The sequence below is a fragment of the Nesterenkonia cremea genome, assembly GCF_014642675.1.
In the GTDB taxonomy this organism is placed as follows: Bacteria; Actinomycetota; Actinomycetes; order Actinomycetales; family Micrococcaceae; genus Nesterenkonia; species Nesterenkonia cremea.
Window position 1 is genome coordinate 1 of sequence record NZ_BMIS01000003.1, and the last position, 230,686, is coordinate 230,686.

Annotated in this window: 202 protein-coding genes, 3 tRNA genes and 3 pseudogenes (1 of these 208 cut by a window edge); 65 read left to right on the forward strand and 143 right to left on the reverse strand. The window is 67.0% G+C overall.

Annotated elements, in window-relative coordinates; all coding sequences use genetic code 11:
* The first annotated feature begins 250 nt into the window (after positions 1-250).
* Together IEW85_RS04205 and IEW85_RS04210 are read left to right on the forward strand one after the other, a co-directional pair.
* Positions 251-1,429 carry a DUF3320 domain-containing protein gene (locus IEW85_RS04205; RefSeq protein ID WP_188683015.1) on the forward strand — a complete coding sequence of 393 codons (1,179 nt, stop codon included), beginning with the start codon at positions 251-253 and terminating at the stop codon, positions 1,427-1,429.
* 91 nt (positions 1,430-1,520) lie between these two features.
* Positions 1,521-1,820, forward strand: coding sequence for a hypothetical protein (locus tag IEW85_RS04210; protein ID WP_188683017.1), 300 nt, complete (start codon positions 1,521-1,523; stop codon positions 1,818-1,820).
* Between the two features lie 25 nt (positions 1,821-1,845).
* Here IEW85_RS04210 and IEW85_RS04215 read toward each other — a convergent pair whose 3' ends face one another.
* Positions 1,846-2,904 carry a PPK2 family polyphosphate kinase gene (locus IEW85_RS04215; protein WP_188683019.1) on the reverse strand — a complete coding sequence of 353 codons (1,059 nt, stop codon included), beginning with the start codon at positions 2,902-2,904 and terminating at the stop codon, positions 1,846-1,848.
* A gap of 122 nt (positions 2,905-3,026) precedes the next feature.
* On the opposite strand from IEW85_RS04215, the gene IEW85_RS04220 reads away from it, so the two are divergent.
* Positions 3,027-3,626, forward strand: a complete 600-nt coding sequence (locus tag IEW85_RS04220; RefSeq protein WP_229658786.1) for a TspO/MBR family protein — start codon at positions 3,027-3,029, stop codon at positions 3,624-3,626.
* Between the two features lie 63 nt (positions 3,627-3,689).
* On the opposite strand, the gene IEW85_RS04225 is transcribed toward IEW85_RS04220, so the two are convergent.
* Together IEW85_RS04225 and IEW85_RS04230 are read right to left on the reverse strand one after the other, a co-directional pair.
* The gene (locus tag IEW85_RS04225; RefSeq protein WP_188683021.1) at positions 3,690-5,246 is read right to left on the reverse strand and encodes a TIGR01777 family oxidoreductase; all 1,557 of its coding nucleotides are present in this window, start codon (positions 5,244-5,246) and stop codon (positions 3,690-3,692) included.
* 96 nt (positions 5,247-5,342) lie between these two features.
* On the reverse strand, positions 5,343-5,978 hold the full coding sequence (locus IEW85_RS04230; RefSeq protein ID WP_229658787.1) for a trimeric intracellular cation channel family protein: 636 nt from the start codon (positions 5,976-5,978) through the stop codon (positions 5,343-5,345).
* 80 nt (positions 5,979-6,058) lie between these two features.
* Between IEW85_RS04230 and IEW85_RS04235 the strand changes: the two genes are divergently transcribed.
* Positions 6,059-7,633: an FAD-dependent oxidoreductase gene (locus IEW85_RS04235; protein ID WP_188683023.1), complete on the forward strand. Its 1,575-nt coding sequence runs from the start codon at positions 6,059-6,061 to the stop codon at positions 7,631-7,633.
* 123 nt (positions 7,634-7,756) lie between these two features.
* On the opposite strand, the gene IEW85_RS04240 is transcribed toward IEW85_RS04235, so the two are convergent.
* The 12 genes from IEW85_RS04240 to rimP form a co-directional block, all read right to left on the reverse strand.
* A complete protein-coding gene (locus IEW85_RS04240; protein WP_188683025.1) occupies positions 7,757-10,021 on the reverse strand; it encodes a polyribonucleotide nucleotidyltransferase in 2,265 nt (754 codons plus the stop codon).
* A 271-nt stretch (positions 10,022-10,292) separates the two neighbouring features.
* Positions 10,293-10,562 (reverse strand): 30S ribosomal protein S15, encoded by a 270-nt coding sequence (rpsO, locus tag IEW85_RS04245; RefSeq protein ID WP_188683028.1) that lies wholly within the window; start codon positions 10,560-10,562, stop codon positions 10,293-10,295.
* Positions 10,563-10,740: 178 nt separating this feature from the next.
* Positions 10,741-11,676: a class I SAM-dependent methyltransferase gene (locus IEW85_RS04250; RefSeq protein WP_188683030.1), complete on the reverse strand. Its 936-nt coding sequence runs from the start codon at positions 11,674-11,676 to the stop codon at positions 10,741-10,743.
* A gap of 11 nt (positions 11,677-11,687) precedes the next feature.
* The gene (locus tag IEW85_RS04255; protein ID WP_188683032.1) at positions 11,688-12,692 is read right to left on the reverse strand and encodes a bifunctional riboflavin kinase/FAD synthetase; all 1,005 of its coding nucleotides are present in this window, start codon (positions 12,690-12,692) and stop codon (positions 11,688-11,690) included.
* Between the two features lie 4 nt (positions 12,693-12,696).
* Complete coding sequence (locus IEW85_RS04260; protein ID WP_188683034.1) at positions 12,697-13,134, reverse strand: hypothetical protein; 438 nt, start codon at positions 13,132-13,134, stop codon at positions 12,697-12,699.
* On the reverse strand, positions 13,131-13,496 hold the full coding sequence (locus tag IEW85_RS04265) for a hypothetical protein (protein WP_188683036.1): 366 nt from the start codon (positions 13,494-13,496) through the stop codon (positions 13,131-13,133). Before IEW85_RS04265 ends, IEW85_RS04260 begins: the two co-directional genes overlap by 4 nt.
* Positions 13,497-13,548: 52 nt before the next feature.
* Complete coding sequence (gene truB, locus IEW85_RS04270) at positions 13,549-14,559, reverse strand: tRNA pseudouridine(55) synthase TruB (protein ID WP_188683038.1); 1,011 nt, start codon at positions 14,557-14,559, stop codon at positions 13,549-13,551.
* Between the two features lie 5 nt (positions 14,560-14,564).
* Positions 14,565-14,993, reverse strand: coding sequence for a 30S ribosome-binding factor RbfA (gene rbfA, locus IEW85_RS04275; RefSeq protein ID WP_188683040.1), 429 nt, complete (start codon positions 14,991-14,993; stop codon positions 14,565-14,567).
* Positions 14,994-15,092: 99 nt separating this feature from the next.
* Positions 15,093-17,951: a translation initiation factor IF-2 gene (infB, locus tag IEW85_RS04280; protein WP_188683042.1), complete on the reverse strand. Its 2,859-nt coding sequence runs from the start codon at positions 17,949-17,951 to the stop codon at positions 15,093-15,095.
* A 147-nt stretch (positions 17,952-18,098) separates the two neighbouring features.
* Positions 18,099-18,425, reverse strand: a complete 327-nt coding sequence (locus tag IEW85_RS04285) for a YlxR family protein (RefSeq protein WP_188683044.1) — start codon at positions 18,423-18,425, stop codon at positions 18,099-18,101.
* 28 nt (positions 18,426-18,453) lie between these two features.
* Positions 18,454-19,446 (reverse strand): transcription termination factor NusA, encoded by a 993-nt coding sequence (nusA, locus tag IEW85_RS04290; protein ID WP_188683046.1) that lies wholly within the window; start codon positions 19,444-19,446, stop codon positions 18,454-18,456.
* Between the two features lie 54 nt (positions 19,447-19,500).
* Positions 19,501-20,058, reverse strand: a complete 558-nt coding sequence (gene rimP / locus IEW85_RS04295) for a ribosome maturation factor RimP (RefSeq protein WP_188683048.1) — start codon at positions 20,056-20,058, stop codon at positions 19,501-19,503.
* Positions 20,059-20,123: 65 nt separating this feature from the next.
* Here rimP and IEW85_RS04300 point away from each other — a divergent pair, with 65 nt between their 5' ends.
* The 3 genes from IEW85_RS04300 to IEW85_RS04310 all read left to right on the forward strand — a co-directional run bounded on the left by IEW85_RS04300 (position 20,124) and on the right by IEW85_RS04310 (position 24,071).
* On the forward strand, positions 20,124-21,959 hold the full coding sequence (locus IEW85_RS04300) for a proline--tRNA ligase (RefSeq protein WP_188683050.1): 1,836 nt from the start codon (positions 20,124-20,126) through the stop codon (positions 21,957-21,959).
* Positions 21,956-22,747, forward strand: coding sequence for a TSUP family transporter (locus IEW85_RS04305; protein ID WP_188683052.1), 792 nt, complete (start codon positions 21,956-21,958; stop codon positions 22,745-22,747). The genes IEW85_RS04300 and IEW85_RS04305 overlap by 4 nt, the downstream gene beginning before the upstream one ends.
* A gap of 196 nt (positions 22,748-22,943) precedes the next feature.
* Positions 22,944-24,071: a hypothetical protein gene (locus tag IEW85_RS04310; protein WP_188683054.1), complete on the forward strand. Its 1,128-nt coding sequence runs from the start codon at positions 22,944-22,946 to the stop codon at positions 24,069-24,071.
* A 132-nt stretch (positions 24,072-24,203) separates the two neighbouring features.
* Here the strand turns inward: IEW85_RS04310 and IEW85_RS04315 are convergent, their stop codons facing one another.
* The 3 genes from IEW85_RS04315 to ispG are packed head-to-tail and all read right to left on the reverse strand — an operon-like array spanning position 24,204 to position 27,278.
* Positions 24,204-25,229, reverse strand: a complete 1,026-nt coding sequence (locus tag IEW85_RS04315; protein WP_188683056.1) for a hypothetical protein — start codon at positions 25,227-25,229, stop codon at positions 24,204-24,206.
* 2 nt (positions 25,230-25,231) lie between these two features.
* Complete coding sequence (locus IEW85_RS04320) at positions 25,232-26,089, reverse strand: GNAT family N-acetyltransferase (protein WP_188683058.1); 858 nt, start codon at positions 26,087-26,089, stop codon at positions 25,232-25,234.
* A 16-nt stretch (positions 26,090-26,105) separates the two neighbouring features.
* Entirely contained in the window at positions 26,106-27,278 is a 1,173-nt protein-coding gene (gene ispG / locus IEW85_RS04325) for a flavodoxin-dependent (E)-4-hydroxy-3-methylbut-2-enyl-diphosphate synthase (RefSeq protein WP_188683060.1), read from the reverse strand.
* Between the two features lie 152 nt (positions 27,279-27,430).
* On the opposite strand from ispG, the gene IEW85_RS04330 reads away from it, so the two are divergent.
* From IEW85_RS04330 to IEW85_RS04350, 5 genes are all read left to right on the forward strand, one after another.
* Positions 27,431-28,618 (forward strand): ROK family protein, encoded by a 1,188-nt coding sequence (locus IEW85_RS04330; RefSeq protein WP_188683062.1) that lies wholly within the window; start codon positions 27,431-27,433, stop codon positions 28,616-28,618.
* A gap of 35 nt (positions 28,619-28,653) precedes the next feature.
* The gene (locus tag IEW85_RS04335; RefSeq protein WP_188683064.1) at positions 28,654-29,898 is read left to right on the forward strand and encodes a Gfo/Idh/MocA family protein; all 1,245 of its coding nucleotides are present in this window, start codon (positions 28,654-28,656) and stop codon (positions 29,896-29,898) included.
* A gap of 144 nt (positions 29,899-30,042) precedes the next feature.
* Positions 30,043-30,852, forward strand: a complete 810-nt coding sequence (locus IEW85_RS04340; RefSeq protein WP_229658788.1) for a carbohydrate ABC transporter permease — start codon at positions 30,043-30,045, stop codon at positions 30,850-30,852.
* 17 nt (positions 30,853-30,869) lie between these two features.
* Positions 30,870-31,844: a carbohydrate ABC transporter permease gene (locus IEW85_RS04345; RefSeq protein ID WP_229658789.1), complete on the forward strand. Its 975-nt coding sequence runs from the start codon at positions 30,870-30,872 to the stop codon at positions 31,842-31,844.
* Between the two features lie 11 nt (positions 31,845-31,855).
* Positions 31,856-33,217: an ABC transporter substrate-binding protein gene (locus IEW85_RS04350; RefSeq protein ID WP_188683068.1), complete on the forward strand. Its 1,362-nt coding sequence runs from the start codon at positions 31,856-31,858 to the stop codon at positions 33,215-33,217.
* A 32-nt stretch (positions 33,218-33,249) separates the two neighbouring features.
* On the opposite strand, the gene IEW85_RS04355 is transcribed toward IEW85_RS04350, so the two are convergent.
* From IEW85_RS04355 to IEW85_RS04385, 7 genes are read right to left on the reverse strand one after another with little or no spacing between them, the layout of a single operon-like run.
* Positions 33,250-34,272 (reverse strand): sugar phosphate isomerase/epimerase family protein, encoded by a 1,023-nt coding sequence (locus IEW85_RS04355; RefSeq protein WP_188683070.1) that lies wholly within the window; start codon positions 34,270-34,272, stop codon positions 33,250-33,252.
* Positions 34,269-35,348, reverse strand: a complete 1,080-nt coding sequence (locus IEW85_RS04360; RefSeq protein WP_229658790.1) for a Gfo/Idh/MocA family protein — start codon at positions 35,346-35,348, stop codon at positions 34,269-34,271. The genes IEW85_RS04355 and IEW85_RS04360 overlap by 4 nt, the downstream gene beginning before the upstream one ends.
* Positions 35,349-35,359: 11 nt before the next feature.
* Positions 35,360-36,121 carry a ThuA domain-containing protein gene (locus tag IEW85_RS04365; protein WP_188683074.1) on the reverse strand — a complete coding sequence of 254 codons (762 nt, stop codon included), beginning with the start codon at positions 36,119-36,121 and terminating at the stop codon, positions 35,360-35,362.
* Entirely contained in the window at positions 36,114-37,247 is a 1,134-nt protein-coding gene (locus tag IEW85_RS04370; RefSeq protein ID WP_188683076.1) for a Gfo/Idh/MocA family protein, read from the reverse strand. The genes IEW85_RS04365 and IEW85_RS04370 overlap by 8 nt, the downstream gene beginning before the upstream one ends.
* A gap of 47 nt (positions 37,248-37,294) precedes the next feature.
* Positions 37,295-38,164, reverse strand: a complete 870-nt coding sequence (locus IEW85_RS04375) for a carbohydrate ABC transporter permease (protein ID WP_188683079.1) — start codon at positions 38,162-38,164, stop codon at positions 37,295-37,297.
* Positions 38,165-39,103: a carbohydrate ABC transporter permease gene (locus IEW85_RS04380; RefSeq protein ID WP_188683081.1), complete on the reverse strand. Its 939-nt coding sequence runs from the start codon at positions 39,101-39,103 to the stop codon at positions 38,165-38,167.
* Entirely contained in the window at positions 39,103-40,371 is a 1,269-nt protein-coding gene (locus tag IEW85_RS04385) for an ABC transporter substrate-binding protein (protein WP_188683083.1), read from the reverse strand. Before IEW85_RS04385 ends, IEW85_RS04380 begins: the two co-directional genes overlap by 1 nt.
* Positions 40,372-40,530: 159 nt before the next feature.
* Here IEW85_RS04385 and IEW85_RS04390 point away from each other — a divergent pair, with 159 nt between their 5' ends.
* Positions 40,531-41,733 (forward strand): ROK family transcriptional regulator, encoded by a 1,203-nt coding sequence (locus IEW85_RS04390; protein WP_188683085.1) that lies wholly within the window; start codon positions 40,531-40,533, stop codon positions 41,731-41,733.
* Positions 41,734-41,757: 24 nt separating this feature from the next.
* Here the strand turns inward: IEW85_RS04390 and IEW85_RS04395 are convergent, their stop codons facing one another.
* Both IEW85_RS04395 and dxr read right to left on the reverse strand, forming a co-directional pair.
* Positions 41,758-43,281, reverse strand: a complete 1,524-nt coding sequence (locus IEW85_RS04395; RefSeq protein ID WP_188683087.1) for a M50 family metallopeptidase — start codon at positions 43,279-43,281, stop codon at positions 41,758-41,760.
* The gene (dxr, locus tag IEW85_RS04400; protein WP_188683089.1) at positions 43,278-44,609 is read right to left on the reverse strand and encodes a 1-deoxy-D-xylulose-5-phosphate reductoisomerase; all 1,332 of its coding nucleotides are present in this window, start codon (positions 44,607-44,609) and stop codon (positions 43,278-43,280) included. The genes IEW85_RS04395 and dxr overlap by 4 nt, the downstream gene beginning before the upstream one ends.
* Positions 44,610-44,646: 37 nt before the next feature.
* On the opposite strand from dxr, the gene IEW85_RS04405 reads away from it, so the two are divergent.
* Positions 44,647-45,123, forward strand: coding sequence for a GNAT family N-acetyltransferase (locus tag IEW85_RS04405; RefSeq protein WP_188683091.1), 477 nt, complete (start codon positions 44,647-44,649; stop codon positions 45,121-45,123).
* Between the two features lie 131 nt (positions 45,124-45,254).
* Here IEW85_RS04405 and IEW85_RS04410 read toward each other — a convergent pair whose 3' ends face one another.
* From IEW85_RS04410 to IEW85_RS04425, 4 genes and pseudogenes are all read right to left on the reverse strand, one after another.
* Positions 45,255-46,739, reverse strand: coding sequence for a sodium/solute symporter (locus IEW85_RS04410; protein WP_188683093.1), 1,485 nt, complete (start codon positions 46,737-46,739; stop codon positions 45,255-45,257).
* A complete protein-coding gene (locus IEW85_RS04415) occupies positions 46,736-47,134 on the reverse strand; it encodes a hypothetical protein (protein WP_229658791.1) in 399 nt (132 codons plus the stop codon). The genes IEW85_RS04410 and IEW85_RS04415 overlap by 4 nt, the downstream gene beginning before the upstream one ends.
* 13 nt (positions 47,135-47,147) lie before the next feature.
* A complete protein-coding gene (locus IEW85_RS04420; RefSeq protein WP_188683097.1) occupies positions 47,148-47,933 on the reverse strand; it encodes a LytR/AlgR family response regulator transcription factor in 786 nt (261 codons plus the stop codon).
* Between the two features lie 4 nt (positions 47,934-47,937).
* Positions 47,938-48,585: pseudogene (locus IEW85_RS04425) on the reverse strand (sensor histidine kinase); the annotation flags it as partial.
* Positions 48,586-49,019: 434 nt separating this feature from the next.
* Here IEW85_RS04425 and IEW85_RS04430 point away from each other — a divergent pair.
* Positions 49,020-50,705, forward strand: coding sequence for an OFA family MFS transporter (locus IEW85_RS04430; protein WP_188683099.1), 1,686 nt, complete (start codon positions 49,020-49,022; stop codon positions 50,703-50,705).
* A gap of 121 nt (positions 50,706-50,826) precedes the next feature.
* Here the strand turns inward: IEW85_RS04430 and IEW85_RS04435 are convergent, their stop codons facing one another.
* The 6 genes from IEW85_RS04435 to rpsB form a co-directional block, all read right to left on the reverse strand.
* On the reverse strand, positions 50,827-51,384 hold the full coding sequence (locus tag IEW85_RS04435; RefSeq protein ID WP_188683101.1) for a DivIVA domain-containing protein: 558 nt from the start codon (positions 51,382-51,384) through the stop codon (positions 50,827-50,829).
* Between the two features lie 2 nt (positions 51,385-51,386).
* Complete coding sequence (locus IEW85_RS04440; protein ID WP_188683103.1) at positions 51,387-52,340, reverse strand: phosphatidate cytidylyltransferase; 954 nt, start codon at positions 52,338-52,340, stop codon at positions 51,387-51,389.
* 3 nt (positions 52,341-52,343) lie between these two features.
* The gene (frr, locus tag IEW85_RS04445) at positions 52,344-52,901 is read right to left on the reverse strand and encodes a ribosome recycling factor (RefSeq protein WP_188683106.1); all 558 of its coding nucleotides are present in this window, start codon (positions 52,899-52,901) and stop codon (positions 52,344-52,346) included.
* Between the two features lie 93 nt (positions 52,902-52,994).
* A complete protein-coding gene (pyrH, locus tag IEW85_RS04450; protein ID WP_188683108.1) occupies positions 52,995-53,717 on the reverse strand; it encodes a UMP kinase in 723 nt (240 codons plus the stop codon).
* A 135-nt stretch (positions 53,718-53,852) separates the two neighbouring features.
* On the reverse strand, positions 53,853-54,695 hold the full coding sequence (gene tsf / locus IEW85_RS04455) for a translation elongation factor Ts (RefSeq protein ID WP_188683110.1): 843 nt from the start codon (positions 54,693-54,695) through the stop codon (positions 53,853-53,855).
* A gap of 33 nt (positions 54,696-54,728) precedes the next feature.
* Positions 54,729-55,577, reverse strand: a complete 849-nt coding sequence (gene rpsB, locus IEW85_RS04460) for a 30S ribosomal protein S2 (RefSeq protein ID WP_188683112.1) — start codon at positions 55,575-55,577, stop codon at positions 54,729-54,731.
* Positions 55,578-56,065: 488 nt separating this feature from the next.
* Here rpsB and IEW85_RS04465 point away from each other — a divergent pair, with 488 nt between their 5' ends.
* Positions 56,066-56,710 (forward strand): M23 family metallopeptidase, encoded by a 645-nt coding sequence (locus IEW85_RS04465; protein ID WP_188683115.1) that lies wholly within the window; start codon positions 56,066-56,068, stop codon positions 56,708-56,710.
* A 75-nt stretch (positions 56,711-56,785) separates the two neighbouring features.
* Here the strand turns inward: IEW85_RS04465 and IEW85_RS04470 are convergent, their stop codons facing one another.
* Both IEW85_RS04470 and IEW85_RS04475 read right to left on the reverse strand, forming a co-directional pair.
* Positions 56,786-58,087 carry a type II toxin-antitoxin system HipA family toxin gene (locus tag IEW85_RS04470; RefSeq protein ID WP_188683117.1) on the reverse strand — a complete coding sequence of 434 codons (1,302 nt, stop codon included), beginning with the start codon at positions 58,085-58,087 and terminating at the stop codon, positions 56,786-56,788.
* A complete protein-coding gene (locus tag IEW85_RS04475) occupies positions 58,084-58,368 on the reverse strand; it encodes a helix-turn-helix domain-containing protein (RefSeq protein ID WP_188683119.1) in 285 nt (94 codons plus the stop codon). Before IEW85_RS04475 ends, IEW85_RS04470 begins: the two co-directional genes overlap by 4 nt.
* Before the next feature lie 215 nt (positions 58,369-58,583).
* Here IEW85_RS04475 and IEW85_RS04480 point away from each other — a divergent pair.
* Positions 58,584-58,925: pseudogene (locus tag IEW85_RS04480) on the forward strand (M23 family metallopeptidase); the annotation flags it as partial.
* Between the two features lie 140 nt (positions 58,926-59,065).
* Here IEW85_RS04480 and IEW85_RS04485 read toward each other — a convergent pair.
* From IEW85_RS04485 to IEW85_RS04495, 3 genes are all read right to left on the reverse strand, one after another.
* Positions 59,066-59,566: a GNAT family N-acetyltransferase gene (locus tag IEW85_RS04485; protein WP_188683121.1), complete on the reverse strand. Its 501-nt coding sequence runs from the start codon at positions 59,564-59,566 to the stop codon at positions 59,066-59,068.
* Between the two features lie 109 nt (positions 59,567-59,675).
* Positions 59,676-60,476 (reverse strand): glycerophosphodiester phosphodiesterase, encoded by an 801-nt coding sequence (locus IEW85_RS04490; RefSeq protein WP_188683122.1) that lies wholly within the window; start codon positions 60,474-60,476, stop codon positions 59,676-59,678.
* A gap of 264 nt (positions 60,477-60,740) precedes the next feature.
* Positions 60,741-61,859, reverse strand: a complete 1,119-nt coding sequence (locus IEW85_RS04495) for a glycosyltransferase family 4 protein (RefSeq protein ID WP_188683124.1) — start codon at positions 61,857-61,859, stop codon at positions 60,741-60,743.
* A 30-nt stretch (positions 61,860-61,889) separates the two neighbouring features.
* On the opposite strand from IEW85_RS04495, the gene IEW85_RS04500 reads away from it, so the two are divergent.
* From IEW85_RS04500 to IEW85_RS14545, 3 genes are read left to right on the forward strand one after another with little or no spacing between them, the layout of a single operon-like run.
* On the forward strand, positions 61,890-62,879 hold the full coding sequence (locus tag IEW85_RS04500) for a zinc-dependent alcohol dehydrogenase (protein WP_229658792.1): 990 nt from the start codon (positions 61,890-61,892) through the stop codon (positions 62,877-62,879).
* A gap of 38 nt (positions 62,880-62,917) precedes the next feature.
* Positions 62,918-63,313, forward strand: coding sequence for a 6-pyruvoyl trahydropterin synthase family protein (locus tag IEW85_RS04505; RefSeq protein WP_229658793.1), 396 nt, complete (start codon positions 62,918-62,920; stop codon positions 63,311-63,313).
* The gene (locus IEW85_RS14545) at positions 63,310-64,431 is read left to right on the forward strand and encodes a glycosyltransferase family 4 protein (protein ID WP_188683128.1); all 1,122 of its coding nucleotides are present in this window, start codon (positions 63,310-63,312) and stop codon (positions 64,429-64,431) included. The genes IEW85_RS04505 and IEW85_RS14545 overlap by 4 nt, the downstream gene beginning before the upstream one ends.
* Before the next feature lie 44 nt (positions 64,432-64,475).
* Here the strand turns inward: IEW85_RS14545 and IEW85_RS04515 are convergent.
* From IEW85_RS04515 to IEW85_RS04535, 5 genes are all read right to left on the reverse strand, one after another.
* A tRNA-Ile gene (locus IEW85_RS04515) sits at positions 64,476-64,552 on the reverse strand.
* Positions 64,553-64,660: 108 nt separating this feature from the next.
* On the reverse strand, positions 64,661-65,875 hold the full coding sequence (locus tag IEW85_RS04520; RefSeq protein ID WP_188683130.1) for a glycosyltransferase: 1,215 nt from the start codon (positions 65,873-65,875) through the stop codon (positions 64,661-64,663).
* Complete coding sequence (locus IEW85_RS04525) at positions 65,869-66,567, reverse strand: CDP-alcohol phosphatidyltransferase family protein (RefSeq protein WP_188683132.1); 699 nt, start codon at positions 66,565-66,567, stop codon at positions 65,869-65,871. The genes IEW85_RS04520 and IEW85_RS04525 overlap by 7 nt, the downstream gene beginning before the upstream one ends.
* A gap of 10 nt (positions 66,568-66,577) precedes the next feature.
* Positions 66,578-67,471 (reverse strand): phage holin family protein, encoded by an 894-nt coding sequence (locus IEW85_RS04530; RefSeq protein WP_188683134.1) that lies wholly within the window; start codon positions 67,469-67,471, stop codon positions 66,578-66,580.
* Between the two features lie 92 nt (positions 67,472-67,563).
* The gene (locus IEW85_RS04535) at positions 67,564-68,829 is read right to left on the reverse strand and encodes a YeeE/YedE family protein (protein ID WP_188683137.1); all 1,266 of its coding nucleotides are present in this window, start codon (positions 68,827-68,829) and stop codon (positions 67,564-67,566) included.
* Positions 68,830-69,044: 215 nt separating this feature from the next.
* Here IEW85_RS04535 and IEW85_RS04540 point away from each other — a divergent pair, with 215 nt between their 5' ends.
* Complete coding sequence (locus IEW85_RS04540) at positions 69,045-69,497, forward strand: TM2 domain-containing protein (protein ID WP_188683139.1); 453 nt, start codon at positions 69,045-69,047, stop codon at positions 69,495-69,497.
* 11 nt (positions 69,498-69,508) lie between these two features.
* Here IEW85_RS04540 and IEW85_RS04545 read toward each other — a convergent pair whose 3' ends face one another.
* The 6 genes from IEW85_RS04545 to dapE form a co-directional block, all read right to left on the reverse strand.
* Positions 69,509-70,375, reverse strand: coding sequence for a siderophore-interacting protein (locus IEW85_RS04545; protein WP_188683141.1), 867 nt, complete (start codon positions 70,373-70,375; stop codon positions 69,509-69,511).
* A 33-nt stretch (positions 70,376-70,408) separates the two neighbouring features.
* On the reverse strand, positions 70,409-71,284 hold the full coding sequence (purU, locus tag IEW85_RS04550; RefSeq protein ID WP_188683143.1) for a formyltetrahydrofolate deformylase: 876 nt from the start codon (positions 71,282-71,284) through the stop codon (positions 70,409-70,411).
* A 73-nt stretch (positions 71,285-71,357) separates the two neighbouring features.
* Positions 71,358-71,429: transfer RNA gene (locus IEW85_RS04555), tRNA-Asn, on the reverse strand.
* A 162-nt stretch (positions 71,430-71,591) separates the two neighbouring features.
* Entirely contained in the window at positions 71,592-72,056 is a 465-nt protein-coding gene (locus IEW85_RS04560; protein WP_188683145.1) for a GNAT family acetyltransferase, read from the reverse strand.
* Between the two features lie 9 nt (positions 72,057-72,065).
* Positions 72,066-72,773 carry an SDR family oxidoreductase gene (locus tag IEW85_RS04565; RefSeq protein ID WP_188683147.1) on the reverse strand — a complete coding sequence of 236 codons (708 nt, stop codon included), beginning with the start codon at positions 72,771-72,773 and terminating at the stop codon, positions 72,066-72,068.
* The gene (gene dapE / locus IEW85_RS04570; protein WP_188683149.1) at positions 72,770-73,918 is read right to left on the reverse strand and encodes a succinyl-diaminopimelate desuccinylase; all 1,149 of its coding nucleotides are present in this window, start codon (positions 73,916-73,918) and stop codon (positions 72,770-72,772) included. Before dapE ends, IEW85_RS04565 begins: the two co-directional genes overlap by 4 nt.
* A 52-nt stretch (positions 73,919-73,970) precedes the next feature.
* On the opposite strand from dapE, the gene dapD reads away from it, so the two are divergent.
* The gene (gene dapD / locus IEW85_RS04575; protein WP_373286542.1) at positions 73,971-74,930 is read left to right on the forward strand and encodes a 2,3,4,5-tetrahydropyridine-2,6-dicarboxylate N-succinyltransferase; all 960 of its coding nucleotides are present in this window, start codon (positions 73,971-73,973) and stop codon (positions 74,928-74,930) included.
* A gap of 11 nt (positions 74,931-74,941) precedes the next feature.
* A complete protein-coding gene (locus IEW85_RS04580) occupies positions 74,942-75,931 on the forward strand; it encodes a hypothetical protein (protein ID WP_229658794.1) in 990 nt (329 codons plus the stop codon).
* A 285-nt stretch (positions 75,932-76,216) separates the two neighbouring features.
* Here the strand turns inward: IEW85_RS04580 and IEW85_RS04585 are convergent, their stop codons facing one another.
* From IEW85_RS04585 to IEW85_RS04730, 30 genes are all read right to left on the reverse strand, one after another.
* Positions 76,217-77,497 carry a citrate synthase gene (locus IEW85_RS04585; RefSeq protein WP_188683155.1) on the reverse strand — a complete coding sequence of 427 codons (1,281 nt, stop codon included), beginning with the start codon at positions 77,495-77,497 and terminating at the stop codon, positions 76,217-76,219.
* Between the two features lie 108 nt (positions 77,498-77,605).
* Entirely contained in the window at positions 77,606-78,745 is a 1,140-nt protein-coding gene (dapC, locus tag IEW85_RS04590; protein WP_188683157.1) for a succinyldiaminopimelate transaminase, read from the reverse strand.
* A gap of 2 nt (positions 78,746-78,747) precedes the next feature.
* Complete coding sequence (gene fdxA / locus IEW85_RS04595) at positions 78,748-79,068, reverse strand: ferredoxin (protein WP_188683160.1); 321 nt, start codon at positions 79,066-79,068, stop codon at positions 78,748-78,750.
* A 41-nt stretch (positions 79,069-79,109) separates the two neighbouring features.
* Positions 79,110-79,574 (reverse strand): hypothetical protein, encoded by a 465-nt coding sequence (locus IEW85_RS04600; protein ID WP_188683162.1) that lies wholly within the window; start codon positions 79,572-79,574, stop codon positions 79,110-79,112.
* A complete protein-coding gene (typA, locus tag IEW85_RS04605; RefSeq protein ID WP_188683164.1) occupies positions 79,574-81,523 on the reverse strand; it encodes a translational GTPase TypA in 1,950 nt (649 codons plus the stop codon). Before typA ends, IEW85_RS04600 begins: the two co-directional genes overlap by 1 nt.
* 88 nt (positions 81,524-81,611) lie before the next feature.
* A complete protein-coding gene (locus tag IEW85_RS04610; protein ID WP_188683166.1) occupies positions 81,612-82,643 on the reverse strand; it encodes an ABC transporter ATP-binding protein in 1,032 nt (343 codons plus the stop codon).
* Positions 82,630-83,670 carry an ABC transporter ATP-binding protein gene (locus IEW85_RS04615; RefSeq protein ID WP_188683168.1) on the reverse strand — a complete coding sequence of 347 codons (1,041 nt, stop codon included), beginning with the start codon at positions 83,668-83,670 and terminating at the stop codon, positions 82,630-82,632. Before IEW85_RS04615 ends, IEW85_RS04610 begins: the two co-directional genes overlap by 14 nt.
* A 7-nt stretch (positions 83,671-83,677) precedes the next feature.
* Positions 83,678-84,610 carry an ABC transporter permease gene (locus tag IEW85_RS04620; RefSeq protein WP_188683170.1) on the reverse strand — a complete coding sequence of 311 codons (933 nt, stop codon included), beginning with the start codon at positions 84,608-84,610 and terminating at the stop codon, positions 83,678-83,680.
* A complete protein-coding gene (locus IEW85_RS04625; RefSeq protein WP_188683172.1) occupies positions 84,603-85,529 on the reverse strand; it encodes an ABC transporter permease in 927 nt (308 codons plus the stop codon). Before IEW85_RS04625 ends, IEW85_RS04620 begins: the two co-directional genes overlap by 8 nt.
* A 119-nt stretch (positions 85,530-85,648) precedes the next feature.
* Positions 85,649-87,220: a peptide ABC transporter substrate-binding protein gene (locus IEW85_RS04630; RefSeq protein ID WP_188683174.1), complete on the reverse strand. Its 1,572-nt coding sequence runs from the start codon at positions 87,218-87,220 to the stop codon at positions 85,649-85,651.
* Between the two features lie 62 nt (positions 87,221-87,282).
* Positions 87,283-88,878, reverse strand: a complete 1,596-nt coding sequence (locus IEW85_RS04635) for a peptide ABC transporter substrate-binding protein (RefSeq protein ID WP_188683175.1) — start codon at positions 88,876-88,878, stop codon at positions 87,283-87,285.
* 129 nt (positions 88,879-89,007) lie between these two features.
* A complete protein-coding gene (locus tag IEW85_RS04640) occupies positions 89,008-90,696 on the reverse strand; it encodes a peptide ABC transporter substrate-binding protein (RefSeq protein WP_188683177.1) in 1,689 nt (562 codons plus the stop codon).
* 499 nt (positions 90,697-91,195) lie between these two features.
* The gene (locus tag IEW85_RS04645) at positions 91,196-91,792 is read right to left on the reverse strand and encodes an ArsR/SmtB family transcription factor (protein ID WP_229658795.1); all 597 of its coding nucleotides are present in this window, start codon (positions 91,790-91,792) and stop codon (positions 91,196-91,198) included.
* Between the two features lie 25 nt (positions 91,793-91,817).
* Positions 91,818-93,962: a prolyl oligopeptidase family serine peptidase gene (locus IEW85_RS04650; RefSeq protein ID WP_188683181.1), complete on the reverse strand. Its 2,145-nt coding sequence runs from the start codon at positions 93,960-93,962 to the stop codon at positions 91,818-91,820.
* Positions 93,959-96,127, reverse strand: a complete 2,169-nt coding sequence (locus IEW85_RS04655) for a S9 family peptidase (RefSeq protein ID WP_229658796.1) — start codon at positions 96,125-96,127, stop codon at positions 93,959-93,961. Before IEW85_RS04655 ends, IEW85_RS04650 begins: the two co-directional genes overlap by 4 nt.
* A 219-nt stretch (positions 96,128-96,346) precedes the next feature.
* Entirely contained in the window at positions 96,347-98,245 is a 1,899-nt protein-coding gene (locus IEW85_RS04660) for an ABC transporter family substrate-binding protein (RefSeq protein ID WP_188683183.1), read from the reverse strand.
* A 122-nt stretch (positions 98,246-98,367) separates the two neighbouring features.
* On the reverse strand, positions 98,368-100,494 hold the full coding sequence (locus IEW85_RS04665; RefSeq protein ID WP_188683186.1) for a dipeptide ABC transporter ATP-binding protein: 2,127 nt from the start codon (positions 100,492-100,494) through the stop codon (positions 98,368-98,370).
* Positions 100,491-101,435 (reverse strand): ABC transporter permease, encoded by a 945-nt coding sequence (locus IEW85_RS04670; protein ID WP_188683188.1) that lies wholly within the window; start codon positions 101,433-101,435, stop codon positions 100,491-100,493. Before IEW85_RS04670 ends, IEW85_RS04665 begins: the two co-directional genes overlap by 4 nt.
* A gap of 5 nt (positions 101,436-101,440) precedes the next feature.
* Entirely contained in the window at positions 101,441-102,436 is a 996-nt protein-coding gene (locus IEW85_RS04675) for an ABC transporter permease (RefSeq protein ID WP_188683190.1), read from the reverse strand.
* Between the two features lie 439 nt (positions 102,437-102,875).
* On the reverse strand, positions 102,876-104,099 hold the full coding sequence (locus tag IEW85_RS04680; RefSeq protein WP_308420867.1) for an MFS transporter: 1,224 nt from the start codon (positions 104,097-104,099) through the stop codon (positions 102,876-102,878).
* A gap of 16 nt (positions 104,100-104,115) precedes the next feature.
* Entirely contained in the window at positions 104,116-105,345 is a 1,230-nt protein-coding gene (locus IEW85_RS04685; protein WP_229658797.1) for a YihY/virulence factor BrkB family protein, read from the reverse strand.
* Between the two features lie 121 nt (positions 105,346-105,466).
* Positions 105,467-105,778, reverse strand: coding sequence for a hypothetical protein (locus tag IEW85_RS04690; RefSeq protein WP_188683194.1), 312 nt, complete (start codon positions 105,776-105,778; stop codon positions 105,467-105,469).
* Between the two features lie 4 nt (positions 105,779-105,782).
* Positions 105,783-106,127 carry a monovalent cation/H(+) antiporter subunit G gene (mnhG, locus tag IEW85_RS04695; RefSeq protein ID WP_229658798.1) on the reverse strand — a complete coding sequence of 115 codons (345 nt, stop codon included), beginning with the start codon at positions 106,125-106,127 and terminating at the stop codon, positions 105,783-105,785.
* The gene (locus IEW85_RS04700; protein WP_188683196.1) at positions 106,127-106,393 is read right to left on the reverse strand and encodes an MrpF/PhaF family protein; all 267 of its coding nucleotides are present in this window, start codon (positions 106,391-106,393) and stop codon (positions 106,127-106,129) included. Before IEW85_RS04700 ends, mnhG begins: the two co-directional genes overlap by 1 nt.
* Positions 106,390-106,851, reverse strand: a complete 462-nt coding sequence (locus IEW85_RS04705) for a Na+/H+ antiporter subunit E (RefSeq protein WP_188683198.1) — start codon at positions 106,849-106,851, stop codon at positions 106,390-106,392. The genes IEW85_RS04700 and IEW85_RS04705 overlap by 4 nt, the downstream gene beginning before the upstream one ends.
* Complete coding sequence (locus IEW85_RS04710) at positions 106,848-108,488, reverse strand: monovalent cation/H+ antiporter subunit D family protein (protein WP_229658799.1); 1,641 nt, start codon at positions 108,486-108,488, stop codon at positions 106,848-106,850. The genes IEW85_RS04705 and IEW85_RS04710 overlap by 4 nt, the downstream gene beginning before the upstream one ends.
* A complete protein-coding gene (locus IEW85_RS04715; protein WP_188683200.1) occupies positions 108,485-108,970 on the reverse strand; it encodes a sodium:proton antiporter in 486 nt (161 codons plus the stop codon). Before IEW85_RS04715 ends, IEW85_RS04710 begins: the two co-directional genes overlap by 4 nt.
* Entirely contained in the window at positions 108,967-111,993 is a 3,027-nt protein-coding gene (locus IEW85_RS04720) for a DUF4040 family protein (protein WP_188683202.1), read from the reverse strand. The genes IEW85_RS04715 and IEW85_RS04720 overlap by 4 nt, the downstream gene beginning before the upstream one ends.
* Before the next feature lie 193 nt (positions 111,994-112,186).
* Positions 112,187-112,954 carry a superoxide dismutase family protein gene (locus IEW85_RS04725; protein ID WP_188683204.1) on the reverse strand — a complete coding sequence of 256 codons (768 nt, stop codon included), beginning with the start codon at positions 112,952-112,954 and terminating at the stop codon, positions 112,187-112,189.
* A gap of 25 nt (positions 112,955-112,979) precedes the next feature.
* A complete protein-coding gene (locus tag IEW85_RS04730; RefSeq protein ID WP_188683206.1) occupies positions 112,980-113,300 on the reverse strand; it encodes an acylphosphatase in 321 nt (106 codons plus the stop codon).
* 139 nt (positions 113,301-113,439) lie between these two features.
* Here IEW85_RS04730 and thpD point away from each other — a divergent pair, with 139 nt between their 5' ends.
* On the forward strand, positions 113,440-114,342 hold the full coding sequence (thpD, locus tag IEW85_RS04735; protein WP_188683208.1) for an ectoine hydroxylase: 903 nt from the start codon (positions 113,440-113,442) through the stop codon (positions 114,340-114,342).
* Between the two features lie 104 nt (positions 114,343-114,446).
* On the opposite strand, the gene IEW85_RS04740 is transcribed toward thpD, so the two are convergent.
* The 6 genes from IEW85_RS04740 to infC all read right to left on the reverse strand — a co-directional run bounded on the left by IEW85_RS04740 (position 114,447) and on the right by infC (position 117,693).
* Positions 114,447-114,770, reverse strand: a complete 324-nt coding sequence (locus IEW85_RS04740; protein WP_188683210.1) for an RNHCP domain-containing protein — start codon at positions 114,768-114,770, stop codon at positions 114,447-114,449.
* Entirely contained in the window at positions 114,767-115,705 is a 939-nt protein-coding gene (locus tag IEW85_RS04745; protein ID WP_229658800.1) for a TrmH family RNA methyltransferase, read from the reverse strand. Before IEW85_RS04745 ends, IEW85_RS04740 begins: the two co-directional genes overlap by 4 nt.
* Before the next feature lie 122 nt (positions 115,706-115,827).
* Complete coding sequence (locus IEW85_RS04750) at positions 115,828-116,031, reverse strand: hypothetical protein (RefSeq protein WP_188683214.1); 204 nt, start codon at positions 116,029-116,031, stop codon at positions 115,828-115,830.
* 90 nt (positions 116,032-116,121) lie between these two features.
* On the reverse strand, positions 116,122-116,508 hold the full coding sequence (rplT, locus tag IEW85_RS04755) for a 50S ribosomal protein L20 (RefSeq protein ID WP_188683216.1): 387 nt from the start codon (positions 116,506-116,508) through the stop codon (positions 116,122-116,124).
* A gap of 50 nt (positions 116,509-116,558) precedes the next feature.
* The gene (gene rpmI, locus IEW85_RS04760; RefSeq protein WP_188683218.1) at positions 116,559-116,753 is read right to left on the reverse strand and encodes a 50S ribosomal protein L35; all 195 of its coding nucleotides are present in this window, start codon (positions 116,751-116,753) and stop codon (positions 116,559-116,561) included.
* Between the two features lie 232 nt (positions 116,754-116,985).
* Positions 116,986-117,693, reverse strand: a complete 708-nt coding sequence (gene infC, locus IEW85_RS04765) for a translation initiation factor IF-3 (protein WP_188683475.1) — start codon at positions 117,691-117,693, stop codon at positions 116,986-116,988.
* An 85-nt stretch (positions 117,694-117,778) separates the two neighbouring features.
* Here infC and IEW85_RS04770 point away from each other — a divergent pair, with 85 nt between their 5' ends.
* Complete coding sequence (locus tag IEW85_RS04770) at positions 117,779-118,135, forward strand: DUF1844 domain-containing protein (protein WP_188683220.1); 357 nt, start codon at positions 117,779-117,781, stop codon at positions 118,133-118,135.
* Between the two features lie 118 nt (positions 118,136-118,253).
* On the opposite strand, the gene IEW85_RS04775 is transcribed toward IEW85_RS04770, so the two are convergent.
* Complete coding sequence (locus IEW85_RS04775) at positions 118,254-118,694, reverse strand: hypothetical protein (RefSeq protein ID WP_188683222.1); 441 nt, start codon at positions 118,692-118,694, stop codon at positions 118,254-118,256.
* Positions 118,695-118,789: 95 nt separating this feature from the next.
* On the opposite strand from IEW85_RS04775, the gene IEW85_RS14550 reads away from it, so the two are divergent.
* Complete coding sequence (locus IEW85_RS14550; protein WP_268234651.1) at positions 118,790-118,924, forward strand: hypothetical protein; 135 nt, start codon at positions 118,790-118,792, stop codon at positions 118,922-118,924.
* 24 nt (positions 118,925-118,948) lie between these two features.
* Here IEW85_RS14550 and IEW85_RS04780 read toward each other — a convergent pair whose 3' ends face one another.
* Positions 118,949-119,272: a sensor histidine kinase gene (locus tag IEW85_RS04780; protein WP_188683477.1), complete on the reverse strand. Its 324-nt coding sequence runs from the start codon at positions 119,270-119,272 to the stop codon at positions 118,949-118,951.
* Positions 119,273-119,283: 11 nt separating this feature from the next.
* Here IEW85_RS04780 and IEW85_RS04785 point away from each other — a divergent pair, with 11 nt between their 5' ends.
* Positions 119,284-119,484, forward strand: coding sequence for a phosphotransferase family protein (locus IEW85_RS04785; protein WP_188683224.1), 201 nt, complete (start codon positions 119,284-119,286; stop codon positions 119,482-119,484).
* A gap of 468 nt (positions 119,485-119,952) precedes the next feature.
* Complete coding sequence (locus tag IEW85_RS04790) at positions 119,953-120,201, forward strand: WhiB family transcriptional regulator (protein ID WP_036474112.1); 249 nt, start codon at positions 119,953-119,955, stop codon at positions 120,199-120,201.
* 142 nt (positions 120,202-120,343) lie between these two features.
* On the opposite strand, the gene IEW85_RS04795 is transcribed toward IEW85_RS04790, so the two are convergent.
* From IEW85_RS04795 to IEW85_RS04810, 4 genes are read right to left on the reverse strand one after another with little or no spacing between them, the layout of a single operon-like run.
* The gene (locus IEW85_RS04795) at positions 120,344-121,861 is read right to left on the reverse strand and encodes a sensor histidine kinase (RefSeq protein ID WP_188683227.1); all 1,518 of its coding nucleotides are present in this window, start codon (positions 121,859-121,861) and stop codon (positions 120,344-120,346) included.
* Between the two features lie 15 nt (positions 121,862-121,876).
* Entirely contained in the window at positions 121,877-126,784 is a 4,908-nt protein-coding gene (locus tag IEW85_RS04800; RefSeq protein WP_229658802.1) for an NAD-glutamate dehydrogenase, read from the reverse strand.
* Positions 126,785-126,810: 26 nt separating this feature from the next.
* Entirely contained in the window at positions 126,811-128,334 is a 1,524-nt protein-coding gene (locus IEW85_RS04805) for a CpaE/TadZ family protein (RefSeq protein ID WP_188683229.1), read from the reverse strand.
* A complete protein-coding gene (locus IEW85_RS04810; protein ID WP_188683231.1) occupies positions 128,331-129,110 on the reverse strand; it encodes a CpaB family protein in 780 nt (259 codons plus the stop codon). Before IEW85_RS04810 ends, IEW85_RS04805 begins: the two co-directional genes overlap by 4 nt.
* Before the next feature lie 182 nt (positions 129,111-129,292).
* Here IEW85_RS04810 and IEW85_RS04815 point away from each other — a divergent pair, with 182 nt between their 5' ends.
* Positions 129,293-129,532, forward strand: a complete 240-nt coding sequence (locus tag IEW85_RS04815) for a helix-turn-helix domain-containing protein (protein ID WP_188683233.1) — start codon at positions 129,293-129,295, stop codon at positions 129,530-129,532.
* A 34-nt stretch (positions 129,533-129,566) separates the two neighbouring features.
* Here the strand turns inward: IEW85_RS04815 and IEW85_RS04820 are convergent, their stop codons facing one another.
* Positions 129,567-130,112, reverse strand: coding sequence for a hypothetical protein (locus IEW85_RS04820; protein ID WP_188683235.1), 546 nt, complete (start codon positions 130,110-130,112; stop codon positions 129,567-129,569).
* A gap of 86 nt (positions 130,113-130,198) precedes the next feature.
* Here IEW85_RS04820 and IEW85_RS04825 point away from each other — a divergent pair, with 86 nt between their 5' ends.
* Positions 130,199-131,113: a LysM peptidoglycan-binding domain-containing protein gene (locus IEW85_RS04825; protein ID WP_188683237.1), complete on the forward strand. Its 915-nt coding sequence runs from the start codon at positions 130,199-130,201 to the stop codon at positions 131,111-131,113.
* Positions 131,114-131,155: 42 nt separating this feature from the next.
* On the forward strand, positions 131,156-131,662 hold the full coding sequence (locus IEW85_RS04830; RefSeq protein WP_188683239.1) for an Rv3235 family protein: 507 nt from the start codon (positions 131,156-131,158) through the stop codon (positions 131,660-131,662).
* A gap of 51 nt (positions 131,663-131,713) precedes the next feature.
* On the opposite strand, the pseudogene secA reads toward IEW85_RS04830, so the two are convergent.
* The 6 genes and pseudogenes from secA to mtrA form a co-directional block, all read right to left on the reverse strand.
* Positions 131,714-134,281: pseudogene (gene secA, locus IEW85_RS04835) on the reverse strand (preprotein translocase subunit SecA); the annotation flags it as partial.
* Positions 134,282-134,395: 114 nt separating this feature from the next.
* The gene (gene hpf / locus IEW85_RS04840) at positions 134,396-135,121 is read right to left on the reverse strand and encodes a ribosome hibernation-promoting factor, HPF/YfiA family (protein WP_229658803.1); all 726 of its coding nucleotides are present in this window, start codon (positions 135,119-135,121) and stop codon (positions 134,396-134,398) included.
* Between the two features lie 70 nt (positions 135,122-135,191).
* On the reverse strand, positions 135,192-136,118 hold the full coding sequence (locus IEW85_RS04845; protein WP_188683244.1) for a ComF family protein: 927 nt from the start codon (positions 136,116-136,118) through the stop codon (positions 135,192-135,194).
* A gap of 23 nt (positions 136,119-136,141) precedes the next feature.
* Positions 136,142-137,893, reverse strand: coding sequence for an LpqB family beta-propeller domain-containing protein (locus IEW85_RS04850; protein ID WP_188683246.1), 1,752 nt, complete (start codon positions 137,891-137,893; stop codon positions 136,142-136,144).
* A complete protein-coding gene (gene mtrB, locus IEW85_RS04855; protein WP_188683248.1) occupies positions 137,890-139,665 on the reverse strand; it encodes an MtrAB system histidine kinase MtrB in 1,776 nt (591 codons plus the stop codon). The genes IEW85_RS04850 and mtrB overlap by 4 nt, the downstream gene beginning before the upstream one ends.
* A 71-nt stretch (positions 139,666-139,736) precedes the next feature.
* Complete coding sequence (mtrA, locus tag IEW85_RS04860; protein ID WP_188683250.1) at positions 139,737-140,429, reverse strand: MtrAB system response regulator MtrA; 693 nt, start codon at positions 140,427-140,429, stop codon at positions 139,737-139,739.
* Positions 140,430-140,529: 100 nt separating this feature from the next.
* Here mtrA and IEW85_RS04865 point away from each other — a divergent pair, with 100 nt between their 5' ends.
* Genes IEW85_RS04865 through IEW85_RS04900 form a run of 8 tightly spaced genes read left to right on the forward strand, consistent with a single transcriptional unit; the run spans position 140,530 to position 148,898 of the window.
* Positions 140,530-141,861, forward strand: coding sequence for a DUF7847 domain-containing protein (locus IEW85_RS04865; RefSeq protein ID WP_188683252.1), 1,332 nt, complete (start codon positions 140,530-140,532; stop codon positions 141,859-141,861).
* A gap of 3 nt (positions 141,862-141,864) precedes the next feature.
* Positions 141,865-142,524: a DUF4129 domain-containing protein gene (locus IEW85_RS04870; protein WP_188683254.1), complete on the forward strand. Its 660-nt coding sequence runs from the start codon at positions 141,865-141,867 to the stop codon at positions 142,522-142,524.
* Positions 142,521-143,852 carry a DUF4350 domain-containing protein gene (locus IEW85_RS04875; protein WP_188683256.1) on the forward strand — a complete coding sequence of 444 codons (1,332 nt, stop codon included), beginning with the start codon at positions 142,521-142,523 and terminating at the stop codon, positions 143,850-143,852. The genes IEW85_RS04870 and IEW85_RS04875 overlap by 4 nt, the downstream gene beginning before the upstream one ends.
* Entirely contained in the window at positions 143,853-144,887 is a 1,035-nt protein-coding gene (locus tag IEW85_RS04880; protein WP_188683258.1) for an AAA family ATPase, read from the forward strand.
* A 10-nt stretch (positions 144,888-144,897) separates the two neighbouring features.
* Positions 144,898-146,217: a DUF58 domain-containing protein gene (locus IEW85_RS04885; RefSeq protein ID WP_188683260.1), complete on the forward strand. Its 1,320-nt coding sequence runs from the start codon at positions 144,898-144,900 to the stop codon at positions 146,215-146,217.
* Positions 146,218-146,264: 47 nt separating this feature from the next.
* Positions 146,265-147,389: a tRNA 2-thiouridine(34) synthase MnmA gene (mnmA, locus tag IEW85_RS04890; protein ID WP_188683262.1), complete on the forward strand. Its 1,125-nt coding sequence runs from the start codon at positions 146,265-146,267 to the stop codon at positions 147,387-147,389.
* A 40-nt stretch (positions 147,390-147,429) separates the two neighbouring features.
* Entirely contained in the window at positions 147,430-147,825 is a 396-nt protein-coding gene (locus tag IEW85_RS04895) for a chorismate mutase (RefSeq protein ID WP_188683264.1), read from the forward strand.
* Positions 147,822-148,898 carry a uroporphyrinogen decarboxylase/cobalamine-independent methonine synthase family protein gene (locus IEW85_RS04900; protein ID WP_188683267.1) on the forward strand — a complete coding sequence of 359 codons (1,077 nt, stop codon included), beginning with the start codon at positions 147,822-147,824 and terminating at the stop codon, positions 148,896-148,898. Before IEW85_RS04895 ends, IEW85_RS04900 begins: the two co-directional genes overlap by 4 nt.
* A 90-nt stretch (positions 148,899-148,988) precedes the next feature.
* Here the strand turns inward: IEW85_RS04900 and IEW85_RS04905 are convergent, their stop codons facing one another.
* Positions 148,989-149,711, reverse strand: coding sequence for a pentapeptide repeat-containing protein (locus tag IEW85_RS04905; RefSeq protein WP_188683269.1), 723 nt, complete (start codon positions 149,709-149,711; stop codon positions 148,989-148,991).
* A 185-nt stretch (positions 149,712-149,896) separates the two neighbouring features.
* Here IEW85_RS04905 and IEW85_RS04910 point away from each other — a divergent pair, with 185 nt between their 5' ends.
* From IEW85_RS04910 to IEW85_RS04925, 4 genes are all read left to right on the forward strand, one after another.
* Positions 149,897-150,577 carry a hypothetical protein gene (locus IEW85_RS04910; RefSeq protein ID WP_188683271.1) on the forward strand — a complete coding sequence of 227 codons (681 nt, stop codon included), beginning with the start codon at positions 149,897-149,899 and terminating at the stop codon, positions 150,575-150,577.
* Positions 150,570-151,169, forward strand: a complete 600-nt coding sequence (locus IEW85_RS04915) for an OmpA family protein (RefSeq protein WP_188683273.1) — start codon at positions 150,570-150,572, stop codon at positions 151,167-151,169. Before IEW85_RS04910 ends, IEW85_RS04915 begins: the two co-directional genes overlap by 8 nt.
* Before the next feature lie 119 nt (positions 151,170-151,288).
* The gene (locus tag IEW85_RS04920; protein WP_188683275.1) at positions 151,289-152,290 is read left to right on the forward strand and encodes an IS481 family transposase; all 1,002 of its coding nucleotides are present in this window, start codon (positions 151,289-151,291) and stop codon (positions 152,288-152,290) included.
* Between the two features lie 46 nt (positions 152,291-152,336).
* Positions 152,337-153,267, forward strand: a protein-coding gene (locus tag IEW85_RS04925; RefSeq protein WP_188683277.1) for an IS5 family transposase whose coding sequence is annotated in 2 segments (ribosomal slippage) — positions 152,337-152,687 and positions 152,689-153,267 — 930 coding nt in all. Because the reading frame shifts where the segments join, the coding sequence is not laid out codon by codon here.
* On the opposite strand, the gene IEW85_RS04930 is transcribed toward IEW85_RS04925, so the two are convergent.
* Positions 153,264-154,484, reverse strand: coding sequence for a cysteine desulfurase family protein (locus IEW85_RS04930; protein ID WP_188683279.1), 1,221 nt, complete (start codon positions 154,482-154,484; stop codon positions 153,264-153,266). The two genes, IEW85_RS04925 and IEW85_RS04930, sit on opposite strands and share 4 nt — an antisense overlap.
* 63 nt (positions 154,485-154,547) lie before the next feature.
* On the opposite strand from IEW85_RS04930, the gene IEW85_RS04935 reads away from it, so the two are divergent.
* From IEW85_RS04935 to IEW85_RS04945, 3 genes are all read left to right on the forward strand, one after another.
* Complete coding sequence (locus IEW85_RS04935) at positions 154,548-155,600, forward strand: DnaJ domain-containing protein (protein WP_188683282.1); 1,053 nt, start codon at positions 154,548-154,550, stop codon at positions 155,598-155,600.
* 40 nt (positions 155,601-155,640) lie between these two features.
* A complete protein-coding gene (locus tag IEW85_RS04940; protein ID WP_373286543.1) occupies positions 155,641-156,168 on the forward strand; it encodes a tRNA (cytidine(34)-2'-O)-methyltransferase in 528 nt (175 codons plus the stop codon).
* A 67-nt stretch (positions 156,169-156,235) separates the two neighbouring features.
* A complete protein-coding gene (locus IEW85_RS04945; RefSeq protein ID WP_188683284.1) occupies positions 156,236-157,963 on the forward strand; it encodes an anti-sigma factor domain-containing protein in 1,728 nt (575 codons plus the stop codon).
* A 131-nt stretch (positions 157,964-158,094) separates the two neighbouring features.
* Here the strand turns inward: IEW85_RS04945 and IEW85_RS04950 are convergent, their stop codons facing one another.
* The gene (locus IEW85_RS04950) at positions 158,095-158,850 is read right to left on the reverse strand and encodes a hypothetical protein (protein ID WP_188683286.1); all 756 of its coding nucleotides are present in this window, start codon (positions 158,848-158,850) and stop codon (positions 158,095-158,097) included.
* A gap of 356 nt (positions 158,851-159,206) precedes the next feature.
* A complete protein-coding gene (locus tag IEW85_RS04955; RefSeq protein WP_188683288.1) occupies positions 159,207-159,875 on the reverse strand; it encodes a DUF6318 family protein in 669 nt (222 codons plus the stop codon).
* Between the two features lie 263 nt (positions 159,876-160,138).
* Between IEW85_RS04955 and rraA the strand changes: the two genes are divergently transcribed.
* Positions 160,139-160,615: a ribonuclease E activity regulator RraA gene (rraA, locus tag IEW85_RS04960; RefSeq protein ID WP_188683290.1), complete on the forward strand. Its 477-nt coding sequence runs from the start codon at positions 160,139-160,141 to the stop codon at positions 160,613-160,615.
* On the opposite strand, the gene IEW85_RS04965 is transcribed toward rraA, so the two are convergent.
* From IEW85_RS04965 to IEW85_RS04975, 3 genes are all read right to left on the reverse strand, one after another.
* Positions 160,602-161,105, reverse strand: coding sequence for a hypothetical protein (locus IEW85_RS04965; RefSeq protein WP_188683292.1), 504 nt, complete (start codon positions 161,103-161,105; stop codon positions 160,602-160,604). The genes rraA and IEW85_RS04965 overlap by 14 nt on opposite strands.
* Before the next feature lie 85 nt (positions 161,106-161,190).
* On the reverse strand, positions 161,191-161,967 hold the full coding sequence (locus tag IEW85_RS04970; protein WP_188683294.1) for a PIG-L deacetylase family protein: 777 nt from the start codon (positions 161,965-161,967) through the stop codon (positions 161,191-161,193).
* A gap of 14 nt (positions 161,968-161,981) precedes the next feature.
* Positions 161,982-163,748 (reverse strand): trypsin-like peptidase domain-containing protein, encoded by a 1,767-nt coding sequence (locus IEW85_RS04975; protein ID WP_229658805.1) that lies wholly within the window; start codon positions 163,746-163,748, stop codon positions 161,982-161,984.
* 176 nt (positions 163,749-163,924) lie between these two features.
* Here IEW85_RS04975 and IEW85_RS04980 point away from each other — a divergent pair, with 176 nt between their 5' ends.
* The 4 genes from IEW85_RS04980 (at position 163,925) to pdxT (ending at position 168,007) form a co-directional block, all read left to right on the forward strand.
* Positions 163,925-165,463 carry a coiled-coil domain-containing protein gene (locus IEW85_RS04980; RefSeq protein ID WP_188683296.1) on the forward strand — a complete coding sequence of 513 codons (1,539 nt, stop codon included), beginning with the start codon at positions 163,925-163,927 and terminating at the stop codon, positions 165,461-165,463.
* 124 nt (positions 165,464-165,587) lie between these two features.
* On the forward strand, positions 165,588-166,403 hold the full coding sequence (locus IEW85_RS04985) for a PspA/IM30 family protein (protein ID WP_188683299.1): 816 nt from the start codon (positions 165,588-165,590) through the stop codon (positions 166,401-166,403).
* Between the two features lie 75 nt (positions 166,404-166,478).
* Positions 166,479-167,390, forward strand: a complete 912-nt coding sequence (gene pdxS / locus IEW85_RS04990) for a pyridoxal 5'-phosphate synthase lyase subunit PdxS (RefSeq protein WP_268234652.1) — start codon at positions 166,479-166,481, stop codon at positions 167,388-167,390.
* Positions 167,387-168,007 carry a pyridoxal 5'-phosphate synthase glutaminase subunit PdxT gene (pdxT, locus tag IEW85_RS04995; RefSeq protein ID WP_188683300.1) on the forward strand — a complete coding sequence of 207 codons (621 nt, stop codon included), beginning with the start codon at positions 167,387-167,389 and terminating at the stop codon, positions 168,005-168,007. The genes pdxS and pdxT overlap by 4 nt, the downstream gene beginning before the upstream one ends.
* Before the next feature lie 2 nt (positions 168,008-168,009).
* Here pdxT and IEW85_RS05000 read toward each other — a convergent pair whose 3' ends face one another.
* Complete coding sequence (locus tag IEW85_RS05000; RefSeq protein WP_188683302.1) at positions 168,010-168,609, reverse strand: hypothetical protein; 600 nt, start codon at positions 168,607-168,609, stop codon at positions 168,010-168,012.
* Between the two features lie 151 nt (positions 168,610-168,760).
* A complete protein-coding gene (locus tag IEW85_RS05005) occupies positions 168,761-169,852 on the reverse strand; it encodes a serine hydrolase domain-containing protein (RefSeq protein ID WP_188683305.1) in 1,092 nt (363 codons plus the stop codon).
* A gap of 94 nt (positions 169,853-169,946) precedes the next feature.
* Between IEW85_RS05005 and IEW85_RS05010 the strand changes: the two genes are divergently transcribed.
* Entirely contained in the window at positions 169,947-170,927 is a 981-nt protein-coding gene (locus IEW85_RS05010; protein WP_188683307.1) for a variant leucine-rich repeat-containing protein, read from the forward strand.
* Positions 170,928-171,054: 127 nt separating this feature from the next.
* Here the strand turns inward: IEW85_RS05010 and IEW85_RS05015 are convergent, their stop codons facing one another.
* Positions 171,055-172,047 carry a DMT family transporter gene (locus tag IEW85_RS05015; RefSeq protein ID WP_188683309.1) on the reverse strand — a complete coding sequence of 331 codons (993 nt, stop codon included), beginning with the start codon at positions 172,045-172,047 and terminating at the stop codon, positions 171,055-171,057.
* Between the two features lie 90 nt (positions 172,048-172,137).
* Between IEW85_RS05015 and IEW85_RS05020 the strand changes: the two genes are divergently transcribed.
* A complete protein-coding gene (locus IEW85_RS05020; RefSeq protein WP_188683311.1) occupies positions 172,138-173,070 on the forward strand; it encodes a LysR family transcriptional regulator in 933 nt (310 codons plus the stop codon).
* Between the two features lie 63 nt (positions 173,071-173,133).
* Here IEW85_RS05020 and IEW85_RS05025 read toward each other — a convergent pair whose 3' ends face one another.
* The 4 genes from IEW85_RS05025 to IEW85_RS05040 all read right to left on the reverse strand — a co-directional run bounded on the left by IEW85_RS05025 (position 173,134) and on the right by IEW85_RS05040 (position 178,887).
* The gene (locus tag IEW85_RS05025; protein ID WP_229658806.1) at positions 173,134-173,940 is read right to left on the reverse strand and encodes an alpha/beta hydrolase; all 807 of its coding nucleotides are present in this window, start codon (positions 173,938-173,940) and stop codon (positions 173,134-173,136) included.
* Between the two features lie 376 nt (positions 173,941-174,316).
* Positions 174,317-174,390: transfer RNA gene (locus tag IEW85_RS05030), tRNA-Met, on the reverse strand.
* Positions 174,391-174,495: 105 nt separating this feature from the next.
* Entirely contained in the window at positions 174,496-177,672 is a 3,177-nt protein-coding gene (locus IEW85_RS05035; RefSeq protein WP_188683313.1) for a UPF0182 family membrane protein, read from the reverse strand.
* Between the two features lie 96 nt (positions 177,673-177,768).
* On the reverse strand, positions 177,769-178,887 hold the full coding sequence (locus IEW85_RS05040) for a YlbL family protein (RefSeq protein ID WP_188683491.1): 1,119 nt from the start codon (positions 178,885-178,887) through the stop codon (positions 177,769-177,771).
* A gap of 249 nt (positions 178,888-179,136) precedes the next feature.
* On the opposite strand from IEW85_RS05040, the gene IEW85_RS05045 reads away from it, so the two are divergent.
* Positions 179,137-180,678, forward strand: a complete 1,542-nt coding sequence (locus IEW85_RS05045; protein ID WP_188683315.1) for a zinc-dependent metalloprotease — start codon at positions 179,137-179,139, stop codon at positions 180,676-180,678.
* Here IEW85_RS05045 and IEW85_RS05050 read toward each other — a convergent pair.
* The gene (locus IEW85_RS05050; RefSeq protein ID WP_188683317.1) at positions 180,645-181,481 is read right to left on the reverse strand and encodes a hypothetical protein; all 837 of its coding nucleotides are present in this window, start codon (positions 181,479-181,481) and stop codon (positions 180,645-180,647) included. The genes IEW85_RS05045 and IEW85_RS05050 overlap by 34 nt on opposite strands.
* 72 nt (positions 181,482-181,553) lie before the next feature.
* On the opposite strand from IEW85_RS05050, the gene IEW85_RS05055 reads away from it, so the two are divergent.
* Positions 181,554-182,099: a M48 metallopeptidase family protein gene (locus IEW85_RS05055; protein WP_229658807.1), complete on the forward strand. Its 546-nt coding sequence runs from the start codon at positions 181,554-181,556 to the stop codon at positions 182,097-182,099.
* A 28-nt stretch (positions 182,100-182,127) separates the two neighbouring features.
* Here IEW85_RS05055 and IEW85_RS05060 read toward each other — a convergent pair whose 3' ends face one another.
* Together IEW85_RS05060 and nudC are read right to left on the reverse strand one after the other, a co-directional pair.
* Positions 182,128-184,251 (reverse strand): ATP-dependent DNA helicase UvrD2, encoded by a 2,124-nt coding sequence (locus IEW85_RS05060; RefSeq protein WP_188683318.1) that lies wholly within the window; start codon positions 184,249-184,251, stop codon positions 182,128-182,130.
* A complete protein-coding gene (nudC, locus tag IEW85_RS05065) occupies positions 184,248-185,342 on the reverse strand; it encodes an NAD(+) diphosphatase (RefSeq protein ID WP_188683320.1) in 1,095 nt (364 codons plus the stop codon). The genes IEW85_RS05060 and nudC overlap by 4 nt, the downstream gene beginning before the upstream one ends.
* A gap of 109 nt (positions 185,343-185,451) precedes the next feature.
* Between nudC and IEW85_RS14305 the strand changes: the two genes are divergently transcribed.
* A complete protein-coding gene (locus tag IEW85_RS14305) occupies positions 185,452-187,071 on the forward strand; it encodes a phosphotransferase (RefSeq protein ID WP_229658808.1) in 1,620 nt (539 codons plus the stop codon).
* 158 nt (positions 187,072-187,229) lie between these two features.
* Positions 187,230-188,417 carry an MFS transporter gene (locus IEW85_RS05075; protein ID WP_188683322.1) on the forward strand — a complete coding sequence of 396 codons (1,188 nt, stop codon included), beginning with the start codon at positions 187,230-187,232 and terminating at the stop codon, positions 188,415-188,417.
* Positions 188,418-188,571: 154 nt separating this feature from the next.
* Here IEW85_RS05075 and IEW85_RS05080 read toward each other — a convergent pair whose 3' ends face one another.
* The 5 genes from IEW85_RS05080 to IEW85_RS05100 form a co-directional block, all read right to left on the reverse strand.
* Positions 188,572-189,297, reverse strand: coding sequence for a DUF6339 family protein (locus IEW85_RS05080; RefSeq protein WP_188683324.1), 726 nt, complete (start codon positions 189,295-189,297; stop codon positions 188,572-188,574).
* Positions 189,297-190,181 (reverse strand): hypothetical protein, encoded by an 885-nt coding sequence (locus IEW85_RS05085; RefSeq protein WP_188683326.1) that lies wholly within the window; start codon positions 190,179-190,181, stop codon positions 189,297-189,299. The genes IEW85_RS05080 and IEW85_RS05085 overlap by 1 nt, the downstream gene beginning before the upstream one ends.
* Positions 190,174-192,129, reverse strand: a complete 1,956-nt coding sequence (locus IEW85_RS05090) for a hypothetical protein (protein ID WP_229658809.1) — start codon at positions 192,127-192,129, stop codon at positions 190,174-190,176. The genes IEW85_RS05085 and IEW85_RS05090 overlap by 8 nt, the downstream gene beginning before the upstream one ends.
* Entirely contained in the window at positions 192,126-193,040 is a 915-nt protein-coding gene (locus IEW85_RS05095; RefSeq protein ID WP_188683330.1) for a PD-(D/E)XK motif protein, read from the reverse strand. The genes IEW85_RS05090 and IEW85_RS05095 overlap by 4 nt, the downstream gene beginning before the upstream one ends.
* A 101-nt stretch (positions 193,041-193,141) precedes the next feature.
* Entirely contained in the window at positions 193,142-195,829 is a 2,688-nt protein-coding gene (locus IEW85_RS05100; RefSeq protein WP_188683332.1) for a Z1 domain-containing protein, read from the reverse strand.
* A 175-nt stretch (positions 195,830-196,004) separates the two neighbouring features.
* Between IEW85_RS05100 and IEW85_RS05105 the strand changes: the two genes are divergently transcribed.
* Complete coding sequence (locus tag IEW85_RS05105; RefSeq protein WP_188683334.1) at positions 196,005-197,024, forward strand: restriction endonuclease PLD domain-containing protein; 1,020 nt, start codon at positions 196,005-196,007, stop codon at positions 197,022-197,024.
* Here the strand turns inward: IEW85_RS05105 and IEW85_RS05110 are convergent.
* The 5 genes from IEW85_RS05110 to IEW85_RS05130 form a co-directional block, all read right to left on the reverse strand.
* The gene (locus IEW85_RS05110; protein WP_188683336.1) at positions 197,008-197,436 is read right to left on the reverse strand and encodes a very short patch repair endonuclease; all 429 of its coding nucleotides are present in this window, start codon (positions 197,434-197,436) and stop codon (positions 197,008-197,010) included. The genes IEW85_RS05105 and IEW85_RS05110 overlap by 17 nt on opposite strands.
* Before the next feature lie 6 nt (positions 197,437-197,442).
* On the reverse strand, positions 197,443-199,098 hold the full coding sequence (locus tag IEW85_RS05115; RefSeq protein ID WP_229658811.1) for a restriction endonuclease FokI C-terminal domain-containing protein: 1,656 nt from the start codon (positions 199,096-199,098) through the stop codon (positions 197,443-197,445).
* Complete coding sequence (locus IEW85_RS05120; RefSeq protein ID WP_229658812.1) at positions 199,088-200,221, reverse strand: DNA cytosine methyltransferase; 1,134 nt, start codon at positions 200,219-200,221, stop codon at positions 199,088-199,090. The genes IEW85_RS05115 and IEW85_RS05120 overlap by 11 nt, the downstream gene beginning before the upstream one ends.
* A 177-nt stretch (positions 200,222-200,398) precedes the next feature.
* Entirely contained in the window at positions 200,399-204,133 is a 3,735-nt protein-coding gene (locus IEW85_RS05125) for an ATP-dependent helicase (protein ID WP_188683339.1), read from the reverse strand.
* Complete coding sequence (locus IEW85_RS05130; protein ID WP_188683341.1) at positions 204,130-207,807, reverse strand: PD-(D/E)XK nuclease family protein; 3,678 nt, start codon at positions 207,805-207,807, stop codon at positions 204,130-204,132. Before IEW85_RS05130 ends, IEW85_RS05125 begins: the two co-directional genes overlap by 4 nt.
* A gap of 119 nt (positions 207,808-207,926) precedes the next feature.
* Between IEW85_RS05130 and IEW85_RS05135 the strand changes: the two genes are divergently transcribed.
* Positions 207,927-208,649 carry a 3'-5' exonuclease gene (locus tag IEW85_RS05135; protein WP_188683343.1) on the forward strand — a complete coding sequence of 241 codons (723 nt, stop codon included), beginning with the start codon at positions 207,927-207,929 and terminating at the stop codon, positions 208,647-208,649.
* 24 nt (positions 208,650-208,673) lie between these two features.
* Complete coding sequence (locus IEW85_RS05140; protein ID WP_188683345.1) at positions 208,674-209,144, forward strand: hypothetical protein; 471 nt, start codon at positions 208,674-208,676, stop codon at positions 209,142-209,144.
* 141 nt (positions 209,145-209,285) lie between these two features.
* Here the strand turns inward: IEW85_RS05140 and hemL are convergent, their stop codons facing one another.
* The 8 genes from hemL to hemE form a co-directional block, all read right to left on the reverse strand.
* Positions 209,286-210,608, reverse strand: coding sequence for a glutamate-1-semialdehyde 2,1-aminomutase (gene hemL, locus IEW85_RS05145; RefSeq protein ID WP_188683347.1), 1,323 nt, complete (start codon positions 210,606-210,608; stop codon positions 209,286-209,288).
* Between the two features lie 123 nt (positions 210,609-210,731).
* Positions 210,732-211,706 carry a porphobilinogen synthase gene (hemB, locus tag IEW85_RS05150; protein ID WP_188683349.1) on the reverse strand — a complete coding sequence of 325 codons (975 nt, stop codon included), beginning with the start codon at positions 211,704-211,706 and terminating at the stop codon, positions 210,732-210,734.
* A 34-nt stretch (positions 211,707-211,740) separates the two neighbouring features.
* The gene (locus IEW85_RS05155; RefSeq protein ID WP_188683351.1) at positions 211,741-212,487 is read right to left on the reverse strand and encodes a uroporphyrinogen-III synthase; all 747 of its coding nucleotides are present in this window, start codon (positions 212,485-212,487) and stop codon (positions 211,741-211,743) included.
* A gap of 22 nt (positions 212,488-212,509) precedes the next feature.
* Positions 212,510-213,529, reverse strand: coding sequence for a hydroxymethylbilane synthase (hemC, locus tag IEW85_RS05160; protein WP_188683353.1), 1,020 nt, complete (start codon positions 213,527-213,529; stop codon positions 212,510-212,512).
* A gap of 114 nt (positions 213,530-213,643) precedes the next feature.
* The gene (locus IEW85_RS05165; RefSeq protein WP_188683355.1) at positions 213,644-214,759 is read right to left on the reverse strand and encodes a ferrochelatase; all 1,116 of its coding nucleotides are present in this window, start codon (positions 214,757-214,759) and stop codon (positions 213,644-213,646) included.
* Entirely contained in the window at positions 214,759-215,562 is an 804-nt protein-coding gene (gene hemQ / locus IEW85_RS05170) for a hydrogen peroxide-dependent heme synthase (protein ID WP_188683357.1), read from the reverse strand. The genes IEW85_RS05165 and hemQ overlap by 1 nt, the downstream gene beginning before the upstream one ends.
* Before the next feature lie 96 nt (positions 215,563-215,658).
* On the reverse strand, positions 215,659-217,116 hold the full coding sequence (locus IEW85_RS05175) for a protoporphyrinogen/coproporphyrinogen oxidase (protein ID WP_188683360.1): 1,458 nt from the start codon (positions 217,114-217,116) through the stop codon (positions 215,659-215,661).
* Positions 217,094-218,296 (reverse strand): uroporphyrinogen decarboxylase, encoded by a 1,203-nt coding sequence (hemE, locus tag IEW85_RS05180; protein ID WP_188683362.1) that lies wholly within the window; start codon positions 218,294-218,296, stop codon positions 217,094-217,096. The genes IEW85_RS05175 and hemE overlap by 23 nt, the downstream gene beginning before the upstream one ends.
* A gap of 136 nt (positions 218,297-218,432) precedes the next feature.
* On the opposite strand from hemE, the gene IEW85_RS05185 reads away from it, so the two are divergent.
* Positions 218,433-219,950 (forward strand): glutamyl-tRNA reductase, encoded by a 1,518-nt coding sequence (locus IEW85_RS05185; protein ID WP_229658813.1) that lies wholly within the window; start codon positions 218,433-218,435, stop codon positions 219,948-219,950.
* Between the two features lie 60 nt (positions 219,951-220,010).
* On the opposite strand, the gene IEW85_RS05190 is transcribed toward IEW85_RS05185, so the two are convergent.
* From IEW85_RS05190 to IEW85_RS05205, 4 genes are read right to left on the reverse strand one after another with little or no spacing between them, the layout of a single operon-like run.
* Positions 220,011-220,949: an ABC transporter substrate-binding protein gene (locus IEW85_RS05190; protein WP_188683364.1), complete on the reverse strand. Its 939-nt coding sequence runs from the start codon at positions 220,947-220,949 to the stop codon at positions 220,011-220,013.
* A 16-nt stretch (positions 220,950-220,965) separates the two neighbouring features.
* A complete protein-coding gene (locus tag IEW85_RS05195; RefSeq protein WP_188683366.1) occupies positions 220,966-221,631 on the reverse strand; it encodes an ABC transporter permease in 666 nt (221 codons plus the stop codon).
* Positions 221,628-222,266, reverse strand: coding sequence for an ABC transporter permease (locus IEW85_RS05200; protein ID WP_188683368.1), 639 nt, complete (start codon positions 222,264-222,266; stop codon positions 221,628-221,630). Before IEW85_RS05200 ends, IEW85_RS05195 begins: the two co-directional genes overlap by 4 nt.
* 2 nt (positions 222,267-222,268) lie before the next feature.
* Positions 222,269-223,150, reverse strand: coding sequence for an ABC transporter ATP-binding protein (locus IEW85_RS05205; RefSeq protein ID WP_188683370.1), 882 nt, complete (start codon positions 223,148-223,150; stop codon positions 222,269-222,271).
* 36 nt (positions 223,151-223,186) lie between these two features.
* Here IEW85_RS05205 and IEW85_RS05210 point away from each other — a divergent pair, with 36 nt between their 5' ends.
* The 3 genes from IEW85_RS05210 to IEW85_RS05220 all read left to right on the forward strand — a co-directional run bounded on the left by IEW85_RS05210 (position 223,187) and on the right by IEW85_RS05220 (position 227,363).
* The gene (locus IEW85_RS05210; protein WP_188683372.1) at positions 223,187-223,831 is read left to right on the forward strand and encodes a rhomboid family intramembrane serine protease; all 645 of its coding nucleotides are present in this window, start codon (positions 223,187-223,189) and stop codon (positions 223,829-223,831) included.
* 264 nt (positions 223,832-224,095) lie between these two features.
* Positions 224,096-225,532, forward strand: coding sequence for an RNA 5'-3' helicase PhoH2 (gene phoH2, locus IEW85_RS05215; RefSeq protein WP_188683497.1), 1,437 nt, complete (start codon positions 224,096-224,098; stop codon positions 225,530-225,532).
* Between the two features lie 58 nt (positions 225,533-225,590).
* Positions 225,591-227,363, forward strand: coding sequence for an OmpA family protein (locus tag IEW85_RS05220; RefSeq protein WP_188683374.1), 1,773 nt, complete (start codon positions 225,591-225,593; stop codon positions 227,361-227,363).
* Between the two features lie 123 nt (positions 227,364-227,486).
* Here the strand turns inward: IEW85_RS05220 and uppS are convergent, their stop codons facing one another.
* Entirely contained in the window at positions 227,487-228,305 is an 819-nt protein-coding gene (gene uppS, locus IEW85_RS05225; protein WP_188683377.1) for a polyprenyl diphosphate synthase, read from the reverse strand.
* A 300-nt stretch (positions 228,306-228,605) separates the two neighbouring features.
* On the opposite strand from uppS, the gene trhA reads away from it, so the two are divergent.
* Complete coding sequence (trhA, locus tag IEW85_RS05230) at positions 228,606-229,214, forward strand: PAQR family membrane homeostasis protein TrhA (RefSeq protein ID WP_229658827.1); 609 nt, start codon at positions 228,606-228,608, stop codon at positions 229,212-229,214.
* A 39-nt stretch (positions 229,215-229,253) separates the two neighbouring features.
* Here trhA and IEW85_RS05235 read toward each other — a convergent pair whose 3' ends face one another.
* A protein-coding gene (locus IEW85_RS05235) for a thioredoxin domain-containing protein (RefSeq protein ID WP_188683381.1) crosses the window boundary here: on the reverse strand, positions 229,254-230,686 show its 3' portion. Its footprint extends 841 nt past the window's final position; the window shows 1,433 of its 2,274 coding nt (coding positions 842-2,274); its start codon lies beyond the right edge, outside the window; its stop codon occupies positions 229,254-229,256.

Below are 230,686 nucleotides of genomic sequence, written 5' to 3' on the forward strand. Positions count from 1 at the left end.
AACACCACCCGGCTGCACGAGCACCTCGGTCAGCAGACACCTGCCGAGGTCGAAGACGCCTACTATGAACACCAGCGAGGGGAATCTCTTGCTACAGAACCCCGGAACTAAATCCAGGACGGTTCAGTAAGACGCAGTCCGTCTTTTGAAAACCCGGCAACTACATGTTCCGTCCCCATGTCAGAGCCTTGCCGTAAGGTGGGCGACGAATCACCTACGCACCTTGTCCTCGAGTTTCATCCGAGGTCCCATGAGCGTCTACTCCCAGGTCAGTGAAGGCATCCGTGTTCTGAGCCAGCGGCTCCCGGACCTCTTGCAGGCCCGCATCGAGGAGATCGCTCCCTCCGTGCCGTGGACCGCTGTCCTGAAGGAAGTGGACGCGAAGAAGGGCCGCGTTCGGCCACAGAGTGATGCCTACGCGGCCAATGACCTACAGGTGCAGCTGCGCATGCTCACAGAGCGCCTCGCCGGGCTCGGTTTTCCCTTTGACGACGAGTCCCGGATCGTCTCCACGCTGGCGGCCGAGCTGCGCGGAGTTCGGAACCTCTGGGCCCACACCCATGAGTTCAACGCCCTGGAGGGATTCCGCGCCTCCGACTCCAAGGTTCGTCTTCTGGAGCACTTCGGTGATCAGCACGGAGCGGTGAAGCTGGAGCGCCTGCGCAATAAGCTGCTGCCCAACCTGTTGGAAGAGCTTGACCTGGGCGACCGGTTGGAAGACCTCGGCCTGGCGCCGCGCACCGCGGCATCTTCTCTGAGCGCCCCGTCTGCCGAGACGCCGACTGAGGCGCCAGCGGATGACTCCCAGCGCCGGGTGGAAGCAGCGGCGACGCGCTCCACCGTCCAGCGGAATTACACCGAGACAGGCTCCACACAAGGGCTGCTCGGGCAGGACCGCGTGCCGTTCGAAGCATGGATCCCCGCCCAGCTGGGCACACCAGACATGCTGGAGAGCTTCAAGCGTAAGCAGACCCGTGAGCTGGTGCAGGCTGCCGCGGAGGAGGCTATCGATGCTGAAGGACCGGTCCATGAGGACCGTCTGGTGAAGTTCATCCTCACCGCATTCGGGCGTAAGCGCGCCAGCAGCACCCTGGAGCAGCAGATCAAACGTCAGCTTCAGAACCTGGTGAAGTCCAACGGATGCCACCGTGACCAGGACAGCTTCTATTGGCCCGCTCACACGCACCCGCAGGAGTGGATGGAGTTCCGTCCAAGCCCCGACACCCCGGCGCGGAAGTTCGAAGAGATCAGCGCCAAAGAGATGCGCAACGCGGCCCGTGAGATTCAGGAGTACACCGAAGAGGTTCTCTCTGAGACCGAGCTGAAGCGTGCGGTGGTCCGAGTGTTCGGCTTCAAGAAGATCATGCGCCGCTACGAGGCTCGGCTGAACCCCGCTGTCGCGGGGCTCTCCTCCCCTGCCATGCAGTGACCTCTCCGGGGCGCAGTAACCCTGTCACGGGTCCGTGTCCCCGCCTGGCCCTAACGTCATTCTGCTCGCACCCAAACACGAGGGGGAACCCATGCGGGGCATGCGGGGCAAGAACCAACCACCGGACCTGGACTTCGCTGCATCGCCCCAGCAGCTCCGCTACGACATCCAAGCGCGTAGAGCGATCAAGGAAGGCACGGTGATGCGCTTCCAGGCGCAGTACCAGCCTGAGGGCACCGTCTACACCTACGCCGCCGTCTTCGTCTGCGGCGTTTGGCACCTCACCGGACGCTCAAGCGGCACGCTGACGCACGACCAGATGCTTAGTAAGCTCACCAGCGACGCAGTGCTCAACGCCCATGTAGCCACGGCCTTCGAACAGGTGGCCTGAGGCGTAGGGGCGGGGCTTCCCTCCCCTACGCCTCCTTCAACCTCTTCCGTGCCTGATCTACGTCGTAGCTCGCCGCGGGCCAGTGCAGGTTCAGGTCAGCCAGAGCGGCGATGAGCAGCTCCTGGACCGCCAGACGTGAGTACCACTTACGGTCCGCGCCGATAACGTGCCAGGGCGCGTAGTCGGCGTCGGTGGCTTCCAGCAGGCCGTTGTAGATGGTCTGGTAGGTCCCGAACTCCTCGCGAGCGTCCACGTCCGAGGGGTCGAACTTCCAGTGCTTCTCCTCGCGGTCCAGCCGCGAGAGCAGCCGCTCCAGCTGCTCCTCCGGGGAGATGTGCAGCATCACCTTGATGATCACAAAGCCACGGCGGACCAGCTCGCGCTCGAAGATCTGCAAAGACTCCACCCGGTCAGCCAGCTTCTGCTCGCTCAGGCTGCCCTGCACCGTGGGAACCAACACATCCTCATAATGGGACCGATCGAAGACGCCCACATGCCCAGGCTGAGGCAGCCGGCGGATGATGCGCTGCAGGTAGTGCTCGCGGGCCTCCTCCCGGGTGGGCTTGCCGAAAGCGGCAACGTCCACACCCAGCGGGTCCATCGCACCCACCACAGACTTCACCATGCCGCCCTTGCCGGAGGCATCCATCCCCTGCAGCACCAGCAACAACCGCGGCCCACGCTCCAGCTTCTGCAGAGCTTCCTCCACCGCCGGGGAGAACAGCTCCTTGCGCCGCTGGGTCTCCGTAGGAGTGCGCCGCGGAGCCCGGGCAGTCAGCGCCTTATCGACGTCCCGCTGCTCCTGATCCGGAGCAGCCTGCACATGGGCCCACATCAGCTCCTGCAGATCGGCCAGCGTCTCCGCACGCTGGTCCAAGATCTTCTGACCATCGGCCTTCTTGCCCTCGAACCCGGCGCGGCGCCTGGTGGGAACCTCACCCAGATCCAACGGCTGATCGTACTGGCTGACCCGCCACAGACTGCGCGGGTCGGCGTCGAAGGGGTTGTTCTTATTCGCCTTGGGCCCCCGCACACCGGTGAGCGTCACATCCAGCGGGGCAGGCACGGAGTGTTCCTGAGACATCTGAAGGGCTCCTTCGCTCATAGGCTGCGCCGGATGTGTCCATGTTTATCAGACCAGCAGCCGGCCATCCCTCGGCACGGCGCTGACCAGGCGCTACGGTGGGGATCACCAAGGAGGTCGATATGCAGGAAGCCGACAGCACCAACCGCCCGACGACGGCCCCATCCACGACGACTCAGCCACCTACATCTCGGTCCGCAGCGCGCCGCTCCACCGCTTCCCAGCGTGACTCCCCGTGGGTGCAGGGCATCGTCCTGGCCCTCATGGTGGCCATCCCACTGACCATCAGCTTCCTGGGCAGCCAGGCCACCCAGCCGCACACCGACGGCTGGTACGAACAGGCCGACACAGCACCTTGGAACCCGCCGGACTGGCTGTTCGGGCCGGTGTGGACCGTCCTCTACATCGGGATGGGCCTCGCCGCCTGGCTGGTCTGGCGGGAACGCCACCGGGCCCGCGTGACCACGCCCCTGGTGCTCTACTTCGTCCAACTGGCCTTCAACGGCGTCTGGACGCCCCTGTTCTTCGCCGGCTATCCCAGCTGGGGCGGCGCCGCCCTCTGGGCAGCGCTGGGCGTGATCATCACACTGATCATCCTGGTGATCCTGACCGCACGCGCCTTCTGGCCCATCAGCCGGACAGCAGCAGTCATCCTGCTCCCCTACCTGGCGTGGATCCTCTACGCGTCCACGCTGAACGCCTACATCGCGGTGGCCAACTGAGCCGACCACCCCGCCGGGCCCCTGAGCCTCAGTGTGCCGCGGCCGGTGCCTGGCCTGCCCGGTTCACCTCCCGAGGACGTGGCGCAGCGCGGCTGCCAACGTGGTGTGGCGGAATCCGAAACCGCTGCTGCGGGCATGCTCGGCGCTGGCGCGCTGATCCGCCATAGCCAACTCTCTGGCACCCTGCCGGCCGAGCAGCAGTGCGGGGCCGAAGCCAGGCACGGGGATGGCCGAGGGCCGGTGCAGAACATCGCCCAGCGTCTTGGCGTACTCGCCGGCGGTCACCGGTTCAGGCGCCACCCCGTTGATCGGTCCCTCCACCGATGGCTCCAGGGCCGCGTGGACGATCAGCGATGCGATGTCATCGATGCTGATCCAGCTCTGCCACTGGTCACCACCGAGCGGGCCGCCCATCCCGACGGCGAACAGAGGCAGCATCTGCTGCAGAACCCCTCCGGCCGGCGACTGCACGATGCCGGTGCGGACCGTGGCCACGCGCACTCCGGCCCGGTGCGCCGGGGCTGTGGCCTGCTCCCATTCCCAGCAGACATCGGCCAGAAAGTCGGTGCCTGCGGGCAGGTCTTCTGTCAGCAGCTGTTGCTGATGAGTCCGGTCCGCCGGCCTGGCACCGTAGAACCCTACCGCTGACCCGCTGACCAGCACTCGCCCGCGGCTGTCCCGGGATTCAGCATGCGCCAGTGCCCGTGCGATGAGATCCGTGCCCTGGACCCGGGAGGCTCTCACCTTCTGCTTGTGCTTCTCGGTGAACCGTCCCGCCAGCGGATGACCGGCCAGATGGATGACGGCGTCCACGTCGGCGAACTCGTCAGGATCCAGCTCCTGCGCGGCCGGGTCCCACACGATGACGCGCTGGCCCTCCTGCGCGCCTGCAGAGGACTGCGCGCCTGCAGAGGACTGCGCGCCTGCAGAGGAGCGGCGGACCATCGGGCGGACCTCGATCCCAGCGCCACCCAGCAGCGCACATACCTGCCTGCCGACCAGCCCTGAGGCGCCGCTGACCGCCACCACGTGCACCGGCGGCACCGGCGGCGCACCGGCAGATGAGCCGGATGAGGCCAGTGTGCCGTGGCTCTGATGGAAGGCCAGCTCTGCCACGGTCTGGCGTGCACGGTAGTCGAAGATCCGGCGCAGCTCGGCCTCAAACCGCGAGGTCACCGCCGCTGAGACTGCTGACGGCGTCCGCCGCGGCAGCGGAAGCTCATAATGGACCTGCTCGGACAGCAGCGTCCCATCGCCCTCATCGGAGAACTGGCGTTCGTGGAACCACTGGGCGGCCGGCCCCGAGACCATATCGTCGGCGAAGCCCCGCCCGGGCGAGAAGTCCGTATGCCGGGCATGCCAGGTCAGTTGGGTGCGCAGCGGCAGCCTGAGCTGTGATCCGATGAGCCCCGAAAGCGCCGTCAGGCTGGTCCCCCAGATCCCTGGCAGGTTGATCCCCAGTGCGGACCGGGAATCCTCCTGAAGGCCGTCAGAGGGCTCCTGCTTCACCTCTCCGGCGAACGGCGGATGCAGCCGGACCAGCGCTCCGGGGCGGGAGTACCAGGCGAAGACATCCTCGCGGGAGAACGGGAGGTGGGATTGGTGCTCGAAGACCGGCATGAGAGACTCCTGATCCTTTCCCGGCAGGCCCACGGCCTTTCGGCCGCCTCGTCTCCTGAGTCTAGGTGACCGGCGGGCTCAGCGGAGAAGATCCTGCTAACGGACCGGTCCGGGCCGGAGCACGGCCAGAGGCACGCGCCAACGGAACTTCAGCGCCAGGAACCTGATCACGAATATTCCAGCCGCAATGCCCACCGCGGCGAAGGCGTTGAAGATGCCGAGCTCCAATGCTGTCGTGGTCGCGGCCGCGCCCAGGAAGGCTGGTGCCGCGTAGACGCCGTCGGGATTGAAGATCTGCGGGACCTCGTTGGCCACCACATCACGCAGCGCACCGCCACCCACCGCAGTGGTCACGCCCAACAGCACGCAGGCCACCGGGTTCAGCCCCGCCTCATAAGCGATGAAGGAACCCATCACGCAGAACAGGGACAGCCCCACCGCGTCGAAGGCCAGCAGGGTCCGGCGCAGCCTGTCCTCCCGGATCAGCCGCACGAAGACCACCAGCACGGCCAGCGCCACCGGGATCAGATACAGCGGGGCGCCGAACGCGGTGGGAACACCCTGGGCAAGCATCACGTCACGGATCACACCGCCGCCCAGACCGGCCAGGCTGGCCAACAGCAGGGACCCGACGATGTCGAAGCCCTTCTTCACCGCCAGCAGCGCCCCGGAGACCGCAAAGGCGAAGGTCCCCACCAGCTCCAGGGCGAGCACCATCGTCTCAACTGACACGAGTAAGACCCCTCACAGCTCACAGCAGATACACGGACGCTCTATTGTAAGAGGAGGCGCACCCGAGAGAAGGACCCGCTATGCGTTCCCTCTGGCTCGACACACACCCGATCACCCTGCCCACCTCAGCCCAGGCCCAGCCTGAGCACCTCTCCCCCGGCACCCACTACGACGCCGTCATCGCCGGCGCCGGCATCACGGGACTCACCACCGCGGTGCTGCTGGCCCGCGCCGGCAAGTCCGTAGCCGTCCTGGAAGCCCGCAGCATCGGCGCGGCGGCCACCGGCAACACCACGGCGAAGGTCTCCCTGCTGCAGGGCACAGTGCTCTCCGGCATCCGCCGCCACCAGGGCGATGACACGCTGCAGGCCTATGTGGACGGCAACCGCGAGGCCCAGGCCTGGCTGCTGCACTACCTGGACCACCGCGGCGTGGACTGTCAGCGCCGCACCGCCTACACCTACGCCACCACGGAAGAGGGCCGCTCCGCGCTGGAGGAGGAGCTGCAGGCCTGCCGAGCCGCCGGCGTCGAGGCTCAGTGGACGGAGGAGACGGAACTCCCCTTCCCCGTCACCGGGGCGCTGAAACTCGACAATCAGGCTCAGATCCACCCGATGGCGCTGCTGCAGGCCCTGGTCGACGAGCTCTACGAACGCGGCGGTGTGGTCCTGGAAGGCATCCGGGTCACCGGCGCCGCCGACACCGACCGCAGCGATGTCCCGCTCACTGTTGACACCACGGCAGGCACGCTGACTGCCGATCAGCTCATCCTCGCCACCGGGGCGCCCATCATGGACCGCGGCGGCCACTTCGCCAAGCTCACAGCCCACCGCTCCTATGCGCTGAGCTTCCGGCTTCCGGTGGAGTCCAGAGGACAGAGCCCGAAGGGCATGTATCTGAGCGCCGACTCCCCCAGCCGCACCACCCGTACCGTCCCGATGCCGGAGGGCACCGACGCCGGCGAGGAGCTGCTGATCGTCGGCGGCAGCGACCATGTGGTGGGCCGCGCCCAGTCCCAGGGCTATGCCTGCCACCAGGCAGCCATCGACGAACTGGAGGCCTGGACCCAGGAGCACTTCCCCCGCGCCGAACGCACCCACTCCTGGGCCGCCCAGGACTACTGCGCCGCCACCTCCGTGCCCTATATCGGCGCGCTGCCCCGCGGCGGCGGAGATATCTACGTGGCCACCGGGTTCAACAAATGGGGCATGACCAACGGCGTGGCCGCGGCCCTGGCCCTCGCCTCGGAGATCCTCCACCACGACCTCGGCAGCGGCGGCACCATGCACTGGGCCCAGACCCTGATGAACACCTCGCTCACAGGCCCCACACTGCTCACTGGGGTGAAGGACAACCTGCAGGTCGGGGCACATATGCTCAGCGACTGGACTCAGGCCGCGCTGCGCAGCCTGTCGGAGGAGGCTCCCGCCGAGGGTCAGGGCGTGGTGGGGCGCCGCGACGGCCGGCCCGTGGCCGTCTCCACCGTGGACGGGCAGACCTGCGAGCTCTCCGCGGTCTGCCCACATATGGGTGGGATCCTCACCTGGAACGACGCCGAACGTTCCTGGGACTGCCCGCTGCACGCCTCCCGCTTCAGCCACGACGGCACGCTGTTGGAAGGCCCGGCGGTGAAGGACCTGAAGCCACCGCGCTGAGGCTGAGCCGTTCAGCACACGCCGCAGCACAGCACCCAGCACTCCCGAGACAGAGAAGACCCCCGTCACCGTCGTACGGTGCGGGGGTCTTCTCTGTCTGAAGAGACTCAGCTCATCGCTGGATCACTCAGCGTCCTCAGCCACCACAGTGTTCACGGAGGTGGACTCCTCGGAGTCCTTCTCCTCGTCCACCACGGGTGCCAGGGAGAGCTTGCCGCGGTCGTCGATCTTGGTGATCTCCACCTGCAGCTTCTGACCCACACCGACCACGTCCTCGACGTCGTCCACGCGCTTGCCGTCGTTGAGCTTGCGCAGCTCGCTGATGTGCAGCAGGCCGTCCTTGCCTGGGGTCAGGGAGATGAACGCGCCGAAGCTGGTCAGCTTCACCACGGTGCCCAGATACCGCTCGCCCGCCTCGGGGACGGTCGGGTTGGCGATCGCGTTGATCGCCGAACGGGCTGCCTCAGCGGAATCGCCGTCGGTGGCGCCGATCAGCACGGTGCCGTCATCCTCGATGGAGATGTCGGTGCCGGTGTCCTCCTGGATCTGGTTGATCATCTTGCCCTTCGGGCCGATGACCTCACCGATCTTGTCCACCGGCACGGAGACCGAGATGATGCGCGGGGCGGTCATCGCCATCTCGTCCGGGCCGTCGATGGCCGCGGTCAGCACACCCAGGATGTGCAGACGAGCCTCACGGGCCTGCTTCAGCGCTGCCGAGAGCACGGAGGCGGGGATGCCGTCCAGCTTGGTGTCCAGCTGGATGGCGGTGACGAACTCCTCGGTGCCTGCGACCTTGAAGTCCATGTCGCCGAAGGCATCCTCGGCGCCCAGGATGTCGGTCAGGGCTGCGTAGCGGGTCTCGCCGTCGACCTCGTCGGAGACCAGGCCCATGGCGATGCCGGCCACCGGTGCCTTCAGCGGCACACCTGCGTTGAGCAGGGACAGCGTGGAGGCGCAGACCGAGCCCATGGAGGTGGAGCCGTTGGAGCCCAGAGCCTCGGAGACCTGACGGATCGCGTAGGGGAACTCCTCGCGGGAGGGCAGCACCGGGGTGATGGCGCGCTCTGCCAGAGCACCGTGGCCGATCTCGCGGCGCTTGGGCGAGCCCACGCGGCCGGTCTCACCCACGGAGTAGGGCGGGAAGTTGTAGTTGTGCATGTACCGCTTGGTGGTCTCCGGCGACAGGCTGTCGATGGTCTGCTCCATCTTCAGCATGTTCAGCGTGGTGATGCCCAGGATCTGGGTCTCGCCGCGCTCGAAGATCGCCGAGCCGTGCACGCGCGGGATGACCTCGACCTCTGCGGTGAGCTGGCGGATGTCCGCCAGGCCGCGGCCGTCGATGCGGACCTGATCGCGCAGGATGCGCTGGCGGATGACCTGCTTGGTCACCGAGCCCAGAGCCTTGGAGATCTCGCCCTCGCGGCCCTCGAACTCCTTGCCCTCGCCGGCCAGCTGCTCGAGCACCTCAGCCTTGAGGTCCTCATCGGCGTTCTGGCGCTCCTGCTTGTCGGCGATCTGGTAGATGCTGGAGAGCTTCTCCTCAGCAACGCCCTTCACAGCCTCCAGCACGTCGTCCTGGTAGTCCTGGAAGGTCGGAACCTCCACGGGCTCCTTGCCGGCGCGCTGGACCAGATCTGCCTGAGCCTCGCACAGGACCTTGATGAACGGCTTGGCGGCCTCCAGGCCCTCAGCCACGATGTCCTCGGTAGGAGCAGTGCGGCCCTGGGTCTTGATCAGGTTCCAGGAGCTGTCGGTGGCCTCTGCCTCAACCATCATGACGGCGATGTCATCGCCGGCCACGCGGCCTGCCACGACCATGTTGAAGACGGCGTTCTTCAGCTGGGAGTGCTTGGGGAAGGCCACCCACTGGGCCTCGCCCTGACCATCGTCGATCAGTGCCACACGCACGCCGCCGATCGGGCCGGAGAACGGCAGACCGGAGAGCTGGGTGGACAGCGAGGCACCGTTGATGGCGACCACGTCGTAGAGGTCATCGGGGTTGATGGCCATGATGGTCTCGACCACCTGGACCTCGTTGCGGATGCCCTTCTTGAAGGCCGGACGCAGCGGACGGTCGATCAGACGAGCGGCCAGCGTGGCGTCAGTGGTGGGGCGCCCCTCGCGGCGGAAGAAGCTGCCGGGGATGCGGCCTGCGGCGTACATACGCTCTTCGATGTCCACCGTCAGCGGGAAGAAGTCGAAGCCTTCGCGCGGGTGGCGGCCGACGGAGGTGGCCGAGAGCAGCGTGGTCTCCTCATCGAGGGTGACCACTGCGGAGCCGGCGGCCTGCTTGGCGAGGCGGCCGGTCTCGAAACGGATGGTGCGGGAGCCGAAACGACCGTTGTCGATCACGGCTTCTGCATAGTGAACCTCGGGACCCTGCATGGCAGGTGTCTCCTCTCTGTTGTTGAGTGTTGCAGTGCAGCACACGGCTGCAGGCACCACAGCTGAGAGGAAGATGTGTATGACGGCCTTCGATCGAAGCCCACGGGCGCGGGAACACTCACGCCTCCCGTAAGCCACTACCGAGGACCGGGCATACAGTCTCTCAGCGGGTGCTCCACCTAGTCTCGCACACAAAACGGGTGGCCCCTAAGCAGGGACCACCCGTTTCGGCTTGGTGATCAGCGTTTGACGCTGAAGCTCTTCGCTGGGATCAGCGACGCAGACCCAGACGCTTGATCAGCGTACGGTAGCGCTCGATGTCCTTGCGCTCAAGGTAGTTGAGCAGACGACGACGGCGACCCACCAGCAGCATCAGACCACGACGGGTGTGGTGATCCTGCTTGTGCTCCTTCAGGTGCTCGGTGAGGTCGGAGATCCGACGAGTCAGCACTGCAACCTGGACCTCGGGCGAACCGGTGTCGCCCTCCTTAGTTGCATGCTCCTTGATGATCTCCTGCTTGACAGCGGGATCCAAAGCCATGGAAAAGCTCCTTATTCGATGTGCCGCGACAAAGACCGAGCTTTGCCCTCAGCTGAGGGCCAGGGACCGGCGCCAGCCACCGCGGACTGCAGCATGGCGGAAGTCATCAGATGACAACCCCACTACTATACAGAGTTCTGCCCGGGTACACCAGGGCCCAGGCTCCGGTCAGCAGACCTCAGCCAGCGGGCCGCAGCTGAGCCGCATGCAAGGCTGTGATCATCGGCAGCTCCAACACATCCTCCTCGGCCAGCCCCCGCTCGCGCAGCAGGTAGTCCTCCAGGTTCCCCCGACGCCGGATGCGGTCCTCCTCCGAGGCCGAGAGCCAGGAGCTCAGTGTGGTGGCATAGCGGAAGATCTCCGCCACGCTCAGACTGCGGCTCCAGCGGTGCTCAGTGGTCTGCACCGGTCCGAAGAGCTCAGCATCCAGCGTGGGCCTCCACTGCGGCCGGTAGACATCCCCAGCCCGCATGATCCGGGTCAGCCGATGGACGGTCTCATCGCTGGTGTCCAGATAGTTCCAGATCAGCGCCAGCTGACCGCCGTCGATCAGCAGTCGGCGCACCTCCTGCTGAACCGCCCCGGCGTCGAACCAATGCCAGGCCTGAGCGGCGACGACGACGTCGGCACTCCCCCGCTCCAGCCCGGTCTCCTCCGCCGGAGCGCCGGTGATGCGCAGCCTGCTCTGCAGGGCTGTGTCTTCCTGCTGGTCCTGATGCTGCACCGACTGTGCCAGCACTTCGGTCATCGCCTGACTGGGCTCCACCGCATGGACCTGCGCCCCGCGACAGAGCAGCTGGCGGCTCAGGATGCCGGTGCCCGCACCCAGGTCCACGATCCGCGGCGCGGAAGACTGCGCCGCTGTGCTCCCCTGCTCAACACAACCCCGCGCAGCGCCCTCCCCCAGCGCGAGGATCTGCTGGACTGCTGCCGCGGGGTAGCGGGGGCGCAGCGCATCGTATTCCCAGGCCTCCTCCACCGACTGCTGGTCCGCAAAGGAGCTGCCGAGCTGCCGGCGTCGGGACTCACTGGTGATCAGCGGATCAGCATCACTGCGCCGCTTGGGACGGTTGCGGGCTTCACCGCCGCTGCGCGGACTGTGGGACTCAGTCACCGCGGAACCCCTCAGGCGGCGGTGCTGTCCGAGGCCGCAGAGGGCTGGGACACCTGTCCGGGCCAGGTCTGGGCCAGGACGTCGCGGGCATCGCAGACGTCCTGGGTCATCTGCTCCACCAGCTTCTCCACGCCCTCATAGGCGACCATGCCACGCAGCCGCTGGACGAACTCCACGCGGACGACCTGGCCGTAGAGGTCGAAGTCCTCGATCTTCTCCTCCGGGCGGTCGATCACATGGGATTCCACCACACGCTCGATGCCGTCGAAGGTGGGGTTGGAACCCACTGAGATCGCAGCCGGCCAGTATTTGCCGTGCTCATCCACGAACCATCCGGCGTAGACGCCGTCGGCGGGGATCATGCCCTCAGCATCGGAGCCGAGGTTGGCGGTGGGGAATCCGAGCTCGCGGCCGCGGGCGGCACCATGGACCACAGTGCCCAGCACCGAATGGGGCCGGCCGAGCACCTCGCAGGCGCTGGTGACATCGCCCTCGCGCAGGGCCTCACGCACCCAGGTGGAGGAGCAGCGGCGGTCGGTGGAGGCTGAATAGTCCTCCACCCCCACCACAGAGAAGCCGTAGCGCTGGCCCAGCTCCACCATGGTCTCGAAGGTTCCGGAGTTTCCCTGACCGAAGCGCACATCGTGACCGACCACCACCACAGCGGCGCGCAGGGCGTCCACCAGATAGGTCCTCACGAACTCCTCGGCGGTCAGCGCCGCCAGGTCCAGGGTGTAGTGGAGCATGAGCAGCCCCTCGAGGCCGTTGGCCTGAAGCCGGCGCATCTTCTCCGTGACGCCGGTCAGCATCTCGGGGCAGTCCTCCGGGCGGTGGACCTGCAGCGGATGCGGGTCGAAGGAGATCGCCACAGAGGCCGCGTCATGCTCGCAGGCGGCTGCGACCAGCTGGTTCAGAACATGCTGATGACCCAGGTGGACGCCGTCGAAGTTGCCGATGGTCACCGCCGTCGGACCGAGCGCGGCGGGGACCTCCTGCAGGCCATTCCAGATGTGCACGGATCTACTGTACAGTCCGGTGGCGCAGCAGCCAGAACAGCCCCACGAACGGCAGGATCAGCGGGATGTAGCCGTAGCCCTGACCGAAGTGGGACCACACGGTGGCCTCGTTGAACAGCTCCGGGTCCAGCACAGTCCAGAGCCCGATGCCGATCACTCCGGCCATCTCCACCAGCACAGCCACCAGGGCCACCAGCCAGGCGGTGTGCCCGCGGCGGGCCAGAGCCACAGTGGCCAGGATGTAGACCGCGGCGGCGAAGGCGCTCAGCAGATACGCCACCGGGGAATCCTCGAAGTGCACGACGATCTGGTACAGCGCCCGGGCGAAGGAGGAGATCGCGAAGATTCCATAGGCGGTGATGATCAGCATGCCGATCCCGCGGTTGCGCGGCGTAGGGCCGGCCACCTGCTGGCCGGCGTCGGGCTGGCTGAACCTGCTCATAGGGCGCTCCCCCACCAGATCTCTTCGAGCCGATAGACCATCACGAAGACCACCAGCCCCACAAAGCTCATCACCAGGTTGGACCAGCGGGTCTTATCGATCACCGCCCAGATGAACACGCCGATGGGCAGGATCAGGGCGGTCAGCACATACCCCCAGAACTCCCAGACCTCACCGACCACCGAGGCCCCGCCGGACTGGCGGACCGCGGCGTAGCCGGCATAGGCGAAGAGGTAGAGCTCGATGACGGCCAGGCTGATGATCGCCGAATCCGCGGGGTGGCGCCGCACAGCCGTCATCACCCAGCAGATGAGGGCGGATGCCGCACAGATCACGGTGCCGATGATGAACATCGCCGTCATAGGGACTCCTCTGCGGACATGCCTTCAGGCGCCGGGATCACGGCACCTGCGTTCACTGGGCGGCGAACACCAGCTCCGGCTTCGCCTGGAACATCTTAGCCTCTGCCGCATCCGGCGAGGACGAGGCGCCCTTCTTGGCGGGGACATCCGTGAGCAAGGCCACGAGCGCACCGTCCGGGCCGAAGGCCGCAGTCAGTCCCTCGCGGCGCCCCTTGGCATCGGCGATGGTCTCTCCGCTGGGCTGAACCACCTCGGCATCGGCCGAGGCGGTGATCCGCCGGCCGTGCCCCAGGTTGAAAGCCTCCTCCTCGGTGAGCTGCCGGGCCGGGAAGAGCTGTGCGGCGGCCTCAGCCAGACCGATGTAGCCGAAGTCCTCCCCCAGCTGCTCCAGAGTCAGCGTCTGATCGATGCTGTAGGGCCCGACGGCGGCGCGGCGCAGCGCGGTCAGATGACCGCCGGTCCCCAGGATCTCGCCGAGATCCCGGGCCAGGGCGCGCACATAGGTGCCCGAAGAGACCCGGACCTCCACGTCGACGTCCACCGTCTTGCCCTCGTCCAGGCGGCGGATGTCATGGACCTCGAAGCGCTCCACCGTCACCGGCCGGGCGTCCAGGGCCACCTCCTCGCCGGCGCGGGCGCGGTCATAGGAGCGCTTGCCGTCCACCTTGATAGCAGAGACGGTGCTGGGCACCTGCATGATCTCCCCGGTCAGCCGGGTCACGGCCTCATCGAGCTTCTCCGGGGTGACCGCATTGGCGAACCGGTTCTCCAGAACCTCGCCCTCGGCGTCGTCGGTGGTGGTGGTCTGACCCAGCCGCACCGTGGCGGTGTAGGTCTTGTCCACTCCGACGATGTGGGTCAGCAGCCGGGTGGCCCGGTTGATGCCCACCACCAGCACGCCGGTGGCCATAGGGTCCAGCGTGCCGGCGTGGCCGACCTTGCGGGTGCCGGCGAGCTTCCGGATCTTGCCGACGACGTCGTGGGAGGTCCAGCCGGCAGGCTTGTCCACCAGGACAAGACCTGAACCGACCTCGATCTCCTCAGGCCTCTGCTTCTTGCCCATGGAGACTACTGATCTCCCTGGGACCGGTAGGGGGAATCCTCGGAGACCGGCTCTGCGCCCTCGCGCAGCTTCCGGACCTTCTCGTCCTGTTCGCGGGCCTTGCGGAGGATGTCCTCCAGGTGCTCGGCCTGCTCCGGGATCTCATCCGGGACGAACTCCAGGGTGGGGGTCAGCCGGATGTTCAGCTGACGTCCCATCTCATGCCGCAGCACGCCCCGGTTGGCGTCCAGGACCTCCTCGGCACCGGCCTTGGCGTCCTCGTCGGAGGCCATGACCGTGTAGTAGACGGTGGCGTGCTGCAGGTCGTTGGTGACCCGGGAATCGGTCACTGTGATGAGCTCAGCACGCTCATCCTTGACCCGGCTGCGCAGGGCCTCCGCGATGATGACCTTGATGCGCTGGGCAAGCCGTGCCGCGCGTGCTGGATCAGCCATGATGCGCTCCTTCGTGTGTACGTTCGGTCTCAGCCTAGAACACGAGCGCCGGACCCCGCGTCTGCAGCGGGATCCGGCGTCGTGGTGAGAGTGTCCTGATCAGACGCGCGGGATCTCGCGCATCTCCCAGGTCTCGATGATGTCGCCTTCCTGGATGTCGTTGAAGGTACCCAGACCGATACCACACTCGAAGCCGTCGCGGACCTCGGTGGCGTCGTCCTTGTAGCGCTTCAGCGACTCGATGGCCAGCTTCTCGGAGACCACCTTGCCGTCGCGCACCAGACGGGCCTTGGCGTTGCGGCGGATGATGCCCGAGCGGACGATCGAACCGGCGATGTTGCCGAACTTGGAGGAGCGGAAGACCTCGCGGATCTCTGCCGATCCCAGCTCGACCTCCTCGTACTCCGGCTTGAGCATGCCCTTCAGCGCTGCCTCGATGTCATCGATGGCTGCGTAGATGACCGAGTAGAAGCGCATGTCCACGCCCTCACGGTCGGCCAGCTCGATGACGCGCTCGGCCGGGCGGACGTTGAAGCCGACGATGACGGCGTCGTCCACAGTAGCCAGGTTGACGTCGTTCTGGGTGATCGCGCCCACGCCGCGGTGGATGACCCGCAGCTGGACCTCGTCGCCCACATCGATGCCCATGAGCGCATCCTCCAGGGCCTCCACAGCACCGGAGACGTCGCCCTTGATGATGAGGTTGAGGGTGTCGATCTTGCCCTCGGCCACCACCTGGTCGAAGTTCTCCAGGGAGACGCGCTTGCGGCGCTTGGCCAGCATGGCGTTGCGCTCGACCGCCTCACGCTTCTCAGCGATCTGGCGTGCGGTGCGGTCCTCCTCGGTGGAGAGGAAGGAGTCGCCGGCGCGCGGCACATTGGACAGGCCCAGGACCTGGACCGGACGCGACGGTCCGGCCTCCGCGACTGCCTCGCCGTTCTCGTCGAACATCGCACGGACACGTCCGAATGCAGTGCCGACCACCATGTTGTCGCCGACCTTCAGCGTGCCGGACTGCACCAGGACGGTGGCCACAGGCCCGCGTCCCTTGTCCAGGTTGGCCTCGATGGCCACACCACGTGCTTCCTTGTCCGGGTTGGCCTGAAGCTCCAGAGCCGCGTCGGAGGTCAGCAGGACTGCCTCGAGCAGCTCCTCGATGTTGAGGTTCTGGCGTGCGGAGACGTCGACGAACATGACATCGCCGCCGTACTCCTCGGGCACCAGCTCGTACTCGGTGAGCTGACCGCGGATCTTGTCCGGGGAGGCCCCCTCCTTATCGATCTTGTTGACCGCGACCACCACCGGAACACCGGCGGCCTTGGCGTGGTTCAGCGCCTCCACCGTCTGCGGCATGACGCCGTCGTCGGCGGCGACCACCAGCACGGCGATGTCGGTGACCTTGGCACCACGGGCACGCATAGCGGTGAACGCCTCGTGACCCGGGGTGTCGATGAAGGTGAGCTTGCGCTCCTCGCCCTCGTGAGGGACATCCACCTGGTACGCACCGATGTGCTGGGTGATGCCGCCGTGCTCGCCCTCGGTGACCTTGGAGGAGCGGACGGCATCCAGCAGACGGGTCTTACCGTGGTCGACGTGACCCATCACGGTCACCACCGGAGCACGGGGCTCCAGGTCCTCGTCGGACTCGGCGGCGGCCTCGTTCTCCAAGTTGATGTCGAAGGACTCGAGCAGCTCCCGGTCCTCATCCTCCGGAGAGACGATCTGGACCTTATAGCCCAGCTCCTCGCCGAGCAGCTGGAAGGTCTCCTCGTCCAGGGACTGGTTGGCGGTGGCCATCTCGCCGAGCTTCATCAGCACGGTGACCAGCGCTGCCGGCTCCGCTCCGATCTTCTCGGCGAAGTCGGCCAGAGAGGAGCCGCGGCGCAGACGCAGAACGGTGTTGCCGTCGCCCTTGGGGACGCGGACGCCGCCGATCTCGCGGGTCTGACGCTGCTCCATCTCTGCGCGCTTGGCGCGCTTCGACTTACGGCTCTTGGAGCGGGACGGACCGCCGCGCCCGAAGGCACCTGCGGCACCGCCGCGACCACGGCCTCCGCGACCGCGCGGCGGACCGCCGCCCGGGGCACCGCCGCCGGGACCGCCACCGGGTCCACGGCCTCCGCCGGGACCACCGGGGGCCTGGCCGGGAACCATGGAGGGCTTGGGAGCGCCGCCGGGACGCGGGCCCGGCTTGGGGCCGCCGGGACGGGGAGCACCCTGGCCGCCCTGACCGCCGCGCTGACCACCAGCAGGTGCGCCCGGGCGGGGACCTCCCTGACCACCCTGGCCGCCGCGCGGACGCGGGCCGCCCTGACCGCCGCCGCGCTCAGTGCGCATGCCCTGCTGCGAGGCGAAGGGGTTGTTGCCCGGACGCGGCCCCGGCCGGGGACCGGGACGCGGAGCCGGACGCTCGGAGCTCATGCCCTGCGAGGAGGAGAACGGGTTGTTTCCCGGGCGGGGACCGCCAGGCTTCGGAGCCGAAGACTTCTTCTCACCGGACTCGCCGGAGACGTCAGTCTCAGGCTTCTGACCGGGCTTGGGTGCGGCGTCGCCGCTCTTCTGCGCATCCTCAGCCTTGGCGGAGGACTGACCGGCCGCGCCGCCACCGGGCTTCGGTGCAGGCTTGGGGCCGGGCTTGGCAGCCGGCTTGGGCTTCTCGGCGGCCGGAGCCTCCTCAGAGGCCTCTGCGGCAGGAGCCTTCTCGGCCTCCTGTGCGGGTGCAGCCTCAGCAGCCGGGGCCTCCTCCTTCTTCTTGGGAGCAGGCTTGGGTGCGGACTTCTTGTCACCGCCCTTCTCGGCGGCGTCGGGGTAGGCGGCACGCAGCTTCTTGGCTACGGGCGGCTCCACCGTGGAGGACGGGGACTTGACGAACTCCCCCATGTCCTGAAGTTTTGCAAGTGCTTCTTTGGAAGTGATACCGAGCTCTTTGGCGAGCTCGTGCACGCGGGCCTTGGCCACTTTTCTCCTGTTCTGGCCCGCACGATGCCCCGCCGATCATCAGCGGGGCTGATATCAGCGGTTCACCGGAGACGAGCCGTGTGACTGATTCTGATCCGTGACGGAGTTACACAGGTGTGTCATCACTGGGCACTCATCCGTCGATGCTCATCGGGTATCCATCTCTCTGATCCCGCTTTCATCTCGAACCGTTCGGCACGTCTCTCCCTCAACGGGAGATCCGTGTCCGCTGACAGTGCTGAGCTCCTCGAAGCTGAGGTGCCCGACGTCGACCTGACCTCGGAAGGCCCGGTTGAAGGCCCTCTTGGAGATCGCTGCCTCGAAGCAGCTGCGCCGCGGGTGGAGCCAGGCGCCGCGGCCGGGCTTCCGGCGTGCGGCGTCAAGAACCACCTGCGAACCCTCCAGGGCCAGCCTCAGGACGTCCTCCTGCTCACAGCGACGGCGGCAGCCGACGCATGTGCGCACAGGAACCATGACAGTCTACTCCTTCTGACCGGGGCCGTCACTCCGAGACCACGGGCGCGCCGTCCGAGGCGGCGTCGGAGAGGATGTCGATCCGCCAACCGGTCAGCTTGGCGGCCAGACGGGCGTTCTGCCCCTCCTTACCGATGGCCAGCGAGAGCTGGTAGTCCGGCACGACCACACGAGCCGAGCGGGCGTTCTCATCCAGGATCTCCACGCTGGAGACCTTGGAGGGCGAGAGCGCGTGGGCGATGAACTCCGCCGGGTCGTCACTGTGGTCGATGATGTCGATCTTCTCATCGTTCAGCTCGGTCATCACCGCACGCACACGCGAGCCCATGGAGCCGATGCAGGCGCCCTTGGCATTGATTCCGGCCTGGTGAGCCTTGACCGCGATCTTGGTGCGGTGCCCGGCCTCACGAGCGATGGAGGTGATCTCCACCGTGCCGTCGGCGATCTCCGGGACCTCGTGCTCGAAGAGCTTCTTCACCAGGCCCGGGTGGGAACGGGACAGGGTGATGGAGGGACCCTTCATGCCGCGGTGGACGTCCACCACATAGGCGCGCAGGCGGGCGCCGTGGGCGTACTCCTCCCCGGGAACGTGCTCCTGCGGGGGCAGCACAGCCTCAACGGTGCCCAGGTCCACCTGGATCATGTTGGGGTTGCGGCCCTGCTGGATGAGCCCGGAGACCAGTTCACCCTCGCGGCCGCGGAACTCACCGAGGACCTGGTCGTCCTCGGCGTCGCGGATGCGCTGCATGATGACCTGACGCGCCGTGGAGGCGGCCACACGGCCGAAGTTCTTGGGGGTGTCGTCGAACTCGCCGAGCACGGTCCCGTCCTCATCGAACTCCTTGGCCCAGATGGCCACGTGACCGCTGGACTGGTCGATCTCGGCACGGGCGTGCTGCAGGGCTCCGGGCGTCTTGTGATAGGCGAGGACGAGTGCCTGTTCGATGGCCGGCATCAGCCTTTCGAGAGGAATGTCACGTTCATTGACGAGCATCCGCAGGGCGCTCATATCGATATCCACTTGTGCCTCCGGTTCATACAGCAGCGTTGCGCACGATCAGCGAGCCGTCTGGGCTCAGTCGTCTTCCGTGTGTGAAAACTCTACCTGCACACGGGCAGTGGTGATGGAGGTCAGGTCCAGCTCCACCGGATCCTTGTACTTCACCGGCATGCCCTTCTTGGGTGCGGGCTTCTGCTCAGAGACGGTGATGCTCTGCTCCGAGGCACCCTCCAGACGGGCCACCAGCTGCCGGCCGTCTGCAGTGGTGATCTCAAGGAGACGGCCCACATTGCGGCGGAAATGACGCGGCAGGGTCAGCGGACGGGTGGCTCCGGGGGTGGAGACCTCCAGGTCGTACTCCGGGACGTCCTTCAGCGTGGCCCCGGCCTCGCCGTCGAGGATCTCGGAGACCTCCTCGGAGAGCTCGGCCAGAGTGTCCAGGTCCACCTGCTCGGAGCCCTCGGCGTAGTCCACCACCACGCGCAGGGCGGTGCGATGGCCGGCGGGTCTGAGCTCCAGCTCCTCCAGGAAGAGTCCCAGACGGTTCACCGCCGGCTCCACCAGCTCGGCCAGCTCTGCGGAACGGGCATCGGGAAAGCGGCGGTCATCAGCGGGGCGGGGTGATGCAGACATGACACCCATTGTGCCCCGTTAGACTGTGGTGGCAGTAATCATCCGTGATGGAAACGAGACTCACCGTGCCGATTCGCCTATCCCAGCTCTTCCTGCGCACTCTGCGCGACAACCCCGCCGACGCCGAGGTCGCCAGCCACCAGCTGCTGGTCCGCGCCGGCTACATCCGCCGCTCAGCCCCAGGCATCTACTCCTGGCTGCCGCTGGGCCTGAAGGTGCTGGCCAAGGTGGAGCAGATCGTCCGCGAAGAGATGGAGGCCATCGGCGCCCAGGAGGTGCACTTCCCCGCACTGCTGCCCAAGGAGCCCTATGAGGCCACCGGGCGCTGGGAGGACTACGGGGACAACATCTTCCGCGTGGCCGACCGCAGGATCCCCAAGGACGCGGCCGGCAAGCCCGAGGAGTTCAACTACCTGCTGGCTCCCACCCATGAGGAGGCCTTCACCCTGCTGGTGAAGGACCTCTACACCTCCTATAAGGATCTGCCGCTGAGCATCTACCAGATCCAGACCAAGTACCGGGATGAGGCCCGCCCCCGGGCCGGACTGCTGCGCGGCCGCGAGTTCATCATGAAGGACTCCTACTCCTTCTGCCTCTCCGAGGAGGACCAGCAGGCCGCCTACGGCGCCCACCGCGAGGCCTACATCCGCATCTTCGAGCGCATGGGCCTGCCGGTGGTCCCGGTCAACGCCGTCTCCGGCGCGATGGGCGGCTCCGCCTCCGAGGAGTTCCTCTTCCCCTGCGCCATCGGTGAGGACACCTTTGTGGAGTCCGACGGCGGCTACCGCGCCAACGTGGAGGCCGTCACCACTCCGGCACCCGAGCCCATCGACTTCAGCGGTCTGCCCGCCGCGGCGGTCCACCCCACTCCGGGCACCGACACCATCGAGACCCTGGTCGACGCCGCCAACCAGAACCACCCGCGCGAGGACCGTCCGTGGAACGCTGCGGACACGCTGAAGAACGTGGTGGTCGCCGTCGTGATGCCCGATGGTGAGCGCCGTGTGGCCGTCATCGGCGTCCCCGGTGACCGCGATGTCGACCTGAAGCGCGTGGAGGCGTCCATCGGTGATCACCTGGGTGCCGCCGGCGAGGTGGCCGTGGAAGCCGCTGTGGAGGCCGACCTCAGGAAGAACCCCGGCCTGGTGCGCGGCTACATCGGCCCCGGCCTGTCGCTGGAGGCGCCTGTGCTGGGCGAGGAGGGCACCACCGGCCTGACCTACCTGGTGGACCCGCGCGTGGTCTCCGGCAGCAGCTGGATCACCGGCGCCAACGAGCATGACAAGCACGTCTTCGGGCTGGTGGCCGGGCGCGACTTCGGCTGGGACGGCGTGATCGAGGCCGTGGCAGTGCGCGACGGCGATCCCTCCCCCGACGGCTCCGGCCCGCTGCACACCCGCCGCGGCATCGAGCTGGGCCACATCTTCCACCTCGGAAAGAAGTACGCCGAGGCGCTGGACCTGAAGGTCCTGGACGAGAACGGCAAGCTCAGCACGGTGACCATGGGGTCCTATGGCCTGGGCGTGACCCGCGTGCTGGCCGCCATCGCCGAGGACAACAACGATGACCGCGGCCTGATCTGGCCCGGCACCGTGGCTCCGGCCGATGTGCACCTGGTGGCCACCGGCAAGGGCGAGGAGATCTACGAGGCAGCCGGGACGCTGGCCGCAGACCTCGAGGCCCAGGGCCTGACCGTGATCTACGACGACCGTCCCAAGGTCTCCCCCGGCGTGAAGTTCGGCGATGCCGAGCTGGTGGGCGTGCCGACCATCGTGGTGGTGGGCCGAGGCCTCAAGGACGGCAAGGTGGAGGTCAAGGACCGCCGCTCGGGCGAAGCCCAGGAGGTTGCTCTGGATGCCGCCGTCTCCACTGTGGTGGAACGTGCGGCGAGCCTGAAGTGATCGCCGGGGAGGACATCACATGGGTGGTGATCCTCCTTCTGGTCCTCGCAGGCTTCGCGGCCGGATGGGTGGACGCCGTCGTCGGCGGCGGAGGCCTGCTGCAGCTGCCCGTGCTGCTGATGGTGCCCGGGATCAGCCCGGTCCAGGCGCTGGCCACCAATAAGCTCGGCAGCGTCTTCGGCACCACCGTCTCCGCGATCACCTACGTCCGGCGGGTCAGACCGTCGATGGGCACAGCCCTGCCCATGGCCTTCGCCGCGCTGCTGGCCAGCTACGGCGGGGCGGTGGTGGCAGCCTGGCTGCCCGAGCGGGTGATCCTGCCGCTGATCCTGGCCGCGCTGCTCGGCGTCGGGATCTTCGCCGCGCTGAAGCCGAGTGTGGGGCAGCTGGAGAAGCTGCGGCATATGGGCTTCGGGCACCTGGCCCGGGCCGTGGTGATCGGGGCGATCATCGGCTTCTACGACGGCGTGCTGGGCCCGGGAACCGGCACCTTTCTGATCATCGCCCTGGTGATGGTGCTGGGCTACAGCTTCCTGAACTCCTCTGCCCAGGCGAAGGTGGTCAACATGGCCACCAACCTGGGTGCGCTGCTGTACTTCGCACCCGCCGGCCACGTGCTGGTGTGGCTGGGCCTGATGCTCGGCGCGGCCAATATGGCCGGCGGGTACGTGGGCGCCCGGATGGCGATCTCCAAGGGCTCCCAGTTCATCCGCGTGGTGTTCCTGGTGGTGGTCTTCGTTCTGATCCTCAAGCTGGGCTACGACGTGGCCGTGGACCTCTTCGCCTGACCGGTTTCGCCGTCCCTCCCCGCCGTCCCTCCTCACCCTCGTTTTACCAAGGCATTTCCGGTTTACCTACCCATATACGTTGGGGTTATCTGAAAAGTGCTTGGTAAAACGAGGGTCGCGGAGGGCGTGGCCGAGGTTATCCACAGGAGGACGCATTGCCTCAGCGGGATCTGCACAGATCGGCAAGGGTGGATCTATGCCTTCACCACATCCGAAAGCCACGCTCCTGGTCGCACGGCCCGACGACGGCGGTTCGGCCAGTCCGCATGCACTCAGCGCGCGCGTGGACGCTGGAGAACTGCTGCGCATCCGTCCAGGGGTCTACCTGGAGCCCCTTGCTTGGATTCGCTCGCCTCCTTGGGAGCGGCCGCTCATCGCTGCCGCCGCCCAAGCCTTGGCAAGGCCGGAGACGATCTTCTGCCGCGAGACCGCGCTCAGCCTTCACGGCGTGAGCCTGTTGCATCCGGAAGACTTCGTGCACATCAGAGTCTCGTCCAACGCCAGCGCCGGACGCCGTGCACCACGGGCCATGACCGGCCGCACCTCCATGCGGCGGCTGCAGCAGCTATGCCACCTGCCCGACGGGACCACCCTCAACGCGGAACGCGCTCTGAGGAACGTCCCGACGCGCGCCTTTCAGTTTCCGCAGCGATATCGTGTCTCGCTCAAGAAGGGACTGGACCCTTCTGCGTCGCGGAATTACCGGGCCGCGCTGGTCGACGTCGAGCTTCCCGAGCTGCAGGAGGTCAGCGTCCCTGGACTTCGGCTGCGCGCCGAACCCGTGGAGCTGGCTACCATGGACACGGTGCACCGGCTCAGCTTCCCCTCCGCAATCAGTGTGCTGGACGGGTTGCGAGGAGGAAGGCACCGTGCGGGGACCGAGCTGGTCGAAGTCGGGTTGCTCGCCTGGGGCGAGGCTCTTCCCTCCCGACGAGCGCGGCTCCGCACCGACGTGGCCTGGAAGTTCTCTGATGGGCGATCGGCCAATCCGGGTGAGTCCTGGTCGCGCGTCCTCATTCATGATCTGGGCTTCGAGCCCCCAGACCTGCAGGTCAAACTGATCACGCCCGATGGCGCACTGTACTCAGATTTCGGGTGGGAGGCGGCCGGCGTCGTCGGGGAGTTCGACGGCAACCAGAAGTACCTGCAGGCCGAGCAGTACGGTCTGAGCCCCCAGCAGGCCGTGCTGCACGAGAAACGCCGGGAAGATGGCATCCGGCGGCTGGGCTACGACGTAGCCCGCTGGAACTGGCAGACCCTGCAGAACCCGTGGCAGCTGGAGTCGATCCTTCGTGAGAAGGGCGTCCCGCGCCGCGGGCTCTGACCGGCCCCATCGCTTCACCCGAGCCTCACCCTCGTTTTACCAAGGAGTTTTCGGTTTACCCACCCGTATACGCAGGGGTTATCTGAAAAGTGCTTGGTAAAACGAGGGTGCTCGACCGCGTAGGCGGAGTGTTCAGAGGTCCTCGAGGATGGCGTGAGCCTGTTCCTCCAGCTCCTCGACGGCGACCTCGGACTCCTCCTCGTCCAGCTCTCCCCCGGCCGACGCCGCCAGCAGGACCACCTGGGAGCCGTGGCGCATCAGGACTGCCACGCTCTGCTCGGTGGAGTCCTCGCCCTCCACTTCGCGATAGATGCCCAAAGCCTCCTCGGCCTCCGACTCCACCGCCACGGACTCCACGGAGGTGGAGGTCTCGGCCTCGGGCTCGTCATCCTCGCCGATGCCGCCGCGGGTCACCGTGTAGGAGCCGCAGTTCTCCAGGCCGCTGTCCTCGCCGGCCAAGTAGGCCTCGGAGGCGCGGGAGTCCTGGAAGGAGTAGATCGTGGCCTGACGTTCGGAGGGCAGGTCCACCTCGACCGGCTCGTCCTCCTCGTCATCCTCCCCCTCGTCCTCGCCGTCCTGCTGCGGCGCGTCATCCTGGGCGGCCTCGTCCTGGCCGGCGTCCTGCTCGCTCTCGTTCTCCAGCGGGAGTGTGACCGACGTGGAGCTGAAGCCGCCACCGGAGGCCGCGGTGTCGCCGCCCTCGTCCTGGGACCCCTCATCAGCCTGATCCTCAGAGTCACTCTCAGAGCCCTCGCCGGAATCCTCTCCCCCGCCGCTGTCGGCGTGGGCGATGAGCGCACCCTCCGGCACGGGTGAGGCTGACTGCATCACGTACTGCTTGCAGTCGGTGGGGTCCACGGCGAGCTTCTGCAGCTCGGTCTCGATGTCGCGCAGGTTGGGGTAATAATCGTCGGTGTCGCTGAGCCCGGCGCCGTCGAAGTGATCCTCCAGGATCTCGCGCATCTCCTCGTGGGAGAGCTGGTTTCCCCGCGGATCCGGGGCTTCGAGCTCATCGAAGCCCTCGTCGTCGAAGTCCCCGGCCTCGCCGGACCCCTGCTCCTGGGGCACCTCATCCTCACAGGCGGTCAGGGCGAGCAGCCCGGTCAGCGCCAGGACGGAGACGGTGCGAACACGGCGGGGGGAAGAGTTCTGCGGCATCACTAGAACAGTATGGTGGCGAAGGTGCCCTCAGGCTGGAAGCCCACGCGCTGGTAGGCCCGAACGGCAGCTGTGTTGTATCCGTTGACGTAGAGGCTCACCACCGGAGCCAGCTTCAGCCCGTAGTCCACCACGGCGGACATCCCCGACGCCGCCAGCCCGAGTCCGCGGTGCTCAGGGTGGACCCAGACCCCCTGGACCTGGACCACCTCGCGGGTGACAGCCCCGAACTCTGCTTTGAAGATGATGATGTCGTCCTCGCCCACGGCGATCAGCGAATAGCCGCCGGCGATGAGGCTGCGGATCCGCTGCTGATACTCCGAGGCACCCTGAGTATAGGGAGAGAATCCCAGCTCCTCGGTGAACATGGCCGCGCTGGCCTGCTCCACGGCGTCGAACTCCCCCAGCCGGGAGGGGCGGACCTCCGGCATAGGCTCGATGGCTGAGGGCACATCGATGGAGAGCAGCGGCTGATCGGCCCGGACCTCACGGACGTTGACCCAGCCGGCGGCGTCGTGGAGCTCCAGGACGGGCTCGGCGTCGCCGTAGACGGAGGAGACCCGACGCCGCAGGGCCCGCAGGGCGAGCCCATAGAGCTCGCCCTCGGCCGGGCCGGCGTGGACCGGTGTGATGTTGGAACCCACCCAGCAGGCTGAGGAGAGCTCCCCGGACTGCTCGGGATGGTCGACGCCCAGGAGCATCGCCCCGATACGGCCTTTCCCCGGTGCGGCCGTTCCGCGGGCGCGCACCGCCGCCAGCACGGAGACGTGGTGGGCGGGGTCGCGCTCCAGCAGGCGCAGCAGCGCGGGGGTGTCGGTCGGCTCGAGGACGCGCACCGCACCGGAGGTGGCGCGGTGCACGCGAGTGGCGACGGAGTCAGCTGACCGAGACCACAGGGGCGCCACCCGCAGCCTGAGCCTCTCCCTCGTCTCCGAGGTCCATCTCAGCGGCGAGGCGGTTGGCCTCGTCGATGAGCGTCTCGACGATCTGATCCTCGGGCACGGTCTTGATGACCTCGCCCTTGACGAAGATCTGGCCCTTACCGTTGCCGGAGGCCACGCCCAGGTCGGCGTCGCGAGCCTCGCCAGGTCCGTTGACCACACAGCCCATGACGGCCACGCGCAGCGGGACCTCCATGCCTTCCAGCCCGGCGGTGACCTCGTCGGCCAGGGAGTAGACGTCCACCTGGGCGCGGCCGCAGGATGGGCAGGAGACGATCTCGAGCTTGCGCGGGCGCAGGTTCAGCGACTCCAGGATCTGGTTGCCCACCTTGACCTCCTCGGCCGGCGGGGCCGAGAGGGACACGCGGATGGTGTCTCCGATGCCCTGAGACAGCAGCGCGCCGAAGGCGGTGGAGGACTTGATGGTGCCCTGGAAGGCGGGGCCGGCCTCGGTCACGCCCAGGTGCAGCGGCCAGTCGCCGCGCTCGGCGAGCAGCTGGTAGGCCTGGGTCATGATCACCGGGTCCGAGTGCTTCACAGAGATCTTGAAGTCGTGGAAGTCATGCTCCTCGAAGAGGCTGGCCTCCCACACGGCGGACTCCATGAGCGCCTCCGGTGTGGCCTTACCATGCTTGGCCATCAGACGCTTGTCCAGAGATCCGGCGTTCACGCCGATGCGCAGGGAGACGCCGGCATCCTTGGCGGCCTTGGAGATCTCACCAACTTTGTCATCGAACTGACGGATGTTGCCGGGGTTCACACGGACCGCGCCGCAGCCGGCCTCGATGGCGGCGAAGACATACTTCGGCTGGAAGTGGATGTCCGCGATGACCGGGATCTGCGACTTCTGCGCAATGATCGGCAGCGCCTGCGCGTCCTTATCCGTGGGGCAGGCCACGCGCACGATGTCACAGCCCGAGGCCGTCAGCTCAGCGATCTGCTGGAGCGTGCCGTTGATGTCATGGGTCTTGGTGGTGGTCATCGACTGGACAGAGATCGGGTGATCACTGCCGACTCCCACGTTGCCGACCTGGAAGCTGCGGGTCTTCCGACGAGGCGCCAGAACCGGCGGCGGGGCCGAGGGCATGCCGAGGTTGATGGAGGTCATGCGTTCCATCGTACCGGCTCAATTCAGCGCAGCGGATGAGTGAGCCCATGCGGACTGCCAGGGACACGCAGCCGGCCCCATGCCAGCCAATTCCACCGCCACCTCCATTCCTTTTTATTGACATAGGAAATTATCTACGTGATGCTGGTCACATGAATGACAAGGCAAGCATTGCCAGCCTGGGAACGCTGAGCAGCACCTCCCGTGCCGTTATTCGCGAGCTGCTCACATCAGGACCACTGCCCCGAGCGACGCTGGCCCGACGGCTGGGACTCTCGCCCGCGCGTCTGACGAAAGTCACCCGCCCCCTCCTCGATTCAGCGGTGATCTATGAGGATGCCACTGCCCCCAACAAGACCCCAGGGCGCCCTGGAACACCCTTAGCCGTCCACGCGCCCCGCTACGCATTCGCTGGCTTCAAGATCACCGGAGACACCCTCTACGGCACCAGAGTGGACGCCGAAGGGCGGGTCCAGCGCGCAAAGAGCGTCAGCTTGGAATCCACCGACTCAAGCCATGTCGTGGACTTGATAATTGATCTTGTTAAAGAATTAGGCGAGGAGCAGCCCCTACAGGCAATCGGGATCGGCAGTGCCGGGACGATGCGCCGCTACGATGATCGCGTCCGGCGAAATCAATATCTCGGCTGGGATGACGTACCCCTGGCGGAGATCCTGACCGCTAAAACCGGACTTCCCACTGTGATCAGCGGTGACATTCGAGCCCTCACCGTAGGGGTCCAATGGTCGGGCCCGGGCCAGGGTCACAGCGACTTCGCCGTGGTCACGATCGGCGTCGGCATCGGCCTGGGAATGGTCATCGACGATCAGGTCCATGCCGGGACCCACGGGACCGCGGGAATGATAGGCCACACCCGCGTCAGCGAAGCAGGGCCCCTCTGCGAACTCGGCCACAGGGGCTGCGCCTCCGCCTACCTGAACGCCGATTCCATCCTCGCGGCCATCTCTGTGCCACACGGCATCACCGACCTGGACCTCGACGGGGCATGTCGGCTCGCTGATCGTGGCGACCCAGTGGCTCAACGAGTCCTCTCCGATGCCGGCCGTGCCCTGGGAGTGCTCATCGCCCAGGTGGTCAATGTCTTGGGTCTGGACACTGTGATCCTCGCCGGTGACGGCTTAGTCATCCTCGAACACCTGAGCCAAGAGCTCAACTCTGCTCTACGTGATCACCTCGATCCCTGGGGCACAGTGCCACATCTTGAGACCTTCCACTCCGACTTCGATGAGTGGGCACGCGGTGCCGCAGTTCTCTCCTGCCAATGGCTGCTCGTCGACCCGCCGAAGCTTCTGGCACCCAGCATTACTCACCAGCAATGATCCCGCATCCCGACCCGATGAAAGGCAGTTCCCCTATGGCGTTCGATCTCCCCATCGCCCCAACCTCTCCCCTGGACCCCTCGGCGGGGAAGCTGAGCATCGGAGTCGTCGGTGCTGGCCAGTTCTCCAAGAGCTTCGCGACTCTCTGGGACCTGCATCCCAATGTCAGCAGGCTGCGGGTCACGGATCTGCACAGTGCGCGGGCCGAGGAACTTGCCGCGAACTATGCGGACGCCGTCGTGGACGAAGGCTTCGAGGCGATGCTCGCCTCGGATGTGGACGCAGTCGCGATATTCACCCAACGGTGGACCCATGCCCCACTGGTGATCGCAGCGCTGGAAGCCGGAAAGCATGTGTACTCGGCTGTTCCCATGGCCACAACGATCACCGAGATCGAAGACATCATCGCCGCGGTCGAGCGCACCGGACTGACCTACATGATGGGTGAGACCAGCTACTACAATCCGGCGACGGTCTATGTCAGAGAACGTATACGGAGCGGTGATCTCGGCCGGGTCTTCTACTCCGAGGGCGACTATGTGCATGACATGGACCTCGGCTTCTACGCCGCCTACCAATATAGCGGCGGCGAGACGTGGAGAGAGACGGCAAGCTATCCGCCCATGCTCTACCCGACCCACGCACTGGGCGGCGTGCTGGGAGCACTTCCGGCCCGCGCGGTGAGCGTGAGCTGCATCGGCATCGAGGACGACCGCAACGACGGCGTCTTCGATAAAGAGGTCAGCCAGTTCGGCAACAGCTTCTCCAACGCCAGCGCCCTGTTCGAACTCTCCGACGGCGGAGCGATGCGCACCAATGAGATGCGTCGCGTGGGATACCCCTCGCCTATCCGAGAATCCCGCTTCCGCTTCTTCGGAACCGAGGCCAGCTTCGAGCAGCTGGCTCATCAGAGCGTATGGAACGACAAAGCAGACTCCTATGACATCTCAGAGAAGTTCATACCGGTCCGGGGCCAGGTAGAAGAGGCTGAGGTGAAGAACGTGGACCCGGCTCTTCGTGAGGCATTCACGTCCGGAACAGCACCGGTGCATGACCGGAGCCGTCTGCCGGAAGAGTACAAGGGAGCTCCCAACGGCCATGAAGGATCCCATCACTTCCTGGCCGATGACTTCGTGCGAGCGGTGGTCGGCGGGGAGCAGCCCCCGGTCAATGCCTGGCGGGCGGCGATGTTCACAGCCCCCGGAATAGTCGCCCATCATTCTGCGAACGCCGGTGGAGAGCGGCTGGACATCCCAGACTTCGGCAGCCCCGCGCGCTGAGAACCGCCTCACCCATGAAGAGGCTGAAGGAGAGACACCATGAGTGTTCCCAAGACCATCCATCCTCTGCCCGTCAGCGGCCCGCGGCAGAAGGACGATACGAAGATCGCGCTGCTGTTCATCCTGCCCGCCTCCATCGGTCTGGTGATCTTCTACTTCTGGCCGCTGGTACGGGGTGTCTGGCTCAGTTTCACCTCGTGGGACATCCTCACGCCGGCACGTTTCGTCGGTCTGGCCAACTACCAGCAGATGCTGCAGGACCCGGTCTTCTGGAATGCCGTGCGCGTCACGCTTCTCTATGTGGTGATCAACATCGGCGTGCAGATCGTTGTCGCGCTCGTGCTGGCCGTGCTGATGCAGAGACTCAGCCGGTCGGTCATCCTGCGCTCAGTGGTTCTTGCCCCCTACATGGTCTCCAACGTGGTGGCGGCTCTGGTGTTTCTCTGGATCCTCGATTTCCAGCTCGGCATCGGCAATCAGCTGCTCGCATCGATGGGCCTGGACCGGATCGGCTTCTTCACCAATGAGGCGTGGGTCATCACGACCATCGCCTTGGTGAACGTGTGGCGGCATATGGGCTACACAGCGCTGCTGCTCTTCGCCGGCCTTCAGGCCATTCCCGACACGGTGTATGAGGCCGCCAGGGTCGACGGGGCTTCGGAGCTGAGGATGTTCTTCTCCATCACGCTGCCGCTGCTGCGCCCGATCCTGGGCCTGGTGCTGATCATCTCTGTCATCGGCTCCTTCCAGGTCTTCGACACTGTGGCAGTGACCACAAACGGGGGACCGGTCGATTCCAGCCGCGTGCTGCAACTCTATATCTACGACAACGCATTCGGGCAGTTCAATTTCGGATATGCCTCAGCTCTGAGCGTAGCCCTTCTGGTCATTCTCCTGGTGGTGACGTTCCTGCAGTACCGCGTCACACGTGCCGGGCAGACGGACCTGAACTGATCAGGGAAGGTGAGAACGTGTCTCGGACGACTGCAACGATCGACCCGGCCGAACTCAAGGCCGCCGGTACCGCGCGTCAGACGGATTCGTCGGCGCCCAACGCTGACAGACCACGTCGGCGTTTCAACTGGGGGAAGGTCTTCGCCTGGGCGGTGATGATCGCTCTGCTGATCATCACCGTGTTCCCCTTCTATTGGATGCTTCGCACATCTCTGACCAGCAACAGCGCCCTGTACGCGAACGATATGTCCCTGCTGCCGACGGATTTCGATCTGGGGGGATTCGCCCGCGTCTTCGGGCTGCAGTCCCCGGAGGAAGCCATCGCTCAGGGCGGCTCCGGGGCGTCCATCGACTTCTGGCGCTATCTGCTGAACTCAGTGGTCGTGGCGACCGCAATCACGGTATGCCAGGTGTTCTTCTCAGCGATGGCAGCCTATGCGTTCTCACGCTTGCACTGGAGGGGTAGGGACTTCGTCTTCAGCCTTTTCCTGCTGTCCCTGATGGTCCCGCTGATCTACACGCTGCTTCCGAACTTCCTCCTGATCCGGGACCTCGGCTTGATCGACACACTTCTGGGGATCATGCTGCCGAGCCTGTTCATGACTCCGTTCGCGATCTTCTTCCTGCGTCAATTCTTCATGAACGTCCCCACGGAGATCGAAGAGGCGGCGCTGATCGACGGTGCCGGCAAGATTCGGATCTTCTTCAGACTGATCATCCCGATGACGGTCGGCCCTATCACCACGGTCGCGATCCTCACCTACATGAATGCCTGGAACGACTACCTGTGGCCGCTGATGGTCTCCTACACCGACGATTCGCGGGTGTTGACAGTCGCTTTGGGGAATTTCACCGAACAGACACCGCAGACAGGACCAGACTGGGCGGGCCTGATGGCCGCGACACTCGTCGCCGCCCTGCCGATGCTCCTGCTCTTCCTGTTCTTCGCCCGGCGGATCGTGAACTCCATCGGCTTCAGCGGAATCAAGTGAAGGAGAAGAGAATGAAAGTCACTGCAACTGCTCTGCGCTCCAGAAGCCGCTGTTCCCTGGGAGCTGCAGCCGCCGCAGCCCTCGCCCTGAGCGCCTGCGGCATACAGGACAGCGAGGGCACCGTCGATCTGGACTATTGGCTGTGGGATGCCAACCAGCTCCTGCCGTACCAGGAATGCATCGACGCCTTCGAGCAGAAGAACCCCGACATCAACGTACGAATCAGCCAGTATGGCTTCGACGACTATTGGACCAAACTCACCGCAGGCTTCGTAGCCGGTACCGGCCCCGATGTCTTCACAGATCATCTGGCCCGATACGGCGAGTACGTCCAACGGGATCTGCTGTTGGATCTGGACACACAGGAAGCGACGAGCCGAATTCAGCCTGAGGAGTTCCAGGAGGGACTCGCCGACCTTTGGACCGGACCAGACGGCAACCGGTACGGAATGCCGAAGGACTTCGATGCGGTGGGCCTGTTCTACGACACGGGGACCATCGAGGAGGCAGGCCTGGATCCCGACGACCTCAAGGACCTCGACTGGAACCCCGAAGACGGCGGAACCTTCGAGGAGGTGATCGCCCGGCTCAGCGTAGACGCCAATGGGGTACGGGGAGACGAAGAAGGCTTCGACCCGGACAACGTCGCAGTCTACGGGCTGGCGTCCAACGGCTCCGGCGGGGCCGACGGACAGACGCAGTGGTCCTGGCTTGCCGGAGCCAATGGATGGGCCCATACGAATGCCGATGTCTGGGGCGACGAATACAACTTCGACGACCCCGCCCTGCACGAGACTTTGGACTGGTACTTCGGCCTGGTGGAGAAGGGATTCCTAGCACCCTATGAAGAGGTCGGGACGGATCCGAACCTGCAGCAGCAGCTAGGGTCCGGCCAAGCCGCACTGGCCGCCGATGGGTCGTGGATGGTCAACACCTTTGCCGGTTTGGAGGGTATCGATCTGGGGATCGCCCCGGTCCCTTCCGGCCCGGCAGGCCATCCCGTCTCGATGTACAACGGTCTGGCTGATTCGATCAGCGCACAGAGTGAGAACCCTGCAGAGGCCGCAGAGCTGGTCGCCTATCTCGCCTCCACCCAATGCCAGAATATCGTGGCAGACGCCATGATCGTCTTCCCGGCTCGTCCCGAGAGCACAGACCGGGCAGCTCAGGCCTTCGCCGAGCAGGGCATCGACGTCTCCCCCTTCACAGACCTGATCGAAGAGCAGAACACCCTGTACTTCCCGGTGACCGATCAGTTCGGATCGATCAACTCGTTCATGGAGCCGATCATGGATGAGATCTACATCGGCAACCGGGACCCCGAGACCCTCATCGATGCCAACGAACGGGTCAATTCCCTACTGGAGGACTGAGAGGCCGAGCCAGGGAGTGCTTGCTGCGTCCGCTACTGGTTCGAAAACGCAGCGTCGAAAGCCGCCTCCGGACGTTTCCACAGCAGCCGCCGGATCTCACCGACCGCCTCGGCCGCTCCGTGCAGCCTGTCCATGCCTGCGTCCTCCCACTCCACGCTGATCGGACCGGTGTAGCCGATGTGGCTCAGCGCGCGGAAGGCGTCCTCCCACGGGATGTCCCCGTGACCGGTGGAGACGAAGTCCCAGCGACGCCGCGGATCGCCCCAGGGCAGATGGGAGCCGAGGATGCCGGCGCGTCCGGTGGCCGGGCGCAGCCGCGTGTCCTTGCAGTCCACGTGGTAGATCCGCTCGGCGAAGTCGGTGATGAACCCGACGGTGTCGATCCCCTGCCAGAACATATGGCTGGGGTCCCAGTTCAGCCCGAAGGCCTCGCGGTGGCCGATGGCCTCCAACGTGCGCACAGTGGTCCAGTGGTCATAGGCGATCTCTGAAGGGTGGACCTCCAGGGCGAACTTCACGCCCTCCTCCTCGAAGACGTCCATGATGGGGTTCCATCGCGCTGCGAAGTCCTCGTAGCCGGCGTCGATGACCTCGCCGGGAACCGGCGGGAACATCGCTACGTACTGCCAGATCTTGGATCCGGTGAAGCCCACGACGACGTCGGCGCCGAGCCTCCGCGCCACCCGCGCAGAGCGTTTCATATCCTCTGCGGCACGCTGCCGGACACCTTCTGGGTCTCCGTCTCCCCAGACGTAGTCGCGCAGGATGGCCCGGTGCCGGAAGTCGATGGGGTCGTCGCAGACCGCCTGCCCACCGAGGTGGTGGGAGATGGCCCAGACCGTCAGCCCGTAGCGGTCCAGGATCTCGCGGCGGGACTCCAGATAGCCTTCCTCCTCTTCGGCCCGGCGCAGGTCCAGGTGGTCTCCGGAGGCGGCGATCTCCAGTCCGTCATAGCCCCATTCGGCGGCGCGGCGGGCCAGCTCCTCGAAGGGCATATCGGCCCACTGCCCGGTGAAGAGGGTCACCGGGTGGGAAGACTCTGCTGCTGAGGTCATGATGGTCTCCTTTCCACATCGATCCAGGTGCCGTCGGCGGCAGATGCCAGCACGGCGTCGATGATCTGGTTGGCGCGGGCGCCGTCGGTGAAGTCCGGAAGCCCTTCCGGTGAGGCACCTCCGATGACCGCGTAGGTGTCACGGACGAAGGCGGCGAAGGCATCGAGGTAGCCCATCGGATGCCCTGCCGGGACGGTGGAGAGCCGCTGAGCGTCGGCCGAGAGCTCGGTGGCGTCCCGAGCGATGACCCGGCTGGACTCTGCTCCCCCGAGCCACAGCTCATCGGGGTGCTCCTGGTCGAAGGCGAGGCTGGATTCTGTGCCGGCCAGCTCGAGGGTCAGGGCGTTCTTCCTCCCGGCGTTCACCTGCGAGACGGTCAGCGTGCCGACTGCTCCCGAATCCATCTCCACGATGACGGCCGCGGCGTCCTCGGTGAAGACCTCCCGGCCACCGCGCTCCGGATGGGCGATCGCGGTCTTGGCGCTGAGCCGCCGGACCCGCTCCCCCGCGACGAACTCCACCAGGTCCACCAGATGCGAGCCGATGTCGCCGAAGGCCCGCGAGCGCCCGCCCGACTCCGGGTCCACGCGCCAGTTGCCCGCCTCCGGGGAGAGCATCCAGTCCTGCAGGTAGCTTCCGCGCACCGTGAGCAGCCGGCCCAGGTTGCCGTCGGCGGCATAGCTGTGCGCCTGGCGGGCCATGGGATGGAAGCGATAGATGAAGGGGACGGCGGCCACCACACCGGCACGCTGGGCGAGCTCGGCCAGCTCCTGAGCCTCGGCTCCGTCCAGGGCGAGCGGCTTCTCGCAGACCACGTGGGTTCCGGCTTCCAGCACGGTGCGCACATGCTCGGCGTGCAGCCCGTTGGGCGAACAGATGTGGACGACGTCGGCGGTCTCAGCCAGCGCCGCCACGCTGTCAGCGGCGGCCACCCCCAGCTCGGCGGCGGCATCTGCCGTTCGCTCCGGTGAGGAGGAGACGACGCCGACCACTTCCGCTCCGGCCGCGCGGGCGGCACCGGTATGGGTGCGTCCCATGAACCCTCCGCCGACGATTCCGGTTCTCAGCACGTTCATCGATGCTCCTGTCATGTCGAAGTCTCAGTGGTCGAGAACCACCCGCGGCTTGAGTTCTCCACCGCAGGGATCTCACGCGTGGTCTCTGCGGGGGCCGCCCAGCGGACGCCGTTGGCCAGCACTCTGCGGATCTCCTCCTGGTGGTAGACCGGATACTCCTGGTCGCCGGGGCTGAAGTAGAAGATCTTGCCCCTGCCTCGGGAGTAGGTCACTCCTGAGCGGAAGACCTCTCCGCCGGAGAAGGAGCTGATGAAGATCAGGCAGTCCGGTGCCGGGATGTCGAAGAACTCTCCGTACATCTCCTGCTGCGGGATGATCAGCGGATGCGGCACACCCTCTGCGATCGGGTGGGTGGGGTCCACTGTCCAGACGAGCTCCTGTTCCCCCTCGTTGCGCCACTTCAGGGAGCAGGTGGTGCCCATCAGCTGGGTGAAGATCTTCGAGAAGTGCCCCGAGTGCAGGACGATCAGTCCCATCCCTGCCAGGACATGACGGTGGACCCGGTCCACCACCTCGTCCTCGACCTGGTCATGAGCGATGTGCCCCCACCAGAGCAGCACATCGGTCTGCCGCAGCCGCTCCTCGCTCAGCCCGTGCTCCGGATCGGCGAGGGTGGATGTGGTGATCGTGGCATCCGGCAGATGCTGCTGGAGTCCCTCGGCGATGGTGGCGTGCATACCCTGGGGGTACATCTGAGCCATCGAGGCCGGCTCGTTGCGGGCTTCGTGGACGCCTTCGTTCCAGATGTGGATGGTGAGACTGCGCTCAGACATGGTCGAGCCGGACCTCCCTCTGCTCCTCGGCGGAGCGGTAGCACGCGTCGATGATCTCGGCCCGGGCCAAGGCGACCGAACCGTCATGCTGTGGCCATTCCTCAGGTCCTGCCGCAATGGCATCGAGGAAGTCTGAGACCACACCCTGGTGGGCCGTTCCCGGCTGGGCGGTCAGCTCGTAGTCGGCGTCCTGCCCGTCCTTCTCGGTGAAGACCCGAAGCTGGCCCACTGGGGCGTCGGTGGCCCCGACGGCGCGCAGCTCTGCGCCGCCGTCGCTGCCGTAGACCATGAAGTCCAGCAGGTCCTTCTGTTCGCGGTAGGTGGCCCAGCTGGACTCGATCACCAGCGTTCCCCCATCCTCCAGCCGGATGAAGGCTGAGGCGAAGTCCTCCACCTCGAAGGGGTGCTCCGAGTTCATCGCGGAGTACCTGGCCATCCCGCCGCGTCCGCGCGGCCCCAGCTCGGCGTAGGTGGAGGCCGAGACCGCCACCGCTCTGGGCTCTCCCAAGAGATGGAGCGCCCAGTCCAGGACGTGGACTCCCAGGTCGGCCAGCGGGCCTCCGCCCGACATCTGCTTATTGGTGAACCAGCTGCCCAGCACCGGGATGCCGGAGCGCCGCAGCCAGGAGGCCTTGGCGTAGTAGGCCCGCCCGAGCTCGCCGGAGGTGATGACCTTCTTGAGCTCCTGGACATCGCCGCGGCGCCGGTGGTTGAAGGCCACGTCGAGGACCCTGCCCGCCGTGCGGGCGGCCTCCACCATCTGCCGGCCCTCCTGCGCGTCACGGGCGATGGGCTTCTCGGTCAGCACGTGCAGCCCTCGTCCGAGGGCGGCCACTGCGATCGGCGCGTGCAGGAAGGTGGGCACCGCGATGCTCACCGCATCGAGCTCCTCCAGCTCGAGCAGCTGCTCCCAGCGGGTGAACCGATTCTCGACGCCAAACTCCTCCCCGAGCTCCTCCAGGAGGTCCTCCTCCATCGCGGCGAGGGCGCAGATCTCCACCTCGGCACGATCTCGGTAGGCCTTCAGATGCTGCTGGCCTGCCCAGCCGAGTCCGATGACGCCGACCCTCAGGGGTGGCGTGGATTCCTGTGTCTTCCCGTTCGCTGATGCTCCTTCTGATGTCATGAGGCTGATGCTCCTTCCGTTGATGTCATGAGACGGTGGACCCCTGCTCAGCCTTTGAGGGATCCGGCGGTCAGCCCGGAGATGATCTTCTTTTGGAAGACCAGCACCACGATGACCAGTGGGATGGTGATGATGACCGAGGCGGCGCTGATGGCCCCCAACGGCTGGTCGTACTGGGAGGTGCCGCTGAAGAACGTGATCGCCACCGGGACGGTCCGCGCCTCGGGTGAGGTCGTCAGGGTCACCGGAAGCAGGAACTCGTTCCAGACCAGGATGAAGACGAGGATCGCAGTGGTCGCGATGCCCGGCGTCGCCAGCGGCAGGATGATCTTGTAGAAGGCCTGGAACGGGGAGGCCCCATCCACATAGGCCGATTCCTCCAGCTCTCTCGGGATCTCCTTGAAGAAGGAGGTCAGGATGTAGATCGCCATCGGCAGCGCGAAGGTGAGCTTCGGGATGATCAGGCCCGGCAGCGTGTCGTAGAGACCGAGGTCGCTCCAGAGCGAGAACATCGGCGCTGCGATCGCGATGGTGGGAAATGTGGTGACCGAGAGGATCAGCGCCAGGAGAAGCGTCTTGCGGCGCAGCCGCAGCCGAGCCAGCGCATAGGCGGCGAAGGAGGCGAAGACGATGGCGATCGTCGTCGCGCTCAGGGCCACGATCACGGAGTTCCGCAGCGAGAGCATGAAGTTGCTGTTCTGCAGAACGGTCACATAGTTGCTCAGAGTGGGTTCGCTGGGGAACAGCTCTCCTGAGCTCAGCCCGGCTCCGGTCTTCAGCGATGTGTTGATCAGCCAGTAGAACGGAACCAGTGAGAACAGGATGACCACGACCACCAGGACCCATCGGGCACCTGAAACGGTCCTGCGGCGCAGCATCTTGCCGCGCAGATCGGGTGCCGGTGCAGCAGCCGTCATCTACTTCTCCTTCGCTTCGTCGCGGAGGTTGCCCCCGGCGAACCGGATGTACATCAGAGCAAAGACCATGACTGTCAGGAAGGTCAGGATCGACAGTGCCGAGCCCTCCCCGATCAGCCTGTTCTCCCGGAGCTCCCGGTAGGCCAGCATCGACATCGTCTCGGTACCGTTGGCTCCTCGGGTCAGCACGAACGGCAGGTCGAAGATCCTCAGCGCATCCAGCGTGCGGAATATCGCGGCCAGGACCAGCGCCGGCTTGAGCAGCGGCAGCGTGATGTTGAAGAAGGTCTTGACCTTCGAGGCGCCGTCGATCTGCGCGGCCTCATAGACATCTGAGGGGATGACCTGCAACCCGGCCAGCACCAGCAGCGCCACGAACGGGGTGGTCTTCCAGACGTCGGCCAGGATGACCACTGCCATGGCGTATCCCGGTTCGCCGAGCCAGACCAGGTCGCCGCCGGGGAGTCCCAGGCCGTTGAGCACTGTGGTCACCAGTCCCAGGCTGGGCTCGAACATGGTGCGCCAGGTGATGGCGCTGACCACGGTGAGCACTGCATAGGGCACCAGCACCACTGTGCGCAGAAGGCCTCGGCCTCGGAACGCCTGATTCAGCAGCAGGGCCATGGCCGTGCCGAGGATCAGCTCCAGGGAGACTGAGATGACGGTGAAGGTCACGGTCTGCAGGAAGGCTGTCCACCATGCCTCGCCGGAGAGGATCTCGACGTAGTTCTGCAGCCCGACGAACCGCGAGAGGCCCGCCTGCATCAGGCTGTACTGGTTCATCGAGAGCCACAGCGCGTAGCCGATGGGGAAGGCTGCCACCAGCGCCATCAGCACCAGAGAGGGGCTGACCATCATCCATGCCAGCCTCCGCTCGGCGACGTCCCGGGCGAGCTCCTTGGGCCTGCGGCGGCTCTTTCGCTCCTGGACCTCCGTCATCAGAAGGCGTCCTGCGCGTCCTCGATCTGGCTGGCCATCTGCTCCACGGCAGACTCTACGTCGGTGTCTCCGGAGATCGCGTCGTAGACGTTGTCGTAGATGGCTCGTGAGACCTGCGGGTACATCGGCGTGGCAGGACGCGACGCCGCGTTCTCCACTGCTTCGCGCAGCTCGGGAGCGAAGGGCATGGCTTCCAGGACCTCGGGATCCTCATAGGTGGAGCCGCGCACCGGAGCCCGTGAATAGTCGGAGGCCATCGTCTGCTGCCACTCCTCCGAGGTGGCGAACTCGATCAGCGCCGCAGCCGCCTCGGGATTCTCGGAGTTGGAGGAGATCGCCAGGTTCCGTCCGCCCAGGATGCCCGTACCGGTCCCTTCCTCCTCCCAGCCGGGCAGCGGAGCGACGTCGAACTCTCCGGACTGGTCAGCCTCATTCAGCAGCGCGTAGGCGAAGGGCCAGTTCCGCTGGTATCCGCCGTCGCCGCCTTCGAAGGCCAAGCGCGAGTCGTCTTCGATCCAGGTCAGCGTGGAGCGCGGAACGGCGTCGGTCTCGAGTCCTTCACGCATGAACTCCAGCACCTCTCGGGTCTCCTCGGAATCGATCACGACTTCGCCGTCATCGTCGAGGACGTCCCCTCCGGCGCTGTGCAGCAGCTCCAGGAAGTTCACCGTCAGCCCCTCGTAGGGGGAGGCCTGATAGAGGTACTGCGTATCCTCACCCGCGGCGGCGTCCTCATAGAGCTGCTGCCAGGTCTCAGGCTCTGGAACCTCATCCGGCCGGTAGTAGATCAGGCTGGCATCTGTGTAGTGAGGAGTCCCCCAGTAGCTGCCGTCGTAGGAGGCCGACTCCACAGTGGATTCGAGGAGGTGGTCGCTGAGCGAATCCACCAGATCGGTCTGGTCCATCAGCCACCCCTGGGCGGCGAATTCGCTCACCCATGTCACGTCCATCTGAAAGAGGTCGCATTGGGTGGACTGACCCTCCATCCGCTGGACCATCTGGGTCCTGGCAGTGTCAGTGTCGTTGCCGAGGTCCACGTGCTCTGCCTCGACTCCCGGGTTCTCGTCCATGAAGGCCTCCAGCATGGCCTGGAAGTCTCCGCTGGTGTCGGTCTGAGCGCACATCGCGACGCTGCCTTCGACCTCACCCTCCGGGAGCTCCACCGACTCGGTATCACCGCCGGCGCCACCTCCGCCGCAGCCGGTGACGCCGAGCCCGAGCACCGACCCCGCAGCGACGAACTTCATCCAGTTCCTATGAGCAGACATCTGAGTCCCCTTCTGACAGACCTCAGTCGACGTGATGGACACCACTGGATCGTGGTGACACAGTTCACAGTAGAGCCACTTTTGTCGAAGGTCAACATAACTTCGGCAGTTTTTTCCATTAAATATGTTGAAGGGTTCCTGATGTGGTTGACTGGGAGCATGCCGACCGCGAACGACACCCTGCCTCGACGCGGCATCGCCGCCAGCGACATCTTTCAGCTCCTGCGCGGCGGAGAGCCCAAGAGCCGCAGCGAGTTGGCCTCGAGCACAGGGATGGCACGCTCGACGATCGCCGACCGATTGGAGGTCCTCACCGACCTGGGACTCATCGCTCCCATCGCCGACGGCCGCTCCACCGGAGGGCGGCCGGCAGTGCGTGTCGCCCTGGTCCCCGACTCGCGCCTGATCCTCGCCGCGGACCTCGGCGCCCGTCATGCCCGCGTGGCCGTGGCCAATCTGCTCAATGAGCCCCTGGCCAGCAGCGAGGCCTCCATCCGCATCTCAGGCGGCCCGGAGGAGACCCTGCAGACCGTCCTGAGCATGGCTGATGAGCTGCTGGCCGAAGTCGGCCGCAGCCGCGAAGATCTCATGGCGGTGGGACTCGGACTGCCGGGACCCGTCCATTTCGAGACCGGCCGGCCCTCACGGCCACCGATCATGCCCGGATGGGACAACTACGACGTCCCCGGATGGTTCCGCCGTCATATCAGCGTTCCCGTCTTGGTGGACAACGACGTCAACATCATGGCTCGGGGCGAATACAGCCAGCTCGACGACCACATCGAGCACTTCCTGTTCGTGAAGGTGGCCACCGGCATAGGCGCTGGGATCATCTCCGGGGGCACGCTGCAGCGCGGCGCCCAAGGCATCGCCGGCGATATCGGTCATATCCGGGTCACCAGCGGTGACGGCATCTTCTGCCACTGCGGAAACGAGGGCTGCCTGGAGGCTGTGGCCTCCGGCGCTGCTGTGGCCCGTCAGCTGCAGAGCAGCGGCTATGAGGGGGTCGAGTCCAGCCGCGACGTGGTCAGGCTGGTGGACTCCGGGGATCTGACGGCCATCCAAGCGGTCCGTCAGGCCGGCCGTGCCCTGGGTGAGGTGCTCTCGGCCAGCATCAACTTCCTGAACCCGCAGGTGATCTCAGCCGGCGGCATGATGGCCGCAGCCGGCGAGCACCTCTTGGCAGGGGTGCGCGAGGTCGTCTATCAGCGCGGCATGCCGCTGGCCACCCAGAACCTGGACATCTCGCCGGCCCGCATCTCCCGTGAGGCAGGCCTGCTGGGCGCAAGTCTGCTCGCGCTGGACCACGCACTCTCCCCTGAGGGGTTGAACGCACTGACCGCCCACCCAGCCTCCGGCTGAAGGGGGCGGATCGGCTCAGCTCCGCTAATCGAAGAGCCGTATCGGGTTCACGATGTCGGCGAGTATGAGCAGCACCCCCATCCCCAGCAGCAGCGCGGCGACCAGATAGGTCAGCGGCAGCAGCTTGGAGATGTCGAAGGGCCCCGGATCCGGACGGCCGAAGAGCTTGGCCAGACGCCGGCGCAGACCCTCGTAGAGCGCACCCGCCACATGACCACCGTCCAGCGGCAGCAGCGGGATCAAGTTGAACACCATCAGCGCGATGTTCACACCGGCCACCAGAGACATCAGTGTGGCGAACCGCGACTCCAGCGGGATCTGTTCCTGAGCCGAGAGTTCACCGGCCAGACGCCCGACGCCGACCACGGACAGCGGACCCTCCGGGTCTCGCTCCGCCGAGGTGAAGGTGGACTCGGCCACGTCATAGACCCGCCAGGGCAGCTGGACGACGATCTCGCCCACCACCTTGGTCTGCTCCCAGACGATGGGGCCTGCCTCGGTCACCGGCTGGCGCTGCAGCTCGCTGCCTGCGCCCATGCCGATGAAGCCCACCGGCTCGGTGACCAGACTGCCGTCGCCGTCGCGCTCGGCACGGCCCAGGCCGTCGGTGACCGGGCGGTCCACCAGCAGCGGGGTCAGCGTGGTGCTGTGGCGTTCGCCGTCGCGGATGTACTCCAGCTGGGTGCTCTGATCCGCCGACTCCTGGATCCGAGCGGTCAGCTCATCCCAGTCCTGGACCTCCTGGCCGCCGAAGGAGACGATCTCATCGCCGGGGCGCAGACCGGCCTCATAGGCGGGACCAGCGGGATCAGAGGCGGTGCACTCGTCCTGCCCGGCCTCCGAGTCCTCCACCGAGACCACACATTCGAAGACCTCGTTGACCTGGGTGGTCGGCTCCTCGGTGCCGTGGAGGCTGATGGTCCCAGCGGTGATCACCAGGGCGATCAGCCCGTTCATCAGCGGACCGCCCAGCATGACGATGATCCGCTTCCAGATGGGCAGCCGGTAGAACATCCGGTCCTCATCGCCGGGTTGCAGCTCCTCGGCGGCGACCTCACGGGCCTCGGAGGACATCTGCTGGAACAGCCCGGTGGACTGCGAGCGCACCAGCTTGGTGTCGGTGGGGTCCTCCCCTGCCCGATCTGCCGTATGCCGCGCCCGGCCTGCTCCTGAGGGCTGGGCTCCTGAGGACTGGGCTCCTGAAGCCTGTGCCTCCGGCTCGCCGTACTGGCTGTTGAGCTCGCGGAGGTACTCATCCTCCGGGCCGACGTCGTCCTCGACGATCTCCGGATTCTTCCGGTCTTCATCCGGCGGCGGGTACATGCCGATCATCGCCACATAGCCGCCCAGCGGAATGGCCTTGACGCCGTATTCGGTCTCGCCGCGGCGCTTGGACCAGATGGTCGGGCCGAAGCCCACCATGTACTGGGTGACGCGGACTTTGAAGAGCTTGGCGGGGACCAGGTGCCCCACCTCATGGAGGGCGATGGAGAGCAGGATCCCGAGGATGACGATCAGGACGCCCACTGTCATGAGCAGGGCGGTCATCGGCTCACCCCAGAGACGCCGCCGGCCTGCACAGCAGAACCGGCAGAACCAGCCCGAACAGAACCAGCCCCGATCAGTTCATCGGCCCGGCGTCGCGCCCAGGTCTCGGCTCCGATGACGTCCTCCAGACAGAGCTGCTCGGCCCGGTGGCCCTCATGCTCTCCCAGGACCTTCTCCACGGTCTCCACAATCTGGCCGAAGCCCAGCTGGCCTTCATGGAAGGCGTCCACCGCCTGCTCATTCGCGGCGTTGTAGACCGCCATATGGGTGGCCGAGGCCGCACAGGCCTGCTTGGCCAGCCGCACGGCAGGGAATCGCTCATGGTCCAGCGGCTCGAAGTCCCACTGCATGATCTGGGTCCAGTCGATGGGCTCATCCACCTTCTCCAGCCGGTCCGGCCAGGACAGTCCCAGGGCGATGGGCACCAGCATCCGCGGCGGCCCGGCCTGGGCCAGAGTGGAGCCGTCCTGGAACTCCACCAGCGAGTGGATGATCTGCTGCGGGTGGATGACCGTCTCGATGTCCTCCAGGGGGATGTCGAAGAGCAGGTGGGCCTCGATGACCTCCAGGGCCTTGTTGACCAGTGTGGCCGAGTTCGTGGTCACCACCCGGCCCATATCGAAGTTGGGGTGCTTCAACGCCTCCGCCGGAGTGACCGCGCTCAGCGATTCGGCCGGCCAGTCGCGGAAGGGCCCGCCTGAGGCGGTGACGATCAGTCGGCGGACCTCGCTGTCCCCGCTGAGCTCACCGTCACGCCCGACGGCGCACATCCCCTTCTCATGGCGGCCTGAGGTCAGCGCCTGGGCCAGCGCGGAATGCTCCGAGTCCACCGGCACGATCTGGCCGGGACGGGTCTGCGCGGCAGGGACCAGCGCTCCCCCGACCACCAGGGACTCCTTATTGGCCAGGGCCAGAGTGGCTCCGGTGCGCAGCGCGGCCAGCGTGGGGCGCAGTCCGATGGAGCCCGTCATGCCGTTGAGCACCACACCCTCGGAGGCGGGCGCGGAAGAGCTGAGCGCCTGGGCGGCGATCTGCTCGGCCGCCGTCGGGCCGGTGAGGATCTCCACCTCATGGGTGGCTCCGGCCTCGGCCAGCGCCTGGGACAGCGGCAGCTGATCGGGGTTCTCCGCAGTGCCGCCGTCGGTGGCGATGCCTGCGATCCTGGCCCCGGTGGCGGCCACCTGCTGCGCGAGCAGACGGGTGTTGGCGCCGGCGGCGAGCGCCACGACGTCGAAGCGTCCGGCGTTGCGGGAGATGACGTCCAGGGCCTGTGTGCCGATGGAGCCGGTGGAGCCGAGGATGGCCACTTCTCGGGTGTCTTCAGGCATGCGCCCCATTATCCATCAAACGGGTACCCTGGTCCTCATGACCATCACGCTCAGGGAAGTAGAGACCGCGGATCTGGACCAGTTCTTCCGGTTCCAGCAGGACGCCGACGCCGCCCATATGGCTGGGTTCGCGCCGACCAACCCCAAGGACCGCAGCATCTTCGACCTCCACTGGAGCGGACTGCTCAACCATGACAAGTCCCTGGTGCGCACCATCGACGTCGACGGTGTGCCGGCCGGTTCGATCGCAGCCTTCCACGCCACCGATCAGGACCCGGCCGAGATCATGTTCTGGACCGACAAGCAGTTCTGGGGCCAGGGTGTGACCACTCAGGCCTTCGACCAGTTCCTCCAGGAGTTCACCACCCGGCCCGTGCAGGCCCGCGTGGTGGAGGACAACCACGGATCGTTGAAGATCCTGGAGTCCCGCGGCTTCGAGGAGGTCGGCGAGGAGTCGGTCTTCTCCAACGCCCGCGCCGCCGTGGTCAAGGAGAAGGTCCTGCAGCTGGGCTGATCCCCACTGCCGCACAGACACCGGACGCCGAGAGCTTCCTGCACTGCCGTGAGATCTATGCCGCGGCAGGGATGAGAGCTCTCGGCGTCTTCGTATATGGGCGGGGTCCGGAGGACGCTCTGGACGGCAGCTCAGGAACGCTCGGGCAGATGCAGCCGCGCCAGCACGGAGGTGGTGTCCGCCGGCGGACGGCCCGAGCCGAAGCGGCTGACCAGCATGGCCGCGGCGAAGGCCAGCGGAACGCACCACAGCGCCGGATAGAGCACGACGACGGCGCCCGGGGCTCCCTCCCCCACGCGCAGCCCCACAGCCAGTGAGCACAGCGAGGCCGCAGCCCCGGTGACCATGCCCGCGAAGGCGCCCTGAGCTGTGATCCCGGACCACCAGATGCCCAACAGCAGCAGCGGCGCCATGGCCGAGGCGCTGAAGGTGAAGACCATCGCCACCGCGCCGGCCAGGGCCACATGGCTGGTGGCCGTGGAGATGGCCAGCGGCAGGGCCACCGCCAGCACCGCACCGATCCTGAAGCCGCGCACCGTCCCGCCGAAGAACTCCTGGGAGAGCACTCCGGAGACGGAGACCACCAGCCCGGAGGCCGTGGAGAGGAACGCGGCGAAGGCCCCGCCGGCCACCACGGCGGTCAGCAGGTCCCCCGCCGCTCCTTCGAAGACCGCCGAGGGCAGCTGCAGCACCGCCGTATCCGGAGAGTCCTGGACCCCCGGATCGGTCAGCACCGCCCGAGCGATCACCCCCAGCGCAACCGGCAGCACATAGAAGGCGGCCAACAGGCTCAGCAACAGGAATGTGGTGCGGCGGGCGGCGTCGCCGTCGGGGTTGGTGTAGAAGCGCACCAGGATATGGGGCAGCCCGATGGTCCCCAGCATCAGCGCCAGGATCAGCGAGACCGTCCGGTAGAAGTCTTCCGATCCCAGGCCGCTGCCCTCCCAGACCGCAGAGAAGTCCGGGGCCTGGGCCTGGGCCCCGCCGAAGACCCCCATACGCAGCAGGATGAAGACCAGCGGGATCAGCAGCGCGCTGAGCTTGATCCAGTACTGGACCGCTTGGGCGATGGTCACCGAGCGCATCCCGCCCGGCATGACCGTGGCCAGGACCACCAGGACCACCGCCGCGGGGCCGGCCCATTCGGGCAGCCCCGCCGTGGCGCTGAGCGCGAGGGAGGCACCGTGCAGCTGCGGGACGATGTAGAGCCAGCCGGTGAGCACCACCAGCATGACGGTGAGCATCCGCAGCCTGGGCGAGGCGAAGCGCAGCGTCACGAAGTCCGGCACTGTGTAGGCTCCCGAACGTCGCAGCGGCCCGGCGATGAACAGCAGCATGGTCAGGAACCCGGCCGTATAGCCCACCGGGAACCAGAGGCCGTAGGTGCCCTCGACCAGGATCAGCCCGGCCACACCGAGGAAGCTGGCTGCAGAGATGTACTCCCCCGCCACCGCGGAGGCGTTCATCCGCGGGGAGACCCTCCGGGAGGCCACATAGAAGTCACCTGTGCTGCGCGAGAGCCGGACGCCGTAGGTGCTCACCAGCACGGTGATCGCACTGACCAGCACCACGGCGGAGAGCACCGCCGAGGCCGAGAGCGTGCCGGGATCGGTCATCCTGATCCTCCGGCGTCCTGGGACTCCAGATAGGCACGGTCATAGGCCAGGATGCGGCGCAGATAGAACCAGCCGGCTCCGATGATCAGCGGATAGATCACCAGGCCCGGCACCAGCCAGGCCAGCGGTCCGCCGTCAGTGCTCAGCGCCAGCCCCAGATACACCAGCACCAGCAGGATGAAGAACCCGACGCCGATCCGCAGCGCCAGCCGCAGCTTCTGCGAGATCAGCCGCAGCACCGCTTCATCTCCCACCGAGGAGCGGGAGCCGCCGCGACGCACATAGCCGCGGCGCGGATCCAGCAGCGCCTCCTCGGCCGTGGGCGGGTTCTGCGGGCCGCGGACCCGGAGGCGTGGCGGGCCGCCGGCGTCGGGGGTCTCCGGGGCAGGGTTCATCGCGGCGACCTGTTCATCGGACTCCCCGGGTGGCGCGGACCCGGTGGGCATCCAGGCGCTCCCGCACATGAGGCATCAGCCGGCGGCTGACCGGCAGCTCGGTGTCCGGCATGAGGATGGTCATCCGGCCCTGACGGTTCACGATCCGCTTCACGTGGTGGAGGTTGACCACATGGGAGCGGTGGACTCGCACGAAGCCCTGCGGCTCCCACTGCTCCTCCAGATCGGCCAGCGGGATGCGCAGCAGATAGGAGCTCTCGGCGGTGTAGAGCCGGGCGTAGTCCCCCTGGGCCTGGACCCAGCGGATGGAGGAGACCTCCAGCAGCACTGTGGTGTCCCCCTGCAGCACCGAGACCCGGTGGGGCCCCTCGGACTGCTCCTGCTCGGCCGTGCTCAGGCTCTGGGCCGCACGGCGCAGCGCTTCGGAGAGGCGGCTCTGGCGCACCGGCTTGAGCAGGTAGTCGCGGGCTTGGAGCTCGAAGGCGTCCACTGCGGGTTCGGCATCGGCGGTGATGAACACGATCTGCGGGCCGGGCTCCTCGCCGGCCCGCTCCCCTGTCCGCCCCCTGGCCCGGGAGTGGAGCTCGCGGGCCAGTTCCATGCCGCTCTGCCCGGGCATGTGGATGTCCAGGAGGATGACGTCGATGGCCTCGGTGTCCAGCACATGCTTGGCCTGGGCAGCGTTGCCTGCGGTGTGGACGCGATGCACCTGGGACTCGCTGCTGAGCAGCCACTCCATCTGAGCGACGGCCGGCGGCTCGTCATCGACCACCAGCACCTCCAACGGACGGTTCGGCACGCGTTCAGCTCCTCTCCTGCTGGAATTTCGGCACCCGCATGGACACTCTCATACCGGCGCCGGGGGCGGTGTCGATGCGCAGGCCGTTCGCTCCCCCGTAGGCCTGACGCAGGCGAAGATCCACATTGCGCAGCCCGATGTGCGAGCTGCCCTCCGCCCCGGCCAGCACCCTCTCCAGATGTGCGGGGTCAGCTCCGGGGCCCTCATCCTCCACGCTGATCACCGCGTGGGTCCCCTCCTCCTGGGCGGCCAGGCGCACCTGTGCCAGCCCGGAGGCCGAGTCGGCGCCGTGGCGCACGGCGTTCTCCACCAGCGGCTGGACCGAGAGGAAGGGGATGCGGAGGCTGAGCACCTCCGGGGCGATCTCCAGGTTCACCTGAACCCGGTCCTCAAACCTCGCCTTCTCCAGAAGGACATAGCGCTCGACGGCGCTCAGCTCCTCCTCCAGCGTGGTGAAGTCACCCTCAGCGCGAAGGCTGTAGCGGGTGAAGTCTGCGAAGTCGATGACCAGCTCCCGAGCCCGGATCGGGTCGGCGGGGATGGTGGCGGCGATGGCATTGAGGCTGTTGTAGATGAAGTGCGGCGAAATCTGGGCCCGCAGGGTCCGCAGCTCCGCCTCCACCAGCTGCTGACGGGTCAGCTCCGCCAGCTCGCGGTAGTCGACGTCGTCGGGACTGTGCTGATCGTCGGAGCTGGGATGGTCGGGCGCCTGGCGCTGGGTGGGAGCCGGGGCCGGCGTCGGGGTCTCAACGGGGGCGCCGGAGCGGCCCCTGGCTGCGACGAAGAGGACAAGCGCCGTCAGTCCAGCGATGATCACCACCAAGATCGCTGTCGTCGCGCTCACCTCGTCCACAGAGTCAAGTGTAGGGATTGTGAGCCGGATCGCGTGCCCGGCCGGGCCGAACCATGCCGAAGGAACACCCAGCTCACGCCCAGCACACCGTCTGACTCACCGTCCGGCGCACCGTCTGTGCCGCTCGTCGTATCTGGCGCGCACCGGCGAAGTGACTCATGCCACTGTGGTCCGAGTCACAACGGAGTGGCCTCCATGTTCTGCACCCATACACCCTTCGAGAGAGGCAGCTGATGACTGGTACCACCACCACTGCTGCGGCACACGACGGGCAGCCGAAGGCATCGGCCGCGACCGCTGATCTGCGCGCGCCCTCCTACCACCACATCACGGCGCGCCCCGGCTTCAACCGCTGGCTGATCCCGCCGGCCGCACTGGCCCTGCATATGTGCATCGGCCAGGTCTACGGCACCTCCGTCTATCAGTCCCGGCTGGCCACCCACTTCGCCGATGACCCGCTGGTGGGCATCTTCGGCCAGATTCTCGGACCTATCTTCGGCGGCGACCACCCGGCTCAGACCGCAGTGGCCTTCTTCGCCTTCTCACTGTCCATCGTGCTGATGGGCCTCTCCGCCGCTCTCTTCGGCAAATGGGTGGACTTCCGCGGACCGCGGATGGCCATGCTGGCCTCCACAACCTTCTGGGTCTCCGGATTCCTGATCGGCTCCATGGGCATCTTCACCCAGCAGCTCTGGCTGGTGGGACTGGGCTATGGCGTGCTCGGCGGCATCGGCCTGGGCATCGGCTATATCGCGCCGGTCTCCACACTGATGAAGTGGTTCCCGGACCGCCCGGGCCTGGGCACCGGCATGGCCATCATGGGCTTCGGCGTGGGTGCGATGATCGCCGCCCCGTTCTCCACGATGATGCTGGGCGTCTTCGACCGGATGGGCGCCGGCGAGGGCGCCGCCGTCGGCTACCTCTTCCTGACCCTGGCCGTGATCTACGCGCCGATGATGCTCTTCGCAGCCTGGATCATCCGAGTCCCCGCGGCCGATTGGAAGCCCGAGGGCTACGACCCCACCACGAATAAGGCCGCCAAGATGGTCTCGGCGGGCAACGTCACCGCCAACAACGCACTGCGCACCCCGCAGTTCTGGCTGCTGTGGGTGGTTCTGTTCGTCAACGTGACCGCAGCGGTGGGCCTGCTCCCCCAGGCGGCGAACTTCGTCCAGGACTTCTTCCGCGACGGCAGCGGAGAGACCTTCGCCAGTCCGGAGGTCGCAGCAGTGGCGGCGGCCGGATTCGTCGGCTACCTCTCGCTGACCAATACGCTGGGCCGGTTCATCTGGGCCTCCACCTCGGACAAGATCGGGCGCAAGCCCATCTACATGATGTACCTGGGCCTGGGCTCGCTGCTCTACCTCTCGCTGGCCGTGTTCGGCGACAGCAATATGGCAGCGTTCATCGTGCTGGCCGGCATCATTCTGTCCTTCTACGGCGGCGGCTTCGCCACCATCCCGGCCTACCTGCGCGACCTCTTCGGCACGCTGCAGGTCGGCGCGATCCACGGCCGTCTGCTGACCGCCTGGTCCGCCGCCGGCATCGCCGGCCCGGCCATCGTGAACATCACCCTGGACTCCGCAGAGGGCTCACCGGGTGTGGACTTGACCGCGGCGGACTACCGTCCGGCGCTGCTGATCATGAGTGTGCTGCTGCTGGTCGGCTTCGTCACCAACCTGCTGGTGAGCCCGGTCAGCTCCATGTGGCATGAGGAGAACCGGGAGGCCGCTGAGCCGGCCGCCGAGGCCGCCACGCCGGTGAGCTCCCAACAGGCGGGGCCTGCAGCCGCGACGGAGCCGGCCCGCAACCCGGTGGTGCCGATCCCGGCGGCCTGGACGATCGTGGCCCTGCCGATGCTCTTCGGCCTGATCTACACCTTCAGCAACGCCGTGCAGCTCTTCGCCCCCGGCAGCTGAGCTGCAGGCACAGACGACGATGGCCCGCCTCTCCCCAAGGAGGGCGGGCCATCGTCGTATGGTCCGGTGAGCGGCGCTCCGGTGACCGGTGCGCCGAAGCGGCCCGGTCAGGGAGCGGTGCTCAGCCGACCGAGGCCATGATCTCGGTCATCTTGTCCAGGAAGGCGTCCACCTGAGCCTCGTCATAGCCGCTGGAACCGTGGGCGCCAGCAAAGGTGATCGTGCGGATCTCGTCCACACTCATGGGGTTCTCCCCGTCCAGGTACTGCTCGAGCTGCTTGCACAGCTCGTCCACCTGCTCCTTGCGGTAGCCCAGGGCTGAGGAGTGCGCGGGTTCGCGGAAGCGCTTGCCGTTCGGGCGCTCCAGGCGTCCGCGCAGGGGCTCGGCCCGCTCGGCGAGCAGCTCGTACCAGGCGTCCTCGCCGTGCTGCTCGATGTAGCGGTCCCGCTCGGCGCCGGCGAAGGCGTCCTCCAACCGGTCCAGGGCTGCGTCCACCTCTGCGGGGTCGTAGCCGCCGGAGCTCATGGAGAAGCTCGCATCACGGATCTCGGCGAGAGGCATGCCGTCGCCGGAGTCGTAGGCCACGCGGGCGCGGCCCATGAACTCGTCGACTTCTTCCCTGTTGTATCCCTGCTCCTGCGCGGGGAGCAGGGAGAACAGTGCGGTGTCGTTAGCCATATCTACAACCCTAAAGGAACTCCCCCGGATTCCGGGGTCAACGCCACGATGACAAAAAAGGCCGCCGGCATCGCGAAGACCAGTGAATCCAGCCGGTCCATGGCCCCACCGTGGCCGGGCAGGACATTGGACATGTCCTTCAGCCCCAGCTCACGCTTGACCATCGACTCGGAGAAGTCGCCGGCGGTCGCGGCGATCACCACGGCCACGCCGAGGGCCGCACCGATGATCAGCGGCTCCTCGAAGATCAGCCAGGAGGCCAGCATCCCGACGCCGACCGCGCCTGCCATAGACCCGGCGAAGCCCTCCCAAGACTTCTTGGGGCTGACCTTCGGCGCCATGGGGTGCTTGCCGAAGAGGATGCCGGCTATATAGCCGAAGGTGTCGTTGGCGACCACCAGCAGGACCACGATCACCAGTCGCCAGTTGCCCTCAGCGATGCCGAAGAGGCCCGACTCCGGCCCGGTCTCCAGCAGGAGCACGGCGAAGGAGATCAGAAAGGGCACCCAGCAGGCCACGAAGATCGAGGCCACGATGGAGGGGCCCGGATCGGTGACCCGGTAGATCGCGGCGAAGACCGCGATGGCCACGCAGGTGACCATCAGAGCCAGCGTCAGCGACTCCACCCCTCCGAAGTAGGCGGCCAGCGGCATGGCCGCAGCGCTCAGGAACAGGGGTATCTTGGGCAGACGCAGCCGCCGTCCCCCGGGACGCCTGGTCCGAGCGGCCTCATGGCTCTCCAGGGCTCGGGCGACTTCCCAGACCCCCACGCACAGCAGCACGATGGCCACCAGGATCAGCAGGAGGTCGAAGAAGATCAGCCCGAGCACCGCCGGAACGAGCAGGGCCAGTCCGGTCAGGATCGCCGCTGGGAGGTCGCGCCCCGCTTTGGGGGTGCGCTCCTTCTTCTCAGCGGTCGGCTGAGTATGCTCCGTCTGGGAGCCGCTGGCTGCCACGGATCAGACCTCGAGGAGCTCGGCTTCCTTGCGCTTGGTCATGTCGTCGATCTTCTCTACGTAGGTCTTGGTCAGCTGCTCGAGCTCGTCGGTGCCGCGCTTGCCCTCGTCCTCACCGACCTCGCCGTCCTTGACGGCCTTCTCGATGGTGTCCTTGGCCTTGCGGCGGGCGTTGCGGACGGAGACCTTGTGGTCCTCACCCTTGCCCTTGACCAGCTTCGCGTACTCCTTGCGGCGCTCCTCGGTCAGGTCCGGCATAGTGATGCGGATCTGCTTGCCGTCGTTGGAGGGGTTCGCGCCGATCTCCGAGTCGGACAGCGCCTTCTCGATGTCCCGCATGGCGGAGACGTCGTAGGGGGTGATCAGGATGGTCTTGGCATCCGGAGTGTTGAAGGAGGCCAGCTGCTGCAGCGGGGTCGGGGAACCGTAGTAGTCCACCAGGACCTTGGAGTACAGGGAGGGGTTCGCACGGCCGGTGCGCACCGTTCCGAAGTCTTCGGAGGTGGCCTCGATGGCGCGCTCCATCAGGTCTTTCGCCTCGGACAGGGTCTCGTCAATCACGTGGGTCTCCTTGGGAGCTTCGAAATGTCAGAACACAGTCTACTGGCCGTGCGGGGGCCAGCACTTCAGGTGCGTCGGCCGGCGTCGGGCCGCTCAGGGGGTGACCAGGGTGCCGATCTCCTCGCCGAGCAGGGCGCGGGTGATGTTGCCCTCCCCCTCCATGCCGAAGACGCGCATGGAGAGGCTGTTGTCGTTGCACATGGTCATGGCGGTCTGGTCCATGACGCGGATGTCCTTGCGCAGCGCGTCGGTATAGGTGAGGTGGTCCAGCTTTTCGGCTCTGGGGTCCGCCTTGGGATCTGCGGTGTAGACGCCGTCCACACCGGACTTGGCCATCAGAACCATATCGGCGCCGGTCTCCAGTGCGCGCTGAGCGCAGACAGTGTCGGTGGAGAAGTAGGGCATGCCGGCACCGGCGCCGAAGACGACCACGCGGTCCTTCTCCATGTGGCGCACTGCGCGCAGCGGGATATAGGACTCGGAGACCTGGCCCATGGTGATCGCACTCTGGACGCGGGTGGGCTGGCCGGACTGCTCGAGGAAGTCCTGCAGGGCCAGTGCGTTCATCACGGTGCCCAGCATGCCGATGTAGTCGGCGCGGGCGCGGTCCATACCGGCGCGGGAAAGCTCAGCACCGCGGAAGAAGTTGCCTCCGCCGACGACCACGCTCACCTCGACCTGGCCGCGGACGGCTGCGATCTGTTCGGCGATGCCGCGGACAGTGGCGGGGTCGACGCCGACATGGCCGCCTCCGAAGACCTCTCCGGAGAGCTTCAGCAGGACTCGACGGCGACGGGGGGCGGGTTCGACAGACATGGGCAGAGCTCCTCGAGACATCAGTGGTGGCATACGAAAAGGGGGTGACCACTTCGTAAAGTGGCCACCCCCTTTGTCGTCGTTCAGGCGTCAGGACTCAGTCTAGCGTCCTTCGGCCGAAGGTAGGTCCCTCGATCAGGAACCGACGCGGAAGCGTGCGAAGGCCTTTGCGGCGACGCCGGCGGCCTCGAGCACCTGCGCCACGGACTGCTTGGGGTCCTTGGCGAAGGGCTGGTCGACCAGCACGTGCTCCTTGAAGTAGGCGTTGGTGCGGCCCTCGACGATCTTGGGGATAGCCTGCTCCGGCTTGTTCTCGGCGCGGGCGGTCTCCTCTGCGATGCGGCGCTCGTTGGCCACGGTCTCCTCAGGGACCTCGTCGCGGACGAGGAAGGACGGAGCGATCGCTGCGGCGTGCACGGCGACGTCGTGGGCTGCGGTCTTCGCATCCTCGGAGTCACCGTCGACAGCGAACAGGACGCCGACCTGAGCCGGCAGGTCCTTGGAGGTCTTGTGCAGGTAGGCGTCCACGAAGGCGCCCTCGACCTTGGCCAGGCGCCGCACGACGATCTTCTCGCCGAGCACAGCACCGCCCTCCTCCGTCACGTAGTCGCTGACCGTCTTGCCCTCGATGTCTGCCTCGAGCAGAGCCTCGACGGAGTCGAGGTCGTTGGAGACAGCCACCTCGAGGACCTTCTCCGCCAGGCCGACGAACTTGTCGGACTTGGCGACGAAGTCGGTCTCTGCGTTGACCTCGAGCAGGTAGCCCTTGGTGCCGTCGACGACCTTGGCGAGCACGAGGCCCTCAGCGGCCGAACGGCCCTCACGCTTCGCAGCGCCCTTGAGGCCCTTGATGCGGATGGCCTCGATGGCCTTCTCGAAATCGCCGTCAGCCTCGTCCAGAGCCTTCTTGACGTCCATCATGCCGGCGCCGGTGCGCTCACGCAGGGCCTTGATGTCAGCGGCGGTGTAGTTCGCCATAGAAACGAGCTTCCTTTCCTGGGATTGAGTCGCTTACTTGGCTTCTTCAGCCGGAGCGTCGGTGGACTCTGCGGAGGCCTCAGCGGGCTCCTCAGTGGTGGTGGCCTGCTCGGTGGCGTGCTGCTCGAGCAGCTCGCGCTCCCACTCGGCCATGGGCTCAGCAGCCTGACCGGAACCGCCGCCGCGCTTCTCCTCGCGGGCGATGAGCCCGTCAGCCACAGCGTCGGCGACCACGCGGGTCAGCAGGTCGACGGAGCGGATGGCGTCGTCGTTGCCCGGGATCGGGTAGGTGACCTCGTCCGGGTCGCAGTTGGTGTCGAGGATGGCGATGACCGGGATGCCCAGCTTCTTGGCCTCGTCGACTGCCAGGTGCTCCTTCTTGGTGTCGACGACCCAGATGGCCGAAGGAGTCTTGTTGAGGTTGCGGATGCCGCCCAGGTTGGCCTGCAGCTTGTCCAGCTCGCGGCGGAGCAGCAGCAGCTCCTTCTTGGTGTGGCCCGAGCCTGCGACGTCGTCGAAGTCGATCTCCTCGAGCTCCTTCATGCGCTGGACGCGCTTGGAGACCGTGGCGAAGTTGGTCAGCATGCCGCCGAGCCAACGGTGGTTGACGTAGGGCTGACCGACGCGGGTGGCCTGCTCAGCGATGGCCTCCTGGGCCTGCTTCTTGGTGCCGACGAACAGAATGGTGCCGCCGTGGGCGACAGTCTGCTTGACGAAGTCGTAGGCGCGGTCGATGTAGGACAGCGACTGCTGGAGGTCGATGATGTAGATGCCGTTGCGCTCGGTGAAGATGTAGCGCTTCATCTTCGGGTTCCAGCGACGGGTCTGGTGGCCGAAGTGCACACCGCTGTCGAGCAGCTGGCGCATAGTGACGACTGGCATTGTCTGTTCCTTTCGGTGCCGAGCTTCGAACATGAGTGATCAGCCCATGCAGCATCGGCGTGGTGTATCGGTTGTTCATCTGTGGTCCGGTTCTCCCGGACTCCTGGCAGAGGAGGGATCTTCTCCCGGTCCCGCCGCACAGCTCCGCCCAACCATGATCGGGAGGAGGGAGTGCGGACCGATGGGGCCGGCCTTCAGCATCCTTCGAGGACGCTTCGAGCAGCCTCTGCGCGTAGTCAGTCGAATGCCTCGGCCTGTGCGAACTGAATTCCCATATGGGCAGGACGAAAGAGCGTCAGCTTCAACTGCTGGATTCAGTGTACCCGAAGACGGGGCGTTTCGCGGCCTCGGCGGAGGGGCTCCTCCGCGCTCACCGTGCCTGAAGATTCCTCCACAGAATAGGGCACCGGGGACGACGCCGCGCGCGGGAGTCCACAGAACGCGAGGGAGTTCTCAGATCGGCGCGGAGACAGGCCGAGGCTGGGGCCATGGGACCTGATACAGAGGATCTGCGACCCCCACTCTCGCTGCCGCGCCCACGCCGCGTGGCCCTGCTGCTCGGCCTGCTCTGTGCGCTGCTGAGCGTCTCCGGCTCTGCCGCACCCAGCGCCTGGGCGGAACCCGCGGCACCTGCGGGGGTGCCCGCGGGCGAAGCCGGGGTGAGTGCAGACGAAGTGTCCGTGGGCGAGGGAGAGGCCCTGGGCGACTGGAAGCTCCCGACACCGACCGGCACCCCGGATGTGCTCCGCCCTTTCTCCGCTCCCCCGGCACCCTGGGCGGCCGGGCACCGCGGAGCTGATCTGGGGACGGGGTCGGCCGGAGCCTCGATCCGCAGCCCGGCAGACGGGACGGTGAACTTCACCGGCGTGGTGGTGGACCGGGTGGTGCTCTCCATCGACCACGGCTCCGGCTATGTGAGCTCCTTCGAGCCGGTGAGCTCAGAGCTGGAGATCGGCGATCCGGTGGGCGCCGGTGAGGTGATCGGCCAGCTGGAGAGCTACGAGGACGGCAGCGGTCACTGCGATCAGCCCTGCCTGCACTGGGGCGTCCGGCACCACGGCGAATACATCAACCCCTTGCTCATGCTCGGCGACCTCGAACCCTCAGTCCTGCTGCCCCTGCGTGACCCGTGAGCGTTACGACTCAGGCCGCGGGATTCATGAGCCTGATCCATCAGGAGGGGATGGTTCCGCGGAGGGGACGGATACTTACGTGCCGACTGCAGGACTTGCTGCAGAGATCCCGTCGAAGTCCCGATATTGGTTCTGCGCAACCTCACACATCCAAGCAAGCTTGTCGAGCAGTCGCCGACCCAGCTCATCGGCTGCGGGCGCCTCGGCTCGGATCGCGTCACTGACCGCGTCAGGGAGAATCGTGGCCAGCTCATAGACCCGAGCGCAGAGCGCCTTCGCATCGAGACCAGTCTCAGCAGCGAAACGTTCCCAGTGGCGAGGTTCGATCTTTCCGAACTGTGACTCTTTGCCGATCCTCATCGCCGCGAATCTCAGCCCTGTTTGCGTCGATGAGTCGTAGGGATAACCGGAGGCGACGTCGTAGAGCGGTGCCAGCCTCACCTGATCGCCGGAGAGCATCACCCCGTAGTTCTTCGCATGAGCATCGGGGGCACCCAGGAGATAGTTCGCAATTAGGCCGTCCGTGAAGTGCTTGATATTGCGATCCCCACGATCTCCGGAGGTTTCGCGCAGCAGACGGACAATGTCAGCTGCCCGAGGCCCCCCGCTGGACTCGTACTTGTCTTTGGGAAAAACCGATAGCGCCTGACACATGTCCTCCTGATGGATGCGCACCAATCGCCCCTCAGGCGTCGTGCCGCGATCGTATCGCTTCACAATCAGAGCGGACTGGTCCTCGAACTCTCTGAAGTCCGTCTCAGCGACCGACAAGCCCGCTCTACGCAGAGCTGTCATCGAGATGTGCTCGTTGAGCGCCTGGTCGCGGAGGTCAGCTATGCCAGGCTTGATGATGTGGGTGGTAGGCTCAGCGCCGGTGACGCTGTAGAACCGGCCGTTCTCCTCGCGCACGGCAAACTTCGACTGTGCGCCGCCCAGGGACCAATGCTCTTGAGCGGCCACCCAGCTGGTGGCGACGCCGGGTTTGAACTCCCGCAGACGCTGACTGAGGTCGCGGTCTGACAGTTCGCGAAACTGGCCGCTGCCGGAGAGCACCTCATCACGACGACTAGGGTGGACGAACTGCACCGCCCCCGCACAGTCTTCTCCAATGTGGGTCAGCAGAGCGAATGGGTTAGCCCCAGATACGCCATACTTTGCCCCCATCGCTTCTCTGACGTCGACTCGATCCGGAAGAAGACCTTCGAGAAACGGTTTCACAGTCTTGTGGCCGTGGCTCTGGACAGCCGGCGGCATGGACAACGAGACCGGTGCTGGCGAGCTATCGCGCAGATACTGCAGCCGATGGGCCCCACTACGGGTTTCCACCAGATCGGCAACATACTCGCTGTAGAGCAAGACATTGAGGACCTTGGTCATGACTGCTGATCCATGATCCGCAACGCGTCAGCCGCGTCCTGATTCGCTTGTGACGTGGAGTCCTCACCTGATGACCCGAGACCGAAACTGATGTTCAGTGCGCGCAGGGTGTCAAAGAGTTTGGTTGCATCGGGGGCCTGGGCCTCGCCATTCTCGACCGCAATCAGCCATCGCCGTGAGACGTTGGCTTCTCGACTAAGCTCCAACTGAGTCAGTCCCGCCGACCGCCGGGCGTCGCGGATCGCGAGGCCGAGTTCCCGCACGTTGTTCAGCTTTCTCATGAAAGTAACCGTACTTGCACATTCATGAATGTGCAAGATAAGTAACATTCATGCAAGTGCACGATCGGTAACATCAACTCGTCATCACCACGGTCACCGTCACCCTTTGCTTCTGACACAGATTAGACCAGATCCCGGTTTGACCTGGACATCTACCGCACATGCCCATTAGTGCCCCATAGTGACGCTCCCCCTGGGCGGCCGGGCACCGCGGAGCTGATCTGGGGACGGGGTCGGCCGGAGCCTCGATCCGCAGCCCGGCAGACGGGACGGTGAGCTTCACCGGCGTGGTGGTGGACCGGGTGGTGCTCTCCATCGACCACGGCTCCGGCTATGTGAGCTCCTTCGAGCCGGTGAGCTCAGAGCTGGAGATCGGCGATGCGGTGGGCGCCGGTGAGGTGATCGCCCAGCTGGAGAGCTACGAGGACGGCAGCGGTCACTGCGATCAGCCCTGCCTGCACTGGGGCGTCCGGCACCACGGCGAATACATCAACCCGCTGCTGATGATCGGAGCTCTGGAGCCCTCCGTCCTGCTGCCGCTGAACGGAGGTGAGTGATCCTTGGATCAACAGAGGCTGATCGATGAAGACACCCGCCACGCTGTACGGAACGACAGTGGATGCTTCCCTCAGAGAAGCCTCCAGAGAACGAGAAGGCCTGCATGGGGAGTGTGGACGCCCACCCCAGGGCACTCCGCCTACGTGGCGGAGCCGATGCGCTTCTCCCAGAGGACCACTTCGTTGAGGTCGCCGACCTGGCGCCGACCGCAGCCCCGGAAGCCCAGAGACTCGTAATAGCTGAGCAGCTCACGATTTGAGGCCGCGCTGTCCAGACGGAGCCTGCTCTTCCCCTCCAGGACTGCCAGACGCCCCGCCCAGTCGAGCAGCTCGGCGCCATAGCCGCGACCGGCATGGCCCAGGTCCACCATGAGTCCATGTACGTAGACGGAAGACCCATCATCTGGTCCCCAGAAGTCCGGGTCGGACCATAGGATTCGAAGCCCAGCGATCACGGTTCGATGCTCATCGCGCAGAACATGCCACTCTCCACGCTCCACCTGGCGCTCGATGACGCTGGCCGAAACCTCCCCGGGGCGCCACTGCTCAATGCCCTTCTCAGCCATCCAGTCCTCGCGCTGACGCCTCAACGACCAGATGCCTTCGACATCGCGCAGCTCAGCCGGGATCGGTTCCAGCACGTCGCCACCTCCATGAGCAGGGCCATCCTCGTGTCAGCTCCAGCCTACGTGCCCCACAGAGAGAAGGCCCTGGGATCAGGCAATCCCAGGGCCACACTTGACCCCGTGATCAGCTCTGCGGCTGCGGCGGGTGGATCTGGCTGGCGTTCCACCAGATCAGGTCGATCGGATAGTCGGTGATGATCGCCTCCACACCGATCTCGGTGAGAGCCTCCCATTCTTCCTCATCGTTGACCGTCCAGACATAGGCCTGCAGTCCGGCCTCATTCGCCTGCTGGACCCACTCGGGGTTCTCCAACACATCAGCCACCGGAGGGTTGTAGCCGATGGCACCCAGCGCGTGGGCGGTCTCGATGGCATCCGGGGTGATGTTGCCCAGCACCATGCGCGGCACCTGCGGCAGCTCCTGCTGCAGGCTCTCCATAGTGGTCAGGTCGAAGCTCTGGACGATGATCTGGTCCTCCACCCCGTACTTCTGGATCAGAGCAGCGCTGGCGGCGACCTCCTGCGGACCCCAGTCGTCCTTGTACTCCAGCAGCATCTGCGCTCCGGTCTGTTGCATATAGGCCAGCACTTCCCTCAGGTGAGGCACTTCGGTGCCGACGTAGGCCGGGCCTAGCCAGGAGCCGGCGTCGAGGGTTCTGACATACTCGTAGTCCAGTTCACGGATGTCGCCGGTGCCGTCAGTGGTGCGCTCCACCGTCTCATCGTGCATGGCCACGATCTCGCCGTCGGCGGTGTGGTTGATGTCGATCTCGAAGTACTCGGCACCGCTGGCCACCGAGGAGGCGATGGCCGGCATCGTGTTCTCCGGGGCGATGCCGGAGCTGCCCCGATGACCGATCACAGCTGCCGGATCACCCGGCTGGTTGAAGCCGTACTCGTCGTCTGTCCCGGCAGTGGCTGTCATGTCCGTCTGCGATGCAGCCTGTGCCGGCTGGGTGAGTGCAGCGATGAACGCTGCTCCCACCACTGTTGCATACCCATGCTTCCTGAATCGGCGGATGATGCTCATGCGGCCCCTTTCGGAACGTCGTGTGCAGCTCGTGGCGAGGTGTTCGCCATGAGCTACTCCACCGAGCTCAGTTCAACCGCCGGGAACCTCTCCGTGACCAACACACGACGATGCCGTGTCCACTGGACAAACCCAGTCGCTGCTCCCTCACGGAACCTGTCAGGACCGCTCCACCACCAATCGCCGGGACAGCTCCAGAAGGCGCTGCGCCGAGCCCTCCCAGCTGAAGTCCGAAGCCCTGTCCCGCGCCACCTGCGAGGACGCCTCGAACACCTGCGGATCCTCCAGCCAGCGCACCGCCTGCGCGAAGGCCTCAGGGGCATCCATCCCTACCAGCTGAGCACCGCGTGCCGCAGAACCTCCCGCCGAAGCCGCCGATCCCGCGATCTCCCCGAAGATCGGCAGATCGCTGAGCACCACCGGAGTCCCATGGGACATGGCTTCCACCACCGGCAGGCCGAAGCCCTCCGCCCGGGAGAGCGTCACCAGGGCCGCACTCCGGCGCAGCAGCTCCCGGTAGTCCTCCTCCGCGATGCCGTCGTGGAAGGTCAGCTGGGCCGGCCGCTCGGCCAGCGCGCTCAGCTCCGCCCGGCGCCCCGGTTCAACGGGACTGCACAGATGCAGGGTATAGCCGGGCAGACGGTTTATCCCACGGATCAGACCCTCCACGTTCTTGTACTCCATGAAGGAGCCCATATAGACCAGCTCCTGGGCCGCCCCCTCCGCCGGATCCCGGGGCTGTTCCACCGGCTGAGCCGCATTGGAGATGATCTCCACGGGCCGCCGGGTCAGCCGGTGCTGAGCCATCAGGGTCCGGGTGGTCTCCGAGACGGTGGCCACGGCATCGGCCTGATTGAGCACCACGCGCTGGGGCAGATAGCTCAGGTGATAGAGCCGCCACCCCGCCCGCACCGGAGCAGGCAGGTTCCGGGGCGGGGTCCGGTGCTGGTAGTAGATCAGGTCGTGCAGGGTCAGCACCAACGGGTAACGCCGGCCCACGCTCCCCATGGTCTGCATGGGCGAGAAGACGACGTGGGGCCGGTGCGGGTTGATCTGCCGGGCCACCAGCGGCTCCAGCGCCGAGGTCGGTGAGCTGATCTGCAGATGCGGCAGGTCCGGCAGCAGGTTCAGCTGCTCCGGATCGCTGATCAGCATGGTCACCTCGACGCCGTCCCGCTCCCCTGCCGCGGCCACCGCCTCCACCAGGCTGGCGGTGTAGCGGGAGATGCCGTCATGGACGCGGGTTCGGGTGTACCGGCAGTCGAAGAAGAGTCGCACAGCCCCATTCTTTCAGGCACTATGAGCCCTATGGGTTCAGCGCGTGATGGATGGTCGAGGCAGTATTGGACTGACTCTCCCGGTCAGGGGCGCCTGCGCGAGGTTCCGCGCCCGGCTCCCGGGCCCGGCGAGGTCCTGGTGAAGACCACTGTCTCCGGGATCTCACGCGGCACCGAGACCCTGATCCACCGCGGCGGGGTCCCGCCGTCCATCACGCACCTCATGACCGCCCCGCTGCAGCTGGGCGAGCTGCCCTTCCCCGTCTCCCACGGCTATCTCAACGTGGGCACGGTGCTGGAGGGGCCCGAGGAGCTGTCCGGACGCCAGGTCTTCACCCTGGGCGGGCACCGCGACCACATCATCGCCGCACCCGAGGACTGTCACCCGCTCCCCGAGGGCTGCCCGCCCGAGCGCGCGCTGCTGGCCGGGGGCGCCGAAGTGGCACTCAACGGACTCTGGGAGGGCCAGGTGACAGTGGGTGACCGCGTCGCCGTCGTCGGGGCCGGAATGATCGGGCTGAGCACTGCCCTGCTGGCCGACCGATTCCCGCTGCAGCGCCTGCAGGTGGTGGAGACCTCCCCGCATCGCCGTGAGGCGGCCGCCGGGCTCGGGCTCGACGCTGTCTCACCTGATCAGGCCCAGCAGGACAACGACGTGGTCCTGCACAGCTCCGCCAGCTCCGCGGGGCTGCGCACCGCGCTGACCCTCACCGGCGACGACGGCGCCGTGGTGGAACAGTCCTGGTACGGCACCTCTGAGCAGCAGATCCCACTGGGCGCCGATTTCCACGCCCGGAGGCTGCGGCTCCTCTCCACCCAGGTGGGTGAGGTCCCCCTGCTGCGCCGGCACCGACGCAGCCGTGGCGATCGCCTGCGCACCGCCCTGGACCTGCTGGACCCGCGCTTCGACGCCCTGATCACCGGGCGCTCCCCGCTGGAGAAGTTGCCCCAGGTCATGGACGATCTGGCCGCCGGCGCGGACTGGACCCGGCAGACCATCTGCCATGTCATCGACCACTGAACCTGCCCGCTGAAACCCCACCTGCTGAAAGGACCCCGATGAGCACACGCATCTTCCGCCTGACCGTGGATGACCACATCATGATCGCCCACAGCCTGCAGAGCCCCTTCTTCGGCCCGGCCCAGGGACTGCACGGCGCCACGCTGAGCATCCACGCCACCTTCGAACGGGCGGGCCTGGACGAGCACGGCGTGGTCATGGACATCGGTGAGGCCACCGGCCTGCTGGACCAGGCGCTGGCTCCCCTGCGCTACGCCAACCTGGATGAGCGCCCCGAGTTCGAGGGCACCTACAGCACCACGGAGAAGGTCATCGAGCACATCGCCGAGACCCTGACCTCCCAGCTGCCCGAGGGGCACGGGCTCCGCGCCCTCGAGGTGGAGGCCGAGGAGCATCCCCGTGCCCGGGCCGAGGTGCGGGTGGAGCTGGTGTGACCACGCTGCTCTGGGTGGAGCCGGACCTGGGCACCATCAGCGGCGGCCTGCGTTATAACCAGCAGCTCCGCGCCGCGCTCAACACCTCCGGCGTGCAGAACCCGGTGCTCAGCCTGCCCGGCGATTGGAGCGCTCCCCTCACGGCCGACGGCCCCGGCCTGGTCGCCCAGGTCACCTCCGCCGCAGAAGAGCACGACGCCGGCGCTGTGGTCATCGATGGACTGATCGGCTCGGCCTGCCCTGAGCTCTTCACACCTGCTGAGCCCACCCGCATCCTGCTGGTCCACCTTTCGGCGGCCCTGGCTCAGGAACTGGAAGGTCAGCAGCTGGAGGGCGCAGCCTGTCCTGAGACCCCCGATCCTGAGGTCCTCCGGCGCGAGGAGCTGGCCGTGGAGTCTGCCGATCATGTGATCACGGCCAGCCGGTGGTCGGCCGAGCAGCTGCGCCGGCGCTACGGCCGAGAGGAGATCATCGTGGCGCTGCCAGGGATGGAGCTCAGACCAGAGACCCCAACAGGCCAGACCTCATCAGCTCAGAACCCAGCAGTCCAGAACCGGGAAGCCCAAACCCCCGCCCCGGCCGACCGGCCCATCCCCCAGCTGGCCTGCGTCTCGGCCTTCCTGCCGGTGAAGAACCACCGCCTGCTGGCCCCCGCGCTCGAACCGCTGCTCGACCTCCCCTGGGAGCTGACCCTGGCCGGACCGCACAGCCGCAGCGACTACGGGGGCGAGGTGATCGAGGAGCTGCGGCATCGCCTCCCCGGACGGGTGCGCAGCCTAGGAACGCTGAGTCCTGCGGAGGTCGCCCAGCTGTGGCAGGACACCGACCTGGTGCTGCTGCCCTCGGCAGTGGAGACCTACGGGATGGTGGTGGCCGAGGCCTGTGCGGCAGGAGTCCCCTCCTTCATCCCGTCAGGGACCGGAGCCGTGGAGGCCGCAGGAGAGGCCGGCGTCGTGCTGGATCCGCAGCGGCCGCAGGAGTGGACCGCAGCGCTGCGGCAGTGGCTGAGCAGCTCGGAGCAGCGTGCTGATCTGCGAGAGCGGGCCCGCCGGCGTCGGGACTCTCTGCCGAGCTGGGAGCAGGCGGCGCAGCAGTTCCGCGTCCTGCTGCCTGAATAAGCGTGTGCTGCCCTGATGAGCCGCCGCTGTGAAGACCACAGAAGTGGTCGGGGGTGCGGGACTTGAACCCGCGACCCAAGGATTATGAGTCCTCTGCTCTAACCAACTGAGCTAACCCCCGTGGACCGAGCCCGCCGCCGCAGCGGCAAGGTTCAGCGCCGTCCATCCTATCCGAGCCTGAGAGCCCCGATGCTCAGCACAGGACTGTCAGCACAGGACCGGCAGCGGCTCAGCTCTCGAAGGTCTCCTCGTCATACTGCCGAGTGTGCACCCAACCGGCTCCGCGGTAGAGGTCCTCGAAGGCGCTCATCGTCCGGAAGATGCTGTGCCGGGTGGCCTTCTTCAGGCTGTGCAGGCCCATCGCCATGCGGTCCTCCTCGCTCTGGGTGACCACCTGGGTGAGCTTCTGAGCCAGGTCAGCGGCATCGCCGGGGGCGAAGAGATAGCCGTTGCGGCCCTGGTCCACCAGATGCGGCAGCGCCAAGGCATCGGCCAGCACCACGGGCGTCTGGGCAGACATGGCCTCCAGGGAGACCAGAGACTGCAGCTCAGCGGTGCCGGGCTGGCAGAAGACATCGGCACGGATATAGGCCCGGCGCAGCTCGTCCTCGTCCACATAGCCGCGCAGATGCACCCGGTCCTGCAGGCCCAGGTCCTCGATCTGCTGGTTCAGTCGGTCGCGCTGCTCGCCGTCGCCGAGGATCTCCAGACCGATGTCCAGGGCAGGGTCGGTCTGGGCCACGGCGTCGATCAGCAGGTCCACATGCTTCTCCACCGCCAGGCGACCCACGAACAGCACGGTGGGGCGCTCGTGGCGCTCGATCTGCTCCTTCGGCCGCGGCTGGTAGTACTCCACGTCGATCCCGTTGGAGAGCGGCAGCACATGCTCGAAGCCGGCCTTCTCCTCCATGGTCCGGGCGGCCAGCGGCGTGGGCGTGGTGACCACGGACGCCTTGCCCATCAGCCGGGACATGTCCCGCCAGGAGTTCCGATGGACGATGTTCTTGAACCACTGCGGGAACGGCAGGAACGGGTCCAGGTTCTCCGGCATGAAATGGTTCGTGGCCACTGTCCGCAGCCGGCGCTCCTCCGCCATGAGGATGGCCGCCTTGCCGATCATGTAGTGGCACTGGACATGGACCACATCAGGCTTGATCTCATCCATCAGGCCTCCCATGGCCGGCTCCACCAGCCAGGGCAGGCACAGCCGGTAGTACTCGTGGGTGGGTGCCTTGAAGGAGCGGAACCGGTGGACGGTGGCCTCATCGGTGTGCTGGACGGTGTCCGGGCCGGGCTCATTGCGCGCCGCCGCCACATGGACCTCATGGCCCCGTGCGGTCATATGACGGGCCAGCCGCTGGCAGAACACTGCGGCACCGTTGACGTCGGGCGGATAGGTGTCGGCGGCGATGAGGATGCGGAGCTTCTGCTCGGAAGTCACCATGTACGCCTGTCATCCTCCATCTGGATCAGCTCACGCGGCGGGGGTTCGTCCTTCTGCGACCACTGGCCCCGGCTGCGCGGGGCGATCCCCTCACGGCGCAGCCGGCGGGCCTTGGCATGGGCCTGGACCAGGTAGTCCGCTGACGCCACGATGTGCATCAGACAGCCGGCCGCCAGGATCGCCTCTGCGATATAGACAAGAATGGTACCGCTCAGCCCCGGGGAGTGCGCCAATAGGATCAGCGGGGCGCCCACCAGCAGGCCTGCCGTGCGAAACTTCCCGATCAGCGAGACCGGCAGCTCCGGGGAGCCGCGGAACAGCAGCACGGCGTTGAGGAACAGGATCGCATCCGGGATCACCACGGCCAGCACCACCCAGGGCGGGGCGATGCCGAAGACCACCAGGGTCAGGGTGACGATCGTCAGCGAGAGCCTGTCGGTGAGCGGATCCAACCAGGTGCCCACCACGCTCATCTGGTCGAAGCGACGGGCGATGAACCCGTCCACCCAGTCGGTGGAGCCCAGCACGGCCAAGACCCAGAAGGCCGCAAGATAGCTCCCCTGGGCCACGAGCAGGACGAAGACCGGCACCAGGAGGAACCGGCAGACGGTCACCACATTGGGCACCGTCCAGAACGTATCGCGCACTGTGTACTCGAAGCCCTCCCGGGCTCCGGCACCGATGATCTTCACTCGGGTGAGTCTATTTCTTGGTGAGCTCGCGCAGGAAGACGGCGCCGGCGGCGGTGGAGGCACCCAGCACAGCCAGGGGCTTCCAGCGGGTGGAGACGAACTCGCCCACCTGGGAGTCGTCCTCGGCGGCCGAGGATCCGGCCGCGGAGGCGGCAGGCCTGGAGGAGGCAGACTTCGACGCCGAGGGAGCGGCGTCGTCCTTCGTGGAGGCTGAGCGCACCTTGCCGGTGAGGCCGGAGACGGCGTCGCGCGCCTCCTGCTTCAGGGAGTCCTTGTTGCTGCGGGCGCGGACCTGGTCCTGCAGGGAGCCGATGTGGTCGCGCCGCAGAGCGGTGCGGCGCAGCAGCTCGCGGTAGGTGGGCGGAGTGGGCTCGCCGCCGCCGGGCTGCTTCTTCTCCTCGGCCTTGGCGCGCTTGGCCTCCTCCTTCTGGCGGCGCTTCTCCGCGTCCTGGCGGTCCAGCTCCTTGGGGTCGAAGCTGCTGCCCTGCTTGGCCACGCCGAGGTCCAGACGGAAGCCACGGATGGCGTCCTCCGGCACGAAGGGCAGAGCCTTCTTCAGACGCAGGTAGCCCACCAGGGCGAAGAGCAGCGCGATGATCAGGAAGATGCCGGCCACGATGAGCGCAGCGGCCCAGAGCTCGAAGATGAGCGCAAAGGCCGCGACGGCGGCGATGATCAGCGCCACCACGAGGAAGGCTGCGAAGACCAGACCCACGACCATCAGGGCTGCGGCGATGCCGGCTGCGATGCCCTTAGTCTTCATCTGGCCGATGGCCAGCTGGATCTCGTCATTGATCTGCTTGGGGCCGAGCCTCAGGAGAACCTTGAGGACGTCGAACAACGAAGTCTTCGGAGTGTTGTCCTTGCTCGGCGCGGCATGCTGGGCCACAGGTCGTGCCTCCATCGTGACGGGAGCTGCTGGTCTGGGTGGTTCCAAACTACCACCACCAGCCTGTCGGAGGAGGCACGGGGTCCTCCTCCTGCGAGGTCAGCGCCTCAGCAGACCGAATCGGTGGGCTTGGGGTTGGCCAGGCCCAACCAGGAGCGGACCTTCAGACCGGCCCAGGTGCCGACCAGCGCCGCCGCGGCCCACAGCCAGCCGGAGACCGAGCCGGAGCCGATGCCGCCCAGGTAGGCGCCGATGTTGCAGCCCTCGGCCAGCCGTGCGCCGATGCCCATCAGGATGCCGCCGAAGAAGGCGATGCCGAAGTTCTTCCAGTCGACCTTCCGGGCGAAGGCCCAGGCGCCGCCGGCGGCCGCAGCGATGGCGGCACCGACCATGATGCCGATGTTGGTGAGCGAGTTCTGGTGGGACAGGATCGAGCCCTCAAACATGACGGCCCAGTTCTCCTGCTGCCAGAACTCCCAGGTCTCGGGCTGGAAGCCGAAGAGCTGCAGGAACTTCACGCCCCACAGGGCGAAGGCGTTGGTCACGCCCCAGATACCGCCGGAGACCCACATGACCGCGCCACCGAGCACTGCCAGGACCAGGGCGCCCACCCACATGGACCAGGAGCCGCGGATGGCACGGACCCAGCCGGTGGCACTCGGCGGAGCACCGGTCGGCGGCGGGTTGCGGCGGGCCTGCACAGCCCGGGAGATGGCCACGATCACCAGCAGCACCAGGATGGTGATGCTCCAGCCGCCCACATGGCCGACGTGGTCGGAGAGCAGCACCGGCTCCATGCCCGGCAGATCGGAGACCAGCGGGAAGAAGAACGGCGAGGTGTAGATGACCGATCCGGCGATGAAGCCGATCAGCGTTGGGATCACAGTGGAGTTGCCCGAGCCCACGGCGAACAGCGTGCCGGAGGCGCAGCCGCCGCCCAGCTGCATGCCGATGGCGAAGATGAAGGCTCCCAGGAACAGCCCGACGCCGATGGTGCCGGCATAGGGCGTGGGCTCGTTGCCGAAGCCTCCCCAGCCGGTGGTGAAGAGCAGCATGAAGATAGTGGCGGTGGTGCCCAGCAGCAGCGCGTGGTTGCGCAGCCCCTGACCGTTGCCCACGGCCACCAGCTGGCGCCAGGCGGAGGTGAAGCCGAAGCGCGAGTGGAACAGCGCGATGCCCAGCCCCAGGCCGAGCACGAAGAGCACACCGAAGTAGAGGCCCTGGTTCGCATCGGCCTGCAGCGTGTTGGAGAAGAAGATCCAGGTCAGCAGTCCGGCTGCGAGCAGCAGGAAGATGCCGATCTTGCCGCGCTGGGGCGGATCGGCAGGGTCCGGCGTCGGCGGTGCGACGCAGGTGGGTGCAGGCGTGAACATCGAAGAGTCGATTGTGGTGGGATTGGTCGCCATAACAGGTTCAGCTCCTCGTGGCGGGACACCGCGCGAAGAAGGCGGCCCAAAAATGGTAGAGGACCAAACTTCAGCGCGGCAGGCCGATGTCACACAGCGTCATGGACTGCCGCTGAGCAGGCTCGCAGCCGGGGTGCGGAGGGAGCTGGGCCGCGCTCAGGATCCGGGCGTAGCATGGGGGCGTGTCCGCGCACTTCGATCTCGACGACGACTTCTACGCCAACACCTTCACCGAGGAGGACCAGGCGGCCTTCGAGGCTGAGCCCGAGTCGCCGCGGAAGTTCCTCATCGCCTGGGCGTTGGCGCTCTTCCTGGGACCCATCGGTGCCCAGCGCTATTACCTGGGGCTGATCCCCACCGCCCTGACCAAGACGTTCCTCTTCGGCTGCGCGGCCGTCTTCGTGGTCCTGGACAACGTCAACGTGTCCCTGCTGTTCATGGGTGTGGTCACCGCATGGACCATCGTGGACCTGTTCCTGCTGCTCTCGGGCACCATGCGCGATCAGCACGAGATGCGCCTGACCGGCTTCCAGAAGTTCGCCGGCCCCTGCGCGGCGATCACGGTGATGGTCCTGGTGGGCTTTCTGATCACCGCGCTGGTGATGGGCACCAGCTCCGGGGTCACCGACGGCTGAGCTGGGCTGATTCAGGCGGGGTCGATCTGGCCGACCGGAGTCCGCTTCTCCGCCTGGAACTCATCCTCCACGCGTCCGTAGGCCCAGTAGGCCGAGAGTGACATCCCCTTGCGCGGCAGGCCGCGCTCATCCACCAGGGCGCGGCGGATCTGCTTCATCTGCTCGCGCTCTCCGTGGATGAAGACTTGGATGTCGTTCTCCTGCGGATCGGGCAGCTCAGCGGTGCGCAGGTGCTCTGCCAGCTGCGTGTTCTCCGGGGTGAACTCTCCCCCGCGGTGCAGCCAGACCACCTCGACGCCGACCGGTGGGTTCAGCGGGAGCTCCTCCGCGGAGTCGTGAACCTCGATCACCGCCAGGCCGCGGGCCTGGGGCTGCATGTTCTCCAGGGCGGCCGCGATGGCGGGCAGCGCGGACTCATCACCGGCGAGGAGGTGGAAGTCGGCGTCGCTGCGCGGTGCGTATCCAGCGCCGGGGCCGAAGAAGCTGATCTGATCGCCGGGCTCAGCGCGCTCGGCCCAGGGCCCGGCCATGCCCTCATCGCCGTGGGTCACGAAGTCCACCCAGATCTGGCGCTGCTCACGGTCCACGTGGCGGATGGTGTAGGTCCGGGTGACCGGCATCTGATCCACGGGCAGCTGCTCGCGCAGGGCGTCAAGGTCATAGGGACGCTGGAGGCCGAGTGCGGGATCAGCGAAGAGCAGCTTGATGTATTGATCGGTGCACGACGTGCGCTCGCCTGAGTTCTCGGCGTCGTGGTCGCGGAACTCCATGCCCTCGAAACCCTCGCCGCCGAGGACCAGTCGCACCATATGGGGACTGATCTGCTCGCGGCGGATCACGGTGAGCAGATGCTGGGTACGTGGCTTGCGCTGTGTCATCGCAGTCCACGGTACAGGAAGGTAAACCTTAGTCTAAAAAACGATAGTGGTGTTACCGTTCCTCAGAACGCGGTCCTCGCAGTGCCACTTCACCGCACGGGAAAGTACCGAGCGCTCCACATCGGCGCCGTAGCGGGTCAGCTGAGCGACCTCGTCGGCGTGGGAGACGCGGATGACGTCCTGCTCGATGATCGGACCCTCGTCCAGGTCCTCGGTGACGTAGTGGGCCGTGGCTCCGATCAGCTTCACTCCGCGGTCCTTGGCCTTCTGATATGGGCCGGCGCCGATGAAGGCGGGCAGGAAGCTGTGATGGATGTTGATGATCGGCACGCCCACCCTCTCCAGGAAGTCCTCGGAGATGATCTGCATGTAGCGAGCCAGGACCACGAAGTCCACGTTGCCCTGCAGCAGCTCCAGGTGCTGAGCCTCTGCGGCGGCCTTGTCCCCGTTGACCACCGGGACGTGGACGAAGGGGATGCCGAAGGTGCGCACATCCTCGGCCAGGCCCGGGTGGTTGGAGACCACCATGGCGATCTCCATGGGCAGCTCGCCGCGACGGTGGCGCCAGAGCAGATCCAGCAGGCAGTGGTCGGTCTTGGAGGCGAAGATCGCCACACGCTTGGGCTTATCGGCCTCGGTCAGCGACCACTCCATAGCGAAGCGCTGGGCCAGCCTCTCCTCCACGGCGGCCTCAACCTGCGGCTTGGCGGCCACGAGCCCGGGCAGGTGGAAGACGGTGCGCTGGAAGAAGCGTCCGCCCTCGACGCCGGTGGAGTACTGGTCCAGGCTGATGATGTTGCCGCCCAGCTCCGAGATCAGCTCGGACACGGCGGCGACGATCCCAGGCTGATCGGGGCAGCTGATGATCAGCCGAGCGATGTCCTGACCCTGCGTGGTGGATGAACTCATGGGAACGCCTCTCTATGTCCGCTATGTCATAGAAAAGACCCCCACCCCCAGAGGGGTGAGGGTCTCTCTCCTGCTCCCCCAGCTGGATTCGAACCAGCAACCCCTCGATTAACAGTCGAGTGCTCTGCCGTTGAGCTATGGAGGATTGCGACCAGAAAAGCTTAGCAGGAGATCCGCCGCAGGTAAAAATCCTACCGTCTCCCCTCCGGCTTCCCACTCTGGGGCGGATCAAGCCCGCCGCATGTGTCGGGCTCCTGGAAAACCGCCGCTGAGGAGCGCAGCTCCCGGGGATTCAACCCTTCTGGCGTCAGTCCCGGAGCCAGCGGCCCATGGTCATCACGTCCTGGGGTTCGTATCCCAGGCCGCGGTAGAACTCCTGGACGGCGTGGTTCTCCGCACGGACCATGAGCATGAGCTTGCGGACTCCGCGGCCCTCCAACCACTGCTCCGCGGCCCGGATGAGCTGGGCGCCGATGCCGCGGCCGCGCAGCGCCTCATCCACCGCTACGTAGTAGACCCAGCCGCGGTGGCCGTCCTCCCCCACCAGGGCGGTGCCCGCCACCGACGACGCCGACCCGCCCGGGTCCTCCACCCACAGCACAGTGGAGGCCGGACTGCGCAGCGCCTGCATGCAGTCGGCCACAGGATCATTCCAGGGACGGGTCAGCCCGGCGGTCTGCCAGAGCGCGGCTGCCTCTTCGGCCCGCTCCTCAGGCAGCGGATCCTGGATCTGCACAGTGATCTCCCTCAGGTACGCCTGTTGATCAGCCATCGGCGACCTTCAGGCGCTGACCGGACGGATGGCCAGCTCCTCCACCATGGAGGCCTCGGGCATATCAACGGCCACGCGCACTGTGGCCGCCACCGATGCAGGGGCGATGTAGCGGGCGCCGTCGTAGTCGGTGTTTCCCATGGACTCCTGCATGGCCACCTGCATATCGGTGTCCACACGGCCCGGGTGGATGCTGGTCACGCGGACGGTGCCGCGCTCCTCGGCGCGCAGGGCATCGGTGAAGGCACGCAGGGCGAACTTGCTGCCCGAGTACAGGGCCCCGCCGGCACGGGAGCTGTAGCCGGAGCCGGAATTGATGGTGATGACCTGACCACGGGCGGCCCGCAGAGCCGGAAGACTCAGACGGGTCAGCTCAGCCACGGCGAAGACGTTGAGCTCGAACATCTTCCGCCATTCGGCCAGCGGCGCTTCCGCCACTGGGCGCATCCAGGCCAGACCGGCCGAATGCACCACTACGTCGAGGGTCTCGACGCCGGCCTGCTTCCAGGCCACGGCAAGCGCCTCGGCGTCGGCCAGATCAGCCAGGAAGGGCTGCGCCGTACCGCCGGCGGCCTGGACCTCGGCGATGACGGAGTCCACTCGGGCGGCGTCGGTGCCGCCGATCAGCAGGTGATGGTCCTCGGCCAGGTCCAGCGCCACAGCGCGGCCGATGCCGCGGGATCCTCCGGTGACCAGTGCTGTCTTCGTCGTCGTCATGTGCCCACCCTAACCAGCCAGCGGTTCAGCGCGGTGTAACAGTCGCGGATCTGGGAGGCGGAGACGTGCTCGTCGTCGGTGTGGGCCAGCAGGGCGCTTCCGGCGGAGAAGTTCACAGCGGGCACCCCCAGTGCGGAGAACCGGGCCACATCGGTCCAGCCGTACTTCGGCATCGGGTCTCCGCCCACAGCGCGCAGGAAGTCCTGGGCGGCCGGGTGGTCCAGGCCCGGACGGGCACCCGGGGAGGTGTCGGTGATCTCGGTCTGCTCATCGGCCACGCCGGCGCTGCGCAGCACCTCGCGGACGTGCTCGTGGGCCTGCTCCTCGGTCTTGTCCGGGGCGAAGCGGTAGTTGATCTCCAGGACGCACTCATCCGGGATGACGTTGCCGGCGATGCCGCCGGTGATGGACACGGCGTTGAGCCCCTCGCGGTAGGCCAGCCCGTCCACATCCACGGTCTTGGGCTCGTAGGCCTCCAGGGCTGCCAGCACGGAGGCGGTGCGGTGGATGGCGTTCTGTCCCATCCAGGCTCGGCCCGAATGCGCGGCCGCTCCGGGGATGGTCACCCGCAGGCGGCAGGTGCCGTTGCAGCCGCCCTCCACCAGGCCGTCGGTGGGCTCCAGCAGGACTGCGAAGTCGGCCTCCAGCAGCTCCGGGGAGCTGCGCAGCACCCGGCCCAGGCCCGATTTGGAGGCCTCGACCTCCTCATGGTCGTAGAAGACCCAGGTGACATCGCGCTCCAGGCTCTCCCCCGCGGTGACCGCCTGGGCCACGTCGGCGGCCAGCTTCAGCTGCAGCGCCACACCGGCCTTCATATCGACTGCGCCGCGGCCGTAGAGGATGTCCTCGCCGTCCTGGACCTCCCACGTGGGCGGGACGGTGCCGCGGGAGCCCTCAGTGGTGGGCAGCGGAACGGTGTCCAGGTGACCGGCCAGCACGATCCGCTGATCGGCGCCGGTCTCGGTGCGGGCGATGACCGTATCGCCGTCGCGGTGGATGGTCAGGGGGCCGAGGGCACCGAGGGCGTGCTCGACGGCGTCGGCCAGTGCGGCCTCCTCGCCGGAGACGGAGCAGCAGGCGATCAGCTGCTCGGTCAGCAGCGCGGGATCGCCGGCCAGATCGAGCTGGGGAGCATCAGGTGACATGGCTCCAGCCTAACCGGCACGAGGCGCGGTCTCGCCTTATAGGATGGGGCCCATGAGTACTGAGAACGCATCCCGGATCGCCTCCGGCCACGGACTTGCCACTGTCACCACCGACGGAACCGTTCTGGACACCTGGTTCCCGGCCCCCGCACTCGCTCCGCTGAGCGAGAACACCGGCTCGGAGATCCTGGCCGATCTCGAGGGCGCCGTGAGCGAGGACGCCGGCCGCGGCGTGACCACCAAGGTGGTCTCCGCGGAGGCGAACCTGGATGAGGAGGCCGCCAGCACCGAGGACGTGTGGCTGCGCCTGCACCTGCTCTCCCACCGCCTGGTCCAGCCCCGGACCATCAACCTGGACGGCATCTTCGGCCACCTGACCAACGTGGTGTGGACCAACTTCGGCCCCTGCGCCGTCGAGAACTTCGAGACCACCCGCCTGAAGCTGCGCAGGCGCGGCCACGTCACCGTCTACAGCATCGACAAGTTCCCGCGTCTGGTGGACTACGTGACGCCGAAGGGCGTGCGCATCGGCGACGCCGACCGCGTCCGCCTGGGTGCCCACCTCGCCGAGGGCACCACCGTCATGCATGAGGGCTTCGTGAACTTCAACGCCGGCACCCTGGGCACCTCCATGGTGGAGGGCCGCATCTCGGCCGGTGTGGTCGTGGGCGACGGCACCGATGTGGGCGGCGGCGCCTCCATCATGGGCACCCTCTCCGGCGGCGGCAAGGAGAAGATCACCCTGGGCGAGCGCGTCCTGCTGGGCGCCAACGCCGGTGTGGGCATCTCCCTGGGCGATGACTGCCTGGTGGAGGCCGGCCTCTACGTCACCGCCGGCACCAAGGTCTCGGTGCTCAACGATGACCGGAGCGTGACCGCCGTGGTCAAGGCATCCCAGCTCTCCGGCGTTCCGGAGCTGCTGTTCGTCCGCGACTCCACCTCCGGTGCAGTCCTGGCGAAGCCCCGCAAGGGTCAGAAGGTGGAGCTCAACGAGGCTCTGCACAAGAACTGACCCACCCCTCTATGACGCCGAGGAGAGACGAACGCCCTGTGGTGGCGACCCGCGAGATGGCCCGGCGCAAGCGACGGCGTCGGGCCCTCGTGGCCCTCGGGGTAGGCGCCGCAGTGGTCGCCGGGACCGGCTACGGCGCCTGGCGCTTCATCGATGACAACGAGTACCTCCTCGAGGAGGGCTGCTCGGTCACCGTGGGCGGAGAGGACTTCAGCCTGACCCCGGAGCAGGCCCGCACCGCCGCCGAGCTGAGCGCCGCCGCGGCGGACCGCGGCCTGGACCCGGAGGCCGCGGTGGACGCCGTCGCGATCTCTATGCAGGAGAACGAGCTCACAGCCCGCGACCTCGACGCCGAGGAGCAGGCCGCCGCACAGGAGGCCGCAGACGCCGAGGCCGAGGAGGGCGAGGAGCCCACCGAACCGGACCCCGAATATTTCGCCCGCGGCGGTCCGCAATGGGACAACGGCGGCGAGCAGACCCACGGGACCCCCACCACCGTCCCGGAGTTCTTCTCTGCGCTGGAGGAGACCGAGGGCTGGAGCCCTGAGCTGGACATGGAGGAGACGGCCGAGCTTCTGGACCGCCCCCACAACGCCAGCTTCTACCCGCAGCACGAAGACCTGGCACGGGCCTTCGTCACCCCGCTGACCGGTCAGCAGCCGGTGGATATGAACTGCGAGATCGCCCAGCAGGACGCCCCCGACGCCGACCCCGAGGGCTACGCCGAGAACCTCACCGCCACCTTCCCCAACCTGCTGGGTGAGGATGCCGTGGAGGCCACCGAGGACGGCGTCGTGATCACCGTTCCGGAGTCCGATGAGGCGGAGCAGGATCTGGAGTGGATGCTCGCACACTGGTCCCTCGCCGTGGCCCGCGACTACGGAGTCCAGGACGTCGGCGCCGGCGCCTACACCTGGCAGCGCGACTCCGCCACCTGGGACCGCACCCCCACCGCCGAGGAAGGCACCGTCCATCTGGACTTCACGCGCGACGAGGACTGATCGTTTTCGTGCTGCCGCCCGCGTTCCGACGCCGAGGCGGTACTCTCGTCGGCGAAACCCCTCGCTCACACAGGGACCCTGGAGAGTGCCACCCCGGCCCCCTAGTGTGATCAGATGAGACCGTTATACGGCCCGACCTGCCCGGAATGACGCCACTATCTGATCACACCCCACCCGCGCACGACGCCGGTCGGCCCAGACACAGGAGAACCCCGCCTCACCCTGTGGTGAGGCGGGGTTCTCTGCAGCTCTGGGCGGCTGGGTCACCGGGGAGAGCGGATCAGCTCACGCCGGGTAGTCGCGCTGGCCCTCGCCGATGTAGATCTGGCGCGGGCGGCCGATCTTGGTGGCAGGGTCGTTGATCATCTCGCGCCACTGGGCGATCCAGCCGGGCAGACGGCCCAGGGCGAAGAGCGGGGTGAACATCTTCTCCGGGAAGCCCATGGCCTTGTAGATGAGGCCGGTGTAGAAGTCGACGTTCGGGTAGAGCTTGCGCTCGATGAAGTAGTCGTCCTCCAAGGCCTTCTGCTCCAGGCGCTGTGCGATCTCGAAGAGCTCGTCGTTGCCGCCGAGCTTGTTCAGGAGCTGATCGGCCAGACCCTTCACCACGCGGGCACGCGGGTCGTAGTTCTTGTAGACGCGGTGGCCGAAGCCCATCAGGCGGACGCCGTCCTCCCTGTTCTTGACCTTCTCCATGAAGGCCTCCGGAGTGACGTCGCCGCCCTGGATCTGGCGCAGCATCTTCAGCACGGCCTCGTTGGCGCCGCCGTGTGCCGGGCCGTAGAGGGCGTTGATGCCCGCCGAGATGGAGGCGAACATGTTCGCCTGGGAGGAGCCCACCAGGCGCACGGTGGAGGTGGAGCAGTTCTGCTCGTGATCGGCATGCAGGATCAGCAGCACGTCGAGCGCGCGGGCGACCTCGGGGTCGATCTCGTACTGCTCGGCGGGCACGCCGAAGCAGCCGCGCAGGAAGTTCTCCGTGATGGAGAGGTTGTTGTCCGGGTAGAGCATCGGCTGGCCCACGGACTTCTTGTAGGCGTAGGCAGCGATGGTCGGAACCTTGGCCAGCAGACGGTAAGTGGAGCGCTCGACCTGCTCGGCGTCGAAGGGATCCAGCGAGTCCGGGTAGTAAGTGGACAGCGCGGAGACCGCCGAAGAGAGCACCGGCATCGGGTGGGCGTCACGGGGGAAGCCGGAGAAGAAGTCCTTCAGCTCCTCGTGCAGCAGCGTGTGCCGGCGGGTGACGCTGTCGAAGTCGGCCAGCTGCTCCGCGGTGGGCAGGTCGCCGTGGATCAGCAGGTAGGAGACCTCCAGGAAGGTGGAGTTCTCCGCGAGCTGCTCGATCGGGTAGCCGCGGTAGCGCAGGATACCCTCGTCACCGTCGATGTAGGTGATCGCGGACTTGGCGTTGGCGGTGTTCATGAAGCCGGGGTCGTAGGTGACGGCACCGGTGGTCTTCAGCAGTGGTCCGATGGCGAGACCGTCGTTGCCTTCGACGGCATTCTCCACGGGGAGATCAAGATCGTGGTCCTGATAGTGCAGCTTCGCTGCTGTCTGCTCAGTCATGGGTCTCCTTATCAGACACACACAGATAGGGCTCGGGTGCGGGGCACTTTACTGAACAACCTACCTGTTACCTGTGCCATAGTGCTACTTGCATTACACAGCGGCGAATCAGCTGGTCAGGCGGCTGACAGCGGCCTCTATGCGCTCGTCAGTGGCCGTCAGTGCGACCCTGATATAGCCGTTGCCGTGCTCGCCGTAGAAGACGCCCGGACCGACCACGATCCCTCGCTCAGCCATGCGGGACACCAAGCTCCAGGTGTCGGCCGCAGTGGCCGCCGAGGGGTCGGTCTGGGCATCTCGGCACCACAGGTAGAGACCGGCCACGGAGTGCTCGATCTCCAGACCTGCCGCCTTCAGCGCGGGCACGAGCCTCTGCCGGCGCGCCCGGTAGAGCTCGCGCTGCTCCTCGACGTGCTGCTCATCGGTGAGCGCTACGCGCAGCGCCTCCTGGACCGGTGCGGGCATGATCATCCCGGCATGCTTGCGGGTGTTGACCAGACCGGCGATCAGCTCGGGGCAGCCGGCGGCGAAGGCCGCGCGATATCCGGCCAGGTTGGACTGCTTGGAGGCGGAGTAGACCGCCAGCAGCCCGCCGTGGTCCGGCGTCCCCTCCTCGGATCCGCTGACCCGCGGGTCCAGCACGGAGGGGACGTCCTCCACCTCCCAGGGAAGTTCGGCGTAGCACTCATCAGAAGCCACCACAGCACCGATCCGCCGGGCCAGCGCGACGACCTCGCGCATCCACTCGGCGCTGTCCACGCGTCCGGTGGGGTTGCCGGGAGAGTTCAGCCAGATCAGCTTCACCCGCTGCAGGATGTCCTCGTCGAGCCCCAGCGGATCCTCCACGGCCATATGCCCGGCTCCGGCGATCTGTGCGCCGATGTCGTAGGTCGGGTAGGCCACCAGCGGGCGCAGGACCAGGTCCCCCTCCCCCAGGCCGAGCAGCGTGGGCAGCCAGGCCACCAGCTCCTTGGAGCCGACAGTGGGCAGCACGGCTTCCGGATCCAGCCCGGGAACACCCCGACGCCGGGCGAACCAGTCCGCCACAGCCTCACGCAGCTCACGGCGTCCGTGGGTGGTGGGGTATCCGGGGGCGTCGGCGGCGGCGGCCAGGGCCTCGCGGACCACCGGCGGGGTGGGATCCACAGGAGTGCCGATGGAGAGGTTCACCGCACCGCCGTCGTGCTGTTCGGCCTGCTCCTTATACGGAGCCATGGCGTCCCAGGGGTAGTCAGGCAGAATGAGCACGCTCAGTGCTCCTGCGGCGGGAGGGCGGCGATGATCTCGTGATCCTTCTCGATCAGGCCGAGCTTGGCCGCACCGCCGGGGGAGCCGACGTCGTCGAAGAACTCGACGTTGGCCCGGTAGTACTCCGACCACTCCTCGGGAAGATCATCCTCATAATAGATGGCCTCCACGGGGCAGACGGGCTCACAGGCCCCGCAGTCCACGCATTCGTCCGGGTGGATGTAGAGCGACCGTTCACCCTCATAGATGCAGTCCACCGGGCACTCATCGATGCAGGCCTTATCCTTCAGGTCCACACAGGGCAGGGCGATGATGTAAGTCATGGACTCCTCTGTCTTTCGAGGGTTGGGGTGCGCGGTCCAGTCTACCGAGGTTGCGCGCTCTGCTGCACCGCATGTGATGCGACGTCGCGCACCAGAATCCACTTGATGAGGATCATCGCCAGCAGCGCGACGCCGGCGCTGCCCAACCACCACAGCGCTGAGGCCAGAGTGGGGCCGGGCAAGGCATCCATCGTCTCCGCGCTCATGGGCACCATCAGCTGGTCCGGGCCGGTCCACATATAGGCCAGGGTCACCACGGTGAAGGTGGTGATGCCCATGACCGTGGACTCTGCCAGGGAGCCGGTCTGCAGGCCGATCCACAGTTGGGCCATGAACGCGATCAGCAGCGCGAGCCCCGCTCCCCACAGGATCGGCGTGCCGTCTTCGACGGTGCCGATCATGATGATGTTCCCGTGCAGGGCGGTGCCGAGGATCCCCAGGATGATTCCTACGGAGAACGCCACACCCATGAGCGCCGGGCGGAAGCGGGGCTGCTGCTGAGACATCAGGACTGTGCTGCGTTCTTCCTCTTACGGGCTTCCTTCATGCGCTCGGAGGAGTCCAGGGTCACCTTGCGGATCCGGATGTTCTCCGGGGTGACCTCCACGCACTCATCCTCGTTGGCGAACTCGAGGGACTCCTCGAGCGTCAGGCGGGTGGGCGGGGTCAGGCCCTCGAAGGAGTCGGCAGAGGCTGCACGCATATTGGTGAGCTTCTTCTCCTTGGTGATGTTGACCTCCATGTCCTCGTTGCGCGAGTTCTCGCCCACGACCATGCCCTCGTAGACCTCCTCCTGGGGATCCACGAAGAAGGTTCCCTTGTCCTGGAGGTTCATCATGGCGAAGGGAGTGGCGGTGCCGGCGCGGTCGGCGACCAGCGAGCCGGAGTTCCGGTACTCGATGTCGCCCTTCCAGGGCTGGAAGCCGTCGGCGTAGCTGGAGGCGATGCCGGAGCCGCGGGTCTCGGTGAGGAACTTGGTCCGGAAGCCGATGAGACCGCGGGCAGGCACGGAGAACTCCATGCGGATCCAGCCGGAGCCGGTGTTGGCCATGGTGTTCATGGTGCCCTTGCGGCCGGCCATGAGCTGGGTGATCGCGCCCATGTACTCCTCGGGGGCGTCGATGGTCATGGCCTCCATGGGCTCATGCAGGGTGCCGTCGATCTCCCGGGTGACGACCTGCGGCTTGCCCACGGTCAGCTCGAAGCCTTCGCGGCGCATCTGCTCCACCAGAATGGCCAGGGCGAGCTCGCCACGGCCCTGGACCTCCCACATGTCGGGACGGTCGGTGGGCAGCACCTGGATGGAGACGTTGCCGATGAGCTCCTGGTCCAGGCGGTCCCTGACCTGCCGTGCGGTGACCTTGGCGCCCTTGACCCGGCCGGCCAGCGGCGAGGTGTTGATGCCGATGGTCATCGAGATGGCGGGGTCATCGACCACGATGTTCGGCAGCGGTTTGGGGTTGTCCAGATCGGTCAGGGTCTCACCGATCATGATGTCGCTGATGCCGGCCACTGCGACGATCTCACCGGGCCCGGCCGACTCGGCGGGCACACGCTCCAGGCCCTTGGTGGCCAGCAGTTCGGTGATCTTCACCGTCTTATGGGTGCCGTCCTTGCGGGCCCAGGCGACCTGCTGGTTCTTCTTCAGCGTGCCGTTGAAGATGCGCAGCAGCGCCAGACGGCCCAGGAAGGGTGAGGCGTCCAGGTTGGTCACGTGGGCCTGGAGGACCTCTTCGGCGTCGTAGGTGGGGGCCGGGACGTGCTTCAGGATGGTCTCGAAGAGCGGCTCCAGATCCTCATTCTCGGGCAGCCCGCCGTCGGCAGGCTGCTCGATGGAGGCGCGGCCGGCCTTGCCGGAGGCGTAGACCACTGGGACGTCCAGCACGGAGTCCAGGTCCAGGTCCGGGTTCTCCTCGGCCACATCGGAGGCCAGGCCCAGCAGCAGGTCCATCGTGTCGGAGACGACGCCGTCGATCCGTGCGTCAGGACGGTCGGTCTTGTTGACCACCAGGATCACCGGCAGGTTGGCGTTGAGCGCCTTGCGCAGCACGAAGCGGGTCTGCGGCAGCGGGCCTTCAGAGGCGTCGACCAGAAGCACGACGCCGTCCACCATCGACAGACCGCGCTCGACCTCACCGCCGAAGTCGGCGTGGCCGGGGGTGTCGATCACGTTGATCGTCACCTGCTCGGCGCCGGCCTGCTCCTGAGCGTGGGGGCCGGAGTAGAACACCGTGGTGTTCTTGGCCAGGATGGTGATGCCCTTCTCCTTCTCCAGCTCGCCGGAGTCCATCACCCGCTCTTCGTTCTCCCCATGGCCGCCGTAGGCCTTGGTCTGGGTCAGCATGGCGTCGACAAGGGTGGTCTTGCCGTGGTCGACGTGGGCGACGATGGCGACATTGCGCAGGTCCTGGCGCTCATCGGTGCCGGTCTGGGCCAGCGCAGCATCAGTGGTCATAGAAGAAGAAGCCTTCCGAAGATAGAGGTGAGCGGGCGCCCCTATGACAGGGACACCCGCTCAAGTGTACTGCTGTTCTGCAAATGCCTCAGCTGGCGACGACGTCCTCGTTGGTGTCGGCGTAGTGGCAGGCGGCCAATTGGCCGATCCCCGGGTGGAAGGTGAGCTCCGGCTCCTCGGCCTCACAGAGCTCAGTCGCCTTCCAGCAGCGGGTCCGGAACCGGCAGCCCGACGGCGGATCCGCCGGGTTGGGCGGATCCCCCTTCAACACGATCTGCTCGCGCTGTCCGCGCAGCGTCGGATCCGGCACCGGCACCGCGGAGAGCAGCGCCTGGGTGTAGGGGTGGGCCGGGCCGGAGTAGATCTCCTCGTCCAGGCCCAGCTCCGCCAGACGGCCCAGGTACATCACGCCCACGCGGTCGGAGATGTGGCGGACCACGGAGAGGTCGTGGGCGATGAAGATGTAGCTGAGGCCGAACTCCTTCTGCAGATCGTCCAGCAGGTTCATCACCTGGGCCTGCACCGAGACGTCCAGCGCGGAGACCGGCTCGTCCAGGATGATCACATCCGGGTTCAGCGCCAGACCACGGGCGATGCCGATGCGCTGACGCTGACCGCCGGAGAACTGGTGCGGGTACCGGTTGATGTGGTCTGGGTTCAGGCCCACGACCTCCAGCAGCTCCTTGACCCTGTTGCGAATCCCCTGGGCCGGCTTGGCCTCCGGGTGCACCTTGAAAGGCTCAGCGATGATGTCGCCCACCGACATGCGCGGGTTCAGCGAGGTGTAGGGGTCTTGGAAGATGATCTGGATCTTCCGGCGCAGCCGTCGCAGCTGCTCACCCCGCACGGCGAGGAAGTCCTCGCCGCGGAAGAAGATGGAGCCGGCGTCGGGCTGCTCCAGGCGCATCAGCAGCTTGGCCAGCGTGGACTTGCCGCAGCCGGACTCGCCCACGATTCCCAAGGTCTCTCCTCTGCGCAGCTGGAAGCTCACATCGTCCACAGCCTTCACCGCGCCGATCTGGCGCTGGAAGACGATCCCCTGGGTGATCGGGAAGTGCTTGACGAGGTTCTCGACCTCCAGCACGGTCTCTGCGTTCTCGAAGGGATCACGCGGGCTCATTCTGGGCCTCCTCGCTCATCGCATGGATCTTCTCCGCGTGGTGGCAGGCGGAGCGGTGCCCGGGGGCGATCTCGCGCAGCTCGGGCCGCTCCTCGCGGCACAGCTCGGTGGCGAATTCGCAGCGCGGGCTGAAGGGGCAGCCAGGGGGCAGGGCTGTCAGCGACGGCGGCAGCCCCGGGATCGCCTTGAGCTTCTCCCCCTCGGCGTCGATGCGCGGGATCGAGTCCAGCAGCCCCTTGGTGTAGGGGTGCGCCGTGCGCGCATAGATGGTGTAGACATCGGCGGACTCCATGACCCGGCCCGAGTACATCACCGCGATCTTATCGGCGACGTCGGCGACGACACCCAGGTCATGGGTGATCAGGATCAGTCCCATGCGAGACTCCATCTGCAACTCCTGCAGCAGGGACATCACCTGGGCCTGGACGGTCACGTCCAGAGCGGTGGTGGGCTCATCGGCGATGAGCACATCCGGATCCAGGGAGATGGCCATGGCGATCATGATGCGCTGGCGCATACCGCCGGAGAACTGGTGTGGGAAGTCCCACACCCGCTTCTCCGCGGCGGGGATGCCCACCTTCTGCATCATCTCCACGGCCCTCGCCCGGGCGTCCTTGCGGTTGAAGCCCAGGTGCACCCGGAACATCTCGGCGATCTGCCAGCCCACCGGCAGCACCGGGTTCAGCGAGGACAGCGCGTCTTGGAAGATCATCGAGATGTCCATGCCGCGCAGCTTCCGCCGCTGCTCCTCCGGCATCTGCAGCAGGTCCTCGCCGCGGTAGCGGATCTCTCCGCCGGCGATGTGACCCGGGGGCATGTCCAGGATGCCCATGATGGTCTGGGCGGTCACAGATTTGCCGGAGCCGGACTCACCCAGGATGGCCAGGGTCTCCCCCGAGTGCAGGGTGAAGTTCAGCCCGTTGATGGCCTGGGCGACGCCGGCCTTGGTGCGGAATTCGACCTGGAGGTCACGGACCTCCAGCAGCGGCGCGTCGTCGACGACGTCGTTCGGGATATCAGCAGTCATGAGCGCCTCACTTCTTCTTCGACTTGGGGTCGATGGCGTCACGGACGGCATCACCCATCGCCATGAACGCGAACACGGTCAGGCCCACGAAGATCATGGGGAAGACCACCAGGTAGGTGTGCTGCTGGATGTAGCCCTGCGCCTGGTTCAGCTGCAGGCCCCAGGAGATCGCAGGCAGCTCCAGGCCGACACCCAGGAAGGTCAGGGCGGCCTCGGCGGCGATCATGATGCCCACAAACAGACCTGAGTAGCCGAGCACCGGTCCCAGCGCATTGGGGAGAATGTGCCGGCGCATGATGGTCAGGTGGCCGGCACCCATCGCCCGGGCGGCCATCACGTATTCGGAGTTCACCACGGCCAGCACTGAGGAGCGCATCAGACGCATCTGCGTGGGCCAGGTGAAGATGATCAGCACCAGCGTCACTTCCCACACGCCGCGGGAATCGATGACGTTGAGGAAGACGATCGCACCCAGGATGTAGGGAACAGCGAAGATCATGTCGCCGGCACGGGAGATGACCGTGTCCACGATCTTGCCGAAGTAGCCGGCCAGCAGTCCCAGGATGATGCCGATGAACAGGGTGCCCAGCACCACCACCGCGCCGATGGCGATGGAGTTCCGCGCGCCGTAGATCACGCGGGCGAAGTAGTCGCAGCCCTGGATGTCGGTGCCGAACCAGTGCTCGGCCGAGGGACTCTGACGGCTGCGCACGAGCTGACAGTCGCGCGGGTCGGTACTGGTGAACAGCTGCGGGAACAGCGCCATGGTGATCATCACCACGAGCAGGATGCCGGAGATGATGAACCAGGGGTTCCGGCGCAGCGACCGCCAGGCGTCGGCCCACAGGCTGGCCTCGGCGTCCTTCGCCGCTTCCGGATGGGCTGGGGAGACCGTAGCGTCTCCCTGCTGGAGATTCTGGGAGGTGTTGAGCTCACTCATAGCGGATCCTTGGGTCAAGCAGGCCGTAGATGATGTCGACGATCAGATTGATCACCACGAAGAACAGGACGAAGAGCGTCACGATGCCGACGACCACCGTCCCCTCCTGCGCCTGGATGGAGCTGAACACCTGCTCCCCCAGTCCGGGGAGGTTGAAGATGGTCTCCACCAGGATGGTGCCGCTCATCATGGTGGCCAGATCGGCGCCCATGAAGGTGACCACGGGGATCATCGAATTGCGCATGCCGTGGCGGCCGATCACGCGGCTGCGGGTCAGACCCTTGGCAGTGGCGGTGCGGACATAGTCTGACTGCAGGGCATCGAGCAGCTCGCTGCGCAGCAGACGGGCGATCATCGCCATGGAGACCGCACCCAGTGCGATGGCCGGCAGGATGAAGCTGCGCAGACCCTGTCCGGTGCCGGAGATGGGGAACCAGCCCAGGTTCAGTCCGAAGGTCAGCTGCAGCAGGAAGGCGATGACCAGCACCGGCATGGCCACCACGACCACCGTGGAGACCTGGACCAGGCGGTCCAGGAAGCGGTCTCGGTTGATGGCGGCCAGCGCGCCGGCGATGACGCCGATGATGGCCTGGACCACAAAGGTCACTCCGGCAAGCTGCAGGGTCACGGGCAGGCGCTGGGTGATGATGTCCAGCACCGGACGGCCCTGGAAGGTGGTGCCGAAGTCGAGGGCGGTGAAGACGCCCCACATGTATTTGGCGTACTGGACGATGAACGGATCGTTCAGGTTGTACTGCTCGCGCAGCGACTCCTGGACCGCCTCACTCATGGCACGGTCACCGGCGAGAGCCCTGATCGGATCGCCGGGGATGGCGAAGACCAGGGCGTAGACGATGAGTGTCGAGATGAAGACGACCGGGATGAACTGGAGCAGACGCCGAATGATGTATCGGGTCATTGGAGTCTTGGTGTCCTTGTATGGGTGCGGTGTGGTGCGGGCAACATGATAGGCGGCGGACCTCGGTGAGCCGAAAGGGTCGGTGCGAGGCCCGCCGCCTCATGGTTCATGGAGCGGCCTCAGTCGAGGACTTCGATCCGCTCGAGCTGGGGCAGACCGCGCGGAGTGATCTCCACGCCGTCGATGTTCTCGGACCAGACGACGTTCTGGGACTCGAACCACAACGGGATGACGGGAAGCTCCTCCAGCAGGACCTCCTCCGCCTCCTGGTAGGCCTCCTCGGAGTCCTCCGCGTCGGCGGCGTTGGCCTGGGCGATCAGCTCATCGAACTCCTCGCTGGACCAGCCGGTGTTGTTCCGGGAGGCGGTGGAGGAGTACATGGGCTCCAGGGACTCCTGGGCGCTGGGGTAGGACAGGGTCCAGCCCAGTCGGTAGGGACCCTCGATGTCCTCCTCATCCAGCAGATCCAGGTACTGGGCGAACTCCATGGACTCGAAGTTCACCTCCTCGATCCCCAGGTTCTGATCCCACTGGTTGGTCACGGCCTCGACCCATTCGTCATGGCCGGCTCCCGAGTTGAAGTAGACGGTGAGCTCATCCGGTCCGCCGGCCTGCTCGTAGAGCTCAGCGGCGGCGTCGGGATCGTATTCGCAGAACTCGCAGGCGTCCTCGCGTCCCTCGGGCAGCACCGGCGGCAGGAAGGATCCCGCCGGGGTCAGCGTGCCTTCGAAGAGACCGTCGATGATCTCCTCACGGTCCACCGCCATGGACAGGGCCTGGCGGATCTGCGGGTCCTCGAACTCCTCCTGGTAGGTGGGGATGCCCAGGAAGGTCAGCGTGCCGGTCTCGAAGGACTCCTGCCGGTCGCCGAAGTCGTCCTCCAGCATGGAGATGTTCTCCGGCGGGGCGTTGTAGAGCAGGTCGAGGTTGCCTGCCTGGACCTCCTGGTAGGCGGTGGCCACATCGTTGTAGATCATGTGTTCGATGCGCTCAGCCTCTCCGGGGTTGTCCCCGGGGTAGTCCTCGTAGCGCTCGGTCAGGATCTCCTGGTCGTGCACCCACTCGCCGTCCATCTGGTACCGGCCGTTGCCGATCGGGGCCTGCTCGAAGGCCTCCATATCCTCGAAGGCCGCCTCCGGCAGCGGTGAGAAGCCCACCAGCGAGAGCATGTTCGGCAGCTGGCCGAAGGGCTCGGCCAGCTCGATCTCCAGCGTGTGGTCGTCGAGGGCGCGCACGCCCTCGAGCTCCTCGGCCTCCTCATCGGCGACCTCGTCATAGCCCAGGAAGAACTCATAGTACTCCGCGTTGTTCTGAGCGTTGTCCGGGTCCACAGTCCAGTTGAAGGTGTCCACGAAGTGCTGGGAGGTCAGCTCCTCCCCGTTGTGAAAGGTCCAGTCCTCCCCCAGCTCGAAGGTCCAGGTGACGTTGTCCTCGGACTCCCAGGACTCGGCCACCGCCGGGATCGCCTCATTGGTCTCGTAGTCGATCTCGGTCAGACCGGTGAACAGGGTCTCGAGGACGCCGGCGCCGCAGACCTCTGCCGAGTTGCCCGGGGTCAGGTACTGGGGCTCGCACTGGTAGGTGCTCAGCGTGCCGGCGTCGCCGTCGCCGTCGGGCTCGCCGAGGGCACAGCTGCTGAGCACCAGCGCCGCCGTCAGCGAACCTCCCGCCAGGGCGGTTCTCTTGGTCACGGGCCGCATAGTCGCCTCATCTCGGTTGCGTACTGTCTTCTGCGGTTCGGTGCGGTGCAGGCTCACTCAGCGGTCACCACGACATCCTCGACACGGACAAAGGTGCTCAGGTCCATATCCACGTTCTCCACGCGGTCCGAGTGGACGATGAAGTAGTCCTGGAACCAGAGCGGGATGACCGGCATATCCTCCAGGAGGATGTTCTCGGCGTTCTGGTAGAGCTCATCGGAGTCCTCCAGATCGGCGAAGTTGGCCTCCTGGATGGCCGCGTCGAACTCCTCGGAGCTGTAGTCCGAGTAGTTGGAGTGGGCATCGGTGCTGTAGAGGGGCTCCATCGCGTACTGCGGGCTGGGGTAGGCCAGCAGCCATCCCAGGCGGTAGGGGCCGGTCACGCCCTCAGACTCGTGGAGCTCCAGATAGTGGGCGAACTCCATGGACTCATAGGTGATGTCCTCGATGGGCAGGTGCTGCTGCCACATGTTGCCGATGGCCTCGACGTATTCGTCGTGCCCGGTTCCGGTGTCGGTGTACATGGTCACCGTGGACGGGCCGCCGGCCTCCTCGTAGAGCTCAGCGGCGGCCTCCGGATCGAATTCGCAGAACTCGCAGGCGCCTTCGCGTCCCTGCGGCAGGATGCCGGGAAGGACACCCGACGCCGGGGTCTGGGATCCGTCGAAGAGGCTGTCGTTGATCTCATCGCGGTCGATGGCCATCGACATCGCCCGGCGGACATCCACGTCCTGGTACTCCTCCTGGTACAGCGGGAAGCCCATGTAGATGAAGCGGGAGGTCTCGTTCTGGCTCCAGTTCTCGCCGAAGTCGTCCTCCACCTGGGCGATGCGGTTGGGCGGGACCTCCGGCATGATGTCCAACTCGCCGGAGAGGACGTCCATATAGGCGGTGTCCACATCGGAGTAGGAGACCCACTCGATGCGCTGCGGAGCCCCGGGCTCCTCGCCGCCCCATTCCTCGTAGCGCTCCAGGTCGATGCCGTCGTCCCGGCGCCATTCGCCGTCCATCTGGTACCGGCCGTTGCCGATCGGCGCGGCCTCATAGGCGTCGATGTCTTCGAAGGCCTCCGAGGGCATCGGATAGAAGGAGGTGTAGGTCAGGACCAGGGGCAGCTGGCCGAAGGGCTCGGTGAGCTCGAACTCCAGGGTGTGGTCGTCGAGGGCGCGCACACCCTCCATCTCCTCAGCCTCACCCTGAGAGACATCCTCGTAGCCGAGGAACTTGTCGTGGAAGTTGGCACCGGCCATGGCGTTGTCCGGGTCCACCACCCAGTTGAAGGTGTCCACGAAGTCCTGGGCGGTGACCGGGTCACCGTTGTGGAAGGTGTAGTCCTCGGAGAGTTCGAAGGTCCAGGTGATCTGGTCCTCAGTGTCCCAGGACTCGGCCACACCGGGGATGGCCTCGTAGGTCTCGTTGTCCACCAAGGTCAGGCCGGTGAAGAGCTGCTCCTGCACGCGGGAGCCACAGTTCTCAGTGGTGTTGCCGGGGATCATGTACTGCGGCTCGCAGTTGTAGACAGAGATGGTCCCGCCGTCCTCGGGTGCTTCGCCTGATTCGCCGTCGGCACCGCCGGCGCAGGCCGAGAGCACCAGTGCTGAGGTCATTCCTGCTCCGATGAAGACAGACCTCTTCTTGGGCAGTGTCATAGAGACTCCTTGATGAGGGCAGGCGCAGCAGCACGCAGCGCCTGCGGAGAAAGAAGTGGGAGGAGATATGACAGGGGCACGGCCCCCGCCGTCGAAAAGGCGGGACGGGCCGTGCCCCTGTCAGTGATGTCAGTCCTCGAGGACCACGAGCTGCTCAGCTCGCAGGAAGGTCCTCGGGTCCACGTAGATCGACTCGTTGTGGATGTTCTCACTGTGCACGGAGACGTCGATCCGGAACCACAGCGGCATGATCGGCATGTCCTCCAGGAGGACCTCCTCGGCCTCGATGTAGAGGTCGTCGGCCTCCTCCGGGTCTGCCGCGTTGGCCTCGGCGATCAGCTCGTCGAACTCCTCGCTGGAGTAGTCCGCGTAGTTCGAGGACTGACCGGTGGTGTAGACCGGCTCCATCGCGTACTGCGGGCTCGGGTAGGAGAGCACCCAGCCCATGCGGTAGGGACCGCTGATCTCCTGATTGTCGTGGAGCTCCAGGTACTGGGCGAACTCCAGGGACTCGAAGGTCACGTCCTCGATGCCGAGCGTCTCCTGCCACATGTTGCTGACAGCCTCGACCCAATCGTCGTGGCCGCCGTCGGAGTTGAAGTAGACGGTCAGCTCGTCGGGACCGCCGGCGGCCTCGTAGAGCTCAGCGGCCTCCTCCGGGTTGTGCTGGCAGTACTCGCAGGTGCCCTCGTGGTCCTCGATCAGCATCGGCGGGATGACGCTCTCGGCAGGCTGACGGGCGCCGTCGAAGATCGTCTCGGTGATGGCCTCGCGGTCCACCGCCATGGAGAGCGCCTGACGCACATCCGGATCCTCGAACTCCTCCTGGTACAGCGGGAAGCCGATGTACTCGGAGGAGGAGGTCTCGAAGCCGGTGAAGTGATCGGCGAAGTCGTCCTCCACAGTCGGCAGACGGTTCGGCGGGATCTGATCCAGCACGTCGAGCTCACCGGACTGGACATCCATATAGGCGGTGTCCGGGTCCGAATACATGCGCCATTCGATGCGCTCCGGGATGCCCGGCTCCTCGCCCGGCCAGTCCTCGTAGCGCTCCATGGCGATCTCGACGTCATGCTCCCACTCGCCGTCCATCTGGTAGCGGCCGTTGCCGATCGGGGCCTGCTCGAAGGCGTCAGGATCCTCGAAGGCCTCATCCGGCAGCGGGTAGAAGCCGGTGTAGGAGAGCATCAGCGGCAGGGCCGAGAAAGGCTCGTTGAGCTCGATCTCCAGCGTGTGGTCATCGAGGGCGCGCACACCCTCGAGCTCCTCGGCATCGCCGTCGACGACGTCCTGGTAGCCGAGGATGACGTCGTAGAAGTCCGCGTTCTGCTGAGCGTTGTCCGGGTCCACCACCCAGTTGAAGGTGTCCACGAAGGTCTCGGCGGTGACCGGGTCACCGTTGTGGAAGGTCCAGTCCTCGCCCAGCTCGAAGGTCCAGGTGACCTGGTCGTCGCTGTCCCAGGACTCCGCCACACCGGGGCCGGCCTCGAAGGTCTCGTAGTCCACCACAGTCAGACCGGTGAACAGCTGCTCGAGAACCTTGGAGCCTCCGACCTCGGAGGAGTTGCCCGGCATCAGATACTGCGGCTCCGTGTTGAAGATGCTGACAGTGCCGCCGCCCTCCACTGCCTGCTCTGCCACGTCATCAGCCACGCCCGAGGGGTCGGCGCCACCCTGGATCAGGTGGCTCTCGGAGATGGCTCCCCCGCCCTCAGCTCCGTTGCCGTTGCCTCCGCCGTCTCCGCAGGCGGTCAGGCCGATCGCGCCCACAGCTGTGATCGCCACAGCTGTTGAGCGCCATGTCTTCTTCTCAGCCATATGAGATTTCTCCTCAGAAAGGTGCAAGTGTGGCGCTCGGATTGCCCTGTACCACCGCCGATCCGACGGTGAGTTTCAGCGCGCCTCCAGGCGCCGCAAGATGTGCGAACCATCCTAAGGCTCCGAACTTGAAACGAATGCTTCAGAAACTGCTGGGGGCAGAATCGTTACCAATGCGTGACGTACATCACGAACATGCTCAACAATCCCCCATTGCCGAAAAACTCAATGCGCACGAAACACGACGCCGATCCCTGAGCCGCCGGGAGCAGGTCACCACCGAGCCGGGCTCAGGCCCCACTGCGAGCACCGACCCCATGCTGACCTGGAATCCTGTCCGCCGCCCTAGTCAGCGGCTGTCATAGACATGAAACATGCCTGAAACAAATGATCAGCACCAGTGCGATCAACCAGGTGAAGAGACTTCTCAGGATGCGAGAGAAATAGTCCCTATGTGACGCAGTATTACGTGCTCTGAGCCTGTGAGCGGCGTCCCAGCTCAGGATTCCACGGGTTCCGGAGGCTCCTCGATGGCCGAGACGAAGTAATGGATCCGGCGCGTGGCCTCATCCGGAGGCAGCTTGCCGGAGGTCAGAGCGAACTCGTCGAGCAGCCCGTGCAGCCGTTGCATGAACTCCTCAGCCTGCTCATCGCGCAGGTCCAGCTGGCTGGAGGTGATCACCGGATACAGGGCCTCATCATGCAGATCCGCAGAGCGCGCCCGACGCCGGCGGACCTCCTCGCCCACGCGTTTGCGCAGACCCTCGATATGGGAGGTGACCGAGGGGCTCTCGGACTGACTGCCGGCGTCGAACCCAATGATGCGCAGCGTGAAGGCCACCGCCTGCCAGTACTTATTGCGGCCGTCGCCCTCCTGCTCCACCCGCCGGATGTAGCCGTACTTCTCCAGGGCACGCAGGTGATAGCTCATCGCCGAGGGGGAGATCTCGCAGCGGGCGGCCAGCTCAGTGGCCGTATAGGCCCGGTGGCTTCCATAGAGCTCGTCCAGGGCCTTCTGGCGCGCCTGATGTGCCATCGCACGGATGGCCTGGACATCATCGATGACGACGAACTTGGGCAGTTGATCCACCGGCACGACCGGATGGACCTTCTTCTTCGATTCAGCTGCCAGGGCTCTGCTCCCCTCCGAGTGATCCTGCGGCCGCCGGCGACCCTGCTGCGGCCCGCGTCCCCTCGCCGAGCCTCTCCCGCAGGAAGGTGTACATCAGGGAGGTCATCGTGGCCTTCTGCTCCGGGTTCGCCGCTCCCCCGTGGCCGCCCTCGGTGTTCTCCCAATAGGTGACATCCGCGCCGAGCTCCTCCAGGGCCGCGGCCATCTTGCGGGCATGACCGGGGTGGACCCGGTCGTCCCGGGTGGAGGTGGTCAGCAGCACCGGCGGGTAGTCGGCGTCGGGATCCAGCAGATGATACGGGGAGAAAGTGCGGATGAACTCCCAGTCAGAGGTCTCCGGATCCCCGTACTCAGCGCGCCAAGAGGCTCCGGCCAGCAGCTGGGCGAAGCGCCGCATATCCAGCAGCGGCACCTGGATGACCACCGCTCCGAAGAGCTGCGGGTACTGAGTGAGCATATTGCCGGTGAGCAGCCCGCCGTTGGAGCCGCCCTGGCAGGCCAGCTGCTCAGCGGTGGTCACCCCGCGGGCCACCAGATCGCGCGCGACGGCGGAGAAGTCCTCATAGGCACGGTGACGGTTCTGCTTGAGCGCGGTCTGGTGCCAGCCCGGGCCGTACTCCCCTCCTCCGCGGATGTTTGCCACGGCGTAGACATTGCCCTGCTCCAGCCAGGAGGTGCCGGCGATGTGGTTGTACAGCGGGGTCCAGGAGACTTGGAAGCCGCCGTAGCCGTTGAGCAGCGTGGGCCGCGGCGGCCCGGCCGGATCCTCCAGGATCTCCTGCGGACCCACCAGGAAATAGGGCACCTGGGTGCCGTCCTGGCTGCGTGCGAAGTGCTGCTGGACGCTCAGCCCGGCGGCATCGAAGAGGGCAGGCTCCTGCTTGAGCTGCTCAATCTCCTCGCTCTCCCCAGAGAGCACCGGAGCCAGATCCGCCAGATGCAGCGTGCGCGGGGAGAGCCAGTCCTCACAGGTCACCCAGAGCTCATCACTCTCCTCTGCGTCGACGGCGGCCACCTTCAGACTTCCGGTCAGCCCGGTGAGCACCGCAGAACTGCGCCACTGCCCGTCCTGACGCCAGAACGCCTCCACCCGCTCGAGAACATGCTCCATGACGGTCAGCACGATCATGTTCTGCGTGGCGGTGACCGAAGTCAGCGAGGAGGTCTCTGTGGGGCGGAAGAGCACGCTGAGCTCACCCGTGCCGGCCAGCTCCTCCTCCACCGATCCGACCACCAGGCTGCCCGCGGCGATCTGAAGTCCCCGGTGGGTGAAGTCGGTGCGCGGGTTCAGCAGGACCAGATCCCGGTGGAAGGTGACCCGGACGTCGTCGGGAACCTGCACCTCGGCCCATTCCTCCTGGTGGAGCACATAGGTCTCCGAGGAGAAGAAGCCCAGGGCGCGCACCGCCACATGCCGCTCGAAGCCGGGGGTGTCCGAATACCCCACCCCCACGCTGAGGTCGTCCTCCTCCACGGAGATGACCTGCTCGGCCTGCTCCATCGGGGTGCCGCGCCGCCAGCGGAAGGCGCTGCGCGGATAACCCGAGGTGGTCGCATTGCCCTCAAGGCTGTGGGAGAGATAGACGGTGTCCTCATCGATCCAACTCAGCGTGCCCTTGGACTCCGGGCGGTGGAATCCGCCCTCGGACTCGGGCACGAAGGAACCGGTGAGAAGGTCGAACTCACGGGTGACATCAGCATCTGAGCCGCCCGGAGACAGGTCGATCAGCGCATGGCGCCAGGGCTGTCCCTCCTGCTGGGGGCGCAACAGCTGGGCCCCGTGCCAGACCCAGGTGACACCCTCCTGTGCGGAGAGCTCATCGAGGTCCAACAGGACCTCCCATTCCGGCTCTGGGCTGCGGTAGGACTCCAGCGTGGTCCGGCGCCAGATCCCTTGGGGGTGCTGGTCATCGGTCCAGAAGTTGTAGAGGTGCTCCCCGCGCCGGACCACCTGCGGGATGCGGCCCTCGGCGTCGAGGTTCTCCCGCAGCCGGTCCTTCAGCGTGTGGAACTCCGGGATGAAGAGCCTCTGCTCGGCCCGGGCATTGCGCTCATGGACCCATGCCAGAGCGGACTCGCCGGTGACCTCCTCCAGCCACAGATGGGGATCTTCAGATGAGGTGGATGCGCTCATGCGTGGTTCTCCTGCCCACTCTTCTTCAGCCCGCTCGTCTTCTGTCCGCTCTTCTTCTGCTCAGCATCCGGCTCCTCCTGAAGCGGCTTCAGCCCCAGGGAGGCTGGAAGCTGCTCGGAGGCGGTCTGCGGGTCCGCACCCAGGACGTGTTCGGCCAGGAAGGCTTCGATCACCTGGTACCAGACCACGCTCTGGTGAGGCTTGAGGATCCAATGGTTCTCATCGGGGAAGTACAGGAACCGATGCGGGCTGGACCCGTCCTCCCCCATGGGGAGTCCGGAATCGGCCAGCAGCTCGTACCAGAGCCGCAGCCCCTCGCCGATCGGCACCCGGTAGTCCTCATCCCCGTGGATCACCAGCATAGGCGTGGTGATGTCTCCGACCCAGTGATGCGGGGAGTGCTGCTCCTCCATGGCCGTATCGATCTGGCGGCGCCAGAAGGGCGACATATCAGTGGTGGGCCCAAACTGGTCCAGGGCCCACAGGCTGGCATGGGTGACGATCGCTTTGAAGCGGTCAGTGTGCCCGGCCACCCAGTTGGCCATATAGCCGCCGAAGGATCCGCCCATGGCCGCCGTGCGGGTCTGATCGATGTCCTCCCGGGCCTCGGCGGCATCAGTGATGGCCATCAGATCGGTGAAGGGCTTGTCACCCCAGGAGTTCCAGCCGCGGCGGATGAAGTCCTGGCCGTAGCCGGTGGACAGCGCCGGATCCGGCAGCAGCACCGCATAGCCCTGGGCCACCAGGCGCCACGGCACCCACCGCCAGGACCACGCGTTCCAGGAGTTCAGCGGGCCGCCGTGGATCCACAGCAGCAGCGGAGCGGGGCTCTGCGCCGAGGCTCCCTCGGGCAGGGCCAGCCAGGACCGGATGCGCACGCCGTCCTCGGCCTGGGTCTCGATCTCGGTGAGGCTGCCCGGCACCTGCGGACGGGCCGTGGGATTGCGCAGCAGCGTGGTCTGCCCGCTGCTCAGGTCGATGCGCACGATCTCGCTCGGATAGGCGTAGCTGGAGCGCACACCATAGGCGGTGGCGCCGTCGGGGGCCGCGATGACCTCGGAGAAGGTGGAGTCCTCACCGGTGACCCGCTCGGCCTGCCCCGTGGCCAGGGTGATCCTCCAGACCGGTCCGCGGCCGTCATCGTCGCCCAGGGCCAGCATGGCTGAGGAGTCCGGCAGCCAGCTGGCCGGGCTGAGCCATCGGTCCGCGCCCTCGGCCAGCGGAGTCATCTCCAGGGATTCCAGGTCCAGCAGCTGAAGCACCGGACGCATCGGCTCAGCCGGCACCGGACGCTGAGAGACGGAGATGATCGCGTACTGACCATCCGGGCTGATCGGCCCCGGAGAGAAGTCCTTCTGCGGGTCATCGGCGATGATGCGGCGCTCGCCGGTGGCGGTGTCCACCTGGGCGACGGCGCTGCGCCGCTCGGCCCGGGCCTCCAAGATGGTCTCGCCCATCAGGGCTGTGGTTCCGTCGGGGCTGAGGTGGACCTCTCCGGTGTAGCGGCTGCCGATCCCTGCGCAGATGTTGCGCAGCCTGTGGGCTGTGCTGTTCTGCGCGGCATTCTCCTGCTCGGCGCTGCCCTGTTCCAGCGCGAAGAGGTGCGGCTGGGCTGGGCCCAGGTCATGGTCCCAGTGCCGGATGGGATAGGAGCTGTGCAGGATCGCCTTCACTGAAGTCTCCTGCCGGTGGCGGTGCAGCCGCGCGTGCTGCTCCTCATCGGCGGCTCCGGGCAGCAGCGGCGCGCTGATCAGGACAGTCTCGGCAGACCGGGCACAGGTGATGCCGCCGATCCCGCCCGGACGGCGCAGGATGGGCTCTGCCTCCCCGACGCCGGCGGGCAGCCTCCAGAGTCCGGCCTCCTTGGAGTCATTGTCCTCGACGGCGTCCGGATCCGGGCGGCTGGAGGTGAAGTACAGATGGCCGCTGTGGGCGAAGGCCGGGGCCTGCTCCCCTGTGGTGCTGCGCGTCAGCCGCCGGGGTTCACGCTGACCGGCGGGATCCACCTCCCAGAGGGCGCTGACGTATCCGGTGGCCTTCTCATCCAGGGTGGTCACCGTGGTCACCAGGCGGGTCCCATCCGGGCTCAGCGTCAGGCCGGAGAGCCGGTCATGGGCGACCATGCGGTCCAGGTCGAAGTCCTGCAGTGCGGGTGATTCAGCCACGTCGGTGCGTCCTCTTCTCTCTCTGGGGTCAAGTCTGTGCGGGCGCGCAGCCCAGGAAGGACTGCGGCCTCCCCGCCCTCTCGGTACGGGAGAGCGGAGAGGCCGCAGCGTCACTGGAGGGACGACGCCGGCGCATCCGGTCAGCAGGGCGCTGCGCGCCGGCGTCGGGATCTCAGAGTCTCAGCTCTGAGGGTCGGTGCAGAGGGTCAGCCCGGAGGGTCACTCCTCGGTGTCGTCCTCCTCAGTGCCCTCTTCGGCCTCATCTTCCTCCTCGGTCTCGTCCTCGGCCTCGTCCAGCGGGACGCCTTCCTCATCGACCTCGTCCGGATCGGTCTCCTCGAGCTCGTCCTCGTCCACGCCCGAGTCAGAGCCGTCGTGGCCAGCGTCCTCGAGCCAGCCGACCGTGGTCCAGTCAGTGGTCTCGAAGAGGGCCGGGCCGTAGTTGGCCAGTCCCTCGCGGAAGGCGAAGATCTCCGGGCCGTTGGCGGTGGCCAGGTAGTGGAAGTAGGTGGAGATGGCCTCCTCCTCGATGGCCACTGCCTCGGCGAAGCGCTCCTCGTCATCCTCAGTGGCGAAGTTCTCCTCGATGCGCTGGTCCAGCTCATCGTCGCTCAGGCCGGTGAGGTTGCCCTCCTGGCTGGAGTAGAACTGATTGGTGCCGCTGGTCGGGTCAGCACCGGCCTTGCCATAGCACATGTTGACCATGCCGAAGTCGCGGTTGCCCACCACTTCGCCGAACTGTGCCGAGCCCTGGTTGTCGATGTCCAGGTTGATACCGGCCTCAGCAGCCATGGTCTGAGCCGCTTGGGCCTGCGCCTCGCCGATAGGGTCATCGCCGAAGGTGTTGAAGACCACGCGCAGCTCCTCGCCGTCCTGGCTGCGGTAGTCATCGCCGTCGTTCTCGTAGGTCCAGCCGGCCTCCTCGAGCACCTCACCGGCACCCTCGGGATCGTTGTCCTCCACCGGGTAGACATCCTCATACTCATCCTGGAAGGGCATGAGCAGCCAGCCGCTGGGGGTGTCCTCCTCCCAGTTCACACCCTCGAACTGGACATCGGCGATCTGCTCGCGGTCCAGCGTGCGGAAGATCGCCTCACGCACGGCCACATCGCTCAGGTTCCCGGAGTCCCCGTTGAGCAGGAATCCGCAGGTGGCCATGCGCTGTCCGCGGCGGATGTCATAGCCCTCTTCCGACCAGTCGGTGAGCTCCTCATAGCGAGGCGCGGTGTTGATGCCGACTGAGTCGATCTCACCGTTCTGGAAGGCCGGAATGCTGGCGTTGGTCTCGTACTGGGCGAAGTTGAGGCGTTCCAGGACCGGCTCATCGCCCCACCAGTCCTCATTGGGGACCAGGGAAGCCACATTCGCGGACATATCCAGAGTGTCCACGGTGAAGGGACCGGCACGGTATTCGGGACGCAGATCGTTGACGTAGCCCTCGTTGAAGTCCTCCGCAGTGTCCACCTCCGGGTGGACCAGTGTGCCGTCGCCGCGGCTTCCGCTGTTGAAGATGGTCTGCCAGGGCTGGTACGGCTCCTCCATCGTGATGGTGAAGGACCACTCGTCCTCGCCCATCTCGATGCTCTCGATCTGGTCATAGGCCGTGGTGGCCACCAGGTCGAAGCCCTCTTCGGAGCCGGAGCGGATGTTCACCGTGTGCTCATAGGTGTAGAAATCGATGGGAGTGCCGTCGTTCCAGGTGGCCTCCGGGTTGAGCTCATAGTGCATGGTCTGGGTGCCGTCTTCGAGGATCTCCTGCTCAGCAGAGAGTACGAAGTCCTCGTTGAGGACAAACTCGCCCTCGGGGTCCAGACGCCAGGCGCCGGTGGTGTCGATGGCGCTGACGATGCTGCGCACGGCCTCGCTGTTGCCGGCGTTGGTCATGCCGTTGAAGTTCGGGCCCATATTGGTGACCGGCAGGGTCAGCTGACCACCCTCCTGCAGGTCCTCCACCGAGGCCTCGTTGATGTCATAGACCTCGTCCAGGTCACCGCTGAGCGCGCCCCCTTCGGGGCCGGACCCGCCTCCGTCGCCGTTGCCGCAGGCGGACAGCGCCAGTGTTCCCACGGCCACCACAGCCAGAGCGAGCGTTCCGCGCCGATTCCTCCGATATGCCATGTCAATCTCCTCTGTGCGAGTGCGGAAGCCCATCCTCCGCGCCGGGCGCCCGACGCCGGCCGGCAGCTCGGTCCGGGCGCTTGGTTCCGGTGGGGGCAGGCCGGCCCGCACCGGTGATCTGATCAGTTCATCTCTCTGAGGTCCCGCGGATAGTGGCAGGCGACACCGTGGTCGCCGGCGTCGGGCTCACTGAGGATCAGCGGCTCCAGCGCCGGCTGGACGCTCTCACAGACCGACTGCTGGCCCTCGGGCAGCAGACGGTAGAGCGGGCAGCGGGGCCGGAAGCTGCAGCCCTCGGGGACGGCTGTGGGTGAGGGCAGGTCGCCCTCCAGCAGAATGTGTTTGCGGCCGGCCTCCACCTCCGGATCCGGGACCGGGATCGCTGAGAGCAGCGCCTGGGTGTAGGGATGACGGGGACGCTCATAGATCTCCTCCACCTCACCGATCTCCACGAAGCGGCCCAGGTACATCACGGCGATCCGGTCTGAGATGTGCCGGACCACAGAGAGGTCGTGGGCCACCATCAGATAGGAGAGCCCCAGATCGGACTTCAGCCGCTGCAGCAGGTTGATGACACCGGCCTGGATGGAGACGTCCAGAGCGGAGACCGGCTCGTCCAGGACCAACAGCTTGGGGTCCAGTGCCAGGGCACGGGCGATGCCGATGCGCTGGCGCTGACCTCCGGAGAAGGCGTTGGGGAACCGGTCCACGTGATCGGGCTGCAGACCCACTGTCTGCAGCAGCTCGAAGACCCGTGCCCGGATGTCCTCGGACTTCCAGCCCTGGGCCTCCATCGGCTCGGCCAGCAGCTCGTAGACGGTCTGGCGGGGGGACAGCGCACCGGTGGGGTCTTGGAAGACCATCTGCAGATCGGCGCGCATCTCCAAGGGAGCGCGGTGCTTCTTCCGGGAGCCGGTGATGGTCCGGCCGTTGAGGACCAGATCGGTGCCCTCGGCCGGGTCCAGCTCCATGATCTCCAGCAGCGTGGTGGACTTGCCGGAGCCCGACTCCCCCACGATGGAGAAGCATTCGGCCTCCCGCAGGTCGAAGGAGACGCCGTCCACTGCGCGCACAGTGCCCAGATGGCGTTTGAACAGCCGGGAGCGCAGCTCGAAGTGACGAGTGATGTTCTCCGCGCGCAGGACCTCCGGGCGCTGCTGGCGCGGAGTGAGCTCCATGGCTGAGGGTGCGAGCTTCTCGACGCCGTAGATCTCCCGGGCATCGGCATGGCGGGCCACATCCAGGCGGATGCAGGCGGCGGCATGACCGCGGGAGATCTGCTGCATCCCTGGTTCGGCCTGCTCACAGGCCTCTGTGGCCAAGGGGCAGCGTGCGGCGAAGGGGCAGCCGGCATAGGGCTGGGTTGGGTTGGGCGGACGGCCCGGAATGGTGGCCAGGGCGTGCTCGGCTGAGACGTCCAGGCGCGGCACGGCGGCCAGCAGTCCCATGGTGTAAGGCATGGACGGGTTGCTGAAGACCTGCTGGGTGCTGCCGCGCTCCACCGGCTTGCCGGCGTACATGACCACCAGCTCATCGGCCAGGCCGGCGACCACGCCGAGGTCATGGGTGATCATGATGATCGCGGCCCCGGTCTCCTCCTGAGCGAGCTTCAGCAGCTCCAGGACCTGGGCCTGGACGGTGACGTCCAATGCGGTGGTGGGCTCGTCGCAGATGATGACCCGCGGGTTGTTGGCCATGGCCATCGCGATCATCACGCGCTGGCGCATACCTCCGGAGAACTCATGGGGGAAGTTCTTCAGCCGCTCCTCCGCGGCGGGGATCCCTACCTTCTGGAGAAGCTCCACGGCCCGCTCCTCGCGCTGGGCCTTGGTCATCTTAGGGTTGTGGTTGCCGATGGCATCGGTGATCTGCTGACCCACGGAGAGCACCGGGGTCAGGGAGGACAGCGGGTCCTGGAAGATCATGGAGATGGTGTTGCCGCGGTGGCGGCTCATCGCCTCATCGCTGAGCCCCAGGATGGGCTGGCCGTCCAGCAGGATCTCGCCCTCCACACGGGCGGTGTCCGGGAGCAGGCCCATGATGGCCATAGAGGTCACCGATTTGCCGGAGCCGGACTCGCCCACGATGCCCAGCACCTGGCCGGGGTGGAGGTCGAAGTCCATACCGCGCACGGCGTGGACGGAGCCGGCCTCGCTGGGGAATCGGACGTGCAGGTCGCGGACCGAGAGGATCGGGGCGCCGCCGCCGATCGGTGCCGGCTCCGGGGTGGTCACAGTGGTCTCACTCATGTGGTGGCCTTGCCTCCCGCTTTGGATTCGGGGTCGAGCGCGTCGCGCAGCCCGTCGTTGATGAGCATCAGGGAGATGACGATGAATCCGAACACCGCCACCGGGGCCCAGAACATCCAGGGCTGGCTGAACACATAGGTCCGGGACTGTTCGATCAGCAGACCCAGGGAGGTCTCCGGGACGGTCACGCCGATGCCCAGGTAGGACAGGGAGATCTCCGCGAGGATGGCACCCCAGATGGCCGTGGTGGCGTTGATGATGGCGATCGAGGACAGATTCGGCGCCAGGTGCCGCCACACGATCTTCAGCGGGTGGACCCCCATGAAGCGGGAGGCCTTGATGAAGTCGCGGTTCACATAGGACAGGGCCATGCCGCGGATCAGACGGGCGGAGGCCATCCAGCCGAACATGACCATGATGAAGGCCAGGGTGACCGGTCCGCCGTCGCGCCCGGTCATCACGATGCCGATCAGCACGATCTGCGGGAACATGATCAGCGCTTCCAGGGTCCACATGCCCAGGCGCTCCACCCAGCCGCCGAAGTAGGCCATGGCGCAGCCCATGACCAGGGAGATCACCGGGGTCAGGATGCCCACGATCAGGCCGATCATCAGCGAGGTGCGTGTGGCCTGGGCCAGCAGCGCCACCATGTCCACACCGGCCGAGTTGGTGCCCAGCCAGTGCTCTGAGCTGGGGCCCGCGCCCAGATTGACGAAGTCCTGCTCCTGATAGTGCCAGGGCGTGAGGTGGTGGCCGAAGAGCGCGAAGGCCCCGAGCAGCACCAGCAGGAAGACGCCGAAGACGGCGGGCTTGCGGCGCATGAAGCGCTTGAGGATCAGACGCTTCTTGCCCATGGGCCGGATCTCGCCCGAGGGCTCTCCCCCACCGGTCTCATTGGCCGCCTGAGTGTGCTGTGCGGCGTTCAGCGGATTGATGGCCATCGGTCTCACAGCCTCACTCGCGGGTCGATGATGGAGGTGAAGATATCGGCGATCAGGGCGCCGATGGCGAAGACGATGCAGCCGTAGAAGGTCACGGCCACCGTGGCGTTGACGTCATGCTGGTGCAGCGCCCGGATGGTGTAGGCGCCGATGCCGTCCCAGTTGAAGATGATCTCGGCGAAGAAGGTGCCGGTCAGCAGGGCTGGGATGCTGAAGGCGATGGACTGGGCGGTGGGGACGAAGGAGACCCGCAGTGCGTGTTTGCGGATGGCCTGCTTGCGCGTCAGTCCGGTGGCCCGGGCGGTGCGGACGAAGTCGGCGTTGACGTAGTCCAGCAGGTACTGCCGCTGGGAGATCTGCATGGCGGCCCAGCCGAAGATGGTCATCGCCAGAGTGGGCACTGCGTAGTGGGCCAGCATGTCCACGAACTGGTTCCAGGTCCCTTCCACGCCGATGCTGCGGAAGCCGGTGACGTAGAAGATCTGCTCCCCGGCCTGTTCGTTGACCCAGATGGCTCCGCGCTGGACCAGCAGGAAGGCCACCGGGGTGGGGACGATCATGGTGAAGTAGGAGTACCAGGTGGTGGTGCGGTCGCCCCAGCGGTACTGGCGGGATGCGGCGTAGACGCCCAGGGCGATGCCGATGACGGTGCTGAGGATCATCGCGGCCAGGGTCAGGCGCACTGAGATCCAGACGCGGTCTCCGAAGGCGTCGTTCACCGTGGCGCCGTTGGGGCTGTAGCCCCAGTGGCCTTCTGTGATCACGCCGGACAGCCAGACCCCGTAGCGCTGGAACATGTTCTGATCCGGGTCCAGCTCGTAGCGCCGCAGGGTCTCCTCGACGTTCTCCCGGTTGACCTCAGGGTCCAGCGAGCCGCCGGTCAGGTCCATCAGCTGGGTGACGGGATTGAAGAAGCTCACGGCCATCAGATAGGCGATGGTCGTGACGGCGAACGTCATGATGCTGTAGCGCACAAAGCGCAGCGCGATGAACTTCAGCATCGTCCAGACGCCTGTTCCAGCTCGCTGACCTCAGGTGCAGGCATGGCGCTTCCCCTCTACTGTCACGCTTCACATCAGATACGACCCTGAGGCCGCGGTGCGGAGTGGAACCACTGTACGAAAACTCGAGGCCTCCGCGATGAGGCGTGGATCACTCGGTGACCAGGAAGAAGCGGGCCCAGTGGCCCAGAGAGCGAACCGCACCGGAAAGTCAAGGCAGCCCCGTCAACGCAGCTGAAACATCTGCCCGAGAGCCTCAACTATTCAAGACTTCTTTCACAATTCAGCGTGATCACGGCGATCTGAGAGGTAGGTCACATCACCTGGTGCGAACATTTTTCGGAGCATGCGGCCCGCACGCGAAACATTTTCGAAACGCAGGCCGAAGGCCGAGTGGACCCGCAGGCCAATCTCAACGCGAGCCGAATATGACGCGATGTTACGCCTGGCGAGGAGAAACTGCCTTCTGCGGACTTCGCCCGAAGACTGCACTGAACACGGCAGCCAGCACGGTGCCGGCGCCTGCCACCACCAGAGTCCCAGCTGGCCCCAGAGCCGCCAGCGCCAGCCCAGCGCCTGCCGTGCCCAGCACTCCAGCCGTCTGGTTGACCGTCCCCATCGTCGAGAGGGAGCGCCCACGCACCTCCGAAGGAACTGCGTCCACCACGATCAGGCGGATGGCCGCTACTTGGATCGCATTGGCCACTCCCGCAACGGCGAACCCGATGCCGGCCGCAACAGACGAATGGACCAGTCCGGGCACCATGAGCCCGACGCCCATCAGAAAGGTCGCAATCAGGAGCCACCGGTACGCCACATCACCGGTCAGCCGACCGGCCCAGTGGGCCCCGAGGAGCCGCCCCAGGACGAAGGCCTGGGCCAGGACCGCCACTCCGATCGGGCTGAGATCCAGCGTCTCGACTCCATAGATGGCCTGAGCCGCAGAGAAGAACGAGGTGAAGACGATCGCCGCTGCCAGGCCCGTCAGAGCGACCCGTGCAACCCTGTTCCGGAAGAGCAGCGCGGGAGCTTCCTTCACTCGGTGCCACCAGGTAGACGCAGCCCCCGCAGCCTCCCACTGCACCTGCGGGTAGAACATCGCGGTCAGGGCAAGAACCCCGACGGCGGCCGCTTCTGCCACAAACACCCATGACAGGCTCAGGTACTCCAGAGCCACCCCACCCAGAACTGGACCGATGAAGCCGCCCAGCAGACGAGCCGTGTCCAGACGAGCGAACGCTCTGGCAGCAGTCTCAGAGTTGGTCTCCCGTGGTGCCCGGTCAGCAAGGAGCAGCATTCCGGCGGAGTCGAGAGCAGAGATCGACGCCGTGAAGACGAGTACACACAGGATCACAGCGAGCTCGGGGAACACGGCCGCGCACAGCAGAGCAACCACCTGAGCCGCGCCAGAAGCGACCACGATCGGGCGTGGCCCGAGGCGGTCCAAAAGAGGGGCGGCGAAGGGAGCCAAGGCGATCTGTGGAATCGATACGCAGAGGAGAACCGCAGGCACCGCCCAGTCGCGAGACTCCCCCTGCGCCACCGCCACCAGCACGGCCAGCATCGTGGCGCTGGAGCAGACAGTGGCGATCAGATAGGTGAAAGGGAGGCCCAGCTGGACAGACCTGCGCCGGCCCGTCTGCTGTTCGATCTCCCCTTCGATCGCTGGTCCCGCGCTCTCAGCGGCGCCAGACGTCGTCGGGGTTGGAGGTCTCCCCCTGGGTCAGGCGAAGCGCCTGAGCTTGGGCGACCAGCTCCTCGTACTTCTTGTTCTTCTTATCGGCACCCTTGGTCTCCCGCGGCGGGAGCAGGATGGTGCGCTCAGCCTCGATGCCGGCCTGCAGCTGGCGACCACGCTCCAGCTCGGCGTCGAACTCTGCGCCGAAGAGCAGGACCATATTCATGATGTAGATCCAGAACAGGAAGATGATCACGCTGGCCAGCGAGCCGTAGGTGGCGTCGTAGTTGGCGAAGTGCATGACGTAGAAGGCCACACCGCCGGTGGCTGCGATCATCACCAGGATGGCGATCAGCGCGCCGCCGGAGATCCACTTGGCACCGGGCTGACGGATGTTCGGGGTGCAGTAGTAGAGCAGCGCGATGCCGATGGCGGCGATGACGATCAGCACGACCGGCGTGGCCCAGTTCCAGATGGTCACGGCCGTCTCGCCCAGGCCGATCACATTGCCGATGGAGGCCGCGATCGGACCGGAGATCACCAGCACCAGAGCGGCGGAGGCCACCAGGGCGATCAGTGCGACGGTCACCGCGTAGAGCAGCGGCCGCAGCTGGATGAAGGAGCGCCCCTCCTCCACTTCGAAGATCCGGTTGATGGCCCGGGAGAAGGCGTTCACAAAGTTCGACGCCGTCCACATGGCCAGCAGAATGCCGATGGCCAGTCCGATGCCGGCACCGTCGGCCGTAGTGATGTTGCCGACCACCAACTCGACGGTGTCCATGACATCGGGATCGCCCTCAGTCATATCCGCCACCATATTCACGAAGAACTGGGTGGTCCGCTCTGCCTCCCCCACCAGGGAGAGCAACGAGACCAGGGCGATCAGCGCCGGGAAGACCGAGAGCACCGCGTAGTAGGTCAGGCCGGCGGCCAGATCGCTGCACTGGTCTCGACCGAACTCTGAGAGCGCACGTTTGAAGCTGTACTTCCACGTGGCGCCGGTGAGCTTCAGCGGCGAGGAGGGCTTGGACTCGTCGCGCTCCTCGCCTCCGTCCTCGGCATACTCCTCTCGCTGCCGGGCCTTGACCATATAGGGCTGGTCGGCAGCGGCTGAGACTGTCCCGGGCCGGGAGGCGTCCTCATAGGTCGCCGCCTCATCGAAGATGTCGTGCTCCTCGACGTCGTGCTCACGGGCGCTGTAGGGCTTCAGACCGTCGGCTTCAGAGCTCATGAGCACCAGCCTAAACGGACGGGCCCCTCCTGACGTAGACCTAACAGCAGATCAGACCGTCACGGACGCTCTCTCTGAAGAGGACGGCGTCGTGATCTGAGAAAGATCTGACGCGGTGCATCTACTCCATGTAGAGGCCGTTGCGACCGATCACCAGGCGCTCCGCCTCTGCGGGAGCCGTATGGACAGCCTCCATCACATGCACGCTGAACAGGTTGAAGACGACCACCTCAGGCGGTTGGTTCCACTCACTCGCATCACCGATATCGATGGAGTCGATATATTCCGTGATAGCCGCGAAGGACCCGTCCACTTGAAAGGAACGTTCGACGGCCTCGCCCTGTACCGAGAGAGCAAGCAGATCCCCCACAGCATTGAGCACAAACCCTGAAGGCAGGTGCTCGTTGATGGTCTCGAGGAGGTGCGCCGCCATCAGATCAGCCGCGCTTGGTCAGCGCCAGCTCATCGGTATGGGTGATCTCCGCCGGCTTGTAGTTGTTAAGGTAGCCGGAGCGGGCGATGGCCATCGAACCCACTGCCGAGGTCAGCAGCTGGGCGATGATGGCGATCAGCGCCTTGATCAGGTTGGCCGTGGAGAAGTCCATCAGCAGGGCCCCGAAGACGATCGAGGCCACGCCCAGTCCGGCCGAGGTGCCCACCGCCGAGGCACGCAGGTACAGATCGGGCAGCCGGAAGAGGCCGATCGCTGAGACGATGATCGTGAAGATCCCCAGGAAGATGAAGATCAGACCTGCTCCGTGCAGGATGTTCTCGATGTCCATCAGCGACGACCTCCCGATCCCAGACGTGCCATAGAGATGGCGGCCATGAAGCCCAGCAGCGTGGCGATGAGGATGATGTCGAACAGGGCCTCGATCTCTGTACGCAGCCCGATCAGCGCCAGGAACCCGATGGTGGCGAAGAAGATCAGATCAGCCGCCACCGCACGGTCCGAGGTGCGCGGGCCCAGGTAGGCGCGCACACCGGCGATGATCATGCCGATCGCCAGCAGGATCAGAGCGATCTCAAGAGTCCATTCAGAGATCATCGGGCCTCACCTCCTTCGCTCTCAGCCTCCGTGATGCCGGGGGCATCCCACTCGTGGAGGTCGCCCTCCTCTACGTCCTCGGGCTGCACCACTGGACGCTCAGTGGGGCGGGACAGGACGCCAGGGTTCCGGCGCATGGCCTTGAGCAGACGGTCCTCCATCTCCTGGATCTCCGCCACCAGGGCCTCCCGGTCCTCCACAAACATGCCGTGGACGTAGAGGATCCCGTGCTCCTTGGACAGGGTCAGGGTCAGTGTGCCCGGAGTCAGGGTGATCAGCGTGGAGATCAGCGTCCACTCGCTGTCCGACTTCGAGGCCGCGGGCACGGCGATGATCGCCGGGTTCATCTTCATCCGCTTCCGCGGGCGCAGCACATCAGCCGTGACGTGCAGGTTGGCCAGGAGGAACTCCTTGGCGTACCAGAACAGGAAACTGATGATCCTGAAGGGCCAGATCATGCTCCGCTCACCGCCTCAACGTAGAACTCCGGGTTCAGCAGACCCTCTGCGGCTGTGGCCGAGAGGCTCATCAGGACCTCGGCACCCAGGCCGAAGAAGATCGTCACCGCCGCCAGCAGCGCACCCGGGATGATCAGCTTGGCGGGCACCTTGACCGCCTGCTCCCCGGAGAGCACCGCCATCGTGGTCGACGTCGGCGGCCCCACGGTCAGCGTGGGGGTCTCCGCCTGTGCCTCCACACGCAGGTAGCGCTTGCCGTGCATACGCTCCTGGTAGGTCAGCGCCCTCTCCTGCAGGTCCTTGGGCTCCTCGCCCATGAACACGCCGGTCCAGATCTTCAGCATGGACAGCAGGGTGAACACCGAGACGATGACCGCCACGGCCGCCACCCAGTAGTGGGTCTCCTCCAGGGTGGCCTGGATGATGCTGAACTTGGCCACGAAGCCGGAGAACGGCGGCAGACCGGCCAGCGAGAGCGCTGCGGCCATGAAGGTGATCGCGATCAGCGGCTCACGCTTGAGCATGCCGCCGAGCTTCTCGATCTCCCCGGTGCCGTAGGTCTCCTCGATGGCTCCGGTGGAGAGGAACAGCGAGGCCTTCACGATCATGTGGTGCAGCAGGTAGAAGATCGCTGCGGTCAGACCCAGCGTGGTGAACAGTCCGACGCCGATCAGGATGTAGCCGATCTGGCTGATCATGTGGAAGACCAGGATGGAGCGGGTGGTCTTCTCACCGATCGCGCCGAGCACACCGATCAGCATGGTCGCGCTGGTCACCAGCAGAGCCACCCAGAGGAAACGCTCATCACCGTCGAAGAGCAGCGAGTAGATGCGGTAGATCGCGTAGATGGCCACCTTGGTGTGGATGCCCGAGAACAGCGCGGTCACCGCGGGGCTGGTCATCGGGTAGGTACGGGTCAGCCAGCCGTGGACCGGCACGACGGCAGCCTTGATGGAGATGGCGGTCAGCACGACGCCGCCCGCGATGGCCACGGCCGGATCCTCAAGCGCCGCACCGTGCAGCTCGGCCAGATTGACCGTGCCCGCGGTGGCGTAGACCAGGGCGATGCCCACCAGCAGCAGTGTCGAAGCCATCAGGTTCACCGAGACATAGATGCGCGCGCCGTGAGCCCCGAGCTTGGCGCCCATCATGGCGATCAGCCCGTAGGAGGGCAGCAGCATGACCTCGATGAACACGAAGAGGTTGAAGATGTCCCCGGTCATCAGGGCGCCGGCCACACCGGCCATCAGCACCAGGACGAACGGGTGGAAGAACCGGGCGCGGGCCTCATGGGTGGCCATGGCGAACATCACCGAGGCGATGCCGAGGATCGAGATGATCATCAGCACCAGCGCCGAGAGCGCATCCACCACGAACGGGATCGCGATCTCGAAGGTCTCGCCTTCGGAGCCGACGTCCACCGGGGTCCAGCCGCCCACGCGGTGGGCCAGGACGGTGCCGTCGCGGGTGGCGATCACCAGCAGGATGGAGAAGACGAAGATCGCCGACAGAGTGCCCATGCTGATGATGTGGCGAGCCAGCTTGTTCTTCCGCACTGCGGCCCCGGCCGCGCCGAGAAGCAGCGGCATGCCGACCAGCAGCGGCAGCAGCGGAGGGAGGATCTCTGCGAGGTTCACTTGGTCTCTCCCGTCTCGTCATCGCCGGATTCCACGGCGATCTCACCGGATTCGGTGCTCACGCCCTTCACCGCGACGTCCTCGGTGTCGCCTGTATCGGAGATTCCGGCGTCGGCGGGCGGTCCCACCGGACGCGGACGGCGCTCTCCGTAGAGCACCTTGGCCGGGGACTCCTCATCGTTCTCGGTGTCGTCGTCGGTGGTGGTGGTGATCGCCAGGGTCACCATGTACATGGTGATCGCGAAGGCGATGACGATCGCGGTCAGCACGAAGGCCTGCGGCAGCGGGTCGGCCTGCTCCTCGAAGGGTGCCCCGTCGATATAGGGCACCGCCCGGTAGGCGGGGTTGCCTGCGGCGAAGAACATGAGGTTGGCCGCATGCGAGGCCAGGATGAAGCCCAGCACGATGCGGACCATGCCGCGCTGCATGAAGAGATAGACGGCGGCTGCGGTCAGCAGCCCCACAGCGATGGCGATGCTCATCGGCTGTCCACCCCCTCTCCAGTGCTCTGGTCGTCTCTGCCGGCGTTCCCCACTTCGACTTCGAGGGGAAGATCCCCCGGGTCCACCGCATAGTCGGGTTCCACAGTGGAGACCTCCCCGGTCTTCTGACCCATGGCCCGGCGGTGTGCCCGCAGCAGCTCTGCGGGGTAGCGCTGGGCCTGACCGAGCCGGTCCAGAGCCACCAGCACTGCGCCGATCACGGCCAGGTAGATGCCCAGGTCGAAGATCAGGGCGGTGGTCAGGGTGAAGCCGGACTCGGTGCCCCACGGCAGCGGCAGGCCCTCGAAGAGGACGATGGGCCGCAGGTAGGAGCCCTCCACGAAGCCAGCCAGGCCGATGGCAGCGGAGATGATGATGCCGCCGATGATGATCATCGCGTAGTCGAAGCGCAGCTTCACCGAGGAGTCGGAGGGCGCCACCAAGTAGCGCAGGGCGAAGAAGCCGCCCAGCACCAGGGCCGCGATGAAGCCGCCGCCGGACTCGTAGTGACCGCGCATCAGCAGGATCAGCGAGAGCAGCATGATGAACGGCGCCATCCAGTTGAAGACGCTGCGCATCGCCGTGGTGTTGTCCTTGGCGTGGTCCAGCGGGGTGCCCACCCAGCTCTTGGAGGCCGGGGTCACGTTGTCCGAGGTGGAGAACGCGGAGTTCAGCACTGCCAGGATCGCGAAGCCGGCCACGCCCAGCACGGTCAGCTCGCCGAAGGTGTCCAGGGCACGGAAGTCCACCAGGATGGAGTTCACCGTGTTGATGGCTCCGGCCTCGTCATAGGTGTGGGTCAGGAAGGCCTCGCCCACCGGGGCGCGGTCGCCGTCGCCTTCGGTCCAGCGGCCGCTGCGGCCGGTCAGCGCGAAGGCGGCCACGAAGGCCATCACGCCGAAGCCGATGGCCACCACGGCGGCCACCGCTGTGCGGGAGCGCTTCACCGGGTGGAACTTCTTGGGCAGCTTGCGCATGACCAGCACCAGGACCACCACGGTGAGGATCTCCACCAGCAGCTGGGTCATACCCACATCGATCGCGCCCAGCAGGAAGTACCAGGCGGCCACCATGAAGCCGGCGCCGCCGACCAGCACGACGGCGGCCGTGCGGGACGTGGAGACCACCGTGCCGATCAGGAAGATCGCCATCAGCGAGATCAGCACCCAGTCGATCATCTGGGTGTGTCCCTCGGTGAAGTCACCGATCTGCGGGGCCGCCATGATGCCGGCGATGAAGATGCCCACCAGGAAGATGCCCGGTGCGGTCAGGTGCAGACCGTGCATATCGGTGCGGGTGCTGTCACCGACCTTGCGTCCGAAGGCGATGGAGCCGGTACGCATCTTCTCCGCCACGGCCACACCGGTCCAGGGCAGGATGGTGCGCGGGATCAGGTTGTCCATCTGGGCCCGGGAGAGCACCACGATCAGGCCGATCACTATGATGACCGCTGAGAGCATCAAGTCGGTGCTGATGCCGCCCCAGAGGTAGAAGTAGGGCTCGTAGTCCGAGGTGGAGGCCGACTGGGTGGCCCGGGTGATCAGTCCGTCGAAGACGAACGGGATGAAGCCCAGGATCGCGCCGGCCACCGCCGGCAGCAGTGCGGGCAGGTAGAAGGCCGGGGCCGCCTCGTGGGCGGCGTCCTCGGCGATGGGCTGGTGGGCGCCGTCGTCGTAGCCGGCGTCCTTCTTCCCCACACCGCGGTAGCTGCCGAAGGCACCCAGCACGATGCGGCCGCAGTAGGCGAAGGTCCCGACGGCGGCGAGCACGGCCAGCAGGGTCAGCGTCCAGGTCAGACCGGGGCCGAAGATGCCCTCCTCTTCCGCGGAGAGGAAGCCCTTGAGCAGGTTCTCCTTGGAGACGAAGCCGAACAGCGGCGGGATGCCTGCCATGGACAGCGAGGCGATCACGGTGATGAAGAAGGAGACCGGCATGGTCTTGCGCAGACCATTGAGCTCACGGATGTCGCGGGTGTGCGACTCGTGCTCGATGATGCCGACCATCATGAACAGGCTGGACTTGAACAGCGCGTGGGCCACCACGTGGATGATCGCCGCGGCGATGGCCACCGGGGTGCCGATGCCGATGGTGGCCACCAGGAACCCCAGCTGGGAGACCGTGGAGTAGGCCATGATCTCTTTGATGTCATGGCGCTGCAGGGCGAAGAGCGCACCGATCAGTGCGGTGATCAGGCCGCCGCCGATCAGGATGACCTGCCAGATCATCACGCCCTCGAAGACCGGGGCGAAGCGCAGCAGCAGGTAGATGCCGGCCTTCACCATGGCCGCGGCGTGCAGGTAGGCAGAGACCGGAGCCGGGGCCACCATGGCGTCGGGAAGCCAGAGGTGGAAGGGGAACTGCGCCGACTTGGTGAAGGCGGCGAAGGCGATGAGCACCGCGACCACGGCGGTGAAGGTGCCGTTCTCCTGCCAGATCTCGTGCTGCAGAGCGGCCGAGAGCTGAGTGGTCCCGGTGTTCACGATGATCATCAGCACCGCGGTCAGCAGACCCAGGCCGCCGGCCATGGTGATCAGCAGCGTCCGCTGCGCCGGGGCCGGAGCCTTGGCTCCGGACCGGTTGATCAGGAAGAAGGAGCAGAGAGTGGTGAACTCCCAGAAGACGAAGAGCAGGATGAGGTCATCGGCCATCACCATGCCGGACATTGCGAAGACGAAGAGCAGCATCCAGACGTAGTAGTCGGAGGTCTTCTTCTTGGGGCTGAAGTAGCGGGCTGAGTAGGCCAGCACCAGGGCGCCGATGAACAGCACAAGCAGCAGGAAGACCATGCCCAGGCCGTCCAGGCGCAGGCCGATGTTCACATCGACTGCGGTGGGGATCCAGGGCAGCGACTCCTCATAGACCCGGCCGTCGATGATCGGGCCGATCCACGGCAGGGTCATCAGACCCAGAGCGGTCAGGGAGACTGCTGCGACCCATCCGGTGTCGCGGCCGAGCACCTGATGGAAGGAGGCGGCGACGGGTACCAGGATGAGGGTGAGGAAGAGCAGCACCATCAAGGTCATCGGTGAACGGTTCCTCCATCAGGTGCGGCGTGGGTGGACGGGCGGAATCCTCCAGGGCGCTGCAAGCACACGAAGGTTCCGCTGAAGAGCATCCTATGCTCCTGCCGACCAGACTTCCCGGCACACCGAAAATCGACTATATCGATCGCGATGACGGCCCGGCAATTCGTGCTCAGGCCCTCCCGCGGTCGTCTCAGGGGGCCTCGAGCACGCCGCAGGCGGCCCGAGCACCGGAGTCACCTGTGGTGAGCGTCTCATAATCGGGGCCCTCCGGGGCGTAGCGCTCCGGGATGTTCGCCGCGTTGTCGGCCTCAGTGTGGACGATCACTGCTGAGCCGTCCTCATCCAGGAGCAGGTCCTCGTCCAGACGGTCACTGAGGACCGTCAGAGTGCCGGTGCGCTCCTCGGTGACCAGCAGGTTGGGCAGGTTGCCCGCATGGTCCGGGTGGTAGACCTCAGCCTGCTCCTCCGGCTCCACATCCGGCGGCAGCTCCGGATCCTCCTCCAGCTCCTCCGGGGCCTCCTCACCCTCAGCGACGCCGGAGTCCTCCTCCGGATCGCCCGCCAGGTGGTCGCCGGCAGAGAAGAAGTCTCCGACCTGGCCGTACTCATTGGCCGACTGGATCTCGCAGACGCCGGTCTCGTGAATGCTGATGCCACGGAAGCCGGGCTCCATATCGACGATCTCGGCGTGGACTTCCACCACGCCCTCGCCGGCTTCAGAGATGGTGAGGGTGCCGACCTCGGTGCCGACCGCATCGGTCATCTGCGCCTCAGCGATGATCGGGCCGGCGGCCGAACCGCCGCCGTCCTCCTGCTCGCCGGCGGTCTCGGCGTCGTTCTGCTCAGCGGCGTCCTGAGTGGGCTGCTGGGTCTCGGCGTCGTCCCCGCAGGCTGCCAGAGCCAGCATCAGAACGGCGGTCCCGGTCAGCAGGGTGCGGCCTCGCGAAGGGTGAATCATAGGGGAAGCATACCGGCGCTGGAGCTCATCGTCTGATCTCGAAACCGGCCTGGGGCAGGGTCTGCAGCTCCTGTTCGGAAGCCTCGCGGGTCTCCACCGAACTGACCTGGGCCGCAGCCGGGCCGTCCTCGGTCCAGCGGAGCAGGGAGTCCACGGCCGGTCCCTCTCCGGCCACCAGCAGCTCCACGGCGCTGTCGTCGGTGTTGCGGACCCATCCGATCAGGCCCAGCTCATCGGCCTCATCCTTGGCCGAGGCGCGGTAGGCGACTCCCTGGACCCGTCCGGTGATGCGGGCGAATGTTCCTGTGCTGATGCCGGGGCGGCCGGCGTCGCTGATCTCTGCCATGGGGCCAGTGAATCACCCTTGCAGAGAATCCTGCACCTGTTAGTGTCCTGATGGGCGGCCTTCGGGCTGCCGTCACATCACAGAATTTTTGAGATACAGAACTGACCAAGGTCGACAACAGAACAGGAGGGTCGACAGAGTGACGACTACTATTCAGGCTGCTGTGGAGGATCTCTACCCCACTCGCCAGAACAACTCCCAGGTCATCCCCCGCCGCGATCCGGTGGTGCAGGGAACCGCAGACCAGGGCCCCTTCGACGCAGGCACCCTGCGCAGCTTCGATGAGAAGGGCTACCTGAGCATCGATCAGCTCATCACCACAGAGGAGCTGCAGCTCTTCAAGGACGAGCTCAAGCGACTGGCCGAGGACCCTGCGGTGAAGCAGGACGAGCGGACAGTGGTCGAGGCGAAGTCCGATGAGGTGCGCTCGATCTTCGACATCCACCGCAGCAACGAGATCTTCTCCAAGATCGCCAACGATCCGCGTGTGGTGGACCGCGCCCGGCAGATCCTAGGCTCGGACGTCTACATCCACCAGAGCCGCATCAACTACAAGCCCGGGTTCGTCGGCAAGGACTTCACCTGGCACTCGGACTTCGAGACCTGGCACGCCGAGGACGGCATGCCGGCTCCCCGGGCGGTGTCCATCTCCATCTCGCTGACCGACAACTACTCCTTCAACGGTCCGCTGATGATCATGCCGGGCTCCCATAAGCACTACATCAGTGCTGTGGGCGAGACCCCGGAGGACAACCACCAGAAGTCGCTGGTCATGCAGGGCGCCGGTGTGCCGGAGCCGGAGACGCTGACCGAGTTCGCCGACCGGTTCGGCATCGACGTGCTGGAAGGCCCGGCAGGCGGTGCTGTCATGTTCGACAGCAACTGCATGCACGCTTCCAACGGCAATGTGACCCCGTACCCCCGGTCCAATGTCTTCATCGTCTACAACTCGGTGGAGAACACTCCGGTGGAGCCCTTCGCGGCTCCCTCCCCGCGCCCGGACTTCCTGGGCAGCCGGGACTTCACACCGGCCGGACGCTGATCTGAGCGTCTGTTCCCCGCTGCGGCGGTCCGTCCTGCAAGGAGCGGGCCGCCGCAGTCGTGTGGGGGTGGTGGCTCAGTGGGAGGTGGCCACGGTGGGTGTCGTCAGAAACTGGGGCGCTGCAGCGCGATGACCGCATCCATATCGTCATCCGGTGCCAGACGGTTCCGGTCCTGGGCGCCGCAGGCGGTGCAGCGATGGAGGAGGATGTAGCCCTTCTTCCCGGAATAGTCGACGCCGACCGGTTCCATCTCAGCCTCACAGTCGGCGGCCCGGTCCCCCGGAATGACGTCGACGTGGCGGGACCACAGGCAGCGCGGGCAGTGATTCCGGTAGCTGCCTGCGCTGTGCCTGGGGATGGTCTGCCCGCAGTGGACACAGTCGAATCCGGTGTTCTCCTGCTGGCGGGTGGTGGGTGAGTAGCTCACTGCTCTGCGTGCTGGGCAGTTCCGGAGTTCTGCGCTGCGCCGGAGTTCTGCGCAGTGGCCGAGTGGTAGAGGCAGACGGCGGCGGCGGTGGCCACGTTGAGCGACTCCGCACGGCCGTAGAGCGGGATCGTGACCCGCTGATCAGCAGCCGCCTTCTCTTCCTCAGAGAGACCGTGCGCCTCATTGCCGAAGAGCCAGACGGTCGGGTTCTGCGGCTGCTCCAGAGCCGGGAGTGCGGCCTCTCCTCCCCCATCGGCGGCGAGGATCTGTGCGCCCTGGCCGCGGGCGGCGTCGAGGAACGGGTCCAGATCGGCGCCGGGGCGGATGGGCAGGTGGAAGTGCGAGCCGGCGGCGGAGCGGACCACCTTGGGCGCCCAGGGGTCCGAGCTGCCCGGGGTGAGCACCACGGCGTCGGCCCCTGCGGCGTCGGCGGCGCGGATGATGGTGCCGGTGTTGCCGGGATCCTGGACTCCGAGCAGGGCCGCGCCCAGGCGCAGCTGTGGGAGCTCCTCGGCCTGCTGCGGGATGGTGCAGACAGCAATGATGCCCTGGGAGGTCTCGGCGTCGCCCATGGCCCGGAGCACCTCCGGAGTGGCCTCGCGCAGAAAGATCCGTGCCTCTCGGGGCAGGTCCTGCTCCGGGTCGAAGAGCACACCGCGGACCCGGTCCAGCAGCGCCTCCACCTCGGTGTGGCGGCTGAGCGCGGAGGGATCGAAGTAGAGGGCGTCCAGACGGGGCAGGCCCTGGGTCTCCTCCTTCTCCCCGCGGGGCTCCTCCTCCCAGCGGCGCAGCCACAGGGCCAACGCCTCGCGCACCGGCTGGGGGCCTTCGGCCAGGAAGAGCCCCTGCTTGCGGCGTCCGGCCCGGGAGGCGAGGGAGGCGACCTTCTTGACCCGGTCAGCGGTCGGATTGCTCAGCACATGTTCGTCAGTCACAGGGACCATTCTCCCTCATGCGCGGATCCCCATCAGTTGTGCGGGCACTTTGAGACGTTCTCAGGCAATGTGCCTGTCCCAGAGCACCTGGAAGTGCCCACACAGAGTGGGGCTGGTACGCCTCAGACGATCAGCAGGAAGATGAGCAGGGGAAGGCCGGCGGTGATGGCAGTGGCGATGATCCCACGGCGCCTCACCTGAGCAGTGGTTCCTCCACCGCCGACGCCGATGAGGAGCCTCGGAACAGCCGTCCAGGCGATCGCTATGCCGCGGTAGATCCAGACGCCGGCCGGGGCCGGAGTCGAGGTGTTCTGCTGTTCAGCCATCGGGAGACACCCTATAGATACGACGACGGCGCCCGCTCCCTTCACAGGGAGCGGGCGCCGTCAGAAGCACCTCCTGCTAGAGGCTGCGGATCACGCGGCGGCCTTGGGGGCGTTCACGTCCTCCGGCAGACCCTTGCGAGCGGTCTCCACCAGTGCCTTGAAGGCAGCTGCGTCGGAGACGGCCAGCTCGGCCAGCATGCGACGGTCGACCTCGACGCCAGCGCCCTTGAGGCCCTGGATGAAGCGGTTGTAGGTCATGCCGTTGGCGCGTGCGGCAGCGTTGATGCGCTGGATCCACAGGCGACGGAAGTCGCCCTTGCGCTTCTTCCGGTGCTGGTAGTTGTAGGTGTAGCTGTGGAGCAGCTGCTCCTTAGCCTTGCGGTACAGGCGGGAGCGCTGTCCGCGGTAGCCGGAGGCCCGGTCGAGGACCTTGCGGCGCTTCTTGTGGGCGTTGACCGCCCTCTTCACTCGTGCCATCTGTTATCTCCTGTGAGTCTTGAAGTCTTCGCGGTGTTCCGTGCTGGTGCTCAAAGGCCCAGCATGCGCTTGATGCGCTTCTCGTCGGCCTTGGTGACGATGCGGTCACCGGCCAGACGGCGGGTCAGGCGGGAAGACTTGTGCTCCAGGTAGTGGCGGCGGTTGGCCTGCTGGCGCTTGATCTTGCCGGAACCGGTGATCTTGAAGCGCTTCTTGGCCCCGCTGTGGGTCTTCATCTTCGGCATAGTGCCGTTCTCCTTACATCGTACGGACCTGCAGCACCTGGGAACCGGCACCCCTCCAGGAGGGAGGCCGGCGGTGCAGAGGTGGATCGCTCACCAGGCACGAAGCCCGGCAGGATCCCTTTTCATAGGTCTGCGACGCACCCGCGCAGGGCACGTCGCAGCAAACCCAGCAGACAAGTCTACCAGGTCGTTCACCGAGCGCTCCCGGCGGAGTCTCCTCCGCCGGAGCCGCTCAGAGGTTCTTGAGCTCGTCCGGAAGGTAATCCGCCATCGAGTTGGACAGCGGCTTCACGTCCTTCTTGTCCGTGGAGACCTTCTCCTGACGCTCCTGCGTCTTCCGAGCGCGGCCCTCACGCTTGGCCTTGGCACGAGCCTTGTTCTCCTCGTTGTCCATGGCCTCATCGTCGGGAGCCTCGTTGCGAGCCTGAGCCTTGGTCTTCAGCGGCCCGACCACCATCACCATGTGACGGCCGTCCTGGCGCGGGTTGGACTCGACCTGGCCGAGGTCCTCCACGTCCTGAGCGAAGCGCTGGAGCAGGCGGACGCCCATCTCGGGGCGCTGCTGCTCACGGCCGCGGAACTGGATCATGGCCTTGACCTTGTCACCGGCCTCCAGGAAGCGGCGAGCGTGGCCGACCTTGGTCTCATAGTCATGGTCGTCGATCTTCAGGCGGAAGCGGACTTCCTTGAGCTGGGTGCTCGTCTGATTCTTCCGCGACTCGCGGGCCTTCACCGCAGCCTCGTACTTCCACTTGCCGAAGTCCATCAGCTTGCAGACCGGCGGTTTCGCATTCGGGGCTACCTCGACCAGGTCGAGATCAGCCTCCGAGGCGAGCCTCAGAGCATCTTCGATTCTGACGATGCCGACCTGTTCCCCCTGCGGGCCGACGAGGCGGACCTCCGGTACACGGATCCGGTTGTTGATGCGTGGTTCGCTGATCTGTCTAACTCCTGTGTGTGGACTGTTGTGAAGTGAATGTGCGCACGTTTAGCGTGCGCTCAAAGTCTGTGACAAGCTTACCAGCATGCAGAACGAAGATCTCCCCCAGGCGGCCGATCAGAGCGCGCGTGACATCGCTGAGGTGCCCGCCGTCGAACTGATCAACACTGTCGCCGTCCACCTGATGAGCGCGGCGGCGGTGAAGACCGGCCTGGCCGATGACGAGCGCGCCGATGAGCTCAAGGATCTGGACGAGGCCCGCAAGCTGATCACCGCACTGGCCGGACTGATCACCGCTTCCGCGCCGGAGGTGGGATCCACCCATGCCGCTCCCCTGCGCGACGGGCTGCGCTCCCTCCAGCTGGCCTTCCGAGAGGAGTCGCTGGTCCCAGACGAGCCCGGCAAGGGCCCCGGCGAAAAATGGACCGGTCCGGTCAACTGACCCTCGGTCAGCTGAACTCCGGCCTCCTGATGCCGGTCAGCTGAGAGTCGGTCGGATCACCGCTGATCCGCGCCACGGATTCAGCCTCACAGACGAAGACGAACCGGCTGGGCAGATCTCATCTGTCCAGCCATTCCTGTGTGGGGCGCACGAAGAGCAGCAGCAGCGCCGTGGCCGCCGGCACCAGCAGGGTCAGCCCCACGGCCCAGGCTCCTTCGGAGAGGAAGCTGAAGGAGATCACCACCACCATGAACTCCAGCACCATCGCCGGAGTCCTCGCTCCGCCTGCTCCCATGAAGATCCGGAAGCCCAGGATCATCAGCACCGCGCCGAGCAGCGCGTAGAGCACCACCAGCGCCACGATGCCGACCGTGTCCAGCAGCGCCTCCTCCGAGGTCAGCGCCGCCCCCACGGTGTACCAGAGCACAGCCACGCCCTGGACGAAGAGGATCAGGAAGACGAGCCAGACCGGGACCGGCCGCGGGCGGGCCTGGGTGAACGGGCGGGGCTTCTGCGGACCGTGGAAGTCCGGCTGCAGGTTCTCAGAGTCGCGGGCCATAGATGTCATTCTCCCTTAACACCAGCGCCGCCCCACATGTCGTACGCTGAGCCACACCAGCACTCATCCGAGGCCGACACGAGGAATCTCTGAGATTGGACACGACCGGGAGACTCTGCTGGGGCACCGCAGTTCTGAGCGTCTCCGCGCTCTTCCTCAACGCCTGCGGCGATGACGACGCCGACGACACGGCCGCTGAGGAGACCGAGTCCCCCAGCGTGGACACCTGATCAGTCAGCCGCGACGACGCCGGGTCAGCTGCGCGGCAGCTGCAGGGTGAAGGTGGACCCCTTCCCCAGCTCCGAGTCACAGCGGACCTCTCCCCCGTGCGCCTGGGCGATGGCCGCGACGATCGGGAGCCCCAGCCCCGCACCGGCCTTGGAGGAGTCCACCCTCCCGAAGCGCTCGAAGATCCTCTCCCGGTCTGCTTCCCCGATACCGGGCCCCTCCTCTCGGACCGACAGCTCGACGCCGTCCTCCACGACCCGCGATCCCACTGTGATCACCGCACCCGGCGCTGAGAACTTCACCGCATTCGCCGCCAGCTGCAGCGTGGCCTGCGTGACCCGCTGGCGCAGAGCCTGATCAGGTGCAGCGGCTGGTCCGACACATCAGGGACCGACTGCTGAGCACGCCGGGTCCTGTGGTTCCCACCCACGGGGACTTCCATCGGGACAATATCTTCGCTGAGGTACTCCCCGATGCTGAGGGCCGCCCCGCCCTCTCCCCCGCTGCTCTGATCGACTTGGACTCCGTGGGGCCGGGCTACCGAGCCGATGATCTGGCCTGACTGATCGCTCATCTGCTCACACTGCCCACCCTGGACCCGCAGGGCTATGCCTGCGTATCACAGGTCACCGATGCGGTCTGAACACAGGCTGTGCTCCGTCCGGACTGCTCAGACCTGGGAGCTCGGGTGGCTGGGGATTGCTTTCTCCGCTTCCCTCCGCTCACACTGGAGTGCGGCGCTCCACCTGGCTGGAACTGACCGAAATGCACGTCGAAGAATGTGACTAACACCACGCGGTTCTCGCAGTTTTTCTTAGTTGTGGACTCTTGTTTGCATGTCGTTAACATGTCAGCCTTGATTACGAAGAAATTCGCGGACGGCCTCTTACTCCTGAAGTCAGGCCGTCACGAGTTGCACCGCCCAAGCTCTGAGTGACCCTGATGAGCATGCCTCCCTCCGGGTTGAGGACAGCATCACAGCTCAGAACCCGAGTCGCGCCCATCCGGCGCACAAGGAGTAGTGATCGCCATGGATTGGCGCAGTCGAGCAGCATGCCTGGACAAGGACCCCGAACTCTTCTTCCCCGTCGGCAACACCGGCCCCGCTCTGCTTCAGATCGAAGAGGCCAAAAGCGTCTGCCGCCGCTGCCCGGTGATGGACACCTGCCTGCAGTGGGCTCTGGAGACCGGCCAGGACTCCGGCGTCTGGGGCGGCATGAGCGAAGACGAGCGGCGCGCCCTCAAGCGCCGCGCAGCCCGCGCGCGCCGCGCATCCTGAACGACCGAGCAGGTTTCCTTGCACAGCGGCAGCTGCGCGAAGGCGGCGAGGAAGCGGAGCAGGGGACGCTGAAGCGTCGTGCGGCTCGCGCCCGCCGCACCAGCTGGACCGCAGCACAGGCACGCCAGCCCTGTCTCCCTGATCAGGGAGCGATGATGGGGGCCCGGAGGATGACCCGGGTCCCCATTTTCGTGTCCTCTGCCGGCATCCATTCGATGGAACCCGAGAGCTCACCTCGCACCAGGGTCTGGACGATCTGAAGCCCCAGCCCGGGCTCCCACTGATCCTCAGGCAGCCCGACGCCGTCGTCGAGGAGCTCCAGATCCAGGCGCTGGCGTCCGGCGGCGTCGGTATGGCGGTGCACCGACATGGTCACCGTCAGCACGCTGCGCGACTGCTCCCCCTCGCCGAAGCCGTGTTCGACGGCATTGGCCACGATCTCGGTGATGACCAGGGCCAGCGGGGTCACCATATCCGGGGGCAGCTGTCCGAAGCTGCCGTCCAGCTGGGTGAGCACCTGACGGTCCGACTGCGCCATCTCCGCGGCCAGGCGGAGCTGTCGGCGCATGAGCTCGTCCACGTCCACGCTCTCCTCCAGCCCTTGGGAGAGGGAGTCGTGGACCATCGCGATGGTCTCCACCCGGCGCATGGCCCGCTCCAGGCCGTGGCGTCCCTCCGAGGAGTCCATCCGGCGGGACTGCATGCGCAGCAGGGCCGAGACCGTCTGGAGATTGTTCTTCACCCGGTGATGGATCTCCTTGATGGTCGCGTCCTTGGACATCAGCTGCTTATCCCGGCGGCGCAGCTCAGTGACGTCGCGGCAGAGCACCAGCGCGGCGAACCTCTCCCCACCCCGGTAGAGCGGGATGGAGCGCAGAGTCACCGTCGCGCCGTGAGCCTCCAGCTCGGCGCGCATGGCGCGCTTGCCCGTGAGCATCAGCGGCTGAGACTCATCAACTGCGACGCCGGTGGCCCGCTGCAGCTCGGCTCCGATGCTGGCCAGCGAACGCCCCTCCAGCGCGTCAGAGACGCCCAGCCGCAGCAGCGCGGAGACCGCATTGGGGCTGGCGAAGGTGATCTCACCCCCGCTGTCCAGGCGCAGCAGACCGTCACCCACACGCGGAGCCCCACTGTAACCGGTGAACTCCTGGGCGGTGTCCGGCCAACGCCCGGCAGAGACCATGGCCAACAGCTCATCGGCACAGCGCCGATAGGTCAGCTCCAGCCGGGAGGGCGTGCGCAGAGCAGCCACGGAGAAGTGCAGGGTGATGACCGCCAGGGTCCGTCCGGCGCGCACCAGCGGAACCGCCTGGACCCGCATCCTCGCCGGCGAGGGTTGGCCCTGGTCCGAGGAGTTGGTGACCACCTGGGAGGACCAGGCCCGCTCCACCATCGGCTTCAGATCGGCACGGATCCGATCCCCGACCACGTCGCGATGGATCAGCGTCTGGGTGGTGGAGGGACGCGCCTGCCCCAGGGCGATGAAGGAGCGCTCCTCCGCGGAGACGAAGCCCTCCTCCGTGCTGGGGAACCACAGGACCAGGTCTGAGAAGGCCAGATCTGAGAGCAGCTGCCAGTCCCCCACCAGGGCGTGGACCCATTCGACGTCCCGCTCGGAGATGTGGCGGTGGCCCGCCAGGGGCTCTTCATAGATTGCCATCAGATTCCTTCGCCCCTAGGAGCCGACCAGTCCGCGAAGGTGGCGCAGCAGCACCGTCAGCGAGGCGATGTTGTCGGCGTCGAGCTCATCCACCTCAGCCATGAGGCGCTCGGCGCGGTCCAGCTTGGCGTGGCTGGCCTGCTTCCACTCCTCCAGACGCTCGCCCGGGTCGCCGGCCGCGGTGGTGCGCAGCACCGACTCGGTGATCTCCCGGATGGCGTAGTAGAGCTCATCGCGCTGGGCTCCGCGGGCCAGGGCCTGCCACTTGTCCAGGCGTGAGAGCCGGGTGATGCGGTCCAGCAGGCTGTCCACCTGGAACTCGGCGTAGACGGCGTAGTAGATGCCGGCCACCTCCTCGGCCGGGCAGTCGTGCTCCCGGGCCAGGGAGGCGATGTCCAGCAGAGAGAAGGCCTCGAAGAGCTCCGAGACCCAGGCGGCCAGCTGGTCGTCCATACCGGCGGCCAGCGCCTCCTCCCGCTTGGTCTCCACACGGGTCCTGTCGGCGCCGCGCAGATGCTCGGCCAGGCTGCCGTAGAGGGAGGAGATATGGGCGGAGAAGGTCTCAACGTCCTGGCGGACGGTGGTGCCGCGGGCCGAATCGGTGGAGGCCGCCGTATGGCTGACCACCCAGCGGACCGCTCGGTCGAGCAGGCGTCGCATGTCCAGGTAGATCAGCGCCCACCGGTTCCGCGGGAAGGAGACCGGCAGAGCCCGCATGGCGGCGTCGAACTCATCGAGGCGGAAGAGCTCGCGGACCACCACGAAGGCGCGGACCACCTGCTCCTCAGTGGCGAAGGTCTCCTCCATGGCGCGGAAGACGAACGCCGCCCCACCCATGTTGATGACGTCGTTGGCCACCACATTCGAGATGATCTCGCGCTGCAGCGGGTGCCGGGGCAGCTGCTCCGCGAAGCGGTCGGTGAGCTGACCCGGGAAGTAGTCCTCCAGCGTGGTGGTGAACCAGTCGTCGTCGGGAAGGGCCGAGTCCACCAGGGCCGCTTTGAGCTGGATCTTGGCGTAGGCGGTGAGCACCGCCAGCTCCGGGGCGGTCAGCGTCTGCTCGCCGGCCTCGTTGCGCCGCTCCAGCTCCACCTCCGTGGGCAGCACCTCGAGCTCGCGGTCCAGTCCGGCGGCCTCCTCCAGCCAGCGCATCAGGCGCTTGAAGCTCGGCGACCATTCGCCCAGCCGCTGCCGCTCGGTCAGCAGCAGCACGTTCTGATCCTTATTGGTCTGCAGCACGTGCTGGGCGACGTCCTCGGTCATGGACTTCAGCAGCTCGGCACGCTCCTCGGCCTGCAGATGTCCCGAGGAGATCAGCTGATCCAGCAGGATCTTGATGTTGACCTCATGGTCTGAGGAGTCGACGCCGGCGGAGTTGTCGATGGCATCGGTGTTCAACAGCACGCCCTGCTGAGCCGCCTCGATGCGGCCGGCCTGGGTGAGGCCCAGGTTGCCGCCCTCGCCCACCACCTTGGCGCGCAGCTCGCGGCCGTCCACGCGGATGGCGTTGTTGGCGCGGTCTCCGACCTCTTCATGGGACTCCGCGGAGGCCTTCACGTAGGTGCCGATGCCGCCGTTGTAGAACAGGTCCACCGGCGAGCGCAGCAGCGCGTTGAGCAGCTGCGGCGGGGACATGGCCTCCACACCGGCGGGCAGGTCGAAGCGCTCCCGCATCTGCGGGGTGATCTCGATGCTCTTGGCGGTGCGGGAGAAGATTCCACCGCCTTCAGAGATCAGCTCGGTGTTGTAGGCGTCCCAGCCGGAGTGGGAGGCGGTGAAGAGGCGCTGCCGCTCCGCGAAGGAGGCTGCGGCGTCGGGGTCGGGATCGATGAAGATGTGCAGGTGGTTGAACGCCGCGACCACGCGGATGTGCTCGGAGAGCAGCATGCCGTTGCCGAAGACGTCTCCGCCCATATCGCCCACGGCCACCACGGTGAACTCTTCGCTCTGGGTGTCGGTGCCCAGCTCGGCGAAGTGGGACTTCACCGACTCCCAGGCGCCGCGGGCGGTGATGCCCATGGCCTTATGGTCATAGCCCACGGAACCGCCGGAGGCGAAGGCGTCACCCAACCAGTGCCCGTACTCCTGACTGATGGCATTGGCGGTGTCGGAGAAGGTGGCGGTGCCCTTATCGGCGGCGACCACCAGATAGGCGTCGTCACCGTCGTGGCGGACCACACCCTGGGGCGGGATGATCTGGATCTTCCCCTCCTGCTCCACCTGGTTGTCGGTGATGTCCAACAGGCCGCGGATGAAGATCTGGTAGGCCGCGCGTCCGGCCTCGAACCAGGCTCCCCGGCCCTGGGCGGGATCCGGCAGCTGCTTGGCGTAGAAGCCGCCCTTGGCGCCGGAGGGAACGATCACGGAGTTCTTGACCATCTGCGCTTTGACCAGACCGAGGACCTCAGTGCGGAAGTCCTCCTGACGGTCGGACCAGCGCAGGCCGCCGCGGGCCACCTTGTCGAAGCGCAGGTGCACGCCCTCGACCTGCGGCGAGTAGACCCACACCTCGTGGGCCGGGCGCGGCTGGGGTGCGGCGTCGATGGTGGCGGGGGTGAGCTTCAGCGAGATCCATTCGTGGCCCTGGTAGGCGTTGGTGCGCTGGGTGGATTCGATGAGGTTCAGGAAGGTGGAGAGCACCCGGTCGGCGTCGAGGGTGGGCACGTCCTCCAGCGCGGTCTTCACCGCGGCGCGGGCCTGCTCCATGGCGGCGGCCCGGTCCTGGCCCTCCTCCAGCTCGGGGTTCGGATCGAACCGGACTCGGAAGGAGGAGATCAGGGCACGGGTCACCTCGGGGTTCTGCAGCAGCGCCTCGGCCAGGAAGTCGAAGGAGTGGGAGATCCCCAGCTGGCGCATGTAGTGGGCGTAGGCGCGCAACACGATGACGTCGTGGATGCCCAGGCCCAGGCGCAGCACCAGGCGGGAGAAGATGTCCGACTCCGCCGTCCCGGCGAGCACGGCCGTGTAGGCCTCACGGAAGAGGTCGATGGTGGTGTGCGGATCCACGCCCTCCGGATAGCAGAGCCCCAGATCGTAGAGGTGGAAGGTGGCCCCGTCGGAGCAAGAGAGCACATAGGAGCGCTCGTCCAGGATGGAGAGCCCGAAGTCGTCGAGCACCGGCAGGGTCTCGCTGAGCGTCTTGGGCTCGGTGAGGTAGAGCTTGACCCGCATATGGGCGGCGTCACCGGACTGCTGCGGCGGGTAGAACTGCATACGCGGCACCGGGGAGCCGGTGGGTGTGCGCTGCTGGTCCGCATAGCTCTCCAGGGTCTCGAACTGGGCGATGTCCCCGAGCGCGTCCTGGATCTCGTAGAGCACCCGGTAGTCGTCCGGGAAGGCCTCTCCCCAGCGATCGGCGATGCGCTGGGCGGCGTCGGCGGAGTAGCGCTCCTCGGCCTCCTGGGCGATGCCCTCGGACCAGGACCGGATGGCCCGCTCCAGGCGGCGCTGCAGCTCATCCTCAGAGATCGCCATGACCTCGCTGTGCTCACCCTGGCGCAGCCGGATCCGGAAGAACACGCGGGCCAGGACGGACTCGGTGAGCCGGACGTTGAAGTCGATGGAGTCGGCGTCGATGAAGCGCATCAGCTCCTGCTCCACCCGGCGCCGGACCGCTGTGTTGTAGCGATCCCTGGGCAGATAGACCAGCGCGGTCATGAACCGTCCGTAGAGGTCCTTGCGCAGGAAGAGCTTGATCCGCCGACGCTCCTGCAGCTGCAGGATCTGCCAGGAGATCTCCTCGATCTCCTCGATGGACATCTGCAGCAGCTCGTTGCGCGGATAGGTCTCCAGGATCTGCAGCAGGTCGGATCCCGAGTGGGAGTCTGCGGGAAATCCGGAGCGCTCCAGCAGCTGCTTGGCGCGGTGGCGCAGCAGCGGGATGTTGACGATGGACTGGGTGTAGGCGCTCTGGCTGAACAGCCCCACGAACCGGCGTTCCCCGCGCACGGAGCCGTCGGGGCCATAGGTCTTCACCGCCACATAGTCCATATAGGTCCGCCGCCGGACCGTGGAGCGGGAGTTGGCCTTGGTGATGACCAGCCCGTTGCGCTCCTCGGGGCTGCCTCCGGGTGCCGCGGCGAGGGTCTCTGCGGCGCGCTCCAGGGCACCCTGGCCGCTGCGTTCGGCCAGCACGCCCAGACCGGTGCCGGGAACCGGCTCCCAGCTGCCGTCGGACTCGACCTGTGTGGAGAGTTCGTACTCGCGGTAGCCCAGGAACAGGAAGTTGCCGTCAGCCATCCAGTCCAGCAGGTCGGCGGCCTCATCGGAGTCGGCCAGGTCCTCGGCCTCGCGGAGCAGTCCCGCCGCACCGCGGGACCGGGCGGCCATGCGCTCCTGGTCCCGGTTGCTGCTCTTGACATCCTCGAGCACCTGGTAGAGCCCGTCCACCAGCTGCTGGGAGGCCTCCTCGTCCACGACCTGGTCCAGCTCCACAGCGATCCAGGACTCCAGAGCGGTGCGGTTCTCATCGGCGAGCAGGGCGGAGATGTCCGGCAGCGTCTGGGTGTCGCCGGAGGAGAGCCCACGTTCCGGGGCGGGGACGGACTTCACCGCCAGCAGCGAGCGAGAATCCCGGCTGCGGCTGGTCAGCAGCACCGGGTGGACCACCAGAGACATAGCGTGGCCGTTGCGGGTGACCTCGGCGGTGACCGAGTCCACCAGATAGGGCATGTCATCGGTGACCACCAGCACGATGCTGCGCCGGCCCACAGTCACGACGGCGGCCCGCGGCTCAGAGGTGGTGCGGGAGGCGGCCAGCTCCACATGGGCGCGGACGCGTTCGATCTGCTCCTGGGCGCTGACGGACCAGAGGTCCTCCCGGGAGACGTGCGAGTAGTACGCCTCTGTCAGATCCTCCAGGCTGTCTTCTTCGGCAGTCCATAGAGTCTTTTCACCGGGCATGTGCGCCTGCTCTTTCCGCATCGGATCCTGCTGCTTCTTCTGCCCTCTCAGCCTAACGCGGATTCTCGCTTGCGCAGGCTCAGACGCCGCCTTCGTCTGGTGCGCACATCGACGCCGGCCACTGCCGCGATCCGACGCCTGATCTCAGAGTCAGGAGCGGCCTCGGCCAGGGTCTGGCCCTTCAGCAGCGCGGCATCACAGGCCTCGGCGTCCCAGGGCAGGAAGACCGGCTCCCCACCCCCGGGGCCGAAGCGCTGCCAGGTGCTGCGCAGCTGCTCCTGGGGCGAGCGCCCGACGACGCCTCGGCGCAGCTTGGTGATCACAACTTCGGCAGCCGGAGCCTCCGGGACGTCATGGCGGATGTCCTCCAGGGATTTGACCAGCCGCGGGAACCCGACCGGGTCGCAGGCGCCCAGGGCCAGCACCCGGTCCGCCTCCTGCAGGGCGCAGACGGTGGCCGCATGCCGCTGGGGCGCGGCGGTGTCATAGGTCAGCTCCTCGTCCTGTTCCAAGGAGGCGGAGACGTCCACGATCACATAGGGGTAGTCGTTCCGGGCCAGCTGGAGCACTTCACGCAGGGCGCGGCTGCGCAGCTCCGGCCAGCGGCTGGCGCGGGGCAGGCCGGTCAGCAGGTGCACGCGGCTGCCGCGGATCTCGGCCACTGTGCTGGCCCGTCGCAGCCGCGCGGCGTCCAGACGTCCGAGGTCTGCCTGGCGGCAGGCCTGGGCCAGTCCCGCCGACTCCTCGAGCAGGCCCAGATGGGTGACCACTCCGGAGGCGGTGGTGTCGGCGTCGATGAGCAGCACCCGGTGGCCCGCTCCGGCCAGCTCGGCCGCCATATTCACCGCCACTGTGGTGCGGCCGGGACTGCCGTGAGCGCCCCAGACCACAGTGATGCCTTCCTGCGGGGTGAGGGCCGCACCGGCTTCCTCGGGGTCTTCTGCAGTCTCTCCGTCGGGACACTCGGTGAGGTTCTCTGCGAGGTCCTCCGAAGCGGGGCCGGCGTCGGGGATCTCCCCGGTACCTGCGAGGTCATCCACCCACAGGGCCTCAGCGGCCTCCCCGCTGAGCAGGTCCGGGCTCTCGTGGGCCGCAGTGTCCTCGGCGCCATCGTGCTCTGCCGGGAACCCGCCCGGCGTGGGCTCGCTGCTGCGGCTGTAGGCCGCGATGACCTCGGCGAAGCTGCGCGATCCGGTCTCCGGAGAGTCCTGCTCGGGCGGGGTGGGCGGAGCGGGGGCGCCCATGAGCGTCTCAGCCAGCCGAGTGACCTCCACCTCGTCGGCGTGGACGGCGATCCCGAGGCCCGCCAGGCGCTGACGCTCCTCGGCCAGATCAGAGATGGCCACCACGCGCAGTCCGGCCGTGCGGAGCCGTTCGATCAGGGAAGCGGTCAGGGCTGTGGTGCTGCCGATGATCAGGGCGGCGTCGGCGCGCATGCTCTCGGCGGCCGCCGTCAGCTCAGCGAGGTCGGCGCAGCGCCGGTCCACGGTGACAGGGCCCTGCAACCCTTCCAAGGCAGCGATGTGGTCGGTCTCGATCGTGCCGGTGGTGATGACGGAGCAGCGCCTCATGCCTCCTCCTGGCCCTCGGGCCCGTCCTCTTCAGGCGCAGCGCCCTCCTGCCCCGAGTCCTCAGACTCAGGCTCCTCTTCCGGTGCGGCCTCCTCCGGCGCACCCTCGGGCACATCTCCCTCGGGCTCAGCGCCGGTGGAGATGATCGATAGGGTCCCGGCCGAGCTGCGTGCCTCCAGCACCGCGGGCATGTCCTCAGGGTCGATCAGCAGCTCCACGGTGATGACCGTGGCCGAGCCGAAGGTGGAGGAGGATTCGCTGACCGCCGAGACCTCGGCGGCCACCACGAGCTGATCGGCCCGGGAATCATCGGCCTCCTCGGCCACAGTCCCCTGGCTCACCGCCCAGAGGTCCACGGCGCGTCCGGGCTCCACCGACTGGGCCAGCGCGTGGTCCACCTCCAGCGTGACGGCTTGGCGGCCCTGGGGATCTGCCGAGTCCACGGCGCGCCGCGGGATGAGCTCTCCCTCATCCACCACGGAGACGAACTGCAGGTCCGCTTTCGGCGCTTCCTCCGCGCTGAGGTAGTGATCGGAGACCTCATCGATGCGCACGTCGACGATCCGCAGGTCCTCCTCGCTCATCTGCTCCCCCACGGCGAAGGCGCGGTCGGCGGCGTAGACGGGGACGGTGCGATCCTGCGAGGAGACCAAGGCGGTCACCCCCGCTACGGAGAGCAGCACGATGAGCACTCCGACCAGCAGCCGCGGATCCTTCCACCCGGGCCGGCGCAGGCGCTCGGCGGCTTCCTGGTCATCAGCGGTGGGCAGGCTCATCTGTGGACTCCATTCCCCATGCCCCTCATCAGGCACAGTCCTCTTCCGGCGTCAGCGGCGAGAAGCTCAGTGCCCCTGAGTCTGACCTCAGAGTAACCACGAAGTGCAAACGAAAACAAATGGCACTAAAATGAGGCCGTCATAGCCGATCACATCCGCGACGCCCCTTCGGAGGTCCACCCGTGCGACGCTTCCTCACCCTGCCTGATGTCTGCGAAGCCCTGAACATCACGATGTCCCAGACGCGCGCCCTCATCAAGAGCGGAGAGCTGGAGGGGATCCAGATCGGCGGACGCGGCCAGTGGCGCGTGGAGGAGGCCAAGCTGGACGAGTTCATCGAACGCCAGTACGCCATCCAGCGCGAGGCCCGCGCTCAGAGCTCCTCGAGCTCCTCCGAACAGAAGTCCTCCTCCAGCAGCTGAGCACCCGAGCAGCCTGCCCCAGCACCGCTGTGCCTCAGGCACTGCTGATCATCACCGCTGCGGCCAGCGACACGGTCACCGCCTCCTGCGCCCCACGCCGGCGCGGCAGCTCACCACGGGGCGCCGGAAGCACCTCCAGAGCGTCCCGGCCCACCTCCATCAGCAGGCCTTCCACCAGCACACCCTCTGCGCCGAGGATCACGATCTGCGCCCGATCCCTGAGCAGCTGACGCAACGGGGCGGTGATCCCGAGCCGGCGCCGCACATGGCTGGCCTCCGCCTGACCCTGACGAGCGAGCCCTACCGCTGACTGCACTGCCGCCGCGGGGATCAGCACCTCGCGCGGGCCCTCCGCACCGGAGATCCAGTCCTCCCCGACGGCGCCCACCCTCAGATCGACGCGCCGCCCACCAGCCACCTGCAGCTGCACCTGCGTGCCGCGGCTGGCGCGCAGGCGATCGACGAACCGCAGCGCGGACCTCTCCAGCCTGACGGCCTCGGCGATCTCAGCCTCCAGCTCCGCCTCCGCCTCTGCGACGAAGGCGGCTTCCAGATCATCGAAGAGGGATTCCCAACGCATCCATTCATCCTAGCCCTGCCGTGTTCCACGAAGAGGAACTGAAGAAACTCTTGCCGAACCATTCATCATCAAATAGCATCAAACGCATGCTTCAGGAACTCAGTCGCCGGAAACAGGACATCGGACTCTCTGCGCTCACACTGAGCGCGGGTCCGCTGCTCATCCTGTGCGGCCGAGCCTTGACCCCGTCCGCCGCCGATCCGCTCTCCGGAGTCGGGGCCATCGGCGCCATGGCCGCCCAGAGCTTCACGAGCCTGCGGCGCGGCAGCCTCCAGCAGCTGGAGCAGATGATGGGGCTCGCCGCAGTGGGCTTGGGCCTGCTGATCACGCTGCTGGCCCTGGCCTCTGCCCTGCTGGCGGTCGGAGCAGTCCTCGCCCACCGGCTGGGAGCGCTGCGGGCTGAGCATCTGCTGACAAAGCTCTCCCCCGGCTTCATGCGCCGCACGCTGGTCCTCACGCTGAGCGCACATCTGGCCATCGGCGGAGCAGCCGCGGCTTCCGCCGCAGCCCAAGCAGACAGCGGATCGGGAGCACAGCCGGAGCTTCAGTCCGCCCAGAGCATCAGTATGAGCGAAGCCACGACGACGGCGACGCCACTCTTCTCCCCTGCAGAGGCCGCAGCTGCTGCCGCCGTACCCACCGACACTGCATCCACCGACACTGCACCTGCTGACCCAGCGCCGCCCAGTCCTATGTTCACCACTGCCGAGATGGAGGTCTCGATGACACCACTGTTCACCCCTACTGCACCTGCCGCACCGGCCGAGCGCCATCAGGGCGCGGAGCAGCGCAGCAGCTCTGCCGAGGAGGGCCAGATCACCGTGCGCCCCGGGGACACACTCTGGGGTCTGGTGGCCGCTGATCTGGGGCCCGGCGCCACCGAGTGGGAGATCGCCCAGGACTGGCCCCAGTGGTACGAGCACAATGCCGAAGCCATCGGCGAGGATCCGGGGGCCCTTGCCCCGGGCATGGTCCTGGAGAAGCCGCCGGCAGTGCGCTGAGCCCACCGGCTCGGTCCTGCCCCACCTGATGAGGAGAGACCCATGACAGTCACCACACCAGCACCGCTGGTCCGCAGCAGAACCACGTTCCGCCTCCAGCGTGAGGAGGAGCTGACCAGCGACCTGCGCAGCAGCACTCCCACAGAGGTCATCGCCGTCAGCAGCGCGGAGGGAGACGGTCAGCGTCCCTCAGCCCTGGCCACCTCGGCCGAGGAGGAGCGGCAGATCAATGCCATCTCTCGGATCATCTGCCAGGCCACCATGGAGGCTCTGGCGGGACTGCGCCCGGTGGTCCAGCTGAAGCGCTGGCTGGAGGCAGAGGTATACGCCAAGGTCAGGCAGCGGGTGGAGCTCACCCACGACGTCCAGCAGCTGGCGCCCAAGGCCCCACGGCCGCTGGCCTTCCACCAGCTGCGCACCGAGAAGGTCGCCCAGGGCGTCTGGGAATGCGCCGTGGTCTTCGGAGATGAGCACCGTGTGCGCGCCTGCGCGCTGCGCCTGGAGGCGCACCGGCGCAGGTGGCGCGTCGTGGCTCTGGAGCTGGGCTGAGCCGGAGCCCGAACTGCCCCGGGCTCAGGCCGAGGTGCTCGTGGTCTCCTGCTTGGGGCTCTTGGAGATCGCCAGACGCCCGTCCTTCACGCCGGGGAGGTTCGGGGCCTCGCCGCCCTCAGGAGCGGCCTGGACCTCAGCGTTGAAGAGGTAGCGCACCGAGTCCTCGCGGATGCCATCGGCCATCGTCTGGAAGAGCTCGTAGCCCTCACGCTGGTACTCCACCAGCGGATCGCGCTGCGCCATGGAGCGCAGACCGATGCCGGACTTCAGGTAGTCCATCTCGTAAAGGTGCTCCTGCCACTTCTCATCGATCACCGAGAGGAGGACACGGCGCTCGAGCTGACGGATGTTGTCCGAACCGATCTCCTCCTTCTTCTCGTAGGCGATCTTGGCATCAGAGATGATCTCGCGCTTGAGCAGCTTCACGGTCAGTTGGTCCACGCCGCCGGCCTCTTCGATGAGGTCCTCGATGCTCAGCGAGATCGGGTAGAGCGACTCCAGCTCCTCCCAGAGACCCTCGAGATCCCAATCCTCCGAGGAAGGGGCGTTGGTCTTCTCGCTGATCATCAGGCTCACAGCATCCTCGATGAAGTGCTGGACCTTCTCGTGGACGTCGGTGCCCTCCAGGATGCGACGACGGTCGGAGTAGATCGCCTCGCGCTGACGGTTCATGACGTCGTCGTACTTCAGGACGTTCTTGCGGATCTCGGTGTTCTGCCCCTCGCGCTGCTGCTGAGCGTTGGCGATGGCCCCGGAGACGAACTTATGCTCCACCGGGATCTCGTCGTCCATGGCCTTGGAGTTCATAATCCGGGCCGCGGCGGCCTGGTTGAACAGGCGCATCAGGTCATCGGTCAGTGAGATGTAGAAGCGGGACTCACCCGGATCACCCTGACGGCCGGAGCGGCCGCGGAGCTGGTTGTCGATGCGGCGGGACTGGTGGCGCTCGGTGCCGAGCACGTAGAGGCCGCCGACCTCGCGGACCTCATCGCCCTCCTCCTTGGCCTCTTCCTTGGCCTTGGCGTAGACGTCATCCCACTTGGCCTCGTACTCCTCGGCATCCTTCTCAGGATCCAGGCCGAGCTTCTCCATCTCACGGACGGCGTTGAACTCGGCATTGCCGCCGAGCATGATGTCAGTGCCTCGACCGGCCATATTGGTGGCCACGGTGACTGCGCCCTTACGACCGGCCTGGGCGACGATGGCCGCCTCACGCTCGTGGTTCTTCGCGTTGAGGACCTCGTGCTTCACACCGGCCTTGGCCAGCAGCTTGGAGAGGTACTCGGACTTCTCCACCGACTCGGTGCCGACCAGCACCGGCTGGTCCTTCTTATGACGCGTGACGATGTCCTTCAGGACGGCGTCGAACTTCACGACCTCATTCTTGTACACCAGGTCGTTGAGGTCCTCCCGCTGACGCGGACGGTTCGACGGGATAGGGACCACCTGGAGCTTATAGGTGGACATGAACTCGGCGGCCTCGGTCTCAGCCGTACCGGTCATGCCGGAGATCTTGTCGTAGCCGCGGAAGTAGTTCTGCAGGGTGACCGTGGCTCGGGTCTGGTTCTCCGCCTTGATGCGCACGTTCTCCTTGGCCTCGATGGCCTGGTGCAGACCCTCGTTGTACCGGCGCCCCTTCAGGATGCGGCCGGTGTGCTCATCCACGATGTGCACCTCTCCCTTGACCACCACGTAGTCCTTGTCCCGGACGTAGAGCTCCTTGGCCCGGATGGCGTTGTTCAGGTACTGGATCAGCGTGGTGTTCTGAGTCTCGTAGAGGTTCTCGATGCCCAGGTAGTCCTCGACCTTGTCGATGCCGGACTCGGTCACGCCCACTGTGCGCTTCTTCTCGTCCACCTCGTAGTCCTCGTCCAGGGTCAGACGGGTCACCAGAGTGGCGAAGTCGTTGTACCAGCGGGAGATGTCACCGGTGGCCTGACCGGAGATGATCAGCGGGGTGCGGGCCTCATCGATGAGGATGGAGTCGATCTCATCGATGATCGCGTAGTGGTGCTCCCGCTGGACCAGATCGTCCAGGGACTGCGCCATGTTGTCGCGCAGGAAGTCGAAGCCGAACTCGTTGTTCGTGCCGTAGGTGATGTCGGCGTCGTAGGCCTTCTTCCGCTCGGCAGGCCGCATGCCGTTGGTGATGACACCGGTCTCCATGCCCAGGAAGCGGAAGACACGGCCCATCAGCTCTGCCTGGTACTTGGCCAGGTAGTCATTGACGGTCACGATGTGCACGCCCTTGCCGGAGAGCGCGTTGAGGTAGGCCGGGGCCGTGGCCACCAGGGTCTTGCCCTCACCGGTGCCCATCTCAGCGATCTTGCCCAGGTGCAGCGCCGCACCGCCCATGAGCTGGACCTCGAAGTGGCGCATGCCCAGCGTGCGGTCGGCGGCCTCGCGCACAGCGGCGAAGGCCTCGGGCAGCAGGGAGTTCAGCGACTCCCCATCCTCGAGGCGCTCCTTATAGCGATCGGTCTCAGCGCGGAGCTCGTCGTCGCTGAGCTCCTTGAACTCATCCTCGAGCAGGTTGACCGCGTCGGCGTAGCCGCGCAGAGTCTTGAGGATCTTCTTATCCCCGGTCTTGAGGATCCGTTCGAGCAGAGTGGGCACAGCCTGTTCTCCATCAGAGGTTCTTCAGTACGTCATCGTCAGTCTACGCTTCGGGCTGGGAAGGAGCTAAACACTCCTTCCCAGCCCGAAACCTTCAGCACAGGGGATCACGGATCATGCGACGCGCAGCGAGCCCGCCGAGACCCCGTTCTCCGAGCGGTAGTCACGCTCCTCGGTCACCGGATCGGAGACCTGCTTCTCCGTGTCCAGGGAGATGACGCCGTAAGTCCAGCCGCGACGGCGGTAGACCGCCGAGGGCAACCCGGTCTCGGAGTCGATGTAGAGGTAGAAGTCGTGGCCGATCAGCTCCATGGCGTCCACGGCGGCGTCGACGCTCATCGGCTCGGCGGCGAAGACCTTGCGGCGGATGCGGATCGGGACGACGTCTTCGTCCTCCCAGCCGACCGGCGGCTCATCATGGGCCTCGGCGGCGTCGAGCACCTGCTCGTAGAGCGGACGATCTGTGGCCACCGGCTCCAGCCCGGCCATGGCGTGGGCGACGTCCGCAACCCCGTTGCGGGAGGCATGAGCCCGCGACTTCTTCTTGTCACGGGCTCGTCGCAATCGTTCGGTCAGCTTGTTCATCGCCATTTCGAAGGCGGCGAACTTCTCCTCCGCCTGAGCCTCCGAACGGATGACCTTTCCGCGTCCGATCACCGTGAGCTCGACGGCGAGTGCGGTCTCTGCGCGGCGGTGGGAGCTCTCCCCGGTGACCTTCACCTCAAGCCGGTGTCCCTTATCGGCGAGCTGTTCGATCTTGTCGAGCTTCTCCTCGACGTGCTCCTTGAAACCCTCAGGGATCGTGATGTTCCGGCCGGTGTAGCTGACCTGCATGGACATGGTTCCTCCTCGTATCGGTCTGATTCAACCGTGTTGGCAACCATGGGACCTCCAGCTGAAGACCCATACCTCACTCTAAGCCAGAACCTTCCGAAGCGTCACCACCTCGACGCACTTCTGCGGCAGCCATCACGGCCGCCCCGCGGACCTCCGCCCCGGCCTCGGTCAGCACCTCGTAGAGGGCGTGGACGGTCGATCCGGTGGTCAGCACGTCATCCACCAGAAGAACCTGACGCCCGGGCAACTCCTGACGGCCCCGCGCGGTCACCCGAAAAGCTCCGGAGAGACGACGACGCCGATCATCCAGACCGCGCCCCTTCTGCCGTCCTGCCCCGGGCAGCACCCCGACGGCGGCGGCCTGCGGCCGCTGGACCACCAGCCCGGCGGCGATCTCCGCACCGCCCACCGCAGAAGCCTTGTCCGACGCAGAGGCGCTGCCCAGCGCGGAGGCCCCGGCCAGCCGGCCCAGCAGGTGGCGCACCGGGTCGTGGCTCCGCCGGGTGCGGGCCCTCAGCGAGAGCGGCGGAACCACTATCAAGGGAGGCTCGCTCAGCGGAGACTCAGCCGGCATGCTCTCCTCCCCCGCGCCCGTTCCGCAGAGCTGCCTCAGAGCAGGCTCCACGGCCCGGCCCAGCGCCGGAGCCAGCACACGGTCCAGCAGAATCCGCTCGTGATCCTTGAAGCCGAGCATCACTCGGGACAGCAGAGTCCCGTAGGTGCCGGCGGCGATGACCGGCAGCACCCGGAGGTCCTCCTCGGTGCCTCCCACCACGGGCAGCGCCGGGGCATCGGCCTCGGCTCGGTAGGGGTCCCGGGTCAGCAGTCGGACGTCATAGGCGCATTCCTCACAGAGGTCGGTCTCCTCGGCCCCGCAGCCCACGCACCAGGAGGGGCTGAGCAGCCCGGCCGCTGCAGCAACGGCCTCCCGGGCACGGACGCCGGTCCAGGAGAACCAAGCACGGTCCAGATGGTCCCGCCAGGAGGCTCCGCGCACCATCTGCCCTCAGTCCTGACCAGGGATCAGCCCGGATAGGCCATGTCGGTGGACTCCAGCGCCTGGATCTGCCACTGATCACCGATGGGCAGCTGTTGAGCGTCCTGAGCCTCAGCCCAGACCTGGCTCTGCCCCTCACCGGCGGCCACGTTCTCCAGCCCCAGGATGGGTCCGTGGAGCTCCTCTCGGGTTCCGGAGAAGCGAACCAGCTCGATCTGCATGGCCGTGGGCTCCTCGGCGTCCTCGTCATAGTTGCCCCAGACCACCAGCGCGCCGTCGCCCCAGCGAACCTCGTCGATCTCGGGGATGGACTCCATGCGCATCGGCTGGCCCAGCCCCTGCGGGGTCCCGGCCGAATCACGGATCACACCGGCCACGTAGAGGGTGCGCTCACCGCCGTCCTCGACCACCATCGCCGCGCGTGCCCCGTCCTGGGCGATGCGCAGCGACCGGATGGAGCGGCCCTCCAGCCAGTCGGCGCTGATCTCGGCGCTGAGCGTCTCCAGCGACTCGTCATAGGCCTCGGCATGGATGGTGGCCTCGTCCTCGGCGTTGTCCGCCGTCCAGGTCCAGCCGTAGTTGTCCATCGAGGGCCGGGTGAGCTCCTCACCGGAGAGGACCTGATCCGGCTCGCGGCCGGGCCTGATGTGGTACAGCTCCTCGGCGTCGCCGTCGAGCACCGCCATGGAGTCCGGATCCGTGTTGGCCACAGCCGGCTCCCGGGGTTCGATGTCCGAGAGGTCCGGCAGATCAGGCAGCGTCATATCGCTGGTCCCCTGGGCGCGGATCAGCTCATCACCGCGCAGGCCGATGAGCGTGTCCCGGACCTCCACGTCGTCGCCGGCGGTGATCTCGAGGTCATCGAGCTCCTCATCCGGCTCCTCCAGCTCGCGCTGGTCCACGGTGATCTGGATGTCGTTGACACTGTTGAGCCCACCCAGGGCGAGGGAGAGCTGATGCTCCATGAGCTGCTGCTCCTCGGGCGAGGCGCTGCTGACCGGACCGGAGGCGAAGTCCACGACGGCGGTCCGCCCCTCCACCGGCACGGAGGAGAGCTGCAGCTCGGTGCCGTCGGGGAAGGCGGAGGTCACAGCCGGCTCCAGGTAGGGCGCCGGGCCGTCCAGCAGGGCCTCCACGATGGCGGCGGGCATGCGTCCGGGCATGTTGACGAACCAACGCTCATCCGGGACGGCATAGTTCTGTGCCGAGTTGTAGAAGTAGAGCGTATGGGGCTGGTAGACCTGCTGGAACTCCGGGACCGCGAGGAATTTGCCCTCCGGCGCATCCGAGATCCGCCACTCGCCTTCGTACTGCTCCACGGTGAAGTCCACCGCCTCGGAGGTGTTGGGAGGAACCATGGTGCGGATGCCGTCAGCGTCGATCACCGACTCCACCGGGAACTGCACCGAATAGGACTCCTCACCCTCGGGCAGGATCTCCGGAGTCGAGGAGTAGACCACAGTCCGCTCCCCCGGCGACCAGTCGCGGGCCGCCGCCGGGGTCAGGTATTCGCGGGCCACGGCGTAGTCGTCCTGGGGCCCGACGCCGGCCTGGAGGAAGTCATCGATGAGCTGGCCCGGATCGCTGCCCGGAACCGGCCCCTGAGCCTCCAGCAGATACGAGCTGCCGTCCCCAGTATCCGGGTCCGAGGTGCCCACCGGGCCGTCGGTGGGGATCATCGGGGCGCAGCCGCTGACGAACAGTGCGGCGGCGGTGCCCACGCCCAGCAGGGAGCGGCGAGCCGCCCCGCGGCGTCGTGATGTTGTCCTGCAGCTCATTCCTCACCCTCCTTCGGCTGGTAGAGCGACTGTTCGCTGACCCGGTCGTGGCTCTCCTCCCGCTCCACGGTCTTCTCCGGGGGCAGCGGCGAGGAGATGACCATGCGGTCCTCCGCGGAGTAGGTGGGCGGCAGGGCCAGCGGCGCCGCCCGGTAGGGAGCATCCTGCCTGCGCGGGAGCACCAGACGGAAGCAGGCGCCCTGCCCCTTCTGGCCCCAGGCGTCCAGCGAGCCCTGGTGCAGTCGGGTGTCCTCGGTGGCGATCGCCAGGCCCAGTCCGGAGCCGCCGGTGGTGCGGGCTCGGGCCGGATCCGCGCGCCAGAAGCGGTCGAAGACATGGGCCACCTCGTGCGGGGACATGCCGATGCCGTGGTCGCGCACGCCCACACCCACGGCGGTGGGGCTGGAGGCGATGACCAGGTCCACCGGGCGCCCCTCGGCGTGCTCGATGGCGTTGTTGACCAGGTTGCGCAGGATCCGGTCGATGCGTCTCGGGTCGATCTCGGCCACAAACCCGTCTCCCTGGACCACCAGGGAGAGGGTGACATCGTTGGACTCGGCCAGCGGCTGGGCGGTGCGCAGCACCTCCTCGGCCAGGCCGCGCACGTCCACCTGAGTGAGCGAGAGTTCGGCCGCGCCGGCGTCGAACCGTGACATCTCCAGCAGGTCGGCCAGCAGCGCCTCGAAGCGCTCCACCTGGTGGTGCAGCAGCTCTGCGGTGCGCTGATTGACCGGGTCGAAGTCATCGCGGGCCTCATGCAGCATCGTCGAGGCCATGCGCACTGTGGTCAGCGGAGTTCGCAGCTCGTGGGAGACGTCGGAGACGAACCGCTGCTGCATCTTCGACAGATTGGCCAGCTGAGTGATCTGGTCCTGCAGGTTGGAGGCCATCCGGTTGAAGGAGATGCCCAGGCGGGCGATCTCATCCTCGCCGCGGACCACCAGGCGTTGGTCCAGCTGACCGGAGGCGATGCGCTCGGAGACCTCGGCGGCCTGAGAGATCGGCGAGACCACCGAACGGGTCACCCAGGCCGCGATGGCCATGTTCAGCAGCAGCACGGCGACGGCGGCCAGAAAGAGGATCCGCAGGACGAAGTTCAGCGTCTCCTGCACCGGGGAGAAGTCATAGACGAAGTAGACCGCATAGGCATGGCCCGGGGGCAGCTGGACCTGCGTGCCGAAGGCCACGCCCGGGACCACCTGGCCGCCCTCGCGCTCGATGCCCACCGACTGCCAGTACTGTCCGGAACCCTCGGCCACTGTGTCCACAAGATCCTGGGAGATCACCTCATCGGGGTTGTCCAGAGAGGTGCGCGGGTTGGCGTAGAGATTCTCCTCATCGGTCAGCGGGGTGAAGACGAAGTCGCGCTGGACCTGGGCTACGGAGCCCTCCATGCCCTCCATCGTGTCCCGGACCAACGTCTCGGTGCTGGTGCGGTCGGTGGTGGAGGCTCCTGCGAAGGCGTTGCGGATGGAGTCGAGGTCCTGAGTGGCTTCGATCTCGACCTGGTCGAACCGCTCCTGGAACAGTCCGGTGGTGATCTGCTGAGTCAGGAAGGCGGCCACAAGCAGGGTGCCCACTGTGGTGAGCGCACCGGTGAAAGCCACCGCCCGGAACAGCAGGGAGCGGGACCAGACCCGCGGGATGCGGCTGAGTCCGCGGGCCATGCGCGCCAGCAGATCCGGCTCGGGGCGCTGTCCTTCCCCTGTTCCTGGCTCGCGGCCCGCCTCAGCGGTGGGCTCTTCCTCGCCCGGCAGAGGTGCTCGCACCATGGGGATGCTTCCCGTGGTGGTGGCCACCGCCCGCGAGCTGGCGGAGGCTGCACTTTCAGTCTCAGAGATGGCTAGCCCTGCCCTCCGGCCTTGTAGCCGACGCCGCGCACCGTCTGGACGATCTCCGGGTGCTCCGGGTCCTTCTCCACCTTGGAGCGCAGGCGCTGGACATGGACGTTGACCAGGCGCGTATCGGCCTGGTGGCGGTATCCCCAGACCTCTTCGAGCAGCATCTCGCGGTTCCAGACCTGCCACGGCTTCTTGGCCAGTGCGGTGAGCAGGTCGAACTCCAGCGGGGTCAGCGGAATCTTGGCGTCGCCGCGACGGACTTCGTGCCCGGAGACATCGATGGTCAGATCGCCGATCTGCAGCTTCTCGTTCTCCGGACGCCCTCCCGTGCCGTCGGAGGGGCGCAGGCGAGCGCGCACACGGGCTACCAGCTCAGCGGGCTTGAAGGGCTTGGGCACATAGTCATCCGCCCCGGCCTCCAGGCCACGGACCACATCTGCGGTGTCCGACTTGGCGGTGAGCATGATGATGGGGGTGTCGGCCTCATCGCGCATCTCTCGGCAGACCTCGATGCCGTCCTTGCCAGGCAGCATGAGGTCGAGCAGGACCACATCCGGCTTGGCCGAGCGGAAAGCCTCCAGGGCGGCGTCGCCGGTCGCGCAGAACGTCGGTTCGAAACCGTCGTTGCGCAGCACGATGCCGATCATCTCGGAGAGCGCCTCGTCATCGTCGACGACCAGAATCTGGGCTTTCATCAACTCTCCTGTTCCTCCACGGGTGCGGGCCCTCCACAGAATATATGAGAGTTGTAGAGTTGCACGGGAACGGGAGCACAGCAACAGCGATGGAGGACCTATGTCAGCGGCAGGTCAGCCCTACCACCTCGGCGGCGATCCGGGGGAAGCAGCAGCGGCTCCGGGATCGGTCTATCCGATCCGACGGCTGCATCTCAATGACGTCTTCGGGGCCGGCTTCCGCATGCTGCGCCACTCCCCGGCCACCATGCTGGGCATCCCGCTGGCCGCTGCGCTGACCAGTTCCCTGCTGAGCCTCCTCTCCATGCTGCTGCCCGGCGGCGGCACGATGGGCCGGATGATCATGGATCCTCTGGCCATGGAGAATGATCCAGAGCTGATGATGGACAGCTTCGCGGGCGGCGAGTTCCTCATCTTCGCGCTGATCGGTGCCCTGCTGGGCCAGGCCCTCATGGTGATCGCAGGCGGCTCCATCGTGCTGCCCACACTGCGCGCCGCCTATGGCTTCCGCACCGGCTTCGGCCAGGCTCTGCGCCTGCGGGCGCGCCGCTTCCTGCCGTTGCTGGCCTACTACCTGGTGGTCGGCGTCGCCCTCTTCGCAGTCCTGCTCGCAGTGATCGCCGGCTTCGGATTCTTCTTCGCCGTCGTGGCCCCGGAGGCTGCGTGGGTCGGAGGGATCCTGGCACTGCTGAGCCTGCCGGTCTTCCTCTTCCTGCTGCTCTGGCTGACCGTGGCGCTGCTCTACGCCCCCATGGCCATCATGGTGGAGGATAAGGGTCCCTTCGCCGCGATCGGACGCTCCTTCCGCTTGAACAAGGGTATGTGGTGGCCACATATCGGCACCGTCCTGCTGCTGGCTCTGATGCTCATGGGCCTGATGATGATCATCACGATCCCCTCGATGCTGCTGATGGGCGTCGGCGGCAGCTTCACCATGGACCCGGACGATCCGGCAGGATCGTTCTCCGGTGTCATGCTGATCACCATGATCGTCTCCACCATCCTGGACGGGATCATGATGGGCCTGATGATGGCTCTGTGGGTGGGCATCACCACCGCGATGTACCTGAACGCCCGCATCCGCCAGGAGGCGGTCGACGTCGCCTTGCTCAGCGCAGCCCCACACTCCCCCGACGACGGCCGCATCATCCCGTCCTCGGTGGAGCACCTCGGGCATCTCCAGCCCACACCGGGCCAGCCAGGCCCGTACCACCCGAATCCGTACCAGCAGCCCGGCGGCTACCAGCAGGGTCCGTACGGCCAACCGCCGCAGGGACAGCCGCCCTACGGCCAGGATCCCTACGGACAGGATCCGCATGAGCAGAGCCCCTACGGTCAGAATCCCTATGGCCAGACCCCGTACGGTCAGCCGCCCTATGGGCGGCCCGGCGGCCAGGACGGCGGCAACGACGACTTCGGCCGCCCGAGGTGATGGATGGACTCGCCTCCTCTGGACCCCGACCGCGATGAGGCTCGGGAGCTCCTGGAAGAGGAGCTCACCGATGACCAGTATCAGCGCGCCTTCACCGGCCCGCTGCGGGATGCCCTGGACGACCTCTGGGCGTGGCTCACGGAGGGCGCCCTGAGCGTGGGCGGCCTGGAGATCCCCTACGGCCCTGTGGTGCTGGTGGTCCTGATCGCCGTGGCCATCCTGCTGTGCATCCTGTTGGTGAGGCCGCGCCTGCAGCGCTCCGGACGCCCCACCGATGAGCTGCTCAACGCGGAGACCGGCCTCAGCGCCGATGATCTGCGGGCCCGCGCCGGTGAGCACCTGGGCGCGGAGCGGTTCGCCGACGCCTTCCGGGACCTCTTCCGTGCGGTGGTCCGCTCGGCTGAGGAGCGTGCTCTGCTCGCCGAGCAGGCCGGCCGCACCGCCTCTGAGGCGGCCCGCGATGTGGCCGCGCTCTTCCCTGGCCAGGCTGATCAGCTGCACCGCTGCGGAGAGCTGTTCAACCTCTCCCACTACGGCGGCCGTCCCCTCTCCGCTCAGGACGTGGAGAGGCTGCGCGCTCTGGAGGAGACTCTGCGCCAGACCGAACCCAGCCCCGGCCAGGGCGCGCCCTTCGGGGCACCCCGTCTGGTGGTGCCCGAATGACCGCATCCCAGGCCACCGATCAGAATCCCGCCCAGGGCCTGGCCGCGCCCCATGCTCCGGTGGAGGACCGCCCGGCTCCGGCCGAGGCCGCCCCGCAGCGCAGGAACACGGTCAGCAGCACGTTCAGCGCCCTGCTGAGGACGCTGAAGCGCTGGCAGCTGTGGCTTCTCCTGCTGGTCTTCGGTGCGATCGTGGCCGTGACCCTCCAGCTGCTCGATACCGAAGACAACCAGCGCTACGGACTGCAGAACACTGATCTGGACGGCTATGCCGCCCTGGCGAATGTCCTGGAGGACCACGGGGTGGGTCTGCACCGGACCTACTCCGGCGCAGCGGCGGCCGACCAGCTGGAGGAGACTCCGGAGGCCGCCGTCGTCGTGATGGGCGGGACCATGCACCTGCCCAGCGATGACACCGTCCGCGAGCTGGGCGAGCATGCTGAGGACCAGCCGGTGATCTGGATCAGCCCCGACGCCGCCATGCTCTCTCAGCTGGGCGACAGCCAGGCGCAGAACTTCCCCATCAGCGAGGACCCGCAGGCCATGACCAGCGAGGAGACGCTGCTTGAGGCCGGTGAGCACTGCGAGATCGAGGCCGCGCTGACCGCGGAGACCATGGAGACCACCGGTGAGTTCTACCAGACCGGGCTCAGCGAGGGCGGGGAATGCTTCTCGCTGAACCCGCAGCACCCCGACGCCGGCTCGGCTCTGGTGCCCACACCGCAGGGCACCCTCTTCGGCGCCCCGGATGCCTTCACCAACCGGGAGATCGTGGATCAGGGCCATGCCGCTCTGGCCCTGCAGCTGCTGGGCCAGAGCGAGGACCTCATCTGGTACACGCCCTCGAGCGCAGACGCCGCAGGTGATGACCAGTGGCTCAACCCCACCGATCTGATGCCCGGATGGGTCATCCCGCTGATGATCTGGCTGATGATCTGCGGCGTGCTGCTGATGCTCGTCCAGGGCCGGCGGCACGGCCCGGTCATCGCCGAGCCCCTGCCGGTGGAGGTCCTCGCCTCCGAGGCCGCGGAGGGGCGCGGACGGATGTATCAGAACGCCAATGCGGTCCATGCCTCGGCGCGGGCGCTGCGCTCGGCGGCCCTGCTGCGCCTGGCCCGGACGCTGCGGCTGGGGAACTCCCCAGCGGAGCCGGTGATCGTGGAGGCTGCGGCCCGGCACACCGGCCGTTCGGTGGAGCAGACCCGGCAGCTTCTGGACGTCTCCCTCATCAACAGCAACACAGACCTTGTACGATTCGGGCAGCAGCTCGCCGACTTCGAGGATGAGCTCCTGAAGCGGCTCGGCCATGCGCCCAGGGAAAGGAACTGAATGACCGCCGAACCCCCTCAGCCAGCACCTGAGTCCACGCCTGACCACCCTGCCCCGCCACAGCAGAGCTTCGAGATCACCGATACCGCCGCACTGCGCGACACCTTCCACCGCGTCCGCCAGGAGGTCTCCAAGGCGGTGGTCGGCCAGGACGGCGCGGTCACAGGCGTGCTGATCGGTCTGCTGACCCGCGGCCATGTGCTGCTGGAGGGTGTGCCCGGTGTGGCCAAGACCCTGCTGGTGCGCAGCATCTCCGCGGCCCTGAGCCTGGATGCCAAGCGCGTCCAGTTCACCCCGGACCTGATGCCCGGTGATGTGACCGGCTCGCTGGTCTATGACGCCTCCACCGGAGACTTCGCCTTCCGCGAGGGGCCGCTGTTCACCAACCTGATGCTGGCCGATGAGATCAACCGCACTCCCCCGAAGACCCAGGCCTCGCTGCTGGAGGCCATGGAGGAGCGCCAGGTCAGCGTGGACGGCGTCGGGCGTCAGCTGCCCGATCCCTTCCTGGTGGCGGCCACCCAGAACCCCACGGAGTATGAGGGCACCTATCCCCTGCCGGAGGCGCAGCTGGACCGCTTCCTGCTGAAGGTCAATCTGGCGCTGCCCGAGCGCGGTGAGGAGATCGAGGTCATCCGTCGCCATGCCGCCGGGTTCAACCCCTCCTCCCTGACCGAGGCCGGCATCCGGCCCATCGCCGGTGCCGAGCATGTCCTCGCCGCCCGCAAGGCCGTCTGGCAGACCACGGTGGCCCCGGAGGTCATCGCTTACATCGTGGACATCGCCCGGGCCACTCGTCAGGCACCGAGCTTCCAGCTGGGCGTCTCCCCGCGCGGTGCCACCGCCCTGATGAACTCCGCCAAGGCCTGGGCCTGGCTCTGCGGGCGGGACTTCGTGACCCCCGACGACGTCAAGGCGCTGTCCCTGCCTGCGCTGCGCCACCGCGTCTCCCTCTCCCCCGAGGCCGCGATGGACGGAGTCAGCGTGGACGACCTGCTCCAGGGCATCCTGACCACCGTCCCGGTGCCCCGCTGATCCCGGCCCCATGGTCCTGACCCGGAGGCTGCTGTACACGGCGCTGGCGCTGAGCGCCGTCGTCGTGGTGGTGCCGCGCACCGCCACGATCTTGCTGTGCCTGCTGGTGCTGGCTCTGCTGGTGCTGGCCGACATCCTGCTGGCCGGATCCCCGCGCGCCGTGCGCGTGGAGCGGATCCCCACCGATGCTGTGCGGCTGGAACATCCCGCCCAGGCGGTCAGCGTGCTGCACAACACTGGGGCGCGACGGCTGCGCGGCTCGGCCAAGGACGGCTGGCAGCCCACCGCCGGCGCCCGCAGCCCCATCCACCCGCTGAGCATCGACGGCGGCTCCCAGCAGCGGATCAGCACAGCGCTGAACCCGCGGCGCCGCGGCCAGCTGCGCAGCCTGCATGTGGCCATCCGCTCCTTGGGTCCGCTGGGCATGGCCGGACGGCAGGTCACCCACGAGGTCCCGCACAGCCTGCGCGTACTGCCGCCCTTCCGATCCCGGAAGCATCTGCCCTCGAAGCTGCAGCGGCTGCGCGAGCTGGACGGACAGACCGCCGTGCAGCTGCGCGGGGCCGGCACCGAATTCGACTCGCTGCGCGACTACGTCCGCGGCGATGACATCCGCTCCATCGACTGGCGGGCCACCGCCCGCAAGCGCGGAACCGCGGGGCACACCGGCCATGGTGCCGATCTGGTGGTCCGCACCTGGCGGCCCGAGCGCGACCGTCGTGTGGTGCTCTGCCTGGACTCCTCCCGCACCTCGGCCGCCCGGGTGGAGGACGAGCCCCGGCTGGACACCGGGATGGAGGCGGCCCTGCTGCTGGGTGTGCTGGCCGACGGCGCCGGGGACCGCGTGGACTTCTTCGGCTTCGACCGGAGCATCGGCCCGCGAGTCCGCTCCACCTCCGGTGCGCTGCTGAACCAGATGGTCACCGCCATGTCCGACATCCAGCCTGAGCTGGTGGAGGCTGACTACTCGCGGCTGCCCTCCCATGTGAAGTCGCTGACCTCCCAGCGCTCGCTGGTGGTGGTCCTGACCTCCCTGGACTCGGGCGCCCTGGAGGAGGGTCTGCTCCCGGTGCTGCCCGCGCTGACCGAGAAGCACCTGGTGCTGGTGGCCTCTGTGCGGGACCCGGACCTGGACCGACGTGCCGCAGCCCGCGGAACCGTGGAGGAGACCTACCGGGCCGCCGCCGCAGAGCGTTCACTGATCGAACGCGAGGCGATGAAGACCCAGCTGGGCTCGCTCGGCGTCGAGGTGGTGGATGCGGCTCCGCATGAACTGCCTCCTCAGCTGGCTGACGCCTATATCCGGCTCAAGGCCACCGGTCGGCTCTAGCTCACACAGCCGTGATATCGCCTGCCCGGCTGTGAGAACCTGGATGTATGAAGGTTCTTGCAGCGATGTCCGGCGGCGTGGATTCTGCCGTCGCAGCAGCCCGCGCCGTGGACGCCGGCCACGAGGTGGTGGGCGTGCACCTGGCGCTCTCGCGCATGCCCGGAACGCTGCGGACCGGGTCGCGCGGATGCTGCACCATCGAGGACTCCTCGGACGCCTGGCGCGCCTGCGAGAAGCTGGGCATCCCCTTCTACGTGTGGGACTTCTCGGAACGGTTCAAAGCCGATGTGGTCGATGACTTCATCGCCGAGTACCAGGCGGGACGCACCCCGAATCCCTGCATGCGCTGCAACGAGAAGATCAAGTTCGAGGCCCTGCTGGACAAGGCCATCGCACTGGGCTTCGACGCTGTGGCCACCGGGCACTACGCCACGATCCTCACCGACGCCGACGGCAACCGTGAGCTGCACCGTGCGGCCACCTGGACCAAGGACCAGTCCTATGTCCTGGGCGTGCTCAACGAGCAGCAGCTGGCCCACTGCTACTTTCCGCTGGGCGACACCCCTTCGAAGGACCTGGTGCGTGCCGAGGCCGAGGAGCGCGGGCTCTCCGTGGCCAAGAAGCCCGACTCCCACGACATCTGCTTCATCCCCGACGGGGACACCCGCGGCTGGCTGGCCGAGCAGATCGAGATGACCAACGGCCCCATCCTGGACCAAGACGGCGAACAGATCGGTGAGCATGAGGGGTCCGAGGCCTACACCGTGGGTCAGCGCCGCGGGCTGAAGCTGGGGCGTCCGGCCCCGGACGGCAAGCCGCGCTTCGTCCTGGAGATCCGCCCCAAGGAGAACACTGTGGTGGCCGGGCCCCGGGAGCTGCTGGACATCGACCGGATCACCGGCATCCGCGTCTCCTGGGCGGGGCTTCCCGTGGCAGAGGCGAGCACCGGTGATTGGTTCGACATCGACCTGCAGATCCGCGCCCACGCGGATCCCGTCCCGGCACGCGCCCGCGTGGAGCAGGAGGAGGACGGCCAGCGTCTGGTGGTGGAGCTGGAGGAGCCGCTGAAGGGCGTGGCTCCAGGCCAGACCGCAGTGATGTATCAGGGCACCCGCGTGCTGGGTCAGGCCACCATCGACACCGCCCGTTCCAAGAACTACCAGCCCGCCTGAGAAAGCGGAATCGGCGGCGATGAGTCGGTAGGCTGGAGTCATGAGCTCGAGCGAAGAACGTGCCGGCGATGCCGCCTCATATGTGGAGCCCGCGGTGCTCGAGGAGCTGCTGTCCATGCGCTCCTCGATCGACAACATCGATGCCACGCTGGTCTATCTGCTGGCTGAGCGGTTCAAGGCCACTCAGCGGGTCGGCGTGCTCAAGGCCACCCACCAGCTGCCGCCGGCCGACCCGGCGCGGGAGAAGAACCAGATCGCTCGACTGAAGCGCCTGGCCGAGGACGCCCAGCTGGACCCGGAGTTCGCGGAGAAGTTCCTGAACTTCATCATCGAAGAGGTCATCCGCCACCACCAGGCGATCTCCGCCTCTGCCCAGACCTCCGTCGCGGAGACTTCCGTACAGAACCCCGCACAGAACCCCGACGCCGGCCGATGAGCCTGCGTGCCGCCGCAGCCGGGACCTTCCCCGGCACCGATCTCCGCCGTGCCGCCGAGCTGCTCACCGCCGAGACTCCGTCCCCTCATCTGGCTGCGCTGCCGGAGCTTCCTCAGCGAGGACACCATGCCACGCTGCTCGGCCGTGCCACCGCGCAGCTCTCGGAGCTCTTTGGGGAGCTGACCTCCTACGGGTGGCGGCTGACCCAGCGCCCGGGTGCTGATCACCTGCGCGCCGCGCAGCTGCTGCGGGCCGATGTGGACACGCTGGCCGATGTGCGCGGCGAACGGGCTGAGACCTACGGCGAGGAGCCCTCTCCGCTGAAGCTGGAGGTGCTGGGCCCGGTCAGCCTGGCCGCCCAGCTGGCTCTGCCCTCCGGCGAGAAGGTGCTGGTGGATCACGGGGCCCGCCGCGACCTGGCCGAATCGTTGGCCGCAGGCATGGCCTCCCATGTGGAACATGTGCGCCGGGCGTGCGCTTCGCAGACGCTGAGTGTGGTGCTCTCTGAGACCCGCTACGGCCGTGTTCGGCGCGGCGAAGTCCCCACGGTCAGCGGCTACCGGACCATCCGCTCACTGCCCCGGGACGAGACCCGGGTGATGATCGGCGTCGTGGTGGAGGCGCTGCGCGCCGCCGGTGCCGATGAGGTCATCCTGGACCTGGGCGAAACTCCACAGGCTGAGCATGTGGAGGACTTCCGCGGTCGTGAGGCCTCCCGGGTGGAGGGCCTCGGACTCCCGGTCACCACGCTGGGCGGTGCGGCCTGGGAACAGGTGGCCGAGCTGACCGAGTCCGGCACCCAGTGGCTGGCCGGGATGCTGCAGCCTCATGAGACCGGGCGGGAGACGCTGCCGCAGGTCAGCTCCCTGGCGGCCCGGCTCACCGAGCCCTGGCAGGCCCTGGGCATGCCGGCGTCGTCGCTGGACTCCTTCCTGCTGACCACCTTCTGCGGAACCGACCGCGAGCGCCCTGGTGCGCCCGGGACTGCGGGTCTCGATGAGACCTCAACGCTGCGGACGCTGACCCGCGTGCTCGGCACCGCCGAGGCTCTGACCGAGCAGATCAACAGCTGATCGGGCCTCACGTCGATTTCTCTACCCAGTTCGCGACATTTCAGCCGTCCCAGGCGGGGTGAGATGTCGCCAGGTGGGGAGAGATCCTGCTCAGTCGCTGATTTCCAGGCCGAGGTGGTCGGCCAGCGCCGGGGCCAGCTCCATCAGCTGCTGGGAGCTCACCACTGCCCCGCGCAGACCCTCCACCCCAACGATCCGGCCGATCTCAGCCCCCGTCAGATCCAGGTGCTGGGCGCGCAGCCCGGTCAGCACCAGAGCCTCGACCCGGGTGCTGCGAAGGGCCACGCGCTGGACACTCCCCTGGGTCAGGTCCAGCTCGCCGAGGGTGCAGCCCTCGATCAGCACATCCCGCAGCTCGGCCCCGCGCAGGTTGATCAGATCGAGCTTTCCGGAGGAGATCTTCACCCCCGAGAGCACGGAGTCGTAGAGCTCCGCGACGCCGATGCGGCTGTCTTCGAGCAGCACGTCCCGCCAGCCGGAGCGGGGTGCCTGAAGATGTGGGATGTTCAGCCGGCTCAGCCGCGACTCCGCCACGGTGAGCCCGGAGAGATCACCCTCGGTCAGTGAGGCGTCTTCCCAGACGCATTCCACCAGGGAGGCACCGCGGAAGTTGCTGGCGGCGCCACCGATCAGACCCCCGCTGGCCAGGTCCTCGGGCGGCAGATCCTCAGTCAGCCGGCGTCCCTCAGCCGCGGCATGCTCCCGGAACTCTTCCGCACTGATCTCACGCAGCCTCTGCGGCTCGCGCAGGTCCAGCTGCGGTTCCCGTGCCGCAGCTTTCTCCCGACGCCGCCCGCCCCTTTGCTGTGCCATAGGCACTGAACCTACCGGCAGTTCACCTCCGATGCAAAACTTTGCAATGTTTGCAGTTGTTACCGCCATGTGGTTATCCTGAAAGCACCTACTGCGGGAGACGAGGAGCTGGCCCGTGGCGTCACATTTCACGAGAGGGAATCATGCGAAGCGGAACACGAGCAACTGCAGCCACTCTGGGCATCATGGCCGTTCTGGGCCTCAACGCCTGTGCACTGACCGAGGGTGATGAGGAGGAGGTCGAGCAGGCCTCCACGGTGGAGCCCGACGCCGAGACCGCGGCCCAGGAGGACAGCGCGGATGAGGACGCCCCCGCAGCAGGCACCGGCGAGGACACCACTCCGGACCCGGATGAGGCCATCCAGACCGTCACCTATGACATGACCGGTCCCACCGAGGGCGAGATGACGATGGCTCTGCATGGCCTGGAAGTGAGCGATGAGGGCATGCTCGTCACGGTCACCTTCGCCCCGGAGTATGAACAGGACGGCGATCCAGCACATTTCGTCCGAGACATGCACGACCCTGAGTACGAGAACATCACTGAGTACCTTCTGCCTGTGGTCAGCGACCGCGCGAATCTGAAGGCCTACCACGTTCCCCGCGAACAGCAGATGAACTATGGAGGGGGCTGGTTCCCGAGCGCCGCCCAGGCCTGGGCCTCCAGCGTGAACGTCAACGTCCACTCCGGTGACACTCTGACGATGTGGGCCTATGTCCCCACCCCGGAGGATGACATCGACACAGTGGATGTGGCGGTGACACCGGGGGCTCCGGAGTTCCGCGATGTCGAGATCGAGTGGGACGACCACTCCCCTGCTGATCACGGCGGCGAGGACGAGGCTGCGGAGGACGACGATGAGTGAGCGGCAGATCAACCGCACCGCCCGCCTATGGGCAGCCCTGGCACTGGCAGGGGGCATACTGCTGAGCACCACCGTGCCGGCCGCCGCTGATGAGGAGGAGCTGCCCGACAGCCCTCCGGAGCAGCCGGATGGCGCCCCCTCTATCGATGAGTTCGTCAACGCGCCGGACGCCGATGACTTCACCAAGCGTTATGACGGCGCGGACTTCATCGATGAGCTCGGCGCCCCCAGCGAGGAGGAGGACGTGATCGTCCTGGAGACCGACATCCTCTTCTCCGCCATGGAGTGGGAGATCCCGGCCGGGGCCGGCAGCACCATCGCCGGCCTCGTGGAGGAAGTCCCCGAGGACGCCACCGTCCAGGTCCACGGCCATACCGATTCCAATCCGGTGCCGGAGGAGTACGACTTCGACAACCAGGCGCTCTCCGAGAATCGCGCGGAGGCCGCGGCCGAGGTCCTCGACAAGGAGCGCCCCGACCTCACCCTCGAGGTCGAAGGCTTCGGCGACACCGATCCCGCGGTCACAGAGGACCCCGAGGATCCCAGCACCTACGCCGCCAACCGGCGCGTGGAGATCCGCTACGGCGACTGAGGCGCTGGAGACGAGACCTAGCTGTAGTTCCTCGACACGTTGTGAACGGTCCGTGAGTTGAGCGGAGACCTCCGGTATCGGTGTGTGTACCACCAGCACACCTAGAACCGGAGGTCTCCATGACTCACCGTAACGCCCCAATGACACCCGAGGGCAGAGCCCGGATGGTCACTCTCGTCCTCGATCATGGCTGGCCACAGCGCCGGGTCGCTGAACGATTCCAGGTCTCACCTGCCACCGTTTCTCGATGGGTCCGTCGAGCACGAGACCACCAAGGGCTCGAGGACCGCTCCAGCCGGCCACGCCGCTGCTCACGTCAGCTCTGCCAAGGACAGGAACGCCGGATCATCGCGCTGCGCTTCACCCGCCAGTGGGGACCCCACCGCATCAGCGCCCGACTGGGCATCCCTCGATCAACCGTCGGCCGGGTCCTGGAGCGGTACCGGATGCCGAAACTGGCGTGGATCGATCAGGCCACCGGACTGCCAGTCCGCCGCCCATCGGCGAACCGGTATGAAGCCTCAACCCCCGGAGAGCTTGTCCATGTCGATATCAAGAAGCTGGGCCGAATCCCCGACGGAGGAGGATGGCGGGCCCACGGCCGCGGTTCAGTCCAGGATCTTATGGCCCACCGCGCCACGGACGCAGCAGCCCGAGCCGGGGCGCCAGCTTCTCGTGGCTACCGGTATCTGCACCACGCAGTCGATGATCACTCCAGAGTGGCCTACTCGGAGATCCTCGATGATGAGCGAAAACACACCGCCGCCGGGTTCTGGGCCCGGGCGGAGGCGTTCTTCGCCGACATCGGAGTCCAGGTCAGCGCTGTGATGACTGACAACGGGGCCTGCTACCGGTCAGCAGCGTTCAAAGCCGCTCTGGGCGAAGAGATCAAGCACCAAAGGACACGCCCCCGCCGGCCACAGACCAATGGGAAGGTGGAGCGGTTCAATCGAACGTTGATGAGCGAATGGGCCTACGCCCGCTCCTACATCAGTGAATCCTCCCGTGCAGCTTCGTACGAGAATTTCCTGCACTACTACAATCACCACAGAACCCACACCGCGCTCGGAGGCGCTGTTCCCTCAGCTCGCGTTCACAACCTCACAGGGAACTACACCTAGGGCAGGTCTGACAAATATGTAGCGCCCGTCCTGCGAGACTGAGCAGATGTCGAGGTTCCAGCTGCTCTCCGATGCCCAGTGGTCGATGATTGCCGACATGCTGCCCCGCCCCACGGGCCGCAAGGGCAGGCCCTTCGCTGATGCGCGGACCATGGTCGAGGCGATCATCTACCGGTATCGGACCGGCATCGCCTGGCGCGATCTGCCCGAGGTCTTCGGTCCCTGGCAGACGGTCTGGACCTGGCACCGGCGCATGGCCGCCGAGGGCACCTGGGATCGGGTGCTGGAGCGGCTGACCGCGGCAGCCGACGAGGCCGGACAGATCGACTGGACGGTCTCGGTGGATTCGACGATCGCTCGTGCCCATCAGCACGCGACCAACATCAGCCGCCACACAGGGGGCTGGATCGAATTACACGAATCCGCAGACCCAACCCCAGACCCAGCCCCAGAACCAGCCGGTTCCAGAACCGCCTGATCATGCCCTGGGCCGCTCGCGCGGCGGGCTCTCGACGAAGATCCACCAGCTCGTCGACGGCCGCGGACTGCCGCTGGTGGTGCTGCTGAGTCCCGGTCAGGCCGGCGACTCGCCGATGCTTCTCCCACTGCTGCAACAGCTGAAGGTCGGCCGCCGCCTCGGGCGGCCGCGGACCCGGCCGGATGGACTCTGCGGGGACAAGGCCTACTCCTCGCGGGCGATCCGCAAGCACCTACGCGCCAGGGGCATCATGGCCCATATCCCCGAGCCCGAGGATCAGAAGGGCCATCGCCTCCGGCGCGGATCAGCTGGCGGCCGGCCACCGAACTTCGACCCGGGCGCCTATCGCGGCCGCAATGTCGTCGAACGCCGCTACTGCCACATCAAGCAGTGGCGCGGGATCGCGACTCGCTATGACAAGCACGCGTTGACCTACCGGGCCGCGGTGGTACTCAACGCGGTGATCGCGTGGACCGCACATTTGTCAGACATGCCCTAGCGCCTGGAGTTGCGGCCGGCGTCGCGGGCTTGGGCTATGATCCCAGGCAGCGCGCCGGCCAGCTTCACCACATCCTCCTCCGTGGTGGTGTGACCCAGGGAGAAGCGCTGGGCCCCGCGGGCCTCCTCCTCAGAGAGCCCCATGGCCAGCAGCACGTGGGAAGCCCGGGGGACTCCGGCAGTGCAGGCGGATCCGGTGGCCGTGTCGAAGCCGGCCATATCCAACATGAACAGCAGAGAGTCACCCTCCGCGCCGTCCACGGTGATGTGCAGATTATTGGGCAGCCGATCGGCCGGCCTGATCCGCGGATCCGGCCCACGCAAGGTGACACCCTCGACGCCGTCCACCGCCTCCAGCAGGCGATCCCGCAGAAGGGCCAGGCGTGCGGCCTCAGCCTCCACCCCGGCCACTGTCTCCTCGGCCACAGCCGCGAAGGCGCAGATCCCCGCTGCATCCAGGGTTCCGGAGCGGAAGTCCCGCTCCTGTCCGCCGCCGTGCTGGACGGGGGTCAGCACCACTTCCCGGCGAACCAGCAACGCTCCGATCCCCACCGGAGCGCCGATCTTATGTCCGCTGACCGCCATCGTGGAGGCCCCGGAGGCGGAGAAGCTCACCGGGCCGGCCTCGGCGGCCAACGAGCCGAAGGCCTGGACGGCGTCGGTGTGGAAGGGGATGCCTTTCTCACGGCACAGCTCAGCCATCTCGGCCACCGGCTGCACGGCGCCGGTCTCGTTATTGGCCCACATGGCGGTGACCAGGGCGATGCTCTCCGGCTCCTCGGCCAGAAGCCGCTGCAGCTGCTCGGAGAAGCCGGCCAGATCCACCACACCTTCAGCGTCCACCGGGATCATCACCAGCTCTGCCTGCTCCTGGGCCTCCAGCCATTCGGCGGTGTCCAGCACGGCGTGATGCTCGATGCCCGGCAGCAGGATCCGCCGGCGTCGGGGGTCTCCGTCCTTGCCCAAGCGACGCTGCCACCACATGCCCTTGATCGCCAGGTTGTCCGCCTCGGTCCCGCCGGAGGTGAAGATGACCTCCGAGGGGTGGGCGCCCACGGCCTCGGCCAGCTGGGCCCGTGCGGAGTCCACGGCCAGCCGCGCCCGCCGGCCCGACCCGTGCAGCGAGGAGGGGTTGCTCAGCTGCGGCATCTGCTCAGTGAGGACGCGCAGGGCGGTGGGCTTCACCGGGGTGGTCGCGGCATGGTCGAAATATGTCATCGTGACCTCGATTTTACTCCCGGCCGGCACCCCCGGAACCGCCGCGCGGTATCGTACCCTGCGATGACCAACCCAACCGGCAGCTCCTCCTCGGACTTCTACAGCGTGCTGGGCGTGGAGCCCGACGCCGACCAGAAGACCATCCGCGCCGCCTACCGCCGCCGCGCGCGGCAGGCCCACCCCGATCAGGGCGGATCGGCCGAGGAGTTCCACCGGGTCCAGGAGGCTTGGGAGACGCTCGGCTCCGAGGAGTCCCGCGCCGCCTATGACCGGGCCCGCGGCGGCACGGCCGGCGGTGCGCCCACTGCCGAGGAGGACTTCGGGCTCAACGGCGGCACCTATGCCCGGGGCCGTACCTGGACCGCCTCCTCCTCCGGGACCGCCGACTCACCCGGTGGACGCCGCGGCGCAGCGCGGAGACCCTCCGGTGCCGCACTGAAGCCGCCGGTCTATGAGCCTGAGCTCTCCACGCCCGAGCCGCTTTCCCTGCCGCTGACCAGCCAGCGGGTCCACGGAGAGTTCGCCTCCCGCGGGCTCTTCGGCGGTGGGAAGACCCAGCGCCGGCACAGCCGCAGCATCGACCTGCTGACCAAGCACGTGCTCGATGAGCTGCCGGCGGCCCGGCTGTTCAACGATGTCCACCTGGAGCCGACCTCTGCGGACCGGAAGGGCCGGCGTCGGGCGCCCCGCGGCGGGGAGCGCGCGGAGCATGTGCTGGTCTGCGGCGATGCGCTGGTGGTGCTCGGCGTCCAGGAGGTGGCGGCCTCGGCGGCCTCCTGGGACGGGCGGACGCTGCGGGCCGCCGGACGGGCTGTGACCCTGCCGAATCTGGCCGCACAGGCCCGCCGACTGCGCGAGACGCTGACCCAGCGGCTGGCGGCTGAGTACGGACGCGAACCGGTGCTGAGCACCGGGCACCAGATGATGCTGCTCTCCACCGACAGCAGTCTGCTCAGCCCCGTGGTGGAGGGATCCGCAGGTTCGCCTCCGCTGGCCGCCGGACGGGCAGTGCGCCGGGTGCTGGCCGATCTGGGCGTCTCCGAACGGGCCAACGTGGTGGACCGCCGCCTGCTGGCCGCGCTGCGGGATCAGCTGGCCACCCCCGACGCCGGCTGAGCTCGGCCGGCCCAGCGGCGGGCCGCACCCAGCCTCTACACTGTTCTGCGTGTCTGCAGACGAATCCTCCCCCGCACGCCTGCGCGTGCTCGTGGACCAGCCGGAGATCCCCGGCAACACCGGCAACCTGATCCGCTTAGCCGCAGTGACCGGCGTCGAGCTGCACCTGGCCGAACCGCTGGGCTTCGACTTCGCCGATGCCAAGCTGCGCCGCGCCGGACTGGACTATCACGATCTGGCAGTCATGACCGTCCATCCCAGCCTGGAGGCGGCCTATGAGGCGCTCGGGTTCGACGAAGAGGTGCCTCAGGAGCAGCGCCCGCGGGTCTTCGCCTTCACCGGAGAGGGCACCACCGGGCATACCCAGATCAGCTATCAGCCCGGCGATGTGATGCTCTTCGGGCGCGAATCGGTAGGGCTGGATGAGCTTGTGAAGGCCGATCCGCGCATCACAGCGAAGGTGCGGATCCCCATGATGCCCTCGCGCCGATCGCTGAATCTGGCGAATTCGGTGTCCATCGCGGTCTACGAGGCCTGGCGGCAGAACGGCTTCTCCGGAGCCGCCTGAGCTTCATCACTGCCACAAGAGTGTTGATCAAGAGGGTGTCCAGCTCAGATCGCTAGACTCGCAAAGCATGGAGACCCCTTCCCCGAGCCGCCGCGATGACCAACCGGACGAGTTCCCGAAGACTGATGCCGAGGAGCCGCAGGACAGCAGCCCCGTGCACGAGGGCGAGGCTGAGGACTCCGACGGCGCCGATGCCGAGGACTACGGTGAGGAAGACTATGCAGAGGAGGGTCCCGCCGAGGAGCGGTCCGAGCCTCTGACGCTGAGCGAGCTGCTCACCGGGACCGCCCGCGGCGACGAGTCCTCCTTCGCCGCCTTCTACGAGGCCACCTCCGATGTGGTCTACGGGCTGGCGCTGCTGATGCACGAACACCCCGACGGCGCCTACTACTCCACGCTGGCGGTCTACCAGCACCTGTGGGACCAGGCAGATGAGCGTGCCCGGGACCTGCGGCTGCAGTCGGCCACCTCCCAGTCGCTGACTGAGGAGCACCTGAACTCCCCGGAGGATGAGGAGACCGCCTACCGGCCCAGCGAGTATGAGCTGGTCCTGGAATGGTTGGTCCCCCTGGCCCACCGCATCATGGTGGAGCGCTTCCGTGAGGGTCTGGCCGAGCCGATCAGCCTCTCTGCCGTGCCGGAACCCCAGGGCGGCGGCGTAGCCGGCCTGCCCGAGGAGATCCTGGACGACCTCACCACGCTCTCCGATGCCCAGACCCAGGCGGTGGCGCTGAGCTACCTGGCCGGCGGGACCCATCAGCAGATCGCCGACGCTGTGGACTCAGCTCTGCCCACGGTGAAGTCGCGTCTGCGCGACAGCATGACCCGGCTGCACGCCCAGCGCGACTCCCGTGAGACGGAGGCCGACCCGATCCTGCGGGCCGCGGTCACCAAGAAGGACGTGGAGCGCAGCGGCGCGGTGAACCGGAACTTCACCAACCAGGTCTCCGCGGATCTGGAGAAGGGCCTGCTGGTGGAGCTGGCCGAGCTCTACGCGCTGGATGCCATCGATGACCGTGAGCGGGCGCTGCTCGATGAGACGGCGCTGACCGCCGATGAGGACACTTCGCAGCAGTGGGACACCCGCGTGCTGGCCGCGCGGCGCACGCTCTCCGAGATCTTCTCCGCCCACCCGGTGGTGCCTCCGGGACAGCTGCTGGACGAGATCCTCTATGACCTGCGCGACCGCGAGCGCGAGGTCGGGATGAGCATGGTGGAGGAGTTCTCCAGCCACACCGAGGAGACCACCAAGCGCGATCCGATCATGACACGCTGGATGATCGTCACCGGCCTGGTGGTCGTGATCCTGCTGGCCATCCTGCTGATCTGGCGCTTCACCGCCGGTCAGGACGTGGAGGCCATCGCCGACGGCGCCGACGACTCCCGCACAGTGGATGACATCGAGCTGGCCGAGGGCGGCAGCGGCTACGCCGTGATCTCCGAGGCGGAAGACGTGGCCTACCTCGACTTCGAGGACGTCGCCACGCTGGACGGCCACACCTACCAGGTCTGGCTGCTCTCCGCGGACCGCCCGCCGAGCTCGCTGGGCAACTTCTCTTCCTCCGAGCTGGAGGAAGAGATCGTCTCGTTGCGCAACATCTCCAGCTACACCCACGTCCAGATCACCGCGGAGGAGATCCGCGGCGAGGAGCGCCCGCTGGGTGACGTGATGGCGGAGTTCCCGCTGCACGAGGACGGCCCGGAGGAGCCTGAGGGGACCGTGGACGACGGTTCTGAGGGTGAAGCTGAGGGCGAGGACGCTCAGGGGCCGGACACCGCTGAGGAAGGTGCCTGAGGCAGGTTCCTCTCCCCGCTCCCCTGCCGGAGTGAGCTGTGTGGGCACTTCCAGGCGTTCTGGGGCCGTTCCGCACGCTCAGAGCACCTGGAAGTGCCCACACAAGTCCGGCTCAGGGTGACGGCCGGGGATCAGCCGATCCAGTCGCCGTTCTCGTCGTACTGGTCCTCAAAGATGGCCGGGGGCTCGTCCCCCGGTTCCAGCTCCACGGGGCCGTTGCAGCCCCAGGCGTCCTGGGTCTCACATTCGCCGCCCACGCTGCGTGAGGACATCTGCCAGATGTCTGCGTTGCCCGGGCTTGAGCTGATGACGGCTTCACCGGGGATGCCGATCCATTCGCCGCCGTCCACCCGGTATTCGCCGATGAAGGTGGTCCCGATGGTGACCTCGAAGGTTCCGCTGGCCGTGTAGACGTGGCTGGTGGCCGTGGCGGTGTCTGTCTTGTCCACGGCGTAGCCGGCGGAGTCGTAGTCCGGCAGGGCGCTGCCCGGGTCGAAGGAGGTGACGGTGGTGCCGTCGCCGTAGTCGAAGTGAAATTCGATGGGGATCGCCCGGATGTCCACCTGGTACCCCAGCATCGCCTCGGTGAGGACCTGGGTCTCGGACTCGGCGAAGACATTGGTGTGGCTGTCCAGGAATCCGAAGCCCTGGAAATCCGGCTCGAAGCCGACGGTGGAGGCCTCGATGGGCAGCTCAGCGAAGTCAGCCTCGGTGACCACGGGCAGCGGCTCAGGCTCATCCTCCTCGGCAGGTTCGCCCGGCTGCGGCTCAGCAGCAGGCTCATCCGGTGCTGCGGGCGGCGCATCATCAGGACAGCTGCGGTTAGTGATGGGGGAATCTTCGCCTTCGCAGATCTCCTGCATCACCTCGAGGCACTCTGAGCCCATGACCGCACCATCGTCGGTACACATCCGCATGCCGGGCGGTGGCGCGTAGATGTCCTCCGGTCGAACCTCAGAGCCGTTGCCTCCACCGCCGGTGCTGCCACCGGCCTGCTCTTCACCACCACTGGTTCCAGAACCACTCCCCTGTCCCGGATCGCCCGAGGGAGGCTGCGGAGGGTTCTCCCCGTAATGAACCTCGCGTTCAATCTCTACCGTGACCCCGTCCGATTCGAGGTCAGCCAGGAAATCGTCTGGAGGGCCGTCTTCCGCATGCGCGAGGGGAAGCATCGACGTGCTCATGACCATTGCAAGAAGGGCGGAAAAACTACCGACCCTCAGGGCATGCTGGGATACCGCGTTCATAGCTGCTCCTCGTCGCCATCATCCCCGGCAAACAACAGGTCAGCTACGAGCCACCTGCCGTCGACGTAAGCAAGGGCGACGGTCCATGGCCGTTCCTCGAGAGCCTCAACTTCACCGACCAATTCGCCATCCCAGTAACCGGCATAAGCACCCTGATTCAGCGTGAACAGTCCGGAAGCCACGTCGTCCCCATCCAACGTCAGGAAAGCTTGGTGAACCACGTCCTCTTCCTGGACATACCAGCCGTTCTCGTAAGCTTCCTCGACGCGCTCCACCTGCTGGGCGCAGAGAGCGCAGTTCGCGGTGGAGGCGGCCTCCAACGGCGCTGTGTCTCCGGTGTTGCGGGCGTATTGACGGGTCTCGAACCAGTACTGCAGGGCCGCTTCCACACCCTCTTCGGTCTGCTCCGAGGCTTCCTCGGGAACCTCCGGTTCAGGCCAGTTCTCCGCCGGCCCTTCAGAAGACGCCGGAAGCGGTTCCGGCTCCTCAGCCTCACCGGCGGCACCCTCACCGCCGGCGTCGGCGTCGCCGTCGGCGTTCTCCTCACCGACCGGTGCGTCTGTGCCCTCGGCGGCACCACTCTCCTCAGCAGTGCCGGCCTCGGCGTCATCACCACAGCCGGTCAGCCCAGCCACCAGCACACCGGCTGCCATCGCGCCCGTCACACAGCGGAGCCTGAGATCCATACCCATCACATCGTCATCCGTTCACTCACCGAGGCACCGCTGCCATGACAGCCCCTCGCTCTGGTCGCGTACTGTCTGGGAGTCTACGCACAAACCGCTCCGCCCCATACGGACTGTGGAGAGGCTTCACAGCGGAGGTTGAAAAACCACTCTTCCCACGTCACAGACTCCCGAACAGCAAGAGAACATGCTGTAATCGACAGAGGCCACGCCATGACGTCGATCACACACCAGGAGTGCATATGAGCGATTCAGATTTCTCCACCTGCGATCTCTTCGACGCGGATGAGCAGCTGCAGTCCCTCTCTCTGCAGCTTCAGAATCTGGGCGGGAAGAAGAAGTTCACCGGCCCCATCCGCACGATCCGGTGCCACCGGGACAACGGGCTGGTGAAGTCGACGCTCAACACCCCCGGCGCGGGCCATGTGCTCGTCGTCGACGGCGAAGGTTCCCTGGAGTCCGCTCTGATGGGCGACATGATCGCTGAGGCCGCCATCGCCAACGACTGGGCCGGCGTCGTGATCAACGGGGCCATCCGTGACCGCGCCGCCCTGGCTCAGCTGAACCTGGGCGTGAAGGCACTGGGGTCGAACCCGCGGAAGTCGGCCAAGGCCGGCCACGGAGTCTTCGACATCGACATCGAGTTCGGCGGCGTGAACTTCCGCCCCGGCGCCACCCTCTGGAGCGACGAGGACGGCATCCTCGTCACGAACTCCTAGAGCTGTCCTCGCTCACCGGCTCCGGATCAGGCGTGGGCTCACCCTGGAGCTCCGGATCGGCAGGCGCAGTCTCAGCCTCGGAGGCCTCTGCCTCCCGGCGCTGCATCTCCCGGACGATATAGGCCACGCGAAGCTCTTGCAGACAGATGCCCCAGATCAGCAGCGAGATCGCAGGCCGGGAGGGTTCGTAGTCTCCGAACGCGGCGCTCAGCACCCCGAGGCCGAACAGCGCCCACAGCCCATAGGAGACCCACTTGGTCACAGCGAGGTCCAATGACGACGGGCCGCCCATGGCCTTCTCGATCGGCGTCCCGCGGTAATAGGCGATCGCGAAGACCGGCGCCACCGGGGCCATCAGCAGGGCCACTGCGACGGAGAACCATCCCCAGTCGAGCACGCTGCAGGCGTGCCAGGCCATGAGCAGCGCGCTCATCGCGCCGAAGACGCCCCAGACAGCGGGCCAGAACCGCCAGCCGCTCTGTGAGACCATCGAGTCCGCTCCCCTTCAGAGTCGGCTACATGCTCCCCAAGACCCTAGAACATGCAACCCCGAAAAAGGCCGAGAACCGCCCGCCTCAGAAGCCTGAGATCGTATCCGCGGCGTTCACATGGACCAGGTGGAACTCCTCGGCCGAGCACTCAGAGGCGCCCGCGCGCTCCCCCGCCTGGACCATCTTCTCCACCACGTAGCGCTCCATTCCGCCCGGATCCGGATGCTGGCTGAAGTGCCGGCGCAGCGCCTCCAGCTTCTTCTCCTCATAGCCGGTGACGTCCACGCGCAGCTGGATCCGCTCCAGCGGCGCAGCCATGAGCATCAGCGACTTGATCTTGAACGCCTCCAGGCCCTCCTCCTCGAGCAGCTCGGGGAAGGCGAAGGGATTCTCCACCGCCGGATAGCTGGCCCGCACCACCGCCTCGCCGCAGGCCAGATGGTCTGGATGCGACTTCTGCAGCCGGTCCCAGGCCCGCTCCGGATGGCAGGAGATGACCACATCGGGGCGCACCTGGCGCATCACCCGCACGATCTTCTTCTGCAGCTCAAGAGTGGGCTCGACGAAGCCGTCGCGCTCGTCCAGGAAGATGACTTCGCGGATCCCCAGGATCTCGGCGGCGTCGAGCTGCTCCTGACGACGCCGGGCGGCCATCTCTTCGGCGTCGCGGCCCAGCTCGAAGCCCCCAGCATCACCGGCGGTCAGCAGGCAGAGGGTGACCTCCACGCCCCGTTCCGACAGCGCGGCCACTGTGGCCGCCGCCGCGAAGTCCAGATCATCCGGGTGGGCGGCGAAGGCCAGCAGCCTCTCCATGCCCAGGCCGTCGATCAGCTCCTGCGGGCTCTTCAGCTGTGCGTCCATGCTCTCCGTATCTCTCACATGCCGTCCAGGGTGACCTCGACCTCGTGGGCCTGGTCATCCCGGATATAGGTCACCGTGACGGTATCGCCTGCCGCGTACTCGCGCACGATCGCGGTCAGCGAGCTGGCGTTGGTCACCGGGCGGTCATCCACATGGGTGATCCGATCACCGCTCTGCAGCCCGGACTCGCCGGCGGGCGAACCGTCCGGGATGTTGTCGATCACCGCACCGTTGGTGAAGCCCTGGTGGAACATGGCGTCCTCGGGCTCCAGGCCCTCAGCGCTGGAGTCCAGCACCTGCACGCCCAGCAGGCCGTGGGAGACCTCGCCGTTGTCGATGAGCTCCTCGGCCACACGCTGGGCGTAGTCGATGGGGATGGCGAAGCCCACGCCGATGGAGCCGGCGTCGGTCTGGCCCATCTGGCCGCCGCCTCCACCGCCGGCCGAGGCGATGGCCACATTCACGCCGACGATGTTGCCCTGGCCGTCCACCAGCGCGCCGCCGGAGTTGCCCTGGTTGATGGCGGCGTCGGTCTGGATGACGTTGAGGTGGATATAGCCCTGGGTGGGCGCCTGGTCCTGATCTGGGAAGAAGAACTCGAAGCCTTCGGGATCCTCCTCGCCCTCCTCAGGCTCTTCCGGGGCCTCCTCGGCCTCTTCGTCGCCGGCATCGGCGGAGGCCACCGAGATGGTCCGGTTCAGCGTGGAGATGATGCCGTCGGTCACGGTTCCCTCCAGGCCCAACGGGGCGCCGATGGCGATGGCCTGATCACCTACGTTCAGGTCCCCGGAGCTGCCCATCTCAGCCGGGGTGACACCACTGGTGTCATCCAGCTGGACCACGGCCAGATCGCTGAGCGGATCGGTGCCGACGACCTCAGCAGAGGTCACCGAGCCGTCATGGGTCTGAACAGAGATCTCCGGGCTGTTGGTCTGCCCGCCCAGAGTCACCACATGGGTGTTGGTCAGCACATGGCCCTGATCATCCAGCACGATGCCGGATCCGGAGCCCGCGCCCTGCTGGCCGGTCACCGCCAGGGTCACCACAGAGGGCGAGGCCTTCGCCGCGGCCGCAGTCACCTCCGTGGCGCTCTCCGGATTGTTGATCTCGATGCCGCCGCCGGGGGCCGCCGAGCCGTCGCCGGAGAGCGCACCCCAGCCCACGGCCACGCCGCCGCCCACCAGGGCGGCCACCAGCATGCCGGCGGTGAAGCCCCCGACGCCGATGCTCCGCTTGGGAGTCTCCTGCTGCGGCGTGACATAGGACGGGTGGACGTCCTGAGCCGGCTGGCCCGGATAGGTGGGCGGAGCCGGAGGACCGGGGGGATAGAAGTAGTGGCCGGCGGGCTGGGCCTGCGAGGCCGGGTAGGCGCCGGACTGGTCGGTGGCAGGCTGCTCAGCGCCGGGCTGCTCGCCATACGGGGAGAAGACCGGCAGAGCGCTGGTCTCCTCGGCAGAGCTGTGGGGCGCTCCCGGGCCAGCCGGGCCCGCTGAGGGCTCGCCTGGATGGGGCTCAGCGGGATGAGCGTGGGCGGAACTGATGGTGGGGCCGGCCTCGAAGCGCTCTTCTGCCTCCTCCGCGTCGACTTCCGGGGCCTCGGTATGGGGGACGTCGGCGTCGGGGGTCTCCGCCTGGGACTGCTCGTCCTGCTCCTGCGGAATCCGCTGGGTGGGCTCCTCGCCGGGCAGGCCGGTGTTCTCACCGGGCAGCGCGTCCTGAGGCTGTCCCTGAAGAGGCTCGCGGGGTGCGTCCTCGCGGGGTTCGTTGCGGTCTGAAGTCATAGCAACACCTGAATTCGGCAGTTCGTTCGAGAAGTCGGCAGAGCCATTGTGCCCATGCTCCCTGTGACAACGTCGACAGGCTCCCGGATAGTTCCTGGACGTGTCCTCGGAAGCTCAACGCGGGGCTCCCCGCCTGTCCATGGACTGTGTCAGACCCTGCTTATAGACTCAAAACCATGCTGCATGAGGCCTTCCCCAGCTCCCTGATCACCAGTCTTCCGATGCCGGTGGGAGCGATGCTGGTGGGCCCCCTGCTCATCGGAGCCGCCGTGCTGGCCATCATCGGGGTGGGTGCCGTCTGGCTCTCCGGGGGCAAGAAGCAGCAGCAGATCATCGGCCAGCCCGGCCAGCATCAGATGTCCGGCGGACCGCAGGAGCAGCCCGACCGCACGGACACCGCTCCCCTGGAGACGCTGCGCCAGGAGGCCGGCGCCATGCTCATCGCAGCCGACGACGCCGTCCGCTCCTCCGAGCAGGAGGTGCTCTTCGCCCAGGCCTCCTACGGTGAGGACCAGGTGACGGTCTTCCAGCAGGACATCGCCCAGGCCCACGAGTACCTCACCGAGTCCTTCCGCCTGCAGCACCGATTGGACCGCGAGCCGCCTGAGCAGGAGCAGGAGGCTCGTGAGCTGGTGAAGCGGATCTTCACCAACTGCGAGAAGATCAACGAGACCCTTGAGTCCCACCGCAAGGAGTTCGAGGGGATGCGGAACCTGGAGCGGGATCCGCGCCCGGCCATCGAGCAGCTCGACCAGCAGCTGAACGACCTCTCCACCCGTCGCCAGCGCGTGGAGTCCCACCTGCCCACTCTGGAACAGAAATACAGCGAGGATGCGCTGAGCCAGTTCCGCGACAACCTCTCCCAGTCCGCCCAGGCGCTGCAGCAGGCCGGTGAGGCCCGCGATGCCGCCGCCAAGGCCGCCGAAGCCGACAGCACCAGCGACGCCGTCATCTCCATCCACCACGGCGAGGAGACCGCCGGAGACGCAGCGGACCTGATCAGTTCCATGGAGCAGCACGGCGAGCGCCTGGAGCAGGCGCGGCGGAATCTGGATGTGGGCATCGCCCAGACCGAGCAGGACATCGCTCAGGCCAAGGCCACCCGCGACGCCGGCCAGGCCCCCGAGCTGGCCGGGCCGATCGCCGCCGCGGAGACCGCCGTGGCCCGGGTCCGGCAGGAGCTGTCCTCCGGAGAGCGGATCGACCCGCTGGAGCTGCTGCAGTCGCTGGAGCTGGCCCACCGGGAGCTGGACGAGCCGCTGAACTCGGTCCGCGACCTGCAGGCCAAGGACCGCCGGGCCCGCGAGACCCTGGACGCGGAGCTGCTGACCGCCCGCAACCAGGTCCAGTCCTCGGTGGACTACCTGCGCTCCCGCCGGCACTTCACCAGCAACACTGCCCGCACCCGCCTGGCCGAGGCCGAGCGCTGCCTCTCTGAAGCCCAGAGCTTCGCTGACAGCCAGCCCTCCCGCGCCCTGGAGATGGCCACCCAGGCAAAGACCCTGGCGGTCCAGGCCGCCCAGATCGCCCAGCGCGAGGCCGCCGAGGCCAATATGAGTGCCATGGGCGGCGGCATCGCCGGCCGGGACCCCATGGGCGGCGGACACGGAGGCGGCTATGGGGGTGGTTACGGCGGAGGCTTCGGCGGGCCCCGGATGGGCTACGGCCGCGGCGGCTTCCGGATGGGGCCGCGCCGGCGTCGGGGACTGTTCTGAGGATCTGGGGACTCAGCGTCCCGGGGCCACTGGACGCATCAGCCCGAAGAGGAAAGAATCGAACTGTGAGCCGTGAGTCCCGCGCGGACCGCGGCGCAGTAGCCCACGAGGAAAGGTGATCACTGTGTCCAAGCAGTCCATTTTCGGCAGAATGTCCCAGCTCATCCGCGCCAATGTGAACGCGATGCTGGACCGCGCCGAAGACCCGGAGAAGATGCTGGACCAGATGGTCCGGGACTTCACCAACAACATCGCTGAGGCCGAGGAGGCCGTCGCCCAGACCATCGGCAACCTGCGCATGATGGAGGACGATTACAAGGAGGACCTGGAGACCGCCCAGTCCTGGGGCCAGAAGGCGCTGGCCGCCTCCCGCAAAGCAGACGAGTTCCGTCAGGCTGAGGATGCTGAGAACGCAGCCAAGTTCGACAACCTCGCCAAGGTGGCGATCCAGCGTCAGATGGAGTCGGAGTCCTCGGCCAAGACTTCTGAGCCCACCATCCAGTCCCAGCGCGAGATCGTGGAGAAGCTGAAGTCCGGCCTGGAGCAGATGAAGTCCAAGCGCCAGCAGCTGGTCTCCAAGCGTGATGAGCTGGTGGCTCGTTCCCGCGCCGCCCACGCGCAATCCCAGGTGCACGACGCCGTGAAATCCATCGACGTCATGGACCCGACCTCCGAGGTGGGTCGCTTCGAGGAGAAGATCCGCCGCGAGGAGGCCCGCGTGCGCGGCCAGAACGAGCTGGCCGCCTCCTCCCTGGATGCCCAGTTCGAGTCCCTGGAAGACCTGGGCGAGCAGGCCGAGGTGGACGCCCGGCTGGCCGCTCTGAAGGGCCCTTCCGAGCAGCGCCCGGCCATCGGCTCCGGCGAGTCCGGAACCGGTGTCAGCGCCGAGGACATCGCAGCCGACCTTGAGGCTCTCGAGTCTCAGCATGACAAGGGCTGAACCCACGCAGAGAAGCTTCTGCAACAATGGGGTGCGGATTGTTCGCACCCCATTGTTCTGCCTGAGGAGATCTCTGTGACCGACACCGCCCCCGCCGCCGAAGCAAGCACTGCTGAGAAGGGTACCGTCAACAAAGGACTCGCTCAGATGCTCAAGGGCGGCGTCATCATGGACGTAGTGACCCCCGAGCAGGCCAAGATCGCTGAGGAGGCCGGCGCCGTCGCCGTGATGGCCCTGGAGCGCGTCCCCGCCGACATCCGCGCCACCGGAGGCGTGGCCCGCATGTCCGACCCGGACCTGATCTCCGGGATCATCGAGACCGTCTCCATCCCTGTGATGGCCAAGGCACGGATCGGCCACTTCGTGGAGGCCCAGGTGCTGGAGCACCTGAAGGTGGACTACATCGACGAGTCCGAGGTGCTCTCCCCCGCCGACTACATCCACCACATCGATAAGTCGAAGTTCTCGGTGCCCTTCGTCTGCGGCGCCACCAACCTGGGTGAGGCCCTGCGCCGCATCACCGAGGGCGCCTCCATGATCCGTTCCAAAGGCGAGGCCGGAACCGGCGACGTCTCCGAGGCGATGAAGCACATCCGCACCATCAACGCGGAGATCGCACAGCTCACCTCCCTGGCCGACGATGAGCTCTTCGTCCGCGCCAAGGAGCTGCAGGCCCCCTACGATCTGGTCAAGCAGGTGGCCCGCGACGGCCGCCTGCCCGTGGTGCTCTTCGTGGCCGGCGGCGTGGCCACCCCGGCCGATGCCGCCATGATGATGCAGATGGGCGCCGACGGCGTGTTCGTGGGCTCAGGCATCTTCAAGTCCGGCAATCCGGCCGCCCGCGCCGAGGCCATCGTCAAGGCCACCACCTACTACGACGATCCGGCCGTCCTCGCTGAGGTCTCCAAGGGCCTGGGCGACGCCATGGTCGGTCTCAACGTCTCCGACCTGCCCGCCCCGCACCGTCTGGCCGAGCGCGGCTGGTGAGCGCACCACACGTCGGTGTGCTGGCGCTGCAGGGCGCTGTGGCCGAGCATGTCCGCGCCCTGCAGAGCTCCGAGGCCGAGGTGCGCACCGTCCGCCGCCCCGCTGAGCTGGAGGGCCTGGACGGCCTGGTGGTCCCCGGCGGGGAGTCCACCACGATGGCCCGCCTGGCAGCATCGGTGGGGCTCATGGAGGCCATCCGGGAGCAGCACGACGCCGGCATGGCCGTCTTCGGCACCTGCGCGGGCCTCATCCTGCTGGCTGAGTCGGTGGCCGATGCCGAGGCCTTGGAGGACTTCGAGCGCATAGGCGGCCTGGAGGTGCGCGTACGCCGCAACGGCTACGGCAGCCAACTGGACTCCTTCACCGAGGACCTCAGCGTGACCGACCTGCCCGGTGACGACGCTCCGCTCTCCGCGGTGTTCATCCGCGCACCACTGATCGAGGAGGTCGGCGAGGGCGTGGAGGTCCTGGCGGTCTCATCAGCAGGTACCGAGGCCGGCGAGCGCCGCCCCGTGGCCGTGCGCCAGGGCCTGCTGCTGGGCGCCAGCTTCCATCCGGAGCTGACCGAGGACACGCGTCTGCATCAGCTCTTCGTGGAGATGGCCGCCGGAGCCTGAGCTCAGTCCTGCTCCACGTTGACCTGGAGGGTCACGCAGTCGATCTCCTCGCCGCCGGTCTCCTCATAGAGGCAGAAGGTGGATTCGAAGAAGTCATCCTCCTCGCCCTGGCCGGCGTCCACAACCTCATCCGGGTCGGTGTCCTGCACAGCGGCCTCCGGTGAGACCAGCACGGCTTCACGCTCCACCTGGAGCGGCTCCTCCGCGGAGATGTCGGTGGTCCAGGACTGGGTGAGCGAGTCCTCATGCTCCTCACCCTCCGGCTCGGTGGACCGGGGCTCCAGGCCCTCGGGCAGAGTATGGACCACGTGGGCGTCCTCCAGCGCCTCGCCGCCTTCGGCCTCGAGGGTGAAGCTGTAGACCGGGTCCCCGTCCTCAGTGGTCTCCACCTGATTCGCCCCGAATGCGTAGGCCCGCTGATCCTCGGAGGCTTCCTGGTCGGAACCCTCCTGACCGGCATCCTGGCCGACCCCGTCCTGCGGCGCCTCCTGCTGGGCAGCGTCCTCGGGATTCTCCTCCGCCCCCTCGCCCTCAGCACATGCGGTCAGCGCCAACAGCCCGACGGCGGTCCATGCGGTCCAAAACTTCCGTTGCGTGGCCATCTCATCTCCTCGGCTGTGCACTCCGTGTACGTCCAGCCTAGGGAAAGTCACCTCACCCCCGACACATATGACGGTGGCGAGAACGGCGCTCAAGGCGCGACATGCTCTGCGCTGAGCGCGCGGCTGGGGTCAGTGCAGCGAAGCCGGGACGTCAGTCTGCGGCGTCGAGGATGTCCTGGAGCAGATCCATGCCCAGCTCGCTGTTCTCCACGCCATAGTTGGAGAACAGCAGCACGGCTGTCTCGGTATCCGGGTCCAGGGCCACCAGGCTGGCGTAGCCGTTGGAGATGCCGTTGTGCCAGGCGTAGCCCTCGGGCTTCAGATGCCAGCCCAGGCCCATATCCGGGTTGATGTCTGAGCGCTCCACCGACTCAGCACCGGGCGCGGTGCCCTCGAATATCGCCTCGATCATCAGCATGTAGTCCTCCGGGGTCGCTCGGGAGGAGGAAGCCGGACTGAAGGCCTCCGAGCCGAAGTCCTCCACCTCTCCGCTGCTGTCGTAGCCCTGGATCAGGTCCTCGTCAGAGGGATGGCCCTCGGCGTCGGAGGTGGTGGTCTCATCCATGCCCAGCGGCTCGGTGAGCCGCTCCTGCAGCAGCTCCTCATAGGTCATTCCGGCCGACTCCGCCAGGGCGTGGCCCAGCAGCGCGATGCCCAGATTCGAGTAGATGTAGCGTCCGGAATCCCCCACGCCCTGCTCGGCGGCCAGACTGATCAGCTCCTCCGTGCTGACCTCATAGGGGTTCTCCCCGGCCTGGCGCGCCTGATGGTCCTGCTGAGCGAACCCGTCGGCGTCGGGAACCAGCGGCAGCCCCGAAGTGTGGGTGGCCAGCTCCTCCAGGGTGATCTCCCCGGCCTCGGTGCCCTCCAGATCCGCCAGGTGCTCGGCCAACGCGTCCTCCAACCCCACCTCGCCGCGGTCCACAGCGTCGGCCAACAGCATGCCGGTCATGGGCTTGGAGAGCGAGGCCAGCTCGAAGAGGGTGTGCTCATCTGCCCCGTCGGTGGTGGCGGTGTGAACCTCGCCCTCCTGCAGGACCATCACCACAGCCTCTTCCGCCAGCACATCTTCCTGCTCGACGAGGAACTCCTCCAGCGACTCCTGGCTGACCGGCTCCTCCATGACATCGGGCCCAGGATCCTGTGCGCAGGAGCTCAGCAGCAGGACACCGATCAGTCCAGTGCCGATCAGTCGGATTCCGCTCAGTGCAGATTCGGCAGGGCGGAGGACGGGCCGGCGCATAGTGTGGACACCCCTTGTCTCTGGTGGAGAACCGAAAGCTCTCATGAAGCCTATCGTTCTGCGAGTCCCAGGCCGATAGTGCATCATGGTCTCCATGACGGACCCGGCATCACGAGCGGCAGACCCTGCGACCAGTCATGAGGAGCTCTACGAGCTCGCCAGCGATCACCCGGAGCTGCGGCCGCTGATCGCCGAGAATCCGAACACCTACCCGGACCTGGTGGACTGGCTGGCCAGCCTGGGAGACCCAGAGATCGATGCCGGCCTGCGACGCCGCGGGGACGCCACTCAGGCCATGCCCGCCTCAGGTGCCGCCAACGCCACCCAGGCGATGCCTCAGCTGCATGCCGACACAGGCACCTTCGAGCACCAGGTCCCGCCCCAGGAGGAGACTCCTGAGGAGGGGGCCGCCTACTATCCCGCAGCACCGGCCTACCCTGCGGCCGCAGCCTATCCCCCGCAGGCCCAGCAGCAGCCGGCTCAGCCCTGGCCCGGCTATGCCGAGCCGGAGCGGGCCTCCCGCAGCCGCAGCGGCGCCGGATGCTGCCTGCTCATCGTGATGGGCATCCTGCTGGTGGGCGCAGTGGTGGCCGCGCTGTTCCTGCTGCCGTTCCAACTCTTCGGCGATGACGAGGGGGAGCCGCAGCAGGACGGCGTGGAGCAGGGCCCCCAGGACGCCCCTGAGCAGGAACAGGACCCTGAGGAGGCGGCTCCCGAAGAGGAAGACGCCCGCCCGGCTCCTGAGGGTGCCGTGGAGATGGACACCTTCTCCGCCCCCTCGGAGAACATCGGCTGCGAGATCAGCGGCGACTCGCTCTCCTGCACCATCCAGGAGTACGAGTTCGACGCTCCCGAGGACTGCGACGGCCCGGTCACGCTGACGATCAACGCAGAGGGCGAGACTCAGACCTCCTGCGACGGCTCGGTGAGCTCCCAGACCAGCCACCTGGACTATGGAGAGACCGCCGCCAGCGGCGACTTCGCCTGCAGCTCCTCGCAGGCCGGCTTCGAGTGCTGGAACACCCAGACCGGCAACGGCTTCTTCATGGCCCGGGAGAGCTACGAGCTCGACTGAGCCGCCAGACTGGTTCGCCGCAGGCTCGGGCTCAGGGCACGTGCACGGCTGGCCGATCCCAGCAGCCACCATGCCGCCGTGAGCGCAGCTGTGGGACTCCTCCGGCCCTGCCGGGGACCCTGAAGACCTATCCCTGGAGCACTGTGCTGAGAGCCCCCAGCCCCACCACCACGGACGCGCAGAGCAGACCTGCCCAGCCGCGCGGGCTGGGCCTCTCACGCAGCAACGCCACCGCCAACAGGATCGGCACCGCTGGGTACACTGCGACGACGGCCGAGGTGGTCGCCAATCCGATGCCGGCCGCACTGAGGTGGAAGAGCATCATGCCGGCTGCGCTGAACCCGCCGGCGAGCACCACCAACGCACCGGCACCGCCGCGCGGGACCAGACGGGGCAGGCGCGCCGCACCAGAACCGTCCCTGCGCAGCAGGAACACCAGCAGCATGACCACCAGAGAGACCACCGCCCAGGCAGACAGCCCCTGCGTGAAGCTCTCCCCTGGGATCTGAGCCACGCTGACCAACTCCACGGCGTAGCCGAGACCGGCGGCCAGCGGCAGCAGCGCCGCTCCGAGGCTGGAGCCTGACTTCTTCTGTGACCACAAAGGCCTCGGTGCACTGTCCGATGCGCCAGCGTCCTGCTCGTGCACCACGGGAGTGGATCCGGTGACCACAGGCAGCGGAGATGTCACCACCGCCACACCCTCTTGACGCTTCTGCGAGACCAACAGCCAGACGGTGAGCATCGAGAGGCCCACCAGTGCCAGCCGCAGCGACGTGACCTGTTCCCCCAGCAGCGCCATGGCCACGAGGGCCGGTGTGACCGTGGTGGTCACGGTGGATGCCCCCACAGCCAGGGTGAAGGTCGCCCGCGAGAGCGCCGCGTAGAGACACAGCGATCCCACGACGCCACCCAAGGCCGCTCCACCGCCCCACAGCAGGGCGGCAGGATCCCACCCATCGACAGGACGCGCGAGCAGAAGCGTCAAGGCCACAGCGACGACACCGAACTGGGTCCAATAGGCCACTGCCACCGGTCCCTGCCGCCTGCTGGCCGTGCCGCTCATATAGTGTCCGGCGCCGAACATAGCGGCGGCCAGGACTGCACAGAGAATTTCCACGCGGACCACCATGACCGAGCGCGTCCGTTCCCGTCCACGGCGTTCTTACACTGCATTCCGTTGCTGGACCAGCAATGGTTGACTGGAGCCATGACAGCTCGACTCATCGACGATGCGCTCCCCCTGCTGGAAGCGGTGTCCGAATACGGCGGCGTCAATGCTGCGGCCGAAGTCCTGGGGCGCAACTCCTCCGGCGTCTCTCGGCAGCTGCAGCGGCTCTCAACAGATCTGGGGGCTCCCCTGCTGAGGCGTCGTGGGAGGCAGGTGGAGCTCACGGACGCCGCCCAGGCCCTGGTCCGGGAAGCGCCTCACCTGCATGCGGCCGAGGAAAGGGCTCGCAGCGCGCTCTCCGATGCCGCGGATCCGCAGATCGGACAGGTACGGATTGCCGCCCATGTCTTCGCCGTCTCAGCAATCGTGGTCCCGGCGCTGCCGATCTGGCAGAGACAGCACCCGAGCAGCAGCTGGCTTCTTCGAGAGACCGAGCCCTCCAACGCCCAGAAGCTGTTGACCTCCCGAGAGGCGGATCTGGTCGTCATGCCCGCCGGGCAGCATACTCCGCCGACCGATCATCCGAGATTCACCGTGCGCCGCCTGGTGGTCGAGCCCGTGGACCTGATCATCTCCGAACATCATCCCTTAGCTTCCGAACACGGAGAGATCGACCTGCTGGAGGTCGCCGATGAGAGCTGGATCCTGGGGTCCCCGGGGCAGGGGTCGAGGCAGGAGGTTCTGGAGCACTGCTCCAAGGCTGGCTTCTCACCCTCGGAGAGGCATCACGCTCAGGACTGGACGGCAGTCTCCTCGCTGGTGGCCGCGGGGCTCGGCGTCTCCTTCATGCCCCGGATGGCCCCGACTCATGCCGGCGTCGTCCGGGTGCCGCTCTCTGGGCCGATCGCCCCGGTGCGCACCGTCCTGATGGTGATGCGCCGCGGTTCAGAAGACTGGTCTCTGCTGGCAGACACATCAGAGGTCCTCACCGCGACGGCGAGGGATAAGATCCAGGGCCCACTCGGCCAGTGATGAGCAGGCAAGATCGCTTTCAGAGCGGCAACGCGTCCTGACGGTGGATGGACGTGGGAGACCTCAGTCGATGGTGTCTGCCAGCCGGGCGGCGGCCTCCGCCACCTCGGGCCCGAACATCACTGGGTCATTGTGCCGGGCTCCGGAGATCTCCAGCTCCTCCACCAGATTCTGCCCGACGGCATCCGCGACCTCCCTGCTCTGAGAGGCCGGCACCACCTCGTCATAGTCTCCGTAGATCACGGTGGTGGGCACCTCACTCCCGGACACGTGTTCCAGGACCGGGAAGTCGTCACGAAGCATCCTCTGCACAGGCAAAAGCGGGTAGTGCTCCTGTCCAAGGCTGGCGAGGTCAGGAAACGGGGAGCGCAGGATCAGACCCGCAGGAGGAACGTCATGGTGCAGCCGAGCTGCCACACCCGTGCCCAGCGACTCCCCCATGTAGATGAGGTCCTCCGGCTCGTAGTCCTGCTCCTCCAAGGCGACGACGCCGGCCCGGGCGTCGCTCGCGAGCCCCTCCTCCGAAGGGCTTCCCGGGTTTCCCCCGAAACCGCGATAGTCGAGCAGGAGCACCCCGAAACCACGTTCACTGAGCTCGGTGGCGATGCCGGAGCGCGATGAGCGGTCACCGGCATTGCCGGGCAGATAGAGGACGGCCTGACCACGGTCCGCCTCTGAGCTGGGCGAAAGGAACCATGCATCCAGCTCGAGATCATCGTCAGTGCTGAGGCTGACCTCCTCCGCCCCAGGCAGCGCGTCCTCGACCGAAGGCGCACTGCCGCCGGGGAAGTAGATCAGCGAACGCTGCCCCCACCACACAAGCGCAGAGCCTCCCACCATCAGCAGAGCGATGATGCTCGTAACGATCACCAGCCTGCGGGCTTTCGGGCGGGGAAGGCGATGTCTGGTGGTCCCAGGACTCGGCTCGGCGACAGACAGGTCTCTGCCCTCCTCGGCGTTGTCGTCACTCTCCTCGGTGGCCCATTCTCTCTGAGACGTCCATACTCTTCGAAGAGCTCCTCACCAAGGGGCCTGAGCACATCGTGGGATGTGGACCGTGACCAGTGACAACGACGCCTTTCGTCACGTGGAGCCGTCGCCGGCCTCTGTGGTCCATGAGCACCACAGACGTTCTGACGATCAGCCGGTGTAGAGCCGTCTCCAGCTGTCAGACCGGAGGCTCTCATTCCCGGCCCGTACACACGCAGAAGGCCCCCGCCATAATGGCGAGGGCCTTCTCTTCTCGTTGCGGGGGCAAGATTTGAACTTGCGACCTCCGGGTTATGAGCCCGGCGAGCTACCGAACTGCTCCACCCCGCGTTGGGTTTCCCTGAGCGGGACTTATATAGCTTACAAGCTTATGAACGCTGTGCAAAATCGAGCGGTGCAGGTGGGGCGTGATCCCACCCACACCGCTCGAGATCGTCACTCTCCGCCGGTCATCTGCTCGAATTCGGCGAGGGCCTCGGACAGGCGCTCCTGGGCTTCTCCATAGGCGCCCCAGTCACCCTGCTCGAAGGCCTCCTGGGAATCCTCCCAAGCGTCGAGGATCTCATCCTGGATGGACTCGAGGTCACCGTCACCGGCTGCCGGTGCATCGGCCTGCTCCTCGTCCTCCTGCTGAGCGGCATCGTCCTGCTCAGCGGCGGCGTCCTCCTCAGCGGCGGCGTCCTCCTCAGGATCCTGGCCCAGATCGGCGTCCTCCTCGAGGGCGCCCTCTTCATCCTCAGGCAGCTCGAGGTCGTCATCGACGGCCTCACCCTCGACGCCGGCTCCCTCGGCCACCTCGACGCCGGAGTCGCCGCCGAAGACCTGGTCCAGCGCCTCGCCAAGGGTGTCAGCGAAGCCGACCTCCTCACCGTAGGCGACCAGCACGTGACGCAGCGCCGGGTAGGCGGCGTCGGTGCCGGTGGACTGCACGTAGACCGGCTGGACATACAGGATGCCGTCGCCGGCGGGCAGGGTGATCATGTTGCCGTTGATCACCTCGGAGGCTCCCTGGCGCAGCAGGTTCAGCTGCTGGGAGATCTGCGCGTTGGAGTCGAAGTTCGCCTGGGTCTGGCCCGGGCCGGGAACTGCAGTGTCACGCGGCAGCTCCAGCAGGCGCAGCTGACCGTAGTCCTCGTGCTTCTCGCCGTCCTCACCGGTTCCGGCGTCGCCGGATGCGGCCAGGAAGCCGTAGAGCACGTTGCGCTGCTGGGCACCCTCAGCCACCTGCGGGATGAAGGTTCCGGTCAGGGAGAAGCTCTCCTCCTCCTGCTCCGGCATCCGCAGAGTCATGTAATAGGGCGGCTGAGCCACAGAGTTGTCCTCGCCGCTCGTCGGGTCATCGGGGACCGACCATGCGTCGTTGCCCTCGTAGAAGGTGCCCGCCTCGGTCACGTGGTACTCACCGAGCAGCGCACGCTGCACGCGGAACATGTCCTCCGGGTAGCGCACATGGTCCATGAGCTCAGCGCTCATCTCCGAGTAGGGCTCCAACGTACCCGGGAAGATGTTCTCCCAGGACTGCAGGACCGGGTCCTCGGGATCCCATGCATAGAGCTCCACCGAGCCGTCATAGGCATCCACAGTGGCCTTGACCGAGTTGCGGATGTAGTTGACATTGCCGGTCAGCACCTGGCCGCCCTGGGTCAAGGCATCGGTGGTGGCCGACTCCAGCTGCTGCTGGGTGGAGTATGGGAAGGCGTCCGAGGTGGTGTAGCCCTCCACGATCCACTTCACACGGTCACCGATGATGGCCGGGTAGATGTTCTGATCCACCTCCAGGAACGGAGCGACCTTCTGCACACGCTCACGCGGGTGGCGGTCATAGAGGATCTGGGACTCTTCGTTCATATCGCCCGAGAGCAGGATCTCCGGGGACTGGAACTGAATGGCGTAGACCAGCCGGTTGAAGATGTTGCCCACGGAGGGACCGCCGTCGCCTGAGAAGGTGTAGACGGTGTCCTGGTCCGAATCGGCCGAGGCCGGACGGTCCAGCTCCATCGGGTCAGAACCCTCCGGAGCACCCACGATGGAGTAGTCCGGGGAGTTCTCGCCGAAGTAGATGCGCGGCTCGTAGTCCTCATCGCTGCCGAGATCACCATGGGTGGGGATGCCCTGCAGCGTGAAGTCGGGCCGGCCCTCCGGTGTCACCGTGGAGGCGTTGGCCGCCACCAGGCCGTAGCCATGGGTGTAGATCAGGTGCTGGTTCACCCAGGAGGCATCCTGGGCGACGTTGACCTCACGGGCCGCGATGACGGTGTCGTGGGTGTCACCGTCGATGTCATAGCGGTCGAAGCTCAGCGTGTCCGGGAAGGAGTAGTACTGACGGAACTGCTGGAACTGACCGAAGGCCGCTGAGACCAGGTTCGGGTCCAGCAGACGGATGTTCTCCATATTGACGCTGTCCTCGGCCAGAGCTCCCTCTTCGGCGACCATCTCGGCGTCGTAGTCGGTCTGCTCCAGCTCATCGAGATCGTACGCGTAGCGGGTCATCTCCATGTTGTGCTGGATGAACTCCTCCTCCAACGTCCGCTCGGAGGGCTGGACCTGGTACTCCTGGACCAGGAACGGGTAGAGCGCACCGGCGATGACGGCGGTCACCACCAGCATGGCCGCACCGATGATGCTGAAGCGCCAGCGTGCGGTCACCGCGGTCAGGATGAAGACCAGCGCGACGACGACGGCGGCCACCGCCAAGATGGTCTGGGCGGGGATCACCGCGTTGACGTCGGTGTACATGGCGCCGGCCCAGTTCCCGCCCTGGTCCTGCAGGGTGGCATAGCGGTCCAGCCACCAGTTCACGCCCTGCAGCAGCAGGAAGAGCGCACCGACCACGGCGATGTGCCAGCGGGCGGCCTTCTCCACGACGAACTTGCCGGACTGCTCGATCCGGATGCCGCCGTAGAGGTAGTGGCAGAGGATGCCGGCGATGCCTGCCACCAGGACCACGGAGATCAGGAAGCCGTTGAAGAAGCCCAGGAAGGGCATGGTGAAGACGAAGAAGCCGTAGTCCAGGCCGAACTGCGGGTCAGCGGCGCCGAAGGGCTCCTGGTTGATGAACAGCAGCACCGTCTCCCAGGCGCCCTGGGCTGTGGTGCCGGCGAAGATGCCCATCAGCGCGGGCAGGCCCAGCATGATCAGGCGGCGCATGGAGTCCAGCGACTTCTGGTAGCGGGCCACCGAATCGTTGACCTGCCCGCCCACGTTCTGCGGACGGTTCCGGAAGGCCAGCCACAGGCTCAGCCAGACCAGGAAGCCCATGATCAGGAAGGCGGCGAAGAAGATGCCGATCCTGGCCAGGCGCTCGGTCCAGAAGACTTCGGAGTAGCCCAGGTGGTTGTACCACTGGATCTCCGCGTAGAAGCCGGCGAAGACTATGAAGGCGCCGATCAGCGCCGCGATGATCACAATGGTGATGATCAGCGCTGAGGGGCGGCGCGGACCGGAGCGCTCACCGGAGCTGCTGCCCCCTCCTCCGAAGCCGCCGAAGCCGCCGCCGGAGCCTCCGCGGCCGGAGCCGCCGTCGTCATCGTTGTTCCCACCGGAGCCGGAGCCGAACAGGCTCCCTGACCCTCCGAAGGGGTTCGATGAACCGAATCCCTGAGAGAAACTCACGTCTACCCTCTCTTCGCCTCCCGGACCAGGTGCGAGCCGGGCTGCGTGGTGTGGTTGTTGGTGCTGCCGTATTCAGTAGTGCGGTGTCTGTGATGCTTATTCAGTTCCGCAGGGTTCGAGCCCTGCGAGGAAGTCTCCGTCGCCGTCGCGGACCGCCTCGACGATCTGCCGAGCCTCGGCGACGTCCTCGACGCCGTAGGTCTGCAGCCCCTCAGGCACTCTGCCCTCCAGCTCCGGACAGTTGTCCCGCGGGACGAGGAAGTGCTCAGCACCCTGGTCCAGCGATCCCACCGCCTTCTGGGCGATGCCGCCGATGGGCCCGACGGTGCCGTCCGGATCCACGGTGCCGGTCCCGGACCACTGCTCCCCGCCGGTCATGGACTCCTCGGTCATCGCATCCACGATGCCCAGGCTGAACATCAGGCCTGCCGAGGGGCCGCCCACGTTCTCCAGCTGGATGTCCACGTCCACGGGGAAGTCGAAGTCTCCCTGAAGCATGATGCCGACATAGTGTTCGCCGTCGGCCTCCTGGTAGGTGGGGACCTCGACGTCGACCTCCTCGCCGTCGCGGATCACCGTCAATTCTACCGGCTGACCTGCGGCATCGTTCACCGCTGCCCGCATGCCCTCCAGGCCGGTGATCTCCTCTCCCCCGGCGGCGATGACCTGATCGCCCACCTCGAGGACCTCAGTGGTGCCGGCATCCTCCGCCTCCGGGGCGAAGTCCAGCACGTCGAGCTGCTGGCGGTACTCCATGTCCAGCTCCTCCAGGGCGGCCGCCAGAGCAAGGTCCTGGGAGCTGGCCATGGCCTGGGTGTTCATCTGCTCGACCTCATCGGCGGTGGTGCCGGAGGGGTAGATCAGCTCGTGAGGCATGATGTCCGTGGTCGGCGAGAACCAGCCGGCCACCACATCCGGCACGCGCACTGTGTTGGTGGGGGCGCCGTTGACGTAGACCGTGGTCAGGCTCAGCGAACCGTCAGTCTCATAGGTGTCCGCACCGTCCATGGTGATCACCGGCTCATCCTCGATCTCACCGGTGGTGTTGAAGATGGGTCCCGGGGCCTCCAACAGGTACGGGCTGGGCAGCGTCAGGGAGGTCAGCCCGAGCACCAGGGCCGAGACCCCGGCCACGGTCTTGACGGTCCGGCGCAGCGTCCAGGGCTGCGAGGCCGGCGCAGGCATCCCGTCGGCATAGGGGTTCGGGTTATGCATGACCCTCAGCGACGCACCCGGATGGGGCGCGGGCACGACGCCGGGAGGCGCAGCGCTACGTGCGCGCACGTAGGCACCGTAGGGGGATGCAGAATTATCTGGGCGCTCGGACATAGTGATCTGAGACATTCTCTCACTGACCTTCATCCCCTGGCGAACTGGGGCATGGGCGCAGAGACAGGCGCCCGGGAGGCTCGCTACGCTGGTGTCTCATCCATCTCCAGAGCGACCACGATCAGGGAGCGTCCGATGAGCGAGAACAACCGGAACGATCAGGGATCCGGCGACGGCGAGAATCCGCAGGACCCCATGGAGGAGTTCTTCAAGCAGCTCTTCGGGGGCCAGATGCCCGGTCAGGGAGATGACGCCGACGCCGGCAAGGACGGCTCCGGCCGCGGCCCCTCCATGGGCTTCACCGGAAGCCCCGGCCAGGGCCAGGACGGCTCCGGCGATCAGTCCGGCGGCTTCCCTGGGATGCCCCCGGGCTTCGACCCCTCGCAGATGGGCATGCCCATGGACCCGCAGATGATGCAGCAGATCATGGGTCAGGTGCAGGCGATGTTCTCCGCCATGCAGAACCCCTCCGAGGAGGACCAGGGCCCGGTCAACTGGACCATGGCACGCCAGGCCGCCCGTCAGGCCGCCGCTGGAGATGACCCCAGCGTCTCCGCCGCCGAGCGCCGCGAGATCGATGATGCGCTGCGCCTGGCCGAGATGTGGCTGGACGGCGCCACCGCCTTCGAGAGCCCCGGCACCATCGGCCACGCCTGGTCCCGCGCCCAGTGGGTGGAGGAGACCTTCGACTCCTGGAAGCGGCTGACCGAGCCGGTGGCCGAATCCGTCTCCAAGGCGCTCTCCGGCGCCCTGAAGGAGCAGCTGGACGAGCAGGGCGGCGGCATGCCCCCGGAGATCGCCTCCATGATGGGCGGCGCCGGCTCCCAGCAGATCACCGGGATGATCGAGTCCATGGGCGGCATGGCCTTCGGCATGCAGGTGGGCCAGGCCGTGGGCGAACTGGCCAAGGAGGTCCACGGATCCTCGGAGATCGGACTGCCGCTGGCCGGTCACTCCATGGCGCTGCTGCCCAAGAACGTCCGCGAGTTCGGTGAGGGCCTGCAGGTGGACTCCCGCGAGATCCTGCTGTTCCTGGCCCTGCGCGAGGCCGCCCGGATGCGCCTCTTCTCCCGCTCCCCCTGGCTGGAGCAGGACCTGTTCAACGCCGTGGCGCAGTACGCGGCCGGCATCCACATCGATATGGGCCGCATCCAGGAGGCCGCCTCACAGATCGACCCCACCAACCCGGAGGCCATGCAGGAGGTCCTCGGCGAGGGCCTCTTCACCCCCGAGCGCACTCCCATGCAGGAGGCCGCGCTGAAGCGGATCGAGACCACGCTGGCCCTGGTCGAGGGCTGGGTGGACGATGTGGTCTCCCAGGCGGCCGAGCATCTGGAGTCGCTGCCCAAGCTGCGCGAGACCATGCACCGACGCCGGGCCACCGGCGGCCCGGCGGAGCACACCTTCGCCGCCCTGGTGGGCCTGGAGCTGCGTCCCCGCCGTCTGCGCGACGCCGCCGCTCTGTGGTCCCATCTGCGCCAGACCGAGGGCATGTCCGGGCGCGACGACGTCTGGGCCCACCCGGATGTCCAGCCGGATGAGCAGGATCTGGATGACCCGCAGGGCTACCAGGCCCGGCGCAAGGAACGCGAGGAGGAGTCGGCCAAGATCGACGAGGAGCTGCAGAAGCTGCTCGACGGCGGCTACGACGGCAAGGGCTCCGGCGAGACCAGCTGACAGGCGCACTCCGGGTGCACCGGGGCCGGGCGGCGTTCCCATCCGCCGTCGGGCCTGAGCAGCAGGCTGTGTTCGGCGAGCGCCGGATTGCGGACGCCGTCCAGCAGGGTCAGCAGCTGCCGGGTGATGAGCCCGGCGGTGAGCTGGTGGTGGAGACGGGCGTCGGCCGGGTTGTGGCCGGCGGTGTGCTCCACTGAGGTTCCGGCTGGTGCCGGCTGAATGTCTGTTGCCGCCGCGCTGAGCTCTCGGCACCCGGCGCAGGCGAAGCCCTCCAGCACTCCCGGCTGTGCGATGAGCGGGCCGATCTCGGCCTCGCCTGCTGCTGGGCAGAGCACCGGCATGACCAGACTGGCCTGCTGAGCCGCCGCTGAGACGGTCGCTGCATGCAGGGCTGACGTCCTGGAGGCTGACCTTGTGCCTGCCGGGCCTGCGCCTGAGCTCTCCCCCAGGCTCAGCACACAGACATCGGCTCCATCCGGGCGCATATCTGCCGGGCATTCCATGACCGCGGTCTGCTGCGGCGCCGGTTGAGAAGCCGGCTGCTGGGCCGCACGGTCCAGCAGATCCTGCAGCCCCGTGCTGCGCGGCAGCCCGTGGTGGATGCTCAGATACGGATCCCCCACCTGCTCGGCGTCGACGGTCTGTGCTGTGCTGCTCTGCTGAACAGCGCTCCCCTGGGTGCCGTCGCGCAGGAGCAGGGTCCCGACGCCGGCCTCGGCCAGGGCGAGCGCAGTGCGCGCGCCCACCGGGCCCAGGCCGTCCACGAGGACTGCGGCGAGCCGGCGTCGTGGGTTCGGTTCCATGAGCTCATCGTCGCAGAGTCGGGCTCCGGCCGCGTCGCGTTATCCACAGGTTCGAGAATTAGGCTGGTCCCCATGGCGTACAGAGAAGGCGAAGAGCGGCAGTTGATCGACGGCCGGGAGGTCATCGTGATCCGTTCGGCCAAGCGGAAGCGGACCATCAGTGCTGATCTGGTGGGCGGGACGCTGCGCCTGCGGGTGCCGCTGCGCATGGGAAAGGGGCACCTGGAGGAGCATGCCCGCGCCTTCCAGCAGAAGCTGCGCAAGAAGGCCGCCGGCCGCGAGCGCAGCGATGAGGCCCTCATGCAGCGTGCCCTGGAGCTGTCGAAGAAGCACTTCGACGACGCCGTCCGCCCGGTCAGCGTGCGCTGGTCGGACCGGCAGAACACCCGATGGGGCTCCACCACCTCGTCCCAGGGCACCATCCGTCTCTCCTCCCGGTTGAAGGAGATGCCGGGCTGGGTGCAGGACGGGGTGCTGGTCCATGAGCTGGCGCATCTGATCGAGCCCGGGCACGGCCCGGCCTTCCGCCGCCTGGTGGAGCGCTACCCGCACACCAAGGAGTCAGACGCCTTCCTGGAGGGCGTGAGCTTCGCCCAGCGACAGATGGGGCAGGTCTGACTGATCCGGACTGAACTGGCCAGCGGGATCAGGCCGATTCGGCGAGGACCTTCTTCACCGATTCGCCGTGCTTCTCCAGCTTGCTCTTCCCCACACCAGGGACTTTCAGCAGCTCCTCATCCGAGCTGGGACGCTTCTCCGCGATGACCTCCAGGGTGGCATCGGTGAAGACCATGAACGCCGGGACCTCCAGCTCCTCGGCCTGGGCGGAGCGCCATTCGCGCAGCCTCTCGAAGAGCGCCTCGTCATAGCGGGCCGGGCATTCTGCGCAGCGGCGGCGCTTCACCTCAGTGGGCACGCTGAGCACAGTGCCGCAGGTGGAGCAGGTGGCCGTCTTCTTGGACCGTGCCGAGGAGTTGGGGTTCTTCGAGCCTGAGCTCGGGGCGATCCGCCGGGTTGGCTCCTCCAGGCCGAGCTCGCGGCGCAGCGGGCGCAGGAACCGGGAGGGCTGGCGCTTGCCGCGGCCGCCGGAATGCCGGGAGCTGGCCGAGGACATGGACAGATAGGTCCGGGCCCGGGTGATCCCCACGTAGAAGAGCCGGCGCTCCTCATCGATCTCCTTCTGCTCCTTGGCAAAGGTGATGGGCATCAGGCCCTCGTTCAGCCCCGCCAGGAACACCGCGTCCCATTCCAGGCCCTTGGCCGAGTGCAGGGAGGCCAGGGTGACGCCCTCCACAGTGGGGGCGTGCTGGGCGGCGGAGCGTTCCTCCAGCTCGGCCAGGAAGGCCTTCATGGTGAAGTCCTCGCGTTCGGCGTCGAGCTGGTCGGCCAGCGAGACCAGAGCGGCCATGGACTCCCAGCGTTCGCGCACCGCACCGGTGGTCTCCGGGGCCTCGCGGCGCCAGCCGTGGGAGGAGAGCACAGCGCGCACCGCCTCCGGGACAGTGTCCCCGCCCTCCTCCACCAGGGAGGAGGTGCGCAGCGCAGCGAGCGCCTCCCGGACCTCGGCCCGGGAGAAGAAACGTTCGGAGCCGCGCAGCTGATAGGAGATGCCGGCCTGGGCCAGGGCCTGCTCGAAGGCCTGGGACTGACCGTTGGTGCGGTAGAGGATGGCGATCTCGCTCAGCGGCACGGCGCGCTCCTGCAGCACACCGATCTGCTCGGCGATCCAGGCCGCCTCGGCGTCGTCGTCTGCGTGTTGGGTCAGCTGCGGGGCCGGGCCGCGGTTCTTCTGGGAGACCAGCCGCAACGGGTCCGACCAGGCGGGCGGATCGGTGAGCCGGGCCTGCTCGCGGGTGCGGTCGGAGAGCAGAGTGTTGGCCAGCTGGACCACCTCCGGAGTGGAGCGGTAGTCGCGGATCAGCTTGACCACCTTCGCCTCCTGGTGGCGGCCGGTGAAGTTCAGCAGGAAGTCCGGGGTCGCTCCGGTGAAGGAGTAGATGGTCTGGGCGGCGTCGCCGACCACGCATATCTCCTCGCGCCCGCCCAACCACAGGTCCAGCAGGCGCTGCTGCAGCGGAGAGACATCCTGATACTCATCCACCACGAAGTGACGGTACTGCTGACGGACCTGGGCGGCCACGCGCTCGTCATCCTCCAGGATGCCTACGGTCAGCAGCAGCACATCCTCGAAGTCGATCAGGTGCTTATCCAGCTTCACGTCCTCATAGGACTGGTAGAGCTTGGCAAAGGTGCGGTGGTCCACTCCCCCGGGCTCGGCACGGCCGGCGCCCTGTTCAGCCACCTCCAGATAGGAGTCCGGGGTCAGCGTGGAGACTTTGGCCCATTCGATCTCGCTGGCCAGATCGCGCAGCGAGGCGCGGTCGGTGGTGATGTGCAGGCGCCGGGCGGCCTCGGCGAGCAGGCGGACCTTATGGTCGAGGATCTGCGGCATGGTGCCGCCGATGGCCAGCGGCCAGAAGTACTGCAGCTGGCGCAGGGCTGCGGCGTGGAAGGTGCGCGCCTGGACCCCGGGGGCGCCCAGGGAGTTCAGGCGGGAGCGCATCTCTGCGGCGGCCCGGGCGGTGAAGGTCACCGCCAGCAGACGGTGCGGGTCATAGATCCCGGCACGGACCCCATAGGCGATCCGGTGGGTGATGGCACGGGTCTTACCGGTGCCGGCGCCGGCCAGGATGCACAGCGGTCCGGTCAGGGTGGAGGCGGCTTCGCGCTGCTCCTCGTCGAGGCCTTCGAGCACCTCTTCAGCGGTCATCGCGTCTCCTCGGAGATGTCAGTGGGGTCTTCCTGAACGGCATGGTGCGTGCTCGGCTCGTCCGTAGGAGCGGGCTCTTCGGTCTCCACGTCGCCGCCGTACCAGTGGTCGATCAGGGCGCGGGAGATCGAGGAGCTCGGCGGAATCCACAGCTGCCCGGAAACCACCTCGCGGTGGATCTGCTCGCGGGTGAACCAGCGGACCGCACGGATCTCGTCGTCATCGGCGTGGGCCTCCTCCGGGTCCTCCGCCACGGCCACATAGCCCAGCATCAGGGAGCGCGGGAAGGGCCAGTACTGCGATCCCATGTACTGCACGGAGCGGACCCGCACGCCGGCCTCCTCGCCGACTTCGCGCATCACCGCCTCCTCCAGGGACTCTCCGGCCTCTACGAATCCGGCGAAGGTGGAGAACCGGTGAGCCTCCCAGCGGTAGGCAGAGCCCAGCAGGATCCTGCCGCGGTCATCGACCACTGCGGTGATCACGGCTGGGTCGGTGCGCGGGAAGGTCTCGGACTCGCAGCTCGGGCACAAACGCATCCACCCGGAGTGCCGGACCTCGGTGCGGTGGCCGCAGCGGGTGCAGAAGGGGGCGGAGGCGTGCCAGGCGGTGATCGCCAGGGCCTGGGTGAACAGGGCGGCTTCCAGCGGGTTCAGCGCCGCCCCGATCATCCGGAGATCGGCCCAGTCAACGCCGGGGGCGTCCGTGGGATCGGGCTGGTCGACAGCACTGGGCTGGTCGGCTGTACGTGAAGAGGCGGCGTCGGGCTGGGTGTCAGCGGCCGGCGTCGGGACCGCCACCACATGGCCGCGGGCCTCGGTGGAGTTCCCTTGGTCAGCGGGGACTTCGCCCAGGTACACCGTGCCCTCCGTCGGCTGGGCGGCGATGCTCTCCGGCGAGACGAACCGGATGCTGGCCGCCCCGGCGTCGCCGATGCGCACCGGGGTGGTGCGGTCCTTCAGCAGCAGCACGCGGGTGTCCGGGACGGCCCAGACCTGCCGGAGCCAGTCCTCCCGGCGCCTGTCCGCATCCCGGCGATCGATCTGGTGCGCAGCCCGGGGCGGGGCGGACAGTCCGGCGGAAGAGTGCATCCCTCTACGGTATCGCTCACCGGGGACACCCGCGCAGAAATCCCTCGATCTGTGGATAACGCCCCATAGGGTGGTGGACGTGCGATGGAACTCGATGGAACTGGCCGCCATGGCCACTGCAGCTGTGCCCGGACTCTCCCCCACCGGGGTGGCCGCGGCTGCGGATGACGCCCGCGACTTCACCGCCGCCATCGTCCACGACGCCGAGGGCAACCGTTGGCGCATCCGCTCGCCTCAGCACCAGGAGGCGGCCATGCGCCTGGAGACAGAGCTGCAGGTGCTGCGCGGCTTCTCCACCGCCATCCGCGCTGAGCTTCCGTTCCGTGTGCCGAGCGTGGCCGGTGCGGTCCGCCGCGGCGAGATGCGCACCTTCGTCTACAACCACCTGCCCGGTGCCTCGATGGACCTGGCCGAGTTGACGAGGGGACCGGCCGGGCTGATCGATGACATCGCCCGGACCATCGCCGCCATCCATGACCTGAGCGACTCTGTGGTGGATCACGCCGATCTGCCGCGCTATTCGGCTGAGCGCTACCGTCAGCGCCGCCTCAACGAGCTCGACCAGGCGGCCACCACCGGCCAGATCCCTGCGCCGCTGCTGCGCCGCTGGGAGCACGCCATGGAGGACCAGCAGCTCTGGGACTTCGAGCCCACCGTCACCCACGGCGATCTGCACGAGGACAGCCTGCTCATCGAGGGTGAGCGGGTGGTCGCAGTGACCGGCTGGACCGATCTGCACATCGGCGATCCCGCCGACGACTTCGCCTGGCTGACCGCTGTGGGCGCACCGGCCTTCCGGGATCAGGTGCTTCAGGCCTACGGGCAGCACCGCTCCGAGGAGGCAGACCCGTGTCTGATGCGCCGTGCCGCGCTGACCGCTGAGTTCGCTCTGGCCCAGTGGCTGGTGCGCGGCAAGGCCACCGAGAACCAGGAGATGGTCGATGAAGCGCTGGGGCTGCTGAACCAGCTGGCCTCCGACATCGAGACCTACGGCGGACAGCCCATCGCGCTGACCCCCATGGAGGAGGAGGTCAAGGCTCCGGCCGAGACCCAGGACTCCCGTCCGGTGGCGCGTGTGGGCGCCCATGCGACCGTCGCGGACAACGGCGAGTGGGCCGAGTCCGGCGAGGGCGATGTAGAGCCTGCGGTGATCACCGATTCCTCAGCTGACGGCTCTGCTGAGGATGCTGACACAGCTCACGACGCCGGCGGCTCCGCCGGTGCGCCGGCTGCGACTGATGAGGACGGCGAGCCCACCGGTCAGGTGACTCCGCTCTCCCAGAGCCGGTGGGCGGATCCCGACGACGAGCCCACCGGTCAGTACCCGGCAGTTCCTGCCGATGAGGAGACCACGGGCACCATCCCGCCGGTGCAGGAGACAGTGGCTGAGGAGTCCGCGGCTGCCGCTGAGCCGCCGACCACGTCTGGCTCGCTTCCCATCCAACCTGATCAGCAGGCCGAGCAGCGCGCCAAGCAGAAGAACTTCTTCCCGGCTCAGTCGGCGAACTCGGCACGGTCTGCCGGTTCTGCAGAGACCGCAGGCTCCGCGCGGACTGCGGGGTCGGCGTCGTCGGCCTGTTCGGCGACTTCGGCGCAGTCTGCGGCCTCGGCTGCTGAGGCGGAGCAGGTTGAGGAGGCTGTTGCTGATCAGACTGCGGCTGAGCACTCCGAGGGTGCCGGCGGCGAGTCCATCTACTCGCGGCATCCCGGCCTTCGCCCGCCTCAGTAGCTTTCCTCACGTTCCGCCCCGGAGGGAATGATCCCCACAGAGCTGTGGTTGGTGTCTGACGTTCCACGCCTCCACCCACATCAACCACCGTAAGGGGACGCTTCTTGTCGCATTCGACACCTCTGCAGGAGACGACCGAGCGCCGCGACGAACCGCGGATGTCTCGCAAGCAGATCGCCCTGGCCATCCTGGCACTGTCGGTCGGCGGGTTCGCGATCGGTGTCACTGAGTTCGCCATCATGGGCCTGCAGCCCCAGGCGGTGGCCGATCTCTTCGGCGAGGTCAACGAGACCACTATGGCCCAGGGCGGCCAGCTGGTGACCTTCTACGCGCTCGGCGTCGTCGTCGGTGCTCCGGTGCTGGCTCTGCTGGGTGCCAAGCGGGAGCGGAAGGCCTACGCCATCTTCCTGCTGGGCCTCTTCGCGATAGCCCATGTGCTGAGCTTCTTCGCGGCCACCTTCGAGCTGATGCTCGCCGCCCGCTTCCTCTCCGGTCTGCCCCATGGTGCCTACTTCGCCACCGCGGCGCTGATGGCCGCGCAGATGGCGGGGCCGGCCAAGCGCGCCCGGGCGATCTCGGTGGTGCTCTCCGGCATCGCCATCGCCAACCTGACCGGTGTCCCGGCGGTGACCTGGGTGGGTCAACAGTTCGGCTGGCGTTGGATGTTCGCCGTCGTGGCCGCGCTGGCGGTGCTCACCATCCTCTTGGTGATGGTCTACGCTCCGCGTCAGATGCCGCCGGCGGGCGCCTCCATGCGCGGCGAGATGCGCGGCCTGGCGAATCAGCGCCTGTGGGTGGGCATCATCCTGGCGGTCGTCGGTTTCTCCGGGATGTTCGCCATCTACTCCTACATCTCCTACATCGCCACCGATGTCTCCGGCTTCGGCGAGGGCATGGTGCCGATGATCGTGCTGATCTTCGGCTCCGGCATGGTGGTCGGCAACTTCCTGGGCGGCTGGGGCTCGGACAAGTCGGTGCTGGGAACAGTGATCACGGCCATGACCCTGGTCGCGCTGTTCATGGTGCTCTTCGGCACGCTGGCGCACATCCAGTGGCTCATGGTGCTGCTGCTGTTCCTGATCGGCTCCTCGGCCTCGATGCTCGGCCCGTCCATGCAGACCCACCTGATCGACACGGCTCCGAAGGCCCCGCAGCTGGCGGCCAGCTTCCACCACTCGGCGTTCAACGCGGCCAACGCCCTGGGCGCCATGATGGGCGGCTGGGTGATTGCCGCCGGCTTCGGCCTGCGCGCCCCGGCCTACGCGGGTGCGACCGCGGCTACGCTCGGCCTGCTGATCACCCTGTACGCGATCTACCTGACCAAGCGAGCCGGCGAGAAGGTGTGAGGGGGTTGGTGGGTGCTTCTGCCTGGGGGCCGCGCGGCGCGGGCGGCTCTGGACCGCGCAAATCTGCAGATCCGGTAACGGGATCATACAGACCGCGCACTCAGGTCCATGCAGACTCGGAAGTCGGTCGCATGCAGAACGGGAAGACACCTGGTCAGGAAGACGTTCCGCTGGGAGTGACCTCCGCGGCGCAGGCATCCACAAATCGTGAAAGCGTCTCAGAGTCCTCATCGTCGAGCCAATACATGCCGGTGCGATAGGTGATGATCTTCATGAGGCGCCGTGCGAACTCACGACGCTCCCCTCCGGCCAGCCCGCTGGAGACGATTGCTGAGGCCACTGCGTCTGAAATCCGCGGGCTCAGACTCGTGGTCTGACGCTCGAGGATCTGCGCGAACTCGTCCTCTGCCAGACCTGACGGACCGCCGAGGTACTCCGGAGACAGCACCGTAGCACGGCGCCACAGCCGCCGGAGCGCATGCCGTCGACTCTTCCCGTTGAACCGGTCCCGGTTCTTGGCCGGAAAACGACTCACCGTCAGATCGGGGAACACGACGAACGTCAAGTAGTCCCAGACATCGCCCCTTCCGGCCTCAGCCGGCAAGATGGGCAGACGTTTCCGCAATGACAGCGCGAGTCGCTTATCGAACTCGCGCGACTGGTCTCCCGTCACCTCCCCCAGGTCGGCGAGCACCCCTTCACGAAGCTGCTGGATGTCGATCTCGCTGACCGAGCGTCCGCCCGTGGGATCCACCGAGTACTCATCGGAGCGGACGACGAGCGGCTGAGGGACGTTGCCCTCGCGGAGAGCCGTCCAACGAGTCTCGACCGCCTCTCCCTTGAGCCGTCGCTGCAGCAGTGCCTTGGCACGTTCTTCCATCACAGGGCGCCCTTCCAATAGCCCACTCCCGAGCTGAGACGAAGCTCGAACTCTCTCGGGTTCTCCTCCATAAGCTTCAGAGCCTGCTTCAGGTCGTTGCCCATGCATCCCCTCGCAGTCTGATCAGCCGCCGCGATGATCGAGTCCGGATGTTGCTCGACGAAACGTTCGAGGGTTCCGCTCCTCGTGATCTCATCCGCCAAGGTTCGGGCCTCTTGGATCAGCGCCCTGGCCACGTCCTTCCTCATCGCCGCCATCACGTGGTCCGGGGCCGTCCCCTCGAGAAGAGCCTCAACGACCTCGAAGTCCGTGTTAAGGTGCAGCTTGGCATGAACGTTCATCGGAGCCTCTGGCTCCATGGCGTCCACCTCCAGGTACCACGGTGCCGCCGGAAAACGGGACTCCGTGAAGGAATAGGCCACCGTTGGGAAGCGGGCGCGGTCCCCCAGCGTGAGCTTCTGACGCCGTCGCTCCTGCAACCGAAGAGGGATCCCGAAGTCGGAGTCCCTGCCGCTGGCCAGCAGACATGCATCGAGGAGGAGCTCCTGACCCAGCTCAGAGCTCTCCGCCGTGACGGTGAGTTGCGCTCCGAGATGGCCGTACGCGTCGAAGCTCAGAGGCATTTTGCGGACACGACGGAGATTCGTGTCCGGCGACAGCATCTCCGCCACCGCGGTGACCTCTTCGGGTACATACCCGGCACGCTCCAGCGACCCACGGTCGACCAGCACCGCCAAGCTGAAGCTGATCTCGCTCTGAAGATCCATCTCAGTGTCCAGCTCCTCGAAGCTGACGACCTTCCCATCGACGCTCAGGCCCCATCGGGGCCACCGGACATCGTCCGGCGCGAGGCGCGCATAGGGATACAGAGCCTGCCTAGGCATCAGTCAGCACCTTCCCCTCCGTCACGTTCAGGTCGATCGCGGTGCCGCGCGGCACCGCCACCTTGATGGTCATCTGCTCTCCCGGGTCGCCGACGAAACCTCGGCGGGCTCCGTCCTCGACGTCGCCCGAATCCGACGTCCAGATCTGGACATCCTGAGCCTCGAGATCCTCGTATCCCCCGGCGCTTCGCGCGCGCACGTCCAAGGCGAGCTCGACAGGACCCGATGCCTGTGGGCCGACTCGTAGCTGTACCTCGAAGGTCTGTCGTCCCTGGGCCCCCTCCACCGGATGAGCCGACATGAGGGTTACCAGCTCACTGCTCTCAGACGCACGCTTCGAGGAGCGCGACGAGGTTCGCCGCCCCGAGGTGCTCTCCTCGGCGATGTCGGGCGCGGGCACGAACCCGCGCAGGTCTTCGGCCACCCGCCTGGTCGAGCGACCGTCCGCCTTCGGGGCTGCACGACGCTGACGCAGGAAGCTCTTCAGCTTGGTGTCCACGGTCCGTTGCGTCCGTTGCACCGTGGTGCTCGCCTCCTGATCGGTGGCGTGACCAGGAGTCCAGCTGTCATGGGCCGGCGGCTCCGCTGCGGCGAAGTGCGCGTCGAACTCGGGTCTCGGCTTGAACACGGCGTACCAGTTCCACGCGTCCGCCTCGATCTCCTGCCGCTGTACGTATTCGACCACCAGCTCCGCGTCGTGACGCATGTTGCACAGCGCATCGGTGGCCAAAGAACCACCGTCAGGAAGGGCCGAGACGAGCCGGTGCTGACGAGCCATGGCGAGGTCTCCCACGTGGAGCCTCTTTCCCTGACCGTTACGCCGGATCGGATGACATTCGATCTGCAGAAGCCCGCCTTCCACCTGGACCGTCATCTCGGTGACATGTGTCGCGCCCCGGGTCTGGTGATCACGGAGCGCGTTGAGGGTGTGCTTGTACGGCTCGAAGTCAGGCGCACCGGCGATGACGTCCGGGTCAGGGTCGTCGTCACCTCCGACATGGAAGCGCATCGGGGGTTCCCCGGTGTCTGGAAGCGGTGTCAGCTTGGGCCAGGCGAACTTGGCCGCCGCAGTCGCGATCTGACGGCGAAGCTCCGTCAAGCTGGAACGGTCGGAGACCCTCTGGGCACCTTCGAAGCGCGTCTCGTGGGAGTCACCGCTGTCCTCGGTGTCCTCCAGCGCGGCCTTCGCGACGAGAGGGTCGATGATCATGATCGATGTCCCGGTCTCGCCCTCCTGGAAGCGTCGGGTGAAGAGCCTCTCTCCGAGTGCTTTGGCCTCCTCCCCCACAAGGGGAAGGAGCTCCGAGTCGGCCGGGCTCCGGCCCCACCAGTGGACACCCGTGAAGCGCTGGCCCTCGTCGCTGTATTCATCACCATGGCAGACGCCGATGAGGCGGTGCTCCAGCGCACCCTCAGGGTTCCGGCACACCGTCCAGTAGACGACTGATCGCGAAGCGCCGGCAGTGAAGGCCGCTGTCTTCCCGAATCCGTAGGTGCCGCCGCTTCCCGAACCGGAAACTTTGGTGGACCCGATGTCATAGACCAGCTTCACGAAGTTGGAAGTGTGGTCCACATCAGCGCTGCGCGGATCCAGGGGACCGTCCAGGCCCAAGGTGCCCCGGTCATAGACCTCCAATGTCGCGAAGTTCGCGTGCCGGAGAGAGTCTGCGAGCGGCGACACCGGAGGCAGGTCCTTGAAGACCTCCTCCCTCAGCACGCGGGCCCGCGGCTCAGGGATGAAGCGCGCGTACGCGCCATACTCCGGACGCCGACCTTCGAGTCGCGCGTCCCAGGTGTTCTGGATCGTCTCTCGGACCAGCAACTCGACCACGGTGAGCTTAGTGGCTCCCATCAGCCGGCCGAGGCCCTTGCCGCTCACATCTCCGTGACCATGCGGCTTCGAGTAGCGTTCGAGCGGCTCCGCGCCGCTCCTCGCTTCGAGCATCATGCGTCGCCCTCTCCGAATCGTGTGATGACCTGTGCGCTTTCGTCCTCATCCAGCGGGTCCCCGAGTGCGCCCAGAGCAAGTTCGTACTGCACGCCTGTCACGCCCTGCAACATCCGGCTCGCCAGTTGCGAAGCGCGGAGCCCCGGTCCGTCTGCCTCGATCGGCCACCAACGCAGACGACGCACTGTGAAGAGGTGCTCACTGTGCTCGGCGTTGCCGACCACATACCCCGAAGCCTCCAAGGTCCCATCAAGTACGGGGACGGGGATGCCGGTTCTCTCGAGCTGATCCACAAGGTCGTCGACGGTCTCTCCCTCCGGGGCGATCTCCACCTCCAGCAGAGCCAGATGGCACCGCGCATGCCCCGCGGGGTCGAGCTGCCCCAGCCCGTGGATCGTCACTCGGTCATTGCCCGGCTGGGTGGTCGTCTTCACCTCGATCCGCGATGAGTGGCTGCGGAAATCCTGGCGTTCGCCGTCGCTCCCCTTCCACCAGGACGCCGCGTCAGCCCCGTGCTCCGCCGCCAGCATCTGAAGCATCTTCAGCTCGCCATAGAGCCCGGCCAGTTGCTGGACCGACTTTCCCTGCTTCGCAAGCTCCAGAAGGCGGCGCCAGTCACGCGCGGCCTCCGGAACCGCGTCGTCCGGGGACGTTCCGTCGTCGATGCGGACTCGGATGTCCTCGAGAAAACGGCGGAACGCCACGTCCAGCGCGGGGACCTCACACACCAGACGCAGAAAGTGGCTGTCGGCGGTTTCGCTGGAGAGCCTCATCTTCTCCGCGGAGACGGCCACCACCTGGCTGATGCGGAAGGCACGAGCTCGGCTCTGTGCCACACGGACGAAGCCGACGGCGCGGTTGGTCTTGTCCGTCGAGATGAAGAGATCAGCGCTCAGTCCCGTGACGCTCACTGGCACCACAGAGAAGGACTCACGTTGCCCGTCTGTCAGCGTGACCCCAGGACCCTGCTCTCTCACCTGGCGGACCGCCGATTCCACGTCTGGTGCCCAGTTCATCCGTCGTCCCCTCCGTTGAAGTCACCTTCGCGGTCGATGTGGTCGACCATCGGGACGTCCTCGTCGTCGACCTGCTCGGTCCAGTCCGGCACGACGCCGACATAGACCTCGTTGTCCCGTGCGAGGCCATGCGGGTCCGATGGAGAGATCATGCCGAAGCCCAGCACATGCTCAGGAGTCTGCATCGTCGTGCGGGTCTTCCTGTCATCGTCATTCCTGGGTTGCGAGCCGCTGTCCACCACATACAGCACGAGTACGCCACGGCCCGAGGCCTTCTCCCGACGAAGCTTCGCCGCCTCGGTCTCCGAACACTTCGATGGCAGGGAGTCGTACCCCGGAACGCCGGTGTCCCTCATGACGCGGAGGTCCACGAGGTGGTCCTGCGAGGACATGAGCGCGCGGATGCCCACCGCTTCAGGGTCGTTGGAGATGGAAGACGGCTTCAGGCGCTCCTGGAGCGGCGCACGATTGATGGTCGACACCTCAACATCGCCCGCGGACCACACGCCGTCCCTGCCACCGTTCATGACCACGACGTTCCAGAGGTTGTCGGTGACCGTGCTGCTGACGTCGCCCCGACTCACCTTCTTGTCCCACTCGTCGAGCCACTCGAGGGCATGCCCGGTGTTGAGCAGTCGATGGGAGTCATGAGGCCGATAGCTCTCCAGGAACTTTCGGACGTGTTGGTATGGGGCGCCGTCGAAGACATGGTGGTGCAGACGACGGCCGGAGACCCGCCGGACTCCTGCGTCGAGGACACCCTCGATGAACCTCTCTCCAGCGGACAGGTTCGCCCGAAGCGTCTCGGCACGGACGTCGAAGATGTTCGTCTCGACGCGTCGTCCTTCGAGACCCAGGCGCAGGTTCTGGGTGCTCTTCATCTTGCCGGCTCCGGTGATGCTGAGGCGCCCCGGATGCTGCAGCACTCGGATCCCCACCTGAGCAGGGGTCTGTCCGTTCTTCTTCATCACGTCGATGTCCTGCCGGACCTGGGCTTCGACGTCCGCGAGGAACTGGTAGTCGCCGGCGAGTCCTTCACTGAGCCAGAGTCGGACGAGGTCCCCGTAGTTGGGACGGAAGCCGAACCAACGTCCCATCTGCAACAGCGTGTCATAGGCCGCCGAGCGTCGGGCGAAGTAGGAGACGAAGAGGCCTTCCAAGGTCAGGCCACGGGAGAGGGTGCCTCCTCCGACCACGATGGCAGTCTGCGGTCGATCGCCATAGATGATCCGCTCGTCGGCGTCCTCAGCTCCGTTGTCGACGTAGACCTTCAGCTCGGCCAGCACCTCACGGATCGGACCGTTGAGCTGCGAGAATGTCAGCTGAGCGGCCCCCTCAGGCTCCAGCTCATTCACACGGTGGTACTCGGCGGCGAAGAGGTCCTTGAACCGGGTGAGGTCCTCCTCGACTGACACCTCGGTGCGCAGGGTCTCCAAGAAGGCGTTGATGCTCTCCCGCTGACCGAAGTGCGGCTGCACGTTGTGCGTGGTGTGCACCAGCATGCTGGAGTGCTTGTCTCCCTGACCTCGCAGCTTCCGGATGGCGACTCCCAGCACGAACCAGGTGATCGCCTGCTCCAGCGAGGGCGGCACCTCCGGGACGAAGCCGTCGGGGTCACCGACCTTCTTGGGCGGAGGCACCACGGCCTCCCTGTCGTCGTTCGGGATGGAGCGCACGACGTCGTAGGCGCCGTCGCCGTCCTCGGCTTCCCTGCGGAGGGTCGAGCCGAAGAGCTGTGCCGTCCCCAGGTAACCCGCCGGTTCTGGGAGCACATGGATGAAGTCCTTGGGGTACAGGCTCCCTACCGAGTTGGGCTCCATGAAGAGATTGGCGAACGGGGTCGCTGTGTAGCTCACGTAGCTGCCGTTGCCGACCAGGCTCCAGATGTCGAGCAGCTGCTGGTGGATGGCCGACATCTGCTCATCCTTGACCGCGGAGTCGGGCGACGCCTGATCCGACTCGTCATCGATGATCAGGATCGGGTAGCTGCTGCGGCGCTCTTCCGGAATATCCCGGAGGAAGGTCTCCAGGTTCTTCAGGCGGTTCTTGTTCTTCTTCACCACGGCGAGAAGCTGACTGCCGCCGTTCACATGGTTCAGGACATTGGTCGACGGATGCTTCCCGAAGTCACGGTGCTCCTCGGTCAGCCGGAACCACTCACCGCTCTCGACGCCGAGGTCGGCGTCAAGCCGGAGCTGAGTCTGCCGACGGAGATTGCTGTGGATTCCGGCGAGGACGATGATCAGGCGATACCCGGCGTCAGCGGCCTTCGACACCACAGAGGCATAGCTCGCGGTCTTTCCGCTCTGGACGTAGCCGACCACGAGACCGCGGCGCCGTTCGCCGTTCTGATTGGGCTCGGCAAGCCTCTCCACGATCTCGGTGGAGTGCCTGTCGATGTCGTCAGCGGCCTTCCGCAGGCCGCCCTGGTCCATCCGGCGACGGAGACGCCCCCAGACTCCGTCGCTCTGCGGACCCGGATACCAATTCTTGATCTGGTGATCCAGAATCTGACTCACGCTGACCGGGGTGAGGCTGATCCTCTCTTCTCGCTCCGCCCGGATCGCGGCCAGGACCTCGGAGAAGAGCGGCAACGAACCGTATTCGTCCTCAACACGGCGCAATGCCTCCTCCCAGGGGATCCCATCGTGGCGCACTTTGTCGGAGATGCTCAGCTCCAGCAAAGAGCGAACCTTGGCTTGGCCATCTGCCTCCGTCAATCGATTCCCCTTTCAAACGCGAGTGACCAAGACGACGATATCCCGGGCCTCCGACATGGAGCTCGAACGTTGCACTCTTGGACAGCACTCACCGAGACATGTCAGCGGGTATGTCCCCGAGGTCGGATATTGTTCCTCTGTGACTGAGAAGCACCTCATCAACCCACCGGATACATACAACACGTGCCTCCTGGAGCCTCTCTCAACAGGACACGACCGGCTGCTCGTCATCACGGGCTACACCGACCCCACGTTCATCTCTGAACACTTGCGCGAGCTCAAGCGCGTCATCCGGCGCAGGACACGAATGCTTCAAGTCGATGTGCTCCTAGGAATGGTCGCCAAGGACGGAATCACAGAGCGTGATCATGAAACCCTGAAAACACTGGTGCGGGACTACGAGCAACAACAGGTCGCGTTCAACCTTCATTACCGCCTGGACGGTCCCCCAGTACACTCGAAGCTCTTCGTCTGGGGCTCAGAAGGGGCTCCCAGCACAGCTTGGGCGGGGTCTGCCAACTACACACGCGCGGGTTTCGGGCCACAGGGAGTGACGCAGGAAGAGATCCTCACCCCCACAGACCCTGAGCGTGCGGCTTCGTACGCCGAACCGCTATTTCATAGTGGTATCCCGTGCACCAGCGACTTGGTGTACTCCCGGCCGATATTCAGACGGCGCAGGTTTGCTCCCGAAGAGCTGAGCCAACTGGATCCGACGGACTCCATCCCAGTGACATCGTCAGAAACCGCCGCTCAGCTGTCCCTCAAGCTTTACAAATCGAAGACCGGCGAAACGCATGATCCAGGCGGTGGAATCAACTGGGGGCTGCGGGATGGTCGAGATCCCGATGAGGCTTACATCCATGTGCCATCCGATGCACGACCCTTTTTCCCACCGGCTAATCACCATTTCAGCGTCACAACGGACGATGGTGAGGTGCTCATCCTCTCTCGGGCGTCTGGTGGCCAGGCTGTGGGCAAAGACCTGAGGACACCCGCGAACAATGCTCGGCTTGGTCGTTATCTCCGCAAGCGAATCGGCGCCGCGCGAGGACAGGTCGTCCTTCGCAAGCACCTAACCAGCTATGGGCGAGATGAAGTGACGTTCCGGAGATCCTCTGAAGGCGAGTACTTCCTGGACTTCAGCCCTCTGAGATAGCTCCTTGAAGTGAGCCCTCGATGATCGCTACTGCGCCGTCGACCGATTCATGCTCCCAGACACGCAAGACTGTCCATCCTTCGGCCCGCAGCAACGCGTTCGTCTCTACGTCTCGCTCCTGATTACGCCGAATCTTGGCACGCCAGTAATCTGCGTTGGCCACAGGCGGAATGAAATGTTCTGAGCACCCGTGCCAGAAGCAACCGTCGATGAGAACGATGACTCGCTTTCGGGTGAAGGCAATGTCCACCGTCCGGCGTCGATCCTGCGGTAAGGGGCGGTAGCCCACCCGGAATCGCCACCCTCTGGCATGAAGAGCCCTCCGGATGAGCAGCTCCGGCTTGGTGTCTCGCCCTCTGTTCGCACGCATGGTCCGGCGACTGTGGTCGCTGGATGCCCACGATTCGGCCACGGCCGCTCAGCGCCCTCCGAGCAGCGCGTTCACGTCGCCGAGCGTGATGATGCCCTGCTTCTGGAACAGGTCGAAGAGGTCACTCCCAGTCGCTGATGAGGCCGCGAAGCTCTTCGCCAACTGCGCCATCGCCTGCACATCGATCGCGCTGCCTGGCACGCCAGTCTCCTCTGTGATCGTGTTCAACTTCGACACGACGCCACTCTTGAACCCGGCCGCGATGTAGAGGAAGAAGTCCAGCTTTGCTCCTGCCGCAGAGGCCTTCTCCAGGTAGTTCCGCAGATACTCACGCATCGCACGGTCGTCTCCGCTGCCGAGGCTATAGGCTCTGTACGCCTTGTTATCGATGAGGCCCCACCGGTCCGTCTCACCATCGCGAACGACGACATCGGGAGTCCGTTGTCCGGAGATGCCGGTGTGTTCGGCCTCCACCGACAGCATTGTCCTGAAGATCTCGGTGGTCGCGACCTCGAAGTCGTTGGCCCGGTTCCGAGACTCATAGGCCATCTGGACATACTCGTTGAGGAACAGGCCGTAGTTGCCATGAGGATATTCCCGGCGCAGGAAGCGTTCGACCTGTGCAGCCGCGATCCCGGTAAGACCGGAGATCTCATTGACCAGCTCGTCGTCGACGCCGTTGACCGGCCGCTGTTCTGCGATGCCGAGGTACTTCGCCTTGATCAGCGATTCTTCGACCATGCGTGCGGTGACGGTCGCCTGCTGATCCAGGTTCCGCGTGTCCTTTGTCTTGTTAGGGCCTCGTCCGAACCGGCGCTGGAATGTCTCCTCGCGCTCAGGTTCTGAGAGCAGCGGTTCCGCCAAGAAATGGTCTACTGCCCTATGAACAGTGGCACGCTTCTCGTCAAGCACCCAGACACCGCCCTCTTCTCGTCCGAGAAACTGTGTATAGTCCAGCCAGTTGACGAACACGTTGGCAGTCTCCAGAAGCTTGGTGCTGGCGTTTCGGGCTGAGCCGACACTGCCTTCTGCATCCCATGCCACCGCTTCACCGCTGAAGAAGAAATCGATGGGACCCGCGCTGCTCTCTTCCACCCGCGGTTCATCAGGGGAAGGCTGGTTCCCATTCCTGACCGCCAAAAGTTCGTGGACGATGGCCTCAACCGTCTCCGAGGAGTTGGAGGTCCCATGCTTCATCACGATGGTTCCGATCTCCTCCTCACTGAGCGACCCCACACGCGGGTCCAGGAGGAGTTGGAGCACGAGCAGAGCGGGCCTGACCTTGAGCTCCGGAGAGAGGCGGATGGACAGCGAGTAGGGGGAGGGATACTGAAGCCTCATCACCTGTGTCGAGATGATCTGGCTGGGAGAACCGCCGTTGATCAGCTCTTCCCCTGCGATGGTGAGATACGCCTTGCTGTCACTCTCACGGGTGAAGATCAGCCCCAGCGCTTTGAGCATCGCAGCGTAGGTCCGCCCGCCGCTCCCAGACGCGTCCCGGCGCTTCCCTGGCCGCTTGATCCCTTCAGACTCGAGGATCTCTTCGAACCTGATGTGGCGTTCGCGGTTTCCGGACCAGGTGTCGTCCGGGTCCTCAAGGGCAATCTCCTGAGCGCTCAGCAACCACGTCTGAAGGATATGTGGGACAGAGACCAGTCGGCGCTTAGGCCTCGGAAGCATCCAATGCCGGGATTTATCGACCAAGTGTCAGTTCCTCCAGCGACGGGGGCACAGAGTCGTATTCGATACCAGCGTACGAGTCCAGCAGCGCCTCGAAGATGACCTGTGCGCCTTGCGGCGGAACGGCCATGCCGATCTGCTTCCTCACAGACTCCTTGGACCCCCGGAACTCGAAGTCATCTGGGAACGTCTGGAGGCGGGCACGCTCACGGTTGGTCAGAGCGCGCGGCTCCTCCCAGTGGTAGATGTGTGTTCCTCCACCACCTGAACCTGTCACGGTGTATGCAGGCTTGTCAGGATGAAGGCGCCGATAGATGGACGAGAGTCTGGTATTCGTCTTGATCTGCAGATGCTCCGGCATGTCAGCATGCCAAGCGTTGCCACCAGCTGGGATGTGGTTGAGGCGTTCGATCACTCGCTCCGACTGCTTGGTCGGCTCCTGGTTCTTGGCCCAGCTCGGAATGTTCGCCAGCGCGGTCCGTGCGCTGACATCTTCCGCTTTGAAACGGTCCGGGCTAGGGACCTTGAACTCGACGTCCACGTCGTTCCGAATACCGATGACGATCATGCGGTGCCGCGCCTGGGGCACCCCATATTCTTCAAACTTGTAATAGTGTGGGTAGATCCGATACCCGGCGTCCATCATGTCCCGGAAGATCTTCCTCAGGACCCTTCCGCCATCTGCTCGGATGCCACCGACATTCTCGGCGAGGAACCACTCCGGTTGAAAACGTTCAAGAGCCCGAACACCATAGGTGTAGAGTGGACCGAATTCTCCGTCAAAAGCCTTGCGCTCACCGACGACCGAGAAGTCGTTGCACGGGAAGCCGAAGGCCAACCCGTCGATACCACCACGCTCGGCCAGAATGTCGTAGTCGAGCGTCCGGATGTCGTGATGAACGACCGTATGATGGCCCTCATCCCCGCACACGTTCGCAGCATAGGTACGGCATGTGTCTGCGTCGTAGTCCGTCGCCCACTGGTGGACGATCTCGTACCCAGGGCGGGAGGCATTGGTCGCGGCGAGTCCCAGCCCACCCGGACCGGAGAACAGCTCACCGAATCGGAACGTCTTCGTTCTCTCCTGAGTCGAAAACCGCCCCTCATGCTCAGCCATATCTGCAATGCGCTCTGCTGCGATCGTCATCCTCGGTCCTTCCCCTGACCGGCTGGTCTCTCTAGGCCTACATGCTACGCGCCGAAGCTGTACTTCGCAGCTCCAGTGTGAAGCACGTCGGCACTTCCCATCTCGCTCTGTCCCAATCGAAACTACCTTCGACCAGGGACATGCGTCGTTGCCATCGATCCTGCTGTGATGAACCGCTCACCCGAAGTGCTTCTGCGCCTCGGTGATGATCGCCTCCAGCTCCTCCTCGCTGGGCAGGTTCTGTGCCGGCAGGTCGACTCCGTGGTCGATGTAGAAGAAGCTGGCTTCGATCTGCTCCAGCGGGATCTCGTAGAGACGGCTGAAGGCCAGGCGGTAGATCGCCAGCTGCAGCTGCTTGGTGCGCAGCTCCTCCCCCTGCGGGACGCGGCCTGTCTTCCAGTCCACCAGCTGCCAACTGCGCTGACGCATCTGCTCGTTCCGCTCAGCGCGCGGCAGCTTCTCCCAGCGATCATGGGCGGCCACATCGGCGTCGGATCCATCGGGATGACTGCCGAAGACGGCGTCGATCCGGCCGCGCAGCATCACACCACCCACTGAGGTCTCGATGGGGATCTCCATGGCGAAGATCTGGCGCTGCGCCCAGCGGCTGGCTCGGAAGTTCTCCCGGGCCTTGGGCAGGTCGAAGACCAGGTCCAGCTCCTCGTCGCCGCGCATCGGCTCCTCGATCTCTGGGAAGGCCGCACGGGTCTCGTAGAACTCCTCCACCCAGGAGTGGACCACCGTTCCGCGGCGGGCCTCCGCAGAGGGCCTGCGCGGCACCGGACGCCGGGTCTGCTCGGCCACCTCCTGCGCATCCCGGGCCAGGCTCACAAAGCGCGAGGCACTCATATGCCCCGGCAGCGACGGCGGCTCCAGGCCCGCCTGCTGCTGGCGGGCACGGCGGATCACCCACAGCGCCTCCTGCTGCCAGGTAGGCTGCTGCTCGCCGCTCGGTGCCGGATCCGCAGCGCCCTCCTGACCCTCATCCGCCAGGCTCTCCAGCTCAGCGTGCACCAAGGCCGCGGCGCACCGCATGGGCTCACGCCGGCCCACAGCCCCCGCAGGAGCTCCCATCTCCTCCGGCAGCTCCTCACGCCGGTCCACCGACGTCGGATCCTCAGGATCGGCCTTCTGCACCTCAAAGGTGGTCGCGGCCAGCGGCTCCAGCGGGTCGTAGGGCCACTGAGCCACCACCAGATGATCCTTGAACGGGTTGGCCTTCTTATCCTCCACCTCGGCCCAGCCGAGCTGGCCGGCGTCGCCGTCGAGCGCCTGAGCAGCCTCCCGGACCTCCAGCAGGAACTCCGAGGGCTCCTCTCCCCCGGCCGCGCCGTAGAAGCAGGCACCGGTGCAGATCAGCAGACTCTTGGCGCGGGTGACCGCCACATAGGCAAGCCGCCGCTCCTCCTCCCGGCTGAACTCCTCGCAGTCAGCTTTGAAGATGCTGCCCTCATACTTCTTGGAGGTCCCGACGCCGGCCGAGCACCCCCAGAACTGCAGAGACTCCTGCTCCGAATCCCACTGCGGGATGGAGGCGGCATCCCCGCGCAGCGGCCAGGGCAGCTGTCCGTTGTTGGTGGTCCACCGATCAGCCTGCTTGGAGGGGAACTTCCCCTCACGCATGCCGATCACAGCCACCACATCCCACTCCAGCCCCTTAGAGGCATGGACGGTCAGCAGCTGGACCGCGCCCGGCCGAGGATCGGCCTGAGCCTGCTCCAGGCCGCGCTCCTTCTTCTCCGCAGCCTGGAGCCACTCCAGGAAGCTGGAGAGATCCGCACGGCCCTCCGTGCTGGTGAAGCTCTCCGCCTGTTCGATCAGCGCATCCAGCTGACGGGTGGCATGGTGCTGCTCCTCCCATGGACGAGCCGCAACCTCCACATCCAGGCCGGTCTCCGAGACCACACGCTGAATCAGCGTGCCCAGATCCAGCGAGCTCAGCTGGCGCAGCACACGCAGCGCATCCCTGGCCCGAACCAGACGCTGAGCGCCCACCTCGGTGAAGCCGCAGCGCTCCACCGCCTTCTCCGGGTCATCGGGCAGAGCGTCCAGGGCCTCCACCAGGGAGGCCATCTCCTCCAGCTCCTGGGTCACCTCGGAGAAGCGGTCATCGGCGTCCTCCACCTCAGAGGAACCGCCGGTCTCACCTGCGGAGGCCTTGCGCCGCCAGCTCTCCAGCCCCTTGGCCGCCCGGCCCAGAACATAGAGGTCCCGCGGACCGATCCGGTACCGGGCACCGCCCAGGATCCGCAGCAACGCATCGGAGCGCTTGGGATCGGCGATGACCCGCAGATAGGCCAGCACCTCGGCCACCTCCGGCGTCGAAAGCAGTCCGGAGAGCCCCAGGAACTCATAGGGGATCCCCTGGCGGCGCAGCGCCGCGGCGGCCGTCTCCAGCTGGGCACGGGTGCGGGCCAGCACCGCATAGGTCTGATCCTCCTCAGAGGCCTGGATGGCCGCAGCGATCTGCCCGGCCACCGCCTGAGCCTCCTCCTGCTCCGTGGCGAACCAGCCGTAGCGCACCGAGCCGTCCTGGACCACGCTCTCGGACACGACGCCGCCGCGGTCCGGTGTGATCAGCGGCTGCAGCTGGCGGCGCAGATGCGCAGTGCTGCGGTGCCAGGACTTCTCCGGATGCTCCGCGTTCTGAGAGAAGGGCAGCACCAGCTGATTCGCCATCGCCAGGATGTGGCGCCCATTGCGCCAGGCGATGGTCAGCTGACGGGTGGCCGCCGGCGAGCGCCCTCCGGTCTGAGCGTCGATGCGCGGGAACTTCTGCGGGAAGTCGAAGAGCTGCCCGGCCGAGGCCCCGCGGAAGCCATAGATGGACTGATTGGGATCGCCCACGGCGGTGACCGCGTGTCCGGCCCCTTGTCCGGCCGCCCCGGTGCCGTAGAGGCTGCTGAAGAGCTCCAGCTGGGCATAGGAGGTGTCCTGGAACTCGTCCAGCAGCACCACCGAGTACTTCTCCCGCTCCGATTCCCCCGCAGACGGCACCTCAGCGGCGATCCGGGCGGCGAAGCGCAGCAGGTCTCCGTAGTCCATGACATCGCCGTGGAGCTTGGCCTGCTGGTAGCGCTGAGCCAGCTCTGCCGTCTCCCGGCGCAGCCGCAACGTATCAATCAGGCCCTGCTGTCCCGTGTTGGGCTTCTTGGCCTCGGCGGCGATCAGCCCCTCCACTTGGGCGAGCTCGGTGTCCAAGGCGGAGGCGACGGCGTCGGGCTCCACCAGGTGCTCCGCGCAGTCGGAGGTCAGCTGCAGGACGTTGTCGGCCATGGTGCCGGCCCGGGCCCCGGCCTCCACCAGGGTCTGTCCGCGCTCATAGCCGCTGACCAGCTCGGAGACCATCTGCCAGGCCTGGGCCTCGCCGATCAGCTGGGTCTCAGGCTCCAAGCCGATGTGCAGCCCGTATTCGCTGACCAGACTGTTGGCATAGGAGTGGTAGGTGGAGATGGCAGGGGTCAGCAGCCCGTCCAGGTCCTGGACCTCACTGCGGTTCTCCTGCTCGGGCATGAGCTCCTGCGGGTCGATCAGCTCCGCATCCACCAGCCGCTTGAGCTGCCGGGTGATGCGTTCGCGCAGCTCACCGGCGGCCTTGCGGGTGAAGGTCACGCCGAGGATCTCATCCGGGCGCACCCAGCCGTTGGCCACCAGGAAGACTACGCGGTCCGCCATGGTGGCCGTCTTGCCGGAGCCGGCGCCGGCCACCACCAGGGTGGGCTCCAGCGGGGCCTCGATCACCGTACGCTGCTCGGCCGTGGGACGGTGGGCTCCCAGCCGGTCGGCGATGTCATCGGCGCTGATCCGCACCGGAGGGTTCGCACGAGTCTCCGCGAAAGGCTGCTCGGCAGCGCTCTGCCCCGCTGAGGTCTCCGTGGCCGTCTCCGCAGTGTTCTGATCAGTGGTGGTCATGGCTGGGTCACCTGCTTGGTTCCGGCGCACAGCGGGCAGAGCACGCCCGCCTGGCATTCGTCTTGGGTGGATTGGTGGCGGACCTCGAAGCTGGCTCCGGTCATCACCTGTGCGGCATGGGTGATCTGCTGGCGCGGCCAGTCGGTCTCGGCCTCGGCGGGGGCCTGTTCCTGGATGTCGTTCTTCTTCACCGTGGTGCCCACATGCAGCAGGGCCGCGCCCGCACTGCCGTGCACACCCTCGACGTCGATATGGGCCTGCTGCAGCGCCGGCTCCAGAGCACCCAGGCTCACCAGCAGCTGATAGGTGCCCAGCTGTCCGTGCCGGGGCACCTGGTCCGAGCTGGGCTTGGCGCGCCCGGTCTTCAGGTCCACCACATAGAACCGGCCGTCCTCAGTGCGCTCCACACGGTCGATGGTGCCGCGGATGCGCACCGTGCGGTCCTCACCCTCCACCGGCAGCTCCAGCGTTGCCTCCACATCGAGCTCACGGGCGAGGACTCGACGCTTCTCGTCCACCACAGAGGCGTGGTACAGCGTCAGCTTCTCCACCATGGTCTCCGCGCGCTGCCGGTCCGCCTCAGCCTCCCAGCCCTCGGGCAGACCCAGTTCATGCCAGCGTTCGGCCAGCACGGCCTGCAGCTTCTCCGGGTTCATCTCCTGCGGGTGATCCTCGGCGATCTCGTGGATCAGCGTGCCGAGCATGCGGCTGAAGTCGGTGGGTTCCACTCCCCCGACGGTCTGGGTGAACCACTGCAACGGAGAGTCCACTGCGGTCTGCACCTTCGAGGGCGAGACCCGGACCTCCTCCTCCGGCTCCAGCAGCGGTCCGCTGCTGCTGATCTCGTGCAGCCCCCACCACTGGTCCGGGTCCGCGCCGGTCAGTCCGTGCCGGGCCAGCGTGGCCAGGGCCCGGGCGGCATTGCTGCGCTCGGTCTGGGGGTGATGGTCCTCGGCATAGGGGGCGCCCTCCTCCAGCTCCTGGCGGTGGCTGTCCTCCAGGAAGCGGCGCAGCTCGGCGATCAGCCGCGGCGCGGTCACCGGGCGCGGGATGGCCGCCGCCCGGTCCTGGCGCTGATCGGCGGGGACCACCAGATCCAGGAACATGCTGGGACTGTCCTCGGAGTTCTCCACGGCCACGGCGAAGAGGCGCGCCGCCGACCGCGAGACCGCCGTGGCAAAGAGCCGGTATTCGTCCTGCAGGACCTGCATGCGCTTGACCAGCGAGCTGGTGGACTCGCGCCCGGCCCGCTGCTCGATGACATCCACCAGGTGGTTGCTGCCCAGCAGCTCACCGCGCGGCTGCAGATTCGGCCAGACGCCGTCCTGCAGGCCCGAGAGGATCACGGTGTCGAACTCCCGCCCGGCCGCAGTGGCCGGGGTGAGGATCTCCACAGCGTCCTCGGCGGAGGAAGTCTCCGCCAAAGTGTCCATGGGCAGCTCAAGGCGTTCCATATGGTCCACGAAGGCCGCGGCAGGAGCCCCTGGGTTCTGGTCCACAAAGCGTTCGGCAGCCTGGAAGAGCGCCATCACCGCATCCAGGTCCCGGTCCGCGCGGCGTCCCTCCAGCCCTGCCTGGCGGGTGAGCTCGGCCCAGGTCTCCGAGAGCCCGGCCGCCGACCACACCGCCCAGAGGATCTCCTCGGCGCCCACTCCCTGCGGGTTCTGCTTCACCGCGAGCGCGGCGGCCTCCAGCATGCGGCTGATCCTGCGCAGCCCGGAGAGCAGTCCCGGCGCCTCCTCCGCGGCGGCCAGGAACGTGGGGCCTTGGGGATCGTTTGCGGCGGCGGTGATGAGCTCATCCGAGCTCCGCGGCTGAGGCGACTGCGCCTGGCCCCTGATCTGGTCTCTGGTCTGGGCTCCGTCCTGGTCCTGCTGGTCGGAGACCTGCCGCTCCCCCGACCGCTGGACAAGGACGATGCGCTGGCGCTCAGCCCGCAGCAGCACCTGACGGATGCGCCGCAGCGTGAGCGAATCGGCCGTGCCATAGCGGCTGGTCAGCAGACGCAGCACCTGCGGCAGATCCATGGTGAGGGACGGTGCTCCACCACCCCCGCGCTCAGCTGTCTGATCCGCGGCCGTCTCACACGCAGCACCAGAGTTCCCGACGCCGGCGTCGGACTCTTCCTCCGGGACCGGCTCAGCAGCAGCCGCAGAGGCTCCCGGCAGCTCGGCCGCACTCACCGTGGCCCAGTGCAGGACCTCCAGCAGCGGCTCCACTGCCGCCTCCTCATGCAGGATGACCTCGCTCATCTGCTGGCGGATGGGCACGCCCTGAGCCTGCAGCACGCGGGCGATCCGCTGAGCCAGGGTGCCGTTGCGCACGATCACGGCGATCTCCCCCAGCGGGACCCCGTAACGGTCATGCCGCTCCAGCACCTCTTGGAGGATGAACTGCTCGGCCTGATAGTCGCTGGGCACCACGACAGCGTCCACCTGGGTGCGTGGGGCGGGGCTCCCGTCCTCCCGGCTGTGCTCCTTGAGCACCTCGACCCACGGCTCCCGGGCCGCGGCCGACTTGCCCGGGGCGATCCGTCGGATGGTGCGCGCATAGATCGATCCCACAGCGCCGGAGGCTCGGTGGTCCTCCAGCAGGGCGAGGATCTCGGGAGTCTGTCCGGGCAGTCCGCCCTGGACGTCCGGGACCATGGAGCCGGAGCCGCTGCGGCGGACCACCTCGGTCCCGTCCTCCAACAGGACGGCAGAGTCCAGCTCCGGGTTCAGCGGCTCTCCCTCCTCCGGCACGGTCCTGCGCACCGGGGCCGCCCAATTGCCCAGCTTGTCCGGGCGCGCGCCGCGGAAGCCCTGGGTGACGGCATCGGGGTTGGCGAAGGCCACTACCGGCCGGCCGGCGCCGATCAGGCGCAGCAGCCGGTAGACCGTGGGGCTGGCCTCCTGCAGGTCATCGACGATCACGCAGCCCAGCCGCTGGCGCTCCCCCTCCAGGAAGGAGGGGTTGAACTCCAGGATGTGGCAGGCCTCGTTGATCAGCCCGGCCGGGTCGAAGGCATCGGCGTGGGATTCGGCGTCCAGCTGGTTCAGATAGCGCTCATAGATGTCCGCGGCAGTGCGCCATTCCGGGCGCGCACACTCCTCGGCCAGCTCGCTCAGCCGCTCCGGGGAGACTCCGTACTCGGTGGCGCGGTCCAGCAGCTCGCGGATCTCCTTGCGGAAGCCGTCGGTCTCCGCGGCCTCGCGCAGGTCGGCGGGCCAGGACTCCCCCGCCGCCTCCTGCTGCAGGCTCTCGAGGATCTCCCGGAGGATGCGGTCCTGCTCCGCGCCGGAGAGCAGGCGCGGCTGCCGGGCCGGGAAGTCCAGGATCTGCCGGCGTCGGGCCTCACCCAGGATCCAGAAGGCGTAGGAGGCGAAGGAGCGGGAGGGCTGCTCGCTCAACGAGGCTCCCGGGGAGATCTCCGCCCAGCGGGACTCCACGGCGTCGCGCAGCAGCGCCGAGGTGCTGCGGGTGGGTGAGAGGATCAGCAGCCGGCGCGAATCATGGCCCTCGCGCAGGAACCGCAGCGCAAGCTCCACCGCCAGCACCGACTTCCCCGCGCCGGGGCCGCCGTAGACCAGCAGCGGGCCACGATCGGTCTCCTCGGCACGTCGCAGCACCTGCTGCTGAGACGCATCGGCACGATGGTCCAGAACGGCGTATTCCTGCACGGGGCTGGTCATGGGAACCATTCAATCAGAGGGCATCGACATGGCTGCGTGACAGTGGGACGGCCGCCGGATCCGGGGCTTCTCCGGCCCGTCGCCGGACCATGTCCCCGGCAGGCGCTACCGTGGTGTCCATGACCGAACAGGCCCTCTTCGACCTCCCCTCCAGCAGCGACTCCTGGCACACCGGCCGGCGGGTCGGCTTCGACGTGGAGACCACCTCCCGCGACCCCCGGACCGCTCGGATCGTCTCTGCCGCGCTGGTGGAGTTCGACGCCGGCCCGGACGGCGAGCAGACCGTACGCACCCGCGAATGGCTCATCAACCCGGGAGTCGAGATCCCGGCCGAGACCACCGCCATCCACGGCATCAGCACCGAGCGCGCCGTGGCCGAGGGCCAGCCCGCCGCGGAGGCGGTGGCCCAACTGGCCGGCACCCTGACCACGGAGTTCGAGCAGGGCACCCCTGTGGTGGTCATGAACGCTCCCTATGACCTGACCGTGCTTCGCGAGGAGGCGGTCCGGCACGGCGTCGGCTTCCCCGAACCCAACCCGGTGATCGACCCGCTGGTCATCGATAAGCAGGTGGACAAATACCGGCGCGGCAAGCGCACCCTCGAGGATCTCTGCACCTTCTACGAGGTGATCCTTGACGGCGCGCACTCTGCCGCCCCGGACGCCAAGGCCGCAGTCCAGGTGGCCGATTGTCTGGCCGCGCAGTACCCGCAGCTGCAGATCCGCGCCGAGGAGCTGCATGAGCTGCAGATCGGGTGGAAGGCCGAACAGGCCGCCGACTTCCAGGCCTATCTGCGCAGGACCAGGCCCGACGCGGTCATCAGCGGAGCCTGGCCCCTCTGAACAGTGCCGGGTTAGCGTGGAGCTATGGCCACGGACCAGCATCACCGCCCCGAGCAGACCTCGTCCCTCGCCGAGTCAGTGCAGGAGCCGCCGCGCAAGCCTGCCCTGGGATCGCCCCACGATGGCTATGCGGCGGTGCTGCTGACGCTGTCCCTGGCAGGGATGTTCTTCCTCTTCGCCAGCTCGCGTGCCAGTGAGGGATTCTGGTGGATCCTTGTGGCCACCGCGGCACTGGCACCGCTGCTCGGTTCCTTCCACTATTACCTGCGGGCCCACGGGGCTTCGCCCAAGACCGGTGGCGCCTCGATTCCGCTGGTCACCCTGATCTTCGCCTTCATCCTGTTCTCCAACACGGTGCTGCCCGCTATGGCTCAGGGTGTGGGGATCTCCTGGCTGCTGGCTTTCTGCTGCCTCATCATCGCCACGCTGATCATCGCGCCCCTACAGCTGGTGCTCAGCAAGGATCCCAACCGCGACTCCGAACTCACCGCCTGAGGAGCTGCTCGGCCCGCTGGTCGCCCAGGCCTCCCCAGACACAGATCGCGCCGGGGTTCTGACCCGTGAGACGGAGCTGAGATCTCCCTCCGGGCCGGAATCCCGGCGCGATCTCTCTGTCTGCGTCTCTTCCTGAATCCGTCAGGCGGACTGGGCCTGGGCGGCGGCCCGTGCGGCTGCCGGCAGGGCGTCCAGGATCGTCCCGACGGCATCGTCGTCGTGGGCGCCCGAGAGGAACCAGGCCTCGAAGACGCTGGGCGGCAGGTAGACCCCCTGCTCCAGCATGGAGTGGAAGAACGGGCCGAAGCGGAAGGTCTCCTGGGCCCCTGCCTGGGCGTAGTTGTGCACACCGGTGCCGGTGCCCTGCGGACCGGTGCCGAAGGCCACGGAGAACAGCGAGCCCACCTTCTGGATGGTGTGGTCCACCCCGGCCTCGTTCAGCGCGGAGGCCAGCGCGTCGGCCACCACCTGCGCCTTCTCATCGATGTGGCTGTAGACCTCGGCAGTGGCGTTCTCCAGGGTGGCCACACCGGCGGCCATGGCCACCGGGTTACCGGAGAGGGTGCCTGCATGGTAGACCGGCCCGGTGGGCGCCAGGTGCTCCATGACCTCGCGGCGGCCGGCCAGTGCGGCAGTGGGCATGCCGCCGCCGATGACCTTGCCGAAGGTGAACAGATCCGGCTCCCAACCCTCTTCGCGGCCGGAGGCGCCCCAATAGCCGGCGTCGGTGATGCGGAAGCCCGTCATGACCTCGTCGAAGATCATCAGGGCGCCATGGCGGGTGGTGATCTCGCGGATCAAGGCGTTGAAGCCCTCCTCCGGCGGCACCACACCCATATTCGCCGGGGTGGCCTCGGTGATGACCGCGGCGATGTTCTCACCGTGCTCGGCGAAGACCTGCTCCAGGGCGGCGCGGTCGTTGTACTCGATCACGATGGTCTCGGAGGCCTGCGCCTGGGTCACACCGGCGGATCCGGGCAGGCCGAGGGTGGCAACACCGGAGCCGGCGGCGGCCAGGAGTCCGTCGGAGTGGCCGTGGTAGCAGCCGGCGAACTTCACCACGATGTTCTTGCCGGTGGCGCCGCGGGCCAGTCGGACCGCCGTCATCGTGGCTTCGGTGCCCGTGGAGACCATGCGGATCATCTCAGCCCCGGGCACGCGGCCGCGGACCAGCTCGGCCAGGCGCGCCTCAGAGGGGTGCGAGGTGCCGAAGCCCAGGCCGGCGTCCACGGCGGAGTGGACGGCGTCGATCACTGCGGGGTGCCGGTGCCCCAGCAGGGCCGGACCCCAGGAGCCCACCAGATCCACATACTGGTTGCCCTCGGCGTCGGTCAGGTACGGGCCCCGGCCGGAGACCATCTGCACGGGGGTCCCGCCGACGGAGCCGAAGGCGCGCACCGGGGAGTTCACGCCTCCGGGCATGAGCTGCTGGGCGGCGTCGTGGAGTTCAGCGTTGGAAGTCATCGGGTCCTTTCAGCGGGAGCACCGCTTCAGATTGCGTACCGGATTGTGGTGAATGTGGGGATCGTGTTCCCCATTGTCAACAACGGGGTACGCGATCCGCAGGAGGGAGGAGGGAGGGAGGCCTCAGCGCAGCCAGCGCGCGGCCTCAGCGGCGTAGTAGGTCAGCACATTGGTGGCACCGGCCCGGCGGATGGCCATCAGCGACTCCATGACCACAGCCTGCCGGTCCACCCAGCCGTTGGCCGCGGCGGCCTCGATCAGCGCGTACTCGCCGGAGACCTGGTAGGCCGAGACGGGCACATCGCTGATCTCCGCCACCTCGCGCAGGATGTCCAGATAGGCCGCAGCAGGCTTGACCATGACCATGTCAGCGCCTTCGGCCAGGTCCAGCTCCACCTCACGGATGGCTTCGGTCCGGTTGGGCGCGTCCATCTGGTACTGGCGGCGGTCACCCTGCAGCTGGGAGTCCACAGCATCGCGGAAAGGACCGTAGTAGGCAGAGGCGTACTTCGCGGCGTAGGCGAGGATCGGGATGTCCTGATGGCCGGCCTCGTCCAGGGCCTGACGGATCACGGCGACCTGACCGTCCATCATCCCGGAGGGGGCGACGACGTCGGCGCCGGACTCGGCCTGGACCACGCCCATCTGCGCGTAGATCTCCAGAGTCGCGTCATTGTCCACAGAGCCCGAGGAGTCCAGCACGCCGCAGTGGCCATGGTCGGTGAACTCGTCCAGGCAGAGGTCGGACATGACGGGCAGGTCATTACCCACCCGATCCTTCACCGCGCGGATGCTGCGGTTGAGGATGCCCTGGGGGTCCAGCCCGGCGCTGCCCTGGGCGTCGCGCTCGGCGGGGATGCCGAAGAGCATGATGCCGCCCAGCCCGAGGTCGCGGGCCTCCTCGGCGGCCTCGAGGAGCGTGGCCTCAGTGTGCTGGACGACGCCGGGCATGGAGCTGATCGGGGCGGGCTCGCTCAGACCTTCGCGTACGAAGACCGGCAGGATGAAGTCGGCCGGGTGCAGACGGGTCTCGGCGACCAGACGGCGCAGAGCGGGAGTCCGCCGCAACCGGCGGGGACGGTCAGAGGGGAATGCCATAGGCCTCAGTCTAGTAGGAGTCAGGGGTGCGGGATCAGGAGTTCAGCGCCTGCTGGACTCCAGCTGCGCTCACCTCGGGCAGGATCCCGGAGCAGGGCAGGCCGAGCTCGTGCATGGTCGCGGCGGTGGGACGCCCGATGGCCAGCAGCCGCACCGTCTCAGGAATCTCCAGCCGGGCCGCGGCCTGGGCAGCCGTGGAGCTGGTCAGCAGCAGCACGTCCTCAGCCTGCACTGCAGAGCTCCTTTCAGAACCCCCGACGCCGGCGGCCTCCCCCAGCGGGTCCTCCAACGGGACAGTCTCGTAGGCGGTCACCGTGGTGACCTCCCAGCCCAGCTCGCGCAGGCCTTCGGCCAGCCGCGGACGGGCCTGGGCGGACTGGGGCAGCAGCAGCTGACGGTCATCCTCCGGCGGATGCGGGATCTCGGCCAGGATCCCCTCGGCGGATGCTTCACGGGTGGGCATCCAAGGGTCGACGATCTCGGTGAGCTCCTGGAGCACCCGGGCGGTCCCCGCCCCGGTCACCGCCGTCTCCGTGTCCGCCGGCAGGTCCCCTGACCAGCCGGCGGTCAGCAGAGAGCGCACAGTGTTTCCGCTGGTGAGCATGATCACGGTGAAATCGCCCTGCTCCAGACGGTCGATCGCAGCAGTGAGCTCGGTCCGGTCTTCGGGCAGCCGCTGAGCGGTCAGGGGCAGGAAGCAGACTTCGAAGCCGACCTCGCGGAGACCGGCCTCCAGAGGGCCGGCCTGCGAGGGCCTGCGGGTCAGCAGGATCCGGGTCACGTCTGCCCTCCACCGATCAGGCTCATACGTCCACCACGTGCTCCAGCAGCCCGGAGTCCTCGGCCAGCAGCTGTTCGGCCACCTGGCGGCCCAGTCCACGGGCCAGCTCCACCGCAGTGTCCCGCGGCGCACCGGCCTCCAGGGGCACCTCGGCGCCCGCCCGCTGGACCTGTGCGCCGTCGGGGGCACAGACCACAGTCTCCAGGCGCAGAACCGAGCCGCCGTCGGGCTCCTCGGTGAAGCGGGCCAGTCCGCCGATGGGAGCGGAGCAGCCGGCGTTGAGCCGCTCCAGCAGCGCCCGCTCGGCAGTGGTCTCCAGCCGGCTGGGCAGGTCGTCGCTCAGCGCCAGGGCCTGCCCCAGCGGGGAGACCATATCGTCATCGGCCTCGCGGACCTCCACGGCCAGCGCGCCCTGTCCGGGCGCGGGCAACATGACCTCGGGGCTCAGCAGCTCAGAGATGTGCTCCTCGAGGCCCAGCCGCAGCAGCCCCGCGCCGGCGAGCACGACGGCGTCGAGGTCACCGCGCTGGGAATCGGGGGCCTGCGGGGACTTCTCGGCGGCATCCTCGCGGCCGCGGACCCGGGCCAGCCGGGTGCCGACGTTGCCGCGGATGTCCACCACCTCGAGGTCCGGGCGTACGGCCAGCAGCTGGGCAGCGCGGCGCGGCGAGCCGGTGCCCACCTTGGCGCCCTGGGGCAGCTGCTCCAGGGTGGGGCCATCGGCGGCGCAGAGCGCGTCGCGGACCTCCTCGCGCGGGGGCACCGAGGCGATGCTCAGTCCCTCCAGGTCCTTGGCCGGCAGGTCCTTGAGCGAATGGACCGCCACATCGCAGCGGTCGTCGAAGAGCGCCTGGCGCAGGGCGGTGGCGAAGACTCCGGTGCCGCCCATCTGAGCCAGTGGGCCGGTCAGGACATCACCTTCGGAGCGGATGGTGATGAGCTCGTAGTCCAGCTGCGCATGGGCGGAGAGCGCCTCGGCCGCCGTCGTCGTCTGGGTCAGCGCCAGCCGACTGCCGCGGGTTCCTACGCGGAACTGTTCCATGGACTCTCCTCCTCATCTTTGCGTGGGCACTTCCTGGTGGTATGAGCCGTACCGCACAGCTCATACCACCTGAAAGTGCCCACACAAGGGTTGATCAGTTCAGGCCTGCCGGCCTCAGCCCTGCTGGGTCTCGACCCGAGTGCCCCAGCCGCCCTCGCCGGTCAGGTCGGACCAGTCGCCGGGAACGGTCTGCTCACCGGAGGCCAGCGGCTGGCCATCGCGGGTGATGTACTCGCCCATGATGTCCACCAGCCCGGAGATGAAGCCCGGGTGGATGCCGGTGGTGGGCGCCCGGTGGAAGGCCAGGCCCTTCTCCCCGGCGGTCTCCTCGGCCTCGGTGTCCAGGTCCCAGATGACCTCCATGTGGTCGGAGACGAAGCCGAAGGGCATGACGACCACGGCGTCCACGCCGTTCTCCGCGTCCTCCTCGATCTGGTCATTGATGTCCGGCTCCAGCCAGGGGGTGCGCGGATCGCCGGAGCGGGATTGGAAGACCACCTGGTGGTCCAGGCCCTCGGCCTCGGGGACGGTGCTCATCAGATGATCGGCGATCGCCTGGTGCTGAGCGGTGTAGACGTCGGTGCCGAAGAGCTCCTTGATCCGTGCCGGGCCCTGCTTCTCCGCGGTGGCGGTCGGGATGGAGTGGGTGACCCAGTGGATCTTGATACGACCGTTCGGCTTGTGGCTGGCGCCGTTGGCGGACTCCAGCTGGGCGCGCACGTCCTTGATGCCTGCGGCCAGGAACTCGGCGTTGGGCGCGGTGAAGGCCTTGTCGTGGAAGAACTCGCGGACCTTGACCACCTCGAGCTTGCCCTCCAGGCCGGTCTCGGCCAGAGCCTTGTCGAAGTCCTCCAGGTATTGATCGTTGCTGGAGTAGCCGATGTAGGCCGAGGTCACCAGGACCAGGATCTTGCGGTGGCCGTCCTCGTACATCTTCTGGAAGGTGGCCGGGAAGTAGGGGTCCCAGTTGCGGTTGCCCCAGTAGATGGGAAGGTCGATCTGACGCTCAGCCAGCTCCTTCTCCAGCTCGGCCAGCAGGTCACGGTTCTGCTGGTTGATGGGGCTGATGCCGCCGTGTGCGCGGTAGTGGGTGGCGACCTCCTCCAGCCGCTCCTCAGGGATGCCGTGACCCGCAGTGACGTTGCGTAGGAAGGGGATGACATCGACCTGGCCCTCGGGTCCGCCGAAGGAGGCCAGCAGGATCGCGTCATAGTTGTAGGCAGTGGTCATCAGTACAGAACCTCGATGATCTCATCAGTGGTCTTCAGGAGGCGTCCGGTGTAGAAGGGGGTCTCATCCCGGACGTGGTAGCGGGTCTCCGATTCGCGCAGCCTGCGCATCATGTCGACCAGATCGGTCAGCTGCGGGGCCTCCAGGGCCAGCAGCCACTCCCAATCGTTCAGAGCGAAGGCGCTGGTGGTGTTGGCCAGCACCGACGGGAACTCCTGGCCCAGCTGACCGTGCTCGCGCAGCAGGGCGCCGCGCTTGGCCGGATCCATCAGGTACCAGTCGTAGCTGCGGTTGAAGGGGTAGACCACCAGCCAGTCCTCAGCGTCCACACCGCGGGCGAAGGCCGGGACGTGGGAGCGGGCGAACTCGGCGGTACGGTGCACGCCCATGGCCGAGAAGGCCAGCTCCGTGGTGTTCAGCAGCCGAGTGCGGTGGAGGGTACGCAGTGCGGCCTGCAGCTTCTCGGCCTTGTGGCCGGTCAGCCAGACCATGACGTCGGCGTCGGCGCGCATGCCGGAGACGTCGTAGACGCCGCGCAGCTCCACGGCGTCGTCGTCGGAGCCGAGGCCGCCGCCCACCAGGGATGCCGCGGTCTCCTCGAAGTCCTTGGCCACGTTGCCGGTGTCGGTGAAGAAGTCGGTGACCTTGCGGGCCAGCCGGTCTCCGCCGGTCGCACCATCACCGGGGATGAAGCGCTTGATCTCCTGTCCGTCCCGCTTGAAGACGGCATACAGGGTGTACCAGTCCTTGCCTGAGGCGTTGACGTCCTCAGGGGTCCTCACGGCGTTGCGGCCGTAGCTCATACTGCCTCCAAATGGTCCGGATGATGGCGGGAAGAGTCTACCGGGAAGCGATCTTCTACGGGCAGTAGAAGATCGCCGCAGACGATTCTAACCGAATTATGAATCGTTCGTAATAAGCTCGGCGACAGCGCGGGCATCAGGGATCACCCGCGCCAGTCCGGTGCCGGCGAACCAGGACCCGACGGCGTACAGCCTCGGCCCGGAGCGGCTCTGTGCACTCCAACCCTGTGCCAGTGCCTCGCGCACCTGGGCCACATACTGCTGGTGCCCGGCCGAGGCCTGCGGCAGCGCCTTCTGCCAGCGCACCACATCGGCATCGAGGATCTGCTCGCCTGCGATGGGCAGACCGAAGAGTGCCCCGACGTCGGCGGCCGCCGCCTGGAGCAGCTGCTCATCCGAGGAGGCGAAGCCCAGCGCACCGGCGGCGGGGTCATCGCCTACGCGCCCATAGGAGAGCCGCACCAGGTGGTGCCCCTCCCCCAGCTGTTGGGTCAGCGCGCGCGAAGCCCAGTCCCATTTGGCCGATACATGGGTCATCGCCTTGGCGCCGATCCCCTCCACCGAGGGGGCCACCAGCATGCCGGTGCCCCGCGGCCGGGCATCCAGCTCCGGGGCCTTCAGCACCATGGAGACCAGGGAGACGCCGCGCCCCAACTCCGCCTGCTGCGGCGGCAGATCGGCATAGGGAGCGGCCAGGCCCAGCGCCCGCGGTCCGTCCACAGCGAGGATCACGTGCTCAGCATCCAGGTCACCCAGATTCGTGACCTCTGTGCCCGTGCGGATCTCCACACCGAGCTCGGTGAGCTTCTGCTCCAAGGCCGCCACCAGCGTCTTGAGCCCGCCCTCCAGCGAGTTCACCGCGGAGCCTGCGGGAGCTGAGGACCTGACCTTGGCCACAGCGCGGGCCAGGGAGCCCTCCTGGCACATCGCCTCGAAGAGCCCGGGGGCGGCATTGCCCATATCCAGATCATCGGCCTGCGCGGAGTGCACCCCAGAGACGATCGGGGTCACCAGCCGGTCCAGCACCGTCTGGCCCATCCGGTCGCGCACCACAGCACCCACACTGGGAGCCCCGACGCCGGCCGCACCGGCACCAGCCTCAGCCGCAGCACCCCAGCCCTCCAGGGGGCGGCTCAGGTCCTCGGCCGCGCGCCGAGCACCCTCCTCCCCCAGGATGGCCACCACATCGGCGGCCGCCGGATCGCCGGGGATCCCCAGGATGCCGGTGGCCGGCAGCGGGGAGGCCAGGTCGGGCAGCTGCAGCCAGGCGCCGTCGGGGTTGGGCTCGACCACCTGGTCGCTGAGTCCCAGCTCCTGGATCAGCTGCGGGACGGCGGCGGAACGGGTGGCGAAGGCCTCCGCGCCGGCGTCGACCTCCAGTCCGGCCAGCACATGCGGGGCGATGGCCCCGCCCAGCCGGTCGGAGGCCTCATAGAGCCGCACCGGGACCCCGGCGCGCGCCGTCTCCCAGGCCGCGGTCAGGCCGGCGATCCCGCCTCCGACCACGGCCGTCCGGGGTGCCGCGGCTCGTTCAGCCCTCGTAGCCGATGTCATGAATCAGGCTCACCACGCGGGTCAGCACCTCCGGATCGGTCTCCGGTGGCACACCGTGGCCCAGGTTCAGCACATGTCCTGCCGCACCGGCGCCGGAGGCCACCACCTGACGGACGTGGTCCTCCAGGACCTCCCAGGGGGCGGTCAGCAGTGCGGGATCGATATTGCCCTGCAGCGGGGTCCCGGCACCCACGCGGCGGCCGGCCTCGGTGAGGTTCAGCCGGTAGTCCACACCGACCACCGGGTGAGCCGCACCCCCGCCGTAGCCTCCGGCGCCGCCCGGGGATCCCTGCGGCTCCCCCTCAGTCATCGCATCCCGCATCAGATCGATCATCTCGCCGGTGCCGGTGCCGAAGTGGATCAGCGGAACCTGCACATCCTGCTCGGCACCCAGGCCGGTGACATGGGAGAAGGCCGCTGCGGAGTGGGGCTGGACGTGGGCGGCGTAGTCCTCGCGGCCCAGGGATCCTGCCCAGGAGTCGAAGAGCTGGGCGGCGGAGGCTCCGGCCATGACCTGGGCACGCATGAAGCGCCCGGAGACGTCGGCGGCCCATTCGGCCAGCGCCCGCCAAGTCTCGGGATCTCCGTGCATCATCGCCCGCGGGCCAAGGTGGTCGCGGCTCGGGCGGCCCTCCACCATGTATGCGGCCAGGGTGAACGGGGCTCCGGCGAAGCCGATCAGCGGGGTCACTGAGGAGCGGCCCTGCTCCTGCGCCAGCTGCTCCAGACCGGCAGTGGTCTTGGCCACCGCCTCAGCGATGGGGGCGAAGGCGTCGTCGTCGAGCTGCGGCAGCGCCTCCACGTCCTCACGGGTGCGCACCGGGGAGCCGAGCACCGGACCCACACCGGGTTTGATCTCCACATCTATCCCGGCCAGGCGCAGCGGGATGACGATGTCAGAGAAGAAGATGGCGGCGTCGACGTCGTGCCGACGGACCGGCTGCAGCGTGATCTCCGCGGCCATCGCCGGGTCCAGGCAGGCATCCAGCATGGTGGTGCCCTCGCGCAGGGAGCGGTACTCCGGCAGCGAGCGGCCGGCCTGACGCATGAACCACACAGGTCTGCGGGCGGGCTTCTGCTGCTCCCCGGCGGCGGTGCGGGATCCGCGGTACTGATTCAGCAGAGGGGCGTCGGCGGTGAGTCCGCGCACCAACGGGTGATCGTCGGGAAGTCGAGTCATACCCTCAAGCGTACCTGTGACAGGCAGGGTGAGGAGGGCCGACCGGCGGTGATCGGCGCAGGCCGACGGCGGCCGAGCGTAACGCGTTGCGCGCATTACCACGCAGGCCGTGATCGGACGTAGAATGGACGCCGTCGTGACTCTATTCTCGCTCGTCGCAACCCATTCGGATCTCGACCTCGAGACCGTCGGAACCCTCAGCTCAGGAGCGGCCGATGTGGCCGGTTCTGTCAATGTGCCTGCCGTCACGCTGGCCACCTGCAACCGGCTCGAGATCTACGCAGAGTCCCCCTCGGACAAGCCTGAGGACGTCAGCTCCGCCCGCGAGCAGCTCATCGACGCCGTGGCCGAGTCCTCCGGGCTCACCCGCGAGACCATCGCCTCCTCCTTCTGCACCCTGATGGAGGACGACGCCGTCAGCCACCTCTTCGAGGTCGGCGCCGGGCTGGACTCCGCAGTCATCGGCGAGCGCGAGATCGCCGGCCAGGTGCGCAAGTCCCTGGCCGAGGCACAGAGCGCCGGAACCGTCTCCGGCAATCTGACCAAGCTCTTCGAGACCGCCACCCGCACCGCCAAGGATGTGGGAACCCGCACTGCCCTGGGCTCCCGCGGACGCTCCATCGTCTCCGTGGCCCTGGACATCGCCGGGGATATGCGCGGCGACGGCGCCGAGTTCTACCGCGGCGCCTCAGTGGTGCTGATCGGCACCGGCGCCTATGCCGGCACCTCCCTGGCTCAGCTGATCGAGCGCGGGGTCAGCGACATCGCCGTCTTCTCCGGATCCGGCCGCGCCGAGGAATTCGTCTCCCAGCGCTCCGAGGCCCTGCAGGCCGAGGGCCGGATCCGCTCCCTGGCCATGGAGGAGCTGAGCCAGGCCTTCCGCAGCGCCGATGTGGTCATCGGCTGCTCCGGCGGCAACCGCCAGATCACCGCCGGCGAGATCCGCACCCTGGCCGGACTGGGCCAGCCCGTCGAACAGGGCGGGCGCACCGCCCCGCTGACCGTGGTGGATCTGGCCCTCTCCCATGACTTCACCCCGGATGTGGCAGACCTCGACGGCGTCGAGCTGATCACGCTGGAGTCGGTGAAGATGGCCGCCCCCTCGGAGACCGAGGATTCGGTGGAGGATGCGCGCGCCGTCGTCGCCGATTCGGTCCAGCAGTACCTGACCGAGCGCCGCGAGCGCAGCGCTGATGACGCCATCGTGGCGCTGCGCCGGCACACCCAGCAGGTGCTGGACGAGGAGATGGCCAAGGTGCGCAAGCATCACGGCTGCACCGCCGCCTCCGAGGAGGTGGAGTTCGCAGTCCGCAAGATCGTCCGGAAGCTGCTGCACACCCCCACCGTCCGTGCCCGGGAGCTGGCCGCCGAGGGCCGCACCGAGGACTATGTGAAGGCGCTGGAGGATGTCTTCGGTCTGGAGGTCGCCCCGCGCGAACAGGCCGTTCCGGAGGACTCCGAGCGGCGCACCCCGGCCAAGCGCCGCCGCGCGGAGGACTTCTCCCCCGCCGAGCTGGCCCAGATGGCCGCCTACCTGCGGCAGGTGCCCAGCGGCGGCTTCTGCCGGCACCACCGGCCCGGCGACTTCAATGTGGAGCGGCTGGACGCCGTGCGCCACATCCAGCCCGCCGAGCCGCTGCCCAAGGCCGGCTGAGCAGGCGCCGCCAGGCGCCACCCAGCTCAGCGCATCGGGCTCAGCTCCGCGGGGCTCGGTTCAGCCTTCCTGGCCCGACCCGTCCGGTTCGATCAGCTCGTGCTGGACCAGCCAGGTCTCGGCCACATCTTCGGCGGAGGCCTGCTCATCCACGCTGCTGGTGTTCAGCGCGATCAGCTCCTCCTGGGTCAGGGCCGCACTGACCTCCTCCAAAGCCGCCTGAGCCTCCTCGTCCACGGCTGAGGAGACCAGCGGGAACATGTTCTGCGGCAGGATCATCTCCTCCGGGTCCTCCAGGACCACCAGGTCGTGCTCCTCGATGGCCGGATCAGCGGTGTAGATGTTGGCCAGCTGGGCGTCGCCGTCCAGCAGGGAGTTCAGGGTGAGCTGTCCCCCGGAGTCCTCCACGTTCATCAGGTTCACCGTGGCGCCGTAGACCTCGGAGGCGCCCCCGGGACCATAGGGGCGCTCCTCGAACTCGGCATTGGCCACGATGGTCAGGTCCTCCTCCACCTCGGCCAGATCGCCGATGCTCTCCAGGCCGTGCTCCTCGGCGAACTCGGGGGTCACCGTGTAGCTGTCCTGGTCGGCGGCCTCGGCCGGGGTCAGCGCGGTGAGGCCCTCGGGCAGAGTCTCGCCGAGGGCCTCCAGCACCTCCTGTTCGCCGGTGTCCTCGGCGTCCTCGTCCAGGTACTGAAGCAGGTTGCCGGTGTATTCGGGGAAGACGTCGATCTCCCCGGCCTCCAGGTCCGGCATATAGGCCTCGCGCTGGCCGATGTCGTAGTCGCGCTCCACCTCATAGCCGGCCTCCTCGAGGACCTGGGCGTAGAGCTCGGCGACCACAGTGTTGGAGTAGTACTGCTGCGAGCCCACCACCAGGGCACCGTCCTGGCCGGCGTCGTCGTCTCCGCCGCCGCCCATGGGGTCATCGCTGCCGCAGGAGGTCAGGGCCAGGGTCAGGCCGGCCAGGCCAGCCCATACGGGGGTGTGCTTCCTCATCAGGTGTTTCCTCTCATCAGGCCGGGCCTCTCATCAGGCGGCGGGCTGTTCTCTGCACTGTTCCGAAGGCTATATCGAGGAGCACCGCCAGCGCGATGACCACCAGCGACGCCGCCAGCAGCAGAGGGTAGTCATAGGTGCGCAGCCCCAGGAACAGCGGGGCGCCCAATCCTCCAGCTCCCACATAGGCGGCCAGCATGGCGGTCCCCACCACTTGGAGCACCGCCAGCCGGATCCCGCCGATGATCAGCGGCAGCCCCAGCGGGATCTGTACGGCGAACAGGATCTGCCAGCGGCTCATTCCCTGGGCTCGGGCGGCGTCCACCACGCGTGGATCCACCGACTCCGCCCCGGAGTAGGTGCCGGCCAGGATCGAGGGCACGGCCAAGATGATCAGCGCGACCATCGGGGCCATCAGCCCTACGCCGACCACCAGCCCCACCAGCGTCAGCACACCCAGGGTGGGCAGGGCGCGGACCGCCCCCGTGCTGAGCACCGCGAGGTTCCTGCCCCGGCCGAAGTGCCCCACTGCCAGCCCGGCCGGCAGTGCGATCAGCGCAGAGACCCCCACAGCCAGCACGGTGTAGAGCAGATGCTCCCAGGCGCGGGCACCCATCCCCGTGGGTCCGGTCCAGGTGTCCGCCTGGATCAGCAGCTCCCAGGCCTCGAGGAGATGGTTCATGCTCGCCTCCTCGCCCAGGGCATCAGCAGCCGCCCGCTCAGCACCAACAGCAGGTCCAGGATCAGCGCCATCACCACAGTCATCACGACTCCGGCCAGCACCGATTCCATGATCCCGCGCTGGAATCCATCGGTGAACAGCGAGCCCAGCGAGGGCACGCCCAGCACCGCGCTGACCGTGGCCAGGCTGATGGTGCTCACGCTGACCACCCTGAGCCCGGCCAGCATGGCAGGACCGGCCAGCGGCAGATCCACCGTCCAGAACCGCCCCCAGGAGGAATAGCCCTGAGCCGCGGCGGCCAGCCGGACCTCGGCGGAGACGGCGTCGAGAGCCTCAGCCGCGGAGCGGACCATCAGTGCCATGCCGAAGAGCGTCAGAGCGGCCACGGCGTTCAGCGGGTCACGGATACCGGTGCCCAGGATGATCGGCAGCACGATGAACAGCGGCAGCGAGGGGACGGCGTAGAGCAGGCCCGTGCCGGAGACGATGGGTTCACGCAGCGGGCGCAGCCGGTTGGCCAGCACAGCCAACGGGACCGAGAGCAGGAAGGCCGCCAGCACTGCCGGCAGGCTCAGCGCCGCATGGTCCAGGGTGAGTTCGGCGATGCGCCCGGTGTTGGCCAGGATCCAGTCCATCCTCAGCGTCCGTCCTCCGGCGGCACTGATCCAGACGGATCAGCTCTCGGATGCACTGGCCCGGGCGGGGCCTCCACCACGCCCAGCGGCCGGCCCTCGGCATCGGTGACCACCCATTCACCGTCCTGTCCTGCGGAGGTGCGCAGCCGGCGTCGTCCCTGGGCCACACCCAGGAACCGGGCGACGAAGTCGTCCGCCGGGGCGCTGAGCAGCTCCTGGGCCGTGCCCGCCTGGGCGATCTCCCCGCCGGGGCGCAGCAGGATGATCTGATCGCCCAGGCTCAGCGCCTCCTCGATGTCATGGGTGACCAAGAGGACCGTCTTGCGCAGCTCGGTCTGCAGCCGCTTCATCTGCTGCTGCAGCTCCAGGCGCACCAGGGGGTCCACTGCGCCGAAGGGCTCATCCATCAGCAGGATGTTCGGGTCGCCGGCCAGTCCGCGGGCCACGCCCACCCGCTGCTGCTGTCCGCCGGAGAGCTGATCCGGATAGCGCCGTCCCAGCGCCGGATCCAGGCCGACCAGCTCCAGCAGCTCCTCGGCCTGGGAGCGGGCCGGACCGCGGGCCGCTCCGTTGAGCCGCAGACCGGTGGCCACATTGTCGATCACTCGACGGTGGGGCAGCAGCCCGGAATGCTGCATCACATACCCGATGCTCCGGCGCAGCCGCACGGGCTCGGCCCCAGCGATGTCCTCCCCGTCGATGAGCAGCTGCCCGCCCGTGGGGTCCACCATCCGGTTGACCATGCGCAGCAGCGTGGTCTTCCCGCAGCCCGAGGATCCCAGCAGCACGGTGGTGGTGTGGGAGGGCACGGTGAAGCTGATGTCCCGGACGGCCTGCGCTCCATCCGGGTAAGTCTTCTCGACATGACGGAATTCGATGCCCATGGAGAGAGTCTGCCACCTCTGCCTACGATGGGGTGTATGACTGCGGAGAATGACAGCTGGAAGTCCATCGGCCGCGACGCCCGAGAGTCACTGACCCGCGTCCTAGGCCCGGTGGTGGTGCTGCTGGCTGCCATGTGGGCGGTCCAGATCATCAACGCGATCGGCGGCTACTGGCTCAACGGGCTGCTGGGGCTGGAGCCGCGCTCCTTCTCCGGGCTGCTGGGAATCCTGTTCATGCCGCTGTTGCATGGCGGCTGGATGCACCTGATCAGCAACTCGGTCAGCTGGCTCATCCTGGGTTCGATGACCGCCATCATCTCCCGGGACTTCGCCAAGGTGATCGCCGGGATCTGGCTCTTCGGCGGGGCGCTTCTCTGGGTGGGCGGCACCGCGGGGAACCACGTGGGAGCCTCCGGGGTCATCTACGGCTTCGCCGCCTTCCTGCTGGTCTACGGCTGGGCCAAACGCCGCCCGCTGGCCATCGTCTTCGGCGCAGTCGTAGCGATCTTCCATGCGGTGGCCATGCTGCCCGGGCTGTTCCCCGGACAGCCTGACGTCTCCTGGACCGGGCACCTGTTCGGAGCCTGCGCCGGCGTCGTCGTCGCGCTGTGGCTGACCCGCACCCTGCGCGCCCAGCGGCAGGTGCGGAAGGCGGAGAGGGCCCGACGTCGGCTCGGCTGAGCTGGACGCTCTCTGCTCCCCTGACGAAGTGTTTACCTGTTCGTCATGAGAAACTCCGGCGCAATTGCCCGATCCTGCTCTCTGAGTGCTTAGTCTGAAGGTGTCAGATACCTGACCGGAGAGGCCCGAGTGTTGGCAGCGGCACAACGCAGGAGGGGCCGGTCCGGCCCCTGGCTGTCGTTGAGCGCATCGCTGGACGGCACCGGGCCGAACCGCCCACACCCGACGATTCGATGCGGGAACATGAAGGTTCCGCGGCGAGACATGGTGCTGGAGAGCGCAGCTCTTCCACACACATACAGCGCCGTCGGGACCTTTTCTGTTTCCGGGTCTGGAGATACTGTGGCCCCGCTGAACACCACCCCCACTGAGAAGAGCGCCGAGAACACCAGCCTGGAGCAGGAGATCGCCCAGAAGTCCTATGTCCTGGACACCTCTGTGCTGCTCTCCGATCCCAAAGCGGTCCTGCGCTTCGCCGAGCATGAGGTGATCGTGCCCGTGGTCGTGATCTCCGAACTGGAGAAGAAGCGTCACGACTCGGAGCTGGGCTACTACGCCCGCTGCGCGCTGCGGCTGCTGGACGAGATGCGCACCACCCACGGCGCCCTGAACCAGCCGATCCCGCTCAACGATGAGGGCGGGCACCTGCTGGTGGAGCTCAACCACATCAGCCTGGAGGTGCTCCCCCACGGCTTCCGCGGCGCAGACAACGATTCACGGATCCTGGCTGTGGCCAAGAGCTTCGCCGACGAGGGCCGTGAGGTCACCGTGGTCTCCAAAGACCTGCCCATGCGGGTCAAGGCATCGGCCATGGGGCTCGACGCCGACGAGTACCGCAACGAATGGGTGGCCGACACCGGCTGGACCGGTCTGGCCGAGGTGACCGCCACCGAGGAGCAGATCAGCGAGCTCTACGACGGTGAGCGCATCGACCTCGAAGAGGCTGAGGAGCTGCCCACCAACACCGGTCTGGTCATCCAGGGCCCGGCCGGGTCCGCGCTGGGCAGGGTCCATCAGGACGCCACCTCCAAGAAATACGTGCAGGTGGTCCGCGGCGACCGGGACGTCTTCGGCGTCCACGGCCGCAGCGCCGAGCAGCGCCTGGCCATCGATATGCTCATGGACCGTGAGGTCGGGATCGTCTCCATGGGAGGTCGCGCGGGAACGGGGAAATCCGCGCTGGCCCTCTGCGCCGGTCTCGAGGCGGTCCTGGAGCGCCGCGAGCATAAGAAGATCGTGGTCTTCCGCCCGCTCTACGCGGTGGGCGGTCAGGACCTGGGCTATCTGCCGGGCACCGAGGCCGAGAAGATGAACCCCTGGGGCCAGGCGGTCCATGACACGCTCTCCGCGCTGGTCAGTGAGAACGTGTTGGAAGAGGTCATGGCCCGCGGCCTGCTGGAGGTGCTGCCGCTGACCCATATCCGAGGCCGTTCCCTGCACGACTCCTGGGTGATCGTCGATGAGGCCCAGTCCCTGGAGAAGAACGTACTGCTGACGGTGATGTCCCGCATGGGGCAGAACTCGAAGATCGTGCTCACCCACGACGTCGCCCAGCGGGACAACCTGCGCGTGGGCCGGCACGACGGCGTGGCCGCCGTGGTGGAGATCCTGAAGGGAAACCCGCTCTTCGGCCATGTGACGCTCTCACGCTCCGAGCGCAGCCGCATCGCAGCACTGGTGACCGAGCTGCTGGAGGACTGAGGCTGGGCGGCCGATCAGGCCGAGCAGATCAGGAGCCAGGACCGCTAGGATGCTGTCCATGAGGGGAAAGAATCGGGCATATCCGTTCCTGACCATGGCAGCACTCCTGGCGGTCACCGGCTGCCTCAGCCTCGAAGATCCTGCCTCCGAGGAGGGCCCCGAGGCTGCCGAAGAGTCCGATGAGTCGCCCTCCCCGGTGGACGCCGAGGGCGAGACCGGCCAAGAGGCCTATGACGATGAGGAGCTCGCCTCCCAGCGCCCCGACGGCGCAGTCACCCACACCGAGACCTTCGTCTCCAACGATGGCCAGGACGTGCTCGACCTCAGCGTGACCATCGATCCGATCGTCCGCGAGCATGTCGAACAGCACGACGACGAGAACGACTTCCTGCAGGTCTCCATGCGTTTTGAGGCCGAGTCCGAGAACGAGGACTACGGCTGGCTCGTGGGCGAGATGCTGCACAACCCCGCCATCGGCGGCACCGTGGACGAGGTCCGGCTGATCGACGCCGAGAACCTGCTGGCCCACCAGCCCGTCCAGGCCCACGACGGCGAAGACTGGCTGGACATCTCCCGGATGAGCAACCAGGGCCTGGCCGCCCCCGGCGGCGATGAGGTGCTCTGGCGCGGCTTCTTCAACACGGTGGACGAGACCTCCGATGAGCTCAGTGTGCTCATCCCCTATATGGGCGTGGTGGCCGATGTCCCGGTGATCTCCGCCGAGGAGGCCGAGGAGGACACCTGGGCCTCGCTGGCCGATGTGGCCCAGGACGACTGGGACCTGCTCCGCCAGATCTGGGACCTGGAGATCTACCGGGAGAACATGTTCGACGGCTACGGCAGCCGCTACGACGGCGAGGAGACCACGCTGACGGTCTCCGGCGACCTGCTCTTCGAATTCGGAGAGGCCGAGCTGACCGATGAGGCCGCCGAGGCCCTGGAGGGCGCCTCCGACGAGTTCGAGGAGATCGAGGGCGGCGAGCTGCAGATCATCGGGCACACCGACGACGTCTCCGATGAGGAGTTCAACCAGGAGCTCTCCGAGGACCGCGCCCAGTCCGTCCACGATGAGCTGGAGGACATCGTGGACCTCGGCGCCTTCGACGAGGTCACCGTGGAGGGCCGAAACTTCCAGGAGCCTGTGGCCTCCAACGACACCGAGGAGGGCCAGGCCCAGAACCGGCGCGTGGAGCTGATCTACACCCCGGACGAGCCCCCGATGCAGGAGTTCATGGAGGAGGCCGAAGGCGGCCTGCCCGAGACCGACGGCCCGGTGGGCGAGGTCGGCGAGACCATGGAGGTCACCCACTCGGACGGACGCTCCGCCGGAGTGACCGTTGAGAGCGTGGAGCAGGTGGGCAACCTGCTGGTCGGACGCATCAGCGTGGCCCCGGAGGAGCTCGACGCTGACGACGACCTCTCCTGGCCGCTGACCTTCGGCGGCGACCCGGCCCGCACCGGACACGATGAGCTGAACACCGGCACCCAGGCCGATGCGCCCACGCTGTTGGTGGGCGACTTCCGGATCTTCCCGCTGGACTACGGCGGACCGCGGATCGACGCCGACGACACCCCGGACACCGAGGACGGCATCCCGGTCCGCAGCCCGCTGGCCGACCGCAACTTCGGCGGCGGCTGGGAGGGGACCACCACCGACAGCGGCACCGCCACCGTCATCTGGCCCGCCGCCCCGGGCATCGAACGGGTCACCGTGGACGTGCCCGAGGCCACCGGCAACATCACCGACCGTGAGGGCGAGCCCTGGCGCGTGGAGGATGTGCCGGTGGGATCGGCCGAGGAGTCGTCGGAGGATGCTGAGGACGAGGGCTGAACAGCGGTGCTGACGGCGTCGATCAGCACCGCTGAGTCGTCAGATCCGCCCAGACCCCACCCAAGCGTGCCGACGGACGGGGAAACGGGAGGCCCGGGCGCCGGCCCCGGGGACTCTCGTCCCTCAGGAGCCGTAGCGGCGCTGGCGCTGGGCGTAGTCGCGCAGGGCGCGCAGGAAGTCGGTGCGGCGGAAGTCGGGCCAGAGGGCCTCGGCGAAGTAGAACTCCGAATAGGCCGACTGCCACATCAGGAAGCCGGAGAGCCGCTGCTCCCCGGAGGTCCGGATGATCAGGTCCGGGTCGGGCTGTCCGCGGGTGTACAGCCGCCCGGAGATCTCCCCGGGGGTGAGCTCCTCGGCCACTTCGGTGAAGCTCTTGCCCTCGGACTCGGCGTCGCGCAGCAGCGACTTCACCGCATCCATGATCTCCTGCCGGCCGCCATAGCCGATGGCCACGTTGACGTGCACCGCCGTCTCCTCGGACTGGCCGCGGCCGCGGGCGGATGCCTTCACCTGGGGGATGGAGCCGGTGGCGGTGGTGACGTCCCAGAGCTTGGCGACCAGAGGCTCAGGCAGCAGCTCCGGCTGGCCCACCGGGTGGACCTTGACCCTGCGGCCGCCGGGCCGGGACTCGGCCAGCCGGTCCAGAGTGTCCCCGATGATCTCCATGAGCTGCTCCAGCTCGGCCTCGGAGCGGTTCATATTGTCGGTGGAGAGCATGTAGAGGGTCACCGTGGGGATGCGCAGCTCGGCGCACCAATCGATGAACTCGACGATCTTATGGGCGCCGGCCAGGTGACCGTCCGCCGCCGGGGTGCCGGCCAGCTTGGCCCACCTGCGGTTTCCGTCCACCACCACGCCGATGTGCTGCGGAAGCCTCTCCTTGGGCAGGGCGCGGCTGACGCGCCGCTCATAGACCGTATAGGCCAGATTCCGCAGCCCCATCGATTCTCCTTCGCCTCTGCCTCTGCTCCGACGCCCACCCTACAAGAGGAGTCTCCGGGGTCATCCTCGTCACTTAGTTACTCAGGAGTCACTATGGCGGCGTAGAATCGGTGCATGGCCCGCTCCCAGGATCAGCAGGATCAGACAGACTTCACCTCTGCGGAGGATCAGTACCACCGCAGCGCCGGCGCCACCCACGAGCGGCCCCAGGACGCCGCAGTCTCCGAGACCGCCCAGCCCGCGGGCGGTGTGGCTCCGGCCGACCGGCTCTTCGACTCTGACATCCCGCTCAAACCCCGGATGCGCGGCTGGCTGCATGCCGGCATGGTGCCGCTGGCGCTGGCCGCGGGTATCGTGCTGATCGCGCTGGCGCCGTCGGGAACTCTGCGCTGGGCCTCAGTGATCTACGCGATCACCGGGCTGCTGCTCTTCGCCGTCTCCGCCACGTACCACCTGGGGCGCTGGTCGCCGAAGGCCGCGCTGGTGCTCAAGCGGCTGGACCACACCAACATCATGCTGATCATCGCGGGCACCTACACCCCGCTGACCCTGGCGCTGCTGGAGGATCCGCAGCGGACCATCCTGCTGACCGGCGTCTGGGTGGGCGCCCTGGGCGGTGTGGCCTTCCGCGTGTTCTGGACCCACGCCCCGCGCTGGCTCTACACCCCGATCTACTGCGTACTGGGCCTCTCGGCGCTGGTCTTCCTGGGCGACTTCTTCGCCGCGGATCTGGTGGCGGCCATCCTGGTCTGCACCGGCGGCGTCGCCTATATCACGGGCGCGGTGTTCTACGGGCTGAAGCGGCCCAACATCTCGATGCAGTGGTTCGGCTTCCACGAGCTCTTCCACGCCTGCACGCTGGTGGGCTTCATCTGCCACTACATCGCCATCATGTTCGCCCTGCTCTGAGGGTGAGACTGGACTGAGGCTGAGGTTTCGGCTGCGGGTTCAGCCGATGGCGGCCAGGGCATCCTCCACACTGCCAACCGGGGGCAGGCAGAGCATGGCCTCCGCGCCGTTGAGGCAGATACTGAGCTGCAGCGGCGCACCCTCCCCCACGACGCCGGCCGGGACCGGCTCCACCGGGATCCCGTAGAGCGCGCCAGCTCGGCGGACCGCCGCGACATCCTCAGCGGAGCCGCCGATCACTCGGAAGGCCGGGGACTGCCGAGCTCCCCGTGCCGCGGCCCGCATACTCGCTCCCACCAGCTGGGGAGCCTTGGGCGCGGCGAAGGCCACATGATGCAGGATCTCTGCCGAGGCCAGAGAAAGCTCCCCCAGCCCCAGGGAATCATCGGTCTGCAGGGCCTCTGCCGTCTGCAGCGCCTGCGCCAGGGCGGCCACGCTGCTGGGCTCGGGGCCGTCGAAGGGGCTGGCATCAGCCACGCCCTGCTGCGCCTGGGCCAGGAGCCCGCTCTCATCCGCACTCTCCAGCAGCACCAGAGTCTCCCGCTCCCCCGCCTCACGGCGGACGAAACGCTGGAGGATCGTATTGAGCACCACGCGGGCGCGCTCCACCCAACCGGCGGGGCCAGCCTGGCCAGCCTCGGCGCCAGCGCCGGCTGAGGCCAGGGCGAAGCAGGCATTGACCATCTGGGCGTGGTCGCTCAGAGTGCCCAGTGCCGCGCCTGGCTGCCCGGCATAGGAGGTCCGGCGGATCAGCGCGGTCTCCTGCTCTCCGGAGCCCAGAATCTCAGCATGCCTGCCCCAGAGCCGCTCCCCCAGCTGCTCAGCGAATCTGAGCAGCTCGCCGTCGGCCCACAGCGCGGAGGCCTCGGCCAGCGAGGCCACGGCCTGGGCGTTCCAGGCGGCCACCACCTTCTCGTCGCGGGCCGGCTGATCGCGCAGCTCCCGACGGCGGCGCAGCTCCGGCAGCACCCGCTGCCACCGCGCCAGGTCGTCGCCGCGCAGCGGCTCCTGGAAGTGCACAGTGCGGGGCGTGTGCTCAGTGATGTTCAGCGGCGCTCCCGAGGCCAGGGCGTGTTCGTCGGCCGGGACGCCGCGGTTGAGCATGCCCAGCAGCTGGGCCTGCGCCTCCGAGAGCCCTGCGGCCCGGGCGGCCTCCACCAGCTCCATATCCGAGAACAGATACGTGGAGCCCTCGTGGTGCTCTCCGGATTCGTCCACCGTGTCAGCATCCAGGGAGGAAGCCAGAAGTCCCGACGCCGGCTCGTCAGCCTCAGCGCCAGCAGCCTCAGCCACGTCCGCAGGACCGGTCTCTTCAGCCGCCGCACCCAGCAGCAGCCTCTCCCGCAGCCAGTCGATGCTCATCCGGGCGATGCGCTCCCCCTCGGCCTGCTGCTCGGCATCAGCCGCCGGGTGGACGCTCAGCCGGGCGTAGTGGCCGATGAGCTGAGCATTGTCATAGAGCATCTTCTCGA

Coding starts and splice junctions, on each gene's coding strand:
- IEW85_RS04205 (WP_188683015.1), top strand. CDS start 251: ATGAGCGTCTACTCCCAGGTCAGTGAAGGCATCCGTGTTCTGAGCCAG.
- IEW85_RS04210 (WP_188683017.1), top strand. CDS start 1,521: ATGCGGGGCATGCGGGGCAAGAACCAACCACCGGACCTGGACTTCGCT.
- IEW85_RS04215 (WP_188683019.1), bottom strand. CDS start 2,904: ATGTCTCAGGAACACTCCGTGCCTGCCCCGCTGGATGTGACGCTCACC.
- IEW85_RS04220 (WP_229658786.1), top strand. CDS start 3,027: ATGCAGGAAGCCGACAGCACCAACCGCCCGACGACGGCCCCATCCACG.
- IEW85_RS04225 (WP_188683021.1), bottom strand. CDS start 5,246: ATGCCGGTCTTCGAGCACCAATCCCACCTCCCGTTCTCCCGCGAGGAT.
- IEW85_RS04235 (WP_188683023.1), top strand. CDS start 6,059: ATGCGTTCCCTCTGGCTCGACACACACCCGATCACCCTGCCCACCTCA.
- IEW85_RS04240 (WP_188683025.1), bottom strand. CDS start 10,021: ATGCAGGGTCCCGAGGTTCACTATGCAGAAGCCGTGATCGACAACGGT.
- rpsO (WP_188683028.1), bottom strand. CDS start 10,562: ATGGCTTTGGATCCCGCTGTCAAGCAGGAGATCATCAAGGAGCATGCA.
- IEW85_RS04260 (WP_188683034.1), bottom strand. CDS start 13,134: ATGAGCAGGTTCAGCCAGCCCGACGCCGGCCAGCAGGTGGCCGGCCCT.
- IEW85_RS04265 (WP_188683036.1), bottom strand. CDS start 13,496: ATGACGGCGATGTTCATCATCGGCACCGTGATCTGTGCGGCATCCGCC.
- truB (WP_188683038.1), bottom strand. CDS start 14,559: ATGGGCAAGAAGCAGAGGCCTGAGGAGATCGAGGTCGGTTCAGGTCTT.
- rbfA (WP_188683040.1), bottom strand. CDS start 14,993: ATGGCTGATCCAGCACGCGCGGCACGGCTTGCCCAGCGCATCAAGGTC.
- IEW85_RS04285 (WP_188683044.1), bottom strand. CDS start 18,425: ATGGTTCCTGTGCGCACATGCGTCGGCTGCCGCCGTCGCTGTGAGCAG.
- rimP (WP_188683048.1), bottom strand. CDS start 20,058: ATGTCTGCATCACCCCGCCCCGCTGATGACCGCCGCTTTCCCGATGCC.
- IEW85_RS04310 (WP_188683054.1), top strand. CDS start 22,944: ATGCCTTCACCACATCCGAAAGCCACGCTCCTGGTCGCACGGCCCGAC.
- IEW85_RS04315 (WP_188683056.1), bottom strand. CDS start 25,229: ATGCCGCAGAACTCTTCCCCCCGCCGTGTTCGCACCGTCTCCGTCCTG.
- ispG (WP_188683060.1), bottom strand. CDS start 27,278: ATGACCTCCATCAACCTCGGCATGCCCTCGGCCCCGCCGCCGGTTCTG.
- IEW85_RS04330 (WP_188683062.1), top strand. CDS start 27,431: ATGAATGACAAGGCAAGCATTGCCAGCCTGGGAACGCTGAGCAGCACC.
- IEW85_RS04335 (WP_188683064.1), top strand. CDS start 28,654: ATGGCGTTCGATCTCCCCATCGCCCCAACCTCTCCCCTGGACCCCTCG.
- IEW85_RS04350 (WP_188683068.1), top strand. CDS start 31,856: ATGAAAGTCACTGCAACTGCTCTGCGCTCCAGAAGCCGCTGTTCCCTG.
- IEW85_RS04355 (WP_188683070.1), bottom strand. CDS start 34,272: ATGACCTCAGCAGCAGAGTCTTCCCACCCGGTGACCCTCTTCACCGGG.
- IEW85_RS04360 (WP_229658790.1), bottom strand. CDS start 35,348: ATGAACGTGCTGAGAACCGGAATCGTCGGCGGAGGGTTCATGGGACGC.
- IEW85_RS04365 (WP_188683074.1), bottom strand. CDS start 36,121: ATGTCTGAGCGCAGTCTCACCATCCACATCTGGAACGAAGGCGTCCAC.
- IEW85_RS04370 (WP_188683076.1), bottom strand. CDS start 37,247: ATGACATCAGAAGGAGCATCAGCGAACGGGAAGACACAGGAATCCACG.
- IEW85_RS04375 (WP_188683079.1), bottom strand. CDS start 38,164: ATGACGGCTGCTGCACCGGCACCCGATCTGCGCGGCAAGATGCTGCGC.
- IEW85_RS04380 (WP_188683081.1), bottom strand. CDS start 39,103: ATGACGGAGGTCCAGGAGCGAAAGAGCCGCCGCAGGCCCAAGGAGCTC.
- IEW85_RS04385 (WP_188683083.1), bottom strand. CDS start 40,371: ATGTCTGCTCATAGGAACTGGATGAAGTTCGTCGCTGCGGGGTCGGTG.
- IEW85_RS04390 (WP_188683085.1), top strand. CDS start 40,531: ATGCCGACCGCGAACGACACCCTGCCTCGACGCGGCATCGCCGCCAGC.
- IEW85_RS04395 (WP_188683087.1), bottom strand. CDS start 43,281: ATGACCGCCCTGCTCATGACAGTGGGCGTCCTGATCGTCATCCTCGGG.
- dxr (WP_188683089.1), bottom strand. CDS start 44,609: ATGCCTGAAGACACCCGAGAAGTGGCCATCCTCGGCTCCACCGGCTCC.
- IEW85_RS04405 (WP_188683091.1), top strand. CDS start 44,647: ATGACCATCACGCTCAGGGAAGTAGAGACCGCGGATCTGGACCAGTTC.
- IEW85_RS04410 (WP_188683093.1), bottom strand. CDS start 46,739: ATGACCGATCCCGGCACGCTCTCGGCCTCGGCGGTGCTCTCCGCCGTG.
- IEW85_RS04415 (WP_229658791.1), bottom strand. CDS start 47,134: ATGAACCCTGCCCCGGAGACCCCCGACGCCGGCGGCCCGCCACGCCTC.
- IEW85_RS04430 (WP_188683099.1), top strand. CDS start 49,020: ATGACTGGTACCACCACCACTGCTGCGGCACACGACGGGCAGCCGAAG.
- IEW85_RS04435 (WP_188683101.1), bottom strand. CDS start 51,384: ATGGCTAACGACACCGCACTGTTCTCCCTGCTCCCCGCGCAGGAGCAG.
- pyrH (WP_188683108.1), bottom strand. CDS start 53,717: ATGTCTGTCGAACCCGCCCCCCGTCGCCGTCGAGTCCTGCTGAAGCTC.
- tsf (WP_188683110.1), bottom strand. CDS start 54,695: ATGGCGAACTACACCGCCGCTGACATCAAGGCCCTGCGTGAGCGCACC.
- rpsB (WP_188683112.1), bottom strand. CDS start 55,577: ATGCCAGTCGTCACTATGCGCCAGCTGCTCGACAGCGGTGTGCACTTC.
- IEW85_RS04465 (WP_188683115.1), top strand. CDS start 56,066: ATGGGACCTGATACAGAGGATCTGCGACCCCCACTCTCGCTGCCGCGC.
- IEW85_RS04470 (WP_188683117.1), bottom strand. CDS start 58,087: ATGACCAAGGTCCTCAATGTCTTGCTCTACAGCGAGTATGTTGCCGAT.
- IEW85_RS04475 (WP_188683119.1), bottom strand. CDS start 58,368: ATGAGAAAGCTGAACAACGTGCGGGAACTCGGCCTCGCGATCCGCGAC.
- IEW85_RS04490 (WP_188683122.1), bottom strand. CDS start 60,476: ATGACAGCCACTGCCGGGACAGACGACGAGTACGGCTTCAACCAGCCG.
- IEW85_RS04500 (WP_229658792.1), top strand. CDS start 61,890: ATGGGTTCAGCGCGTGATGGATGGTCGAGGCAGTATTGGACTGACTCT.
- IEW85_RS04505 (WP_229658793.1), top strand. CDS start 62,918: ATGAGCACACGCATCTTCCGCCTGACCGTGGATGACCACATCATGATC.
- IEW85_RS04520 (WP_188683130.1), bottom strand. CDS start 65,875: ATGGTGACTTCCGAGCAGAAGCTCCGCATCCTCATCGCCGCCGACACC.
- IEW85_RS04530 (WP_188683134.1), bottom strand. CDS start 67,471: ATGGAGGCACGACCTGTGGCCCAGCATGCCGCGCCGAGCAAGGACAAC.
- IEW85_RS04535 (WP_188683137.1), bottom strand. CDS start 68,829: ATGTTCACGCCTGCACCCACCTGCGTCGCACCGCCGACGCCGGACCCT.
- IEW85_RS04545 (WP_188683141.1), bottom strand. CDS start 70,375: ATGACACAGCGCAAGCCACGTACCCAGCATCTGCTCACCGTGATCCGC.
- purU (WP_188683143.1), bottom strand. CDS start 71,284: ATGAGTTCATCCACCACGCAGGGTCAGGACATCGCTCGGCTGATCATC.
- IEW85_RS04560 (WP_188683145.1), bottom strand. CDS start 72,056: ATGGCTGATCAACAGGCGTACCTGAGGGAGATCACTGTGCAGATCCAG.
- IEW85_RS04565 (WP_188683147.1), bottom strand. CDS start 72,773: ATGACGACGACGAAGACAGCACTGGTCACCGGAGGATCCCGCGGCATC.
- dapE (WP_188683149.1), bottom strand. CDS start 73,918: ATGTCACCTGATGCTCCCCAGCTCGATCTGGCCGGCGATCCCGCGCTG.
- dapD (WP_373286542.1), top strand. CDS start 73,971: ATGAGTACTGAGAACGCATCCCGGATCGCCTCCGGCCACGGACTTGCC.
- IEW85_RS04580 (WP_229658794.1), top strand. CDS start 74,942: ATGACGCCGAGGAGAGACGAACGCCCTGTGGTGGCGACCCGCGAGATG.
- IEW85_RS04585 (WP_188683155.1), bottom strand. CDS start 77,497: ATGACTGAGCAGACAGCAGCGAAGCTGCACTATCAGGACCACGATCTT.
- fdxA (WP_188683160.1), bottom strand. CDS start 79,068: ATGACTTACATCATCGCCCTGCCCTGTGTGGACCTGAAGGATAAGGCC.
- IEW85_RS04600 (WP_188683162.1), bottom strand. CDS start 79,574: ATGTCTCAGCAGCAGCCCCGCTTCCGCCCGGCGCTCATGGGTGTGGCG.
- typA (WP_188683164.1), bottom strand. CDS start 81,523: ATGACCACTGATGCTGCGCTGGCCCAGACCGGCACCGATGAGCGCCAG.
- IEW85_RS04610 (WP_188683166.1), bottom strand. CDS start 82,643: ATGAGCCCGCGTGATCCCTTCGAGAACGCAGAGACCGTGCTGGAGGTC.
- IEW85_RS04615 (WP_188683168.1), bottom strand. CDS start 83,670: ATGACTGCTGATATCCCGAACGACGTCGTCGACGACGCGCCGCTGCTG.
- IEW85_RS04620 (WP_188683170.1), bottom strand. CDS start 84,610: ATGAGTGAGCTCAACACCTCCCAGAATCTCCAGCAGGGAGACGCTACG.
- IEW85_RS04625 (WP_188683172.1), bottom strand. CDS start 85,529: ATGACCCGATACATCATTCGGCGTCTGCTCCAGTTCATCCCGGTCGTC.
- IEW85_RS04635 (WP_188683175.1), bottom strand. CDS start 88,878: ATGACACTGCCCAAGAAGAGGTCTGTCTTCATCGGAGCAGGAATGACC.
- IEW85_RS04640 (WP_188683177.1), bottom strand. CDS start 90,696: ATGGCTGAGAAGAAGACATGGCGCTCAACAGCTGTGGCGATCACAGCT.
- IEW85_RS04650 (WP_188683181.1), bottom strand. CDS start 93,962: ATGAGCGCATCCACCTCATCTGAAGATCCCCATCTGTGGCTGGAGGAG.
- IEW85_RS04660 (WP_188683183.1), bottom strand. CDS start 98,245: ATGGCATATCGGAGGAATCGGCGCGGAACGCTCGCTCTGGCTGTGGTG.
- IEW85_RS04665 (WP_188683186.1), bottom strand. CDS start 100,494: ATGAGTGAGACCACTGTGACCACCCCGGAGCCGGCACCGATCGGCGGC.
- IEW85_RS04670 (WP_188683188.1), bottom strand. CDS start 101,435: ATGGCCATCAATCCGCTGAACGCCGCACAGCACACTCAGGCGGCCAAT.
- IEW85_RS04675 (WP_188683190.1), bottom strand. CDS start 102,436: ATGCTGAAGTTCATCGCGCTGCGCTTTGTGCGCTACAGCATCATGACG.
- IEW85_RS04685 (WP_229658797.1), bottom strand. CDS start 105,345: ATGAGCTCTGAAGCCGACGGTCTGAAGCCCTACAGCGCCCGTGAGCAC.
- IEW85_RS04690 (WP_188683194.1), bottom strand. CDS start 105,778: ATGGCGGCGCACCTCCTCGAGACCATCAACGAGCACCTGCCTTCAGGG.
- mnhG (WP_229658798.1), bottom strand. CDS start 106,127: ATGGACATCGAGAACATCCTGCACGGAGCAGGTCTGATCTTCATCTTC.
- IEW85_RS04700 (WP_188683196.1), bottom strand. CDS start 106,393: ATGATCTCTGAATGGACTCTTGAGATCGCTCTGATCCTGCTGGCGATC.
- IEW85_RS04705 (WP_188683198.1), bottom strand. CDS start 106,851: ATGATCTGGCCCTTCAGGATCATCAGTTTCCTGTTCTGGTACGCCAAG.
- IEW85_RS04715 (WP_188683200.1), bottom strand. CDS start 108,970: ATGAGCATCGCCATCGCTGTGGGGCTGCTGACCGCAGCCGCCGTCTAT.
- IEW85_RS04720 (WP_188683202.1), bottom strand. CDS start 111,993: ATGACCTTGATGGTGCTGCTCTTCCTCACCCTCATCCTGGTACCCGTC.
- IEW85_RS04725 (WP_188683204.1), bottom strand. CDS start 112,954: ATGATTCACCCTTCGCGAGGCCGCACCCTGCTGACCGGGACCGCCGTT.
- IEW85_RS04730 (WP_188683206.1), bottom strand. CDS start 113,300: ATGGCAGAGATCAGCGACGCCGGCCGCCCCGGCATCAGCACAGGAACA.
- IEW85_RS04750 (WP_188683214.1), bottom strand. CDS start 116,031: ATGGCTGAACAGCAGAACACCTCGACTCCGGCCCCGGCCGGCGTCTGG.
- rplT (WP_188683216.1), bottom strand. CDS start 116,508: ATGGCACGAGTGAAGAGGGCGGTCAACGCCCACAAGAAGCGCCGCAAG.
- rpmI (WP_188683218.1), bottom strand. CDS start 116,753: ATGCCGAAGATGAAGACCCACAGCGGGGCCAAGAAGCGCTTCAAGATC.
- IEW85_RS04770 (WP_188683220.1), top strand. CDS start 117,779: ATGCAGAACGAAGATCTCCCCCAGGCGGCCGATCAGAGCGCGCGTGAC.
- IEW85_RS04775 (WP_188683222.1), bottom strand. CDS start 118,694: ATGGCCCGCGACTCTGAGAACCTGCAGCCGGACTTCCACGGTCCGCAG.
- IEW85_RS04790 (WP_036474112.1), top strand. CDS start 119,953: ATGGATTGGCGCAGTCGAGCAGCATGCCTGGACAAGGACCCCGAACTC.
- IEW85_RS04795 (WP_188683227.1), bottom strand. CDS start 121,861: ATGGCAATCTATGAAGAGCCCCTGGCGGGCCACCGCCACATCTCCGAG.
- IEW85_RS04800 (WP_229658802.1), bottom strand. CDS start 126,784: ATGCGGAAAGAGCAGGCGCACATGCCCGGTGAAAAGACTCTATGGACT.
- IEW85_RS04805 (WP_188683229.1), bottom strand. CDS start 128,334: ATGAGGCGCTGCTCCGTCATCACCACCGGCACGATCGAGACCGACCAC.
- IEW85_RS04810 (WP_188683231.1), bottom strand. CDS start 129,110: ATGAGCCTGCCCACCGCTGATGACCAGGAAGCCGCCGAGCGCCTGCGC.
- IEW85_RS04820 (WP_188683235.1), bottom strand. CDS start 130,112: ATGCGTTGGGAATCCCTCTTCGATGATCTGGAAGCCGCCTTCGTCGCA.
- IEW85_RS04825 (WP_188683237.1), top strand. CDS start 130,199: ATGCTTCAGGAACTCAGTCGCCGGAAACAGGACATCGGACTCTCTGCG.
- IEW85_RS04830 (WP_188683239.1), top strand. CDS start 131,156: ATGACAGTCACCACACCAGCACCGCTGGTCCGCAGCAGAACCACGTTC.
- hpf (WP_229658803.1), bottom strand. CDS start 135,121: ATGTCCATGCAGGTCAGCTACACCGGCCGGAACATCACGATCCCTGAG.
- IEW85_RS04845 (WP_188683244.1), bottom strand. CDS start 136,118: ATGGTGCGCGGAGCCTCCTGGCGGGACCATCTGGACCGTGCTTGGTTC.
- IEW85_RS04850 (WP_188683246.1), bottom strand. CDS start 137,893: ATGAGCTGCAGGACAACATCACGACGCCGCGGGGCGGCTCGCCGCTCC.
- mtrB (WP_188683248.1), bottom strand. CDS start 139,665: ATGGTGCGAGCACCTCTGCCGGGCGAGGAAGAGCCCACCGCTGAGGCG.
- mtrA (WP_188683250.1), bottom strand. CDS start 140,429: ATGAAAGCCCAGATTCTGGTCGTCGACGATGACGAGGCGCTCTCCGAG.
- IEW85_RS04865 (WP_188683252.1), top strand. CDS start 140,530: ATGTCAGCGGCAGGTCAGCCCTACCACCTCGGCGGCGATCCGGGGGAA.
- IEW85_RS04870 (WP_188683254.1), top strand. CDS start 141,865: ATGGACTCGCCTCCTCTGGACCCCGACCGCGATGAGGCTCGGGAGCTC.
- IEW85_RS04875 (WP_188683256.1), top strand. CDS start 142,521: ATGACCGCATCCCAGGCCACCGATCAGAATCCCGCCCAGGGCCTGGCC.
- IEW85_RS04880 (WP_188683258.1), top strand. CDS start 143,853: ATGACCGCCGAACCCCCTCAGCCAGCACCTGAGTCCACGCCTGACCAC.
- IEW85_RS04885 (WP_188683260.1), top strand. CDS start 144,898: ATGGTCCTGACCCGGAGGCTGCTGTACACGGCGCTGGCGCTGAGCGCC.
- mnmA (WP_188683262.1), top strand. CDS start 146,265: ATGAAGGTTCTTGCAGCGATGTCCGGCGGCGTGGATTCTGCCGTCGCA.
- IEW85_RS04895 (WP_188683264.1), top strand. CDS start 147,430: ATGAGCTCGAGCGAAGAACGTGCCGGCGATGCCGCCTCATATGTGGAG.
- IEW85_RS04900 (WP_188683267.1), top strand. CDS start 147,822: ATGAGCCTGCGTGCCGCCGCAGCCGGGACCTTCCCCGGCACCGATCTC.
- IEW85_RS04905 (WP_188683269.1), bottom strand. CDS start 149,711: ATGGCACAGCAAAGGGGCGGGCGGCGTCGGGAGAAAGCTGCGGCACGG.
- IEW85_RS04910 (WP_188683271.1), top strand. CDS start 149,897: ATGGCCGTTCTGGGCCTCAACGCCTGTGCACTGACCGAGGGTGATGAG.
- IEW85_RS04915 (WP_188683273.1), top strand. CDS start 150,570: ATGAGTGAGCGGCAGATCAACCGCACCGCCCGCCTATGGGCAGCCCTG.
- IEW85_RS04920 (WP_188683275.1), top strand. CDS start 151,289: ATGACTCACCGTAACGCCCCAATGACACCCGAGGGCAGAGCCCGGATG.
- IEW85_RS04930 (WP_188683279.1), bottom strand. CDS start 154,484: ATGACATATTTCGACCATGCCGCGACCACCCCGGTGAAGCCCACCGCC.
- IEW85_RS04935 (WP_188683282.1), top strand. CDS start 154,548: ATGACCAACCCAACCGGCAGCTCCTCCTCGGACTTCTACAGCGTGCTG.
- IEW85_RS04945 (WP_188683284.1), top strand. CDS start 156,236: ATGGAGACCCCTTCCCCGAGCCGCCGCGATGACCAACCGGACGAGTTC.
- IEW85_RS04950 (WP_188683286.1), bottom strand. CDS start 158,850: ATGGGCTCAGAGTGCCTCGAGGTGATGCAGGAGATCTGCGAAGGCGAA.
- rraA (WP_188683290.1), top strand. CDS start 160,139: ATGAGCGATTCAGATTTCTCCACCTGCGATCTCTTCGACGCGGATGAG.
- IEW85_RS04965 (WP_188683292.1), bottom strand. CDS start 161,105: ATGGTCTCACAGAGCGGCTGGCGGTTCTGGCCCGCTGTCTGGGGCGTC.
- IEW85_RS04970 (WP_188683294.1), bottom strand. CDS start 161,967: ATGGACGCACAGCTGAAGAGCCCGCAGGAGCTGATCGACGGCCTGGGC.
- IEW85_RS04975 (WP_229658805.1), bottom strand. CDS start 163,748: ATGACTTCAGACCGCAACGAACCCCGCGAGGACGCACCCCGCGAGCCT.
- IEW85_RS04980 (WP_188683296.1), top strand. CDS start 163,925: ATGCTGCATGAGGCCTTCCCCAGCTCCCTGATCACCAGTCTTCCGATG.
- IEW85_RS05000 (WP_188683302.1), bottom strand. CDS start 168,609: ATGGCCACGCAACGGAAGTTTTGGACCGCATGGACCGCCGTCGGGCTG.
- IEW85_RS05005 (WP_188683305.1), bottom strand. CDS start 169,852: ATGCGCCGGCCCGTCCTCCGCCCTGCCGAATCTGCACTGAGCGGAATC.
- IEW85_RS05010 (WP_188683307.1), top strand. CDS start 169,947: ATGACGGACCCGGCATCACGAGCGGCAGACCCTGCGACCAGTCATGAG.
- IEW85_RS05020 (WP_188683311.1), top strand. CDS start 172,138: ATGACAGCTCGACTCATCGACGATGCGCTCCCCCTGCTGGAAGCGGTG.
- IEW85_RS05040 (WP_188683491.1), bottom strand. CDS start 178,887: ATGCATAACCCGAACCCCTATGCCGACGGGATGCCTGCGCCGGCCTCG.
- IEW85_RS05045 (WP_188683315.1), top strand. CDS start 179,137: ATGAGCGAGAACAACCGGAACGATCAGGGATCCGGCGACGGCGAGAAT.
- IEW85_RS05050 (WP_188683317.1), bottom strand. CDS start 181,481: ATGGAACCGAACCCACGACGCCGGCTCGCCGCAGTCCTCGTGGACGGC.
- IEW85_RS05055 (WP_229658807.1), top strand. CDS start 181,554: ATGGCGTACAGAGAAGGCGAAGAGCGGCAGTTGATCGACGGCCGGGAG.
- IEW85_RS05060 (WP_188683318.1), bottom strand. CDS start 184,251: ATGACCGCTGAAGAGGTGCTCGAAGGCCTCGACGAGGAGCAGCGCGAA.
- nudC (WP_188683320.1), bottom strand. CDS start 185,342: ATGCACTCTTCCGCCGGACTGTCCGCCCCGCCCCGGGCTGCGCACCAG.
- IEW85_RS14305 (WP_229658808.1), top strand. CDS start 185,452: ATGGCCACTGCAGCTGTGCCCGGACTCTCCCCCACCGGGGTGGCCGCG.
- IEW85_RS05075 (WP_188683322.1), top strand. CDS start 187,230: ATGTCTCGCAAGCAGATCGCCCTGGCCATCCTGGCACTGTCGGTCGGC.
- IEW85_RS05080 (WP_188683324.1), bottom strand. CDS start 189,297: ATGGAAGAACGTGCCAAGGCACTGCTGCAGCGACGGCTCAAGGGAGAG.
- IEW85_RS05085 (WP_188683326.1), bottom strand. CDS start 190,181: ATGCCTAGGCAGGCTCTGTATCCCTATGCGCGCCTCGCGCCGGACGAT.
- IEW85_RS05090 (WP_229658809.1), bottom strand. CDS start 192,129: ATGATGCTCGAAGCGAGGAGCGGCGCGGAGCCGCTCGAACGCTACTCG.
- IEW85_RS05120 (WP_229658812.1), bottom strand. CDS start 200,221: ATGACGATCGCAGCAGAGCGCATTGCAGATATGGCTGAGCATGAGGGG.
- IEW85_RS05125 (WP_188683339.1), bottom strand. CDS start 204,133: ATGACCACCACTGATCAGAACACTGCGGAGACGGCCACGGAGACCTCA.
- IEW85_RS05130 (WP_188683341.1), bottom strand. CDS start 207,807: ATGACCAGCCCCGTGCAGGAATACGCCGTTCTGGACCATCGTGCCGAT.
- IEW85_RS05135 (WP_188683343.1), top strand. CDS start 207,927: ATGACCGAACAGGCCCTCTTCGACCTCCCCTCCAGCAGCGACTCCTGG.
- IEW85_RS05140 (WP_188683345.1), top strand. CDS start 208,674: ATGGCCACGGACCAGCATCACCGCCCCGAGCAGACCTCGTCCCTCGCC.
- hemL (WP_188683347.1), bottom strand. CDS start 210,608: ATGACTTCCAACGCTGAACTCCACGACGCCGCCCAGCAGCTCATGCCC.
- hemB (WP_188683349.1), bottom strand. CDS start 211,706: ATGGCATTCCCCTCTGACCGTCCCCGCCGGTTGCGGCGGACTCCCGCT.
- hemC (WP_188683353.1), bottom strand. CDS start 213,529: ATGGAACAGTTCCGCGTAGGAACCCGCGGCAGTCGGCTGGCGCTGACC.
- IEW85_RS05165 (WP_188683355.1), bottom strand. CDS start 214,759: ATGACCACTGCCTACAACTATGACGCGATCCTGCTGGCCTCCTTCGGC.
- hemQ (WP_188683357.1), bottom strand. CDS start 215,562: ATGAGCTACGGCCGCAACGCCGTGAGGACCCCTGAGGACGTCAACGCC.
- IEW85_RS05175 (WP_188683360.1), bottom strand. CDS start 217,116: ATGACATCGGCTACGAGGGCTGAACGAGCCGCGGCACCCCGGACGGCC.
- hemE (WP_188683362.1), bottom strand. CDS start 218,296: ATGACTCGACTTCCCGACGATCACCCGTTGGTGCGCGGACTCACCGCC.
- IEW85_RS05190 (WP_188683364.1), bottom strand. CDS start 220,949: ATGAGGAAGCACACCCCCGTATGGGCTGGCCTGGCCGGCCTGACCCTG.
- IEW85_RS05195 (WP_188683366.1), bottom strand. CDS start 221,631: ATGAACCATCTCCTCGAGGCCTGGGAGCTGCTGATCCAGGCGGACACC.
- IEW85_RS05200 (WP_188683368.1), bottom strand. CDS start 222,266: ATGGACTGGATCCTGGCCAACACCGGGCGCATCGCCGAACTCACCCTG.
- IEW85_RS05205 (WP_188683370.1), bottom strand. CDS start 223,150: ATGGGCATCGAATTCCGTCATGTCGAGAAGACTTACCCGGATGGAGCG.
- IEW85_RS05210 (WP_188683372.1), top strand. CDS start 223,187: ATGACTGCGGAGAATGACAGCTGGAAGTCCATCGGCCGCGACGCCCGA.
- phoH2 (WP_188683497.1), top strand. CDS start 224,096: ATGGTGCTGGAGAGCGCAGCTCTTCCACACACATACAGCGCCGTCGGG.
- IEW85_RS05220 (WP_188683374.1), top strand. CDS start 225,591: ATGAGGGGAAAGAATCGGGCATATCCGTTCCTGACCATGGCAGCACTC.
- uppS (WP_188683377.1), bottom strand. CDS start 228,305: ATGGGGCTGCGGAATCTGGCCTATACGGTCTATGAGCGGCGCGTCAGC.
- trhA (WP_229658827.1), top strand. CDS start 228,606: ATGCGCGGCTGGCTGCATGCCGGCATGGTGCCGCTGGCGCTGGCCGCG.